This is a genomic window from Paenibacillus sp. sgz302191, assembly GCF_057749925.1.
The window spans coordinates 172,244-365,584 of the sequence record NZ_JBYLHY010000006.1; the positions used below are offsets into that span (position 1 = coordinate 172,244).

Annotated in this window: 160 protein-coding genes, 1 other RNA gene and 1 other annotated feature (1 of these 162 running past the window's edge); of the genes, 19 read left to right on the forward strand and 142 right to left on the reverse strand. The window is 54.5% G+C overall.

Going from position 1 to position 193,341, the window contains the following annotated elements:
* The 4 genes from AC3G2T_RS11055 to AC3G2T_RS11070 form a co-directional block, all read right to left on the reverse strand.
* Positions 1-251 carry the 5' portion of a late competence development ComFB family protein gene (locus AC3G2T_RS11055; RefSeq protein WP_488435470.1) on the reverse strand. It extends 16 nt beyond the left edge of the window, so 251 of the gene's 267 nt are visible here — the first part of the coding sequence; the start codon lies at positions 249-251; its stop codon lies beyond the left edge, outside the window.
* Positions 252-281: 30 nt separating this feature from the next.
* Positions 282-680, reverse strand: coding sequence for a DUF3397 domain-containing protein (locus AC3G2T_RS11060; protein ID WP_474684452.1), 399 nt, complete (start codon positions 678-680; stop codon positions 282-284).
* Positions 681-695: 15 nt separating this feature from the next.
* On the reverse strand, positions 696-1,640 hold the full coding sequence (locus tag AC3G2T_RS11065) for a ketopantoate reductase family protein (RefSeq protein WP_474684453.1): 945 nt from the start codon (positions 1,638-1,640) through the stop codon (positions 696-698).
* Positions 1,641-1,762: 122 nt separating this feature from the next.
* Positions 1,763-2,413, reverse strand: a complete 651-nt coding sequence (locus tag AC3G2T_RS11070) for an RsfA family transcriptional regulator (RefSeq protein ID WP_474684454.1) — start codon at positions 2,411-2,413, stop codon at positions 1,763-1,765.
* A gap of 320 nt (positions 2,414-2,733) precedes the next feature.
* Between AC3G2T_RS11070 and AC3G2T_RS11075 the strand changes: the two genes are divergently transcribed.
* The gene (locus tag AC3G2T_RS11075) at positions 2,734-2,964 is read left to right on the forward strand and encodes a DUF2626 domain-containing protein (RefSeq protein ID WP_474684455.1); all 231 of its coding nucleotides are present in this window, start codon (positions 2,734-2,736) and stop codon (positions 2,962-2,964) included.
* 35 nt (positions 2,965-2,999) lie between these two features.
* Here AC3G2T_RS11075 and AC3G2T_RS11080 read toward each other — a convergent pair whose 3' ends face one another.
* Positions 3,000-4,124: a class I SAM-dependent methyltransferase gene (locus AC3G2T_RS11080; RefSeq protein WP_488435471.1), complete on the reverse strand. Its 1,125-nt coding sequence runs from the start codon at positions 4,122-4,124 to the stop codon at positions 3,000-3,002.
* A 122-nt stretch (positions 4,125-4,246) separates the two neighbouring features.
* Here AC3G2T_RS11080 and AC3G2T_RS11085 point away from each other — a divergent pair, with 122 nt between their 5' ends.
* Together AC3G2T_RS11085 and AC3G2T_RS11090 are read left to right on the forward strand one after the other, a co-directional pair.
* The gene (locus AC3G2T_RS11085; RefSeq protein WP_488435472.1) at positions 4,247-5,212 is read left to right on the forward strand and encodes a hypothetical protein; all 966 of its coding nucleotides are present in this window, start codon (positions 4,247-4,249) and stop codon (positions 5,210-5,212) included.
* 101 nt (positions 5,213-5,313) lie between these two features.
* A complete protein-coding gene (locus tag AC3G2T_RS11090; protein ID WP_488435473.1) occupies positions 5,314-6,429 on the forward strand; it encodes a coiled-coil domain-containing protein in 1,116 nt (371 codons plus the stop codon).
* A gap of 665 nt (positions 6,430-7,094) precedes the next feature.
* Here AC3G2T_RS11090 and AC3G2T_RS11095 read toward each other — a convergent pair.
* Positions 7,095-8,426 carry a PhoH family protein gene (locus tag AC3G2T_RS11095; RefSeq protein ID WP_488435474.1) on the reverse strand — a complete coding sequence of 444 codons (1,332 nt, stop codon included), beginning with the start codon at positions 8,424-8,426 and terminating at the stop codon, positions 7,095-7,097.
* Between the two features lie 172 nt (positions 8,427-8,598).
* On the opposite strand from AC3G2T_RS11095, the gene AC3G2T_RS11100 reads away from it, so the two are divergent.
* Positions 8,599-9,153, forward strand: coding sequence for a YhcN/YlaJ family sporulation lipoprotein (locus tag AC3G2T_RS11100; protein WP_488435475.1), 555 nt, complete (start codon positions 8,599-8,601; stop codon positions 9,151-9,153).
* A gap of 57 nt (positions 9,154-9,210) precedes the next feature.
* Here AC3G2T_RS11100 and AC3G2T_RS11105 read toward each other — a convergent pair whose 3' ends face one another.
* From AC3G2T_RS11105 to AC3G2T_RS11140, 8 genes are all read right to left on the reverse strand, one after another.
* Positions 9,211-9,387: a hypothetical protein gene (locus tag AC3G2T_RS11105; RefSeq protein WP_488435476.1), complete on the reverse strand. Its 177-nt coding sequence runs from the start codon at positions 9,385-9,387 to the stop codon at positions 9,211-9,213.
* A 182-nt stretch (positions 9,388-9,569) separates the two neighbouring features.
* The gene (locus AC3G2T_RS11110) at positions 9,570-9,845 is read right to left on the reverse strand and encodes a hypothetical protein (protein WP_488435477.1); all 276 of its coding nucleotides are present in this window, start codon (positions 9,843-9,845) and stop codon (positions 9,570-9,572) included.
* A complete protein-coding gene (locus tag AC3G2T_RS11115; protein WP_474684463.1) occupies positions 9,846-10,283 on the reverse strand; it encodes a hypothetical protein in 438 nt (145 codons plus the stop codon).
* A gap of 17 nt (positions 10,284-10,300) precedes the next feature.
* Positions 10,301-10,579 carry a YlaH-like family protein gene (locus AC3G2T_RS11120; RefSeq protein WP_474684516.1) on the reverse strand — a complete coding sequence of 93 codons (279 nt, stop codon included), beginning with the start codon at positions 10,577-10,579 and terminating at the stop codon, positions 10,301-10,303.
* 117 nt (positions 10,580-10,696) lie between these two features.
* Entirely contained in the window at positions 10,697-12,538 is a 1,842-nt protein-coding gene (gene typA, locus AC3G2T_RS11125; RefSeq protein WP_474684464.1) for a translational GTPase TypA, read from the reverse strand.
* Positions 12,539-12,718: 180 nt separating this feature from the next.
* Positions 12,719-13,201: a hypothetical protein gene (locus tag AC3G2T_RS11130; protein WP_488435478.1), complete on the reverse strand. Its 483-nt coding sequence runs from the start codon at positions 13,199-13,201 to the stop codon at positions 12,719-12,721.
* Positions 13,202-13,301: 100 nt separating this feature from the next.
* The gene (locus AC3G2T_RS11135; protein ID WP_488435479.1) at positions 13,302-16,145 is read right to left on the reverse strand and encodes a VWA domain-containing protein; all 2,844 of its coding nucleotides are present in this window, start codon (positions 16,143-16,145) and stop codon (positions 13,302-13,304) included.
* Positions 16,129-18,063 carry a vWA domain-containing protein gene (locus tag AC3G2T_RS11140; protein WP_488435480.1) on the reverse strand — a complete coding sequence of 645 codons (1,935 nt, stop codon included), beginning with the start codon at positions 18,061-18,063 and terminating at the stop codon, positions 16,129-16,131. Before AC3G2T_RS11140 ends, AC3G2T_RS11135 begins: the two co-directional genes overlap by 17 nt.
* Before the next feature lie 241 nt (positions 18,064-18,304).
* Between AC3G2T_RS11140 and AC3G2T_RS11145 the strand changes: the two genes are divergently transcribed.
* Positions 18,305-19,510, forward strand: a complete 1,206-nt coding sequence (locus tag AC3G2T_RS11145) for an MFS transporter (RefSeq protein ID WP_474684468.1) — start codon at positions 18,305-18,307, stop codon at positions 19,508-19,510.
* A 14-nt stretch (positions 19,511-19,524) separates the two neighbouring features.
* Here the strand turns inward: AC3G2T_RS11145 and AC3G2T_RS11150 are convergent, their stop codons facing one another.
* The 15 genes from AC3G2T_RS11150 to AC3G2T_RS11220 all read right to left on the reverse strand — a co-directional run bounded on the left by AC3G2T_RS11150 (position 19,525) and on the right by AC3G2T_RS11220 (position 37,712).
* Positions 19,525-20,553, reverse strand: a complete 1,029-nt coding sequence (locus AC3G2T_RS11150; protein WP_474684469.1) for a DUF58 domain-containing protein — start codon at positions 20,551-20,553, stop codon at positions 19,525-19,527.
* A complete protein-coding gene (locus AC3G2T_RS11155) occupies positions 20,550-21,539 on the reverse strand; it encodes an AAA family ATPase (protein WP_488435481.1) in 990 nt (329 codons plus the stop codon). The genes AC3G2T_RS11150 and AC3G2T_RS11155 overlap by 4 nt, the downstream gene beginning before the upstream one ends.
* A gap of 1,348 nt (positions 21,540-22,887) precedes the next feature.
* A complete protein-coding gene (locus tag AC3G2T_RS11160) occupies positions 22,888-24,510 on the reverse strand; it encodes a hypothetical protein (RefSeq protein WP_488435482.1) in 1,623 nt (540 codons plus the stop codon).
* A gap of 36 nt (positions 24,511-24,546) precedes the next feature.
* Positions 24,547-25,377, reverse strand: coding sequence for an ABC transporter permease (locus AC3G2T_RS11165; protein ID WP_488435483.1), 831 nt, complete (start codon positions 25,375-25,377; stop codon positions 24,547-24,549).
* On the reverse strand, positions 25,370-26,305 hold the full coding sequence (locus tag AC3G2T_RS11170) for an ABC transporter ATP-binding protein (protein ID WP_488435484.1): 936 nt from the start codon (positions 26,303-26,305) through the stop codon (positions 25,370-25,372). The genes AC3G2T_RS11165 and AC3G2T_RS11170 overlap by 8 nt, the downstream gene beginning before the upstream one ends.
* Positions 26,302-28,725 carry a DUF7408 domain-containing protein gene (locus AC3G2T_RS11175; RefSeq protein ID WP_488435485.1) on the reverse strand — a complete coding sequence of 808 codons (2,424 nt, stop codon included), beginning with the start codon at positions 28,723-28,725 and terminating at the stop codon, positions 26,302-26,304. The genes AC3G2T_RS11170 and AC3G2T_RS11175 overlap by 4 nt, the downstream gene beginning before the upstream one ends.
* Positions 28,726-28,894: 169 nt before the next feature.
* Positions 28,895-29,569 carry a TerC family protein gene (locus AC3G2T_RS11180; protein WP_474684475.1) on the reverse strand — a complete coding sequence of 225 codons (675 nt, stop codon included), beginning with the start codon at positions 29,567-29,569 and terminating at the stop codon, positions 28,895-28,897.
* Between the two features lie 61 nt (positions 29,570-29,630).
* Entirely contained in the window at positions 29,631-30,836 is a 1,206-nt protein-coding gene (gene thiI / locus AC3G2T_RS11185; RefSeq protein WP_488435486.1) for a tRNA uracil 4-sulfurtransferase ThiI, read from the reverse strand.
* Positions 30,836-32,011, reverse strand: coding sequence for a cysteine desulfurase family protein (locus AC3G2T_RS11190; RefSeq protein WP_488435487.1), 1,176 nt, complete (start codon positions 32,009-32,011; stop codon positions 30,836-30,838). The genes thiI and AC3G2T_RS11190 overlap by 1 nt, the downstream gene beginning before the upstream one ends.
* Before the next feature lie 168 nt (positions 32,012-32,179).
* Positions 32,180-32,902 (reverse strand): lytic transglycosylase domain-containing protein, encoded by a 723-nt coding sequence (locus AC3G2T_RS11195; protein WP_488435488.1) that lies wholly within the window; start codon positions 32,900-32,902, stop codon positions 32,180-32,182.
* 106 nt (positions 32,903-33,008) lie between these two features.
* Positions 33,009-34,301 carry a hemolysin family protein gene (locus AC3G2T_RS11200; RefSeq protein WP_488435558.1) on the reverse strand — a complete coding sequence of 431 codons (1,293 nt, stop codon included), beginning with the start codon at positions 34,299-34,301 and terminating at the stop codon, positions 33,009-33,011.
* Positions 34,302-35,296: 995 nt separating this feature from the next.
* Entirely contained in the window at positions 35,297-35,746 is a 450-nt protein-coding gene (locus AC3G2T_RS11205; RefSeq protein ID WP_474684479.1) for a hypothetical protein, read from the reverse strand.
* Positions 35,747-35,771: 25 nt separating this feature from the next.
* Entirely contained in the window at positions 35,772-35,987 is a 216-nt protein-coding gene (locus AC3G2T_RS11210) for a DUF1540 domain-containing protein (protein ID WP_488435489.1), read from the reverse strand.
* A gap of 48 nt (positions 35,988-36,035) precedes the next feature.
* Positions 36,036-37,130: a glycoside hydrolase family 15 protein gene (locus AC3G2T_RS11215; RefSeq protein WP_488435490.1), complete on the reverse strand. Its 1,095-nt coding sequence runs from the start codon at positions 37,128-37,130 to the stop codon at positions 36,036-36,038.
* Between the two features lie 81 nt (positions 37,131-37,211).
* A complete protein-coding gene (locus AC3G2T_RS11220) occupies positions 37,212-37,712 on the reverse strand; it encodes a YpuI family protein (RefSeq protein ID WP_474684482.1) in 501 nt (166 codons plus the stop codon).
* A 165-nt stretch (positions 37,713-37,877) separates the two neighbouring features.
* On the opposite strand from AC3G2T_RS11220, the gene AC3G2T_RS11225 reads away from it, so the two are divergent.
* Entirely contained in the window at positions 37,878-39,773 is a 1,896-nt protein-coding gene (locus tag AC3G2T_RS11225) for a S8 family peptidase (RefSeq protein WP_474684483.1), read from the forward strand.
* Positions 39,774-39,853: 80 nt separating this feature from the next.
* Here AC3G2T_RS11225 and AC3G2T_RS11230 read toward each other — a convergent pair whose 3' ends face one another.
* The 29 genes from AC3G2T_RS11230 to AC3G2T_RS11370 all read right to left on the reverse strand — a co-directional run bounded on the left by AC3G2T_RS11230 (position 39,854) and on the right by AC3G2T_RS11370 (position 70,066).
* The gene (locus AC3G2T_RS11230) at positions 39,854-41,605 is read right to left on the reverse strand and encodes a hypothetical protein (RefSeq protein ID WP_488435491.1); all 1,752 of its coding nucleotides are present in this window, start codon (positions 41,603-41,605) and stop codon (positions 39,854-39,856) included.
* Between the two features lie 16 nt (positions 41,606-41,621).
* Positions 41,622-44,735, reverse strand: a complete 3,114-nt coding sequence (locus AC3G2T_RS11235) for an efflux RND transporter permease subunit (protein ID WP_488435492.1) — start codon at positions 44,733-44,735, stop codon at positions 41,622-41,624.
* A 33-nt stretch (positions 44,736-44,768) separates the two neighbouring features.
* Positions 44,769-45,365, reverse strand: coding sequence for a TetR/AcrR family transcriptional regulator (locus AC3G2T_RS11240; protein WP_474684486.1), 597 nt, complete (start codon positions 45,363-45,365; stop codon positions 44,769-44,771).
* Between the two features lie 52 nt (positions 45,366-45,417).
* Entirely contained in the window at positions 45,418-46,761 is a 1,344-nt protein-coding gene (locus AC3G2T_RS11245; protein WP_488435493.1) for an efflux RND transporter periplasmic adaptor subunit, read from the reverse strand.
* Between the two features lie 1,023 nt (positions 46,762-47,784).
* Positions 47,785-48,213: RNase P RNA component class A (gene rnpB, locus AC3G2T_RS11250), an RNA gene on the reverse strand.
* A 103-nt stretch (positions 48,214-48,316) separates the two neighbouring features.
* On the reverse strand, positions 48,317-49,426 hold the full coding sequence (locus tag AC3G2T_RS11255) for a Nif3-like dinuclear metal center hexameric protein (protein WP_488435494.1): 1,110 nt from the start codon (positions 49,424-49,426) through the stop codon (positions 48,317-48,319).
* A complete protein-coding gene (locus AC3G2T_RS11260; RefSeq protein ID WP_488435495.1) occupies positions 49,402-50,163 on the reverse strand; it encodes a tRNA (adenine(22)-N(1))-methyltransferase in 762 nt (253 codons plus the stop codon). Before AC3G2T_RS11260 ends, AC3G2T_RS11255 begins: the two co-directional genes overlap by 25 nt.
* A gap of 3 nt (positions 50,164-50,166) precedes the next feature.
* Positions 50,167-50,997, reverse strand: coding sequence for a hypothetical protein (locus AC3G2T_RS11265; protein ID WP_488435496.1), 831 nt, complete (start codon positions 50,995-50,997; stop codon positions 50,167-50,169).
* Positions 50,998-51,135: 138 nt separating this feature from the next.
* Entirely contained in the window at positions 51,136-52,254 is a 1,119-nt protein-coding gene (gene rpoD, locus AC3G2T_RS11270) for an RNA polymerase sigma factor RpoD (protein WP_474684490.1), read from the reverse strand.
* Between the two features lie 34 nt (positions 52,255-52,288).
* Positions 52,289-54,133, reverse strand: coding sequence for a DNA primase (gene dnaG / locus AC3G2T_RS11275; protein WP_488435559.1), 1,845 nt, complete (start codon positions 54,131-54,133; stop codon positions 52,289-52,291).
* A gap of 59 nt (positions 54,134-54,192) precedes the next feature.
* Positions 54,193-54,666, reverse strand: coding sequence for a YaiI/YqxD family protein (locus tag AC3G2T_RS11280; RefSeq protein ID WP_488435497.1), 474 nt, complete (start codon positions 54,664-54,666; stop codon positions 54,193-54,195).
* A 74-nt stretch (positions 54,667-54,740) separates the two neighbouring features.
* Positions 54,741-55,556 carry a pyruvate, water dikinase regulatory protein gene (locus AC3G2T_RS11285; protein WP_488435498.1) on the reverse strand — a complete coding sequence of 272 codons (816 nt, stop codon included), beginning with the start codon at positions 55,554-55,556 and terminating at the stop codon, positions 54,741-54,743.
* A gap of 181 nt (positions 55,557-55,737) precedes the next feature.
* On the reverse strand, positions 55,738-56,487 hold the full coding sequence (gene recO / locus AC3G2T_RS11290) for a DNA repair protein RecO (protein ID WP_488435499.1): 750 nt from the start codon (positions 56,485-56,487) through the stop codon (positions 55,738-55,740).
* A gap of 29 nt (positions 56,488-56,516) precedes the next feature.
* The gene (locus tag AC3G2T_RS11295; protein WP_488435500.1) at positions 56,517-56,675 is read right to left on the reverse strand and encodes a YqzL family protein; all 159 of its coding nucleotides are present in this window, start codon (positions 56,673-56,675) and stop codon (positions 56,517-56,519) included.
* A gap of 82 nt (positions 56,676-56,757) precedes the next feature.
* Positions 56,758-57,657 carry a GTPase Era gene (era, locus tag AC3G2T_RS11300; protein WP_488435501.1) on the reverse strand — a complete coding sequence of 300 codons (900 nt, stop codon included), beginning with the start codon at positions 57,655-57,657 and terminating at the stop codon, positions 56,758-56,760.
* Positions 57,654-58,073, reverse strand: a complete 420-nt coding sequence (gene cdd, locus AC3G2T_RS11305) for a cytidine deaminase (RefSeq protein WP_474684496.1) — start codon at positions 58,071-58,073, stop codon at positions 57,654-57,656. The genes era and cdd overlap by 4 nt, the downstream gene beginning before the upstream one ends.
* Before the next feature lie 40 nt (positions 58,074-58,113).
* A complete protein-coding gene (locus AC3G2T_RS11310) occupies positions 58,114-58,818 on the reverse strand; it encodes a diacylglycerol kinase (RefSeq protein ID WP_474684497.1) in 705 nt (234 codons plus the stop codon).
* Positions 58,818-59,342 (reverse strand): rRNA maturation RNase YbeY, encoded by a 525-nt coding sequence (gene ybeY, locus AC3G2T_RS11315; RefSeq protein WP_488435560.1) that lies wholly within the window; start codon positions 59,340-59,342, stop codon positions 58,818-58,820. The genes AC3G2T_RS11310 and ybeY overlap by 1 nt, the downstream gene beginning before the upstream one ends.
* A 47-nt stretch (positions 59,343-59,389) precedes the next feature.
* Positions 59,390-61,618, reverse strand: a complete 2,229-nt coding sequence (locus AC3G2T_RS11320; RefSeq protein ID WP_488435561.1) for an HD family phosphohydrolase — start codon at positions 61,616-61,618, stop codon at positions 59,390-59,392.
* Between the two features lie 41 nt (positions 61,619-61,659).
* Entirely contained in the window at positions 61,660-62,622 is a 963-nt protein-coding gene (locus tag AC3G2T_RS11325; protein ID WP_474684498.1) for a PhoH family protein, read from the reverse strand.
* Positions 62,623-62,628: 6 nt separating this feature from the next.
* Positions 62,629-63,822, reverse strand: coding sequence for a sporulation protein YqfD (gene yqfD / locus AC3G2T_RS11330; RefSeq protein ID WP_474684499.1), 1,194 nt, complete (start codon positions 63,820-63,822; stop codon positions 62,629-62,631).
* A gap of 36 nt (positions 63,823-63,858) precedes the next feature.
* Positions 63,859-64,137: a sporulation protein YqfC gene (gene yqfC / locus AC3G2T_RS11335; protein WP_474684500.1), complete on the reverse strand. Its 279-nt coding sequence runs from the start codon at positions 64,135-64,137 to the stop codon at positions 63,859-63,861.
* 1,025 nt (positions 64,138-65,162) lie between these two features.
* On the reverse strand, positions 65,163-65,594 hold the full coding sequence (locus AC3G2T_RS11340) for a hypothetical protein (protein WP_488435502.1): 432 nt from the start codon (positions 65,592-65,594) through the stop codon (positions 65,163-65,165).
* A 14-nt stretch (positions 65,595-65,608) separates the two neighbouring features.
* Complete coding sequence (gene floA, locus AC3G2T_RS11345; RefSeq protein ID WP_488435503.1) at positions 65,609-66,601, reverse strand: flotillin-like protein FloA; 993 nt, start codon at positions 66,599-66,601, stop codon at positions 65,609-65,611.
* Positions 66,602-66,620: 19 nt separating this feature from the next.
* Positions 66,621-67,274: an NfeD family protein gene (locus AC3G2T_RS11350; RefSeq protein WP_488435504.1), complete on the reverse strand. Its 654-nt coding sequence runs from the start codon at positions 67,272-67,274 to the stop codon at positions 66,621-66,623.
* Between the two features lie 135 nt (positions 67,275-67,409).
* A complete protein-coding gene (locus tag AC3G2T_RS11355) occupies positions 67,410-67,853 on the reverse strand; it encodes a GatB/YqeY domain-containing protein (protein ID WP_474684505.1) in 444 nt (147 codons plus the stop codon).
* Between the two features lie 15 nt (positions 67,854-67,868).
* Complete coding sequence (gene rpsU, locus AC3G2T_RS11360) at positions 67,869-68,042, reverse strand: 30S ribosomal protein S21 (RefSeq protein ID WP_010491812.1); 174 nt, start codon at positions 68,040-68,042, stop codon at positions 67,869-67,871.
* A gap of 112 nt (positions 68,043-68,154) precedes the next feature.
* A complete protein-coding gene (locus tag AC3G2T_RS11365; protein ID WP_474684506.1) occupies positions 68,155-68,505 on the reverse strand; it encodes a histidine triad nucleotide-binding protein in 351 nt (116 codons plus the stop codon).
* 97 nt (positions 68,506-68,602) lie between these two features.
* On the reverse strand, positions 68,603-70,066 hold the full coding sequence (locus AC3G2T_RS11370) for a methyl-accepting chemotaxis protein (RefSeq protein WP_488435505.1): 1,464 nt from the start codon (positions 70,064-70,066) through the stop codon (positions 68,603-68,605).
* A 289-nt stretch (positions 70,067-70,355) separates the two neighbouring features.
* On the opposite strand from AC3G2T_RS11370, the gene AC3G2T_RS11375 reads away from it, so the two are divergent.
* The gene (locus AC3G2T_RS11375; protein ID WP_474684508.1) at positions 70,356-72,266 is read left to right on the forward strand and encodes an FAD-dependent oxidoreductase; all 1,911 of its coding nucleotides are present in this window, start codon (positions 70,356-70,358) and stop codon (positions 72,264-72,266) included.
* Positions 72,267-72,836: 570 nt separating this feature from the next.
* On the opposite strand, the gene AC3G2T_RS11380 is transcribed toward AC3G2T_RS11375, so the two are convergent.
* The 7 genes from AC3G2T_RS11380 to addB all read right to left on the reverse strand — a co-directional run bounded on the left by AC3G2T_RS11380 (position 72,837) and on the right by addB (position 88,017).
* Positions 72,837-73,361 (reverse strand): stalk domain-containing protein, encoded by a 525-nt coding sequence (locus AC3G2T_RS11380; RefSeq protein ID WP_488435506.1) that lies wholly within the window; start codon positions 73,359-73,361, stop codon positions 72,837-72,839.
* 98 nt (positions 73,362-73,459) lie between these two features.
* Complete coding sequence (locus AC3G2T_RS11385) at positions 73,460-73,636, reverse strand: aspartyl-phosphate phosphatase Spo0E family protein (RefSeq protein ID WP_474684510.1); 177 nt, start codon at positions 73,634-73,636, stop codon at positions 73,460-73,462.
* A gap of 41 nt (positions 73,637-73,677) precedes the next feature.
* Positions 73,678-75,633, reverse strand: coding sequence for a stalk domain-containing protein (locus AC3G2T_RS11390; RefSeq protein ID WP_488435507.1), 1,956 nt, complete (start codon positions 75,631-75,633; stop codon positions 73,678-73,680).
* A gap of 223 nt (positions 75,634-75,856) precedes the next feature.
* A complete protein-coding gene (locus AC3G2T_RS11395; RefSeq protein ID WP_488435508.1) occupies positions 75,857-79,285 on the reverse strand; it encodes an AAA family ATPase in 3,429 nt (1,142 codons plus the stop codon).
* A 23-nt stretch (positions 79,286-79,308) separates the two neighbouring features.
* Positions 79,309-80,484 (reverse strand): exonuclease SbcCD subunit D, encoded by a 1,176-nt coding sequence (locus AC3G2T_RS11400; RefSeq protein ID WP_488435562.1) that lies wholly within the window; start codon positions 80,482-80,484, stop codon positions 79,309-79,311.
* Between the two features lie 16 nt (positions 80,485-80,500).
* On the reverse strand, positions 80,501-84,457 hold the full coding sequence (addA, locus tag AC3G2T_RS11405) for a helicase-exonuclease AddAB subunit AddA (RefSeq protein ID WP_488435509.1): 3,957 nt from the start codon (positions 84,455-84,457) through the stop codon (positions 80,501-80,503).
* Positions 84,454-88,017 carry a helicase-exonuclease AddAB subunit AddB gene (gene addB, locus AC3G2T_RS11410; protein ID WP_488435510.1) on the reverse strand — a complete coding sequence of 1,188 codons (3,564 nt, stop codon included), beginning with the start codon at positions 88,015-88,017 and terminating at the stop codon, positions 84,454-84,456. The genes addA and addB overlap by 4 nt, the downstream gene beginning before the upstream one ends.
* Before the next feature lie 375 nt (positions 88,018-88,392).
* Between addB and helD the strand changes: the two genes are divergently transcribed.
* A complete protein-coding gene (gene helD / locus AC3G2T_RS11415) occupies positions 88,393-90,810 on the forward strand; it encodes an RNA polymerase recycling motor HelD (protein WP_488435511.1) in 2,418 nt (805 codons plus the stop codon).
* 190 nt (positions 90,811-91,000) lie between these two features.
* Here helD and AC3G2T_RS11420 read toward each other — a convergent pair whose 3' ends face one another.
* Positions 91,001-91,294 (reverse strand): hypothetical protein, encoded by a 294-nt coding sequence (locus tag AC3G2T_RS11420; protein ID WP_474683451.1) that lies wholly within the window; start codon positions 91,292-91,294, stop codon positions 91,001-91,003.
* A 27-nt stretch (positions 91,295-91,321) separates the two neighbouring features.
* On the reverse strand, positions 91,322-92,347 hold the full coding sequence (locus AC3G2T_RS11425; protein WP_488435512.1) for an ABC transporter substrate-binding protein: 1,026 nt from the start codon (positions 92,345-92,347) through the stop codon (positions 91,322-91,324).
* Between the two features lie 218 nt (positions 92,348-92,565).
* On the opposite strand from AC3G2T_RS11425, the gene AC3G2T_RS11430 reads away from it, so the two are divergent.
* Complete coding sequence (locus AC3G2T_RS11430) at positions 92,566-94,134, forward strand: helix-turn-helix domain-containing protein (protein WP_488435513.1); 1,569 nt, start codon at positions 92,566-92,568, stop codon at positions 94,132-94,134.
* Between the two features lie 48 nt (positions 94,135-94,182).
* On the opposite strand, the gene AC3G2T_RS11435 is transcribed toward AC3G2T_RS11430, so the two are convergent.
* Complete coding sequence (locus AC3G2T_RS11435) at positions 94,183-95,550, reverse strand: class I SAM-dependent rRNA methyltransferase (protein WP_488435514.1); 1,368 nt, start codon at positions 95,548-95,550, stop codon at positions 94,183-94,185.
* 101 nt (positions 95,551-95,651) lie between these two features.
* Between AC3G2T_RS11435 and AC3G2T_RS11440 the strand changes: the two genes are divergently transcribed.
* On the forward strand, positions 95,652-96,677 hold the full coding sequence (locus AC3G2T_RS11440) for a Na/Pi cotransporter family protein (RefSeq protein ID WP_488435515.1): 1,026 nt from the start codon (positions 95,652-95,654) through the stop codon (positions 96,675-96,677).
* A 43-nt stretch (positions 96,678-96,720) separates the two neighbouring features.
* Here the strand turns inward: AC3G2T_RS11440 and AC3G2T_RS11445 are convergent, their stop codons facing one another.
* The 12 genes from AC3G2T_RS11445 to AC3G2T_RS11500 all read right to left on the reverse strand — a co-directional run bounded on the left by AC3G2T_RS11445 (position 96,721) and on the right by AC3G2T_RS11500 (position 108,072).
* Positions 96,721-97,149, reverse strand: coding sequence for an NUDIX hydrolase (locus AC3G2T_RS11445; RefSeq protein ID WP_488435563.1), 429 nt, complete (start codon positions 97,147-97,149; stop codon positions 96,721-96,723).
* 732 nt (positions 97,150-97,881) lie between these two features.
* Positions 97,882-98,460: a hypothetical protein gene (locus tag AC3G2T_RS11450; protein WP_488435516.1), complete on the reverse strand. Its 579-nt coding sequence runs from the start codon at positions 98,458-98,460 to the stop codon at positions 97,882-97,884.
* A 426-nt stretch (positions 98,461-98,886) separates the two neighbouring features.
* Entirely contained in the window at positions 98,887-100,227 is a 1,341-nt protein-coding gene (gene mtaB / locus AC3G2T_RS11455) for a tRNA (N(6)-L-threonylcarbamoyladenosine(37)-C(2))-methylthiotransferase MtaB (protein ID WP_488435517.1), read from the reverse strand.
* Between the two features lie 5 nt (positions 100,228-100,232).
* Positions 100,233-101,000, reverse strand: a complete 768-nt coding sequence (locus AC3G2T_RS11460) for a 16S rRNA (uracil(1498)-N(3))-methyltransferase (RefSeq protein WP_488435518.1) — start codon at positions 100,998-101,000, stop codon at positions 100,233-100,235.
* Positions 101,001-101,103: 103 nt separating this feature from the next.
* Entirely contained in the window at positions 101,104-101,775 is a 672-nt protein-coding gene (locus AC3G2T_RS11465; protein WP_474683444.1) for a site-2 protease family protein, read from the reverse strand.
* A gap of 11 nt (positions 101,776-101,786) precedes the next feature.
* Complete coding sequence (prmA, locus tag AC3G2T_RS11470) at positions 101,787-102,761, reverse strand: 50S ribosomal protein L11 methyltransferase (RefSeq protein ID WP_474683443.1); 975 nt, start codon at positions 102,759-102,761, stop codon at positions 101,787-101,789.
* A gap of 145 nt (positions 102,762-102,906) precedes the next feature.
* Positions 102,907-103,278 carry a hypothetical protein gene (locus AC3G2T_RS11475; protein WP_474683442.1) on the reverse strand — a complete coding sequence of 124 codons (372 nt, stop codon included), beginning with the start codon at positions 103,276-103,278 and terminating at the stop codon, positions 102,907-102,909.
* Positions 103,278-103,427: a YfhD family protein gene (locus AC3G2T_RS11480; RefSeq protein ID WP_488435519.1), complete on the reverse strand. Its 150-nt coding sequence runs from the start codon at positions 103,425-103,427 to the stop codon at positions 103,278-103,280. The genes AC3G2T_RS11475 and AC3G2T_RS11480 overlap by 1 nt, the downstream gene beginning before the upstream one ends.
* A 102-nt stretch (positions 103,428-103,529) precedes the next feature.
* Positions 103,530-104,336 carry a hypothetical protein gene (locus tag AC3G2T_RS11485; protein ID WP_488435520.1) on the reverse strand — a complete coding sequence of 269 codons (807 nt, stop codon included), beginning with the start codon at positions 104,334-104,336 and terminating at the stop codon, positions 103,530-103,532.
* 10 nt (positions 104,337-104,346) lie between these two features.
* Positions 104,347-105,552 (reverse strand): ABC transporter permease, encoded by a 1,206-nt coding sequence (locus AC3G2T_RS11490; protein ID WP_474683439.1) that lies wholly within the window; start codon positions 105,550-105,552, stop codon positions 104,347-104,349.
* Entirely contained in the window at positions 105,549-106,226 is a 678-nt protein-coding gene (locus AC3G2T_RS11495) for an ABC transporter ATP-binding protein (RefSeq protein ID WP_488435521.1), read from the reverse strand. Before AC3G2T_RS11495 ends, AC3G2T_RS11490 begins: the two co-directional genes overlap by 4 nt.
* Positions 106,227-106,326: 100 nt before the next feature.
* Positions 106,327-108,072, reverse strand: coding sequence for an alkaline phosphatase (locus AC3G2T_RS11500; RefSeq protein ID WP_488435522.1), 1,746 nt, complete (start codon positions 108,070-108,072; stop codon positions 106,327-106,329).
* Positions 108,073-108,459: 387 nt separating this feature from the next.
* Between AC3G2T_RS11500 and AC3G2T_RS11505 the strand changes: the two genes are divergently transcribed.
* A complete protein-coding gene (locus tag AC3G2T_RS11505; RefSeq protein WP_488435523.1) occupies positions 108,460-109,365 on the forward strand; it encodes a cation diffusion facilitator family transporter in 906 nt (301 codons plus the stop codon).
* A gap of 1,148 nt (positions 109,366-110,513) precedes the next feature.
* Here the strand turns inward: AC3G2T_RS11505 and dnaJ are convergent.
* From dnaJ to gpr, 11 genes are all read right to left on the reverse strand, one after another.
* Positions 110,514-111,632 carry a molecular chaperone DnaJ gene (gene dnaJ, locus AC3G2T_RS11510; protein WP_474683435.1) on the reverse strand — a complete coding sequence of 373 codons (1,119 nt, stop codon included), beginning with the start codon at positions 111,630-111,632 and terminating at the stop codon, positions 110,514-110,516.
* Positions 111,633-111,716: 84 nt separating this feature from the next.
* Complete coding sequence (dnaK, locus tag AC3G2T_RS11515; RefSeq protein ID WP_474683434.1) at positions 111,717-113,561, reverse strand: molecular chaperone DnaK; 1,845 nt, start codon at positions 113,559-113,561, stop codon at positions 111,717-111,719.
* Between the two features lie 72 nt (positions 113,562-113,633).
* Entirely contained in the window at positions 113,634-114,206 is a 573-nt protein-coding gene (grpE, locus tag AC3G2T_RS11520; RefSeq protein ID WP_474683433.1) for a nucleotide exchange factor GrpE, read from the reverse strand.
* Between the two features lie 50 nt (positions 114,207-114,256).
* Positions 114,257-115,798: a TCP-1/cpn60 chaperonin family protein gene (locus AC3G2T_RS11525; RefSeq protein WP_488435524.1), complete on the reverse strand. Its 1,542-nt coding sequence runs from the start codon at positions 115,796-115,798 to the stop codon at positions 114,257-114,259.
* Between the two features lie 33 nt (positions 115,799-115,831).
* Entirely contained in the window at positions 115,832-116,860 is a 1,029-nt protein-coding gene (gene hrcA, locus AC3G2T_RS11530; RefSeq protein WP_474683431.1) for a heat-inducible transcriptional repressor HrcA, read from the reverse strand.
* Positions 116,861-116,965: 105 nt separating this feature from the next.
* Positions 116,966-117,433: an N-acetyltransferase gene (locus AC3G2T_RS11535; protein ID WP_474683430.1), complete on the reverse strand. Its 468-nt coding sequence runs from the start codon at positions 117,431-117,433 to the stop codon at positions 116,966-116,968.
* Between the two features lie 358 nt (positions 117,434-117,791).
* The gene (gene hemW, locus AC3G2T_RS11540) at positions 117,792-118,952 is read right to left on the reverse strand and encodes a radical SAM family heme chaperone HemW (RefSeq protein ID WP_488435525.1); all 1,161 of its coding nucleotides are present in this window, start codon (positions 118,950-118,952) and stop codon (positions 117,792-117,794) included.
* A 73-nt stretch (positions 118,953-119,025) separates the two neighbouring features.
* Entirely contained in the window at positions 119,026-120,840 is a 1,815-nt protein-coding gene (lepA, locus tag AC3G2T_RS11545; protein WP_488435526.1) for a translation elongation factor 4, read from the reverse strand.
* Positions 120,841-122,077: 1,237 nt separating this feature from the next.
* Positions 122,078-122,497: a DUF3679 domain-containing protein gene (locus AC3G2T_RS11550; RefSeq protein WP_488435527.1), complete on the reverse strand. Its 420-nt coding sequence runs from the start codon at positions 122,495-122,497 to the stop codon at positions 122,078-122,080.
* Between the two features lie 33 nt (positions 122,498-122,530).
* On the reverse strand, positions 122,531-123,751 hold the full coding sequence (gene spoIIP / locus AC3G2T_RS11555; protein WP_474683464.1) for a stage II sporulation protein P: 1,221 nt from the start codon (positions 123,749-123,751) through the stop codon (positions 122,531-122,533).
* Between the two features lie 140 nt (positions 123,752-123,891).
* Positions 123,892-124,890 (reverse strand): GPR endopeptidase, encoded by a 999-nt coding sequence (gpr, locus tag AC3G2T_RS11560; protein ID WP_474683426.1) that lies wholly within the window; start codon positions 124,888-124,890, stop codon positions 123,892-123,894.
* A gap of 197 nt (positions 124,891-125,087) precedes the next feature.
* On the opposite strand from gpr, the gene rpsT reads away from it, so the two are divergent.
* Positions 125,088-125,360, forward strand: coding sequence for a 30S ribosomal protein S20 (rpsT, locus tag AC3G2T_RS11565; RefSeq protein WP_474683425.1), 273 nt, complete (start codon positions 125,088-125,090; stop codon positions 125,358-125,360).
* 66 nt (positions 125,361-125,426) lie between these two features.
* Here rpsT and holA read toward each other — a convergent pair whose 3' ends face one another.
* From holA to AC3G2T_RS11580, 3 genes are all read right to left on the reverse strand, one after another.
* Positions 125,427-126,446 (reverse strand): DNA polymerase III subunit delta, encoded by a 1,020-nt coding sequence (gene holA / locus AC3G2T_RS11570; protein WP_488435528.1) that lies wholly within the window; start codon positions 126,444-126,446, stop codon positions 125,427-125,429.
* Positions 126,447-126,709: 263 nt separating this feature from the next.
* The gene (locus tag AC3G2T_RS11575; RefSeq protein WP_488435529.1) at positions 126,710-127,957 is read right to left on the reverse strand and encodes a zf-HC2 domain-containing protein; all 1,248 of its coding nucleotides are present in this window, start codon (positions 127,955-127,957) and stop codon (positions 126,710-126,712) included.
* Positions 127,954-128,502 carry an RNA polymerase sigma factor gene (locus AC3G2T_RS11580; protein ID WP_474683422.1) on the reverse strand — a complete coding sequence of 183 codons (549 nt, stop codon included), beginning with the start codon at positions 128,500-128,502 and terminating at the stop codon, positions 127,954-127,956. Before AC3G2T_RS11580 ends, AC3G2T_RS11575 begins: the two co-directional genes overlap by 4 nt.
* 393 nt (positions 128,503-128,895) lie before the next feature.
* On the opposite strand from AC3G2T_RS11580, the gene AC3G2T_RS11585 reads away from it, so the two are divergent.
* The 3 genes from AC3G2T_RS11585 to AC3G2T_RS11595 are packed head-to-tail and all read left to right on the forward strand — an operon-like array spanning position 128,896 to position 132,642.
* The gene (locus AC3G2T_RS11585; protein WP_488435530.1) at positions 128,896-130,428 is read left to right on the forward strand and encodes a spore germination protein; all 1,533 of its coding nucleotides are present in this window, start codon (positions 128,896-128,898) and stop codon (positions 130,426-130,428) included.
* Positions 130,425-131,528, forward strand: a complete 1,104-nt coding sequence (locus tag AC3G2T_RS11590) for a GerAB/ArcD/ProY family transporter (protein WP_474683420.1) — start codon at positions 130,425-130,427, stop codon at positions 131,526-131,528. Before AC3G2T_RS11585 ends, AC3G2T_RS11590 begins: the two co-directional genes overlap by 4 nt.
* A complete protein-coding gene (locus AC3G2T_RS11595) occupies positions 131,521-132,642 on the forward strand; it encodes a Ger(x)C family spore germination protein (RefSeq protein WP_474683419.1) in 1,122 nt (373 codons plus the stop codon). Before AC3G2T_RS11590 ends, AC3G2T_RS11595 begins: the two co-directional genes overlap by 8 nt.
* Before the next feature lie 2 nt (positions 132,643-132,644).
* Here the strand turns inward: AC3G2T_RS11595 and AC3G2T_RS11600 are convergent, their stop codons facing one another.
* The 11 genes from AC3G2T_RS11600 to AC3G2T_RS11650 form a co-directional block, all read right to left on the reverse strand.
* On the reverse strand, positions 132,645-133,247 hold the full coding sequence (locus AC3G2T_RS11600; protein ID WP_488435531.1) for a response regulator transcription factor: 603 nt from the start codon (positions 133,245-133,247) through the stop codon (positions 132,645-132,647).
* Positions 133,248-133,267: 20 nt separating this feature from the next.
* Entirely contained in the window at positions 133,268-134,389 is a 1,122-nt protein-coding gene (locus AC3G2T_RS11605; RefSeq protein WP_488435532.1) for a sensor histidine kinase, read from the reverse strand.
* Between the two features lie 2 nt (positions 134,390-134,391).
* Positions 134,392-135,135: an ABC transporter permease gene (locus AC3G2T_RS11610; RefSeq protein WP_474683416.1), complete on the reverse strand. Its 744-nt coding sequence runs from the start codon at positions 135,133-135,135 to the stop codon at positions 134,392-134,394.
* A gap of 37 nt (positions 135,136-135,172) precedes the next feature.
* Positions 135,173-136,057: an ABC transporter ATP-binding protein gene (locus tag AC3G2T_RS11615; protein ID WP_488435533.1), complete on the reverse strand. Its 885-nt coding sequence runs from the start codon at positions 136,055-136,057 to the stop codon at positions 135,173-135,175.
* 190 nt (positions 136,058-136,247) lie between these two features.
* A complete protein-coding gene (locus AC3G2T_RS11620) occupies positions 136,248-137,021 on the reverse strand; it encodes a LamB/YcsF family protein (protein ID WP_488435534.1) in 774 nt (257 codons plus the stop codon).
* Positions 137,022-137,028: 7 nt separating this feature from the next.
* Complete coding sequence (locus tag AC3G2T_RS11625; protein ID WP_488435535.1) at positions 137,029-138,039, reverse strand: 5-oxoprolinase subunit C family protein; 1,011 nt, start codon at positions 138,037-138,039, stop codon at positions 137,029-137,031.
* Positions 138,036-138,803 carry a 5-oxoprolinase subunit PxpB gene (gene pxpB, locus AC3G2T_RS11630; protein WP_474683412.1) on the reverse strand — a complete coding sequence of 256 codons (768 nt, stop codon included), beginning with the start codon at positions 138,801-138,803 and terminating at the stop codon, positions 138,036-138,038. Before pxpB ends, AC3G2T_RS11625 begins: the two co-directional genes overlap by 4 nt.
* A 115-nt stretch (positions 138,804-138,918) precedes the next feature.
* Positions 138,919-141,474: a ComEC/Rec2 family competence protein gene (locus AC3G2T_RS11635; RefSeq protein WP_474683411.1), complete on the reverse strand. Its 2,556-nt coding sequence runs from the start codon at positions 141,472-141,474 to the stop codon at positions 138,919-138,921.
* Positions 141,475-142,483: 1,009 nt separating this feature from the next.
* The gene (locus AC3G2T_RS11640) at positions 142,484-142,996 is read right to left on the reverse strand and encodes a deoxycytidylate deaminase (RefSeq protein ID WP_488435536.1); all 513 of its coding nucleotides are present in this window, start codon (positions 142,994-142,996) and stop codon (positions 142,484-142,486) included.
* 21 nt (positions 142,997-143,017) lie between these two features.
* Positions 143,018-144,310 (reverse strand): homocysteine synthase, encoded by a 1,293-nt coding sequence (locus AC3G2T_RS11645; protein WP_488435537.1) that lies wholly within the window; start codon positions 144,308-144,310, stop codon positions 143,018-143,020.
* 69 nt (positions 144,311-144,379) lie between these two features.
* The gene (locus tag AC3G2T_RS11650; RefSeq protein ID WP_474683408.1) at positions 144,380-144,907 is read right to left on the reverse strand and encodes a ComEA family DNA-binding protein; all 528 of its coding nucleotides are present in this window, start codon (positions 144,905-144,907) and stop codon (positions 144,380-144,382) included.
* 155 nt (positions 144,908-145,062) lie between these two features.
* Here AC3G2T_RS11650 and comER point away from each other — a divergent pair, with 155 nt between their 5' ends.
* Complete coding sequence (gene comER, locus AC3G2T_RS11655; protein WP_488435538.1) at positions 145,063-145,893, forward strand: late competence protein ComER; 831 nt, start codon at positions 145,063-145,065, stop codon at positions 145,891-145,893.
* Between the two features lie 40 nt (positions 145,894-145,933).
* Here comER and leuS read toward each other — a convergent pair whose 3' ends face one another.
* From leuS to AC3G2T_RS11740, 17 genes are all read right to left on the reverse strand, one after another.
* Entirely contained in the window at positions 145,934-148,393 is a 2,460-nt protein-coding gene (gene leuS, locus AC3G2T_RS11660; RefSeq protein WP_488435539.1) for a leucine--tRNA ligase, read from the reverse strand.
* A gap of 99 nt (positions 148,394-148,492) precedes the next feature.
* Positions 148,493-148,745: a binding site (T-box leader), on the reverse strand.
* A 97-nt stretch (positions 148,746-148,842) separates the two neighbouring features.
* Positions 148,843-149,604, reverse strand: coding sequence for a class I SAM-dependent DNA methyltransferase (locus AC3G2T_RS11665; protein WP_488435540.1), 762 nt, complete (start codon positions 149,602-149,604; stop codon positions 148,843-148,845).
* A 7-nt stretch (positions 149,605-149,611) separates the two neighbouring features.
* Positions 149,612-150,499 (reverse strand): CvfB family protein, encoded by an 888-nt coding sequence (locus tag AC3G2T_RS11670; protein ID WP_488435541.1) that lies wholly within the window; start codon positions 150,497-150,499, stop codon positions 149,612-149,614.
* Complete coding sequence (gene rsfS / locus AC3G2T_RS11675; RefSeq protein WP_474683403.1) at positions 150,496-150,843, reverse strand: ribosome silencing factor; 348 nt, start codon at positions 150,841-150,843, stop codon at positions 150,496-150,498. Before rsfS ends, AC3G2T_RS11670 begins: the two co-directional genes overlap by 4 nt.
* Positions 150,844-150,855: 12 nt before the next feature.
* On the reverse strand, positions 150,856-151,434 hold the full coding sequence (gene yqeK, locus AC3G2T_RS11680; RefSeq protein ID WP_488435542.1) for a bis(5'-nucleosyl)-tetraphosphatase (symmetrical) YqeK: 579 nt from the start codon (positions 151,432-151,434) through the stop codon (positions 150,856-150,858).
* Positions 151,418-152,011: a nicotinate-nucleotide adenylyltransferase gene (locus tag AC3G2T_RS11685; RefSeq protein ID WP_474683401.1), complete on the reverse strand. Its 594-nt coding sequence runs from the start codon at positions 152,009-152,011 to the stop codon at positions 151,418-151,420. The genes yqeK and AC3G2T_RS11685 overlap by 17 nt, the downstream gene beginning before the upstream one ends.
* Before the next feature lie 12 nt (positions 152,012-152,023).
* The gene (yhbY, locus tag AC3G2T_RS11690; RefSeq protein WP_474683400.1) at positions 152,024-152,317 is read right to left on the reverse strand and encodes a ribosome assembly RNA-binding protein YhbY; all 294 of its coding nucleotides are present in this window, start codon (positions 152,315-152,317) and stop codon (positions 152,024-152,026) included.
* A 13-nt stretch (positions 152,318-152,330) separates the two neighbouring features.
* The gene (locus AC3G2T_RS11695) at positions 152,331-153,197 is read right to left on the reverse strand and encodes a shikimate dehydrogenase (RefSeq protein ID WP_474683463.1); all 867 of its coding nucleotides are present in this window, start codon (positions 153,195-153,197) and stop codon (positions 152,331-152,333) included.
* A gap of 24 nt (positions 153,198-153,221) precedes the next feature.
* Entirely contained in the window at positions 153,222-154,337 is a 1,116-nt protein-coding gene (gene yqeH / locus AC3G2T_RS11700) for a ribosome biogenesis GTPase YqeH (protein WP_488435543.1), read from the reverse strand.
* A gap of 9 nt (positions 154,338-154,346) precedes the next feature.
* The gene (locus tag AC3G2T_RS11705) at positions 154,347-154,847 is read right to left on the reverse strand and encodes a YqeG family HAD IIIA-type phosphatase (RefSeq protein WP_474683398.1); all 501 of its coding nucleotides are present in this window, start codon (positions 154,845-154,847) and stop codon (positions 154,347-154,349) included.
* A gap of 151 nt (positions 154,848-154,998) precedes the next feature.
* Complete coding sequence (locus AC3G2T_RS11710; protein WP_488435544.1) at positions 154,999-157,230, reverse strand: DUF4129 domain-containing transglutaminase family protein; 2,232 nt, start codon at positions 157,228-157,230, stop codon at positions 154,999-155,001.
* Positions 157,223-158,506 (reverse strand): DUF58 domain-containing protein, encoded by a 1,284-nt coding sequence (locus AC3G2T_RS11715; RefSeq protein WP_488435545.1) that lies wholly within the window; start codon positions 158,504-158,506, stop codon positions 157,223-157,225. The genes AC3G2T_RS11710 and AC3G2T_RS11715 overlap by 8 nt, the downstream gene beginning before the upstream one ends.
* Positions 158,507-158,511: 5 nt before the next feature.
* Complete coding sequence (locus tag AC3G2T_RS11720; protein WP_474683395.1) at positions 158,512-159,471, reverse strand: AAA family ATPase; 960 nt, start codon at positions 159,469-159,471, stop codon at positions 158,512-158,514.
* A 1,066-nt stretch (positions 159,472-160,537) separates the two neighbouring features.
* Complete coding sequence (spoVAE, locus tag AC3G2T_RS11725) at positions 160,538-160,888, reverse strand: stage V sporulation protein AE (protein ID WP_488435546.1); 351 nt, start codon at positions 160,886-160,888, stop codon at positions 160,538-160,540.
* Positions 160,889-160,890: 2 nt separating this feature from the next.
* Positions 160,891-161,904 (reverse strand): stage V sporulation protein AD, encoded by a 1,014-nt coding sequence (gene spoVAD, locus AC3G2T_RS11730; RefSeq protein WP_488435547.1) that lies wholly within the window; start codon positions 161,902-161,904, stop codon positions 160,891-160,893.
* Positions 161,905-161,907: 3 nt separating this feature from the next.
* Positions 161,908-162,378 carry a stage V sporulation protein AC gene (gene spoVAC, locus AC3G2T_RS11735; protein ID WP_474683392.1) on the reverse strand — a complete coding sequence of 157 codons (471 nt, stop codon included), beginning with the start codon at positions 162,376-162,378 and terminating at the stop codon, positions 161,908-161,910.
* 27 nt (positions 162,379-162,405) lie between these two features.
* Complete coding sequence (locus tag AC3G2T_RS11740) at positions 162,406-163,308, reverse strand: DUF421 domain-containing protein (RefSeq protein WP_474683391.1); 903 nt, start codon at positions 163,306-163,308, stop codon at positions 162,406-162,408.
* A 104-nt stretch (positions 163,309-163,412) separates the two neighbouring features.
* On the opposite strand from AC3G2T_RS11740, the gene AC3G2T_RS11745 reads away from it, so the two are divergent.
* Positions 163,413-163,619 carry a DUF1657 domain-containing protein gene (locus AC3G2T_RS11745; RefSeq protein ID WP_474683390.1) on the forward strand — a complete coding sequence of 69 codons (207 nt, stop codon included), beginning with the start codon at positions 163,413-163,415 and terminating at the stop codon, positions 163,617-163,619.
* 318 nt (positions 163,620-163,937) lie between these two features.
* Here AC3G2T_RS11745 and AC3G2T_RS11750 read toward each other — a convergent pair whose 3' ends face one another.
* Entirely contained in the window at positions 163,938-164,375 is a 438-nt protein-coding gene (locus AC3G2T_RS11750; RefSeq protein WP_488435548.1) for a MarR family winged helix-turn-helix transcriptional regulator, read from the reverse strand.
* A gap of 159 nt (positions 164,376-164,534) precedes the next feature.
* Between AC3G2T_RS11750 and AC3G2T_RS11755 the strand changes: the two genes are divergently transcribed.
* Both AC3G2T_RS11755 and AC3G2T_RS11760 read left to right on the forward strand, forming a co-directional pair.
* Positions 164,535-165,098, forward strand: coding sequence for a nitroreductase family protein (locus AC3G2T_RS11755; protein ID WP_488435549.1), 564 nt, complete (start codon positions 164,535-164,537; stop codon positions 165,096-165,098).
* A gap of 778 nt (positions 165,099-165,876) precedes the next feature.
* On the forward strand, positions 165,877-166,668 hold the full coding sequence (locus AC3G2T_RS11760; protein ID WP_488435550.1) for an alpha/beta hydrolase family protein: 792 nt from the start codon (positions 165,877-165,879) through the stop codon (positions 166,666-166,668).
* 101 nt (positions 166,669-166,769) lie between these two features.
* Here AC3G2T_RS11760 and AC3G2T_RS11765 read toward each other — a convergent pair whose 3' ends face one another.
* The 19 genes from AC3G2T_RS11765 to AC3G2T_RS11855 all read right to left on the reverse strand — a co-directional run bounded on the left by AC3G2T_RS11765 (position 166,770) and on the right by AC3G2T_RS11855 (position 193,219).
* The gene (locus AC3G2T_RS11765; RefSeq protein WP_488435551.1) at positions 166,770-167,876 is read right to left on the reverse strand and encodes a rhamnogalacturonan acetylesterase; all 1,107 of its coding nucleotides are present in this window, start codon (positions 167,874-167,876) and stop codon (positions 166,770-166,772) included.
* A gap of 8 nt (positions 167,877-167,884) precedes the next feature.
* Entirely contained in the window at positions 167,885-168,910 is a 1,026-nt protein-coding gene (locus AC3G2T_RS11770) for a glycoside hydrolase family 88/105 protein (protein ID WP_488435552.1), read from the reverse strand.
* A 27-nt stretch (positions 168,911-168,937) separates the two neighbouring features.
* Positions 168,938-169,783, reverse strand: a complete 846-nt coding sequence (locus AC3G2T_RS11775; RefSeq protein WP_474683383.1) for a carbohydrate ABC transporter permease — start codon at positions 169,781-169,783, stop codon at positions 168,938-168,940.
* Positions 169,784-169,795: 12 nt separating this feature from the next.
* On the reverse strand, positions 169,796-170,689 hold the full coding sequence (locus tag AC3G2T_RS11780; RefSeq protein ID WP_474683382.1) for a carbohydrate ABC transporter permease: 894 nt from the start codon (positions 170,687-170,689) through the stop codon (positions 169,796-169,798).
* Between the two features lie 91 nt (positions 170,690-170,780).
* The gene (locus tag AC3G2T_RS11785; protein WP_488435553.1) at positions 170,781-172,118 is read right to left on the reverse strand and encodes an ABC transporter substrate-binding protein; all 1,338 of its coding nucleotides are present in this window, start codon (positions 172,116-172,118) and stop codon (positions 170,781-170,783) included.
* A gap of 116 nt (positions 172,119-172,234) precedes the next feature.
* Positions 172,235-173,782 (reverse strand): response regulator, encoded by a 1,548-nt coding sequence (locus tag AC3G2T_RS11790; RefSeq protein WP_474683380.1) that lies wholly within the window; start codon positions 173,780-173,782, stop codon positions 172,235-172,237.
* A 6-nt stretch (positions 173,783-173,788) separates the two neighbouring features.
* Entirely contained in the window at positions 173,789-175,552 is a 1,764-nt protein-coding gene (locus AC3G2T_RS11795; RefSeq protein WP_474683379.1) for a cache domain-containing sensor histidine kinase, read from the reverse strand.
* A gap of 796 nt (positions 175,553-176,348) precedes the next feature.
* The gene (locus AC3G2T_RS11800) at positions 176,349-178,421 is read right to left on the reverse strand and encodes a beta-galactosidase (protein ID WP_488435554.1); all 2,073 of its coding nucleotides are present in this window, start codon (positions 178,419-178,421) and stop codon (positions 176,349-176,351) included.
* A gap of 569 nt (positions 178,422-178,990) precedes the next feature.
* Positions 178,991-180,037 carry a rhamnose ABC transporter substrate-binding protein gene (gene rhaS / locus AC3G2T_RS11805; protein ID WP_474683375.1) on the reverse strand — a complete coding sequence of 349 codons (1,047 nt, stop codon included), beginning with the start codon at positions 180,035-180,037 and terminating at the stop codon, positions 178,991-178,993.
* 180 nt (positions 180,038-180,217) lie between these two features.
* Positions 180,218-181,213, reverse strand: coding sequence for an ABC transporter permease (locus AC3G2T_RS11810; RefSeq protein ID WP_474683374.1), 996 nt, complete (start codon positions 181,211-181,213; stop codon positions 180,218-180,220).
* A 1-nt stretch (position 181,214) separates the two neighbouring features.
* Positions 181,215-182,252 (reverse strand): ABC transporter permease, encoded by a 1,038-nt coding sequence (locus tag AC3G2T_RS11815; RefSeq protein WP_474683373.1) that lies wholly within the window; start codon positions 182,250-182,252, stop codon positions 181,215-181,217.
* A gap of 21 nt (positions 182,253-182,273) precedes the next feature.
* The gene (locus tag AC3G2T_RS11820) at positions 182,274-183,800 is read right to left on the reverse strand and encodes a sugar ABC transporter ATP-binding protein (protein ID WP_474683372.1); all 1,527 of its coding nucleotides are present in this window, start codon (positions 183,798-183,800) and stop codon (positions 182,274-182,276) included.
* A 1,083-nt stretch (positions 183,801-184,883) separates the two neighbouring features.
* Entirely contained in the window at positions 184,884-186,371 is a 1,488-nt protein-coding gene (locus AC3G2T_RS11825; RefSeq protein WP_474683371.1) for a sugar ABC transporter ATP-binding protein, read from the reverse strand.
* Positions 186,372-186,414: 43 nt separating this feature from the next.
* Positions 186,415-187,191: a DeoR/GlpR family DNA-binding transcription regulator gene (locus tag AC3G2T_RS11830; protein ID WP_474683370.1), complete on the reverse strand. Its 777-nt coding sequence runs from the start codon at positions 187,189-187,191 to the stop codon at positions 186,415-186,417.
* Positions 187,192-187,637: 446 nt separating this feature from the next.
* Positions 187,638-187,958 (reverse strand): cupin domain-containing protein, encoded by a 321-nt coding sequence (locus AC3G2T_RS11835; protein ID WP_474683369.1) that lies wholly within the window; start codon positions 187,956-187,958, stop codon positions 187,638-187,640.
* Between the two features lie 995 nt (positions 187,959-188,953).
* A complete protein-coding gene (gene melA, locus AC3G2T_RS11840; RefSeq protein WP_474683368.1) occupies positions 188,954-190,459 on the reverse strand; it encodes an alpha-glucosidase/alpha-galactosidase in 1,506 nt (501 codons plus the stop codon).
* A 108-nt stretch (positions 190,460-190,567) separates the two neighbouring features.
* On the reverse strand, positions 190,568-191,482 hold the full coding sequence (locus tag AC3G2T_RS11845; protein WP_474683367.1) for an AraC family transcriptional regulator: 915 nt from the start codon (positions 191,480-191,482) through the stop codon (positions 190,568-190,570).
* The gene (locus AC3G2T_RS11850; RefSeq protein WP_488435555.1) at positions 191,479-192,375 is read right to left on the reverse strand and encodes a sugar phosphate isomerase/epimerase family protein; all 897 of its coding nucleotides are present in this window, start codon (positions 192,373-192,375) and stop codon (positions 191,479-191,481) included. The genes AC3G2T_RS11845 and AC3G2T_RS11850 overlap by 4 nt, the downstream gene beginning before the upstream one ends.
* A 235-nt stretch (positions 192,376-192,610) precedes the next feature.
* Entirely contained in the window at positions 192,611-193,219 is a 609-nt protein-coding gene (locus AC3G2T_RS11855; RefSeq protein ID WP_488435564.1) for an aspartate aminotransferase family protein, read from the reverse strand.
* Positions 193,220-193,341 lie beyond the last annotated feature (122 nt).

Below are 193,341 nucleotides of genomic sequence, written 5' to 3' on the forward strand. Positions count from 1 at the left end.
CTGCTATCATTCATAACTTTGTCGATGGCGTAAGCGAGTTCCCGGTAAATTTCCGGCTCCAGCTGCCTTAATTGCGTTTTCACAAACATTTCTCCTTGCGAGGACGACACGTATTTCGGGGGAATGCGGTTCAGTGTGATCGCCATAATATCGGCCAACTTTTGCTCCTCGCAACCTCTTAACAGTTCCTGATGCTGCTGCAAATCCCTCAAGCATTGCAATACAAGTTCTTCCATCAAGTTACGTACCATGTCATCCATCTCCTCATTGATGTAATCGTATTATGTAGAGTATATATAGGTCTTTCCTATATTCAGAAGAAAAAGAACGATGTACAAGGCCGATAGTCCGAGAAAACCCATTCTCCAAACGATCCTGCCCACTTTCAAAAGTTCGGATTTCCCTTTCACCCGCGTCTGATAGCCGCCGATCGTGCCGAATGCAATCAGCAGAACGAGCAAAATCAGCCAGAAACCGAACGAAGTCTGGAACAGTTGGTTCCACATGACGGACACGGATCCGATCAGAAACAATGTCGTTATATCCATAGCCAGCCTTGTCGTCATCTTTTTGTCTTTCATAAAAAAATACACGGCAAACCAGACGGCGATAAACGTCACAAACGGGGCAATAGCGAGAATAGCGTATAATTTTGTCAGTACACCAGCAATAACATCCACGAACGGATCACCTTCTTATTCAAGGGCTTTTATGAAGCGATAAACGGTTTGGTGAGCGGCAAGTTCCATCTTTGCCTCCCGGGCCATGCCAAGCAAACTCCCATTCATGCTGTCGATTTCCGTCCGTCGGGCGTTCATAAGATCCTGAAGCATGGAGGAATGATTGTCCGCTGTCGCCTCGCATACTTGAAGCAGCGTCCCCCACAAATCTTCGGATACGGGTATGCCTTTGGCCGAAGCCAATCCGGCCGCTTCTTGATAAAGCTCGCGCATAAGCTGCCTCGTCCATTCCGATTCCAGCAATTCGCCGTTGCGCACGCGCAGTATCGCCGTAAGCGGATTAATGACACAATTAATAATCAGCTTGTTCCAAACCCGCGTATCCATGTCTTTCGACACCTGCGCGTCAAATCCTGCCTTTCTTAGCGTGTCGGCCAATAAAATTTGTCTAAATTTCTCAGGTCCTTTGTTTTCCTCGCTGCCTCCGGCATTTCCGATGTATGTAACCCCATGGCCGGTATGGTTGACTTTATGCAGGCCGTCCCTTTTGGCAGCTTCCGTCGTCACCGCAAGCAGCACGCGATCCGCGCCTAGCGCCTGCTCCAGCTTTTCCGCATGGCCGATCCCGTTTTGAAAACAAACGGCAACCGTATGCCGTGACATCTTCGCTGACATGTAAGAAAGCAAGCTTTCTTCAATGGCGGATTGCTTGACCATCAGAAAAATAAAATCGTACGGCGCATCCCCGCCCGTAGAAAGCCGATGTTCTTCAAAAGCTGCGAATCGGACCGCGGGCGAAAATGCCGCAGCGGGCCGGCCGTCGAGCACGATACCTTCCCGTTGCAGCGCCAGGGCTTGCGCCTCTGTCCTCGCCGTTACCGTCATGCTGTCGCAAACTTCCGCTAGCTTGGCCGCATACAAGAGCCCCAGCGAACCTGCCCCAATGATCATGATGTGCATGTAGCCCGCCCCCTCTTTACTTGGATACGCTCCCCATTATAGCACGAAAGCCCCGCAAGCGAGGCGTTGGCCTGCTCCGGAGCTTCTCGATTGACTATGCTTTTATAGGTACTGAGATCCTGTCAGTCTACTCTTTCCAAGTTGCCGTTGGCGTCCATCTTGAACCGCGGCTTTCCTTCTTCTTCCTCTTCCACGAGGAACGCCATTTTCCTTGCGCGGTCCATGATCTGGATCAGCGCCTTGTAATCGTCATTGACAACCCGGTAGTCGGTCTCCACTTCGTTGACCTGCTTGTTCAGCTTGTCGTTTTCCCGCCCCAGCCGGTCGAGTTCTTCCTCTTTGTCCTGCAACTCTTTCTCCAGGTTTTTAATATGCCTGTTCATATCCTGATAGGTGCTTCTCCATTGTCTGAGGAAGCGGATGACCGCATCGATCGATAGCGTTTCCTCGGAAATCGCCTCCGCTTTGCCTCCAGGCAGTTCCTGGGTGTCAAGCAGTGCCACGGATGAGCTTGAAATGCTGACTGCAGCATGTTTTTTCAGCTGTGTGCGTTTTTGCCGCTGGGCCTTCGCAATTTGAATGGCGGCCTCATATTTCTTTCTGACGAAACTGTTCCAACGAAAACCGCATGCAGCAGCCGTACGGCCGATCCGCTCCCCCACTTCTTCAAAAGCGGACAGCTGAGTGCTCCCTTCACGAATATGACGCAGCGTCACCTCCGCTAAAATTAAATCGTCTTCGTCGCTCCAAGCGTCTTGTCTAATTGCTGACATAAGGTCAATCCTCCTAACGTAATTGTGCAAATGCATCTAAATATAGAGAGAATCAATTCGCAAGAGAAGGTATAAATTGATTCGTGCCATTATTACTATTTCTATGCCCATAGTAGAGTTCATAGAATCTATTTGATACTAAATGGTATTGCCATTTTTTTTACGGCTCATACATCGGATTCGGACAAAAAGCCATACTAATGATACAAGGCGAAATGTTTTTAATTTCTTTACGCTTGGAGGTTTACACTCGTCTAAGCAAAAGGTATAATGTGATGTAGTAAAAGTGCATCGCGGCATGAGAGGGGGATAAAACGTAAATGGATCGCATGTTTCGGGTTTTAGGATTTTGGACGCTTGTCATCGCATTGATGAGTTTAGCGGGAGATATGATTCCGATGTCTCTGCTTTTCTTTTTCCAAACGGCCGTTTTCGTGATTCTGGGCTATATGCGCTTATCAGAACGCACCTACATACTGCTGTTTTGGGGATATATGATCATCTCCTTCAGCGGATTTACGTATTGGTCTTTCTTCAGAATGTCCGTGTAAAATTCAAAAAGGTGATCCGAATGACATCATTCGGATCACCTTTTTTTATGCGCTGTCATAACCTTGAACAGCTCGCTCATTTGATCGCTGAGCAGCAGCTGGCGGATGGCGCGATTCTTCCTTGCAACCTCGCTAAACGGATTCGGGTCGTGATGCTCCTGCAGCTTGTGCAAAATGCCCTGCTCCACAAGAAACTCCCGCTGCGTCCGCAGCGTACAGCCGGTAAACCCCGCTCGCGCCGCCGCATCCAGGCACAAGCTGAAATTGACATGAGCCGTCATGTCCTGCCGCCCCTGAAATTGAAACGGATCGTCCGCAGCCTGATGCTGCCGGTAGCACATCAACGTGCCGCGCTGCCGGTGCGCCCCGTAGATTTCCTCTTCCCGATCGCCATAATCGATGACGATGACGCCTCCGCTCCGAACGCGCTTCGCTACCGCGTGCAGCCAGTCCTCCGCGGCGAAATTCACTTCCCCGATCTGCCCGTCCAGCCATTGAACTTTTAGCCCGGTCATATAGTCTAATAATCGTTTGGATGCTGCAGGATGCCAGACTTCCCGGAAAGATCGATCCGGCTCGTCCCACGCCACGTACGCCTCCTCGTACCGCCCTTCCCGGTACCTTACCCGGTGAACCGGAAATGCGTCGAGCAGCTCATTGGCGAGCACAAAAATCCCGTCGCCCGGAGGAGCGGCAAGCCAGTCCGCATCCGCAACAAAACGGACGACAGCCTCGTGCGGCTTTAAGGTCTCAGCCTGCAACCGCCGATGATATCCGCTGGATTCGATCATCGTATAGCTGAGACGGGCGTACAAAGACGGTGCTGTCAGCCGCAGCTCATTTAAAAGATGAAGAGCAAGCCGGCCGCTGCCCCCTCCCCATTCTACGATGGAAACCGGCTCCGTTTCCCGCACGGTCTCGGCCGCCCGGCGAACGATGAACGCGGCCACCATCTCGCCCATTGCGGTGCCGATCGAAGAGCTGGTGTAGAAATCGCCGTCTTTCCCGATTTTGACAGTCTCGCTGCGGTAATATCCTCCGGGCTCGTGGTATAAACATATATCCATATAATCGCGAAACGGAATCGCCCGCTTCTCGTGCCGCCGGATAGCGGCTATCAGCGCTTGAACGACTTCCGGGTGACCAAGCTGCACATTCACAAAGATTGCCTCCTGATATTCGCTGCAAATTGCAAGCGTTTTTTGCAATTGTTTACATACAGACAAACCGGGTATAAACCATTATAATGAAGAAGGACTTATGGAAGGAGAGACTGGAATACATGTTTAAAAAATGGATGACGTTAACGGTGATCACCTCGGTCGGCCTCGTTTCGTTAACAGCTTGTACGGACAACACCAAGATCAAAGAAACAGTGGAAACATCGTTAACCAAGCAGCAGGAAATGAAATCGTATTCGTTTGACGGCAGCGCAGCTCTGCAAATCAGCGACGCGCTGATAAGCTCTCCGAATCCTCTTACGAACGGAATTCTCGGCGTATTCCGGGAAAGCACCATTGAGTGGAAAGGCGCCAGCAGCCTCGATCCGCTGCGGTTCGAGACCGATTTGAAAATTACCCCCAAAGGGACTACGTCTCCGATTGCAATACCTATTCTTATTAAAGATAACAAATTGTATTTCAATATACCAGCTATCAATAAAACGGCTGACGAATATTATGCCGTCGATTTGCAGCAGCTTAGCCAAAACAGCGCGGCACCGCTGAAGCTTGATAATTTGAAAAACACATCGCAATTGACCGCGGCGCTAAGCAGCATCATTTTCCAGGGCACCGATCCCAAATGGTATAAAGAGGCCAAAGAACCTGTCAAGCTGAAAGACGGTTCGAACGCCAAATCGATCAGCATCGACCTGACCGCGAAAAACGAAAAAGAATTGAACGCCATGCTGCAAGCCAAACTGCCGGATTTCGTCGGCACGCTGCAAAATAACGGCCTGCTCGCCGCAGACAAAGCGGAACAGCTCAAAAAGTCGCTGACCGGCGTCCAACTGAAAGCCCCTGGCACGCTGAGCGTCGCGATCGACGATCAAGGTTTCATCCGCGACCAGTCGATGGACATTATTTTCACGGTAACTGCGGCTGACGGCAAATCGTCGGAGAACAAATTGACGCTCCACCAAACCTATGACGGGATCAATCAAGCCCCTGCCTTCACCAAGCAAGTTCCAGCCCAGGTTAAAGACTTTAATGACGTCCTTAAGCTGATAGTCAAAACAAAAAAATAGCTTTCCTTACATGCTTGCTCCTTTCGCCGGGGGGCAAGTATTTTTTTGTGCTTCATTTAATAGAAATATGATAATCTGTACATAGGGGGAGAAACGTCTGAATGAAATACAGGAACCGAATCATGCTCGTCGTTTTATCGGCGATGCTCATCTGGAATACGGCCGCGCCCATCCGTTCGGTATTGGCTGAAGAGGCAGGCGCTGCACACGATAATACGAAAGAGCTGCTGCAAAAAGGGCTGACGATATACGAAATCGACCGGGAACTCGCCAGACTGAACGAGCAGGACGCCAAGCTCGCCGACCAAATCCGGCTTAACGAGCAGGATATCGTTCGGCAAAACGACAGCGTTCAAGAAACGAGAAAGCATGCCGGCAAAGTGCTCAGAGCCTATTACACCGGAGACCGCGATACGATTTGGACGCTTCTGTTCACCGTTACTTCGGTCAGCGATGCGATCCGAATGTTGGAATACATACAAATGATACTTGTGAACGACCACAAAGCGTTGGCCAGCTTTACCGAATCGTTCGCCAAGCTCAAGCAGTTGCGGGTGGATCTTGATACGTCCCGCAGCGATTTGCAGAAAACGAAAGACAATTGGCTGCAGCAGCGGCAGCGGCTCGTCACGCTCCAGGAAGAACTGGACAAACAGCTTGCAGTGACGGCCCAGGCGGCGGTCGTTCAGCAGCAGATCAAGTCGTTGAACGATCAATGGAAAGAAGAAGGCCTGCCTGTGTTCCGCGAATACTTGAAGCAGCTGTCCGCCGCTTTCCTTGAATTTCCCCAGTTTATTACGCAAAGCGGCGCCGACAATAAATATTTGGATTTGTCTTCCTTCAGCAACCCACTGATCACGATCAGCGACCGCGATTTCAACGACTATTTGCACCGGACTAACGAGCAGTTGAAAAATCTCGACTTCACCTTTCAGAACGACGGCATTGTCGCCTCGGGGAAAAAAGACGATCTCGCCTTCAAGCTGCAAGGCAAATTCGCCTTAATTGAAGGAACGGACATGAACGAAGTCCGGTTCCTGATCGACCGTATCGAATTCAACGGCTTCGAGCTGCCGGATACGACGATCGCGGACATGATGAAAGAATTCAAGCTAGGCTTCATCCCGAAAAAGATGGTCAGCTACCTCGATGTCGTGAGCGTAGAAACAAAAGACGGGAAGGCTGTCGTCAAACTCAAGCTATCCTTTACAAAGTGAACGGATGGGGCTGCGTCGAAAACCTGCAACAATCAGATTAGATTGATAACAAAGTGACGGGATAGAGGAACCTGAGGGGGTACAGCCGTTCTTCCTCAATCCACTCCTCTCTTGAGCAAGTTACAGCACTGAAGTGGGAGGACACAAGCCGGCTGGACAGGGAGAAAACCTGCGAAAGTGCAGGTTTTTTCTGCGAAATTAGTTTGTTTTGGCGAAAAACCTGCAAAAGTACAGGAATTTTCGCTGAAAGTGAATCGGAGTCCATGTATTCGATGAAAAGCCTGCACAATTGCAGGAATTCTTCGTGGCCAGTGGTTAAGGACACAAATTCATGTATTTTTGCAGGTTTTTTCGTGCAGCCAGGCAGATTGTGGCTATCGCCTATGACGCGGCAGTTTTTTGGGCAGCCTGACTTTTGAGGTTTTTCGTGCAGCTTGGCAGATTGTGCGATCGGCCCTGGCGTGTGGGTTTATGGGCAGCCCCATGCCCATGTGTTCATCGTTCGTTATTTTCAGGTTAGTACGGCATTCCAGCCGCTGCGCAGGCTCAAGCCCGCTCTAAGCGGGGAATATCTATGCAATCGCGGGCTTTCCACGCAACGAACCGATGCCACGCAAACAAGCCCTTATCCGCAGATACGGATAAGGGCTTGTTTGCGTTTCTCGTTATAGCAGGTCCGCCGCCAGTTGGGCCAAGTGCGAACGTTCACCTCGTTCCAGCGTGATGTGGCCGCTGATCCCCTCTTGCTTAAATCGCTCGACCACATAAGTGAGGCCGTTGCTGGATGCGTCCAAATAAGGATGGTCGATTTGCTCGGGGTCGCCCAGCAGCACGATTTTGCTGTTCTCGCCGACACGCGAGACGATCGTCTTCACTTCATGCTTCGATAAGTTCTGAGCTTCGTCGATGATAATGAATTGTCCCGGGATGGAGCGCCCGCGGATGTACGTCAAGGCCTCCACCTGTATGCTGCCCAGCCCTGCCAATATTTTATCGATATCGCCCGTTTTTTTCGTATCGAACAAAAACTCCAGATTATCATAGATCGGCTGCATCCAGGGGCGCAGCTTCTCGTCTTTTTCACCGGGCAAATATCCGATATCTTTGCCCATCGGAACGACGGGGCGGGCGATCAGCAGCTTTTTGTACTTGCGCTCGTCTTCGATTTTCATAAGCCCCGCGGCAAGCGTCAGCAGCGTTTTGCCAGTGCCCGCTTTGCCGGTCAAGGTCACCAGCGGGATCTCGTCGTTTAAAAGCAATTCCAGCGCCATGCGCTGCTGGGCGTTGCGCGCCGCGATTCCCCATACGGGCTCGTTGCTCATATAAAGCGGCTCCAGCTTTTTGCCTTCGGCATTGACTTTTAACAAAGCGGATTTCGACGTTCCCAGTTCATCCCTTAAAATAACAAATTCATGAGAATGCAGCGAATACCCGAGATTCAGCGAATGGAGGTTCAAAAAGCGGTACGTATAAAATTCGTCTATGATCGACGGATGCACATGCAGCGTCACATATCCCGTATACATATCAGTCTGGGAGACAATGCGGTCGGTCAAATAATCTTGAGCCGTCAGCCCGAGAACGTCCGCTTTAATTCGCACCAGAGTATCTTTGCTGACAATCACGACAGGCTTCGGATCGTCGTTCTCCTGCTCTTCCAGATGATAGTTGAGCGCAACCGCGAGAATCCGGTTATCGTTGGTGAGCTCGGCGAACGTTTCCTGAAGCTTGGCAAAGCTGCGGTGATTCAGCTCCACCTTGATGCTGCCGCCGCTTTCCAGCGTGACTCCATCGGATAATGTACCTTTGACGCGCAGACCGTCAAGCAGACGGGATACATGTCTGGCATTTCGCCCAATCTCATCGGCGTTCCGTTTCTTCGAATCGATCTCTTCCAACACCACGGCGGGTATGACTACTTCATTATCGTCGAAAGCAAATAAAGAATTAGGGTCCTGAAGCAGTACATTGGTATCCAACACGTAAATTTTTTTCATATGTGTGTCCCCTCCCGGATTTGGCGTTAGATCTTTTGCTGTAGGAATGCAATTTTTGATTCGCTGGAATCAAATTCATTCCTTGTGCCAGATGCCATGCTATCTGATGCATACATACAAAATAGCTGTGCAGGACAAACTAAACGCAAGATTCAAGGAAAAGAAAGGATCGATGCTGGTGAAACGAATTTGTCTGATAGTGCCGCTGCTTTTCCTTGCTGCCGGCTGCAGCCAAGCGCCGAAAAGTGGTGCTGCCCCCTCTCCAAATGCAAATCAGGATCAAATTAAAGTGCAACAAATCGCTCCGCAAAAACTGGAAATTAAAAATCCGCAGCAAGTCGCAGAGCGTTTGGAGAACCTGGCGGTAAGCGTTCCGCAAGTGGAAAGTGCCCATTGTGTTGTATTCGGCAACACGGCTGTCGTAGGAATCAATGTAAAAAAAGATATGGACAGATCCAAAGTCGGAACCGTGAAGTATTCCGTCGCAGAAGCGCTGCGCAAAGACCCGTACGGCGTCAATGCCATCGTTACCGCAGATATGGACCTCGATCAGCGCTTGCGCAACATTCGCGATAATATTAGGGCTGGAAGGCCTGTCACAGGCTTTGCCGAGCAGATGGCCGATATCGTCGGCCGGATTATGCCGCAGATCCCCCGCGATCTTAGAGATGTCCCAAGCAACCCCGTACCGAACGATGCGAATCAGGTAGGAAGACCTAACCTGTAGCCCGATAACTGGATAAACTTGGAAAAGACGAGAAAAAGCCTGACAGCGTAAGCATGTCTAGGCTTTTTTTATCGCATGAAAAACTTGTCCGTCCAGCTCAATCGCTGCACGTCGGTTGAATGCACAGAACACGGCGGTCCGAGCCGACTTGATGCCTGTCTCGGCACAAGCCGGATTGTCGCTTGGCAAGGCTGAAAACAATTGCTCCGGTAAAGTTGTAATTGGTTCGGCCATGATGTTTGCGCCTCCTACAAGGTAGTAGCATACTAGCCTTACAATTTCAGTATATCACAAGCAAGAGCACGTGTTCCACTTTTATGTATCCATTTTTCAATCCATGCGAACACTCCTTCGGCCTGCGGCAGGATATACCCTATTGTATCGTCCGGAAGGCAAAGTTATGTCGGTGTCGCAAGTTATTGATTATATTTAGGATTTGAGTTGATGTCTTCCAGCAGCTTTTCCGCCGCCTCCCGGTCGAAGGATACACTCCTGCTTACTCCTTCCTGCTCATAAGCGATGATGACCTTGATGGCGTCTTCACCTTCGATCTGCATCCCTGTTACCGCGTGATCCTCCCGCAATAGAACGGCGAAGAAATCGAGCGTTTCCGCCGCCGCCCGATCTTCCGTCCGCGCTTCCGCGACAATATGCATCTGCAGCCAATTAAACAGCGCATCCTGAAGTTTCACTCATCTACCATCCTCTCTCAGCAAAATGACCTCATACCCGTTCTCCAGCCATTCCAGCCATTGGCGCTTCCACAGCAGCTGCCGGTCGGAAAGTCCGCCTGCGCCGCCCTTCAGTTCCCTTACCAACTCTCTCGATGCCTCGGGAGCAAGCAGACGATCCAAAAAAGCTTCCGCGCAATGGGATATATGCAAGGGATTGCCGTCGAACGCCAGCACGCCAGGAGCGGCCAGATCCGCCTCGACAAGCTCGGAGCCGCACAGCTCTTCGTCATCGCTCAGCAGCAGACTGGCTTTGAACATCGGCAAAAGCCGCGGATGGAGCGCATGCGCCTCCTCCCGCAAAGCGTCAACCTCGCCCGGCGGTTCGCAGCACAGACGATCAGCCCCGAAAGTTACAGGTTCCCTGCAAATAATAGGAGTTAACCAATAGCGGATCATCAACCAATCCCCCTCCCTTATTGGGAAGACCTTTTACCGGTTCTTTTTTCAACAAAATAGCGCACCCGGACCAGGAACATGAGAAATACGGCCACAGCCAGACTGGGCACGATCGGCAATCCCGCGACCTGGAAAAAGAGCAGCATGATCGAGCCGATCGCAATCAGCACGTAGATGATGAGCGTCTTCAAAACCGGCAGCTTGCGCGCGCGGAACACTTTATTATACACATACGACATAAACACGAAAATCAACAAATATGTAATCAGGATATGATCGCCAAACCACCCAGTCAACACAAGTCTCACCTCCATGAAAGCGAATTCTCACAAGCATACGAAAAATATAGGGAAAGGGAAATGACAGCTCAAGAAAGTAACTCTGCTGCATTTCCCTTTTTTGCCTTTTATTTATTATACGCCTGCTTCGGACATTTTGCGGTGTTTTTCAGCGCGTTCGCGCTCGCTTTTATTCAAAATCTTTTTGCGCAGACGAACGGATTTCGGCGTAATTTCGCAGTACTCGTCATCGTTCAAGTACTCCAGCGCCTGCTCCAGGGAATAGATGCGGGGAGTTTTCATTTTCACCGTTTCTTCCTTGTTCGCCGAACGGATGTTGTTGACCGCTTTTTCCTTGCAAATGTTGACGATGATGTCGTTGTCGCGAGTATGCTCGCCTACGATCATGCCCTCGTACACTTCCGTCTGCGGGTGAACGAACAGCACGCCGCGGTCTTCGACGGAAAGAATGCCGTACAGCGTGGACACTCCCGTTTCGCTGGATACGAGCACGCCTTCGTGACGGCCGCCGACGCCTGCGCCCAGGTAAGGACCGTAGCTGTCAAACGCGTGGTTCATAATTCCGTAGCCGCGTGTCAGCGTCAGGAAGTACGTTCTGTATCCGATCAAGCCCCGCGCAGGAATCAGGAACTCCAGGCGCACGTTGCCGTTGCCGTTGTTGATCATATTGACCATTTCCGCTTTGCGGGTTCCGAGGCTTTCCATAACCGCGCCCATGCTGTCCTCGGGAACGTCAATGATCAAGCGCTCGATCGGCTCCATTTTTTGCCCGTCGATTTCGCGGATGATGACTTCCGGCTTGGACACCTGCATCTCGAAACCTTCGCGGCGCATATTCTCGATCAGGATGCCGAGGTGAAGCTCGCCGCGCCCGGAGACGATGAAAGCATCAGGGCTGTCCGTGTCCTCCACGCGCAAGCTGACGTCGGTTTCCAGCTCTTTGTACAGACGCTCGCGCAGCTTGCGGGACGTTACCCATTTGCCTTCGCGGCCGGCAAACGGGCTGTTGTTCACGAGGAACGTCATCTGCAGCGTCGGCTCGTCGATTTTCAGCACCGGCAGTGCTTCCGGATTCGTCGGATCGGCAACCGTTTCGCCGATGTTGATTTCTTTAATCCCGGCAATCGCGATGATATCGCCTGCGCCGGCTTCTTCGATTTCAATCCGTTTCAAGCCGGAGAAACCGAACAATTTCTCGATTCTCGCCTGTTTTGTAGCGCCTTCGCGGGTAATAACCGCAACCGGTTGCCCTTGGCGGATTTTGCCGCGGTTCACCCGGCCGACCCCGATGCGTCCCAAATACTCGTTGTAATCCATCAGCGTAACGAGGAACTGCAGCGGTTGATCCACGTCTTCCGTAGGCGCAGGAATATGCTGAACGACCGTTTCATAGATCGCTTCCATGTTCGCATCCTGCTTATCCGGGTCAAGGCTGGATGTGCCTTGAAGCGCGGAGGCGTACACGACATGGAAATCCAACTGCTCATCCGTCGCTCCCAGCTCAATGAACAAATCGAGCACTTCGTCGACAACTTCCGCCGGACGCGCATTCGGTCGGTCGATTTTGTTGACGACGACGACCGGCGACAGGTTTTGCTCCAGCGCTTTGCGCAGTACGAACTTCGTTTGCGGCATCGTGCCTTCGAAAGCGTCGACTACGAGCAGAACGCCGTCGACCATTTTCATAATCCGTTCAACCTCGCCGCCGAAGTCGGCGTGTCCCGGGGTGTCCACGATATTAATCAAATAGTCTTTATAATTAATCGCCGTATTTTTGGCCAAAATCGTAATGCCGCGCTCTCTCTCCAAATCGTTGGAGTCCATGGCTCTTTCCTGAACGGCCTCGTTATCGCGGAACGTTCCAGACTGCTGCAGCAGCTTGTCGACGAGCGTAGTTTTGCCGTGGTCAACGTGCGCGATAATCGCGATATTGCGAATCTTGTCTCTAGCGTGCATGAATTATTCAAACCCTCTCTACCCTATGATTTTCGTCTCTGATCATAAAAGAAGCGTCGGACGAAAGCGCCGACGCTTGACATTTAACATTATTATATGCAAAAAAGCGACATTATGCAAGGATTTTGCACTTTATTTTATTGTAAACGGACATTTCCCCGCTTTGCAGGCCCATCCCCGCTACCATATTCTCGGCTTGCGCATCATGATCAGCACACCGCCTACGATGAGCAGCAGGGCAACGACGTAGATGCCGAGCTTGAACAATAAAGCAAGGACGAAGAAAACGGCGGATGCGACGCCCAAAATCAGCGCGGCGGTCATGACCCCGCGGTCGCGGCCCCGGTCAAACAAATGCAGCTCGTACAGACCGACGGCCACTCCGAAAATAAAGCCGGGCCACAAGTAGCTCATCGAGCCCCATCCAAAAATGTTGCAGTAAAAAAACATGAGCGAATACGTCGTCAATATGCCGCCCGGCAGCAGAACCCCGGCCGGAAGCATGCGGTTAAAATACAAAGCGTGAAACAACAGCCCCGGAATAAGTAGCACCAGCGGCCATAAATAAGCAAAGACAAAGTGAAAGACCCCTAATTTCCCAAGCAGCAAAACGATCGCAACCCCGATCAGCAGCACACCGATGGAGTAGCTGTTTCTAGCCATAAGGCTTCCCTCCCCAATTCGCCGAAAGTGAGCGCCCGTTCGACACTCATCTGCAAATAGTGTATCTCACTTGCGGAAAAAACGCCAGAAGGCGCGGCGTTTACTTGCGGTTGCGCCGTTTCGCTTCCAGCAAACGGCTCATCGCATCCGGCGGCGGCGGGGCCTCGGACGCCGCCGGGGGCGCTGGCGGAGCGGCGGCCGCGGGCCGTTCCGCTTCGGCGGCGGCGGGCCGCGCAGCCGCCGCCGGGGGCCGCTGCAGCTTGCGCTCCGCAAGCTGCCGGCGTTCGCGGAGACGCGCAAGCGGCGTCTCCGCAGGCTGCGGCGGGCCGGCTTCGCGGCGGGCCCGCCCGAATCGCGCAGCCGGCCGGGCCCACAGGGCGGACGGCAGGCTGACGCGGCGCGCTGCGATATCAAGCAGCAGCAGCGCGAGCGCGGCCATCAGCAGGTACGCGCTGATGGGGACCGCCCGCTTCTGCGCGGCGGAAGCGAAGGCGAAGGCGTCCTCCGGGTGTTCGAGCGAGAGCACCCGGCCGCCGGTCAAGGCGGCAAGCTGCTTCAGCTTGTCCGGGCCCTTGCCTTCCGTGATCCGGTATTCCGGCGAATACGGGATCACGAACCCCGACGTCGCGCTGCCGATCACGCGCTTCTCTGCGCCTTCCCCGCCCTCCGGCGCCAGAAGTTCCGTCTTCACCAAATATACGCCGGACTTATCCACAGGCACTTGCGCTGAATATTCTCCCGGCGCCGTAGCCGTGAAGGCGACATCCTTCGTGCCGAGGGAGTCGTCCGTTATAACCGCTCGAAGCTCGCCCTGCAAACCGGCGCTCCCGCTGCCGTTCCCGATCCGCGCTTCCAGGGTCATTTCGCTGCCTGACAAATGTCCGGTCAGCTCCATCGGCGAAGCTTCAAACTGCGGGAACGTCCATTTGATCATACCCGTCAGCGCCTTCGGAAAACCCGGCCACTTGACCCAGTCCGCCGACCACGCTCCGGTAACGTCGCTCGTCCATGCAACCGACCGGCCGGACCCGTACTGCCACCTTGCCAAAACCGGGTCGGGCTCCTGGCTCGCCAAAATCACGTCCGCCGTTTCCTTCGGCGTCGTCGCGATATACCCGTTCAGGGCCGGCACCCCTTGCCCGAACAAGCCCATCCAGTCGGCTCCCCCCGTATAGGCGGGAACGAACGGCTGATTCACGATATACGTGCGGGAAATCAAAACCGCCTCGCGGCTGAAAATCGCCGGAATCGTCGTTTGATCGACAGCGGCATAGTACCTGCCCTTGGCGAGATCGGCAAGCTGCTTCAGCAGCGCCTGATCCGCATCGGTGCCAATCGCCACTGTGGACATCGTTATATTGTCCTTTTGCATGTTTTGCGTCAGGGCCTGATAGCTTTGATCCGTCGCGGACTGCCCGTCCGTCAGCAAAATGATATGTTTCCGCTGCGCGTCCACCTTCGACAGCTTCCGGTAAGCTTCTTCCACCGCCGAATAAATTTCGGTGCCGCCGTCGGCGGGAATCGAATTGATTTTGCGGATGACGTCCGGCTTGTCGGTCAGCTTCTGCGGCTCTACGTACCAGAGCGAAGACGAATCGAATCCGAGGACGCCGAGGGTGTCCTTCTCCCTTAACAAATCCGTCGTCCGGGAGGCCGCCTCCTGGGCCAGCTTCATTTTGTCCCCGGCCATACTGCCGGATTTGTCGATCACGAGCACGATGCCGAGCGACGGAATTTCCCGCTTGCCGCGCAAATCCATGTAGACGGGAAGCGCGCGTTCGATCGGCGTTTTGAAATATCCGCCCAAACCGTAGCTGTCCTGCCCGCCGAGCATGACCAGACCGACGCCGTAATCGCGTACGGCCTGCTCGATCATCTCCATCTTGACCTGCGGAATGCGGGTTGCGGGGACGTCATTCAAAACGATGCTTTCATAGCCGGCATACGAAACAAAATTGTTCGACAGCAGCTCCGGCGTTATCGTATCGAAAGGAATCAACGCGGACCTAAGCGCCGCCTCCACATTTTGCGAAGCTCCTTCCTTGCCCTCGACGATGAGCACTTTCGGCGGCCCCTGCACTTTGCTGAACGCATAATGCGTGTTGTTCGCCGACTGCTCGTCCCCGTCCATATAGATCTCGGCCCTGTACCGGTGAATGCCCGGCTCCTTCGCCAGCGATTTGACGACAAAGCGGTTTTCGCCCTTTTCGAGCGTTACCTGCCCGGCCGTTATTTCCCGGTCGTCTTCATAAACCCGCAGCTGTGCGGGACCGGCCGCAGTCGCCCTTACCTGCACCTCGACCGAATAAGCTTCCCCTTGGTACAGCTTGTCGGGAACCCGCACTTCTTCGACGGCGGCATCTTTTTTCTCTTTGACAGGCATGGGCACGACGTCGACGGCAATTCCGCGATCGCGGAGCAGTGCGCCTTGCCGCAGCATATCGCCGACGTTTTCCTCGCCGTCGGATAGCAGCACAATATGCTTTCCCTTGCCGTCTCCCAGGGAGCCGGAAGCAAGCTGCAGCCCGGCGGACAAGTTCGTAAACTGCGCATTCGTCCGCGAAGTGAACTGGAAGCCGACAAGAGGCTTGGTGTCCACAGACGTTTCCAGATAAGCGTCCAGCCCGATGGAAACAACCCCGGCTTCGTCCTGCTCCGACCGCTCTTTGGCGGCGGCGCGAATCCACTGGGCTTCCCGGCTGTCCGCCTTTACGCTGTCGGAACGGTCCACGGCAAAGACGACGGTTTTATTGTTTTTCCATGTGAACAGCTGCGTCCCGGCAAGCGAAAGCACGAGAAGCAGAAGGACAAGCGTACGGACGGCAACCGCAAATTTTTTGCGCGTGCCGTTCAGCCTTGGAACGTGGAGCCACATGAGGCGGATATAAAAAACGAGGGGCACGATCAGCAGCAGAGCCCACACGCGGTCAAACTGAATGCCCACTTCTATACACCTCCCATTCCAGCAGCAGCAGGATCAACAGCATAGCAACGATCCAGGGCACTAAAGAAACCGCGAACGGTTCTTTGTCCGGCGAAACGGCGGCGCGGGATGCATCCGTATTGCCCGAGTCCGTCCGTTCGCCAGGGGTGGCCCCGGGCAGTAAATCCGCTTTCCCGTTGATATTCGATTCCCGTGAATCGATCGCCGATTCCAGCAGTCGCGACTGGACAACATTGCCTTGGGCATCGTACTCCACAAAACGGTACAGCCCTGGCACCGCAGGGATCGTCTGCAAAGCTGCTACTGCTCCTCCAATTTGTTCAGCCGCCTGTTCGGCACCCTGACCTGACTCGGGCTTCCAAACGGCCTTGGCCGTCTCCGGATGAATCGCCAGCTCCCTTCTGTCGCCTGCTACGAATCGTCCCAGACTCGCGCCGTCCTGCCGTGTCAGCCAATTGGCCGCGTTTTGCACCAGAATCGGAAATTCAGCCCGCAGCGCCAAATCGGATTGCTGCAAGGAAAAAACGAACACGAGGCGCGGAACGCCGCTTTCCGTGCCCGCCAGCAGCAGCGGCAGCCTGCCCGCTTCCACGATCGGCTTGGCCCCTTTTTGACCGGCGCCGGCAGCCTCGTCCGCTTGAGCGACGTTCACGTCCTGCAGCCGGATGAAGCGGGTGACCGGATGATCGGCAATCGTATAAGGAGGCGAAACCTGGCGGCTTGCCGAAGGTGACGGGGCGGCCGGAGGAAATGTCCAGAGCGGCGTCGATTTCAGGAGCCGCTGCCAGGGCTCTCCCGGCAGCTCCGCCCCCGATACGCCGTCGAGGATGACGAGATCGGGGCTCGTCCCGGTTGGCAGCGGATACGTCCCGTCGGCGCTTTTTTGTATTTTCAGCACATCGATTTTCGCCAAAGCGAGCGCTTTTTCCAAAAACAAGCTGCCGCTGCCGACATAGGCGGCTCTCTTGCGCCCGCCTCCTTCGGAAAACGCGTAGGCCGTGTTATCTTCCGCAAGCGCGTCTTGAACGTCGAGGGCCAGCTTGTAAACGGCTGCGCTTTCCAGATTTTCGAAATAAACGGTCTGCTGTTCGTCAGGTTGTAAAGTCAAGCGCTCGATTGTTACTGCCTTGGCATCAGCATAAAGCGCAGCCTCGAATGATGCTGGCTCGGCGCCCCAGTTTTTGACGACAGCTACGGCTTGATACCCGGAACCGCTGCCTCCCTGTTTCACGCCGAACTGCGCAATACTTACGTTTTCGTGTGTCCCGGCAAGCTCCGTACGCTCGACGGCAACAGGTACGACGAAAGAGATTCCTGATCCGTTTTCCGTCCATTGGCCGTCGGTGTAAATGCGCACCTGTGCTTCGGGGTCATCCCGAGTGAGCGCAGCAGCAAGCGACAGCGAAGCCTGATAGGCGGTTTTTCCATAAAAAGGCGTGACCTTCCGAATTGCGGACTCCAGGGCGGGAATGCCCGCTTGCCGCTGCATCACCACTTCCGGCTGATCTCTCATGACAAGCAGCGTATATTCGCTGTTTGGCGCATGCTCGCGGGCGAATTCCAGCAATTGCCGCTCCGCTTGCTGCAGCCTCGTCACGCCCCCTGCGGAAGCCTGCATGCTGGCGGAAGCGTCCAGCACGAAGACGACTCGCGCCGTCCCGCCGCCGCCCGTTCCGGGGACGAACGGCTTCATGAGCGCAAGCACGCACAGCGCGGCCGCCAGCAGCTGCAGCCAGAGCAAAAGCTGGCGGCGGAGACGCTGCCACGGCCGATTCGCTTCCTGCTCGCGCAGAATTCGCTGCCAAAGCAAATGGCTGGATACTTCGGTATCCACATAGCGCCGCTTTAGAAGATACAGGATGACGATAAAAGGCAGCGACAGCGAAAACCAGAGACCGCTTAAGGACGCGAACTGCATGAAAGGCTCACCTCTTTCTTTCTGAATATTTCGGGCATACTATTTCGGAACCGGCGGCAGCTATGCTGCAACCGCGTTTTTTTACCACATAAGAATGTTTAAGTTCTTTACAGCGCTAAAGCGCGTAGAACAGCATTCTTATTGGCGAATAAACCTACCTCTGAACGCGGTCGCTCATCTTCGAAAAGACCTCGATAGAGGTTTATCTCACAAAATGCACTTTTCCTGTACAGGAGGACTTATGGAACGATCGCAACCGGCTCACGCCCAAAAACCGCTTTGGACAAAAGCTTTCTTGCTTACTTCGCTTTCGAATCTGCTGCTTTTTTTCAGCTTTCAAATGCTGATTCCGACCATTCCGGTCCACATCCTGGATATTGGAGGAAACAATGTGCAGGTCGGGCTTGTGATGGGGCTGTTCACGATTTCATCGCTGATTACGCGGCCTTTTGCCGGCAAGGCGCTGGACACGCTGGGCAGAAAACACGTGCTGCTGGTCGGATTAACGATCTGCATTCTGACCATTGCCGGGTATTCCTACATGGCCGCTGTCGCGCTCATTCTCGCCGCCCGCTTCGTGCACGGCATCGGCTGGGGCATTTCCACCACTTCCCTCGGCACTGTCATCGCCGATATTATTCCGGCGGAAAGACGCGGGGAGGGAATGGGCTACTACGGGTTATCGAATACGTTTGCCCTGGCCTCGGCTCCGATGACCGGATTATGGGTTCTGCACGCTTACGGCTTCCATCGTGTACTTCAACTATCCACTGTACTTGCGGTGATGTCGCTGCTCAGCTCGCTTTTTATCGCCTACCCGAAGCCCAGGCCGTTCGAAAAACCGGCTCAGCCGCCGAAGCTCATCGACCGGCTCATGGAGCGAAGCGCTGCGCTGCCGTCCGTTTTGCTGTTTTGCACAGCGGTTTGCTACGGAGGCATCGTCACGTTCATTACTTTATTCGGCCGCGAAGCCGGGATTTCGAATGTCGGATGGTTTTTTCTTTGCAACGCTTCCATGGTGTTGATCGTCAGACCTATAACCGGTCTGCTGTTCGACCGGAAAGGCCACGAATGGGTGCTGCTCCCCGGAGCTTTGTTCACGATATGCGGGCTGCTGCTGCTTTCGTTTGCGCACTCCGAGGGCTCCCTGGCGGCCGCCGCATTGTGCTACGGCATCGGCTTCGGCTCCATCCAGCCGGCACTGCAGGCGTGGACGATCAGCCGTGCGGCTTCGGCCCGCCGCGGTGCGGCGAGCGGCACTTTTTTCTCCGCCAACGATCTCGGCATCGGAGTCGGCGCGATGGCGCTCGGAGCGTTGGCTAACGCGCTTGGCAGCTACGCCTGGATGTACCGGTTTTCCATCGTGCTGATGGTCGCCTTCCTGCTTATTTACGGCTGGTCCCTATGGCACGCCAGACGCGGCGTTCGCATCGTCCAGCGGGCATAAGCTTGCTTGCTCTTTCACCGGACGAGTCCGCTGCGGCGCAGCTCGCCAAGCAAAAAATCGCCCGGAGGCACATCGGTAGCCGCCAGCAAATACGTAATCCCGCGTTCAAAGCAGAAAGATCTGAGTGACTGCGTGTACGCTTCTACCGCTTTCCGGTAAGACTGCAGCACTTTGCCGGTGACGGCTACCTCTTTGGCCGCGCCCGATTCGCTGTCGATCAACCTTAGCTCGCCGCTGAGACCGGGGTTCAGCTCCTCTGGCGACAGCACTTGCACGACGACCACTTCCTGCTTCGCGGCAAGCAAATATTGAAGCGCCTCCAGAACGCCGTTTTCATACAAAAAATCGGAAAACAGCCAGGTCATGCCCGCCTGCCGCGGAAGCACCGCCGGATTGCAAAACACGGCCCCGGCATCGCCCGCTCCCTGCGCCTCGCAGCCCGCCAAAAACTCAAAAAGCCTTGCCGCGCTGCCTTTGCCGCGAAGGTGCTTCAACTGCCCTGTCACCCGATCCGTAAAAGCCGCGGCGCTGACGCGGTCATACCGGTTCAGCGAAACGTACCCGATCGCCGCGGCGAGCGTTCTTGCGTACTCCCATTTGGTAAGCGGCGAAGCTCCGGAGCCTTTCCCAACTCGCGCCTCTCCCGGCCCGCTTTGCGGCGCTGCTCGGCGGGTGGTCAGACCCCAGGAGGACGAGGCGGCGGAACCGGCGGAGGGGCGTCCCGGTGGGCCTGCCGCGAAACCTGTTCGTCCGAAATCCATCGATTTCGAAGCATCCAGCCAAAGGTGAATGTGGAGCTCCTGCTCGTCCATAAACAGCTTTATAAAAGGCTTGCCCGTGCGCCCGTACGCGTTCCAATCGAGCTGGCGCGTATCGTCTCCGGGGCTGTACAGCCTGTAATCGGCGAAATCAAGGGAAGAGCCGTAGTTTTTCGAGCGGCGCTTCCCCTGCATCGTTCCGCTGATCCTGCTTTTGGCAGCGACGCTCATTTGATCCAGACGCCGCATGAGGCTTGCATCCAGCAGTTGCAAACCGCCTCTCATCGCCCGTTCTCCAGCTTAAGGATGACATCCCGAATGACGGAATCGGGCGAAACACCCAGCGCTTGTCCTTCAAAATTTAAAAACAGCCGGTGGCGCAGTGCCGGAATCGCAGCCGTGGCAATATCCTGTTTGGAAACGTGAAAACGCCCTGCCAAAAATGCCCTGACTTTGGATACGGCGATGATCGCCTGCACGCCCCTGGGGCCCGAGCCGAACCGGACGTATTTCCTGACAGCCTCGGGTGCGTCCGCCTCTTCCGGGTGCGTATTCATCAACAGCTGAACCGCATAGTCCAGCACTTCTTCCGCAACCAATATTTGTTTGAGCCCTTGCTGAATTTCCCGCAGCAGATCGCCGTCGGCGACCTTTTCGGCTTTCTCCTCGCTAGCTGAGGTCGTCCGCAGAACGATTTGCTTCAGCTCTTCTTTCGTCGGATACGTCACGTGAATTTTCAACAAAAAGCGGTCCAGCTGAGCTTCCGGCAGCGGATAAGTGCCTTCCTGCTCAAGCGGATTTTGGGTCGCCAGCACAAAAAAAGGCGAAGGAAGCGGATACGTTTCGGAGCCGACCGTAACCGTCTTTTCCTGCATCGCTTCGAGCAGAGCGCTTTGCGTTTTGGGCGTCGCCCTGTTGATCTCGTCGGCAAGCACGAAATGGCCGAACAACGGCCCCCGCTGGAACCGGTACGACGTTTCTCCCTGTGTGCCGAACTGGATCACATTCGTGCCCGTAATGTCGGCAGGCATTAAATCCGGCGTGAACTGAATGCGCGAGAAGCTCAAATCGACCGTATCGGCGATCGTCTTGACGAGCATCGTTTTGCCGAGCCCCGGAATGCCTTCCAGCAAAGCGTGCCCGCCTGCAAGCATGCACCACAACAGCTGCTCGACCACCTCCTGCTGTCCGACGATGACCCGCCCGATCTGTTCTTTTATGCGGCCGACCGCCGCACTCCATGCTTCAAGCTGCGCTTTGGATTCCACCATCGCTTTCCCTCTCCCGTCTGTGTTATCCACAGCAATATATGTTGCATAAAAATCAAAAGGAGCAACTCCTTCACAGTGTGTCTTTCTCGGGGCGCGTTGCGGCGCTGTGCGGCAGGCGGCCAAGCCCCACGTTCCGCACGCACGCTGGCCGAGCGGCCGTCCGCCAGATTCCGGGCCTTTCTCCGATATCGGGCCATTCTCCGAACGTTTGGCTGACAAGCGATTGCGGTCGACCGACCGCAGTCATGCAGCGCAACACCGCGTTAGGGCAACCGGACAATCATCCTTGTCACCCGATCAGATGATTCAAGTTCGATACAAGCTAAGATGCGCAGGCCATCATTCTGATCGGCGAATCAACCTGCCTCCGAACGAAATCGCCACTTTCGAAAAACCTCGGAAGGGTTTATCTCACAAGCTAGCTGCGCGAAGATAACGTGCCCAGAAACCCGCAAGCCGGAGCCGATCGCACAGCCTTACTGGGAGCCACGGATAAAAACCTGTAAAAGTACATCTATCCGACTCGTCGATACGCTGATAATGAAGCATAACTGCAATTGTGTAGGCTGTTAAGAAACCACCTATTTTTCTCGATGATCATAAAAACACCAAAAGTATGGCCTAAATGCCCCTCGCAGATCGGTTTAAATCAATTTTTCCACTTTGAGATGAGACGCCTCCACTAAAAATGGATCTGAGGGGAATCAGTTGGACTTTTGCAACAACCTGAAAACTGCAGCTTTTGCTCGATGGATGCGCTGGCCATGAAAAATTCCTGCATTTGTGTAGGTTTTTCGCCGAGTACATTGGGATCAGGTTCGATTTCGCGGTAAATTCCTGCAATTGTTCGACACATTTGTAGGCTTCTGAGAAACCCACACACCAGAGTCAGTCGCATCATTTTCCGGTTGCACGAAGAAAACCTGCAAAAGTGCAGTTTTTGCTCGATGGATACGCCGGCCACAAAAAATTCCTGCAAATGTGCAGGCTTTTTGTCGCTAACATGGGCTCAGGTTCATTTTTAAGGAAAATTCCTGCACAATCGCAGGCTTTTGGCCAAAATGAACCATTTTTGCGAAAAAAACCTGCACTTTCGCAGGTTTTTCCCAGACCCGGCCCGGCCTGTCAAGCCGCCTCATCCCCTCCCTGCTGTCCGGCCAACGTTGCGGCGCCGTACGGCAGGGAGTAGACCAAACGTCGTCTGCACGTTATGCAGCCCTTTCGGGCAAGCCTGACCGTGTGCTGGATCTGATGGTCTCGCTTCCCAACTCGGTCATGAACGGCTGCGCCAGCCTATGAAGCTTCACACGGCTGCGGCAAAACCGTGCATTAGGGATTCCCATTAAAATCAACGCTGCGGTTGAATGTCCAAAAAGTAGTCGCGCACCAGGTTTTGCATATTTTGCGGCAGCTCCGAGCGGTTCAGCGATTGCGCCGCTTCCGCCGCGTAATCGGCGTATACGTCCTCGTACGGGCGCGATGCCCCGTCCAGGCCCGGCGCGGCACCGCCTTGGCTCACTTCGCCGCCGCGGCCGCTTACGGGCCCGCCGTCGGCGTACGTGCCGCCGGTGCCCGAGCGCTCGCGCGGCGTTGCGACGAGCCCGCGCGAGCCCGCGCCGACGCCGCCTTGCGAGCCGCCGGCTCCGCCGCTGCCCGCCGCTCCGGCGGATGCGCCGCCACCGGGCGCGGTGCCTGCACCGGCGCTGCCCGGGGCCGCACCGCCTGCCGCGGCCGGCGGCGAGCCGGCGCCCGCTGTGGCGGTGCCGCTCGCGGCAAGCCGCTCCGCGAGGCCGCCGGGGGCCCACGCCTGGCCGGGCTGCGCGCCTGCGGCGGCAAGCTCGCGGGCCTGCGGCAGCGCCCCGGCGGCGAGCCGGGCGCCGGCCTCGGCGGCCAGCGCTTGCTGCTGCGCGAGCGCTTCCTGCGCGGCGGCCGCGTCAGCGAGCCCCGCTCCGAGCTCGGCGAGCGCGGCCTCGGCCCCGCCGCCGCTGCGCAGCGCGGAGGCGGCCTGCCTGAGCTGCTCGCGAAGCTGCTGCTCCGCCGCCCCGGGCGGCGCCGATTGGGCGAGCCGCTCCAGCTCTGCGGCGAGCTGCTCCTTCTGCTGCGGCGTCATCGCCGCCACCTGCTCGCCGAGCTTGCCGGCCGCTTCCTTGACGCCTGCGGCAGCGCCCTTTTGCAGCTCCTCGCCCAGCTTGTGAAGCGCCTCCGTGCGCTGCAGCGACTCGGCCAACTGCTCGGTCTGCTGCCGCTGCTTTTCCAATTGCGCCAGCCCCGACTCGATTTGTTTCATCGCCTGCTCCATCGCTTGCAGAGCTTCCGGGGGAACTTGCTTTTGACCCAGCTTGTTCTCCAAATCTTTCAACGCTTCGAGCATGTCCTTGGCAGCCGGAAGCCGGGACGGTTTTGCTTCCCATTGTTTGACCAGTTCCTGCACGTTTTGCTTTTGTTCGTCGAGCCAAGCCTGCTGCTTCTGTCTGTCCCTGAGAACGTCGTCTGCACCGTTAGGAACGGCGAACAGCACGGCTAACGCAAGAGCACATGCGGATGTGGCGGCCGCTAATTTGCGGTCCACGCGAAGGCGTACGGTTTTATCCAGCTCATCCCGCACAAAAATGCCGCCCCGTTCGATCGCATCCTCGCGCTGCAGCACAGCGAATACCGTCGTCTGGCCGCTGTACCTGAGCGTTGTCGACATCCGGTCCTCCATGCCGTTGCGATCCATCCAGCGGGCGGCCGAATCGTCATCCGGACGGCGGACGTACAGCAGAGCGGCGCCGACGGCAAGCGCTGCCGCGAGCGCCAGCGGCACGCCCCAGCGATACCCGGGGATGGGGAAGAAACGCGCGATCATCATCCACGCCACGGCTGCGGCCAGTCCCGCAAGCAAGCTAAGCATCAGGCAGCGGAGCCCCTGCGCTTTCCACAAGCGCTGCCGCACAGGCCGGAGCACCTCCTGCAAGGTCGAATCTTTCACAACTGCGCCTCCTTCCCGCTCATAAAGTTTGCCGATTTATTTTTTCGTCTTCATGATCGGTCGTAAATAACGGATGCTGAGCCAGAGCGCAAGCACGGAAATGCATGTGTAAACGGCGACGAAAATATGCCACATTTGCAGCCAGGTATGACCGCCGAACACCGACTTCGCGACATCAGGAATCATCAGGCTGAGCAGCACCGGCATCGGATTCAAGCTTAAAAAGTAGCCCAGCACCTCCTCGTTCATCCCCCGCCCGGACAGCTGCCCGAAAAAGATGCCGGCAAGCGCGGTAAAGCCGAAAATAAACAGCACAAAGCCGTACGCAGCAATGACTGCGATGACCGTCTTCTTGAACATGGTGGAGAAAAACACGCCTACCGCGCCTAGAGCGATCATCACGAACACATAAAAGACGAACACCCAAAGCAGCTGCCAGGGCGAAACGCCCCCGTATAAAAACACGATGCTGTACAGCGGCATCGAAGCCAGCACAGTCAACAGCATAAAGCTGATCGAAGAAAACAGCTTGCTCAAAATGATCGTCGCCGAGCTCTGCTGCGTCGTAAGCAGCATGTTCAGCGTCTGCTTCTCCCTCTCGCCGCTTATGATTCCGGCAGTCAAACCGGGTGTCATAAAGGATATCAGCACCAACTGCGCGCCGCTCAGAAAATAAAACAGCTCACTGCTTTTCGACGTGCTGAGCACCCCATCCGACATGCCGACCGTGTTAATATAAGCGAAACCCAACGCGAGCGCGCCGATAGCCAGCAAATAAATAAAAATGGAGAGCGGAGAGCGGAATGTGCGCATACGCAGCCGAAATTCTTTTTCCATGACCGGATTGATCCAGTTGATCCTACTCATCGTGAGCTCCGCCTCCTTTCGTAATTTCAAGGAACACGTCTTCCAGATTCGTCATCGCTTCGCTGAAAGACAGCACCTGGTATCCCTGCCCCACCAATTGAACGAGCATTTCCGCCTGATCGGCGTCCGTGCCGCCAAAATGAACGTGAATTCCTTTTTCATCGCTGAAAACCATCGTAACATGCGGCTGCCGCTCCAAAAAAACCGCCGCCTCTTCGGCCCTGTTCAGCACGCGCACGTGAAGGACGCGATTGGCCTTCATCCGGTTTTGAATGTCCGCGACTTTTCCTTTGGCGATCAGCTTGCCGTATTCGATTACGCCGATTTCATCGACCATCTCGGCCAGCTCGGGCAAAATATGCGAGGAGATAATGATCGTTTTGCCCATAACCTTCAGCTCTTTCAAAATTTCCCGCATTTCGATGCGCGCTCGCGGATCGAGGCCGGAAGCGGGCTCGTCGAGAATGAGCACTTCCGGCTGGTGCACGAGACATCTCGCCAAACAAAGCCGCTGCTTCATGCCGCGGGATAAGGAATCGACGTAAAAGTCGGCCTTATCCGTTAAATTGACGAGATCCAGCAGCTGCGGAATAAGCTTCAAGCGCTCGGCTCTGGGAATTCCGTAGCTGGCGCCGTAAAAATCCAAATATTCGGTAGTCTTGAAGTTATCGTACACGCCGAAAAAATCCGGCATATAGCCGATCAGCTTGCGCACTTCTTTCGGCCTTTCCGTTACATCGAAGCCGCCTACTTTGGCAGTGCCGGAAGTCGGACTGAGCAAGGTAGCCAAAATCGACATCGTCGTCGATTTGCCCGCTCCGTTCGGCCCGACGAAACCGAATACCGTCCCTTTGCCGATCTCCATCGAGAGCGATTCCAATGCGGTAAAGCTGCCGTATTTTTTCGTCAAATTCGTAATCTCGATCATGGTTTCACCTTCCCTTCAAGCGATATGGAGGGAATGCGGAACGTTGTATGATTTTGCGTTGAGGTAGCTTTCATGCGGATCGATTTCCCTTCCAAAATATATGGCGCAAGCTTCTCCGCATCCCAATTCAAGGACTTCTGCGCATCGAGAGTTTCCCACTTTTGAGATGCTGCATTCCACAACTCCAGGGTTGCCCCGCTGTTCGGTTCGAGCTGCATGCTCATGAGCGTGTAAGAGGCCCTCTCGATTTGCGGCAGCTTGTAGTCCAATGTAAAGTCTCCGGTGCCCAGTTGGATATAAGGACCGCTTTGGAAATTGAAAAGGCCCGTTTGCATATTGTTGTCGATGATATCCGGCACTAACGCCGTGCCCGGGATCACGATTTGCCCTTCCGGCGTCACGAAGCTCATCTTGATATGTTGGACAATCAGCGACAGCTGTTCGGACGGCAAGCTTTTTCCGCCTCCCAAAGCGATCGGCTGCTGTTCCGTTACCCATCCGGCAATCATCGGCTCAAAGCCGCCGGATACGTTTTGCCGGTTATGCAAATAGCCGTTCAGCAGCGAGCGCTGCCGGAAGCCGGTATCCGCTCCCCCCGCCGCCGGGGACGTAAAAATCACGTTTGCAACGTCCGGCCCGAACGAAATTCCGGTACCGCCGGCCGTATCGAAGCTTGCCGTGGCGCCGGCTTTCAACTCGCCGATTTTTACCACAGATTGGTTCATCAATAAGACCACGTCCGTCAGGTCCTTTTTAGTGTGATTCGTGATTTTGCCTTTAGCCGAACCCGCCGACAGGTCGGTAAATGAATATTCGAACTTGCCGGCCGCAAGAGGCGCTTCGTCGTAGACTTTCATTTTGCTTACCGATGAGTAAGGAATGTCCTGTATCCTGACGCGGGCGGCATCATTGTCCTGACGAATGGTCAGCTCGCTCCTGCCGGTTATTTGCTGGCTGCTGTTGAAATTGTCCTGCATAATAGGTGCAACTTGCGCGCCTCCCGGGAATTGCATGTCCAGACTGCCGCCTTTCGGCAAAAAGACCGAGACGTTCGATGCCTTGATGCCCGATCCGTTCCCGTCAAGCTCCACGATATTTAAAGCTTGCGCCAGCATGCTGCCGCGGTTCGCCGCCCCGAACTGGAAAATGCCTATGCTCGTCACGATCGCAAGGGCAGGGATCGCGACCCAGGCCCATTCCCGCCGGTCCACCCGTCGCAAGAGCCAATAAAGCAGCGGTCCGACGACAACCGCATACAACAGAAGCGTCCATGTCAATGCCGTCAATTTCGGCGGCTTCAGGGCCGGAAAATATTCCAACGCCCGGTTCAGATCCCAATAAGGATCAGGTCCGTACCGGTTTTGATTCGTTCTGTATTTGTTCATTTCATCGAACGGCTCTTTCAGTAAAATTCTCCACAAGCCGGGATTCCCGTTCCACGAAGCAAGCGGGTTCAGAGACAAGTCGTATGCTGCGTACACGATTTTGCCGCTGCCCAACGCCTTGCTTGCATACACCGGCACGTCTCCTTCGGCGGCGATCGTTTCCGCGCCCTGAACAAGCTGGGCCTTGGATAGGGTAAAAGGCTGCGGCAGCGCGAGCTCTTTCTCCGCCAGCTTGGCCAACTGCGGGAGTTCCTGAACGCTCGCCGTTCCCTGATAAGCCACAGGAGCGGCATCGGCAAACGGAGCGGCCGTTTTGGGATAGCCTGCGCCGCCGGCCAGAATGAGCCTGCCCCCGCGCTGCACCCATGTCTTGATCGCCTGAATTTGCTCTGCGGATAACGTATCGGAAGCAAAATCGTTCAAGACGAGTACTTCGATTCCGTCCAATCCGAGCGCTGAAGCAGGAATATCCGCCTCTTTCAGATGCAGTACGTTGACTTTGTTGCCGGATTGGCTCAAAACGGCCAGGAAGTTCATCGTATCCGCATCCCGGGCTAGCACCCCTACTTGAACCGTGTCCGCCGGAATGCTGAACGTCTCCAGGTAAGCTGTTCCTTCCAACGAAACCGCTTTGCCTTTTTGGATCGAATCGCGGTAAAACGCAACGGTATTGTTGCCTTTTGCATATTCACCGCCAGGCAGCAGCAGTGTAACTGTCTTTGTGCTTCCTTTCGGAAGCTCTACATGGCTGACAAAAGTGTTGTCCTTGCCTTCGCCCGGATTGACGACCTGCACGGCAAGATCGCCGGATACGTCCGCCCCCGGATTATGCAGCGTAAATTTGACCGGCGTCCACTTCCTCAGCTTCACATTGGAAGCCCCGAAGCCGGGTTCCGCCTGAATCCCGATTCGGGCTTCCTCCGCTCCGGCCGCACCGGCAAACCCTGGCAGCGTTTGCCCGAGCAAGCCCAGCAAGACGAACCACGCCGTACACATTTTTAGAAAAAACGATAATTTCCCGATCCTTGATTTCACCCTGTGAACTCCCTTCTTTTGCACGCATATACCATTAGAGACGAGATCATTACCAAAAAGTTTCAAAAAGGCCAGGGAAAATGTAATATTTATGTGACAGACTTGGCTATGAAGGTTAAAAAGAACCGCCCTGCTTCCCTAGAATGGGTCAGCCGGGCGGTTGAGATTGTTATTTGCTTGCCGTTTGCAGCGAACGGGTCCATTTGACGACGAGCCCCGCCCCAATGACGACGATCGTGGTGGCGATCGGAATCACGGTGTGCAAGTATTCATAGTGATACAGCACCAGATCGATCATTTTGGGGTCCTTGACGAACATTTCCCCGGCTGTATAACCGAGAACCCCCGCCCCGATATAAACGAGAATCGGGTATTTGTGCAGCAAATTCATAACCAGGCTGCTCCCCCAAATGATGATCGGAATGCTCAGTCCGATGCCGAGTATAATGACGGTCATATTGCCTTGTCCCTTGGCGGCAATCGCCAGCACATTGTCAAGGCTCATGACAAAATCGGCGACGATGATCGTCCAGACCGCTTTGCCGAGTGTGGAAGCTTCCTTGATATTGGCGTGGCTGTCATCGTCCGTGAGCAGTTTGATGGCGATCCACAGCAGCAAAATCGAACCGCCCGCTTGAATGTACGGGATGTTCAAAACGCTGACGGCAATCAGCGTCAGGATCAGCCGCAGCCCGATCGCGCCGAACGCTCCCCACCAGATCGCCTGCTTGCGCTGCCTGAGCGGAAGATTTTTGCTCGCTAACGCGATGACGACTGCATTGTCCCCGCTCAACACGATATTGATGAGCATAATTTGCAAAAACAACCAAAGCTGATCCCACACGATTCATTACCTCCGCCCCTTATCTTTTGGCAAGCCCCCGGCTGGCAGCGATCCGTTCGGGCTAGAACAAATGGTGCCCGGAACCGGTTTTTCGATCGTGAACGATGTTGACCGTTTCCGTTTCCCGAACAGCTTGTTCGATCAATGCCGGCAAAAATTCCATGGCGCCCTCGATCTTTTCCACGATCCGAACGTTCGGATTCGTGCTCGGCGAAGGCGGCAAAAACAAACTGCAACAATCTTCGTATGGCAGTATCGAGATGGGAAACGTGCCGATCGCTTCGGCGATTCGGATAATTTCCTTCTTGTCCATCATCATGACAGGCTGCAAAATCGGCAGCGTTACTACGCGCCCGATGGCATTCAGGCTCGGCAGCGTCTGGCTGGCGACCTGGCCAAGGCTCTCGCCCGTCACCAGCGCGGCGATTCCTTCCCTTTCCGCAATTTGCTCGGCAATCCGGTACATCGCGCGGCGGATCAAGGTGACCAGCAAATTGTCGCGGTATGCGCCGTGAATGGAGGTTTGAACTTCGGTGAACGGCACGAGATGAAGCTTGATGGAATTTGTGTAGCCGGACAACTGCCGCGCAAGCTCAATAACTTTCTCTTTGGCCCGTTCGCTTGTGTACGGATAGCTGTGAAAATGGATCGCTTCGATGTCCAGTCCTTTGCGCATCGCTAGCCAGCCTGCTACGGGGCTGTCGATGCCGCCGGACAGAAGAAGCAGTGCCCTGCCGCTCGTGCCTAACGGAAATCCGCCGGCGCCTTCCGTAACTTCTGCATACAGCAGCGCCTGTTCCTCGCGCAGCTCGATCCGCAGCTCCGTTTCCGGATGATGCACGTCGACTTTTAACCCGGGACAAGCTTGAAGCACATAGCCGCCTACCAAATAGTTCATCCGCTGCGAATCGTAAGGGAACGCTTTGTTCACTCTGCGCACGCTGACTTTAAAAGTAGCCGGCTGCATGGGCAGCGCCTTCATCATTTTCAGCGCCAGCTCCTGAATCGCCTCCAGCTCCAGCGGAGCGTGATAAGCCGGACTGAACGAGGCTAGTCCGAAAACACGTTGAAGCCGGACGGCCGCCTCTTGATAGGATGCTTCTCCTAGCTCCACATATACGCGCCCATACTCGGGAATATACCTCAAATTGGAAAAATCGGCCAAAACTTTGCGTATTTGCTGTAAAACACTTTTTTCGAATTTTTTACGGTTGCGTCCTTTGAGCGTAAGTTCTCCGAGCCGTAAAATCATGCAATCCGGTTTCACTATCGTCTCCCCCTTCCGGAAACCCGCCGCTTGATCGTCGGCGTCAACTGCTTGACGACAGCCTGCAGCTCGGCAATAAAGCGGTCGGCCTCAGCTGCCGTCAATTCCGCGCCGTAGCTAATTCTGAGCCCGCTGAGCGCCTTCTCTCTGCCGCAGCCGGTCGCCAGCATCACCTGGCTCGGTTCCTCCTGCCCTGAAGCGCACGCCGATTTCGTCGATATGTAAATGCGCCTTTGTTCCAAAGCATGCACCACGACCTCCGCTTTCATGCCTGGAAAAGCAAAATGAACGATGTGCGGAGCCATCGCTTCGGGATCGGCGGAGCCGCTGAGCGTAAGCTCGGGAATCGCTGCAATTGCGCCGGCGATGCGGCTTCTCAGCTCATAGCAATGCGCTGTTTTTTGCTCCAGGCGTTCCATCGATAGCCTGAGCGCTTTCGCCATGCCGACGATCAGCGGAACGTTCTCGGTGCCGGAGCGGAAGCCGCGCTCCTGGCCTCCGCCGGCAAGCAAGGGCTGCAGTTTCAGCCCTTCCCTGCAGTAAAGAAAGCCCGCGCCTTTGGGGCCTCTGAATTTGTGCGCGGATGCGCTGCAAAGGTCCACGCCCAGTTCGCGCGGCTTGAACGGGAGCTTGGCGATGCCCTGCACGGCATCGACATGGAATACGATTTTCGGGAAGCCGGCAAGGTATTTCCCGATTTCCGCAATAGGCTGAATCGTGCCGATTTCGTTATTCACATGCATGACGCTGACCAAAATCGTCTCGTCGCACACGGCTTCCCGCAGCGCCTCCAGACTGACCGTGCCTGCGGCGTCGACAGGCAAATAGGTGACGCGGAAGCCGCTTTCCTCCAGTTGGCGAAATGTTTCCCTGACCGACGGATGCTCGATTTGCGTCGTAATGAGATGGTTTCCCCGCTGCCGATACTGGTAGGCGGTCCCTTTTATAGCCAGATTATTGCTTTCCGTACCGCACGATGTGCAAATGATTTCACCGGGTGAAACGCCGATCGCGGCGGCGATGACTTCTTTCGACTCTTGCAAAAGTTTGTCCGCCTGAAAGCCGAGCCCGTGGATCGACGAAGGATTCCCGTAGTACCGGCTCATCACTTCGGTTACGGCGGCGATGACTTCTTCATATGGCGGCGTTGTGGCCGCATAATCGAGATAAAGCATAGATGATAATTCCCTTTCCTGCTGAGCATTGACATTCCTTTATCATTAAAGCTTAAATCGCTTTATAACTCAAGTGCGCTTCGCGTTCAGCCGTCTCCTCAAACGGAAACGGCAAAAAGGCCGACCCCCGCGCCAGAAGCGGGCATCGGCCTTTTCGACCATATGTATTTACTGCGAATAGCTTTTCTTGTAACCGAGCACTTTACCCACGTAAGCCTGCGTTTCCATAGGCAGCAAATGCAGCTTGTCCGCCAGATCCAGATCCGAACGGATCCCGACCCGGTCTACCCGGCCAGGCCCGGCATTGTAGGCGGCCAAAGCAACGCCTTCGTTGCCTTTGTATTTGTTCAACAAATCGCGCAGGAAACGGGTGCCTGCATCGACGTTTTGCCTTGGATCGAATGCATTCGTCACACCGTACTCGCTTCCGGTTCCGTCCATCAGCTGCATCAGTCCCTTAGCCCCTGCCGAAGATACGGCCCGGTGGTTGAAGGCGGATTCCTGCTGGATAACGCCTTTTACAAGCGCCGGATCTACGCCGTAGCGACTGCTTGCTTCCTGAATGAGCTCGTCGAACTGGGATTGGGATACATGCCCGGATTCCGATATGCGCGGTGGATAATACGATTTCGCCAAAGCGCTTAACGAAGCGGGGACACCGTTCATCGCCCCTGCCTGATTGCCTGCCCATGCCGATAACGGCTGCATGGCTTGCGCGCCCGGGGCTTGTCCTATAATCGTTTCCAGCAATGCGCCAAAATCGGAGGAATCGTCGGCGGCGGATGTACTGGAATCGCCTGAAATCAGCGCCATTTTGTTCAGCATTTGCAGCTGAAGCAGTTCCTTCATTACTCTGGGATCAATGCTGTTCATCATAACCCTCATTTCCATACATTGCTATTCCCATTGTACACGTTTTGTGCCCTAACGACTATCCTTTTTTTCGGATGCAAAAAAAAGAACAGCCCGTGGGCTATTCCTTATTTCCTTATTTCTATCATGAAATGTTTTGCTGCAGCAGTTCATCCTGCATCGTTATTTTTCGCACCATCACTCTGGAAATACGCAAATGATCGATTTCCTCGACAATGAAAAGCAACTCGTCGTTGTAAACAACCTGCTGATTTTTGCTCGGCGGAATTTCGATCTGCGAATAAATCCAGCCGCCGATCGTATCGTAGTCGTCGGATTCGATTTCAACGCCGAAATAGTCGTTCACTTCATCAATCAGCAAAAGCCCGTCGATGGAGAACGTCTGCTCATCCTTGACTTCGATCGACGCGCGTTCCTCATCGAACTCGTCTTGGATTTCGCCGACGATTTCCTCCATAATATCCTCAAGCGTCACAAGCCCGGATGTACCGCCGTATTCGTCGATCAGCAGCGCCATTTGACTTTTCCGCTTTTGCATCATTTTAAGCAGATCGCTGATTTGGATGGAATCCGGCACGGTTGTGATCGGACGAATAATTTTTTTAATTCCTTTCAAATTCGCGTCAGGCTTCAGCAAATCCTTGATGTGCACGAAGCCGATAATGTTGTCTTTATCGGGATCGCATACCGGATAACGGGTCCGCATCTCTTTGATGGCTACCGCCAAATTTTCCGAAAATGACAAGCCTGCGTACAAGCACTCCATTTCCGTTCGCGGAATCATAATTTCTTTGGCCGTAGTTTCAGCGAATTCAAATATATTGTCAACAAGCGTAAGCTCTGTATTATCGATGAGTCCGTTTTTGTGGCTCTCTTTCATCAATACGCGGATTTCTTCCTCAGTGTGCGCCGATTCGTGTTCGGTCGTCGGTTCAATGCCGGCGCGGCGCAGCATCCAGTTGGAAATTCCGTTCAGCATCCAAATGAAAGGATACATCAATTTGTAAAACACGATCATCGGCCCGGAGGCCAGCAAAGTCACGTCTTCCGCTTTCCGGATGGCATACGTTTTCGGGAATTGCTCGCCAAGCGTAATATGCAACGTAGTCATGAGCGAGAAAGCTATGACAAATGTAATCGTGTGGAAAACCGAATCCGGCAAATTAAGCGGGCTCAGCAGCGGCTCCAATATTTTGGCAAATGTCGGTTCACCGACATAACCGAGTCCGAGCGAAGTCAATGTAATTCCGAGCTGACAAGCCGACAAGTACGCGTCAAGATTATTAATAATTCCTCTGGCAAATTTGGCATTCCGGTTCCCGTCTTCAGCGAGCGATTCGATCCGGCTGCCCCTTACTTTAACCATTGCAAACTCCGCCGCTACAAAAAAACCATTCAATAAAACCAAAAAAATCATTAATGCAAAACTAAGTAACGTTGCCGGTAAAGGATCTTCCAATACCTTACCTATCTCCTCTTGATGCAGTCGAGAAGAATAGGTGCACCTCCCTTTTGAAGTCAATTTGAAATATTACTTTTCATTATATAATAATACTCTAATCAATCAAAGGTTCGTTTATGACTCCTGATGCCAAAAAGTACGAGCATTCGGGAGCATACCTATTAATTTGATCGTCAGGAAGTAGCTGATCCCCCGATAAACGTTTTTTCAGTCGGAAATACACGTTTTTTTCGAAAAAAAATAAACAACAAGCCGAATTCGGCTTGTCATCATCGAAAACCTGCGCTCGCGGCAGGGCTTAAGCGAATCGTTGGCAGCATGCAAAAAATTCATGTGGTTGACCAACCGCCATCATGCAGCGCAACATCGCGCGCTGGGAACTGGGTACGGTGCGAAAAAGAGTAAAATGGGCCCGAGCTCGTGCAGCAGCTTTTTCCTCGTTGATGCGTTTGCAACGAATCATTCCTGCAAATATCACGCTGCCCGGAAACCCACATGCCAGGGCAGGTTGCACAATCTACCTGGTTGCGTGAAGAAAACCTGCAAAAATACAGTTTTTTGCATGGCTAATACGCTGAAAACGAATATTCCTGCAATTGTGCAGGCTTTTCGCTGCGAACATAGGCTCAGATTCATTTTCACGGAAAATTCCTGCATAATCGCAGGCTTTTCCCTCAAATGAACCATTTCCTCAAAAAAACCTGCACTTTCGCAGGCTTTCTCCCTGCCAAGCTGCCTTTCGGGCCCCCACATCAGCACTGCAACATGTTGGTCGACCGACCGCCGTCAATGCAGCGCAACACCGCGCGCGCCAGGAGCTGCGCGCGGTGGCGTGCAAGAGGCACGGGTTGAGGGAGAACGGCTGCGATAGTCTTTCACTTGCGCTACGAAAACCTAATCGCCCACAAACGCGACAGAGTGCCGAGAACATCTCGGCACTCTGTCGCGTTTTACGAATAAAAAGGAACCAGCAAAAAATAGGCGGCAATAGCAACCAATCCTAAAACAATCGACCAAGTACCGAGCGCTTTCGTGCCGCGGAAAAAGGCGAAAACACCCAAAGCGGCTCCGACAAAGCCGAGCACGACAGGCCATAGAAATAAGGAAACGATGGAAATCAAAAGTGCGGTATAGCCTAGAGCCTTGCTGCGGGTAACCGCTTCGACCATTTCTTGGACTTCCTCATCTTCTCCGGCCTCGGATTGAACGGGCTGCTGCACCTGATCCTCCGGCTTGCCGGAAGGACCGGCATACGGAATGCTTCTCGCCTGCGGATGCGGTGCGATCTCAGCGGCGTATTCCTCATTGCCGCTGTCCAGTCCGCCCTCCATTCTCAGCTGTTCCTGCTGAAAGCGCGCCTTGGCTGCCGGATCCGGATAACGGTTATCTTCAGTTGTCATGTCAGCCTCCGCTTATTTTAGAGCATCAACGGCTTTTCTTCGCTGTAAACGTATGGCAGCATGTGTTGGCCACATTCGCCGCAGTGTCCTTGTGGCCTTGGCCAAAGGCATCCCCGGCAAACTCGGCGTTGTAATCAGCCTTCGCATGCTGATCCACATCAATCATAATCGTGTTAGCATTGCAGTTGTTTCCTTGCGCCCAATATTCGCAATTGGCAACTGAACATTTTACATCCGGCATTATGATCACCCCCAGTAACAATTTGCCCGCTGCAAGGGGGATCTATGCTTACGGGAGCTTGTCAGATAGCACCAGAAACATCGCGTGCGACCACAGCAGCGGCAGAGCCGGCTCTCCCCATTTTTGGAGCCATTCCTCATACTTGTCCGGGCTGCGCAGCGCATCCGGCACCTGTTCGGGAAGCCTGCCGAGCGCATCCGCCTTCGCTGCGATCCAGTCCAGGCAGCGCTGCGCCTCGTCCCGGTCGCCAAGCTCGGCTTTAACCAAACCGTACCAAGCCGTCAGCAAAATCCATTCCCCACCCCCATAGTACGTATCCGCCTCATACCGCTGGATGCCTCCGTGCTTGAGCTGGCGCTCAATCGTCTGAACGGTGTTAGCCATGCGGGGATCGTCCGGGGCGAAGACGCCGAAAGGCACAGCCAGCCACAGAAGACTGGCATCGACCTCCGGCTGAACGGGCTGCCAAACTTCGTCTATGCATTGAATAGATTTAACAAATCGGCCGTCCATAACCGCATGCTCAACCAGAAATTGGCGGATGAACGCCGCTTTCTCGATCAGCGCAGGTCTGTCCTCGAGCTCCCCTAAAGCCCGCAGTCCGCCATAGACGCAAGCCAGCGTCGACGGATGCACGTAATCCGGGAACTCCTCCCAGCAATCGAAGTTGGGATAATGCCAAAACGTCATTAAGTAATCGACGGTAATTTCTATGCTCGCCCGAAGCTCCTCAAGCAATCGGCGGTTTCCGCTTATACGTACATGTTCCGCAAGCCCCCAAAGCCAGGTGCCGTAGCCGTCCAGTTGAAAATGTCCCCACTCCGAATCGTCGTCTCTGCCGTCCAAATGATACCGGGTGCCCAAAAACTCGCTGCGGTCGATCCAATTTTTTTGCTCGTGCTTGCGAATCAATTGATCCACTTTGTCCCGTTTATCCTTCAGAACGGCGTGCACCCACCTGTAGAACTGCTCCGCGCTTTCGCTCTCGCCCCTGAGATCCATCGAATAGGCGATAAAAGAACCGTCCCGGAGCCAACTGTACGCATAATGCGAAAAAAGCGGCGATGCCGCGTAGCCTCCGCGGGGATGCTGATTCAGCTTGATGACCGTGATGCTGGACTGGATAAGTTGCTCGCGATTCATAGGCATACGCTCCCTCTTTTAAACGAAAAAAGATGCGCACGAAAGTCGCATCTCCGGTTAGTATTTTCCAACTGCAAACGATTATACTTTTTCGCCTTGCATGCGGCGCTGGGTGATGTAGTCCGTTTCATAATAGGACAAATCTTCCCGAAGCTCCTCGAACACCTTGGACAGCTCGATCGTCAGATCGCGCACTTCGCGGGCAGGCTTTTTGCGGAAACGAATTGCATCCTGGCCCGTATAAGCGTAACGGCCATCTTCGGAATAGCACTCGTTTTTGGGATAGAAAAATGTATTTACGCATGTATGATACACTTCGTAGAGTACTTTCTCCGAAAAATCAACATTGAATGTCGGACGGCGCAAGCATACGCCCAGCTTTTCGTAAGCGACTTCGCAAAATACAAGCAGGTGGCGGGTGTCCTGCAAATAACCGCGGTAAAATTCATCCATGGCCGGATCGTTTTCCACATTTAGCTGCTGAAGGGAGTGATTATTCAGGAACAGTTCCATTTTGGCAGTCGCTTCTTTTAATTTCGTACGGGTTGAATCGCAAACATTTTTTACATTAAAAACAGCCATTACGTGTTTGACCTCCTCTAATTGCATTACTCCTATCCTACCATAAACTTGCACGAAAAGGTATATGTAAAAACCTCGATGGGACAGGGATGCATAAAACATTCCTCTCAGCACAACCCTATCCTAAGAAGCGGACTCAAACGATTATTAAGGAGGAAAGCCTTCATGTGGCGTTATGTATGCGCGTTTCTTGTTGTGCTGGGGGTAGGCATTTTCATACTCGCGGACAGGCCGAACAAGGGCACCAAGCCGGGGCCGGAGGTAAACAGCGTCAAATATGAAACGAACAGCAAGCAAACGCTTTTGGCGCAGGACGTCAAGCTGACCGATGATTTGTGCCGAAGCCAGTGCTCGCTTGATTACGACCGGATGGCGCAGCAAATTGAAAGCGGCCAGCCTGCGGAACAAGTGTTCCGGCAAATGAAAATGGACCATGAAAAAATGGACGTGCTGTATTGGTCAAGGAAAAACGAGCCGCTGGAGCGCGGCGTTAAGATCGGCGATCTTCAAGCGGATTACCGGGATCAGGCCGGAGCCTATTTGAAAGCGGCCAAAGCTGCTGCCGACGCAGGCAATCGATACCAATCGCCGCAGTTCGGCCAAGGCCATCAGTCGTTTTTTGTACTGGGCGTTCCAGCCAAGAGCGGCACCGGTTCGGTCGTCGGCGTCATTCACCAGGACATCCTCCATCAAGTCGCCGACCATCAGCGGAAAAATTTGCGTCTGGTGCCGTATCCCGCGGAAAACCGGTGGAAAGTCGAATCTGTCGATACGGACACGCTGCGTGACAAAGTCGTCAATCATCCGGAAGACAACCAGGGCACGAGCCATTACCATCAAAATGAGGTCGTCGTCCGTTTTAAAAAAGAACCGACAGATGCTCAGATTGCTCAAATCAAAGCGGAAATCGGAACCGATAGCGTGCGAAAAGTCGGCTATACGTACATTTTTAACGCCGGCGGCATGGAAGCGAAGCAGTTGATGGGTTATTTTCAAAAGTGGGATGTCGCTTATGCTGAGCCGCATTTTTTATATTTAACCAATGAACTATACGGCCCGTTCCAAAATCCGGAGCAAACGAGCGCGAACAAACCGGCGGCGATCAAAGCCGATTTTGTGCCTAACGACGATTTGTACAGGGAATATCAATGGAATCTGCCGTCCGTTGAAACCGTGCAGGGCTGGCAGCTCAGCCGCGGCGCCAAAGATATCGTTGTCGCTGTCGTGGACACGGGCGTCGATTTGAAGCATCCCGATCTCAAGGGCCGGCTGCTGCCGGGCTATAACGTCATCAGCGGCAGCGATTCGCCGCAGGACGATGTCGGCCACGGCACCCATGTGGCGGGCGTCATCTCCGCTTTGGTCAACAACAATATGGGCGTAGCAGGAATGACCTGGTACAACAACGTAATGCCGGTAAAAGTATTGGATCAGTCAGGAGCCGGCAGCACCTACTCCGTCGCGCAGGGCATTATTTGGGCGGCCGATCACGGCGCGAAAGTAATGAATTTGAGCCTGGGCAACTACGCGGATTCGCAATTTCTGCACGATGCGATCAAGTACGCGTTCGATAAAGATGTCGTTATGATCGCCGCGAGCGGCAACGACAATACTGAAAAGCCCGGGTATCCAGCCGCTTATCAGGAAGTATTCGCCGTAGCCGCGACCGATTCGAAAAACAGAAAAGCGCCTTTCTCCAACTACGGCGATTATATCGATGTCGCGGCGCCCGGCGTCAACATCGCCAGCACGTACCCGGGCAATCAGTATGCCGCCTTGTCCGGAACGTCGATGGCCAGCCCCCACGTCACAGCATTGGCGGCGCTGATCCGGTCGGCCAATCCGGCACTGAAAAATACGGAAGTGTACGATTTGATGAGAAAAACGGCCCGCGACCTCGGTACTCCGGGCAGGGATAAATATTTCGGCTTCGGGCTGATCGACGTCGTTCGAGCGGTAAAAGCCGCCACCGCCCAAACGACCAAAACCGCCCAAAGTGACTGGCCGCATAACAACTTTTGGCGGGCAATGGAATCGATCCGCCAAAAATACGTGAAATGAATAATCAAAACGCCATGTTCGCGGGGTGCCTTTTCGCAATCCCCGGAAGATGGCGTTTTGCCTATACCGGCGCCCTGCCGTTATTTCAATTCGACAATGAACCTTTTGGCTTCTCCGGTAGGAGTTTCAATAGCTTCATATATGCGGATAGTCAATTTATTTTCGACCTGATCCGTCGTCAAATCGTTGAAAGAGAGCCTTTGCAGCCCTGACACCAGCCGTTCTTTGCCGGTAAGGGCAAAATACTTTTGCCCCAATGTTCTGCCCAGCGCATCGACAAGCTCCACCTTCATTTTGGAAAAGCTGTTGTCCACTATAACCTGCTCATCCAGCTTTACGTCCAAATCCAGATCAAGCTTGTAGCTGTAAGCTATGGATTGCGTTGGGGTCGGCGATAAAGTCGGAATGAGCGACCAAGTGTTCACTTTGACCGAATACGGATAAAAAGACATTTGGCTGCGGTCTTCCCCGTCGGACGCCTGCACATGAAGCGCTGCGATTGCGGTTTTGTACGGAGCGGCCGATTTGTCGTCAAGCAGCTTTAACGTGAACGCTTCGCTCTTCTCCGTTGTCGGCATGACAAACGCATAGCTGAACACGGTCGCGGTTCCCGGCGGCAATTGCTTCATATCCGAATTTTGCCTCACACCCGAATACTGTTTGTTCGCCTTCGTCTCAAGCTCGGTCTGGAAAGCCGGTATGGGCAGCGGACGATCTCCCCGGTTGAACAATTTGAATTTGATCATGGCCGTCTTATACGGATCGCCCGTGTTCTCGCTTATGTGAAAATCCACTGCCGTTACGTCCAAATTGGGCTGTATATACTCGTTCCAGCTGTCAAACACGATCGGCGTATTCAGCTTATATGCTGCGGTCTGCGCCGGTGCTGCGCTTGCCTTGCCATCCCCCAGCGCAATATTCAGTTTGCCGATGGAAAAAGGAACGGCGGCGGACTGCCCCTGCGGCCCCGTCCGGTTGAACTGCTCCACGGCAAGCACATTGATGCTGCTGAGGGTAGTGTCCATGCTCATATCCGTAGGGATGGCGTAGTAGATAAACCGTTTTTTCTTCGGTCCGACGGTCAGAACGGCTTCGTCCACTCTTTTGCCCGGATAAACTTGCTGCGCATTTCTACCGTCCAGCTCGAAGGAAGGTATCGTTTCTGTTCGATCCGAAGGATTATCGACCAACAGCTTGATGACATTCTCCGTCCCTTGTTCGGTATAGCTCCGCGTATAGTTTACAGGTGTATACAGCAGGGGGGAATCCAGTGTCGGTATCCGAAAAGCTTCGCCCCACTTCTTGATCGCGGAAGGGTCTTTGATCTCCGCCAGACGCCCGTTCCAGCTGACCGAAGCGATCGGGGCCGCAGCCAGCACCGTCTCTTTTTTCGGGTATACTTCACGGTCTACGTCAACGATCAGCAGCCGATCCGGCTGAATCTCCGTTTTGCGGTCGATCGTTTTCATATATGTGAGCTCTTCCTTCGATTGCGGCTGTACGGCACCGGCGTTCGTGCTGCTCGGAGCAAGCGTGTATTCCGTGCCTTCGGTCGCCAGTATGCGAAGCTCGTGATCGGGAATACGGACAATCTCGCCGCTGTCATTGATGATGCGGATGACGGCGCCCAATTGAACGCCTCCCGTGATTTTTTCGTTCAATACTCCCTTGATTTCCACCCGCAGAACATCGGTCAGCGAGTAGGATACAGCCGTCTCCTCGGCAGCAGGCCGCCCTTCCTCAGCTTTGGCGGGTAAGCCTGCCGTTCCAAGCAGAGCCAGCGAAACGGACAGCGCCAGTACGGCGGTTATTTTTTTAACATGCTTCATCATGGCTGGAACGCCCTCCCTACATTTGAATGGTATGGCTTTTATCTGACAGGTTGGCGCTGCGGGCAGTCCGGTTTTTCCTTTTGTCTCTCCACTGGGCCAGCTTCAAATACATCGTCGGAACGATAATCAGTGTAAGCAGCGTGGAAAAGATGAGTCCCGAGATGATCGCCACGGCCATAGGCCGCCATAAGCTGCCGCCCATGATCGCCATCGGCAGCAAACCGCCGATAGCGGTAGCGGACGTAAGCAGAATGGGCCGCAGTCTCGCCCGGCCGGACTCCGCGATCGCATCGTACAGCTCCACGCCTTCGTGCCGCGCATGCTCAATGAATTCGATAAGCACGATTCCGTTGCGGACAACGATGCCCGCCAAGCTGACGAATCCCATGAGTGCCATAAATCCGATCGGCGCGCCGGTCACGAACAAGCCGATCAATGCGCCGCCCATGGCCAAATAGACGGTTGACAGGATCAAAACCGGAATGGATAAAGAATAGAACTGCATGGCAATGATAATGTAAATTAGCAGCAGAACGACAATCGACAGCTTGCCGATGGAAATGAACGCATCGTTGCGCTCCTCGTTTTCGCCGCCGTACTCGATCGTATAATTACTCGGCATTTGAAGCTGGTTGATTTTCCCCTGCAGATCGGTAAGGATTTCGGCCGGCAAACGCCCTTCCGTATAGGATCTCACCGTAATCGTTCTTACCATGTTGTGATGTTGAATCGAAGAAATCATATGATCAGGCTCGAAGCCGACAAATGTTTTGATCGGGTAAAGCTGCCCCGTTTGCGACGGTATCATCAGCGCCTCAACCTGTTTCAAGCTGCTTGCCTGATCGGAACCGCTGTATAACGTAACGTCGATTTGTTCATTGTCCACCTGCAGCTTCGTCGTCTCAATGCCTTCGGACGCCAGACGCGAGGTAGCCGTCAAATCTTTCTCGGTTACGCCGTAGAACAGCGCCTTATCCTTATCAAGCTGCAAATCGATCGTATTCGTATCGGCGCCGACATCATCGGAAACGTTCGTCGTACCCGGTATTCCCTTCAGAATAGTCTGAATATCTTTGGAGAGAGAAGAAAGCTGAGCCAAATCCGGGCCGCTGATGCGCAGCGCGATCGGCGCACCCACAGGTGGGCCTTGCTCCAGCTCCCTCGGCAAAATCTCGATGTCCGGGTACAACTGCTTGAGCTGTTGACGCCATTTCGTAACGAGCTCGCTCGTATGTACACGTTTTTCGTCAATTTTGATGAACAATTGGCCGGTTCTCGTGCCTGTGGAGACGGTTTCCGAGTAATAGAACTTGGGCGAGGTCCGTCCGGCATAAGCGGACACGAGGCTGACGCCGTCCTGCTGCTGAACCCAGTCGGACAAATTTTTCATCATGTCGGCGGTCTGCTCATAAGTGCTGCTCACCGGCATCTTGACATCGAGCAAAAACTCTTCCCGCTCCGCACTCGGAAAATACTGAACGCCGAGCAGCGGCAGCAGGCCGTAGCTTGCCGTGCCGATGACAAGCGCTACAGACGCTGTCAGCACCGGCTTTTTCAGCAGGCGGCGAATTTGCTTTTCATACAATTCGCTTAAGCGCTGCAAAGTGCCGCCCAAGAGTCCCGGATGCTTGGCCGCAGTGGCTGCGCCTTTTGTACGAAGGCGCCGCAGCCCGATCCATTTGCGAAAAATCGGAATGATCGTCAGCGACATCGCCATGGAAGCGGCCAATGTCAAGCTGATGACGACCGGGATCGGACGAATGAAATCCCCGATGTTGCCTTTCAGGAAAAACAGCGGGAAGAACGCGGCCGCCGTCGCGAGCGTAGCCGTAAGAATCGAGATTGCTACGTCCTTGCTGCCTTCCAGCGCCGCTGTGTGCGGCGAATCGCCGAGCATCTGCCTGCGCTCGATATTATCGTTGACAACAATCGCGTCGTCGACGAGAATGCCCAGCACGATGACAAGCGATACGACCGTAATTTGATTCAAGTCGATCGACGTCATGCCCAGCGGAATAAAGCCGATCGCGATGGAAATCGGTATGGCCAGCGCAACGAGTAGAGCCGTGCCTACGGTTAACCCGAGCGAGCACACCAGGAGAACGGCCGCCATCCCGATCAGCAGCTCTTTCTTCAAATCGGCAAACAGCTTCGTAACGCTCGCCTTCTGCGTAAACATCGACTCCATCTTCACCTGCGAAGGCAGTGCGGGCTGCAGGTCGGACAGCTTGGCGTCAATGCGGTCCTGCAGAGTCGGAATATCGATTCCCTTCTCGGCATAAATCACGATATCGGCCGCAGGCTTACCGTTATGGAACACTTGCTCCTCCACTTTTTTCGTTCCCATCTTGACCTCGGCTACATCCTTGATTCGAACGGAGTTTCCTTGGTCGGCCGAACGGTATACGATCGTATTCCCGATATCGCTTGCCGAAGCCGACTCCCCGGTCAACTGAAGATAGACGCGGCGGTCATCCTGATTGACGTTGCCGATCGGCGTCCGGTCATGGGCATTTTGCAAAGCTTGCATGACAAGCGCCCAAGGAAGCTGAAAGCCTTCAAGCTTTTTGCTGTCAAGAATGACTTTCACTTCTTTGTCGGGAATTCCGACGATCTCAACGTCGCTGACCCCCTGCACGGTGCGCAGCTGATCCTTCCAGTTTTTCGTAATGGAACGAAGTGATTCGAGTTCCTCCGGCCGCTCCACGACCAGATGAACGATCTGGGCGGCTGTTTTAGCCAAATCGTCATCGATCTCGGGCTGGTGCGCCTCGGCAGGCAGCTTGCTTTGCGCGGACTGCACCTTTTGCCTTAACGTATCCCAGGCTTGCTTGTTGTTCACACCCGGCTTCAATTCCACGGTAATCAGCGACACATTGGGCGCCGAAGTGGAATTCAGCTTCAGAATGTTTTCCATTTCTTTTATTTTTTCTTCAAGCGGCTTTGTGACAAGCTGCTCCACTTTTTCCGGCGACGCACCCGGATAAATCGTTTGGACCGTCGCTATCGAAACGGTAATTTCGGGATTCTCTCTCTGGTTTAAAGTGGAAAAACTAACAACCCCCACAAAAATAAGCATAATAAAAAACAGCATCGTAATTTTTTGATATTGCAGCAGCTTGGTAATCAAAGACTCACCCTCTTCTCCGGTTGCTCCCGCATGTTAGCATTCATACATTTTCATACTGATATCGGCAAGAACACCGGCCAGCTTGGAGACGGACTCGATCCCGCTATTCCGTATATTGAACCAGGTATAAGCCAACTCCATCGACATCCCGATGCTGGCATAAGCCATCATTTCTTCTATTTCCGGGTCGCTATTTTCGGATCCGGGAGAAAAATCCATGACGATGATTTTCGCCAGACTCGCCTTGAATCCCAAAATAATTTCTTTCAATTCGGGAAAATTCATGCCTTCGTGACATCCGATCCCGAGGATCAGCTTGTTCTCGAAATAAATCATCAGAAGATCGTAAAAAAGCTGATAAAAAAGCTGATGAACTTCTTCGGCTGTATACTCCTTATCGATTTGCGTGCTTTGGAATTGAACGAGGACGTCCTCCAACTGCTTCGTATACGTTTTGACGAGCATGATGAAAAGCTCCTCTTTCGTTTTGAAGTACAAATAAAAAGTGCCTTGTGCCACGCCGGCTTCTTTCACGATATCGGAAACTTTCGTATTGCTGTACCCGAGCTTCAAAAAAATGTTAATCGCCGCTTGCACGATTTTTTGCCTGGTCTGTTCGTTTTCCTTCATATAGATCTGTTCCTCCTCGCGTAAAATACGATGCCGCACCCGATATCAGCCATTATTCTGTCGCTTTTACCTGCTCCTTATCCTGCACCTGATGCTGGCCGGTTACGATCACCTGCTCGCCGGCATTGAGCCCGGAAACAATCTCCTGGTCGGAATCCTTGACTCTGCCGAGTCTTACTTTGTGTTTTTCCGCTTGTCCTGTGGCGGCAACGACAAATACGTACGCTTCCCCATCCTGCTGCAAAACGCTTGACGCCGGGATTGTAACGCTCTCTTGCTGGGCGCCATCCTCGACGATCAGCTGCACGCGCATGCCGGGCTTTAATAATCCGTCCTGGTTGGCAACCTCCACTTCCAGGGTGTAGGTCTTGGTCTGGCTGTTAGCGGTGCTGGCCAGATAGCTGACTTTTCCTTGCAGTTTGTTCGAAGGCGCGTCAGGTATGTATAGAGTCAGCTCCTGCTTGCCGCGGACATATTGCAAATTGGCCTCTGTCAGCTCCGCACGCACCTTGACCGGTTTCTGCTGCTGAATGACGCCGACTTTTTGCCCCCGCGGCAAGGTCATCCCTTCCTCTATCGGCATTTCGGTAAGCAGACCGCTCGCCGGAGCTTTCACGTCAAAATAAGATAAATTCCGCTCGACATCCTCCATATCCACCTCATTGGCCTGAAGCTGGAATTGGATCGTCGCCAGAGAATCACTGGATTCCAGCGTATCAAGCTTGCGCTGCAAAACTTCAAGATCCCGCTGCAGCTTGTTGACCTGGGTTTCGATTTGCTCCTTATCTTTTTTGGTCGCCTGACCGGTGTCATAGTTGTTGCGGATCGTGTTGTAATCCTTTTCCAAGTTGTTCAAGGCGTCCTTGGTGGAAGCAATATTGTTCGTCAGCTCGAATTTGCTGTCTTCCACATCTTTTTTCGCTTTGGAAAGCTGGCTTTCCAGACTGTTTTTACTGTAGACAAGCTTTTGCTTTTGCCTCAAAACGTCTTTCTTGTCCAGCTCCAGGATGACATCGTCTTTATTCACCCATTCGCCGCGCTTCTTCAGCACCTGCATAACGTCCCCGTCGACTTTCAAGACGACGTCCAACTGCAAGGACGGGATCACGTCGGCGACTTGCTCGACATGATTGGCCCATGGCTGCTTCGCCGCCTTCATCGTTTTGACCGTCTTTACGAGCTGCTCGGCAGCCTGCGCCGCGGCAGGTGCAGACGGGGCGGAACCGCTTGAACAAGCGGAAAGCGCCAAAGCCGCCGCCACAAGCATGGCCGGCAATTTTATCGCTCCGCCTTTTCCGCGAAGATGCTGGAGAACCCCTTTTTTTGTGTAAGGCATATGTCCGTCACACTCCGTTTCTTTGATGACTTTGAAGTCACTGACTGTCATGTCAGTCATAATGACTTCCTAATAGTACCATACAGGTTCAAAAAATAACACCCCCTGCACGTATAAATTTTTTATTAAGCCCTAGGAGTCTGTCCGATGAACCACGTAGAAGGTATATACATGCAAAATGACAGCAATTATGCAGCGTAAGCGGCAATATATGCAGTCATGATTCACCCGGTATGCACAAAAGTAACTCGTCGGACAGACTCCCAGGGTTCAACCAATTGGTGATATCGGCGAAATGAGAAATCACCCCGTGGGTGATAAACAACATCCACCGGAAAATGATTAATCAAAATGACAGTAATTATGCAGCGTAAACGGTAAAATATATGCAGTCATGATTCACCCAATATGCACAAAAGTAACTCCGTCGGACAGACTCCCAGGGTTCAACCAATTGGTGATCGGCGAAACGAAATAACCTCTATTGAGGCGGAAAAAGCCTGCAAAGTCAGGCTGTTGAACCCCCCTGCGTCAGAGGCGATAGCTCACAATTTGCCTGGCTGCACGAAGAAAACCTGCACATTCCAGGCTGTTGAAAACCCCTAGGAGGTAACCATAATCTGCCGGCCTGAACGAAGAAAACCTGCAAAAATACATGAATTTACGTCCTTAATCACTGGCCGCGAACAATTCCTGCAATTGTGCAGGTTTTTCACCAAACACATAGACCCATGCTCACTTTCAGCGAAAATTCCTGCACTTTTGCAGGTTTTTGGGCAAAATGAGCTAATTTCAGAAGAAAAACCTGCACTTTCGCAGGTTTTCTCTCTAGCAAGCTGATTTCTGCCCAGTGCCTACACCGGGAGTGGCGCGCCTAGAGCGGCTATCCCCCAAGTTAGTCACACTCGTTCCCCTAGCCCTCACAGATGTCGCGACTTGCTCGGGCAGCCTGCACATTCGCAGGTTTTCTCCCTGCCAAGTTGCTCCTGCCCAATTAAGCAGAAGTTTTACGACCTACGCAGGGAGAGGCACGCATATAGTAAAAACCCACAAGGCGCAAAGCCTTGCGGGTAACCGACAGTATTGGAAAGTTTGCCGTAAGCCGGGTTCTGTACTTCCGGTGGTCGTAACGGGCGTCTGTTCCCCTGCCACCATTGAAGCGACAATCATCTATCTAGGCCGCACATTGCTGCGCGGCTCAAGCGACCAACCCGGACGCGCCTCGGGCTAAGGCTGCCGCTGCAAGAGCGGCCTGCGTCCCTCTAGGTCTTGCTCCAAGTGGGGTTTACCAGGATCTATGTCACCATAGATCCTCGTGGTCTCTTACACCACGGTTCCACCCTTGCCTGTGCCGTTGCCGTCATAGGACGGCGAGGCCATCGGCGGTCCGTTTCTGTGGCACTATCCTTCAACTCGCGTTGACTGGACGTTATCCAGCACCCTGCCCTGTGGAGCCCGGACTTTCCTCTCGCGGCGGGTCGCCCCGCCGCCAGCGATTGTCTGTCAAACTTTCCGGTGCATTTGCTAGTATACAAGGAATGCTTCCGAAATACAACCTTAATCTCAATTCCAAAATAGGCAGCGGCCGGATATCAACATCCTCCGCCGCATAGGCCTATACGAATTGGAACGGCTCGGTGTTCACTTCGGACGGCAGCACCTGCGTGTCCGTCTTCTCCAGCTGCGCGGCGAGGTAGTCGGCGACGCCGCGCTTCATGATCTTCTCGACGTTGTGTCCGACGTCGATCATCGCCAGCCCCGCCGCGAGCGCATCGTGCGCGGTGTGGTAGTCTACGTCGCCGGTGATAAGCACGTCGGCGCCGGCAAAGATGGCGTGCCGCATGTAGCGCGAACCGGAGCCTCCCAGCACGGCCACCTTGCGGATCGGCCGGGCCAAATCGCCGACGACGCGCACCGCGGGCACGTCGAACGCCTGCTTCGCGAGCGCGGCCAGCTCGCGGAGCGTCATAGCCGCGGGCAGCTTGCCTGCGCGGCCGAGGCCGAACACTCTACCCTTGAGGTCCATCGGGTAGAGATCATAGGCCACCTCCTCGTAGGGGTGGGCCTTCAGCATCGCCTGAACCGCTTTGCGCTGCACGCTAGCGGTTACGATCGTTTCCACGCGTACTTCCTGTACGCGTTCCAGCTTGCCCGCTTCCCCGATGAACGGGTGCGTTCCTTCCTGCGGCAGGAACGTTCCCGTCCCGGGGATGTTGAAGCTGCAGTGACTGTACTGCCCGATTCCCCCCGCACCCGCGGCGAAAAGGGCATCCAGCACCTGCCCGTGGTGCGACTCGGGGACGAAGACGACGAGCTTATGCAGCTTTTCCGTATGAACGTCCTCCAGATGCGTCAGATCGCTTAATCCGAGCGCAGCCGCCATCATGTCGTTGACGCCGCCATCGGCGACATCCAGGTTCGTATGTGCGATATAGACCGCGATATTGTGCTTGATCAGCTTTTCATACAGCCGACCTGCCGGCGTATCTGTCTGAATATGCGCCAGCGGGCGAAAAATAATCGCATGGTGCGCGATGATCAGATCCACCCCGAGCCGGATCGCTTCGTCCACGACTTCGTCCGTAACGTCCAATGCGACAAGCACCTTGCGAATGTCCTTTTGCAGGGTGCCGAGCTGAAGCCCGATCTTGTCGTCGGGCATTGCATAATGTTTGGGAGCAAGCTGCTCAAAAAGCTGAATTACGGTTTGACCTTTTGCAAACAAGCGAGCACCTCCTTGATTTCCGCTATTTCCTGTCCGATCGCTTCCGCTTTTTCTATCGAAGCGTCCGCGGTTGACCGGGCAAGCTGCCCTTGAATCATCGCCAGTTTCGCGAGCTCGCTTTCCCATTTGCGAAACCATACGCCGGCCGCTTCTTCAAGCAGCATCGGCCCCATCTGCAGCAGACGTTCTTTGCGAATCGTCAGCGTTCCCTGCAGCGTCCGTTCCTTGTACAGCGCTTCGCCGTCCTGTGCGCGGCCATTCAGCGGCTCGGCCGTCAAAATCTCATAAATTTTCCCGTCTTCTTCAAGAATAGCTTCCGCTACAAGCAGCCAGCCGTTGCCGTCCAGCCAGCGCCTTACTTGATCTTCGCCTACATTCGGCTGCAGGATAAGCTTGCCGGCGCCTGCGAGCTTCGCTTTGCCCGCTTCCAGAATAGATGCGATCAAGCTTCCGCCCATACCCGCTATCGTGATGACATCCACTTCTCCAGGCTCTATTACGGCGAGCCCGTCGCCCGACCGCACACTGATGGTGCCGGTCAGCCCGCTTTCTTTCACCTGCCGGGCCGCCGCTTCATAAGGGCCGGGATTCACTTCGCCGGCGACGGCAAAAGAAACAACCCCGTTCTGCGCCAAATACGTCGGAAGCAGCGCATGATCGGAGCCGATGTCCGCAAGCCGGGAGCCTTGGGGCACCCGGTCTGCAATCATTTGAAGCCTTTTCGATAACTTAACCATTGTTTACATTACCCACTCTACCCATTTTTTGCGGAGCCAAAATAACACCATTCCCGCCGAAACCAGCTTGCCTGTGAACGATAATTGAACGACCCGCGAGCTGATGTCCGTATCGGTGAGAAAAGTAAACGCCTCGGGCGCAAACCAGACCATCGTTCCTACAAGCATCATCACTCCTGCGGATTGTTTATTCGTATGATGCGCCAGCCATGCGATCCATATAAGTAATATACTAACCGGAATCCAGCTAATTTCAAGCGCAAGCCATCCGGGATTGTCCAGTTTTCTGAGCAAAAACCATCCGTACACGCCGATCAGCCCTATCCAGCCGCAAAACTGGAAAATGCCCATCCGTCCGGCCAATCCGCAGATCAACCAAACGATGCTGCAAAAAGCAACATAACCGACAAATGCATAAGGCGATTCCACACTGTACAAATGCAGCAAATAAACGCCGAGAAGCAAAAGCATCACCGAAGCGACGCCGCACAGCAAATAACTTACGGCAGGTGCTTTGGCAAGCTGACGAAATGCAAAGATGTAACAAATTGCGACAAAAACAGTGGAAATTCCAATTTGCATTGGCATTCCAAAAGAGTTAAAATTAAGAGCAGATAAGGCAATTGCCGCAATGACCGCAAAAACGAACAACCAGATTTTCCAATTACTGTTTACCACGGAAGAAGCAGATACCCCCATCAGCGATTTCGGTTTCGAAGCTCCTTCTTCCAAATATAAATTCAGTAAAAAATCGCAATAATGCTCGGGAAGCAGCTTACTTCTCCGCCAATGCTCGATTTCTTTCACGATCAGTTTTCTTTTTTCGGCATCCATGTATTCGTTCCACCTTCCCTAGCTTCTTTATCGGCAAAACAAGCGGAACGCATTAGAGCATGTTTTCCCAAACTGTTCATCAGTCCGGCAACGAAAAAACCCCGCCGCTTTCGTGGCAGGGCCTTCATACAGCGAATTTTATTCCAGGAAATCTTTCAACCGTTTGCTTCGGCTAGGATGTCTCAGCTTGCGCAGCGCTTTGGCTTCGATTTGACGAATCCGTTCGCGAGTGACTCCAAATACTTTGCCTACTTCCTCCAAGGTCCGCGTACGTCCGTCGTCCAATCCGAAACGAAGCCTCAACACGTTCTCTTCTCTTTCTGTCAGCGTATCGAGCACATCTTCGAGCTGTTCCTTAAGAAGTTCGTAGGCCGCAGCATCGGCAGGAGCCAGCGCTTCCTGATCCTCGATAAAATCACCCAGATGCGAGTCGTCTTCTTCGCCGATCGGCGTTTCCAACGAAACGGGCTCTTGTGCGATTTTCATAATTTCCCGTACTTTATCCGTACTGAGGTCCATCTCTTTGGCGATTTCTTCAGGGGTCGGTTCGCGCCCTAATTCCTGCAGCAGCTGACGGGAAACGCGTATCAGCTTGTTGATGGTCTCAACCATATGTACAGGAATCCGAATCGTTCTTGCCTGGTCGGCAATAGCGCGGGTAATGGCTTGACGAATCCACCAGGTTGCATAGGTACTGAACTTGTAGCCTTTGGTATGATCGAATTTTTCTACAGCCTTGATGAGCCCCATGTTGCCTTCCTGAATGAGATCGAGGAACAGCATGCCTCTGCCTACATAACGTTTTGCGATGCTGACTACGAGCCTGAGGTTCGCTTCCGCCAAACGTCTTTTCGCCTCTTCGTCGCCGTTCTCGATCCGTTTGGCCAGATCCACTTCATCTTCCGCGGAAAGAAGCGGTACACGGCCGATTTCCTTCAAATACATCCGAACAGGATCGTTAATTTTAATACCCGGCGGGAGCGCCAAATCATCGTCAAAATTAAACTCGTCATGTTCCTGGTCGTCCGGATTCATTGACATCTCATCGTCGGACTCGTTGCCCACATCGATGCCCAGCTCCGAAAGCTGTTCAAAAAATTCATCGATTTGCTCGGGGTCCTGATCGAAAGGAGCGAGCTTTTCCATAATATCCTTGTAAGTCAATGAAGAGCGTTTTTTCCCTTGCTCGATAAGCTGATCCTTCACCTGGTCCAAGGTCAGTTCTGTCTCTAATTCGGTACGTTGATCATTCGCCATAGTACGGACTCCCTCCTCCCTAGTTTTAAGTGTCTCATGTTGACTTCAAGCGCTGTTCTAGGGCAATAATCTCAATAGCAATTTGTGCGGCTTTAAGGTGTTCTCCCGCGCGTACGGCAAGGAGACTTTCCTCTTTCTTGCGTTCAACTTCCTCTTGCATCGGAACTTTGCGGATTTGGCGAATATAGTCGTCAATCACTTGTTCATTCATTCCGTGACCCGCTCCCATCATGATGATGGAGCTGGCTAAGCTCTCCAGCTGTTCATCCTGCAGCATGGCAATGTATCGGCTTGCATCGGGCTCAGCGTTCTGAGCGTAGTAAGCATATAAATAAGCAGCTAATACTGCATGAGCTTCCACATTGAATTGATCGCCTAATTGCGATTCCACATGCGCGCACACTTCCCGGTCATGCATCATGACCGCAAGCAGCAAGCGTTCGGCATTGTGATAAGCAGGCAAAAGCGCCGGCGTTTGTCGTGTTCGTTCCGCTGTTCTTCCATTATTCATAACATTATTCCACAGAAATGGTTTATTATCCCCATCTGTTCTGTTTTTTTCCGACTGCAGCAAGATTTCGTGCAGATCCAGCTTCATGGAATCGTAAGAGAAATCGGGAAACTCGGAAGCCAGTTGTTTCAAATAATGGTCGCGTTCCACCTGGGATGGAAAATCGGCAATCATTTTAACTGCGGTTTGCACATAACGAACTCGGTCACCGTCCTCGTGCAGCCTGAAATTTTTACGAATGTATAAAAGCTTGTATTTCATCGACGGTACGGCAGGTTCGATAATCTCCCGCACAAATCGGTCAAAACCGTAAGTGCTGACATACTCGTCCGGGTCTTTGCCGTCAGGCAGCATCGCTACCGATACTCTGCATTTGGCTTCTTCCAGAATCGGTATGCTTTTGAATGCCGCGGACTGTCCTGCATTATCGCCGTCATAACATACGACGACTTTGTCCGCATTGCGGTTCAATACCGCCGCATGATCTTTCGTTAACGCTGTGCCCATCGTCGCGACGCCGTTATAAACGCCGGCCTCCCAAGCTTTGATCACATCGACGTATCCTTCGAAAAGCACGGCCTGCTGCAGCTTGCGCATATGGGGTCTTGCCTGATGCATGTTGTACATCGTTCGGCTCTTGTTGAACAGCATCGATTCCGGACTGTTCAAATATTTGGGCTGCACATCGCCCATCGCCCTGCCGCCGAAGGCAATTACTTTGCCGGTGGCGTCGCAAATCGGAAACATGACCCGATCGCGAAACTTATCCACGTAGCCGTCGCCTTCGTTTCTCGCTGAAATCAGCCCGCCTTTTTCCATCAGGGGCAATGAAAAGCCCCGTTTGTCCAGCTGCTGGACGAGCGTATCCCACATCGCCGGCGCGTAGCCGATTTGAAAAGTTTCGATCAGTTTGTCCGTGATGCCGCGTGAGGTGAGGTAACTTTTTGCGGCTTTGCCCTGATCAGTATTGATTAATATATAATGATACAACTTGGCAGCGAAATCGTAAGCTTTGAGCAATCCGGATTTCTCCAGCTGCTGCTCCGTCTGCTGCTCGGTCGCTTCCTCCCACGTAACAGGAATGTCCGCTTCTTCCGCCAGTTTGGTCACCGCTTCGGAAAAGCTTAGACCTTCGATCTCCATCAGAAAACGAATCATATTCCCGCCCGCCCCGCATCCGAAACAGCGGTAAATTTGCTTTTCCGGCGTTACGGTAAAGGATGGGCTTTTCTCCGAATGAAAAGGGCACAGCCCTTTCATGTAATGCCCCTGCTTGGTTAAATGCACATGTCTGCCAATGACATCCACGATGTCGTGGCGCTTGAGGACAGCCTCAATAACCTCGTCAGGTATGCGTCCGTTCCTCATCATCTTCCACCTACAATTCAGGTATCCGGTTCCGACTCATTACTATTCGCTACTAAAATTCAATTTCCTGCATCGGAAGACAAAACTTTTGTCAAACGCTGTAGAAATTGTCGTCGATCCGCATCGGTAAACGGTTTGGGGCCTTTGCCGTACTTGCCGCCTCTGCGCAATTTGGCCGATTCGTGACGGCGGTCCAGCAAAAAGTCGATTGTCCCATTCGTATATTCCTGCCCCCGGTTGCCCAGAGCGACCGCTCCTTTGGCCAGTCCAAGAGCAGCAAGTCCAAAATCCTGTGTGACCAGAATATCGCCTTCATGAATATGATTGGCAATATACAAATCGACGGATTGATCCGAACGGTCAACCTGTACGATTTTGGAATGTGCGCTTTCCTGCATCCGGTGTTCGTACGAAGCGACCAATAAGACCTGTACGCCAAATAGCTTGGCGGCCTGCTCGATTTCTGCTTTCACAGGGCACGCGTCGGCATCGACGATAATCGTCCTCGTTCGCAATTTCCTCAGCCTCCGCATCTTCGGCCGGATTCCTACCGTAATATTATATACGATGAACTTGTAAAAAATCCTGCTAGCTTTAGCATAAAACCTTATACGGTTCGCTCAATATAATCGAGTATCAGGCTGGCCGTTTCCTCAACGGCGCGGTTTGAAACGTCGAATACGACGCAGCCGATTTTGCTCATAATTTTGTCTGCAAACTCCAGTTCCAATTTAATACGTTCCACATTCGCATAGGTTGCATTTTCCGCCAACCCCAATGTTCGGAGCCGTTCCTGCCTAATAATGTTCAGTTTGTCCGGATCGATGCGAAGTCCGATCACTTTATGTTTGGGTACCGAGTACAGCGGCTCGGGCGGCTGCATTTCCGGCACAAGCGGAACGTTCGCGACTTTGAATTTTTTGTGGGCCAAATACATGGACAGCGGAGTCTTGGACGTGCGCGAGACGCCGAGCAGCACGATGTCGGCTTTGCGAATCCCGCTAAAGTCGCGGCCGTCGTCATATTTGACTGCAAATTCGACAGCTTCGACTTTTTTGAAATAGTCCTCGTCCAGCGGATGAATCATTCCGGGCTGCCTGCGCGGCTCCTGCCTCAATACTTGACCGAGCGACGACATAATAGGGCCCAGCAGATCGATATACGTGATGCCGTGCGCTATAGCTTTGCTGATCAGGTCATCCCGCAGTTCGGGAATGACGAGGGTAAATACGACGATGCCGCCGTGCGTTTTCACCGTGTTCAGAACTTTGTCGATGCCCTCGCAATCTTGGATAAAAGGGGCGCGGATAATTTCCACCTGTGCCGGGTAAAACTGCATGGCCGCTGCGCGCACGACGGACTCCCCCGTCTCACCGACAGAATCCGAGACGACATATACGCGGGTTGGCGCTTGATCATCCATGTATCTGTTACTCCTTTCAGCGGGGATACCCCTTCATTAGTCATTAGTATGTATGTCCGGCAAGAACAGAACGAAAGCACAAAAAAACTCACCGATATGCATGGCGGCACATCGGCGAGACCTTTTTTCAAAACATCATAACAGAGCAAAAGGCGTATGTCAAACATGTGACATTCATATTTCATATTTCATATTTCTCCATCTGCTCGATAAAGCCTCTCGATTTCCACTTGACGCCGATATGGGTGTCCATGTAAGCGCGCATGCACTGCTTGAGCTGCGTTTTGGTTTCCTCTTTGACCTGAACGGCTCCGAGCCTGCGCATGTCCATGCGCGGAAAAAGTTTCAGCAGCTTCAGCGCGCCTTCCCCGATCGCAATTGCGGTCGTATCTTTGAAGCGGCAGCGGGAACACAGGCATCCGCCAAGCATCGGGCTGAAAGCGTACAACTCAGTCTCCGCGCCGCACGAGACGCAGCAATTCGTGACGGGCAGGTAACCGGCCAGCTCGAACATTTTCATTTCATATAGATGAACGACGATCTGCATATCTTTGTCGGCCTCAATGGCGGCAAGCCCCGCTTTCAACTGCTCGAACAAAAAAGCGCTGCCCTCTTCGTCGCCCATCATGCGATCGGTCATCTCCGCCAAATAAGCGGCATAGGCCGATTTGTGCAAATCCTCGCGCAGCGCATGATGCGCCTCGATAATTTCTCCGTTGCTCAGCGAGCCCATCTGACTGCCGGCTTTAAAAAACACAAAATCGCCGTACGTGAACAGCTGCGTGACGGCGGCGTGTCTGCTCTTGACTTTTTTCGCTCCCCTGGCCATCAGGCTTACTTTGCCCAATTCGGGAGTAAACAGGCTGATGATCTTATCTCCCTCTCCGTAGTCGGTGCTACGAAGCACGATACCCTGTAAACTGCGCAGCAATTGACTTCCCCCATACAAACCGCAAGGACTCAGTCGATCAGTTCGGACCAGTCGGACGGTTCTTCGTTACTTGGCTCTTCCTCCTGCAATCCCCAGTCCGCTCCCGGATCTCCGGCAGCCTTTCGATACAGCAGGTAAGCATCCACATCACCGGTCATTGAAAAATACTTCCACGAAAAATCTTTCATGTACAGCATCCTCCCCATCGAACGTGATGTTCTTAGGATGGTACGTAAAAGGGTTCTCTATTCGAAACAATAACTGGTACGATTATTCGTTGCGGAATCCGAGATCGCGGAGTACCCGCTCCTGGTTGCGCCAATCTTTTTTCACCTTGACCCAAAGCTCCAAAAACGTTTTCGAACCGAGCAGCGCCTCGATATCTTGTCTGGCCTGCTTGCCGATTTCCTTCAGAAGGCTTCCCTGCTTGCCGATGATAATGCCCTTCTGCGAATCCCTTTCGACGAAAATGACGGCGGAAATCCGCACGAGCCCGTTCTCTTCCACGCGCATATCCTCAATCTGAACGGCGATCGAATGAGGCACCTCTTCGCGGGTCAGATGCAATATTTTTTCGCGCACCAGCTCGGCGCAGACGAATTGCTCCGGATGATCGGTAATTTGATCGGCCGGATAATATTGCGGGCCTTCAGGCAAATACCGGACGATCTGCTCCAGCAGCGTCGTCACATTGTTGCCCTGAAGCGCGGAAATCGGCACAATTTCGGCGAAATTGTAAAGGTCCTTGTAGCTGACAATAATCGGCAGCAGCTCGTCCGGGTGCACTTTGTCGATTTTGTTCAGGACGAGAATGACGGGCGTTTCCACGTTTTTCAGCTGCTCGATAATGTAGCGGTCCCCGCCTCCGATCCCTTCGGCGACGTCTACCAGAAAGAGTACCGCATCAACCTCGCCAAGCGTGCCGTGAGCAACCTTGCTCATATAATCGCCAAGCTTGGATGTCGGTTTATGGATGCCGGGCGTATCCAGGAAAACGATTTGCCCCGAATCGGACGTGTAGACGCCGTGAATTTTGTTCCGTGTCGTTTGCGGTTTGTCCGACATGATGGCGATTTTTTGGCCGATGATATGGTTCATGAGCGTCGATTTGCCTACGTTCGGACGGCCGATAATCGCTACGAAGCCTGATTTGAATTCCTTTTTGCTCACTCTTGTTCCTCCATTGATTGCAAATCTTTCGTTGTAAAAGCTCCCGGGAGCAGTTCGGCTACGGTCGTTTTGACGAGCGCGCCTTTCAAATTGCCCATGTAAACCGGCATATCGGGACGGCACAGCTCAGCCAGCACTTGCCGGCACACTCCGCAAGGGGTAATCGGGCCTTCCGTATCGCCGATGACGGCGATAGCCTGGAACGACCCCGGGCTGTGCCCGTCGGCTATCGCCCGGAACAGAGCCGTGCGCTCCGCGCAGTTTGTCGGCCCGTAAGCGGCGTTCTCGACGTTGCAGCCTTTGTGCACGTGTCCGTCTGCGTCCAGCAGAGCGGCTCCGACCAGAAAGTGCGAATATGGCGCATAAGCCCGTTCTCTCGCTTCAGCGGCGAGTTGGAGCAATACTTTAGGTTCCATATCGGATCATCCTTTCACGAAAAAGAGGTCATCGTTAACCTTACAGTAAATTGAAACAGACAAAGGCGAGAATCGTAACGGCCGTACCGATGACCGCTCCGAGAAACAGCGCCGGAAAAGGCCTCGTTGTTTTATCGTACAAAATGATGAAAACTAGGGCCGACAACATATACGCCAGCAGCGCAGCCACCGTCGCTTCGACGAAAACGGCGATCACCGTAGATACGGCGAACGCGATTGCCGTCAGCAAGCTGGGCCTGACAAGCTTTCCTTTGTCGGAAAACCGGGTCTCGACGACGATGACCGTCAAAATAACGAGCGCGATCAGCACCCATACGGGGCCGGCCGATATAGGCATATGCTGCAGCTTCGACTGTCTGAACAGCCGGTCGAGGGGCTCGTAGAATACGATCATGCCCACGACGACGGCAAAGCCTGCCGACACCAGGACGGACGCCGCGGCTACGTCCTTGGCGATCTTCGCCAGCGGATGGCGGTCCGGCATCGCCAGATCGACCGCTTTTTCCACCGCGGTATTGATAAGCTCGGTGACAATCATCAAGGTGACGGCCAGCAAAATAAACAGGATGTCCGTCTTTGGAAGCCGGCAGAACAAAGCGGCCAGCAAAACAAGAAAAGCAACGCAGAAATGGAATTTCATGTTGCGCTGCGAATCCAGGGCGTATTTGATTCCTTCGTAAGCGTACCGGAAGCTCCTGCGCCATTTGCGGAAGCCTTCGCCCATCAGCGGGTCAGACCTGCCTTTTGCAAAATGTCCTCCTGCCTGGCAAACATCGCTTTTTCTTCTTCTTCGCTTTGATGGTCGTAGCCGATCAGGTGAAGAAATCCGTGCACGAACAAAAAGCCGAGCTCCCGTTCTACGGAGTGCCCGTATTCTTCAGCCTGTTCGATCGCCCTCGGAACGGAAATAATAATATCGCCGAGCGGCTCGATGAAAGCTTCCGAAACGGCGCCTTCGTCTTCCCCCGCCTCCTCAGGCTCGCCGCCGTCCTCGTAATTGATTTCGATTTCGTCCTCGCCGAATTCGCTCATCGCAAAGGACAGGACGTCGGTCGGCTTATCGATGCCGCGATACTGCTTGTTCAGCTCATGAATCGCTTCATCGTCGACAAAAGTCAGCGCCACCTCGCCTGCGGCGATCCCTTCCTGCTCGCCTGCAAGCTGCAGCAGTTCCTCCAGCTTGGCGATAAATTCAGGCGATATTTCCTTGAATTCCTGTTCGCTGCTCCATTCCAGCGTTAGGTCCATACTTGCCATTTGCAGCAGCCTCCCTTAGATCTATGTATCGCCGGCCCTTATTGGGCCGGTTTCTTCTGTGCCAATTCGCTCGGATATTCGATTCTCGAATGAAAGATGCCGAGCAGCGTTTCATTCAGCGTCTTCGCCACCGTATCCAGCTCTTTGATCGTAATGTCGCATTCGTTGAACTGCCCGTCATCGAGCCGGGATTTAATAATTTTGCGCACGAGGGAATCGATCTGTTCCAGCGTCGGATTCCTCAGCGAGCGGACGGCCGCTTCCACGCTGTCGGCAATGCCGACGATAGCCGCTTCCTTGGACTGCGCTTTCGGGCCGGGATAGCGGAAATCTTCCTCGCGGTATTCCTTGTCACTGCCCTCTTCCTCCGCCAGCTTTACCGCTTTATGGAAAAAGTAATGCAGCAGCGTCGTGCCGTGATGCTGCTCGGCGATATCGCGGAGCGGCTTCGGAATTTTGTAATCTTTGAGCATTTCGACGCCGTCGCGCGGATGCGCGATAATGATCGATTTGCTCAAATTCGGATCGATCCGGTCATGCGGATTCTCGATATTCGTCTGGTTCTCGATAAAATAACTCGGGCGCTTCGTCTTGCCGATGTCGTGATAATAAGAGCCGACCCGGCACAGCAGGCCGTCCGCGCCGATCGATTCGGCGGCCGCTTCGGACAAGTTGCCCACCATGACGCTGTGGTGATACGTTCCCGGCGTCTCCGTAAGCAGCTTGCGAAGCAGCGGATGATTCGGATTCGACAGCTCCACCAGCTTGAGCGGCGACAAAATGCCGAAGGCGGCCTCAAAGAAAGGCAGCAGCCCGATAACGAAGACAGCCGTCAGCAAGCCGCCGGCAGCCGCAAAAGAAAGCGAGAACAAAGCTTCCTTGCGCGAAAGCTGGTCTTCCATCAGCAGCATGGCCGTAATGGTCAGCATCGAGAAGAACGAGACCATAAGGCCCGCTTTCAAAATCGTCGCGCGCTGGCTGGCCCGCTGGATCGTAAATACGGCCGCGAAGCATATCACCAGGCTGACAAGTCCGTAGCGGAAATCGAAAAGCTGCAGGTGCTCGATATTGAAAATGATGCTGGCCATGATCGAGAACAGAACGGAGGAAATAAAGGCGATCTGGGCGTCCAGCAAAATCGCGATCAGCACGCTGCCGAGCGCCATCGGCGCCAAATACCCAATTTGCGGGTATTCAAGATTTTGCGCCAGCGAAATGATTTTCATGCCGATCGTATTGATCGTGAAAATCATCAGCAGCATGACAAGCTGGGAATTGTTGTAATGAATCGGCAAAGCGCTTTGCTTGACGAACATATACATGACGAATGAAAGCAATAAGGACAACACGCCGAGGCCCAACTGCGGAAGATGGTTCGCTTTGTCCTTCAGCAGTTCCAGCTTGTCCAGCTTCGCGTAAATTTCCGGTGTAATGACGTCGCCGACATGGACGAGAACGTCGTTCTTGTTGATGAAAACCGGCTTGACGCTTTCTCTGGCCTGCGCCCTGGCGTCGTCCGTCCCTTTTTGATCGAAAAACTTATTCGGCGTAATGACGGCCCTGGCGATTTCCGTAACCATTTCTCTGGACGTATTCTTCGTCAGAGTGGATGTGTTGACCTGCTCCGCCACCTTCGCGCGCACCGTCTGGGCATCCATGATTTGATCGTTCATCAGTTTGAACACGATGTCCTTCGCGACGGGAAGCATCGCCGTCAAATCTTCTTTCGTTAACCGGGGAAGCTTGAAGTAAGCTTCTTCCGGAAACTGATATTGCTGCTCGGTAAGATCCTTCTGCATCTGCTCAAGCAAAGTTTCGTTGTACTGGCCGCTTACCCGCAGCGCCTTGATCGACTGGTTCTCCAGGTCGCCGATCATGCCGGGAATGAGTCTGCGATAAATGCTGACTTTGTCGTCGAATTTGACTTCCTCGTCGCCGTTGATCTGGAGCAGCTTGTCAAATATCGCATCGATCAGCGCATCATTCTTGAGACTTACAATGCGGTATACCGGCTGCACCCGCTTGGCCGCGTCTTCCTTGGCCTGCTCGGTAGCCACGGCGTCCTCAATTTGCCGCGGGGCATAGATCGTTTTCTCGCTGACCGCGCCGAGCTGTATATCGTACACTTGCGGAACAAGCTTTGAATAAAGAGAAATATAAAAGATCAGCGCGAGCAGGAGAAACAACAGAACGCGTACCCAATTGCTGTACTTCCATCCGATCAGCCGGTAATGAAATTTGCCCTTGATATGCACTTCATTCTTCATCACGGAGGTCATTCCTCTCTACATTACAACCGTTCTGGTGCTTAGTCTTTAACCTCGTTATAGGCAACAATAATTTTTTGCACGAGAGAATGGCGGACAACATCTTGTTCATCAAAATGAATAAAGCCGATTTCTTCGATACCGTGCAAAATGCGCTCCGCCTCGACCAGACCCGACGATTTGCCGCGCGGCAGGTCAATCTGCGTCACGTCGCCGGTTATGACCATCTTCGAGCCGAAACCGAGACGCGTGAGAAACATTTTCATTTGCTCCGGAGTCGTATTTTGCGCTTCGTCGAGGATGATGAACGAATCGTCCAGCGTACGGCCGCGCATATAAGCCAGAGGGGCGATTTCAATCAAGCCCCGCTCCAACGACTTGGCAACCTGTTCGGCGCCCAAAACGTCGTTAAGAGCATCATACAATGGGCGCAAATAAGGGTCAACTTTTTCCTGAAGGTCGCCGGGAAGAAATCCCAGACTTTCACCGGCTTCGACGGCGGGACGGGTCAGCACGATGCGTTTGACCTGCCCTTCCTTCAGCGCGCTAACGGCCAGGACGACAGCCAAATACGTTTTGCCCGTGCCCGCCGGTCCGATTCCGAATACGATGTCTTTCTTTTTAATCGTCGAGACATACTGCCGTTGTCCGATCGTTTTGACCCGAATCGGTTTGCCGCGGTGCGTCGTCGTAATTTCTCTTTTGAACAGATCGAGCAGTTGATCCGCTTTCAATTGCTTCGCGAGTTCCACCGCATACAGCACATCGCGTTCCGTCAAAACGTAGTTGTTGCGGATAAGCTCGATCAAAACCTCAAAAAGCTGCTGAAGCGAGTTCACTTCGGCAGCAGCCCCTTGAATCGTTATTTCCGCTTCGCGCGTATAAATTTGCGCTTCGATTTCCCTTTCGATCAGATGCAGGAACTTGTCCTGGGGTCCGAATAAAGCTAATCCTTCAGCAGGATTTTTCAAAGATACTTTCACCGTTTGCGCGTTTTCTACCAACAGGCCTCATTCTCCTTGTGTGACAATTGGACTCTCTTCGGTTATGTTTTCTTCTACTTCAAAATGCACTTCCATATAAACTTTACCACTCTCTGTTTTCTCATGCAAAATTTTTTCGCCCGCAATGCGCGAATCGCTGCCGGCTGAGGCCAGCAGCTTGGCTCTCGCCTGCTCCAAACCGCTCTTTTTGGCGTCCGCCGCTTCAATCGGCTCCTGCACGTTCTGCACTTCCATCACCTTCTCGCGAAGCCAGCCGACGGGCAGCGTGTACTTGCCAAGCTGGATCGACTTGCGTTCCGGTATCGTTTCAAAGCTGCCGTACGGCGGCTTTCCGTAGCCCGTAAGCTGCAGCGCCCTCGTGCCGAAAACGAGATAACGGCGGACGACCGACTCGCCCGTGTACGCTTTATAGCTTTTCGTCAAAGGAGCTTCGATTTGCGAAGTGTACCACACGAGCCCCTTGACTTTGCCGCTTGCGACAACAACTTTGCTGTTCGTATCGTCGCCGATGATGCCGGAAATAAGCACGTCCCCTTTGCGCACGTACGTATTCGGCTTCACCATCGGCCGGCCTTTTTCCGTATAAATTTCGGTAATCAGAGCGCTCTTGGACGCTACCAGATGGCGCGGATTCATAAGCGGCCCCTTATCCGGGACCGTCGCTTCAACGACTTTGATCACAACGTGAATACCGCGGATTTCGACACCGACCCAGGCGGCTTTCGGCAGCATTCCCTGAATTTCGCGGGCCAGTTCTTCCGACTCCTTCAATCTGAACTTCCATTGGAATTGGTAAATGCCTTGTTTGGAAGCCGCTTGCAAAATATCCGCCTTGGGAATGCGCTCGTTGCCCTCCACGCTCACCTGCCAGACGAGAGAGGTCAGCGCGTACAAACCGATGAAAAAGCCGATCATGCCGCCGATAAACAGCTTCCGCGCCCCCAGTTTGTCCATAAAAAAAGGAAGCCCAAATCTTTGCAGCACATGAACCCGGCAGCCTGTCTGCTTTAAAAGCGGCCGCAAGCCGAAAAAATCTTTGATCGTGATGCACATCTCCAGCTTGTCCCCGCTTGCGGGCTTAATATCCCATATGGAGAACCCTTTCTCCATCATGGGATTGATCAGCTTTTCACAATCCTTGCCTCGCAGCTCTATGCGGACATAACCCCGGACCCGGGCAATGAACATCGATTGCTTCATAACGAACAGCCCCCCATTTAATCGCCTGCAACACAACTAAGGAATATATTTCACATCGTCGATGAGACCTTCGATAAACATCTCTTCGGATAAAATCGCGCGGATGACAAGCTGCTTGCCGTATACTTCAAGCTTTCCTTTGGTAAGCTCCAGTTTCAATATTTCGCTGGAAAAATGAAGCACGCCCCGGTGATTCTCCACATAAAGCTGTACGTTGCCGATCATCGTGATGCGAGGCAAATCCTGTACCACGTCCTGGGGAAGATCGAGGATTTTGGCCGTTAACTGGTTCCATTTGTGAGTCAAGCGACGCATAGCTTGGCAGTACCCCCTCTGTACGGATGATGATGACGGGTCAGGAGCGTGTAAACTTCTACCAAAGTATGCGGAATGCATCCGTTTTATGAGAAAAACCGTACGCGAAGCCGGAAGAAGGACATCCCGCCTCGAAAATGTTGGCGTGTTCGGTACAGGCCGCTAGGCGCTCCAAGGCGCGGGCGGGGGTGGCGACGACGCAGTCGCAAGGCGCATGGGCGCGGGCGGGGGTGGCGACAGCGCAGACGCAAGGCACAAGGGCGCGGGCGATGAGGCGACGGCGCAGTCGCAAGGCGCAAGGACGAGGACGATGGAGGCGACGGCGCAGTCGCAAGGCGCAAGAGCGCGGGCGGGAGAGGGCGGGCGGAGGCATGCAGCACAACAATTGTAAAGTATGGCTGCCCAGTAACTCCCACGTCAGCGCTGGTCACACAATTTGCCTGATTGAGCAAAAAAACCTGCGAAAGTACAGTTTTTTGCTCGTCAGTACGTTGACAACGAAAAATTCCTGCAATTGTGCAGGCTTTTCGCTGCGAACATGGGTTCAGGTTCACTTTCGCGGAAAATTCCTGCACTTTCGCAGGTTTTTCGCCAAAATGAACCTTTTTCCCGAAAAAAACCTGCACTTTTGCAGGCTTTCTCCCAGCCAAGCCGACGTGTGCCTCCACTTCAACACCACAACTCGTATAGGAAAGGTGCGGCCCACTCCAACATCGAAACTCATGCAGGAAAGGTGTAGATTGGGGAAATAACGGCTGCCGCCCCTTCGACCTCTAACCCGCTACTTTATCAACACCCTGACTTGTGCAGGTTTCCTCACGCTAACAGGAATGCGTCCCTCCAATGTACGTTTTTCTCATCAGTCTGAAGTGTGAAGCAATTTTCGGCCACACACCGGGCTTAGAATCGTTTGAGTCGGGAACAATCGCAGGCTTTTCCTTCAAACCGGCCGCTTGCACATGGCAAAGCGGCACAGAAAAACCGCCCTTCCCCTGGATTGGGGGAAGGGCGGTCGCACAAAGCCGTTATCTGCGATACGGCTTTTTGGCTCTGGGTGGGCCGAGTATTTCGGCCCACACCACGCCTTGGAGCAGCTGCTGCCGGCTCGGCTGCTCCGTGAGGAGGCCGGCAGGCTCTGCCGCTGCCGGCTCCTGTACAGCCTCTGAGCCGCCCTCAGAGGCACCGAAGGGAGATGCCTTCCCGCGCTCAGCGGAAGGCACGGAGGAGGCAGCGGCGGCCCTGGCGGAGCCGCTGTCCGTGCGCCGTCCTTCTTCGGTTGGCGCCGAAGAAGGGCGCGCGGCGGCGGGAGGCTGCGCGCCGCCGAACGAGGGCATCCTCGGCGTGCGGTCGCTTCCTTTCGCGGCCTGCCGCTGTTTTTTGCCAAGCTGATACAGCACGGTCAGCGCAATGACGATCAAGTACCAGTTTTGAATCAGGAACGTAATCAACTTCTGCATGGGAAAGGTTCCTCCTATTCCCTCTCGTTTTTGCCGCCGTCGCTCAGTTTGCCGAGCGAGGAGCGCATCTGCGTGTCAGCATCGATGTTCTTCAAATTCATGTAGTCCATGACGCCCAATTGACCGCTGCGCAGCGCTTCGGCCATGGCAAGCGGCACCTGGGACTCCGATTCGACAACTTTCGCGCGCATCTCGATCACCCGCGCTTTCATCTCCTGCTCTGCGGCAACAGCCATAGCGCGCCGCTCTTCCGCTTTCGCCTGGGCGATACGCTTGTCGGCCTCCGCTTGCTCCGTTTGCAGATGCGCGCCGATATTTTTGCCCACATCCACGTCCGCGATGTCGATCGAAAGAATTTCGAACGCCGTTCCGGCATCAAGCCCTTTTCCCAGCACGGTCCGGGAAATCATGTCGGGGTTTTCCAAAACGTCCTTATGGGAATCGCTGCTGCCTACAGTCGTAACGATCCCTTCGCCGACACGCGCAATAATCGTTTCTTCGCCCGCGCCCCCGACCAGCCGGTCGATATTCGCGCGAACCGTTACGCGTGCGATAACTTTCACTTCGATCCCGTTTTTGGCGACGGCCGAAACGGTAGGCGTTTCAATAACGCGCGGGTTAACGCTCATTTGCACGGCCATCAAAACGTCGCGCCCGGCAAGATCGATCGCCGCCGCGCGTTCGAATTCCAGATGAATATTGGCGCGGTGCGCGGCAATGAGCGCATTGACGACGCGGTCGACGTTGCCCCCGGCCAAAAAGTGGCTTTCCAACTGATTGATGCTCAAATTCATCCCGGCTTTAGTCGCCTTGATCATCGGATTTACGATCCGGCTCGGAATGACGCGCCGCAAGCGCATCGCTATCAACGTGATGATGCTGATTCTGACGCCCGAGGCCAGCGCGGATATCCACAGCATCACCGGCACAACGCTCAGTAGTACGGACAGCGCAATAATGATAATGGCTGCCACCAGCAGCAAATACAAACCCGGTTCCAAAGTCATGAAGTACCTCCCTCAAAAGTTAAGTGGATTGTTCCTTTACTACAACGCGCGTTCCTTCGACCTGAATGACGACAATCTGCTTTCCGCTTTGAATAAAGCTGCCGCCGGTCACAACATCGATCCGTTCGCCCCCGATCAGCGCGGTCCCTGCGGGCCTAAGAGGCGTTATCGCTTCGCCGACTGCGCCCAATAGATGCGCCTTGTCGGGACTTGCGGAAAAGCCTTTGTCAGCGGTCAACTGCTCCCGCAAAATAAAACGGTTCCATACGCCGCGGTGCTTAAAATATTTGACGGCAAAAGCGATCACGGCGATAGATAGCAAAAATGCGATGCCGAGCGTCAGCGCGGCTTCCTTGGGATCCGATGAAGCCATCATGACCCCGCCGAACAAACATATCGCGCCCAGCACGCCGAGTATTCCAAAACTGGGGACTACCAACTCAAGGATGAGCAGTAAAATCCCGATCCCAAAGACGGCCAAATCGCCGAAGCCCGCAACCCCCGCCAAATAATAACCGAGGAAATACAAGCCGAACCCGGCCGCGCCGGCGGCAGCCAACAGCCCGCTGCTGAAAAAAAGCAACTCAAGCGCAATACCTACTATTCCGACCAGCAGCAGCACGGTAGCCGTAACCGGATGGGTCAGAAAGGCAGACAAATGGTCCGCAAGCATCGTCAATCACCCCCTTTCCTGAAAGCTATCTGCATGGCACCATTCATATGTACGTTTGAACGCACAAACTGTTTCACACAAAAATGAAAAGACCGGAAAGATTTACCTCTTTCCGGTCTTGTTGTTCATCTTTAATTACACTAATAACTGTTGGACCAGCTGATTGATAAGTTTACCGTCAGCGCGTCCTTTTACCTGCGGCATCAATGCCCCCATTACTTTGCCCATATCCGCTTTGGAAGAAGCACCAACTTGTTGGATGGTCTGCTGTACAATGGCTTTTACTTCTTCCTCGGTAAGCTGTTGCGGCATGTACTCGGTAAGGATGGCCAGTTCTGCTTGCAGGCTTTCGGCCAGATCGTCTCTGCCCGCTTTTTCAAATTCTTGGAGGGAATCCCTGCGCTGCTTGATCTCACGAGCTAGAACGTCAAGCACTTCATTATCATCTAAGGTTCTCTTCAAGTCTATCTCGGAATTCTTGATAGTAGAACGAACCATACGGATTACGGAGAGTTTGAACTTGTCCTGACTCTTCATCGCTGACTTCATATCTTCGTTCAATCGTTCGCTTAAGCTCATTGACTGAATTGCCTCCTAGAACTTTCTCTTACGAGCAGCCTCTGACTTCTTCTTGCGCTTGACGCTAGGCTTTTCATAATGTTTGCGTTTTTTAACCTCTGCTAGAACGCCATCTTTAGCGATGGAACGCTTAAAGCGACGAAGTGCAGCATCTATAGTTTCGTTCTTGCGAACTCGAGTTTCTGACACCAGTTTTCCCTCCCTCCGAACAGACCGTCCAAGATAAAGCGGTTCATCAAACTACATTATATGTTATCGGGAATTAGGTGTCAATCGGAATCCTTCCATTGGTATCAAGACCTTAATTCGCCACGCCCAGCGGAGCCAATTTCGCCCCTGCAAGAAGATGATAATGAAGATGGAACACGACTTGTCCCGCATTAGGCCCGCAATTGTTCACGAGGCGATAGCCGGATTCGGCGACGCCAAGCTGCTTGGCGATGTGCTGGGCCGCCTTGTGAACGAGCCCGATCACTTCCCAATCCTCCTCGCCCGCATCGTTCAGCGAAGCAAAATGCTTTTTCGGGATGATCAGCACATGGACCGGAGCCGCAGGCTGAATGTCATGAAACGCGACGACCCGGTCGTCTTCGTAAACTTTTTTGGAAGGTATGGAGCCTTCGACAATTTTACAAAAAATACAATCGCTCATTCTTCGGCTTCTCCTCTGCTTTCAATTGAATAACGGTTACTCTAATCTTAACGAAAAAAAACAAAAAAATCCAATTCCCGGAGACGATTCGGCGAATTTACCGGTCGATCCAAGCCTGGGCAAGGTCGACGGCTGTTTTAAACCTGGCTCTGCCGTGGTTGATCAGGCCCTGCCGCGCTTTCTCATATTCCCCTTCGAGCATCCAGGCGGCGTTTTGTTCCTTGATTTGGTGAAAAGCGTCCCAGGCCTCCTCCAACTGCCGGAGCATATCCCGTTCGCCCGGTTCGCCTGCCAGACCGGCCAGCTGCGCCCAGCAAGCGCGAAGCTCCGCTTCCAACACCTGCTTTTCATCGTGCCATTCCCGGATCCGCTCCCGGTCCTGCGATTCAATCATGGAAACCATGATCGCCCGGATGCCGACCGCTTTGTCCATCCACGCATCGATAGAACGACTCAAAGGCATCTCCAAGTCCGAGTGAGGAAGCTTGAATTGCGACACGGCCGAGCGGAGCGACAAGCTGCTGCGCCTCACCGTGCGGAGATTTTCGTTCATCGCCGCGATGCTGCGCTGTTGAACTTCGGCGGAAGCCATCACCTCCTCGCTGCCCGCCGCAACTTGCTCGAACATCGCGGACGTGCGATGAACCGCGTCGGAAATCGCAATCGTGCTGCTCGTCGCGGTCAGCAGCGAGCTGTCGACGGATCGAATGCCGCCGCACAGACCGTCCAAAAACGTCAGCACGCTGCCGTACCTTTGCAGCCCGCTTTCCATCACGGCAGCGCCGGAATCGGCCGTATCCGCCATCCCGCTCACGGATGAAGCCAATGCCTGCGCGGAGGCGGATACGGTTTGTATATGCTCCCCGATGTGGGCCGTTGCCTGCTTCGATTGAACCGCCAGCCTGGATATCTCCTGTGCGACGACCGCGAACCCCCGCCCATTCTCGCCCGCCCGGGCCGCTTCGATGTTCGCGTTAAGCGCCAGAAGCTGGGTTTGACCCGAGATGTCCTCGACCATCTTCGTTATTTCGGCAATTTGGGCCAGGGCCGCGCTCAACCGGTCCATTTCCCGGTGAAGCTGCTTGCTGTCCGCCGTCATGCGCCTCATTTGATCCGCCGCCGCGGCAATTTCGCTTTTTCCAAGCACAAGCTCTTGGGCAATTTGCGCCGAAGACGAGACCACTTCGTTATTTTCGCTGCGAATCCGCTCCAGCATGGACTGGACATCCGTCATTCGGGCCGCCGCGTCCTGGATATGCTCCGACGAATCCTGGATGCCCATCGTAATTTCGCGAATCGTATGCGTCACGCCGTCTACCTGGCCGGCAATGGAATCGGAGGCAACGCGGATCTCTTCCACTTGCCCGTGAAGCTGCAGCGAAGATCTGTCGACAATGCGGATAAGCGATTTCAAGCCTTGGGCCGTTTGCTGCACCATATCGGTAAAAACCGTCTTCCGCGGAGCAGGCTCGGTATGCAAAATCGTTAAATCACCGGCGGCCAAACGGCCCAACAGATCTTTCGTTTGCTGCTTCGAGGAATGAAAAGAAAGAATTTTCATAAGAACCCGCCCCTTTTTATGTTAGATTTATGTTCATTATAAACAAAAAGCTCGAAATATGTAATATTATATGACATATTTGACATGGAAATTTGAGATAGAGTCCTGTTTTGGGGAGGGTTTCCGTTGAATCTAACATGTATGTAACGTTAGAAATGAAAGTATGCTCGGACATCACATTTATGCAGGCGGGAACCCATTTTTTTATCCGTAGTAGACTAACAGTCTAATTAAGCATATAATACTGCATATAGGTCATTGAAACGGAAGTGATCAGTTGAGTCAGTTCATGAGAGCCACGACTCGCAAAAAACGGGATACGATGATGGAAGTCGCCTTGTCCATGTTTATGGAAAAAGGCTATGAACACGTGTCGGTCGACGATATTATCGAAGCAACCGGCACCTCCAAAGGTACTTTTTACCATTACTTCAAAAGCAAGGACGCCATTATTTCCGCGATTTACAACAAGCAGACCGAACTGATCCGGGAATGGGTCAAACAGCCGCCGTCCAAAGTGCAATCGCTTGAAGGACATATCAACCGGCTATTTTTAGACTTGGCGTCCAATATTAACCACAGTCCCAGGCTAATCCGCAGCTTGCAAGCTTTATCGCTGCAAAACGAGGCAATGAAGACGGAAGAGCAGCAATACTTGCGCATACTATCCGAAAGCTTGCAGCATTGGCTGCCCGAAACGCGAAAAGCGGAATTGCTCATTTGCGCTTTTACGGGAACGATGCTGAACTGGTGCAGTCAAGATGACGCGGACCTTTTATCCATGATGAAAAACAACCTGGCCCTGCTGTGGGCGGGCCTTCGTACTGAAGCGCCTTTTGCCCCGCTGCGGTTGGAACCAGTCTCTAAGGAGGATACGAAAATGAAAGTAGCCATCATCGGCGGAGGCTTGGCGGGTTTGACCGCGGCCGCTTATTTGTCCGAAAACCCGCATATCGAAGGAGTCCTGTTTGAGCGCAGTCCGCAGCTCGGAGGCCGGGCGTTTACTTATGAAAAAGCAGGGTTCACCCTGAACTACGGCGCACATGCCATCTACGGCATCGACCGTCACAAGCTGACCGTTATGGAAAGAGAGTTGGGACTTTCCTTCAGCTCCAAGCAGGTTGACAAGCGCAAAGTCGTCTACGCCAAGCATGACCGGCTGACCCCCGCTCCGCTGGATTTTGTGAACATTCTCAAAACCGACCTGCTCAGCACGATGCAAAAAGTGAGCTTCGTCGGCGAGATCGCGGCGATCATCGCCAACATCCACAACCTGAAAAACTACGAGACATTAGGCGATTATTTGGCCGAATCCAATGCCGACGAAGATGTGAAAGAGCTTTGGGAGCATCTCGTCTGCTCCAACTTTTTCATCGCCCCGGAAGATGCACGCAAAGTATCCGGCTCGGTGATCAGCGAGTATTATCACAATCTGTTTTTATCCAGCAAGCCTGTGAACTACGTGCTCGGAAGCTGGGCCGTCATCACCAATCAGCTTAAGCAAAAGCTGCAAAGCTCCGGCCGCTATGAAATCGCGATTCAGGAGGGCGTGGACAGCATCCGGTACGCCGACAAAAAGTTCGTGCTGCAGACGAAAAACCGCGAGCAAGCTTTCGACAAAGTGATTTTTGCCATGCCTGTCCAGCAAGTCGTCAAGCTGCTTAAAGGCACCGCCTGGGAACCGTTCCTCGCACCTTATGAAGCGAACACGGCAACGGAAGTTATGGTATACGATATCGGGCTTACCCACGTCGTCGCCAGACCGTTCAGCTACATCAGCGATATGGACAACAAGCTGTTCATCAGCGACGTTTCGGCTACGGACCACACCCTTGTTCCGGAAGGCGGCCAACTGCTGCAAGGCATCGCCTATCTGAGCGATCAATTCGATACCGAAGAAGAGCGCAAAGCGTATCTGGATCAAAAAACAAAACAGATGGAAGCCCTGTTCGACAAGCATTATCCCGGATGGCGCGATGCGACCGCGGTCAAGCGCGTTTCCAAAAAAGCGATGGTATCCAGCGTGAAGAACATCGCCTCGAACAGTCTTTTGCCGACACGCGTGGAAAATGTGCCGTTTTATTTTTGCGGAGACGGCTGCACGGGCAAAGGCGAGCTTGCCGAACGCGCTTTTTCCAGCGCACGCACCGTCTCTTTGTCCATTGTAGAAGAAGTGAACCAATCGCTTGTGAACGCATAAGGGCGGGCGCTTGTCAGCCCGCAAAACCGGCCGGCGGGTCACCTCCCGGTGGCCCTGCCTTTCCCAAAGCCTGCAATTGTGCAGGCTTTTTTGATGGAGGGCACAGGGCAGCTTGGGCAGGGAAAGCCTGCAAAAGTGCAGGCTTTTTCACGAAAGTAGCTCATTTTGGCGAAAAGCCTGCGATTGTGCAGGAATTTTCCGTGAAAATGAATCTTAGCCCCTGTTTGCGGCGAAAAGCCTGCACAATTGCAGGAATTTTTCGTCCCCAGCGTATCCGGCGAGCAAAAACTGTACTTTTGCAGGTTTTCTCCGTGCAGCTAAGTATGCAGCCAGATCCAAAACGGTAGATTAGCAGTAAGCCATACAAACTATCGAACGAACAACTACAATTTAAGACTTGACACTGCACTAGTGCAGAGCAATGCTTTATCGAGGAGTATGCCGTCCGTTTGATGCGAGGACATCAACCTACTGTCTCATGTCCGGCTTTTTCCGGCATATTTTCGCAGACAAACAAGAAGAAAACCGTCTCTTAAGCAGATCCATCTGCTTCCGGGACGGTTTTTGCTTTTATTCGGATGTATCGATCTGGAACTTCACGATCGAGTATCCCAACAGCGTATCCAGCGAGGTTAAAGTGACTGTTTTGACTTCACGCGGCGCGAGGTTCTCCGCTTTTCCCCGGGCGACTCCGACCCGCTTTCCGTTGGCGTCGAAGAAAGATGCGGTAAACTCGGCTTTTTTCACCTGCACCGCTCGGTCGTTCCGCAGCTCCGCATGGACTTCCCATTCGTCGGCTGACTTTTTTACGCTCACTTCGTAGAAGCTTAGCTGGTCGGCCGCGTACTCGCCGTCGTTAACCGCGCTGAGAGACTTGTCGGAAACGTAAATAGAACGCGTTTTATCGTCCCATGTTACGTCCTTGCCCAGCAGTTCGGCGACAGCGCGCAGGGGAAGATAGCTCGATCCGTCAACAATTTGGAGGTCCGCATTTGCCAGCTTACCGTTCACATAAAGCTTGATATCGGTTGCGGCATATACGCCGGCCGAAAAAGCGAGAAGCAAAACCGACGACAGCAATAGCACTTTTTTCATATCTCACAGCATCCCTTCGGCATATAGAATCGTTCTGCTTATGTTTTCTACACGCCAAAAGGAAAAACCTTCCATCCACTCTGAAAATCGAATACCCGCTACTTCGAGATCCCCGATTGCATATAGTAATACTGCATGATAGCCAAATCAAGTTTGACGCTCAATTGATACACTTCAGAGTCTAAAAAACCGCTGCCCGCAGCAGCAGCATGAAGCCGACTTCGCAAATCTTCGATTATTTGTTCCAAAACAATCAGGTTTGGCGCCGTATTCATGTCTTAGCCCTCCTTAGATGTTTTCTTTACAAGCGCTTTTTTCAAGGAGTTGCTGCTATCGTCACCGTTCTTCGGATACCGTCCCAAGTAACTTGTCCACCAAAAACTTCTCCGACAAATCTCACCGGCGCCAGAGTATAGCCATTCACCAACCGGGCCGGTTCATCGAGCTCATAGGCTTGTCCGCCCACAAACGCCGTCTTTTGGCCCAAAGTGAGCCGCAAGTCCATATTCCCTTTGCGCGCCTTCACCGTGCGTGCGGAGGCGTCATAATCGACAACCGCCCCCATCGCTTCAAAAACCGCCCGCAGCGGAGCCATGGTCGAACCGTTCAAAATGACAGGAGGCTGCTCAAACCGCTGTTCCCGGCCGTCTATGTCCACCGAAACCCGCGAGGACAAAGCGAAGGACCGATCTGCAGCCAAATTTCCTCCCCGATCGTACACCCTCAGTTCCAAAACGGACCCCTCCGGCACTTCCCCTGCTTTCAGTTCAAGCTCGAAAGGCAGGCCGGTTTGCACCGCAACGGTTTTGCCGTTTAATACGTATTCGACTTTGCCGATGCAGACCGCGGGTATTTTAATAAAAGGAACGATTCTCGTTTGCTTGGCAAAAGCGGTACGTTCGGAGCCGGCTTGCCGGTAACCCGCGCCGTCAGCCGGTTTCGCGCCAACCTCTACTTTCGACAAAAGATAAGGATTTTCGATCAGCTTGCTGTAATAACTCCGAATGTCCGCCGAATCGCTTAGGAGATAATCGTTGGCGGCATTTTTCATTTGCTGGTCGACATTAAAATAAGTGATCGCTTTGAGCCTTGGATATTTGTACGGCATAATCTCGTAAAGCCGCTGCAAATTCAGCTTCGCCCACTCGGTGAAATCTTCCTGCGCCGAATGCGAGTAATGCGGGACGCCCGTCTCGCTCAGCATAAGCGGCTTGCGTGCCGAGTAGGTATCGTACAAACGCGTCAACCGCTCCACATGGCTGGTTGCCGTCATCGGCGGCAGCGCCGGGTTCCCGTTTTCATAAGGCTCGATGTATAGACTGACGCCCACCCAATCGACGTAATCGTCGCCCGGATAATAAGAATCGATATCGTTCGCAGGGACGTCTCCGGGGCTCCAGACCATCGCAACATTCGGCGCCTCCTCGGCAAAGACATCGTGCAGCATGCGGAATTTCTCGATATACAGCACGGGATCGCCGTGCCACTTCACCCATGCGCCGTTCATTTCGCCGGCAAAACGCAAAAAAATCGGTATGCCCGCCGACTTCGCCGCCCTGGCCCACTGCCGCAAATATTCCCCATCTGCAACCGGGTCCAGACCGTCGTCCGGTTCCCAGGCGATTTGCAAAGCTGCTCCGGCTTCTTTGGCCCTTCGGGCGTACATTCCGGGGAAGCTTTGCCCCCAATGGGCATAGGCAAGAAAAATAGCATGCTTCCTGCCGTACACGTCCTCCGCCTTCGCAAAATAATTCCCGACCTCCGGATCCTGTTCCGAATACAGGCCGATGTAAGCGCCGTATGCAGGCTCGAATTTGGCGAGCTTTCCGCTGAGGGGAGCTGCAGCTTGCTGCTGCGCCTGCGGATCGTTGTCCTTCATGTAAAGCTCCACGGTCGTTCGCAGCTGTTCGGCCCTCTGGAGCTTCACCGCACCCCAGTCCTTGCCGGCTTTGACCCAATAATCGTTTTCCAATTCGTAGTAATAAATCGCCTGCTCGTAATCTCCGGCCGCATCGTAATAAGCGTCCAGCTTGCCGCAAAAAAGAGCGGCATTTTCCCACTCGCCTCTGCCCGCGTAGTGATCGGCCAAAAACTTCCAATGCGGAACCACATCGGCTTTATTTCCTTGCGAGGCAAGAGCTTCCGCCATTTGCCAATGGTCCCAGACGATATCGGCATGCGCCCGTTGGGGAGCTTCGACAGCGCCGAAGAGGAGCAGCGCGCAGATAAAGGCATTCAACCGCAAATGCTTTCGTCGTTTTCGAATTCGCATCGTCGATGTCCGCCCTTCCCTTCCATAGAATGGAAGATTTCCATGTCGCTATTATATACCAAAATGAATGTTTGCGCCGATACAATTTGTATTCCACCTAAGCCAATCAGACTGCGAGGCAACAAAAAGCAGCCGGGGCGCACTGCGCTGTCCGGCTGCCGGATATAGACCCTCACAGATGGAGAGGGCTTCGATTCACTTCAAAACCTGGGAACATCTAAGCCTAGAGTTCCTCCATTACGACGCGGCTGCCGCGTCCGGACGGCTCGGCCGGATGAACGATCAGCTTCCGCGGCAGCCGGGCTCTCAGTTCCGGCACATGGCTGATGACCCCGACGGACAGGCTGTCCATATGCAGCTTCTCGAGCGCTCCGATCACCATGTCGAGCAGCTCCTGGTCGAGCGTTCCGAAACCCTCGTCGAGGAAGAAAAATTCCAGCGGGTATTCCCCCTTGAGCTGGATTTGCGCCGACAGCGCGAGCGCCAGCGCCAGCGAAGTCAAAAACGTTTCTCCGCCGGACAAAGTGCTGACCGGCCGCTTGACGCCGCCGTTGGCGTCGTCGCGGATGACGAAGCCGCCCCCGGAGTCGACCTCGATCGCATAGCGCCTGCGGGTCAACTGCCCCAGCCGCTCCGAAGCCGCGCGGCTGACCTGCATCAGCTGCTCTTCGGCCAAATACTCGACGAAGGCGTTCGCCTTCAGCACGGCTTGCAGCTTGCCAAGCCGCTCCAGCAGCGCGGCCAGCTCCACGCGGCGCGCTTCGAGCTCGCGCCACCGCGCATGCCGCGCGGCGAGCTCCTCGGCGCCCTGCGCCGCCTTGGCGAGCGCCGTCAGCGCAGCCTCGACCCCGGCTTTCGCGGCGCTCAGCTCCGCCTGCGCCTGCTCCCACTCGGCCGCGCTCAGCCCGCGGCCCTGCAGCTTCGCTGCCAGCTGCGCCAGCGCTACGCGCAGCGCCTGCTCGCGCTCGCGGTGCGCGGCGGCGAGCGCAGCCCATTCGCGGCGCTGCTCAGGCGCGAGCGCCGCAACTGCGGCGGCTTCCCGCGAAGCGAAGCCGCTGTCCGCGAGCGCCGCGCCCAGCGCGCGCTCAGCCTGCGCCAGCTGCCGCGCCGCGGCCGCAGCGGCTTCGGCGGCGGCGCTGTGGCGCTGCGCCGCCTGCTGCTGCGCGGCGAGCGCGTCCGCGTGCGCGATCCTGGTCTGCTGCGCGCGCAGCCGCAACCGCTCCAGCGCGGCGCTCGCCTCCGCGATGAGCTGCGGCACGGCGCCGCCGGGCGCGCGCTGGGCGAGCTGCCGCTCCTTGTCGGCGGCGAGCTGCGCCAGCCCCTGCAGCCGCTCGCGCAGCTGCAGGGCGGTTTTGTCGAACTCCAGCGCGTCCTGCTGGAGTTCGTTCATGCGCGCGAGCAGCCCGTCGAGAAACGGGATGCTCTTCTCGATGCGGCCGCGCAGCTCGTCCGCGAGCCGTTCCTTCTCCAGCAGCTCCTCGAGCTGCCGGTCGACGTGCTCCCAGGCAAGCTCGGCGAAGCGCGATCGCCAAGCGTCTGCGTGCTGCTGCAGTATATGCACCGCCGCAGCCAGTTTGCTCTCAGCCTCGCTCAGTGCAGCCGAGGCCGCCTGCTGCTGCGCTTCCATCTGCGCCTGCTGCAGCTCCAACTGCTGCAGCTCTTTTTGCACATTTACCCAGCCGCGCTCCAGCCCTTCGATTTGCTGCTGAACAGACGCTTCCGAAGCGTGCAGCGCACTCCAAAGCCCATCGATAGCTTCCGGGCCCATCTGCGGCCGCTCGTCCGCCGCAGTCAGCGCGGGAGCGGCCTCCAGCCGCGCCGCTTCCCCGGAATCCGGCAGCACCCGCTCACTATATTCAAGCACTTGCGTATGTATTGCCGAAACCCGCTGCAGCCGCTGTCTGTTCGCGAACTGCATTTCCTTCGTCTGCTGCAGCATGTTCTGCAGCCTGTTGAATGCTTCCTCACCGCTTCCGGCATCATCCGCATGCGCAGCGTCCAGCGGCGCCGGATGATGCGTCGAGCCGCAGACGGGACACGCTTCTCCGTCCGCAAGCTGGCCGGCCAATTGGGCCGCCAACGCCTGACGCTCCCGGCGCAGCCATGCCAGCCTGCACCGCTCCGCTTCAGCGGACAGCAGAGGCGCGAGGCTGCTCAGCCGCTCCTCATCCTGCTGAACGCAGCTAATGGTTGCGGCTGCCGATTCCAACAAATCGAGCAGTCTATCCGCTGCCGTCCGGCGCTTCGCCGACAAATCCAGGCTGCTTTGCTCCAACGATTTCAAAGCAGCGGCTTTTAGCTCCCGCTCCTTCTCCTGCCCGAGCTTTTGCGCCTCCAGCATTTCGATCGATTTCTTTTCGTGGGCGGCGGTTTGCAGCTGCTGCCTGACCGATACGCTCGTCTCCGTGCGCTTCAGCTGCTCTTTGAGCTCCGCCTGTTTCTGGAGCGCCCGCTCTTTCGTTTCGGCATTTTTGTGCAGTTCCGTCTGAATGCCGCGGTACTGCTCCAAAGCCGCAGCCTCGCCTGCGGCCGCTTCCCGCTGCTGCGCCTGCAGCTGCTCAAGCTCCTGCTGCAAAACGAGCGCTTGCTGAAGCTGATCCAAACGCAGCAGCAAAGGACCTTCGCTTGCGGCAAGCTCCTGCTGCGCCTGTTCGAACGCCTCTTCGGCCAGCCGGAACGTCCCGTCCGCGGCTAATTGCGCGGATTGCGCCTGCTGAAGCTGAGCAGCCGTTGCTTGAACTTCCCCGGAAGCAGCGCCATGCTGCTCCAAAAAAGGGCGAACGCGTTCGGCCTGCTCAGCCTGCCGGAGCAGTGTCTCTTTTTCCGCTATGCGGGCCTCGTCCTGCTGCAGCCGGGCGGCTTCTTGCTCCAGCTTTTTTTGTTCCTCCTGCCACTGAAACAACTGCTTGCACTCTTCGTATATGGCTTCCTGCCGCTGCAAAAGCAATTTGCCCCGCTCGGCCTCCTGCTCCGCCTCCCGCAGCCGGGACTCGGCTTCCGCCAGCGCCTGCTCCGACGCCTCGCCAAGCCCCTGCTGCTCGGCCGCAAGCTGTTTGACCGAGACGTCCGTTTCCTTCAGTCTGGAACTCACTTTTCCGCTCAACTGATCGCCGTACTGCTCCAAATGAAACAGCCGCTGCAGCATCTGCCTGCGGTCCTTGCCCGTGAGCGTCAAAAACTCCGCGAACTTGCCCTGCGGGAGCACGACTGCTCTCGTGAAATCCTGCATCGACAGCCCCAAAATGGCCTGCACCCGCTGATTGACTTCACCGGCTTTATCCGCCAGAACGATCGTTTCATCGCCATTCATTTGCAGCAGCCGGCTGACCGTCCCGTTGATCGACAGCTCCGAGCCGCGCTTGAATTGCCGCTCCACTTTGTAGCGCTGCGTCCCCGCAGCGTTCGTCAGCTCAAACGTGAACGAGACGAAAAGCGTCTGCTCCGCATGATTCATGATCGCTTGCGTGCCTCCGCTCGCCCGTTCGACTTTTCCGTACAGCGACAGTGTAATCGCGTCGAGAATCGACGATTTGCCGCTGCCTGTCGGGCCGAATATGCCGAACACACCGGCGTCGCACAGCCGGCTGAAATCGATCGTTTGCAGCTCCCTGTAGCTTTGCAGCCCGGACATTTGCAATTGTATCGGTCGCATAAATCATTTCCTCCTATGCGCGCTTAAGCGGATTCTTCCGCCGAATCGGTTTCCTGCAGCAGCTCCAAAAACAGCCTGACCAGCTCAGGCTCCGGCTGCGCGCCGCCGGTTTGCCGGGCATAGAACCGGGCAAACTGTTCTTCCATCGAAAGGGCGTCCTGCGGAACAGACGCTCTGGCGGTTTCGATTTCCGGATAGATCGGGCGAATGTGGATGAAACCGTCGCACGCTTTGCGCAGCGACTGAATTTGCTCCATGGACATCGCTTCCGTCATCGTAATTTCCAGGTCGATCCAGGCCCCGGCATCCCGGCCTTCGTCCAACCACTCATACACCTGCCGGATGCCCTGCTTCGCTTTCCAGCCGACGAGCGGCCGCCCGGAGATCAAATAAATTTCCTGCGGCTCGGCCGCCTGTCCCGGAGCCAGGTCCAGCACAGTGACCGATTTGGCTTGACCCGCTTCCGAGAAGCTGTACGCCATCGGCGAGCCGCAGTAGCGGATCGGCGATGCGGCCTTCACATTTTGCGGGCGGTGAAGATGGCCTAACGCGACGTACTGCGCGCCCGCCGTCAATGCGGCCGTATCGACGGTATATGCGCCGCCGACCTGGATCGGACGCTCCGATTCCGTCTCCTGTCCGCCCAGCACGTACACGTGGCTCATGATCAAATTGACCGTATCCGGCGCAAACGACGCCGCTTGCCGGCGGATTAAAGCGCCGACCCGTTCCGAATATTTGCTGCGCAGCGCTTCCTCCTCCGCCTCAAACGATAGCATCTCTTTAAGCCTGGATTCGGAAGGGTAAGGGAGCATGACCAGCTTGGCCAGCTCGCCGGTGCGGGCAATGCCGACTGTTTGAATGTCCGGCACGGGCAGACCGACCAGCGTTATGGACTGCTTGGCCGCAAGCGGAGCGGAAGCCGCCAGACGGTCCGGGTGGTCGTGATTGCCGGCAATGACCGCCACATGCCGCGCTCCTCCGTCAGCAAGCCTGGCGATTCCTTCATAAAACAGCTGCTCCGCTGCGGCCGGCGGATTGACGGAATCGTATATATCGCCGGCCACCAGCACCAGATCGATCTGCTGATCGCGCACGATCCGCACCAGCTCGTCCATAAAAGCTTCCTGCTCCTCCATGCGGCTGCGGCCTTCCAGCGTCCTGCCGAAATGCCAATCTCCGGTATGCAAAATACGCATCATTCAGCTCCTTTCTTTACATGTCCAGCAGTAGCGAACCGTCAAAAAAATATAAATATTTGCCGGCCACCGGACGTTTCCAAATATGTTCAACTGCGCGGGTATACAGGCTGATCTGCGTCTCATAACGCGTGCGAAGCTCGTCCGGGGAGCTGCCTTTTACCGCATCCGTTTTGAAATCGACCAGTACCAACCCCTCTTCATCCTCGAACAAGCAGTCGATGACCCCTTGTATGAGCACAGTTTCCCCGGATGTGGAATGCTCCGTCTCTCCATAAACATCGCCTGCGGGCAGGCCGAAGCTGAACGGCACCTCGCGCAGGACATGCGCAGCCTTCACCATGCGGCGGCCGATATCGCTGTGGAAAAACTTCAAAATAACCGGAATATCCACAACACCGGTTTGCTGCACGGTCAGCGTTTGCTTGCGCAGCATCTCTTCAAGCGTCTGGCGAATGCTCGCCTCGGTCGGCATTTCGGCCAGCGAAATGTTTTGCATAACCGCATGCACAACAGTCCCTTTTTCCGCAGCGGTCAGCTTCTTCTCTTCCATAAAACGCGGTCTGCGCCAAATCGCAGCCTGCGGCTGCGCCGGAGCGGCCGGCAGCTCGCCTTCGCCTTCCAGGCGGCCCGTATCGGACAACCGCTTCATCTCGGATACCGTCGTCTTGGCGTAAAGCTTCGGCGCCTCCGCATGCGCGTATGACCATGAAAGCCTTGCCCCCAGCCAATCCGCCCATTTGCCGGAAGCGGGAACAGGTTCCATGCCGCGGACTTCTGCCCACCGCTCCGCATCCGGGAGCAGCGAGGCCTGTTCGTCCGTCAGGACGGCTTGCAGCGTTTCCGGCGTCAGGACGGTCACTTTCCACACGGACGGATCTTGCAGCAGCCGCACCTCCGGCGAGCTGTCGTCCACCCCGATCAACTCCCGCCACGGAGCCGCGTCCGGATGGCGCAGCACGGCTGGTCCGACCCAGTCGAGATAGCTTTTGGCTTTGGCTAATTCAAAATCGGGCAAATACCACTGCGTCCTGGACAAATGCCTCCCCCAGCTGCGCAGCTGTTTCTCCAGCGACTTCACCGTGCCGAGCAAATACAGCTTTTCTCTGGCCCGCGTAAGCGCTACGTACAGCACGCGCATTTCCTCAGCCAAAAGTTCCAGCTTCATGCGCCTTTTGATCGCCAGCTGCGGCAGCGTCGGATAGCTGACGCGAAGCGCCGTATCGACAAAGCGCGGCCCGAAGCCAAGCTCCTTGTGAAGCAGGAAGGCGTCGTTCAAATCGCGCTGGTTGAACATTTTGGCCATTCCAGCAACGAAAACGACCGGGAATTCCAGCCCTTTGCTTTTATGAATCGACATGATCCGGACGACGTCTTCCTGCTCGCCGAGCGCGCGCGCCGTGCCGAGATCGCCTCCACTGTCCTTCATCCGTTCGATGAACCGGAGGAAGCGGAACAACCCGCGCAGGGACGTACTTTCGTATTGCCTTGCCCGGTCGTACAGCGCGCGGAGGTTCGCCTGGCGCTGCAAGCCGCCGGGCAGGCCGCCCGCAAAATCGTAATATCCGGTCTGGCGGTAAATGTTCCAGATCAAGTCGGCGAGCGAGCCTTGGCGGGCATCGTTTCGCCACTGCTCAAGCCGCTCCGTAAACAGGTTCAGCCGGCCGAGCAGCTCCGCATCCGGCGGGCTCTGTTCCGGCGCATGTCCGCTTTCGCCAGCAAACTGGAGCAGCGCTTCATAAAACGGCAGCGATTTGTCCGTGATGCGGACCTGTGCCAGCTCGTCGGCGGTCAATTGCCCGACCGGAGAGCGCAGCACCGCCGCCAGCGGCACGTCCTGGTAAGGGTTGTCGATGATTTTCAGCAGTGAAATCATCACCTCGACCTCGGTAGCCGAAAAGTAGCCGGTGCTCAGCTCCGCATAAGCGGGAATGCCCTGCTGCTTGAGTTCGTCGATCAGAATCGGCGACCATTGCTGGGTCGCCCGCAGCAAAATGACGATATCCCTGTACGTCGCCGGACGTGTGCCGCCTGTGCGCTTGTCGAATACGCGAAACGGCTCGCTCTTCCCGCCGTCGCCCAGGATCTCGCGAATACGTGCGGCAATAGCCCGCGCTTCCAGCTGCGCCGTTTCCATCTCCTGCGCCTCCAGCACGGGATCGGCGAAAGCGGCGCTGCCATCGCCGCCGTTTTCCGGCTCCATGCCGTCCGCATCGTCCGACTCCCCGCTGTCATCGGCCTCGCCCGCAGCCCGGCTGTCCGAGGAGCGGTCGACGACCAGCAGCTCGACCGAGCAGTCCGAGGCCGGGGGCGGATAACCCGCGCCGTATACGAGCTCCGCTCTCGTGTCGTATTCGATCTCCCCGACTTTTTCGTTCATCACCTGCTTGAACAAAAAATTGACGGCGTCGACAACTTCCACCCGGCTGCGAAAATTGCGCGCCAGATCGATGCGTCCGCCTTCCGCCGTTCCTCCGGCCTGTTCCGCCTGCTCGCGCTTGGAGCGGTAAGCTTTGTATTTCTCAAGAAACAGCTCCGGCTCGGCCAATCGAAATTTATATATGCTTTGCTTCACATCGCCGACCATAAAGCGGTTTCCCGGCGCGGAGTTCGAGATCAGCGTCACGATCGCCTCCTGCACCCGGTTCGTATCCTGATACTCGTCGAGCAGCACCTCCGCAAATTGTTTGCGGTAGGCCAGCGCCGCTTCGGACGGAATCAGTTCGCCCGGCGGTGAGCCCGGCGCAATTAAAATTTGCAGGCAGTAATGCTCCAGGTCGGCAAAATCGATCAAGCCTTTTTCCGCTTTCGCCTGCCGGTAGCGCTGCCCAAAGTCCTGCACAAGATCGACCAGCGTATGCAGCACAGGGGCCAGCTCGGCGATTTCCTGCGCAAACTGTTCGGGCGTGCGGCCGAACAGCTCCTCTTTGATTTTGCCGATCTGCTCTTTGGCCCGGTTGCGAAGCTCTTTCACTTCTTCCTGCAGCTCTTTGTCGTAATCGTCCCCCTTGCACGCCTTCAGCTTCCCGAATTCAACCGTTTGGAAGCCCTGGTACAGAACGGACCACGGATAGGACGTCGTTTCCAGCAAATTGTGCACAAGCAGAAGGTCCTCCCGCAAATTGTCCAAATAAGGCGCCGGACCGCCGGGCAGCTCGGCCAGTTCCTGCGCCTGGCGCAGCAAATCCGCTGCGCCTTCCAGCTCCAGCGACAGGTCGCGGACCAAAGCCCGCTCCCAGACCGCCATATCCGCCGGCGCTAGGGCGGCCGCCGCCTCGCGCAGCGCCTCCATCCCGGGCGCTTCCGCATCCGCCGCCCCGCCGGCTGCGGAAGCAGGCGGCCCGAACATCGAGGCCGTCGCCCGCAGCCAGTATTCCGGCCACGGGTGGCTGCGCGACACGTCATACAGCTTCTGCACAAGCTGCATGATCGCGTCGTCGCTGCGCTCGCCGCTGAACGAATCGACCAGCCGCCAGAAGGCGCTGGCCTCTCCGCTCGCGGCGTAATACTGTTCCAGCATCTCGCCGAGCAGATCCTGTCTTAGCAATTCCGCTTCCGTCTCGTTGGCGATCCGAAACCCCGGGTCCAAACGAATCAGACTGAAGTAGCGCTGCACCACTTCCAGACAAAAAGAATGCAGCGTCGTAATGGACGCGCGCCCCATCAGGGCGAGCTGCTTGCGCAAATGCTGCGAGTTCGGCTGCTTCGTCAGCTCTTTCTCCAGCGCGTCGCGGATGCGGTGCTTCATTTCCGCTGCCGCCGCTTTGGTGAACGTCGCGACGAGCAGGCGGTCGACATCGATCGGCTCCCATTCGCTGGAGATCCGGCGAATGATCCGCTCGACGAGCACCGCCGTTTTGCCGGAGCCGGCCGCAGCAGCGACGAGCATATGCCGGCCGCCGAGCGTAATCGCATCCCATTGGTCGTCCGTCCAGGTGCTGCCCGCCGGCTTTGGTTGTTGGTGTCGGTTCAATTTGCTGCGCTCCTTTCCGCGGCCCCGGACGCGGCCGTACGGGCACCCTGCTCCAATTCGGACCAAAGCTGATCTTTTCCGCGCTGTCTCCATATTTGCATTTCATTGCCTTCAAACAGCGGGTCGAACTGGCAGACGGAACGGTACGAGCAATGCTGGCAAGCCGTTTTTTTGCCCAGCCGGTAAGGCGCGATATCGACATGCCCGTCGGTAATGCCGGTGCCGATTCGCTTCACCTGCTTGCGCACATAGCTGCGCAGCGTGTCCCACTGGGCATCCGTCGCTACCGAAGAGCTGGAATAGAAGGTGCCGTCCTTTTTGATCGCCACCGGAATGAGCTGGGAGTGGCCTGCCGCCTGGACGAGCTGATCGTCCATCAGACCCGCGACGGCGGCGTCGGCGGTGATCAGGCCTTTCATTTTAAACCGCTTGCGCAGCTCCTGTTCGACTTCGCTCGGTGCAAGCGCATTTTTTTGCTGCAGCATCGGGTTATGTACATGAAAGTACAGCACGCCCGCCGGCTTCGCCGGAATGCCCAGCCACTGCTCGGCGTGCGTCAGGATGACATCCAGATAGGTGAGCATTTGCAGAGAAAGACCGTAGTACACCTCGGAGAGCTGCAGCGAAGTCTGGCTTGATTTGTAGTCGATAACGCGCAGCAGCACGCCCTGTTCGCCGTCGGCTTTGTCGACGCGGTCGATGCGTCCGATAATTTCCATCGTGCAGCCGTTGTCGAGCTGAAAGGTCAGCGCCGGCAGCTCTTTGCCCGGTCCGAAGTCGATTTCCAGGCCGAGTGGCTGGAATTGACCGCGTTTGGCATGTTCGCCGAGCACGACCGCAGCCCGTCCGACCACCTGCTTCAGCTTACGCGCAATGTAGGCGTAACGGCTGGAGCTCAGCAGTATTTCCCCCTGTAGCCTCGGCGCCAGCTCGTCGACGACCTGCGCGGAGCGCTCCATGCATGCCTCCGCCGAAAGCTCGCCCCAGGACAATTGGTCCTGCTGAAGATTACGGACGAACTGATTCAGGGCAGCGTGGAACAATTGGCCGATGTCCGGTGCATCCAGCCTGTATACCCGCCTTTCCTGCAGCCGTAAGCCGTGAGACAAGAAATGGGAGAACGGGCACGCGACATACCGCTCCATCCGCGAGACGCTTGCGCGCAAATGTTGGCCGTACAGGCGCTGGCTCGTTCGCGCGCTTAAGTCCGCCTCTTTGTTCGTATATTGCAGCGCGCCGACGATCGCTTGCAGCTTCATCCGCCAGTCCGGCCGGTCGGCATACCAATTGTAAGTCTGCCACCAGAGATCGGCCATGCGGCCGCCGAGCATCCAATGCTTCATGCGGACGGCCAAATAGGAAATCGCCTGGCTTGGATGGGCGATGTAGGCAGCCTGCTCGCTTTCCGGCGCTTCCGCCGCCGGTTCGGCGAGCAGAAGCGGCTGCTCGGTCCCCGGGAACAGCTGGCGCAATTGCTTGATCAGCTCCGAGGGCAGCAGCGATTTCCCTTCCTCGTCGGCCAGCGGATAGCTGAGCCATAATCTTTTGCCGGGCACGGTCAGCGACGTGTAAATAATAAACTGCTCATCCAGCAGCTTGCGCCTGCTGCCGTCGGCCATCGGCAGGCCCGATTCCGTCAGCGCCTCGCGCTCCGCTTCGGTCAGCAGGCCTTTTTCGTCCATCTGCGCCGGAATGACGCCGTCGTTCACACCCAGTATGTAAGCGTAGCGGATGCCGCTTGAGCGCGTCCGGTCCATGCTGCCGACCAGCAGCTGATCCATGGACGGCGGCACGAGGCCGAGCTTCATGCTTTCCATCCCTGTCTCCAACAGCTCGGCAAAAAGCTCCGCGGACACCGCATCGTCCCCCATCGTCTCGACCAATTGGTCGAGCATGTCCATGACGCTGTTCCACATTTGTCCGTGCTCGCGCGCTTTTTCCGGCTTGCCCCCATGAAGGGAGGCCTCCCCCCATGCCTCGAGCTTTTGGGGCGCGTCGACGCTTTCCAGCAGCATATAGAGCGCCTCAACCTGCGCTTTGACCGTCTTCGCCTGATGCAAACGCTTGGCGAAAGCAAGCAGCGGCTTGACGACGATTTCCCTGGCCGCGTTCAACCGCTCCAACTCAACAGCGTCTGACTGAATCGCGTCTTCTGCCTGCTCCAAATTGGCGCGCAGCTTGAACGTCCACGGCTTGCCGTCCGTCCAGCGGTAGCCTTGAATGCCGAAGGCCAGCACGTAGTTTTCCAGCTTGTCCATGAGAGGACGGTCGGATGCAGCATCGGCGGGGAGCAGCAGATCCGTTTTGATCAGGCGGAAAACTGCGTCATAGTGCCAGTTATGCTGCACGACCTCCATAGCCGAGCGGATAAATTCCACTAGCGGGTGATGCAGCACGGCGCGCTTTTGGTCAAAAAAATGAGGGATTTCATAGTCGGACAGCACCGACTTGAGCAAATCCTGATACCCCTCCATGTTGCGCACCATAATGGCGATTTCACGCCAGCGCACCCCCTGCTCGCGCACGAGCCGCAGCATGTCGCGCACCGCCCCCTCCACCTCCGCCCGGCGGTGAACGGCTTCCTGCACGACGAGCTGATCGCTCAGCTTCTCGCCTCCGCTTGGCTTGTAACGCTGCGCCAGCCCGCCGATACGACCATCGAACATACGTTCCAGATGACTGAGCGCAGGACTATCCTTGAAGCGCGGCGAGCTGTCCGGCGATAGGCACAAAACTTCCGCAGGGCCAAGCCCCAGCTCCCAGATCATTTGCTGCAGGCGCACCATCGTTTTTGCCGTCGGATGAAACAGATCCAGCTCGTCAGGCCTGTCTTCCGCCGCCAGGGCGCGGTCGAGGCAGAGCGTGATCGTCACATCTTTGCAGCTTGCAAAAAGCCCGCCAAGCACGGCGAACTCCTGCGGCGTAAAACCGTGAAAGCCGTCGATCCAGATCGAGGCCGACCGCAAATAAGCGGAATTCGGAATTTGCTCCGCCAGCAGGGTCAAATAGTCTTCTCCGTCCAAATACTGCCGTGCCAGCGACGACTCGAACTCCCGGTACACCAGCCGGATATCGTGCAGCTTCTCGCGGAGAAGGCCGCTTGCTCCGATTCCAGCCATATGATTGCGCTCATGTTCGTCAAGCTGCCCCGCCGTCACGCAGTACCGTTTGAACTCCGTAAACAGTTGGTTGAGCCTGTCGACAAATCCCATCTGCCCGGCCGCATGGCCGAACAGGCGAAGCTGTTCCTTGCATGTATGTAAAATGCTCGTCAAAAGCAGTTTTTTGCCGGTATCGTCAATCGGCAGCCTTGCCGTGCCGCCTTCCTCCTGCATCACGCGCCAGGCCAGGCGGTGAAAGCTCAGCACCTGCGCGCGGATCATGCCGCCGATCTGCGGATCGGACACAAGCGCATGCTCCGCTTGAAAGGTCGCTTGCTCCGGGACGAGCAGAATCAGCGGCGGTCCCTCCGGTTCGGCCGCCAGATGCTGCTTCAGCTCGGCCAGACAGCGTTCGCTTTTGCCGCTCCCGGCCCGGCCTATCACGAATCTTATCGTCATGAAAGGTCTCCTTTTCTCCAGCCTATTTTTCTATTCTATCACACTTTGACCGAAATAGAGGCGTGGCAGATGATGGAGCGGGTGGACGTAAAAAAAGATGACCCTTGATGAATTCAAGGGTCATCTTCTGGCAGCTTAACTCCGCGGTGGTTTGTTAAAACTGTCCCGCAATCCGGGTCAGTGTTCAGCCCTGTCGGAGGGCGAAAAAATATATTGAACGCAAAATAACGCTATGATATAATCATTAGCGGTATTGACAAATTTAAATAATCAGTGTATCCAATTTTATTCCCAATTTAATTATACATCTGGAACTTTGATTTGTCAATGCTCTTTTTCATCCCCAAAAAAACGGAAAAAGGAGTGTGTTCGGATATGGAAGCGAAGGATTGGCAGCAGGAACAAGAGCGGCTGGAACGGGTCAGGAACAAGCTGCAGGCGAGAATCGCCGAACTGGAGCCGGAGGTTGCCGGACTGCGGAATCAGGCTGCGGACTTTCGCAAGCGGTTTTGGGAAGAAGTTACGATTAACACAAGCACATTCGAAGATTTCGAAGAGACCTTCTACACGATTAACCAGCAGTCCGCGTTATTGGCCGAACGGGAACGCGGCCACAAACTGTTGACACAGCAATGGAAAAGCATGAGCCGTCTGCTCCCTTCTCCTTATTTCGGACGCCTCGACTTTCAAGAGGATGGCCTGGGCCTCAGCGAGCAGATTTATATCGGCGTATCTTCCTTCGTCGACGAAGACGGGTTGAGCTTTCTGATCTATGACTGGCGAACGCCAATCGCGAGCATGTACTACGACTTCTCCCCCGGCCCGGCGTCTTATGTCACGCCGGCCGGACGAATCGAAGGAACGATGGAGCTCAAGCGGCAGTTTCAGATTCAAAACGGGCAAATCCGCAACATGTTTGACGCAAGCGAAACGATCGGAGACGAAATCCTGCAGCAAGTGCTCGGCAAAGGTGCGGACTCGCAAATGAAGAGTATCGTGGCAACTATCCAGAAGGAGCAAAACGCCATCATCCGCAATGACAAAAACCGGATGCTTATCGTACAGGGGGCTGCCGGCAGCGGTAAGACTTCCGCGGCATTGCAGCGGGTGGCGTACCTTCTGTACAAACACCGCCAGACGATCAAGGCCGATCAGATCGTTCTTTTCTCACCGAATCCGATGTTTGCCGGTTATATCTCCACTGTCCTTCCGGAACTCGGTGAAGAAAATATGCAGCAGACGACTTTTCAAGAATATCTCGATTATTGGTTGAGTTCCTCGTTACGGCCGGAGGATCCCTTTGATCAGATCGAATACGTATTGACCGCACAAGGAGCGCCGGGATACGAGGCCCGTCTTCAGGGGATCGAATATAAAGCTTCCGAAGCTTTCCTGCAAGCTCTGCAAAACTATGGAATGTGGCTGGGACGGGAAGGCATGCAATTCAACGCTATTCGGTTTCGGGACCGCGATTTGATTACGGCGGAGCGAATGAGAGCGAAATTTTACGGTTATGACCGTTCACTGCCGTTGTTCAATCGTATCGTTCTCTTGCAAGAATGGCTGCTGAATGAACTGGCCTCGCTGGAACGCATGGAACGGGACGCGCTTTGGGTAGAGGAAGAGTTGAATTATCTCGACACCGAGCAGTACACGGAAGTCTACGGAATGCTGCATAAAGAGAAGGAAGTATTCGACGTTGCGGAACATTACGCTGTAGTTCGCGAGAAAATGAACAACAAGCGCCGCGAAGATGAAGGCGACTTTGACTTCGCCCAAAAGGAGGAAGATCTGCTCCGCCGCAGGATCGTGAAAGAAAGTTTCAAACCGCTAAGGAAAATCGTGAAGAAACTCTCGTTTGTAGCTATCAAAGGCATATATGGCCAATTGTTTGAGGGCGATACCGCTTATCGGGAGAAAACGAATGGGGCCGTCATCCCCCCGCTGTGGCCTGAAATATGCAGGCAAACCAAGGAAGCGCTGCTCCGGAACGAGTTATTCTACGAGGATGCGACTCCCTATTTGTATGTAAAAGAACTGATCGAAGGCGTCCGGACGAACACGGAAATCCGGTATGTTTTCGTTGATGAGGGCCAGGATTACTCGATGTTTCAATATGAATATTTAAAAAAGCTGTTCCCCCGTGCCCGGATGACGGTGCTCGGCGATTTCGGGCAGGCAATCTTCATGCAGGCCACAAGTCTGGACGCAGCCGATTCGCCGCTTGTCCGCCTTTTTGGCGAAGCCGAAACATGCCTTGTCCGCTTGGTACGCAGTTATCGTTCAACCAGGGAGATCGTTGAATTTACGAAATCGATGCTTCCAGGCGGGGAAGAAATTGCACCGTTTGAAAGGCGCGGCCCAAAACCATTTCTCACGAGACTTGACAGCGGGGAGAAGCGTGATGCGCAAATTGTGGCAGACATTGCGGCGCTCAGAGCCGAGGGCTTCGATTCCATCGCCGTCATTACGAAGACCGCGGCCGAAAGCCGTGAGGCTTATGAATCGTTACGGATTCATGGAAGTGAAGCTCTGCAGCTCATTACGAAGGGGACGTCAGGCTTTGAAAAAGGAGTGATGGTCATTCCCGTGTATCTCGCCAAAGGTATCGAGTTCGATGCAGTCTTGGTCTATGATGCTTCGTCCGCAGCTTACGGCCGGAACAACGAGCGCAAGCTTCTTTATACGGCGTGTACGCGGGCCATGCACCGGCTTCATCTTTACACGACGGGCGATTGGTCGCCGTTCGTGCAGGCATTGCCTGCGTATTTGTACGAGAAAGTCTCCATATAAAGCTCGATGAGCGGAAAGCAGGAACCTATGTCAACTCCTACGCAAACAAAACCGATGGCAGCCGGCGGGGACAATCCGAACCCGGCGATGATCGGTCACTACTCGTGAATCGGCTCCGATTCGCTCATATGCAAATAGCCTTGGCTGTTAGTCGGCCAAGGCTATTTTTAGCATGTTGAGTCGATTTATATTATACTGCTTGTTTGGTCGGACGGATTAAGATTTCGTTTACCGCTACCGTGTCAGACGTGTTGATGGCGTAAGCCACGGCATCGGCAATATCGCTTGAACGCAACCCCATGCCTTCTGTACGCGCCGTATTCTTCAGCCATTCTTGGATCTGAGGATCCTTTGAAGTAGTTTCGGCATCCGGCAGGGATTGGGCCAAAGCTTTCAAACGGTCCTCACGGCGGGCAGCAATGACTAATTTCGCGCCTTCTTTCCAAATAGAAATAAGCCTGCCACCCAGATTTTCCAAATCCAAGAAGCAGGCTTTTCATTTATTTGCGGTTTATTTTTTCGCTACATATTTCGCCAAATCGTCCAGCACTAAATTCGCCGAAATAATGCCGCCTGATGAATTCCAAATTCCGTCGTACACTTTATGAACGTTATTGTTTTTCACGACATTCAAGTTTTTCCAAAGCGGATCGTTTTGCCATTCCTGCTCGCTTTTGGCCGCTTCGCCTTTTTCATTGTCGTAAGTGAAATAGAAGAGAACGTCGCCATCCATATCCGGAATGCGCTCTTTGCCTACATCGTCCGAAAACTTGTCTTTATTTTGAACCTCGGGGCGCTGCAATCCTACTTTTTTGAGCAAAGTGCCGGCAAATGTGTCATTATAATAAATGCGCACGACTCCGCCCGGATTAAAACGCACGAGTGAAACTTTCGTATTGATTTTGTCGCCCAACTTCTGTTTGAGGTCCTGTACGCGGGCATCGAACTCGGCGAACTTTTTCTCGCCTTCCGCTTTCTTGTTCAACGCTTCAGCATAAATCTTGTAATTGATCTGCCAATCGCCGTGAATGCGCTCGGAGAATACGGTCGGTGCGATAGCGCTGAGCTGCGGATATACTTTTTCTTGACGGAATTTATTGCCCAAAATCAAATCCGGCTTCAGAGCGGCTATTTGCTCCAAATTCGGCTGGTTTTCATCGCCGAGAATCGGGATGCCTTCAAACTCTTTCGTCAGATGCTGATAAACGGGGTCCATCCCCCACGCCTTCACTATTCCCACCGGCTTGATGCCGAGCGATACGACGGCTTCCATTCCTTCGTTGGTCAATACGACAACCCGTTTAGGCGTACCCTTGATCGTCGTTTCGCCCATGGCGTGCGTCACTTTGTACGGCGCATCCGCCGCCTTGTCCGCTGCTGCGGCCGTTCCTGCCGGCGTTGCGGCTGCCCCGGACGCCGGCTCTGACGTCGGCCCGGAAGTTGACTTGGCGCCGGATGCGCATCCGCTTATTACGATCATGAAACATAAAACGATGGACATGACGGTCCAGGATTGCTTGCTTGCATACCAATTCATTTCTTCTCTCTCTCCCTTGTGTTTGCTTAAAATGTCGAACAACTTGCTTGGATGTTGTGCCTTTCTGCAATGCCCGGGCACTCATTCCTCCTTTTCATTGTTAATGAGAATTGTTATCATTAAAAGGATATTATATGCCGGTCTGGCCGTCCATATCTCTCTGTACCCTTTTTCTTATCTGATTGTAGCTTTACAACTTATCGAAGGAGCATTCCAACATGACCACGACATTATCCCGGCAGCACACCGTTCACCTGCTCGCTTTCATTCGCAAACGGAGACAAAAGAAACAGTCGCTCCTGAATTTCGCCGGCTCCCGCGAGGCCGTTCTCATCTGGGTGATCAACGGCTCGGGCACCCTCACGATAGAAAAAGCTTCTTTTAAAGCCGAACCCGCGTCCTTGTACTTCATCCCGCCGGGAAGTAAGGTGCAGGCATCCGCCGGGCCCGCAGGCATTCGTTATTACGCGATAGGCTTTCGATCCGTTACCATGATGGAAGCAGACGGCCACTGGACCGGCGCCGACACGGAACTATATCCCGCTTCATTGGAAAAAGGCGCAATTCCCCTGCGCGGCACGGAGGCTGTGCAAGTAAAAATAGAAGGGCTCTACACGCTCGGAAATCGCTCCGTCGACGCAATCAAGGATCTGCGGCTGCAGGAACTGCTCGCTTTGATCGACGAAGACGCCCGGCAGCAGGCGGCGGCAGCAAGCGGAGACAACGGCCTGCAGCGGAGCATCGCGTTTATGCAGGAGCATTTTCAGCAAAAAATTACGCGCGACTCGCTGGCCGCCATTGCCAATCTAAGCCCAGGGGCTTACTGGCGAAGCTTTAAAAAAGCAACCGGAATGTCGCCCACGGACTTTTTAAATCAGATCCGGATCGAACACGCCAAAAGCCGGCTTCATGACGGGGCTTCCGTCAAAGAGGTAGCCGCGGCGCTGGGATATGCAAACGAATACTATTTCAGCCGCGTTTTCAAAAAAGCGTCGGGCCTTTCGCCTACGCTGTACATGAAGCGCGAATGCATGCGAATCGCCGTCGCATCAAGGTTCGATTATCATCACAGCCTCATATCGCTGGGGATTACGCCCGTGGCCATGGTCGATTGCTACAAGCATCCGGGCATCGATCCGGAAGATTATCAGCGCCGCTTGCAGTCCCAATTCGAGGAATTGCGGCTTGCCCGGCCCGATCTCATCCTGGGGGATTATTCGCACCGCGACTTTCACGAACGATTCAAACAAATTGCGCCAACGGTCATCGTCGATTTTTATTTGGAGTGGCAAAAGCCTTATTTGCAAATAGCCGAGGTCGTAGGAAGGGAAGCCGAAGCGCAGCACGTGTTGAAAAAGCTGGAGAATAAGGTGGAGGCGGCAAGCAAACATTTGTCGTTGTTAAAAAATAAGCAGCGAGTCACCGTCATGCAAATTATGCACGACCATGTCATGCTGCAGGGGACGGTCAACCATCCGTTAAACGAACTGCTTTACAGGGAGTTGAAATTGAAGCCCGGGGCCGAAGCGCCCACGAATAAAATGAGGCTGGAACTGTACCCGCAAGACGTCCCTCCGCTTGATACCGATCACCTATGGATCCGGCGGTTCAGCGATCATGCGGAGGTGGAGAACACTCTGGATAAAATGCGGCGCAGTCCGGCATGGCGCATGGATACCGCTGCCCATGAGAAAGTGAAGTTTATACCGAACTGGTTTATTATGAGCTGGACGCCTCAAGGGAGAACGAGCATTATGGATGAGGTGGTGGACATGTTATCGGTGTAAAAAAACGCGAAAGGTCCGAATTGGGCGGCGATAGGGATAGATAGCCCCCTATTTGCTGCGCACTTCGAAAATAGCGAATTTCAAATAATGACCCTCGTCTACGCCAAGAATGCGAGAGTGGTCCATGCCGGCTCCGCGAAACTCGACGAGCCGGAGAATTTTGCCCGCATCCGCAGCCGCCGCGTGAATCGTCTCCAGAAACAGCTCGGGACGCATATGATACGAGCAGCTCGCCGTGACCAGGTAGCCCCCTTCATTTACAAGTTTCATGCCGTGCAAATTAATATCCTTGTATCCGCGGCAGGCGCCTTCGACGGCGCTTTTCGTTTTGGCGAAGGCCGGCGGATCGAGAATGACGACATCCCACGTGCGTCCTCCGCTGACCGGCTTCGACGTGTCGATTTTGGACTGGGCCGTGTTCGCGGATGCCCGCGCTTTGCGTTCGTCCAAGCCTTTGACCTGCTGGCGCAAATAGTCAAACGCATCGGCGACGACAAATTCGACGCGCTCTTCGAACCCGTTCAACTGCACGTTCGTTCTGGCGCTTTCGATAGCATGCTCGGATATGTCAAGGCAGGTTACTTTTTTAGCGCCGTATTTGCAGGCGTTTAAAGTGAAGCTGCCCGTATGCGAGAAGCATTCGAGCACCGTCGCGCCGTCCCAGTAAGGGAAAGAGACGATTTTGCCGTTGGCGTTCACAGGCCGCTTGCGGCTGACGCCGTCTTCTTCCGCATCCTGCAAAACGATGCCGCTGCGGTAGCCCCAGCCTGTCATCAGCGGTGCGATGGACGCGCGATTTTCTCTTTGATCGAAAAAATAGCCCGTCTTTTGCCCTTCCTCAATGTCCACCCGGATGCGGAGTCCGTTTTCCAAAATATCCACATGCCTCGGACACTCGCCGTAAAGAACTCCTTTGGTTTGCTGCAAGCCCTCCAGTTCGCGAACCGCCACATCGCTGCGCTCGTAAATGCCCGCAGGGCTCATCACCCGAACAAGCGCCTCCACGATTTGCGCGCGGCAGCGGTCCATGCCCAAAGTCAACAATTGCACGACCAGCACGTCGGCAAATTTGTCGACAATGAGCCCCGGGAGAAAATCGGCCTCTCCATATACCAACCGGTACGATTCGGCCTCGCCCAAAAAGCGTTTGCGATGCTGCAGGCACCGCTCAATCCGCTCTGTAAACACCTCCGTGGTCAAAGCCTCCAGCGGCTGATAAGAGACGATCCGCACTGTGATTTGCGATGCTTCGTTGTAATAGCCCGTTCCCAAGTATTGGCCCAGGTGATTATGAACCGCCACAAGCGCACCCGGCTCGACTTCCCCGTCCACGCGCTCGATTTCGCTGCGGTACACCCAAGGGTGTCCCTGCTCCAAACGGAACTTGCGTTTCTTTTGTAAAATTACGGCTGTCATATGTTGATATGCCTTCCTTTGCGTGAAACCGCTCTCCAGCGCCCAGCTTGTCATGCTTGTCTGTACGGCCACATATATTGGTTGATAACGAATACAAGTTTGTGCGAAGGAGCTCTCCGCTTATGATGTCTTCGATTGTACTGCCTGTTCTTACGGGTTTGGCGATGTTTTTGTTCGGGATGAAGCTGATGGAAACCGCGCTTCACCACTGGGCCGGCGCCAGCCTCCAGCTGTGGCTGGAGCGGTTCACGCGGACGCCGCTGCACGGCCTCGCGGCCGGTACGGCGTTAACCGCGGCGCTTCAAAGCAGCACCGCGATTACCGTCATCTCCATCAGCCTGGTCAACGCCGGCGTGCTGTCCTTCTCGCGAACGCTCGGCATCATTCTCGGTACGAACATCGGCACGTGCCTGACGACCGAGCTGATCGGGCTCAGCATCGGCGGCCTCGGCCTGCCGATGCTGTATGCGAGCGCAGGCGTCTGGCTCGCGAGCTGGCTGGCCGGGCCGCTGCCCCCTGCGGCGCGCGGCCTTGACATGGCCCGCGGCGCGGCTCCGCCGGGCGCCCGCGGGCTGCTGCGCAGCGTGCGCTACGGCGCGCTGGCGGCGGCGGGCTTTGCTCTCGTGCTGCTCGGCATCGAGATCATGCAAACGATCGGGCCTGCGCTGCAGTCCCGAGGCCTGTTCGCTTGGTTCGTCGACCAAGCGAAGCAAAGCCTGCTCTGGGGCGTCCTCGCAGGCGCAGCAGTCACCGCGCTGGTCCACAGCAGCGCGGCGGTCATTGCGATGGCAATGGGGCTCGCCTCCATCCAGAGTATCCCCATCGAGCTCGGCGTAGCGATCACGATCGGGGCGAACGTCGGCACTTGCGTGACCGCGCTCATCGCCGGGATAAGCGGCTCCCGCGCCGGCAGATTCGTCGCCTGGTCGCATCTGATCCTTAACATCGGCGGCGCCGTGCTGTTTTATCCGTTTATTCACCAGCTCGTCAGCCTATCCGCCTGGCTGGCCGGCAGCGAATCCGTGCAAATCGCCCGCGCTCAGACGGTGTTCAACGTCGTAAGCTCGCTGATCGCGCTGCCGTTTTGCTATCTTAGTATTTGGCGGCGCCTCGAAGCCCGGCCGTAACCGCCGGGCCGCAGCTCGCGCCGGGTCCGGCTTCCGGCTGCTTTTACTTCACATCGAACCCCAATTTCCGCAAAGCTTCGCCCAGTACGCTATTGTTGTTCTCGTAGCCGGACTCAAGCTGCTGCCGCCAGGCTTCTTCAGGCTCCAGCCACTCGACGCCTCTGATTTCTTCGACTTGCGCCTGCAGCGCCCCGTCTATCGCTTCCACGAGATAATAGTGGACTTCCTTATCGACGGTTTCCGCTTTTGCATTCGTGTACTGATACGCGATCACTTCAACCGGTTCGACGATTCGCCCATGGATTCCAGTTTCCTCCAAAATCTCCCTCAGCGCCGTCTGCTCGACCGTTTCGCCCGGCTCCATTTTGCCTTTGGCCAAAGTAATTTTACCGTACCTGTCCTGAATCATTTGGACGTGCAGCTTGCCGTCCTGCCTGCGGTATACGACTCCGCCAGCCGATATTTCTTTCATCATTTAACCTCCAGTGCGAGCTTGAGAATTTTATACGTAAAAAGGGACCGCGCGCAAAAGCGTCAGCAAATGAGCCGGATCGGGCCCCAAAATGGATGAAAGACGCCTCCACAATCACTTTGCAAGCGGGGATGAGGCGTCTTTTCGCGGAAATTGCGTGTCGGTGAGCGGACCGCGCCTCTTAAACCGCATACAGTCCCGCCCCCGCACATCCCCGCTGTTATGGAACGAAAGCCAACGGCGTTGTAGTTCTTGCTGTAAGCCGCTGTGCGCTGCGCATGTCACCCGCCGCGGGCCGTCCCAAAACCGCGCGGCCCTTAGCGAACCAGCTTGCGCCAGCGAGTGCAACACCGCTTGCTTGGGAGCTGCGCGCGGTGTTGCGCCGCATGACAGCGGTCGGTTGAACACTGCGCGCGTGGCAAGCAATGTCTTAGCCGGCAAGTTTCTTCTTGCCAGCCGACAAAACCTGCAAAAGTGCAGGCTTTTTCGACGGAAACGGCTCGTTTCGCTGAAAAGCCTGCGATTGTGCAGGAATTTCCGGTCACGAGGAGCCAGAGCCTGCAAATCCGCAAAAAACCTGCATTTTTGCAGGAATATTCCGAAACCAGGGCATCCGACGGTAAAAAGATGCACTTTTGCAGGTTTTCTGTGCGCCGCGCACAGGTCCCAGCACACGGTGTTGCGCTGCATGACGACGGTCGGTCAACCACTCCGCGCGTGGCAAGCAATGTCTTAGCCGGCAAGTTTCTTCTTGCCGGCACTTAAAACTGCAAAAGTGCAGGCTTTTTCGACGGAAGCAGCTCGTTTCGCTGAAAAGCCTGCGATTGTGCAGGAATTTCCGGTCACGAGGAGCCAGAGCCTGCAAATCCGCAAAAAAGCCTGCAGATTTGCAGGAATAATCCGAAACCGGGGCATCCGACGGTAAAAAGATGCACTTTTGCAGGTTTTCTGTGCGCCGCGCACAGCTCCCAGCACACGGTGTTGCGCTGCATGACGACGGTTGGTCAACCACTCCGCGCGTGGCAAGCAATGTCTTAGCCGGCAAGTTTCTTCTTGCCAGCCGACAAAACCTGCAAAAGTGCAGGCTTTTTCGACGGAAGCAGCTCGTTTCGCTGAAAAGCCTGCGATTGTGCAGGAATTTCCGGTCACGAGGAGCCAGAGCCTGCAAATCCGCAAAAAAGCCTGCAGATTTGTAGGAATAATCCGAAACCAGGGCATCCGACGGTAAAAAGATGCACTTTTGCAGGTTTTCTGTGCGCCGCGCACAGCTCCCACCACACGGTGTTGCGCTGCATGACGACAGTCGGTCAACCACTACCCGCATGGCCAGCGGCATCTTAGCCGGCAATTTTTGCAGACGTTTCTTTGCAGCGTCAAGCGAAGGTCCGGCTCTGCGGTATGCTATGAAGCGCTGCACGGAAACGGGCTGTCCGTGCTCTTGCTGCAACGATGTTTTGCACCGCTACACATGGCCGCCCCTACTCGGTCCCCTGCTTTAACGATGTTTCATATCGTTATTGGGGAGGCGACGAGCCGACCCAGCCCCTGCTCCAACGATGTTTCACACCGCTGCACATGGCGCTCCGGCTCCGGCTCGGGCCCATGCCTGCCGTAACAATGCTGCGCATCTTTGCGCGCGTTCTGGCCCGGTGCGCCGGTTGGAACGATGCTTTTGGCATCGTTTTTTCGCGAGAAGGCTGACCCTCCGGCGGCTTTCGCCGCTGAAAGGTCAGCCCTTTACAAACTCACTGCCTGCGCATGCTCGGCCAGGCGAACGATCCGTCCTTTGCTTTCGTTGACTCCGGCTTCGGCAACTTGAACGCGGCACACTTCTCCGATCAGGCTGTCGGCCCCTTCAAAAACGAGGTTCAAATAGTTGTCGGAGTACCCCATCAGCAAGCCGCTGTCGGGAGCTCCTTTATAGGAACGCTCGGGAATGACTTCCAGCACTTGGCCGACGAATTTTTGCGCGTAGGCCAGCTGCATTTTCTCCGAAAGATCGATCAGCTCGTGCACGCGCGCATTTTTGATTTCTTCGTCGATCTGATCTTCCATCCGCGCGGCAGGCGTGCCTGTTCGCTTGGAATACGGAAATACGTGCATTTCCGAAAATTGCATCTGCTCCATGAACTTGTAACCGTTACGGAACATTTCTTCGGTTTCCCCCGGGAAGCCGACGATGACGTCCGTTGTGATGGCTACGTCCGGCATGATCGCATGGAGCCGCTCGATTTTGCCGGCGAATTCGGCCGTCGTATATTTTCTGCGCATCCGTGCGAGCACCTGATCGTCGCCGGCTTGCAGCGGAATGTGCAGATGGCGGCACATTTTGTCGGACGCCTGCAGCACCTCGATCACTTCGTCGGTGATTTGGCTGGCTTCGATGGAGCTGATGCGGATGCGTTTCAGACCGTCCACTTTGTCGAGATCCCACAGCAGCTTCGCGAGACTGTAATCCTCGATATCTTCGCCGTAGCCGCCGGTATGGATGCCGGTCAGTACGATTTCTTTGTAGCCCGCCTCGACCAGCGTTCTCGCCTGCTGGATTACGCTCTGCGGTTCACGGCTGCGCATCAGGCCGCGCGACCACGGGATAATGCAAAAGGTGCAGAAATTGTTGCAGCCTTCCTGGATTTTCAAAAAAGCCCGCGTGCGGTCTGCAAAATCCGGCACGTCCAGTTCCTCGAACTGGCGTGTTTTCATAATGTTGCGCACCGCGTTAATCGGCATGCGCTCCCCCTCAAACTGCTTAACCAGCGGGATAATTTTATCCCGGTCCTGGGTGCCGATGACCATGTCTACGCCCGGGATCGCCATAATTTCGGCGGGGGACGTCTGCGCGTAGCAGCCCGTTACCGCGACGATCGCTTCCGGGTTGCGGCGAATCGCCCTCCGGATCATCTGCCGGCTTTTTTTGTCGCCCGTATTGGTGACCGTACATGTATTGATGACGTAGACATCGGCCGTTTGTTCGAAATCGACCTGCTCATAGCCTTCGTTTTTGAACAGCTGCCATATGGCCTCCGTATCATAGAAATTTACTTTACATCCCAATGTATGAAACGCTACTGTTGCCATGATGCTTATCCTCCCATCTCTCCGGATTCATAGAAAAGACACGCAAGACCTACCATTGCCGCGGTCTCCGTCCGTAAAATGCGCGATCCGAGCGACACGGAACGGAATCCCGCCTCTTCGGCCTGTCGGATCTCCTGCTCCGTAAATCCGCCCTCGGGACCTACCGCAAGCAGCACCCGCTTGCCCGGGGCAAGCTTGCCGGACGAGGCGGCTTCCTGCAGCGCAGGCTTCAATTGCTGCCCGTCCTCTTTTTCGTAGCAGATCCAGGCGGCATCCGCTTCCCGGGCGCACTGCAGCAGCTGCTTCCAGCTCAGCACCGCCTCCACCTCCGGCACGCGGTTGCGGTGCGCCTGCTCGGCCGCTTCCTTGGCGATTTTTTGCCAGCGCTCGGTGCGCTTGGCTTCTTTTTTGGCGTCGTACTGGACAACCGTGCGCTCCGATAAAAAAGGAAGAAACCGGGCTGCCCCGATCTCGGTCCCTTTTTGAATAACCGTCTCCATCTTGTCGCCTTTCGGCAAGCTCTGCGCGACCCATACCTCAACGGCCGGCTCGGCGTCCATCGGCAGCTCCTCCACCACTTCCGCGGTCACCGCCGCCTTATCCAGCGCAGTGATGCGGACGATCGCCTCGCGGTCCTTGCCGTTGCTGCAAATGACCTTGTCCCCGATCTCGGCCCTCATAACACGCTGCAAATGGTGCGCATCGTCGCCCTCGATCGTCACCGTATCGGAGCCCGGCTGAAATTGACCGGGCGGAAGAAAATAACGCTGCATAAATTCGAAGCCTCTCTATCTGCATTAAATTCATTTTTCTAATGAAACGTCCACACACCATCATACCTGTTTTCGAGCGGAAAATCTACAGGCGGCTTTTTACTCAAATGCCTAGCATCCACGCGATTGGGTATTCGAACAGCCTAAGAATATGATCTCCCAAGCCGAGGTAAGGATCAAGCGTAACCTGCCTCAGCGGTCTGATAAATACGACCAAAAGGAAAATAATGTAAGCCCATTGTTCAAACTTTTGCAAGCCTTCGCTGTACCGCAAATTGACCAAATCCTGAATGATCCGGTAGCCGTCCAGCGGCGGAATCGGGATCAGGTTGAACAGGAACAGCGTTAAATTAATGTTGACCATCAGATTCAAAAAGATTACGATCGCTTTCTGGGTTCCCCCGGACAGACCGTCAAGCCAGTGATAATAGCCGACAAAGCTCAACAGCGCGTAAGCGATAAATACTAAAATCAAATTGCTGAGCGGCCCGGCGGCCGTCACGATAATGCCCATCAGACGGGGATTTTTGAAATTCCCGCGGTTGACCGGCACGGGCTTGGCCCAGCCGAACCCGGCGATCAGCAGCATGATCGTGCCGAACAAATCCAGATGCGCCATCGGATTCAGCGTAACTCTGCCGAATTGATAAGCCGTCGAATCCCCCAGTTTATAAGCGCTGTACGCATGCGCGAATTCATGAAGCGTAAAAGATAAAATCAATACTAAAATGACGAACGGCAGCACGTCCCAATTGTAAAACAATAATCCTCCCATGTATGACGCACCTACAGCTTTCTCGCCGTAATCACTACCCAATCGGAATCGTAGCTTTTATCTACGATCGCAAAGCCCGCAGCGACCAGCGCTTTCTCCACATCCGCTTCCTTGCTTGTAATGATGCCCGAAGCTACGTAATAGCCGCCAGGCTGAAGAACCTCGTATACATCGCCAACGAACAGCAAAATAATTTCCGCCAAAATGTTCGCGACCACAACTTGCACCGGAATCGCAACCCCCAGCTCGGAAGAAGCGCCGGTTTCGCTTGCTTTGAGCACGCCCAGCAAATCGCTCAGCTTGACGGTTATATCGTTCTCAAGCCTGTTCAGCTTCGCATTTTCGGTTGCGCTTGACACCGCAACGGGGTCCAGATCGACGGCGAGCACATGTCTCGCGCCCAATTTGGCGGCGGCAATGGATAAAATGCCCGAGCCGGTTCCTACGTCGATCACGTCGTCGCCGGGCTGCACGACTTTCTCCAGCGTTCTCAGGCAGAGCGCAGTCGTCGCATGCGTGCCGGTGCCGAACGCCATTCCGGGGTCAAGCTCCAGGATAAGCTCGTCCGGTCCGCCTGCATACTCTTCCCAGGTCGGCTTGATCGTCAAGCGGTCCGATACGCGAATCGGCTTGAAATACTGCTTCCAGGCGTTCGCCCAATCTTCGTCGTCGACTTCGCGCATTTCGTAAGACGGGTTTCCGGTATCGATGTCGTATTCGCGAAGCTGTTCGACCGAAGCCCGCAGCTGCTCCAGAATCGCATCCATCTCCGTCCCTTGAGCAAAATACCCTTTGATCACCGCTCTTCCTTCCGGAATGTCGTTCAGCGGCAGTTCGTACCACTGTCCGAGCGAAGTGTCCCTCTGTTTGTTCAACGTGCCGGATTCCTCAATAGATACGCCCCCGGCGCCGAGTTCGTGAATAAAGTTCGAAATCATTTCTATTGCTTCTTCCGTCGTATGTACGGTAATTTCGTGCCAACGCATGTGTACTGCTCCTCCTGTCAAGTTGCCTAAAATTCATAATGACTATTGTACTATACTTCGCCTTCCGGGTAAAATAACGCCTTTCAAAAAGCAAAAAACATCCGCCTGTGTGCGCCGCAGCGCCCGTCAAGCAGATGTTTTTGTTTTAAACCAGTCCTCCCGCGGATTCGATGACGCGCAGCGATTGCTCGTAAACGGCATCGTCGACTACGGCCGCCACGATAAAATTAAATCCCGTCACGCCGCCTCCGCCCCCGTCGCTCATTCCGCTCGCAGCCGGATCGGCGGCAATCAAAATCCCTTCATCCGGCGTAGAAATATCGGCGGCTTGTGTCAACCGTCCCAGGCTGCCGAAATCTCCCGCATACGGATTGTGCACGGAGAGCAGCCCGTAGCCCGGATAGCGGCCGAATTGATCGACCTGTACGTCGATGGCCCGCAGCGCTTTAAGCTTCGCCTGAACGGCGTTAGCCTGTTCCTCCGAGCGGAAATAAGCCAAAATGTTTTTCTCCGCCATTACGAATGTTCCTGTCTGTAATCCGCCGCTTCTGCCCGTTCCACAGCTTCTACGTCGTCTGCGTCGGCCCGCTCGGCCGAGAATTCAACGTCTTCATTTTTCGCAACGGGCAAGCTGCTTGTTTCCGATTGCCGTTTGTTGTCGCTCATCGCTTTAGCCTCCTGATCGCTCCAAGATTTTATCCCGTTTTATTGTTCGCAGGCAAAAACGTTATTATGCTCGGAACGATCCTTAGCCGCACGCAAACGCAGCTACTCCTTGATCTTTTCGAAAGAGGCATTGTACAAACGAAACATCGTTTTATAACCGGATTCGTCCAGCTTAACTCCTACGTCCAGCTTCCCTGTAATTAGCAGCGGTCCGGACGTATATCGCAGCTTCACATCGTCAGGCACGTAGACGATCATAATTTTATTCCAGTACGTTTCGTCGCCGTTGTCAAAAGGACACTCCGCCCCAGGCTTCGGAATGAGCAGAAACCAGTGCTTCTCAAAAGACAGCACTTCGCCCATAAACCCTTTGATTTGCACCGTTTTGCCGTTCATGTCCCAAAAATGCTCCGACGGCCGGTCCTGCTTGTCGTTGTCAAAAAACTGCGTCCAATTGATCTCGTTGGACGCTGTGCCCGCCTGCTTGGGAGCCTCGCCGGGAGCGGCTTCCTGCTTCGGCTCGGAGGCCGTGGGCGCGGGCGTCGGCGCCGGCGAGGTCGCGGGCGCTGCGCTTGGCGAAGCCGCCGGGGGAACGCTCGGCGAGGCCGCTGCTGCAGCCGCCGCGGGCGACGCGCTTGGCGAAGCCGCCGGGGAAGCCGACGGCGCTGCGGACGGCGCCGCGGTCGATGCGGCAGCCGCGGTTTCCGCCGGCGCCGCAGGGGCCGCCGCGGCCGCGGGCGTCGGCGTCGGCGAGGCAGCCGCCGGTGTGACGGCTGCGCTGTTCACGCCGGCGGCGGCCGCAGCGCCGCTGGCAAACGATTCGCCCGCAGGCTGCGCGTTTTTTTGTCCGCAGCCTGCCGCAACCATCGTGAGCAAGCTCAATGCGATAACTGAATGTTTCATTTTCATAGCGATCACCTCACGACCTGAAAAGCTGCAGGGGATCGACACGGTAAGCTTGCAGCGCCGGACCCGCGGAAGCCAAAACGCCGATCAGCAAAGCGCCGGCTGCAAGCAGCCATTCCCCTGGAAGCAGATTCCAGGATTGAATTTGCAGTCCTGTGAATTCAAATACGGCATCGCGGCTGATGTAACCGCCGACATGGCCGATCACGAGCCCGAGCACCAGGCCGATCGCCGTCAGCAGCAAGCCTTCGCCGATAAGCGAGCACCAAATAAACTGTCTGGACTTGCCGATCAGCCGGAGCAGACCGACGTCTTTTCTCCGCTCGTTGACCGCAGCAATCAGCGAAAGCAAAATCGAAACTGCGGCCAGCAGGACGCAGATCACGGTTACGACGCTAAGCGCCTGCGTCCCTTTGTCCACTACATTCACTACATCCGCGACCGCTTTGCTTGTATATACGGCCTGTATGTTGCTCATTTGCCCGTATTTGGTTTTGATATTTTGCGCGCCGAGCAGCGTTTTGGGCTTGACGAGTATTGCGGTGATTTCCTTATGCTCGGCGGACTCCGTGTGATGAACGGCCCAGGCGTAATCCAGCGTCGTGAAAACCGCCCGGTCGTCCGATGTCATTAAAGGCGGCAAAATGCCGACAACCGTGTAGGAAAAACTGTGATGATCGTGCTCTTCCCCGCCGTCCTCATCATGGTCCGCTTCCCCCTGGATCAAGCCATGCGCGCCTTGAAACTTATCGCCTACACGGAGATTCATCGCTTGCGCGGCATGCGATCCGATCACGGCTTCGCCCAGCTTGCCGTACAGTCTGCCGAAAGCCATTTGCTTGTCGCCGTATCGGGTCGTAAAATAACCCTGTTCCATCCCGACGATCGGGAAGCCGTTGTAGTTATCCCCGGTCGTCATGGCAAACGCGGTGTCCACTTGCCCGTCTTTACGAACGTCCTCCAGCAAAGAAAACGGGACATTTCCCGTCGGAGCGCCGATATGATAATACGTGTTCAAAGCCAGCTGGGACGCGCTGCCCTTCGCCCCGATCGTCACTTCGAAAGGACCGTATCCCTTCTCGGCTCCCTGTTCCACGCCGGCGCTGCATAGCAGCAGGAAAACGATCAGCGCTACGGTGATCGCCACGGACAATACCGTCAGAAGCGACAGCATTTTACGATGTATAATATTGCTCCAAAGCAATGAAAACAGGCTCATACCGCTTCTCCTCTATGAAGTTGATTCAACTCGTGAATGTGAACCCGCTTCGGAAACAGCTCCGCCAAATGCAGATCATGGGTCACGGTCAGCAAAGTCAGCTTCTCCGAGCCGCATATGTCAAGCAGCAGCGACATGATATCGCGCGCCGTCTCCCAATCCAGACTGCCGGTCGGCTCGTCGGCCAGCACGAGCGCCGGCTTGGCCGCCAAAGCTCTTACGATCGCAGCCCGCTGCTGCTGCCCGCGGGACAGCTGGGAAGGCAGATGGTGCCGGCGGTCTTGCAGCCCCACCCGTTCAAACCATGCGTCAAGCTGCTCGCGCCGCTGCTTGGCGCTCCACTCCTTCGGAACGATCAGCTCGACATTTTGCTTGATGGATAACGATGAGATCAGGTGAAAGTCCTGAAAAACGTAGCCGACCTTCCGGGCTCTGAACTGATCGCGCTTCGATTCGGAAAACGAATGAATCGGCTCGCCGTCTATCGTAATTTCGCCGTCATCCGGCGCCATAACGCCGCTGAGCAGATGGAGCAGCGTGCTCTTCCCGCTTCCGCTCGGACCGATCAATGCGATGCGCTCCCCCTGGGTTACCTGCCAATGCTTCACCTGCAAAACAGGATATCGGGTACCGCCTGCCGTAAAATGTTTGCTTACTTCCTTCATCTCGATCATTCGGTTCACCCCTTAAGCTTGATTTCGTTTGCGATACAAAAGAAAGAGGACAGAGGCCCTAACTTCCCCCTGTCCGCTCCTTTCCTGTCTTGCGGAAAACTTAGTTTTTCACGATGCGCTCGTTGAAAGCGTCCCACGTATAGCTTTTGCCTGTCAGCTTGTTGAATACGTCAAGCGGCAGGTACAGCTTGCCGTTGTCGACATTGCCCGAAAGGCCGATGCTTGTGCCGTTTTCCGAAATTTCGCCAGTCGCTGCGAGGACGGAATATTTTTTGCTGTCTTTTGTTAATGTTATTGTTTTGGTAGCTTCATCCCATGCGACAGTAATGCCCAGCTCTTCGGCAAGCGATTTTGCCACGAACAGCGTTTGGTTGTCGCGGGTAACTTTGAACAGCGGGTACATAAATTTGTCTTGCAGTTCTTTCGTTGCTGCAGTCAGATCCGCACCGATTACTTTCGCTCCGCTTTTCGCGATATCGGTATTGTCCACGTCGCCTTTGACGAGCGAAGCGATCGGACCGTAAGCCCATACGCCAACGTCTACGCCAGTATGTCCGTGACCTGTCCAACCTACAGCAAGACGTTTCGAAACGACTGCGTTGTAACCTCCGGCACGACCGTAAGAAGAACCGTCGCCTTTAAGGATCAGCGCTACTTCATCGTCCGACAGATCCGTGAAGCCTGTGTTGTCGGCAACGATTTTACGGATATCGTCGGCAGTTTCCGCTTTTTTGAGCAGGCCGTCCAAATACTCGTAGGAATGCTTCTCTTTATTGAACAAATCCACGTTCAACTCATACACGTTGTTGATCGCCAGCGACAATCCGCCGGTTTCATGGTCAGCCGTAACGACAACCGAAGTGTTGCCGTCTTTTTTCGCAAAGTCGACAAGCGCTTTGAAAGTTGCGTCCAGTTCAAGCATTTCCTGAATGTTGGCAGGAAGGTCGTTTGCATGTCCGGCATGGTCGATACGTCCCGCTTCTACCATGAGCACAAAGCCGTTTTTGTTTTGGGAAAGAATATCGATCGCTTTTTTAGCCATTTCCGGCAGGTCAGGCGTCGTCGCAGTGTCGCGGTCAAGCACGTAAGGGATTTCAACCGGAGCAAAAACGCCGAGCGCTTTGCCGGCCGTTGCCGGAATGGCGTCCAGACCTTTTTTGTCGAAAGCCGTCTTATAGCCTTTAGCTTCGAAATCAGGAATAATATTTTTGTCCGTCCGCTTGCCTTTTTCATCCTTCGTCACGAAGTTGACTTTGCCGCCGCCGAACAATACGTTCACGCCGCTGTTCAAATATTGGCTGGCAATCGCGTTTTGGTTGCTGCGCTGGCGCACATGGGAAGCCCAAACCGCCGGTGTAGCGCCTGTAATGCTATCTGTCGTAACAAGTCCGGTTGCTTTGCCTTGCTTCATAGCCGCTTCGATCACGGAAGCAAAAGGTTTCGCCACATCGCCGTTCGATACGCTGATCGCGTTGTTGTATGTTTTGTTGCCGGTGGAAAATGCAGTTCCTGCCGCAGCCGAGTCCGTTACCGCTCCGGATTCCGACGTGTAAGGGCCTGCAACCGAGTATGTAGTGGCTTTGCCGACATAGTAGCCGCCGTCAAGTTCCAAACGGTCTTTATTTAAGAACTTTTTGGAATAATACCGTGCGGCCGTAACCTCAGCCGGACCCATGCCATCGCCGATCAGCACGATCAAGTTTTTGGATGGCGATGCTGGAGCTGTCGCTTCCTGCGTTTTGGCCGGAGCAGCCGTATCAGCCGCAAATGCGGAACCGTAGACGCTGATGGAAACCAGGGAGAGCGTTAAGGTGGAACCGATGATTTGTTTCAAGCCCTTTTTCAAATGAATTCCCTCCAAAAATGTATTTCAACTTCTTCAGCATAATCCCCGTTGATTTTAGGAGGTTCAACTCTATGTTTTCACAGCATTAAAAGTTTTATCAAAGATTAAGAGAATGTAAAAACAAGCATGGGTACCGTCCGGTTCTCGCTGTGAGCGATCCGCTGACAAGCCGTTTACGATCCGCCAACAATGAGAAAAATCACCGTCCTGCCCGGTACAACCGCCGAACGTATGGCAAAGTTTGATCCGGCCAACTTTGTTTAGCTGTCCAAAAAGTATTTTACCATGTGAATGAATTTCGCAGCCGCCAAGACTGTTTCTCTAGACCCACACGATCGGCATCCTTTATGATGAGTGAGTCATTAAATTGTGGGGGAGATTGAAGTTATGGATATTTACAATAGTTTGCAAGAGGGGGAAAAAGGGGCATGGCTGAGCATTGGGGCCTATGTCTTTTTATCGGCTTGCAAGCTGGCTGTCGGCTATTATGCAAATTCCGAAGCGCTTCAAGCGGACGGATTGAACAATACGACGGACATCGTCGCATCGGTGGCCGTGCTGATCGGGCTGAAAATATCGCGAAAGCCCCCTGATCAAAACCATAAATACGGACATTTCCGCGCGGAAACGATCTCCACGCTGATCGCGTCTTTTATTATGGCCATCGTCGGCATCGAAGTGCTGGTCAGCGCCATCAAATCGTGCTTTGCGGACTCGCCCCCGGTTCCGGGCATGATATCCGCCTGGACGGCGCTCGCTTCCGGCATCTTCATGTTCGGCGTGTACGCGTACAACTTCAAGCTGGCCAAGCGGACGAACAGCAGCGCCGTTATGGCCGCCGCCCAGGATAACCGCTCCGACGCGTTCGTCAGCTTCGGCGCCTTCGTCGGCATCGTCGGTTCGCAGTTCGGGCTCGACTGGCTTGATCCTTTGACCGCGACGATCGTCGGCGTCATCATCATAAAGACGGCGGTCGATATTTTCCGCGAAGCGATCCACTCCTTATCCGACGGGTTCGATGAAAAGCAGCTGGCCGATTTCGCCAAAACGATTAAAAAAATTGCCGGCGTCCAGACCGTCAAAGACATAAGGGCAAGAGCGCACGGTGCATTCATTCTGCTGGACGTAACGATTCTGGTGGACGAAAAGCTGAGTGTCAAAGAAAGCCATACGATCACGGAAGTGATCGAACACCGGATGAAGGACAAACATCGGGTGGAACACGTTCACATTCATATCGAACCTATATCCGATCCGATAAAAATCGACCGCGCGGAAGAAGTCGTCCGCTAAACCAAGCGGGCGGGCGGCTCTAGAACGCCCGCTTGACTCGTCTCCGTCACTAGCGCGTGAAAAGCCTGCGAAACTCCCACGCCGCCGTGGATGGCACCGCACAGAATCGCACCGCGCGCAGCTCCCAACGCGCGGTGTTGCGCCGCATGACGGCGGTCGGTCGACCATAACACGTGGGTGCACCTGCGGCGAGATACTCCTGCAAATGTCAGGCTGTTGAAAAACTCGCGTGCCCGGAGATAAGCACATCTGCCTGGCAACGCGGAGAAAGCCTGCAAATGTGCAGGTTTTTGCACGTGAATACGCTCAGCAGCTGAAAATTCCTGCAAATGTGCAGGTTTTTTAGCTGCTGTTCGAGCTGTAGGCCCATTTTTGTCGGGAATTCCTGCACAATTGCAGGCTTTTCCTCAAAATGAGGCCCATACGTAGAAAAAGCCTGCACTTTAGCAGGCTTTTAAGTTTGACAAGCATTCCTGGCAAATGTGCAACAGTTGAAAAACTCGCACGCCGGGAAATAGAACATTTGCTTGGCAACGCGGAGAAAACCTGCAAAAGTGCAGGCTTTTGCACGTGAATACACTGACAGCGGAAAATTCCTGCAAATGTGCAGGCTTTTTAGCTGCTGGACGAGCCCAGGCTCATTTTTGTCGAGAATTCCTGCACAATTGCAGGCTTTTCCTCAAAATGAGGCCCATACATAGAAAAAGCCTGCACTTTCGCAGGCTTTTAGCTCACAGGCGCGCGAAGCCAGCAGCTATGGCTGTGGTCACGTCGCTCGCCCGAGCGAGAAGTTAACCAAGCCTCTTCACGTATGGCTGCACTCAAAATCAAGCCCCCCTCCGGCTGCCTGCCTTGGCAAAGTGCCGCGTCTTTCTCGTCCGACACTCTGATTTTCGCAGTTTTCGCGGGCTTGTGGGGCTGGCGGGACTGGTGGGACTGGTGGGACTGGCGGGACTGGCAGGGCTGGTGGGACTGGCGGGCTGACCAGGCCGACGGGCCTGACGGAGCTGACAGACCTGGCAGGCTGCTTCGGCAGCGCCGCCGGGGACGGCAGGCGGCCTTCGGCTGACTAAAAAAAGCACTCCGCTTAAGTGGCGCTTCGGCTGAACTTCCCGGCCGTCGCATCCGCTAGCGGAGTGCTTTTTTGTTTAATCGCCCAAAAAGGCTCTTTTCATGCGCTCGAAAATCGACTCGCTCTGCTCGTGCGTATGCTCGCCGCTCTGCTTGCCGAATTGGCGCAGCAGGTCCTTCTGCTCCTCGCTCAAGTTCGTCGGTGTGACGACGACGACTTTCACGTGCTGGTCGCCCTGGCCGTAGCCGCGCAAGCGCGGGACCCCTTTTCCTTTGAGGCGGAAATGGGTGTCGGTCTGCGTCCCGGCGGGAATTTTCAGCTTGACCTTCTCGGTCAAGGTCGGAATTTCGATCTCGTCGCCGAGCGCCGCCTGCATGAACGTGAGCGGTACCTCGCAGTAGATGTCGTCGCCTTCGCGCTCGAAAAATTCGTGGGATTTCACGCGGATCACCACGTAAAGATCGCCGGACGGACCACCGCGGGTGCCGGACTCCCCTTCGCCGGTAACGCGCAGCTGCGCGCCGTCGTCTACGCCCGCAGGAATTTTGATATGAATCGTGCGCTGCTTCTTCACTTTGCCCGAACCGTGGCACGTGCCGCACTTGTCCTTAATGATGCGGCCCTGCCCGTTACAAGCGGAGCACACCCGTCGGTTGACGATCCGGCCGAACGCCGTATTTTGCACAACCTCCTGCTGCCCGCTGCCGTGACATACGCCGCACGTTTCCGGCTTCGTGCCCGCCTTGGCGCCAGAGCCGTGGCAAGTGTCGCACGTTTCCGTACGCGGAATATGGATGTCCGTTTCTTTGCCGAACACCGCTTCCTTGAATTCGATCGTCATCGTATACTGCAGATCGTTGCCCCGCTGCGGTGCGTTCGGATTGCGTCTGCCTCCTCCGCCGCCGCCAAAAAACATATCGAAAATATCGCCGAAGCCGCCAAAGTCGGCGCCGCCCATACCGCCCATGCCCTGATTCGGATCAACGTGGCCGAAACGGTCGTACTGCGCTTTTTTCTGATCGTCGCTTAGAACATCGTAGGCTTCCTTGGCTTCTTTGAACTTTTCCTCGGCGTCCGGAGATTTATTGACGTCAGGGTGATATTGACGGGCCGCTTTACGGTAGGCCTTCTTGATGTCTTCTGTCGAAGCATCCTTCTCTACCCCAAGCACCTCATAATAATCGCGTTTGCTCATCGTTCCACTCCCATGTTCAAGACTACAAACGGAAAGTCAAAGCCGCTGGAGCTCCCCAGCCGGCTTTGACTTCACCCGTCCATCTTACTTCTTGTCGTCTACGACTTCATAGTCGGCATCAACCACATTATCGCGTGCTTTGGCATTCTCGCCTGCACCTGCCGCCGCGCCGCCTTCGGCCGCTCCCTGATTCGCTGCCGCTTGCTCATACAGCTTCACGGAAAGCTGTTGAATAATTTCCGTCAGCTCTTCGGTCGCCTTCTTGATCTCTTCCAGATCGTTGCCGGAGAGCGCCGCCGTTACTTTTTCTTTCGCAGCGTTCGCTTTGTCGATTTCGCCCTGGTCTACTTTGTCGCCGAGGTCTTTGATCGTTTTGTCCACGGAGTATACGAGTTGGTCCGCCTGGTTGCGGGCTTCGACAAGCTCTTTGCGCTTGCGGTCTTCTTCCGCGTGCGCTTCCGCGTCTTTCATCATTTTTTCCACTTCTTCATCGCTCAAGCCGCTGGAGGAAGTGATCGTAATTTTTTGGCTTTTTCCTGTTCCTTTATCGAGCGCCGATACGTTCACGATACCGTTGGCATCGATATCGAAGCTGACTTCGATTTGCGGGATGCCGCGCGGAGCCGGAGGAATATCGCCAAGCATAAAGCGGCCCAGCGTTTTGTTGTCCGCCGCCATCGAACGCTCGCCCTGAAGAACGTGAATTTCTACGCTCGTCTGGCTGTCCGCGTAAGTGGAGAACACCTGCGATTTTGTCGTCGGAATCGTCGTATTGCGGTCGATCATTTTCGTGAACACGCCACCTGCCGTCTCGATGCCGAGGGACAGCGGAGTAACGTCCAGAAGAACGACGTCTTTGACGTCACCGGTCAATACGCCGGCCTGAACGGCTGCGCCGAGAGCAACGACTTCATCCGGGTTAACGCCTTTATGAGGCTCTTTGCCAATCAGTTTTTTGATTGCTTCGACGACCGCCGGAATACGGGTGGAACCGCCGACGAGCACGACTTTATCGATGCCGCTTGAAGTCAAGCCCGCATCGCTAAGCGCCTGGCGAGTCGGTCCAAGCGTTCTTTCGACAAGCGGTGCAGAAAGTTCTTCGAATTTCGCGCGGGTCAAGTTCAGCTCCAAGTGCTGAGGCACGCCGTCGACTACCGTAATGAACGGAAGGGAGATCGTCGTGGTCAGAACGCCGGAAAGTTCTTTTTTCGCTTTCTCGGCCGCATCTTTCAAACGTTGAACCGCCGCTTTGTCTTTGCTCAGGTCGATGCCCTGCTCTTTTTTGAACTCGGCTACGAGGTAATCGATGATGACTTGGTCAAAATCGTCGCCGCCCAGACGGTTGTCCCCGCTGGTCGCTTTTACTTCGAAGAAGCCGTCGCCAAGCTCCAGGATCGATACGTCAAACGTACCGCCGCCAAGGTCGTATACGAGAATCGTTTGATCTTCCGTTTTTTCCAAACCGTAAGCAAGCGCCGCCGCCGTAGGTTCGTTGACGATCCGCAGAACTTCAAGACCTGCGATTTTACCGGCGTCTTTAGTCGCTTGGCGCTGGCTGTCGTTGAAATAAGCAGGCACCGTAATAACCGCTTGAGTTACAGTCGAGCCCAGATAGGCCTCCGCATCGGCTTTCAGCTTTTGCAAAATGATCGCGGAAATTTCCTGCGGCGTAAATTCTTTGCCGTCGATGATTTCCTTATGGTTGGTACCCATATGACGCTTGATGGAAATAACCGTTTTGTCCGGATTCGTGATCGCCTGGCGTTTCGCCGTTTCGCCCACTACCCGTTCCCCATCTTTTTTGAAGCCTACGACCGACGGGGTTGTACGGTTTCCTTCGGCGTTAGGGATGACGACAGCCTCTCCGCCTTCCATTACGGCTACGCAAGAGTTTGTCGTACCTAAGTCAATACCAATTACTTTACTCATGAGAGTTGCCTCCTTTGATTGTATTCATGCTTTGTCATACTGCCATCTATTCGAATCGAAGAATAAGATCGATTACACGCTAACTTTAACCATCGCCGGACGGATGACTTTTTCTTTCAGCATATAGCCTTTTTGCAGTTCCTCCACAACGATGCCTTCCTCGTGCTCATCGGATTCAACTTGCATAACCGCCTGATGGAATTCCGGGTTAAACGGTTGTCCGACCGATTCAATCGGCTGTAAGCCTTCTTGGGCAAGCACTTGGTCGATTTGACGGAAAGTCATTTCCAATCCTTTTACCAGCGAGTCAAAATCTTTCGTTTCCTTGCTTGAAGAAAGCGCGCGCTCGAAGTTATCAACTACCGGCAGCAGTTGTTCGATTAATTTAAGCGAAGCGTACTTCGCAAAATCTTCTTTCTCCGTTCTTGCACGGCGGCGGAAATTATCGAAGTCTGCTTGAACGCGCAAAAACCGCTGATAGTTTTCTTCGGCTTGCACACGCAGCTGTGCCAACTCATCAGGCTGTTCGGCAGCTTCTGCCGAAGCTCCCTGCTCTACCGCTTCTTCCTGTTGGCCGTTTTGCGCTTCTTCGGCTGCGTATGTAGCATTCACTTCCTGCTCTGCTTGCTTCTCTCCTGTACTCAATGTCCTTCACCTCCTTAAAAAACTGCTTCTTACCGTAAGTGTACCCATCTTCAAGCCTCTTCAAAAGGCTGTTTCATTTTGATTACGGTATGAATGCGCAGCACCGCCGCAGCTACTTCTCCGGCTGCTTGCAGCGCGTGGATCTTCACTTCCGCGGGGTCGACGACGCCCGCCTCGATGAAATCCGTCACCTGGCCGCTGTCGCAGTCGATGCCGAGGCTGTCGGAATCGCGCGCAATCTGCGCCGCCTTCAGCTCCTCGACCTTCTCCAGCGGGTTGTAGCCCGCGTTGACGACAATCTGCGACAGCGGCTTGCGCAGCGCTCCCGCTACCGCGTCAACGCCGAACGCCTCCATGCCGCGCATCGTTTCGCGGCGGCGCTCCAGATCGCGCGCGACCGCCAGCTCCGCGGCGCCGCCGCCGGGCAAGTACCCGCCGCGCACGGCGGCTTGGACGGCCGAGGCGGCGTCCTTCGCGATGCGCGCGCGCTCGCGGGCGGCTTCGCGCGTCGCCGCGCCGACGACGACCGTCACGCGCTGCTCGCCGCCGCCGCGGCCGACGCGCACGCGCGCAAGCCGCTCGTCGTACGCGGCGTAGCCTGCGCGGCCGAGCGCGGCCTCAAGCTCGCGCGCGCTCTTGCGCAGCGCCGTGCGCCTCACCGGCCGGGCGCCGGTGTGCTCGCTCAGCTGCTGCAGGTCCCTGCGGGACAGCCGCTGCAGCACGAGAATGCCGTGGTCGGAGCAAAACTGCTCCGCCTCCGGGTCCACCCCCTGGTCGGCCGCGATCAGGCCGACCCCGAGTTCCGGCAGCAGGTCCAGGCTGCTGCGAAACTGCTCTCTCAGCGACATGTACCGCTGATAGCCCGCTTCGGTCACCAGCGATTCCTCGCTGACCGCCTCCGGCTCCAAAGCGTCCTGGAGCACGAGAACGGATATATCTCTTAATTCTGTATCCATATGCACGTTCATCGGCTTTTGACTCAAGACGATGCCGGGCCACACTTCGCTCCCCGCATCTTCATGCGCCAGCACGCTATCGGCGAAACAGTAGCCTTCATCGCGCAGTTTCGCCTCGCCGACCGCCTCCGCGGCGTCCACGATCAGTCTGGCCAAATCGGCCTGTTCGCGGCCTGCCGTATAGGCGATCCGGACGAGCGCGTCGTCGCCCAGTCCGGATATTTCCCTGCGCCGCTCGCGAAAGCTGCGGACGGCCAGTTCGATGCCGTGCTGCATGCCGCTCACGACTTTGGCGACAGGCACGCCGCGCGTCACTTGCGCGACGCCTTCGCTGACCAGAGCGCCGGCGAGTACAGTCGCTGTCGTCGTCCCGTCGCCGATTTGCTTTTGCTGGCTCTGGGCAACCTGGATCATCAGCCTGGCCGCGGGATGCGTAACGTCCATTTTCTCCAGGATCGTCACGCCGTCATTCGTAATAATGACTTCCCCATGCGCCCCTACGAGCATCGTGTCCAGCCCCTTGGGGCCTAATGTGCCTTCGACAGCCGAACATATGGCCCGAACGGCCGACGCATTGTTCATGAGCGTGGAGTAGCGGTCTTCCCCATCGCTGTGGACCTGCTTGTTTCCACTCATCCCTGCAGGCACCTTCTTTCAAACGTTAGCATCTTATTTACCGTACCATCGGCCCAGTACAACTTCAAGGTGCCTGGATAAATGGTTGAGCAAATTAATGACCCTGCCGTACTCCATCCGGGTAGGCCCCAAAATGCCGATCGTCCCGATCGGCTTGTCGCCAATCGAGTAAGACGCGGTAATCAAGCTGCAATCGTTAATCGCTTCAAGGCTGTTCTCGGTGCCGATCTTGACTTCAATGCCCCCGCTCGACGGCGCAAACAACTTGATCAAGGTCGGCGCTTCTTCGAGCAGGTCGAGAATGCTCTTCACCTTATCGACGTCCTTGAACTCGGGCTGGATCAACATATTGGTCATGCCGCTAAGAAAAACGCGGTCCTTCTCATCGTTCTGAAGCACGCTCTCCACAACGGATAGCAGCTCCTCGTAGCCATTCACATATTTGCTCAGCTCTGTGGAAATTTCATTATATAGCTTGGACTTGAATTGCAGCAGCGGCACATCTTTCAGCCTGGCGTTCAAGAGGTTAACGACTTTCTCGATTTCCGACATCGGAACCCCGTCGGGAATCGTGACGGTCTTGTTCTCGACATGTCCCGTATTCGTGACGATAATAGCTACCGCCGTCGTATCGGTAAGCGGCACGATTTGAAGATGCTTGAGCGTCGTGCTGAACACCTCGGGTCCAAGAACGATGGATGTGTAATTGGTAAGGCTGGACAGCATGCCCGCAACGTGCTGGATGACATCCTCCATCTCCTGGATGCGTTGGGCGAATACCAGCTTCATCGCATCAAGCTCATGCGCGTTCAGCGTACCTTGCTGAAGCAGATGGTCGACATAGTAGCGATAGCCTTTGTGAGAGGGAATACGTCCTGCCGATGTATGAGGCTGCTCCAAAAAGCCCATTTCCTCCAGATCCGACATTTCATTGCGGATCGTAGCCGGACTGAATCCGACGTTCCCCCGCTTGGAAATGCTCCGCGATCCGATCGGCTCTGCCGAGCGAACATAATCATCAATGATCGTACTCAAAATCATTCGTTGACGCTCAGATAACATCCAAATCCCTCCCTGCTAATCGCACTCTCGATGTCGTTAGCACTCTTGCTGAGTGAGTGCTAAATCCTAATACAAAAATAACAGACCCTAAGGTCTGTTGTCAAGTCAATCCAATCGTTTCAGCACGGCGATTTCATCGCAGCAGTACTGCTTTTTGCAATGAATGCAATCCTTCCATACCTTCTCCGGAAAAATTTCCTTTGGCACGACGGTAAAGCCGTTTTTTTGAAAAAAAGCGACCTCGTAGGTCAAAGCCATCACTTTTACGATGTGCTGGTTCCGCGCCTCTTCTACGAGAAAATCGACCAATTTGCCGCCGATGCCTTGTCCCTTGTAACCTTGCGTAATGCCGAGCGAGCGAATCTCCACCAGATCGGGGCCTAGTCTGGTCAAGGAGCCGCAGCCGATCAGCTTGCCGTCAAATTCCGCCACGACGAACGTCTCGATCTGTTCTTCAAGCATCTGCCTCGTTCTTGGGAGCATGATTCCCTGCTTCGCATACCCTTGTATAATATCGTAAAGCTTTTCTATATCCTCTATAGAAGCTTTTCTCACCGTAACTGTCGTCGTCATCCTATATCCCACCATTCACACACGAAAAATACATAAAACCCACGCCGGCGCGAGGAAGCGGCTGCACCGCGGAGCGCCCGTGGATTTATGTATAAATATACAGTAATTCGTATATTTGCACAAGAGCTAATTTTCACCCTCTAAATCTCCCTGGAAGGGAGACCCCAGGGGTTCCGCCCCCTGGACGACGGCGGTTTGCAGGAAAATGGGAGTTTTGTGCATGAAAGTTTGGATAGCGGTTGGATCGCTTTCGTACCTTTCAGGTACACGCTTTCGGCTAGAGCGAGGGGGGGAAGCGGTCTTAGCGCCTGGCGACGTGACACGCTTCCCGTCTCAAAACTGCTACTACTACGTTACCTCACGACAAGAAAGAGCCAAAAACCTCATTGCCCAGCAGGATGCCTTCCTTTGACAGGCGGTATCCGTCTGCCGTTTGTTCCAGCAGTTTGCGCTTGAGCCATTTGTCCAGCGTCGGGCCGAACTCGGATTCGATCGTCACGCCGAACTGGCGTGTGAAATCGGCGTTTGTTACGCCCTCCATCATGCGGAGTCCGACCATCATGAAGTCTTCCATCGCTTCCTGCCGCGTCACCTCGAACTGTTCCATAATCGGCAGGCCCGTTCGGGTTGCGTCGATGTAAGGCTGGATGCCTTTCACATTGACGTGCCTTTGCCCGTTCATGTATCCGTGCGCGCCTGCACCGAGACCGTAATAGCTGCGGTTGCGCCAGTACATTGAATTGTGTCTGCTTTCGTAGCCCGGCTTGGCAAAATTGCTGATCTCGTACTGTCCGTAACCGGCCTCCGTCAATGTTTGCATGATCAGCAAGTACATGTCCACTTCTTCCTCTTCGCTCGGCAGCGGAAGCTGATTTTTGTGGTACAGCGTGTGGAACAATGTATTTTCCTCAACTTTGAGGCTGTAGATCGAATAGTGCTGCAAATTTAGCGCCAGCGCCTCTTTTAGCGTTGCCTGCATGATCTCCACCGTTTGCTTCGGCAAGCCGAACATCAGGTCGATGGACAAATTGCGGAAGCCCAGCTTTTTCGCGTTGTCCAGGCTGCGGTAGACGTCGTCTGTATTATGAATCCGCCCGATTGCCGCGAGCAGATCGTTGTTGAAGGACTGCACGCCAAAGCTGATGCGGTTGACGCCGCCTTCTTTCATGACAGCCAGCTTGTCTTCGTCCGTCGTGCCGGGGTTCGCTTCCATCGTGAACTCGACCTCGCCGCTGTCTGCGGGAAAATAAGTGCGCACCATGCGCAGAAAACGTTCCATCTGATCGGGCAGCAGGACGGTCGGAGTGCCCCCGCCGACGAAAATCGTCTCTACCCTGCCGATCGGCTGCCGCTCCACCGTCTGCTCCATCTCCCGCTCCAGGGCGTCGAGATACTCCATGACCGGCTGGCCTTTCAGCACATAAGAATTGAAGTCGCAATAATGGCATTTGTTCGTGCAAAAAGGGATATGAATATAAACGGCCGCCGGGGCCGCTTGGGCTTTTTGAATGACTTGCATCGCAACCGTTCCTTTCTTTTCTTTGCGAAAAAAGCCAAGGGACAGTTCGCAGCTGTCCCCGGCTTATCATCTTTTACTCGTCGATTTTCAATACGGCCATGAACGCTTCCTGCGGCACTTCGACGCTGCCGACCTGCTTCATGCGCTTTTTCCCTTCCTTCTGCTTCTCCAGCAGCTTTCTTTTCCGGGAAATGTCGCCGCCGTAACATTTGGCGAGAACGTTTTTGCGCATCGCCTTCACGGTTTCGCGGGCGACAATTTTTTGTCCGATCGCCGCTTGAATCGGCACCTCGAACATTTGTCGCGGGATCAGCTCCTTGAGCTTGTCGCAGATGATTTTGCCGCGGTTGTAGGCGCCGTCGCGATGCACGATAAAGGATAGCGCGTCAACCTGCTCGCCGTTCAGCAAAATGTCCATCTTCACAAGACTGGACTTTTTGTAGCCGGTGAGCTCGTAGTCGAACGACGCGTAGCCTTTCGTTCTGGATTTCAGCTGGTCGAAGAAATCGTAGACGATTTCCGACAGCGGGATGTCATAGGTCAGCGTGACGCGGTTGGCATCCAAATATTCCATGTTCAGGTATTCGCCGCGCTTGCCCTGGCAAAGCTCCATAATGGTTCCGACATAATCATTGGGAACGATGACGGAAGCTTTCACGTAAGGCTCCTCGACGAAGTCGATGCGCTGCTGATCCGGGTAGTTGGACGGGTTGTCGATGTCCATCACTTCGCCGTTGGTCAGCGTGATGCGGTAAATAACGCTCGGCGCGGTCGTAATGAGCGGAATGTTGAATTCCCGCTCGATCCGCTCCTGGATAATTTCCATGTGCAGCAGGCCCAGAAAGCCGCAGCGGAAGCCGAATCCGAGCGCCGAGGATGTTTCCGGCTCGAAGCGCAGCGAGGCGTCGTTCAGCTCCAGCTTTTGCAGCGCCTCGCGCAGATCGTTGTAATCCGACGTTTCGATCGGATACAATCCGCAAAAGACCATCGGGTTGATGCGGCGGTAACCCGGCAGAGGCTCAAGCGCAGGCCGCCCCGCTTCCGTCACGGTATCCCCGACGCGCGTGTCGCCTACGTTTTTGATGCCGGCTACGATAAAGCCTACGTCGCCCACGTCGAGCGAGTCGACGATGGACATGCGCGGCTTGAACGCGCCTACCTCGATGACCTCGAACGTTTTGTTCGTCGCCATCATCTTGATTTTGGAACCGGCCCTGATCGAGCCGTCCACAACCCTCACGTACACGATTACGCCTTTGTAGGCATCGTAATGCGAGTCGAAAATCAGCGCCTTCAGCGGATTGTCCGGGTCGCCCTGCGGAGCCGGAACTTTTTGGCACACCTGTTCGAGAATTTCCTTGATGCCGATACCGGCTTTCGCGGAGGCGAGCACCGCTTCGCTGGCGTCAAGTCCGATCACGTCCTCGATCTCCTGCTTCACTTTATCCGGATCGGCGCTTGGCAAATCGATTTTATTAATAACAGGCAAAATTTCGAGATTGTTGTCGAGCGCCAGGTACACATTGGCGAGCGTTTGCGCTTCGATGCCCTGCGCGGCGTCCACGACAAGCAGCGCTCCTTCGCAGGCCGCCAAACTGCGGGACACCTCATATGTAAAATCGACGTGTCCCGGCGTATCGATCAGGTTAAGGATATATTCCTCGCCGTCATCCGCGCGGTAGCTGAGCCGCACTGCCTGCAGCTTGATCGTAATGCCGCGTTCCCGCTCCAGATCCATCTGGTCGAGCACCTGCTCCTGCATTTCCCTCGAAGAGAGCGCGCCTGTATATTCCAATATCCGGTCGGCAAGCGTCGACTTTCCATGGTCGATATGTGCAATGATCGAAAAGTTGCGAATTTTCTTTTGTCTGGCCCGAATGTCCGTCATTCTTACGACTAACCCCCAACATGCAAATAATTTTCATTATAGCAGTTGTGGGAATGTACAGCAATGTGCTGCTAGAATACTGCGGAAAAACTCCGCGTTCCGGAGCCTGCCGCTCGCGTATCGCCTACATCGTGCGTGAGCATAAACAGTTGCTTGCGTACGTATTGTCGGGAACATGAGTGTGTTTCGTCGGCATGCGTGAACATCGATGGTAGCATGCGTGCACACCGCCGGTGTCATGCGTCAGTACCTCCGGCATCGTGAGTGTGTATCCCGGCGCCATGTAGAAAACCTGCGATTGTACAGACTTTTGCCCAGGAAATAGCCCGTTTTTGAGAAGAGCCTGCGATTGTGCGGGAACTATCCGTCAGTGGGAGTCGAGAGCAGCATGTTAACTGAAAAAACTGTAGATTTGCAGGAATTTTTCCTAACAAGCATTATCTGCTAGCCAAAACCTGCATTTCCCATATTTTTGAAATAATGCACATTAGAAAGAGCGCATCTGTATAAACACGTAGATTGTTGATAAAGTGGCGAGTTAACGCTCTTCCCCAACCCACGCCTCTCTTGCACGGGTTGCGGTGCTGAAATGGGGATACGGGTGGCTTGGCAGGGAGAAAACCTGCGAAAGTGCAGTTTTTTTCTGTAAAAGTAGTTCATTTTGGTGAAAAGCCTGCAATTGTGCAGGAATTTTCAACGAAAATGAATCTGAGCCCATGTTCTTGGCGAAAAGCCTGCACTTTCGCAGGAATTTTTCGTCTCCAGCGTATCAACCGAGCAAAAACTGTACTTTTGCAGGTTTTCTTCGCGCAACCAGGCAGATTGTACAACTGGACTCTGGCGTATGGAGTTCGGGAGCAGCCTGATTTTCACAGGTTTTGCACATACCACAGGTTCGGCACACATTGCAGGTTTTGCACATACCACAGGTTCCGCACACATCGCAGGTTTTGCACATACCACAGGTTCCGCACCACATCGCAGGTTTTGTACATACCACAGGTTCGGCACACATCACAGGTTTTACACACACCACAGGCTCTGCACATTACAGGTTTTGCACATGCCACAGGTTCGGCACGCATCACAGGTTTTGCACACACCACAGGTTCGGCACACATCGCAGGTTTTTGCGGACGGCCCGGCCGCTGTATGACGGCGGAGCGGTCGGCCTCCCCGCCGTCATGCAGCGTAACACCGCGCGCTGGGAGCTAGCTGCACGCGGTGCGAAGCCTCTTCAGCTTTGTTTCCCTTCCCCTTTGCCGAGCACGCCGTCGAATAGCGAAACGAACGCCTTGATCCCGTGGTGAGCGGTAATTTGCAGCAAGTCGCCGAGCTTGTTGCCGACGCGGTTCAGCGCGTTGTCGTGGTCGGCGACGGGATCGGCCTGCTCCTTGTCCTTCACCGGGCTTTCCTTGGCGTTGGCGGCGGACGCTTTCGCTTTCGCGCCGCTATCCGCCTTGGCCGGGGCTGGACTTGGCGAAGGAACGGCCGCCTTCTCCTTCGGCTTGGCCGCGGCCTCCTGCACGTTTGCCGTGGCGAGCGTCAGCGGCCCCTGGATCTGTTCGACGCCGCTGGTGGCCAGGCTAACCCCGAACAAGATGCAGAACAGCAGCAGCAGTCCCAGCATCGCCACTTTCAGGTAAAAATGTTTCATCCTCATCGTCCCCTTCCCTCCGGCCCAAGCGGCTCATAATGGTTTCGGCGCCGAGGCGTCCACTTTTTTCGCATTCAGAATGACTTCCGATATGGCGTCCGCCAGCCAGTCGGTTGTCCGGTAGCACTCTTCAAGCGTATTGTAAGGTCCGCCGACCTCGATCAGGATACTGCTCGGCGAGAAGTTCTGGTTGTACAGGCCGTTGCCTTCGTTGGCTTCCTTCGCATGGATGCCCTTCGATACTCCCGGATGCTTCGATTCCAGCGCCTGATGGATGGCGTTTGCGAACTCCTCGTTCTTTTTCCATTCCGGGTTTTTGCCGCCGATAATAAAGTAAACCTGAGCGTAGTCTTTCCCGTCGATCGTGACCGTCGTATTTTTGCGGACGGCCGAGTCGCGGTGAATGTCGAAAAAATATTGCAGGTCCGGATGCGCGGCCGCTGCTTCCTGCAGCGTTTTCAGCGAATATTTATAAGAGTACGGGTACTTGAAACCTTTCACCGTGTTCGGATAAACGGTATCCGAGTGGACCGCGCCGATGCCGTCTTTTTCCAGGTTTTGCGCCAGCCGACTGCCGACGTTAATGACGCCGATCTTGTCGCTGTAAGCTTCGTCAGGGTCTGTAATGCCTTTGAGCTCGGGCAGGAACGATTCGTTGCTGTGCGTTTGATAAACAAAAGCGACATTTTTGCCTGCCAATTTCGGCGGCGTGGCGCCGGAAACTGCAGTCGGCATAGGGCTTGGAGCCGTTGACGCATCAGGGGCGGCGGGAAGCGACGTCTGTTCTGCCTTTGCAAAAACATCTGCAGGCGGGTTCGCATGGAACGGCTCGCTGGGGTTGGCCGCGCTACCCGCGACCAGCACCGTCGTTCTGTCCGTATCCATGCCCGGCAGCTCGCGGGCCATCAAGCTTTTCGGATCATGCGGATTAATATCGGTCACGAGGCGAAAAGCGAAATTGAATACGTTATGTTGGGAAAACGTAAATTTTTTGTTGTTTTTGTTCAGATGCGGCACTTCCATGCCCAGCATGTCGATAAAAAACTGATTGGTGACCGATGCGGCAAGTCCTTTCATGGATGAGACGGGGGAGGCGGTCATCACCCGCGTTTGCAGGTAGCTTCCGAGCCCTATGAGAACGAAAATGGCTAGGGTGGCCAGGCCGAGCAGGAAAAAAGTCCTCCCCAGCGTGTTGGCGCTCTGGTACGTTTTGCGGATGCGGCTAAGATTGAGTGTGGCGGATGTCCATTTCATCACAGCGATTCCTCCTAATCTATCTTACTTTAATCTATGAAACAGGCCTGCCCGCGTAGAACCCGAGACGATAGAAAATTTTTGATAGACAAAATAGAAAGAACCCCTGTTCAGGAGCTCCCGTAAAAAAGCATATGCCTTTAATGCGTGTAAGCCGAGACGTTCTCGGCGCTGACAGCGTCGTGCAGCGCGGCGTTAAGGCCGCTGGCGATGATGTTGGCGATGTCCTCGATGAACTCGTCGATCTCCTTCGGCGTTACGAGCAGGTCGTGACCGACCGGATTGAGCACCTCTCTGACGAGCATCAGTCTCTCTTCCTCCTGCATCCCGTCGAGCAGCCCGAGAATTTGCCCGGTGTTGCTCGTCCGCTCGCCAAAGTGTTTGCGCATCATATCGAAGGTGTTGTTCACGATCGTCGAAGCGTAGACGACGGTCGGCACGCCGATCGCGATTACGGGAACGCCCAGCACCTCTTTCGTCAGCCCTTTGCGCTTATTCCCGATGCCCGATCCCGGATGTATGCCGGTGTCGGCGATCTGGATCGTCGTATTCACCCGCTCCAGCGACCGCGAAGCGAGCGCATCGATGGCGATAATGACGTCCGGACGGGATCTGTCGACAATTCCCTGTACGATATCGCCGCTTTCAATGCCCGTAGTGCCGAGTACGCCGGGGGCCACGGCGCTCACAGCCCGGTAGCCGGGCGTTACGTCGTTCGGGTAAAGCTCAAAATAATGGCGGGTCACCATCACATTCTCCACAACGAGCGGCCCCAGCGCATCGGGCGTAACATTCCAGTTGCCGAGACCGATGATCAGCGCTTTGGCGTCCGCAGCGATCCCGATATCTTTCAGGAAGCGCTCGAATTCCTGGGCGAACTTGGTCGCAACCCGGTCCTGAAGATCGCTGTCCTTTTGCCGCAGCGCAGGCACTTCGATCGTTATGTAATGACCGGGAAGTTTGCCGAGCGCTTGCGAGCCCTGCTCGTCCATGACGTGAATCTTCGTCACTCTGATTCCGTTCTCCCGTTCGGACTCCGTTTCAATGCCCGGAATATTTTGCCCCTGTCGCGCTGCTTGCGCCATGTCTCTGGCGTCCAGAGCCAGGTCGGTATGCGATGAGTAAATGTTTAAGTCCATAGTGAATGCTCTCCCTCTTCTCTGTCGGCAAGTAAAATTATTGTGCGACGAAGACGCGACCGTTATGCAAAAAAGAAAGCTCATTGAACAATACCAGCTATTGCATTTTCAGATTTAGCATGGTAGAATACTTAAAGTTGTCAGCAAACATGAAAATGTATCGTTGAACGTGTTTTGTGAAGTAGGAGGTGAATTTCATGCCAAACATTAAATCCGCTATCAAACGAGTAAAAGTTAGCGAAAAGCGCCGTCTTCGCAACGCTTCCCAAAGGTCCGCTCTGCGCACCGCTGTGAAAGCTTTCGAAACCACTGCTGCTAGCAATAATGTAGAAACTGCCAAAGAAGCGCTGATCAATGCTTCTAAGAAATTGGACAAAGCAGCTTCTAAAGGTTTAATCCATAAAAATGCCGCTAACCGCAAGAAGTCCCGTCTGGCTAAAAAGCTGAACGCTCTTTCGGCTCAAGCGTAATCCCAGCACATACAAGCAAAAGTCCAGTTTCCCTCGCGGGAACTGGACTTTTTTGTTGTCAGCCGCTCACGCCGCCAGGCGGAGCAAAAACATTTCCAAACCGAGCACCTTGTCGATGCGGCCGCTCTTCATTTGAAAATCGAGGTCGGCGAGCTGCGATAAAATGAGACAAAGCTTGTCCGTCTCGTATTTTCTCGCCTGGCCTTCCGCGATTTTTACCGCATACGGATGCAGGCCGACTTGGGAAGCCATCTGCTGCTGGGAATATCCCTGCTTGCCAAGCTCTTTTACCTGCAGCATAATCCGGAACTGCCTGGCAATAAGCGCGGCGATTTTGATCGGCTCTTCACGCTGCTTGAGCAGCTCTTCAAGAATGACAAAGGCGCGTTCCAGCCGGAGCTGCACGATATCTTCGATCAATATAAATACGTTCTGCTCGGTGCTGCGGGCGACGAGCTGATCGATCGTCTCCCCGGTCGCTGTGCCTCCGGAGCCGATGTATAAATATATTTTCTCGATTTCGGCAGATAGCGCCTGGAGATTACCGCCGGTATACAAAATCAGCTGGTCGGCTGTGCCGGACGCGAACGAAAAGCCCAACTTCTGGGCCTGCCTTACTACCCACTGCTGCAGCTCTTCCGCGGTCAGCGACAAGAAAGGGATCGCCGCATCGCGCTCCTTCAGCGATTTGACCACTTTTTTGCGCTCATCCAGCTTGTCCGCGTCTACGGTAAACACGATGACGGAATGGTCGACCGGCGACTTTAAATATTCGATCAAACGTTCCAGGTTGTGCTCCGCCTTGCTGTTGTCTCTTGCCCCGGTGAAAAATACCGCATTGGTTGCGATAATCAGCTTCTTGGGCACCATAAACGGCAGCGTCTCGGCATCTTCCAGCACGGAAGACAAACCGGTTTCCCCGAGGTCGAATTTGCTTACGGCAAATTCCCTGTGCTCGGGCTCAATCAGCGCGTCCGACAAATATTGAATAAACTCGCGCATTCTATATTTCTCAGGTCCGTAGCATAAATAAACCGGCGCGGTGCGGCCTGCTTGAATTTCTTTCAACGCCTTTTTCGCATCCATGTGCATCCACCTCTTGACTATCTTACCAACAACAAAGGGATTGCGTCAAAATCCGAAGATGTTGACGCAATCCCTTTGCCGAGCAACAGGAAGAATTTGTACCGGAAGCAGTCTCCTTCTCCCGGAAACAGCATCTATTTAAACACCGGCGCAAAGGCTCTAGAAACCTTTGGCCGAGTGACCGAACCCGAGGTTCGCTCTCTTAAACTCTCTTTACGATAAAATACGCTGAACGTTAACGTTTGGTGCATCGTGTTAAAAAATTATTTGGATTTCTCCGATTTGGCCGAAACGTCGATGACGAACGTCTGCGTCTTCCCGTCGCCCGTGGACACCTGATACGTAAGCTTGTTGTCTTTGGACCATTCAACGAAAACAATTTCATCCGACGACGGCCATTTTTGTTTGGACGTAAAGACGGTTTCCTTGGACGCAGCGTCCCGAACGACAACCTGCTGATCTTTCACGACAGCCTCATACGTTCCCGTGACAGATTTGAAAGCTTGCGGTTCGGCCATCAGAAATCCGCGCATTCCGGCCTGATTGCTTACATTCGGATCTGCCGGCGGCTCTGAAGACGTAGGAGCAGGCGAAGATGAAGGACCCTCCGTTTTCAGCTTGTTTGCGGCCTGGGGCGTCTCCGTCGGCACCGGCGCCTGGTCAGCAGCGGCGGACTCCTGCGAAGCAGCCGGCGTCTGATTTGCGGCAGGCGGCTGCTTACTGCTTGGCGAAGAAGCGGGCGCAGCCTGATGGCCCAAAGGCTCGGGATCGGTCGCTATCGGTCCCATTTTGGAAGATGCAGCCGAAGCTTTATCGTCTTTGGAATCCGAACGCTGATCGAGCATAGCCGGCGGCTCCAGCTTGGCGGCACTGCCCGCACTCACCGCACCCGGGGTACTTGTCGGCCCGAAAGCTTTAGACTCCTGCTGTGCCGGAAATATGGAAGCGGTCGGCTCTGGAACGGACAACACGTTCCGCTTTGCTTCACCGCCGGCGCCGGCGCTGTTATCCGCCGATGCGGCTGTTTGCGCTGCTGTGGATTTCGACTCCTTCTTGGCCTGCGGCTGAAGAAGCGCGTCCGCCTGGTCATATGAAGGCTTGCCTGTCTGGAAAACAAAAAATCCGATAATTAAACCGGCAGCGACGATACCGCCAGCCAACTTCCATGAAATTTGCGATCCGAACGCGCGTCTCCGAGGTTGTCGTTGAGGGTGCCCGGAAACGGATGAATGGCTTGCCGGCTGAACGGCAACCATTGTTGTATCGGCAATGGGAGCTTCTGCCTGCAACCGTATTTCGTTCAACTGCGGCAGTATGGCATCAACCAGGCTGTAGGGCGGAAGCACCTTGGGCAGCTGGGTCAGCTCATCGGACAAACTTCGCAGCCGTTCGAACATTTCCGCGCATTCCAAACAATGCATCAGGTGGACATGCAGCTCCTCTTCCTCCTGAGCATTCAAATCTCCATCCAGATGTCTTTGCATAAGCTCCATCACCTCTTGACAATTCATCCCCGAACACCTCCTTTCTGATAATCTTGGAGTAAAGTTTGCAGTTGCTGCCTGGCTCGAAACAAATAAGACTTCACCGTATTCAGCGGCAAGTTCAACGATTCTGCAATCTCATGATACGAAAAGTCTTGCAAATAGCGAAGCACAACTACAGATCGATGGTGCTCGGGAAGCTTGTCAATCGCTTCTCGAATATCTTTTGCCAAATAACCGGTTAAAATTTCCTGTTCTACATTGTGCTCTGCTGTAAAAATCATCTCATGCTCATCAATGGATACCGTAGGCTTCGCTTTGCGGAATTTATCTATGCAGATGTTGGTCACAATCCGCTGTACCCACGTCTTGAATAACGCTTTTTCCTCGTATGAATGAATTTTGGTATAAATTCGGATCAACGCCTCCTGCGAAGCGTCGAGCGCATCCTGTTCATTGCCAAGAATATAGTAAGCGGTTCGATAGACGTGAGATTCAATTTCTCGCAATAGGGTTATGAGAGCATCACGGTCACCGGCTTGAGCGTTTCTTACCAGTTCGGGTGCTACCACTGGGATCCCTCCCTCTTGCAACCTTACAGACGTATGCTTAGCTCAGAAGGTTGCAATCTATAGAATAAAAAACATTTTACCAAAAGTCACTATCGAAATAACAAAAATAGCGCAATAAACAAAAAAATATCCTTGATCCGTATATTAGACGAGGCAAAGCGGAATTAGGTTAAAGAGAATTCATGGAAACACGCAGCTCCTCCCGATTATTATAGACTAGAATTACTTCCATTGTAAGGAATTCCTGCAGAAGGCATAGTACTATGTTTATGTAGTACCGAGAAAACGCGGTTAGAATTTTCTATAAACGGTAAAAATACGATCAACTGCCTGTGCGGCTGTTGCTGCGTATGGCAGAGATTCCAGCATGATGCTTTGGCGAGGTGACGATCGATGCAATTTACCAGTTGGTTCGGAAGCACAAAGTACCGCTCGGCCAAAAAGCAGTGCAGTCCGCTCTTGAACGAACACTTGACCGCGTCATTGTCGCAGCATATTGCGGACATACAAACCTTGTTCACGAAGACGCCGGACCTGAATATCCGCCGGCTTACGATCAGACAGACCGGTGAGGCGGCAGCGCTCGTTTATCTGAATGGGCTCGTGGACAAAAGCTCGATCAATAACAATGTGCTTCAGCCGCTTCAACATGAAACGGGCGTCGCAAACAGCGATTTTACGACCTTGGTCGGACAAGTCCAGTCCCTCTCCGTATGGTCGCATGTGCAGGCGGCCATTTTTCACGGCAAAAGCGTGCTTTTTGTCGACGGGCGGACCGAAGCCTATGCCTTGGATACGCAGGGATGGCCGCAGCGCGCGATTGTCGATCCGCAGCTTGAGGCTTCCCTGTCCGGAGCCCACCAAGGTTTTGTGGAGACAGGCATGCAAAACATCGCATTAATCCGCCGCTACATTCCGGACCGGGAATTGAAAATAAAGGAACTGACGGTAGGACAACGAGGGCAAACTTCCGCATCGATTTTATATTTGGCCGATGTCGCAAATCCGGAAGTTTTGCAAGTGCTGGAGAGCCGTATACAAAATCTGGATGTAGACACTGTGATCACCACCGGCGAGCTGGCCGAGATGATCGAAGACAATCCCCGTTCTCTGTTCCCGCAATTTATTACAACGGAAAGGCCGGATTCCGCCGCTTCGCAAATTTTGCAGGGCAGATTCGCCGTTGTGCTGGACCGTTCTCCAAGCGTGCTCATTGCGCCCGTCGTTTTTATGTCGTTCTTTCAGACCGTTGACGACTACAGCACGCGCTGGTCGATCGCCACTTTTATTCGGCTGCTGCGGATGTTCGCTTTTTTCGTTGCGATTCTTTTGCCGGCCTTTTATATTTCCGTTATTTCCTATAATTTTGAGATCATTCCAGTTAAACTGCTGCTGTCGATCGGCGAATACAGGGGCCGGGTTCCCTTTCCGCCGTTCTTTGAAGCCGTTCTGATGGAGCTCACCCTCGAAATGATCCGCGAGGCGGGAGTCCGCCTCCCTGCGCCGGTCGGGCAAACGGTCGGCATCGTCGGCGGCATCGTCATCGGGCAGGCCATCGTACAGGCAGGGCTAATCAGCAGTGTCATGGTGATTGTCGTCGCTTTCACGGCTATTGCATCGTTCATTTTGCCCAACTACGATATGGTCGCCGCCATCCGGCTTACCCGCTTCGGGATGATGATCGCCGCCTCCATGTTCGGCCTCGTCGGCATCTTGATCGGAATGCTGACAATGATCAGCCATCTGATTTCGCTGGAGTCGCTCGGCACTCCTTACACCAATCCGTTCGCGCCGGCACGTCCCGCCGATTGGAAAGATACGGCTGTCCGGCTGCCCCTTTGGCTAATGAGAAGACGCCCTTCCGGAACGAAGGCGATACAATCGCGGAGAAAAAAGCCGAGTCGTTCGGACGGTGATCCGGGATGAACAAATGCGTCCGCAACGAGATTACGCTCGTGCAATTTATTTGCATCCAAGCGAGCATGGTGATCAGCGTCGGCTTCATATCCATACCGCGGGTGTTGGCCGAGAAGGCGAGCACAGACGGCTGGATGACGCTCTTTGCCTGTTGGGTCATTACCACGGTTTCCAGCCTGGTTGTCGTCCAGGTGATGAAAAAATATCCCGACGGGACTTTGCTTGACCTGCTGACGCATTACTTTGGCAAATGGGCTGGCAGAACGGGGGCAGTTCTGCTTGCGCTTTACTTCTTCTATTTCAGCTATACATGTATTGTGTATGCGGTTTTGATTACGAAAGAGTGGCTTTTGCCGCAAACTCCCGAGTATTTGATTATGATTTTGCTGCTCATTCCCACGTATAATGTCGTGCGCGGCGGTCTTCGCATAACAGGCAGATTCGCCGAAACCGTGCTGCTTCTCACCTTATGGATACCGCTCGTTTACCTGCTTCCGCTGAAAAACGCCCATTGGCTCCATTTGTTTCCCTTGTTCAAGAAAGGATGGCAGCCCGTTATTGCTGCGGTACCGGATACGATATATTATTTCTTGGGTTTTGCGGCTACCTTTATTTTCTATCCGTATTTGCAAAACAAAAGGAGGGCTGCACTCGGCTTGACGATCGCCAATTCGTTAGCTACGCTCGCCTACCTGCTGGTCACGATCGTCTGCTTCGTCTATTTCAGCCCGAATGACATAGCAAAATACAGCGAACCTGGGATCTTCGCCCTGAAGACTATAGAATTCAAGTTTGTTGAACGAATCGAAATGATCTTTATCGTCTTCTATTTGATCATTTTTACGATGGCATGGATACCTCCGATGTTCATTATCGTCTACTGCACAAGCTGGCTGCTCGGAAAATCGGATCACACCAACCACCTGCGGGCGCTGTGGCTGCTGCTTGCCGTGGGCACGTATTTCTTCATGCCGACCTTTCCGCAGAGCACGAAGTTGAATGCCCTGCTTGGCCAGCTCGGCTTGGGCGTAGAATATGTGTTTCCCGTGTGCATGCTTCTTTACTTGTGGCTGTATGATCGCTTTCGCCGGAGGAGGAACAATGATTAGACATCTTCTGCGTGCCGGGCTTATCGCCGCACTCCTTGCCGCCACCGGTTGCAGCGATCGCGTGGATTTGGAAAATGTTACGAATAACTTCTCGCTTGGCATCGATCTGACTCCGGATAAACATGTGATTTTCTATATGAGTTCGCCCGTATACAGTAAAAGCGCAAAAAAGAAAACGCAGGAGAGAAGCGTCGAAGTGGATACGATTCGCGAGGCGAGAAGCAAAATGGAGGAGAAATCGGCGGGATCTATCGTCGGCAAAAAGGTGTTGACGATACTGATCGGCAAGCGCATCCTCGAGCGTGAAGACTGGTTCCCGCTCCTTGATGTGTTTTTCCGCGATACGAAAAATCAGCTGACACCTAGAATGATCGCTGTGGACGGGCCGGTCTCCAAAATTATTTATTTGAATCCGAAAGACCAGCCGTACACGCCAATGCTGCTTCGCGGAATGGTCGATACCAAGAGCGCCAGATCGGAGACCGTATCCACGACTCTTATGGAGCTGCGCCGGCAAATAAGCGATACCGGGCTTACCCCCAGCATGTCCGAAGTTGCACTGGACAAAAGAAAAGAAATCCGGTTAAAAGGCACGGCACTGCTGGACAACAAAGGAAAATATGTACTCACGTTGAATGCCGTGGAAACGAAATTGTTGCGAATACTGCAAAAAGAAGCGAAAGCCCCGGTCAACATGACGGTGACCATTCCCGGCGCTCCCCTGCAGGACCCGTTTTCTACGAATAAATTAGGTTTCGAGGCCAGCCGGATCAAAACGAGCATTCGAACATCGTACAGCGGGAACAAGTTTCACTACGATATTAAAGTTCGTATGTTCATTGGTATCAGGGAACGAATGTTCCCTTTTGATGTGCAAAAAAATGAAAAAAAACTGGAGGCACTCATTACAAAGCAGTTGGAAAAGCGGTTTGAACGGTTGATTAAAAAAATTCAAGCCCACAAGATCGATCCGATCGGTCTAGGGCTGTATGCACGGGCGAATTCATTTGCCGAATTTGAGAAGGTGGCGCAAAACTGGGGCGCAGAGCTGGCCAAGGCTGACATTCGCGTAGCTGTTAAGGCAACGATCAAAGATACCGGACCTATGAAATGATTTTAGTCCAGCCAGCCGTTTTTTTCGGCGATGCTGATCGCATCGATGCGGTTTTTGGCATCCAGCTTTTGCATAATTTCCGAAACGTAATTGCGGATCGTGCCCCCTGACAAAAACAGCCGCTTTGCCATTTCGCCCGCCGACAAGCCCTGCGCAATCAGCTTTAATATTTCCCGTTCCCTTTCGGACAGCGGATTGGCGGCTTCCCAAACCGACAACGCCAGCTCGGGACTGACGGCGCGCCCGCCCGCATGCACCTTGCGCAGCGCCTCGCCCAGTTCGCCGATAGGGGCGTCTTTGAGCAAAAAGCCGTGTACGCCGGCCCTCATCGCCCGCCTGAAATATCCGGAGCGGGAAAACGTCGTCAAGATGACGACGCGGCAAGGATGCCGAAGTTCCTTTAATTTTTCCGCAACATCCAACCCGGTCATCTTTGGCATCTCGATATCCATAATGCAAATATCCGGTTCGACCGTTTGAATCAGCTGCAGCGCCTGCTCCCCGTTTTCCGCCTGCCCGACCACTTCGATGTCGGCTTCCAGATCGAGCAGTGCGCTCAGCGCACCGCGAAGCATGCCCTGGTCTTCGGCAACGATAACTCTCATCTGTTTCTGCTCCCTTCGGATCATTGATGCTTAATAATGCGCGGAACTTTGGCGGTCAATTGCGTCCCTTTGTCCGCATCCATTTGGAACGACATCGTCCCTTCGATTAATTCCAGCCGCTCCTTAATCCCCAGCAGTCCCCGGCCGGAAGAAGGAGGCCGATCTCCGTGACGGCTCTCGCTGCAGCCGTCATCGGCGACGGTCATTTCCCAATATCCGGGGGCGGCCTGAAAAGCGATGCGGCACCGCCGCGCGCCGCTGTGCTTGACTACGTTAGTGATCGCTTCTTTCAAACACATCGCCAATATGTTTTGAACCAGAGGAGGAGCGTCCCATTGCTTCACGTCTCCGATAATGTCGAGCTGCACGGATGCGGCGGATAACATTTGTCTTGCCTGCCGAAGCTCTTCGTCGATCGACAAGGCGTTCATTCCCGATACAAGCTCACGGACCTGCTTGAGCGCCGCGCGCGAAGTCAATTGTATGTCCCTGACCTCTTGAACGGCACGTTCAGGCTGGGTCGGAATTAATTTCTCCGCCAGCTCGCTTTTTAATGTAATGAGCGAAAGCGTATGCCCCAGCGTATCGTGAAGATCGCGGGATATGCGCTGCCTTTCCTCGACCATCGCCAGGCGCGTGATTTCCTCATGGGCCAGATTCAGCTTTGCCTTGAGCTCATTCGACTTCATTCTGGAGCGGATGCCGAACGGAAGCACAAGCAGCACAAGCAGCGAAGGAAGCAAATACATAAGTTCGTCTTCGTGCTGCTTGCCGAAAGCCAGCAGGCAAGTCACTCCGATTGCCGCTATCATCAACGCGAACATGGTCATAAATTGCTTCCGCGTAGGCAGCATGCCGATCAACGGCGCGGTATAAAAAAACATATAGACGAGATAAGGACTGTAGTTTAATGAAAATATAACGAGGATCGTAAAAACCGGCGGCAAATAAAAGATTCTGTGCGCGGCGTTTCTCACGGACATGATCAGCAGACCGACAAAACAGGCCAGCAAAGCGAAGCCGATCCACATTTGCGGAACCGGCTTGTTCAGTAAAGTCATAGTCGGAAAGATCAAATACAAAGACCATAACAGCCAAAAGCTTTCAAACGTTTTTTTGCGGGAAAAACCGGTAGAATTCATGCTCAGACCGCTTTCTGCTTTTTGATTATATATGAAGATAATATCACAAACAGGATCAGGTACGCCGCAAGAATGAGCATGCCGTTCAGACTGGGAGCGATTCCCGCAATAATGTTCCACGCCCCTTGGCCGAACCGGTAAGTCGGCGAAGCGAGAGCAATATTTTGCAGTATCGCAGGCATGCTTTGCGTCGGCATCCATAAGCCGCCCAGCAGCGAAGTGCCCATAAAGACGATTTGCGCGACTACTTGGGTAACCTCTACGCTTTTCAGCGTGCCGATCAGCGTTCCCAGAGCCATGAAAGGCAGCGCGCCAAGCCAGATCCAGAGCCCGCAGCCGATCCACTGCGCCAGCGTCAGATCGACCCCTTTCAACGCGGCGCCCAAAATAAACATGAAAACGATCGTGGACAGATTAATGATCGATTGGGACACAATTTTGGATAGCACGTAAGCGCTCGACGGCAGCGGCGTAATCTCGATCATTTTGACCCAACCCTGCGTTCTTTCCTGGGCGAATTTAATGCTCAGCGTGTTGACGCACGCCCCGACAACGCCGAACACGGTCATCGACATCAAATAGTAAGCTTTCCACGCGACTCCGCCTACATTAACATTGTCCCCTATCGTTGAAGAGAAAATGAAATAAAACACGGCCGGCATAATCATCGAAAATACGAAAAACCGCTTGTTGCGAACCGTCCTTAACAGTTCGGCCTTGCATTGGGCAATCATCGCTCTCATCATTATGTTTTGCATCTCCTTTTGTATACTCGTTTTCCGCTTAGGCTTGAACCAAAAACTGGAAGGCATCTTCCAAGCCGCCCGTATGAATTTCGATATCTTTGATGTCCAACTGACGCTGAATGAGCGCAATAATGACCTGATCCGTGTCAGGGCTCGTAATTTTCACCTTTCGTCCGCTCCACGTCACCTTCGAAATCATCGGAATGGATTGCAGCGACTCCGGATCGAGCTTTGGACCGGCGGTAAAAAAGATCGTCTTTTGATTCGTCGAAGCCTTGATTTCAGCCGGAGTTCCGTCGGCAACCAGCTTGCCGCCATTGATGACGACGATCCGGTCGGCGATGCTGTCGGCTTCTTCCAGGTAATGGGTCGTCAATATGATCGTCTTTCCTCTGGCTGCCATCTCGCGGACGGTTTCCCAAAATTGCTGCCGCGAAGTAATGTCCATCCCGACGGTCGGCTCATCCAAAAAGAGCACGGCCGGATCGCCGGCCAGCGCCAGCGCAAAGCCGAGCCGCCGCTTTTGCCCGCCGGACAACGACGAGGCCCGCTTGTTCCGCTCGGATTCCAGACCCGAGACGCTCAGCAGCTTTTCCAGCGACAGCGGCCTGGAATAATAATGCCGGAACAGCTCGATCGTCTCGGCGACGGTCAGCCCTTCGATGACATTCACTTCCTGCAGCATCGCACCCATCCGATCCCGAACCGCCCGGTCCCGCGGATTTCCGTTCAGCAGGCGAATCGTGCCCTGCGTCGGCTGCAAAAGCCCGAGAATCATCGAAACCGTCGTCGTCTTGCCAGCGCCGTTCGGTCCGAGCAGCGCCACTACGCTGCCTTCCTCGACAGTAAGGGACAAGTTGTCGACAGCCCGCTTTCCTTTGAACTCTTTACAGACATGTTCCAATTCAATGATCGATTTCATTATGTTCACCTCGTAATTGTTGTTGTCATGTATGTATCATACCGCGCATGACTCCGATGCGTAATTCACGAATATCATCAATCTGATATGACAAATGTCATTTTCGTAACCACAACGATGTCCAAAGCAAAAAGCCACTTCGGCAAGTGGCTGAATGTGCAATCTTTTATTTGCCCCTCGAATCCCGGGGTCAGTGTCGGCTGCCGCCGACTGCGCTCAGGGCAATGCCTTCCGCCGCCAACAGCTCGCGGATTTGTCGGACGAACAGCAAAGCCTGTTCGCCGTCCCCATGAACGCACACCGTCTCGGCAGCAATGGGCACGCCGGCGCCTTCCCTGGAAGTCACTTTCCCTGCTTTGACCATTTGCAGCAATTGCTTCATGGCCTGAGCAGGGTCTTCAATGACGGCTTCCGGCTCATTGCGCGGTGTAAGCGATCCATCCTGCCGGTAAGTCCTGTCGGCAAAAACCTCGCTGGCGGTACGCAAGCCGATTTTGTTCCCCGCCTCGATAAGCCGGCTGCCCGAGAGACCGAACAAAATCAGCTCGGGATTGACCCGATAGACGGCTTCGGCAATAGCCTCGGCCAGCTTCATGTCGCGCGCGGCCATATTGTACAAGGCCCCATGCGGCTTTACATGCTGCATGGTACCGCCTTCCGCTCTCACAAAAGCGTCCAGGGCGCCGATCTGATAAACCGTCATATCGCAAGCTTCCCGCGTAGATATGTTCATTTCCCGGCGGCCGAAACCGACCAGATCCGGCAAGCCCGGATGAGCCCCTATCGCTACGCCCCGTTCAAGAGCAAGTTTCACTGTAGTTCTCATCGTGCCGGGATCGCCTGCATGAAACCCGCACGCAATATTGGCCGAAGTAACAAGCGACAGCAGCTCTCCATCCCGGCCCAGCGTATAAGCTCCGAAGCTTTCTCCTAGGTCGCAGTTCAAATCGACCGCAGTCCTCATCTTTTTATCACATCTCCCTCAGCCTGATTTCAATAGCTCTGGACAATTTCCGGATTTGCAGCTCCTGCCCGATATAAAGCTCCTCGGACTCCTGCCGGGATATTTCGCAAAATCGAATGGCCGAGCCAGGCTGCACTTGCGCAAGAAGCGGCAGATCGACCTCGGCAATTTGCGCTATTTTCGGATAACCGCCGATCGTTTGACGGTCGGCCATAAGAATAATCGGATTTCCGCCGGGCGGCACCTGAATCGTCCCCGCCGTGACGGCTTCGGAAATCGGCTCCAAAGCTTCCTGCAAGCCCAACTTTATTCCCTCCAGCCGATAACCCATCCGATCCGATTGCGGGGACACTTGAAACTGGCCCGAGACCAGAAGGTGCCGGCTTTCCTCGGTGAAATGCCCGTAATCGCTCCCCCGGACGAAACGAACAACCGGGTTTTTCGCGTAAGCGGGCCGCACGTCATGGCCTATGCACCAATCCGCCGCCCGGTAAGGCTGCGAAGAACCTTCTTTTGATAATCGCTTTATCAAAAGAAGAGACGAATCGGTTGGCCGATCCGGATGCAGCACATCGCCGTCTTTTAACGCCCGGCCCTCGCAGCCCCCAAGTCCGGCCCGAAGATACGTGCTGCGGCTGCGCATCACCAAAGGCACGTCGAATCCGCCCGCTGCGGCTATGTACGCGCGGACGCCCGACTTGCAGGCCCCGAATTCAAGTATGCCGCCGGCTTGTATAAAAACGGGGCGCCACTGGGGGACAGGCACCCCGTTCATTGCGGGAGACAAATCTGCGCCGCATATAGCGATGACCGATTCCCGGTCAAACCTGAGCTTCGGCCCCAGCAAAGTAACTTCCAATGCCGCGGCCCCTTCCTCGTTGCCCACCGCCAGATTCGCAGCCCGCAGTGCAAAGCCGTCCATCGCCCCGCCGACAATAACGCCCTGCTGTTGAAAACCGAATCTCCCTTTATCCTGAATCGTAGTAAGCAGACCCGGGAGCAGAATATGGATACTCATCGCAATCCCTCCTTCCACTCGACAAAATCCGCGTAGCTGATCGGCTGAAAGCGAACCCGGTCTCCCGCTCGCAGCAGGCTGGGATTCTCGTCGTTCGGGCGAAACAGCGCTACCGGCGTCCGGCCGATTAATTGCCAGCCCCCCGGAGTCGGTACGGGATAAATGCCCGTCTGCTTTCCCCCGATACCGACCGTTCCCGCTTCAATCATGAATCTCGGCGTGCTTCGCCTCGGCGCAGCAATGCGTTCGGACATGCCTCCCAAATAAGGGAATCCAGGAGCAAACCCGATCATGTGCACCAAATATTCCTGTGCGGAATGAATCTCTATCACTTCCTCCACGGCGAGTCCGTTATGCCCGGCGACATCCGCCAGATCGGGACCCAGCTCCCCTCCGTAGCATACGGGGATATGAATCACTCTTGGCGATTCCGCAGCTTGTCCGTCCAGATTCGCAGCCATCCGCCTCAACACGCCGCACACCAATTCATACGGCGAACGTGCGCCGCCGCGCCCGGGCCGCGAGCTCTCTCCCGTATGCGGATCGCACACCTTCATAGGTTCATAGAATACGGCTACCGTCGCAAAAGCAGGCACGATCTCGACCAAGCCTGGAAATGGCTGCCGATTCAGGAGCAAGCTCAAGGCTTGAACTTTATCGTGCGTTTGCCGGTCAATGCTGTCGCCCAACCGGACAAGAACCGCCTTATCTCCGAGCGGCGACAACTCCACATCCGCCCCGTCATTCAATCGCATTTCGGACATGCTGATCACCTCTTATGACGTTTGTCCCATCCGCACTAAAATTTACCCTTTCATTATATGAATTGGGCCAAAAAGATACAAGTTGTACCCTCCCTTTGCCCTGTTGAAGCGCCGTTTACTGCTGAAATCTCGTTCTGGCGAATATTGCCCCATCTCTCACTTCCAGTTGAACCTCCCCCATCGTGTCTGTTCGCAGCACCCTGGCCCCGTGCTGCAGCAGCCGCTCCGTAACGGCGGGCGACGGGTGGCCGTAGCTGTTTTGCGCGCCGACGGAAATGACCGCTGTGCCCGGCCGCCAATAAGCTAGCCACTCTTCCATAGTCGAGGTTTTGCTGCCGTGATGCGCCACTTTCAGCACATCGACAGGCTGTTCTTTCGCCGCCGATGCCCCCGCCGCCGCAGCTCCGCCCGCCACACGTGCGAGAATGGCGCGCTCCGTCTCTTTTTCCATATCGCCTGTGAACAGCCAGCGGGTACCCTGCATGTCCAGCAAAAAAACAATAGAATGGCCGTTCTGCTCCGCTGCCGTCTGCACCTCTTGCCCGGTTCCCGAAAAAGGATGCAAAATGTGCAGGCTCGTATCCGGATCAATCTGCATCCAGGAACTCTGCTCTGCCGTCAGCAGCGGAATGCGGCGATCCATAGCCGTTGCAAAAAGCTTTGTTATCCCGGCATTAGGCTTCACCGTACCGTTAAACAAAAAATTGCGCACCGGAACCTGCTCGATGACCGCCTGCAAACCTCCGCTATGATCCGCGTCCTCATGTGTCAGAACAAGCAGGTCAAGCTTGTGTACGCCGCGTTTTTTGAGCAGCGGAACGAGCAGCTTTTTGCCGACCTCATACGGATCTTTCCGCTCCTTCCACTCCTCCCCGGGTTTGCGGAAACTCAACGTGCCGCCTCCGTCAATCAGCAGATGACGGCCGTAAGGAGTGCGGATCAAAATGCTATCCCCCTGCCCCACATCGATAAATTGCACAAGTCCTGACCGGTTGAACCGCTCGGGCGTATAGCCCATATAGAGCAGCAACACAAGGCCGGCTGTACTTAGAGCAAGACACAGAGTTAACCGGATCTTCTTTCCGTCTGAGGCGGCCGCCGGGTTCAATGAGAAGCCGGGATCTTCGCCGCTCAGCTTTCTTCGTTCGTGAAGAAGCAAATACGTCACGATAAGCAACCCGTAAAATGCCGCAATCCAAGCCATGCTCGGAGTCGGCCAAATCATTTTGAACTGGCGAAACTGCTGCAGCTCATCCGTAATCCAAAACACGCCTTTATTCAGCCACGAAAGCAGCCAACCGATTCCTTGGCCTGCCGGCAAGTATACGAGCCCGGACGCAAGGGCCACGATTCCTGCCGGAAAAACCACCATGCTGATGACGGGAACAAGGAAAGCATTTGCGACCCAGGACAGCAGCGAGAACTGGTTGAAATAATAAATCGAGATCGGAAAAGAAATAAGCTGCGACACGATCGTAATAGACATCGTATTTCTGAGAGCGCCGGATGTAATGAACTTTTCCAGCAAAAGGTTGACTCTTTGAACGCCGACAATAAGTCCGATCGTCACCAGAAAGGAGAGCTGAAAGCTGACATCAAGCAAATAGTAAGGATTGACAAGCAGCATGAACCAGGCAACGATCGCCGTAATATGCAGCGCATCCTTTACGATTCCGCGCCTGACCGCATACAAAGCGACAATCGCCATCAGGCCTGCCCGTACAATCGAAGGCGAAGCACCCGTAACTAGAATATAGAAAGGCATGAGCAGCATTGCGATCAGCAAATACGTTTCTTTTGTCAAACGCATTTTTTTCATGATCCAGATGCAGACGCCGAGAAAAATAGCGACATTTAGCCCCGAAATCGCCAAAATATGCGTCAGACCGAGCTCCGAAAACTGCTGGAAGCGGTCAGGATCAAGATCGTCCAGCATGCCGATCAGCATGCTTTTCATAAACCCTGCCTCAGCCGCAGGGAAAATAAGATCCATACGCCTGCCCAGGGCGTCGCGCAAATCGTCGTTGAGGCGCAGCAGCTGGACGACGCTAAAGCGCAGCTTGGCAGGCTCGACCTGCGCCTGATCCGCTCCTTTGGCTGTAAGCAGCCAATGGATGCGGTGAAGGCGCAAATACCGGCGGTAGTCGAAGCCGCCGAAGTTGCGTTCCACGGACGGGCTGCGCAGCGTCCCGTGCAGCGCCAAGGCGTCGCCGCGCCGCCAGCTCGCCGCCTGTGCCTGCTGCTCCTGCCGGAGCAGGCGCAGCGAAACCTGCACGCTTTCCCCGCCCAGCGGGAAAGCGTCCGTGCCCTGGAAGCGGATATCCTCCGCTTCCACGGTAAAGCTGGCCCTGTCGCCGTCGACGGAGACAGGGCTGGCGATGCGGCCGCGCAGCGTGACCTCGCTGCCGTCGATTTGCTCCTGCTTCAGCCCTTGCTGAAGCAGGGCGGACACATTGCGCTGGTCGGTCCAATGGAAGTAGCCCATGGCTGCTCCGACCAGCAAAAACGCACACACCGGCAGCCGTCCAGGCAGCCGGAGCGCAAACACCCCTGCTGCCGCACACAACAGCAGCAGGCAGGCGGTCAAGGATAACCACGGCAGCTTCGCGTACATCGCGAGCACATAGCCGGTTATCCACAGACAGCATCCTAGAACAACCGGGCGATTCATGCGGACATCACTCCTATTTTTCAAATGATTTATGGCCGCTATCCCTGCGGCTCAGGGGGTACATGACGCTTCATCGACAAATGTACGCAGCTTCAGCCGCCTAATCGATCGCTTCGTAAATCCGTTGTGCTCATATTCCGTAGAACAGGACTTTCCGCCAATGAAACGTCCAGTTAGCTTGATCTGCCGCGTAACGCGACCCGATCGCGGCCTGGTCGTGGCCGCCTGGCGCAATCGTGACGGCGGCCGACTACAAAGTATCAATGCGCTTCGTCTTATGATCGCTATCCCCTTCGCTCATAGTTGTGATCCGGGCAGCTATCGGCATTTCCTAACCCGCCCCTCCCCGCCATGAGTACCGCAATGCCCCACGCTGGGTGCTGCACAGCGGGTTGTCGAAACCATGGTACTCCGCTTTTGTCTCATTCCAGCAGAATAGCACTCTTGCAGTACCTCAATGCCCCACGCTAGGCGTGCACGACAGGTGGTCGAATCCACGGGTATCAGCTTTTACCTCGTTTCAGCGGAACAGCACTTTGCTGCCCGCACGCGAGCTCCCAACGCAACATAGCCGTCGCACTTAATCATATCTACCGAGCCTCGAGCCTCTTCTGAGTAAAAGGGATATAAGAAGTGCTGGGCAAGTATGGCTCGGTTGATTCGCCTTTACCCCACTCCAATGGACATCATCACGTCTGACTGGGAAAGCAGACGGTTCCGTATTGCCGCCTACATTGGGAAGTAAAGACAGGCGGTTCAGACCGTAATGCTGCACTCATTCCTTTAGCACCTTCAATCGCCTGAGCGAAGTTCTCCCAAGCGCGGTATAGCATTGCATAACGGGGGCCATACGCAATCGGCAGCTCCCTGGGCTCCTTCCTGAGCCAAAGGGAGAGTGCGCATAGGAGGCGCAGGCCGGAACGGTTCCAACAAAAAAAGCACCTCCTTCCGCGCGACGTAACGTCGGCTGCGAAAAGAGATGCTTTCTCTTTTTTGCCATTTCAAATCTTTAATTCACAACTTCGGACAGCGTGCCCTGCGGAGGCTCGTAGCTCTCCATTCTCCGAAAAGCGATGCCTCTGGCCTGCATCAGGCCGCTTACTTTCTCGCTGTCTTTCGGGTAACCGCGATGAAACACGATTTCCGTCACTCCGCTGTTGGCGAGCATGTTCGCGCAAGTCCAGCACGGCTGATCGGTTACGTATACGGTCGAGCCCTCACGGTCTTCCCTGTCGGTAAAGAGGAGCAAGTTCTGCTCGGCATGAATCGTGCGAATGCAGCGCTGCTTGCGGACCATTTCCTCCTTCTCGCCGACCACTTTCAGTTCGATTTCCTCAACGAGCATGCAGCCGGCTTCGCTGCAATCGGGTACCCCCATCGGAGCCCCGTTATAGGCTGTTCCGAGCAGCTTTTTGCCCTGAACCAGCACAGCGCCTACATGCCTGCGGCTGCATTGGGAACGGGTCGATGCCATATACGCGATATCCATAAAATAAGTGTCCCAATCCTTGCGGGTGCTCATTGGCCTTGTCTCGTCTCCTTTTTACGCTTGGCTCGCTTTGATCGCTTGATCCAAATCGTAGAGTATATCGTCGATGGCTTCCGTACCGATGGAAAGCCGGATCATGCCCGGCGAGACGCCGGCCGAAATTTGCTCTTCCTCACCGAGCTGCTGATGCGTCGTGCTGGCCGGATGAATGATCAGCGACTTGGAATCGCCGACATTCGCCAAATGCGAAAACAGCTTCACGGCATTAATGACCTTCCGCCCGGCTTCCAGGCCGCCCTTAATGCCGAACGTGAGAATCGCTCCCTGGCCTTTAGGCAAATATTTTTGCGCCAGTTCGTAAGATGGATGGCTCTTGAGGCCGGCATAGCTAACCCACTCGACAGCATCGTTATTCTCCAAAAACTCCGCGACCTTCAAAGCATTGGAGCTGTGGCGCTCCATGCGCAGATGCAGCGTTTCAAGACCTTGCAGCAGCATGAAAGAGTTAAACGGCGAAATCGCGGCTCCCATATCCCGCAGCAATTGCACGCGCGCCTTGATAATATAAGCGATAGGGCCGACTGCCGCCGTATAGACGACACCATGATAACTTGGGTCGGGTTCCGTCAATCCCGGGAATTTGCCGCTTGACTGCCAGTCGAATTTGCCTCCGTCCACGATAACGCCGCCGATCGATGTGCCGTGGCCGCCGATGAACTTCGTAGCCGAGTGAACGACGATGTCTGCACCGTGCTCGATCGGGCGAAGCAAATAAGGGCTTGGGAACGTATTGTCCACAATCAGAGGAATTCCGTGCTCATGCGCGATTGCGGCTACCGCTTCGATATCCAGTACGTCGCCTTTCGGATTACCGATCGTTTCCGCGTAAAGAGCCTTTGTCCGGTCTGTAATCGCCGCCCGGAAATTTTCGGGATTGCCGGGATCTACAAAATTGACCTTGATGCCCAGTTTCGACAATGTCGTGGAAAATAAATTATAAGTGCCTCCGTACAAGCTCGATGCGGAAACGATTTCATCTCCGGCACCGGCAATATTCAGGATGGAGTATGTAATAGCTGCCTGACCCGAGGCAGTCGCAAGCGCCGCAGGCGCGCCTTCCAGCGCAGCGACCCGCTTTTCGAATACATCGGTGGTCGGATTCATCAAACGCGTATAAATGTTGCCAAATTCTTTAAGCGCAAACAAATTCGCGGCATGCTCCGTATCGCGGAAACCATAGGATGTAGTTTGGTACAGCGGGACTGCGCGCGACATCGTTGTCGGGTCCAGTTCTTGTCCTGCATGCACGGCAAGCGTTTCGATACTTAATTTGCGTTCGTTAGACATTGAGTCATCCCCTTTTAGGTAATCTTTCCCTTATTATTTTCGCACACTATTCGACAAATGAAAAGATTGCTATAGTTTTCCCGCATAGACGTAGGGTTTCAATTTTTCAAGCATCTTTTTGCCGATGCCTTTAACTTCAGCCAGTTCCTCGACTTTTTGAAACCGCCCCTTTTTCTCCCTGTATTCCAGAATCGCTTTCGCTTTGCTGGCTCCGATGCCCGGCAGTTCGTCCAATTGCTCCAGCGTAGCCGAATTCAGGTCTAACAAGCCGTTTTTTGCAGCAGCGGGAGCCGCGGAAGGCGAAGGATATGCAGCATCGGGCTTCGGCTCCAAGGTCGGGCCGGCAGCCGGGGAAGATAAGGCAGGTGACGATGGAACAGGCGTTGGCGCAGGTGAAGATGGCGGCGTGCTGCTGCGCGGTGCGGGGCTTGGCGCCGTTTGGGCAAGCAGTTCCTTCATTTGATCGTTGACAGGAACAAAATTCGTTTGAATCGCGGAACGGCCCCCAATCGCAAACTGCCATATCGTATATGCCAGTAAAACTATAGAAATGGAAGATAGAGTGATTATAACGCCCTTTTTGCCAAATAAACCCACGAATTCTCCCCTTTCCGGTATCATTGGTTGTTTGCAAGCATATACATGAAAAAACATCATAACGCCTTAATTGGCATGTGCCCAGCTCTATCCAACTTTGTGACAAGCAACATGGATACCAGGGTGACTGAACTTTTTCCGGGAGGGATTTCTAGATGAAGGCAGGATTCATCGGTACTGGGAGTATGGGAAGCATATTGATAGAAGCATTTATTCATTCCGGCGCATTTAATCCGGAACAAATCATTGCGGCGAACCGCACGGCAAGCAAAGCGGATCGGCTGGCGGAGACGTATCCGGGGCTTCAGATCGCCCGTTCTAATAAAGAAGTCGTACAGCAAAGCGAAGTCATTTTTTTGTGCATTAAGCCTGGAGAGTACAAAAAGGTTATCGATGAAATCAAAGAGGACGTGCTTCCGTCCCATTTTGTCGTTTCTATTACGAGCCCGGTTCTCTTGCGGCATCTGGAAAGCAATCTGCCGGCAAAAATCAGCAAAATTATCCCAAGCATTACGAATTACGTGCTCAGCGGGGTGACCTTGTGCATTCACGGCAACCGGATGCAGCCCGAGGATAAGGAATGGCTTGAAAATGTGCTGGCGCACATCAGTTCCCCTATACGGGTGTCTGAAGACTATACGCGGATCTCTTCGGATATATCCAGCTGCGGTCCCGCATTTCTATCGTATTTCATCCAAGCTTTCATTGATGCCGCCGTAGAGGAAACCGGAATTTCCAAAGAAGAAGCAACGCTCCTTGCCAGCGAAATGGCGCTGGGCACCGGAAAGCTGCTGACGACGGGAGGTTTTGACCCTGCAGGCTTGCAAAAACGCGTATCCGTACCTGGGGGCATCACCGAGGAAGGTTTGCGTATTATGGACGCCACGGATTTGTCCGGCATGTTCACTCAGATGATTCGCGCGACCCACGCCAAATATAAAGAAGACCTCGAGAAGGCCGAGCTGCTGTTTGCAATTGAGCCGTAACCTTCCCGAGGGCCGCTTCTAATGAGGAATCATTCCTCCGTTAACCTGCAACGATATTGACGAGTTTTCCTTTAACGACGATGACTTTGCGAACGGTTTTGCCGGCGGTCGTTTCTTTGACTTTGTCAAGATCCATCGCCAATTGCTGCATAGCCGCTTCTTCCGTATCCTTGGATATCAGCACGCGGTCGACAATTTTGCCGTTGACCTGAACAACGATTTCAACTTCGTTGTCAACTGTCCAAGCTTCGTCGTAGGAAGGCCATGGCACATAGGTGATGGACTCGCTGCCGCCAAGCTTCTCCCAAAGCTCTTCCGCCAAGTGCGGCGCGATCGGGGACAGCATTTGAACAAAGTTTTGCATCGCTTCGAGCGGCAGACGCTCGGTCTTATAAGCCTCGTTGACGAAAATCATCAACTGGCTGATCGCCGTATTGAACCGCAGGGCTTCGTAGTCCTCAGTTATTTTTTTGATCGTGCGGTGCCATGTGCGCTTGAACGTATCGCTGCCAAGCGCTTCCCCGGCGCTGATTTTCGGATGAACGCTGCCGTTCTCGTCCACGAACAATCTCCAAACGCGGTTCAGGAAGCGGTAAATTCCTTCGACGCCCGTCGTGTTCCACGGCTTCGTCGCTTCGAGCGGCCCCATGAACATTTCGTACATGCGCAGCGTATCCGCGCCGAATTCGCCGACGATATCGTCCGGATTGACGACATTGCCGCGGGATTTACTCATTTTCTCCATATTTTCGCCGAGAATCATGCCTTGGTTGACGAGCTTGTGGAACGGCTCCTTCGTATGGACAACCCCGAGGTCGCACAGCACTTTATGCCAGAAACGGGCATACAGAAGGTGAAGAACCGCGTGCTCGGCGCCGCCGATGTACAAGTCGACCGGCAGCCATTGCTGCTGCTTGTCGTGGGAGCACAGCTCCTTGTCATTGCGCGGATCGATGAAGCGCAGGTAGTACCAGCAGCTGCCGGCCCACTGCGGCATCGTATTCGTCTCGCGGCGGGCTTTCATGCCTGTCTCGGGATCGATCGTGTTGACCCACTCCGCGACGTTCGCCAGCGGCGATTCGCCCGTTCCGGACGGTTTGATTTCGTCCACTTCCGGAAGCAGCAGCGGAAGCTGATCCTCCGGCACCGGCTTCATCGTGCCGTCTTCAAGATGGAGAATCGGGATCGGCTCTCCCCAATATCTTTGACGGCTGAACAGCCAGTCTCTCAGCCTGTAAGTAACTTTGCCGCGGCCTTTGCCGTTTTGCTCCAGCCATTCGATCATCCGGCCGATCGCCTGCTCGTTGTTCAAGCCGTTCAGCAGCTCGGAATTGACGTGCGCGCCGTCACCGGCATACGCTTCCTTCTGCACATCGCCGCCCTGCACGACTTCAATGATCGGCAGTTCGAATTGCTTCGCGAATTCCCAGTCGCGCTGGTCATGGCCCGGAACGGCCATAATCGCGCCTGTGCCGTAGCCGCCGAGCACGTAGTCGGCAATCCAGATCGGCACCTTCGCGCCGTTAACCGGATTGATCGCATAAGCGCCCGTGAATACGCCGGTTTTGTCCTTGGCCAAGTCCGTGCGCTCCAGATCGCTTTTGCGCGCCGCCTTGTCCTGATATTCTTTGATTGCGGCTTCTTGCTCCGCAGTCGTAATCGCCGCCACAAGCTCATGCTCAGGCGCAAGTACGCAGTAAGTGGCGCCGAACAGCGTATCGGGACGCGTCGTAAAAACGGTCAGGCTGCGGTTGTCATGCCCATCGATCGCGAACTGCACTTCGGCGCCCTTGGATTTGCCGATCCAGTTGCGCTGCATGTCCTTGATGCTTTCCGACCAGTCAAGCTCCTCCAGGTCTTCGAGCAGGCGCTCCGCATACTCGGTAATTTTCAAAATCCACTGGCGCATCGGCTTGCGGATAACCGGATGGCTGCCGCGTTCGCTGAGCCCGTCGATCACTTCTTCGTTCGCCAGCACCGTACCGAGCGCCGGACACCAGTTGACCGGAACTTCGTCGACGTAGGCGAGCCCTTTTTTGTACAGCTGGATAAAAATCCACTGTGTCCATTTGTAATACTCCGGATCGGTCGTGCTGATCTCGCGGTCCCAATCGTAAGAAAAGCCGAGCGACTTGATTTGACGGCGGAACGTGTCGATGTTCTTGTTCGTGAACTCGCGCGGGTCGTTCCCCGTGTCCAAAGCGTACTGCTCGGCCGGCAGGCCGAACGCGTCCCAGCCCATCGGATGCAGGACGTTGTAGCCTCTCATCCGCTTGAAGCGGGAGACGATATCCGTCGCCGTATAGCCTTCCGGATGCCCGACGTGCAGCCCCGCTCCCGACGGATACGGGAACATGTCAAGGGCGTAAAATTTCGGTCGGTCCGAATTTTCAAGCACTTTGAACGTCTTCTTCTCATCCCAGTACTGCTGCCATTTGGGCTCGATAGCGAGCGGGTTGTAGCCTTGCTGTTCTCTAGTTTCTCTGATCTCCTGCGACATGTCCAAATCCTCCCAGCCTGCATGCTTTGCAGGCATGATTAAAGTGCGCGTCGGGGACTTCCCGCAAGCGCCAAAAAACCTCCCGTCGCTAGCGCAATCGCTAGGGACGGGAGGTTTGATTCCCGTGGTACCACCCTAGTTAACATCAGGCGTGCTTCGCCCATGTTCACTCTGCCCCTTAACGCGGGTGAGACGATCCGGCTAGCACCGCCGGTCTCCTAAAGACCTCATGCGATGGTTCACCTTCCAGCTCGGAGGCGAGTTCGCTTGGCTAGCATCTGCCGGCTTTCACCTGATACCGGCTCTCTGGTAGATGCTGCGGGAAGCTACTATTCCTCGTCAAAGCTTTTAACCAATCCAATTAGCTATGATTATATGCAAAAAAATGCAGCTCTGTCAAGTAGGCCGGCCGATATTAGGCCGATGCCCCGGCGATGTCCGCCTGCCGCCTATTTGCGCGCCGCGAAAAAAGCCCGCTCCGTTCCGCGCCACGGCGGCTCCCACGCAAAATCGGCTGCTTCCTGAACGTCGCTGAATCCTGCCGCCAGCAGCTGCTCCTTGATCCAGGACAACGGATAGGCACGCTGAGCATGCACTTCATCGATGCGGCGGAAGACGCCGGGGACTTGTCCGTCCCGAACAAAAATGGTCAGGTCATGCTCGATTTGCATCCGGCTTTCGTCCAGCTCGCTCGTCCAGATGTAGGAAACATCGTCCTCGTTCAGAAAAAAAGGCTGCGTATCGGCATAAGCGATCAGCTGCTCGGGGGTGTGTACATCAAACAGGAACAGCCCGCCCGGCTTCAACCCTTGGTACGTTTGCCGGAAAGCTTGAATGATATCCTCTTCCTCCAGCAAATAGTTCAAGCAGTCGCAGAACGAAATGGCGGCATCCGCCTGCTCGGCCAGCTCCCATTCGCGCAGGTCCTGCTGCACCCAGGTCAGCGCGCCGTTTCTCGCCAGCGCTCCGTGCCGCTCAGCCTTCTGCTGAGCAACGGCAAGCATGTCGTCCGACAGATCGACGCCCGTCACCCGGTATCCTTCCAATGCGAGCGGAATCGCCAGGTTGCCCGTGCCGCAGCCCAGGTCAACGACCGTGACCGGATGCAGACCGTACCGCTTCCAACCCTCTCTCGCAAAACGAAGCCAATCCCCGTACGGCATGTCCTCCATCAAACGATCGTACGTATAAGCAAACCCTTCGTAACTCATCCTGCTCTTACGTCTCCTCTTGTTTCAGATGGGTCCAGTTTTCCTGCTGATAGATGAGCCCTTCCTTCATCAGCTTGCCAAGCGCCCGTTTGAAAGCCGATTTGCTCATGCCGAAGCGGGCGGCTATCGTATCCGCCGCCGTCTGGTCGGAATACGGCATCGCGCCGCCCGGCCGTTCGCGTAAAAAGGCGAGGATGCGCTCCGCGTCTTCGTCGCGCCCTTTTTCCTTCGGCAGACGCATCGACAAATTGACGCGGCCGTCCTCCTCGCGGACGAATACGACCCGCACATTGACCTGCTCGCCTACGCGCAGCAAATGCGTCCGCTCCGGCGCGGCGATCATGCCGATGATGCCGAAGCCCAGCACTCCCGCATCGCAGATGACGAACGTCCCCATCTGCAGCGGCTTATACACTCTGGCGTCGACATAGCGGTTCTTCCAGGCGGAAGGAGCGCGCACGCACAGTGGCGCCAAGTCTTCCTCGGCGGCGAGCTTGGCGATCAGACGCCCCTGACGGTCGTGGGCTAAAGTGGCGTACACCTTGTCCCCGACCAAAGGGCGGAGCGTCTCCAGCTCAGGCACATGTTTGTAGGGCAGAAGCAAGTTCCGCCCAAGCCCCATTTCGAGAAAATAGCCGAAACGGGGATGGATATCGACGACTTCCAGCAGAGCGACCTCGCCCAGCAGCAGAAGCGGGCGTTTCATCGTCGCCATCAGGCGGTCCTGCGTATCGTGGAACAAAAACACTTCTACGCGTTCCCCGGGCTTCACCGGGCCTGCCGTCTCTCCGTAAGGGAGCAGCACATCCTGATTGCCGTCGGTCAAAAAATATCCGTTGGGCGGAATTTCTCTCGCAACCTCAAGGCTGACTAGCGTTCCCGCATTCATGCTCATACGCGTTCCACAACCTTGGCGTCGGACCATAATCTCTCGATGTTGTAATATTCGCGGTCATCGCGGTGGAATACGTGAAGAACAACATCACCCAGATCCAGCAGCACCCATCTTGCGGTATCGACTCCTTCATAGCCTCTGATCCGCACGCCGTGCTCCTGCGCTTTTTTTCTGGCTTCGGTGGCAATCGCCTGCACTTGGGTCTCCGAATTGCCGTGGCAAATGACGAAGTAATCGGCGACGAGCGAAATGCCCTGCAAATTCAGCGCCACTACGTTCATCGCCTTTTTATCCTCCGCAGCTTCCACCACTAAAGCCATAATTGCTTCTGGGGTCATGCTCATTCCATCATCCTCCTATAATTGATTGTTTGCTTGCGTCAGCAAATCGTTGCGGGTTAATATCGTTAACGGATAAATCCGTTTGCCTTTTGTCAAAAGAAAACCGATCGTCGAATCGAAGCCGGCGACCAGCGCCTTTTCAAGACTATGTTCAGCGATTTCGCGAATATTATGCACGCCTGGAAAATCGCGCCCCGGCTCGATATAGTCGGCCAGGCAAACCACTTTGTCCAGCAGCGTCATCCGCTCCCGGCCGGACGTATGATAACGGATCGCGTCCAGCACTTCCTCATCGTCCACGCCGAACTCCGTTTGCGCGATAAAAGCGCCTGCGTGAGAATGCCAAAGTTCCTTGTCATAATCGAGCAGGTCTTGTGGAAGCCCGTTTTCCCGGATAATGTTCGCCTGCTCCTGAATCGGCCAATATTTGCAATAATCGTGCAAAATCGCCGCCAAATCCGCTTTCACCGGATCGGCGCCGAACCGCTCGGCCAATCGAACCGCGGTTTCCATGACGCCCAGCGTATGCAGCCAGCGCTTCTCGGGCATCTGTTCTTTGACCGCCTCGATAAGCTGCTCACGACTCCGATTCATATAAACCGTTCACCTCCATGTAAGCATGCACGGCATCCGGAACGAGGTAGCGCACGGAGCCTCCCGCCCGTATTTCTTCCCGGATGGCCGACGATGAAATTTCCACCAGCGGCATCGGCGCGATCGTAACCCTCTCCCGGATGTGCGGCGGAAGAACTTCCATATCCAGCTCGTAGCCCGGTCTTGCCAGACCAATGAAGCGGATGCGGCTTACGATATCGTCAATGCGGTGCCACCTCGGCAAATATTCGACCATATCCGCTCCGACAATGTAGGCGAACTCCGCTTCGGGATGCCGCTCGCACAGCAGTTCGATCGTATCGATACTATAGGATACGCCGCCTTTCGTAATTTCAACATCAATCGCACGAAAAAAAGGATTGCCCTCCGCCGCCAGGCATACCATGCTCCAGCGCTGCTCCGCCGTCGCCGCCGGCGCATTCGGCTTATGCGGCGGCACGTTCGCCGGCATCAGCCACACTTCGTCCAGTCCTGCTCCAACCCTCGCCCGCTCCGCCGCGATCAAATGACCCGTATGAATCGGATCGAAGGTGCCTCCCATGATTCCGACCAGCATGCTCCCACCTCTTTAAACGGGCAGCTCGATCTTTTTGTGATCCCGCGATTCCTTGTACAGCACGATAATTTTTCCGATAACCTGCACGAGCTCGGCGCCTGATTTCTCCGACAGTTCGGTGCCTACCTCGCCCCGGTCCTCCCCGCTGTTGTTGAGCACGGTCACTTTGATCAGCTCCCTGACTTCAAGCGCTTCCTGAATATGGCGGATCAAATGATCGTTAACCCCGCCTTTGCCGACTTGAAAAATCGGGTCCAGGTGGTGCGCCAAAGACCGCAAATAACGTTTTTGTTTACCAGTTAACATGCTAAAAGCCCCTCTATTCTTTTTCGGCTAACGATTGCTCGACGACCTGCCTCATCGCTGCGACGGGAGCAGGCGTGCCGGTCCAGTATTCAAATGCGTAAGCCCCTTGATATATAAACATGCCGAGCCCGCCGTGAATGCGGGCTCCTCGCGCTTCCGCTTCGCGAAGGAAGCGGGTAATGCGCGGATTGTAGATCAGGTCGCTGGCCAGATGCCGCTCCGCAATGAGCTCCGCGGGCATCGGCAGCTCCTCGACGTTCGGATGCATCCCCGCCGAGGTCGTATTGACGATCAGATCCGCTTCGCCGGCGATCCCAGCGAGCTCGTCAAGCCCTAGCCCGACGGCATGCGTGAACGCGCCGAGCGTCGCCGCCAGGCTAACCGCCCGCTCTTTGGTCCGGTTCGCGATTAAAATACGGGCCGCGCCTTCCTTGGCGAGCGCGTATCCGACGCCTCTGGCCGCTCCGCCCGCGCCGAGCAAAATAACGGTCTTGCCCCGAAGATCGACGCCCGTCTCCTCTTTCAAGGAACGGACGTAGCCGATGCCGTCGGTATTGTAGCCGACCAGCCGGCCTCCGTCGTTAACAATCGTATTGACAGCGCCGATCACCCTAGCGCCTTCATCGATCTCGTCCAAGTACTGCATCACTTCGACCTTGTGCGGTATCGTTACGTTCACGCCGCGAAAGCCGAGCGCCCGGATGCCGTACACGGCCTCTTTCAGTTCCTCCGGACGAACGTGAAAAGCAGCGTAAGCCGCGTTGAGCCCAGCCTCACGAAAAGCTCTGTTCAGCATAATCGGCGAACGCGAATGCCGAATCGGATCCCCAAAAACGCCATACAGCACGGTATGGCTGTCCAATGTCCGGTTATTCTCCATCATATCCCCCTCATCAAGCATAAGCTATATCAGCGACTCGCGCGCAATAACTTTCGTCCCCTTGGGCGCATGAACCGCCAATTCCGCTCCGGCGTCGCTGTTCACTTTGATCCAGCCGAGCCCGGAAATGAGCACATCCATGCGCGTGCCCCGCGGTATGCGGATCGGATGCTTGACCAGCTTCGGAAGTTCGTCCAAATCCTCCTTGACCGGCGGAACCAGCATTTCTCCCCTATGGTTCGCATACAGCTCGTCGGCGCGCTCCAGCTTCGTCCGGTGAATCTGGATCGCATTGGACATATAGCAGGTAAACGATTGGTGATCTCCGCGAATAAAATCAAACCGGGCCAGAGCGCCGAAAAACAGCGTCTGTCCGTCGTTCAGCTGAAACACCGTCGGCTTCACCGGCTTGCCCGGCATCACTTTGGACAAGTCCCGTTTTGTAATAACCTCGGTCAGCCTGTGCGTGTATACGATTCCCGGCGTATCTATGATGGATTTGCCGTCGTCCAGCGGAATTTTGACCAAATCCAGCGTCGTCCCCGGATATTGCGAAGTCGTAAGCTCCGCTTCCAAATCGCTGTAATCGGCGATCAGGCGGTTAATCAACGTCGATTTCCCGACATTCGTCGCGCCGACGACATAGATGTTCCGGTTGCCGCGATGCTGCTGGACCGCTGCGATCACCCTGTCAAAGCCCATATTTTTTTTAGCGCTGCAGAGCACGATTTCCACAACTTTCAGACTGTGCTCCTTGGCCCGCCGCTGCACCCAGTTAATAATTTTGTTCGGGTTCGTCACTTTGGGCAAAAGGTCTATTTTATTCACGACCAGCACGATCGGATTATTGCCGACAAAACGCGACAAGCCGCTGATCATGCTGCCTTCAAAATCGAATATATCGACGATATTGACGACCAGCGCGTTCTTTTGCCCGATCGAGCCAAGCAGCTTCAAAAAATCGTCCTGCTGCAAAGTCATGCTCGACGCTTCATTATAATGCTTGATCCGGTAACAGCGCTGGCAAATAATCGGCTCTTTCTGAAAAGCCTCCACCGGCACGTATCCGAGCTTCGCCGGCTCTTCGATCTGCAGCTCGACGCCGCAGCCTGCGCAATGTATAATTTCTTCCTGACTCATGAATCCTCCCTAAGACTGTTTGTTCATTAGCGATAACGCCAACTTCTCGATGCGGCGGTTAATTTTCGTGAAAAAGCCTTCATCCCCGATTGAAATCGGCTTTACGAGAATCGTATAGAGCCCCATCCGGTTGCCGCCGAGCACGTCGGTCAGCATTTGATCGCCGATCACGGCGGTTTGCCTGACGTTCGTTCCGAGCAGCTTCATCGCTTTGAGAAACGAGACGTTCGTCGGTTTTTTGGCCTGGTAAATAAAAGGAATTCCGATAGGGTCGGCAAAAGCCGAAACGCGGCTGCGGCGATTGTTCGAGACAATGACCACTTTAAAACCGAGCTGCTGCACCCGCTTCAGCCATTCAATCAGCTCCGGAGTTGCGTGCGGATCCCGCGCCCCTACGAGCGTATTATCAAGATCCGTAATAATTCCGCGGACTCCGAACCCCCAAAGATGCTCGAAATCTATATCGTAAATCGAATTCACGGACTGTCTGGGCACGAGCTTTTTCAGCAAACGATTTCCCTCCAAATAGTTCCTCTACATATACGTGAAACTATACCATAGTGCCCGATTTGTTGCAAAAAAATAGTAGAGCGTTTCCCCGCTCACGGCACATGAAGGCCACCCGCCAGGTTGGCGAGTGGCCCGCTAGGAGTCTCCCAGATTATTTCATCTGTTCTTTGATTCTGGCGATCGTTTGAGCGGCAGTCAAATAATCGCTCTCCGTGGAAGCGGCCTGGCTGTATTTCGCCTGCTCGAACAAATGCAGCAGCGCGTCCAGATCCGCCTTCAGCCATGTGCTTTGCGCCGTCCAGCGGAGAATCGCCTCGCGGATCGTCTCATGCTCCTGGCGCCGGTAGCCTTTGCGCCTGCTGAAACGCTGCAGCTTTTCGAAGTCCGCAACAATTTTTTCATTGAAATTGACGGCCTGCTGCTTCCTTTCGTCGGATGTCCCTATTTTCAAGACGCCCTTTTTCACAAGCAAATACACAGCCGCTGCGAGCACAACCAGCAGAATGGCTCCCGCTACGGCCAGTTTCACCCATGGAAAGCTTGCTTTGCTTTCGGCTACGGGCGTTTCGCTGATAGTGGTATCGATGGCCGGAGTAGCCGTCGGCACAGGCTGCGCCTCGGGATACACGTTTGGAAGCCTGAACCCGGACGTCGGCTCGAACGAAATCCAGCCGTAGCCCTCGAAATAAATTTCGACCCAGGAATGGGCGTCGGAATTTCTCACCGTGTATGTGCCTGCGCCGTCCACATCGACGTTTTGCATATACTGGCTGATCGCTCCGAAGTCGCGCAGCTCGTCAGGCATTTGAGCCGTGCCGGAGGTGTACCCTTTTACCCAGCGCGTAGGCAGGCCGATCGAACGGGCGAGCACGGCCATCGCGGTCGAGTAGTAATCGCAGTATCCCTGCTTAATTTCGAACAAGAAGCGGTCTGTGAAATCTTTGCTTTTGCCTTTGCTTTCGTCCGGCGTATTCGTATACGGATACGTTTCGTTCAAATATTTTTCAAGCAGCCGGGCTTTGTCGTAGGCATTGTTTCCCGTTTTCGTTATATCGGCGGCCAACTGCTTGACGCGGGCGGGAAGGTCGGCGGGAAGCTGCAAATATTCGCTCCAGTCCGCCCTCTGCAAATAGTCGACATTCACCTTGCGCAGGCCTTCCTCGTCGAGGATCGCTTGCTGGCTGACGATTGTATACTCCTTCGGATAAGCGCCCTCGCCGTTAAAGCGCAGCTCGGACTGCCTGGGCGACCAGAGAAGAAGGTGAAACGGATTTTCGCCTTTGTTGATTTCCGCGACTTTTTGAATCGGAAAGCCGCCGAACAGCACCGGGTACGCTTCCTCTTTTTCCATGACGATGTCCTGCGTCACTTCCTTGGTCTGCAGCAGCGACGTATTGAACCGCGGATCCTGCCGCAAATTGCCGGCATTGACGTAGCTGACCGGGAGCTTTTTCTCCGCATCGCTCATTTCCCAGCCCGATCCGTTGTACAACGCTCTGGTTTCCCCGCGGAAATAGGTCCGTTTGGAAGCGACGACGGTCATGACCGGCGAATAATCGTACCGGAAGCCGCCGCCCAATTTCGAATCGTCCCGGCTGTAGCCGGATGAGGCGTCCGCCGTCGACGCCGTTACGCTAACCCCTTTGCCGAGCAGCGGAACAGCCTCGCCGCGGCTTTTTTTCCAGGCCGTATACGGATCCGTCAGCAGCGGATCGATGGAAGGCGCAAGCGCTCCGACGAACACCGTTACGGCAACGATCAGCACGATGGGCAGGCCGATGGAGGAAGGATACTCGCTGATCGCTTCCCAAATGACCGGTGCGCGGTGCTTTAATCCGTTGAAATGCTGAATGACCAGCAAGGACAGCCCGCAGAACAGCACCATCGCGACTTGCGGCCACAAATAAAACACGCTGAAAGAATCCCGCACGGCGAAAAACAGCACGCTGACTACGATTAGCACAAAGATGCGGAACCTGGACTGGAAGAAATGCATCGCCGCCAAATAAGCCAGCCATGCCGCCAAACCGAACCAGATAAAGGGCTCGATCTGGCTTGTATTTTGAGCCGCAAATTGCCATAACGTTTCCAAAGACTTGATTTTTACAGGGACAAAGTGATAATTCAGGTACAAGCCATGCCAAACGATAATAAGCAGCAATTGGATGACGCCGCGCCAAACTTTGTGCAAGCCGGGAACAAAGTACGCCAGCCCGGTCACAGCCAAAGTTCCGCTGACGAGCGCGACTGTTTCTTTCAGCCAGATGACCTGCTCCAGTTGAATCCACAATACGTATTGATACAAGAAAAGCCCGGTCAAAAGCGCCGTCATCCGCTGCGGCCAATCGGTCAGCAATATTCGTCTCCAACGGGAATTACGCATACCGCTTCGCTCCCCCCAGCAGGTTAGGCAGATCGGCCAGTTGGCCGATCTCGTAACCCGTATATCCTTGGGACCGGACCTGTTTGAGCCAATCGGCCGCCTCTCCTTCGCCCGGCGCCTGCTTGGCGGGCGCGGCCGGAGGAGCCGTATGAATCCACATATGGCAAGGGTTCATTTGCAAATGATGGACTTGATGCAGCAGCTGTATCATCGGCGCGTCGTGCTGCGGCGAAACGATGACAAAAAAGCAGCCTGGCGGAAGCTGGCGCGAACGGTCTTTCACGATGTTCCCAAGCGAATAAAAGCCGTCTGGTTCGATGCCGACAAGATGATTCATAATTTGCTTGTGATGATTCTGGCTTTGTCTCGGTTCGAAGTAAGCGGCTTCCTTCCCTGTCGACAGCAAGCCCAGCGCCAGATCGCGGCTGGAAGCGTAGCGGAACAGAGAAGCGGTCACCGATACCGCCAGCTCGAATTCGGCGGCATTCCGGTACGCACGGCTGGAACGGTCGAGCAGAACGATCGTCTTCGGCAGCGATTCCCGTTCGAACTCTTTGGATTTCCACGTTCCGGTCTTCGCCGTCGCTCCCCAATGAATCCGCGACAGGCGGTCCCCGTAAATGTACTCGCGCACGCCGTTGATCTGCGTCGTTTCGCGGTGAGCGCGGGTAGTCGTGGAATGGTGCTGCAGCCCTTTGAGCATTTGATGAAACTGCACCCATTCACGGATCGGCACGGTTTGCGGATAAACGATAACCTGCTGCTGAAGTTCCAGACGTCCTTTATGCTCGAAAAAGCCGAAAATATCTTCCGTAAGGCACTCCGTAAGCCCGAAGCGGTACAGCCCGCGCCGCAAAGGAGGCGTGCTGTACACAAGCTCCCCTCTGCGTCTCCAGTCCGGAACGAGCGTTCCCTCGAAAACCGTTTCTTCCCCGTTCTGCCGGATGAGTTGATCGCGGATCATCACATAAGGAATCGGCCAAAAGCCGGGAATTTGCACATGAATGCCAACCTGCAGCGTTTGTCCGGCATCGAGCTCGGCGAGCTGCTCGGAGCCCGCCAGCTTGCGGGACCCCTGCGTTCTTTTCACGCCGCTCCAATTGCCCATCAGCAAATATACGGATAAAATCAAGACGGTTAAAAAAAGCATGGCGGCCAGCTTGCCGCCTTGAAAAAGCAAAAAAAGCAAACTGCCGGCCAAGCAAAAAGTCACGATCCACAAGCCTGTCGGAAAACGGGGCCGTTCCCCCGTCCGCCCTATGAACAGTCGGTTCATGCGGCTCACTTCTCCAATCGTACCGGCACGCGAACCTGCTCGAAAATCGATTGCAGAACAGAGGTGACGGTCGCTCCGTCCATGCGGGCTTCGGATTGAAGTATCATTCTGTGCCCGAGAACGTAAGGAGCCAAATATTTAATATCGTCAGGGATTACATATTCTCTTCCGTTCATGAACGCATAAGCTTTGCAGGCGAGCAAAAGCGATAAAGTGGCGCGCGGACTCGCTCCCAAAAATACGGATTTATGCTCCCTCGTTTTCCTCGCGATCGCAACGAGATAGTCGGCTACCGCTTCATCCATGTGCACGTTCCGCACTTTGTCCTGCATATCGAGCACCTGCGCGGTATCCGCGACGGGTTCCAGCGATTCCATCGGATTCGCCTTGCTCTGCGTGGCGATCATCCGCTTCTCCGCAGCTTCATTCGGATAGCCGAGGCTGAGCTTAATCATGAAACGGTCGAGCTGCGCTTCCGGCAGCATGTAGGTGCCTTCAAAATCGATCGGATTTTGCGTAGCCAGCAGCAGGAATGGCGACGGAAGCTCATGCAGGTCCCCGTCCACCGTAATGTGCCGTTCTTCCATAGCTTCCAGCAGCGCCGATTGCGTCTTGGTCGTCGCCCGGTTGATTTCATCGACCAGCAAAATATGGGTCATAACCGGGCCCGGCCGGAACAAAAACTTCTCCTCTTTGGGATGATATATGGAAACGCCTGTAATATCGGATGGCAATAAATCCGGATTGCATTGAATTCGGCGGAACTGGCCTTCGATCGAGCGGGCCAAAGCTTTGATGAGCACGGTTTTGCCGGTGCCCGGAACATCCTCGAGAAGCACATGCCCGCCGGCCAGCAGGGCAGTCAGCAGCAGGTCGATCTCTTCCGTTTTCCCCAGAATGCAGGCTTCCAAATTCGCTTTCAAGCGGGCTAATATTTCTGCGTGTCGTGGCGTGACAGTTTCCATGTGTGATCCTCCCTAGAGTTTTACGTCAGTAAAGCTAGCTTCGTAAGCATAGCTGAATTCTGCGGTAGAAAAACTAAATTTGTAAGCATTACTGAGTCCTGCGTCAGTAAAACTAACATCGTAAGCATGCTTCTGTAAAATAGAACGAACAAGTTTTATGAAAAGCTTATTTTTCAGACTGCTGTAAGACTCACACGCCAGGAGATGGTCCGGCCCAGTTGCTTGGCAGCACGCGTGAAGAAAACCTGCAAAAATGCAGTTTTTTGCTCGTTGATACGCTAACCAACAAATATTCCTGCAAATGTGCAGTTTTTTCGCGAGCACTTGAGCTTCAGGCCCATTTTGACCGGGAATTCCTGCACAATTGCAGGCTTTTCCTCAAAAATGGACCACATGCGTAGAAAAGCCTGTACTTTTGCAGGTTTTCGGTTTGCGAGGCCGCTTTACGGGTGGGTGGTTTGCGCCAACGATTAGATCTATGCTTGGGCTGCGCCAACAATCAGGGATTCGCCTGGGCTGTGCCATCGATTAGGGCTTCCCTTCGGACGCGCAACGGTCAAGGCTTTGCCTGCGTTGCGCCAACGACCAGGCTTTGCCTCGGCTGCGCCATCGATCAAGGATTCCCTTCGGTTGCGCCAACGACCGGGGATTCGCCCGGGTTGTGCCATCATTCAAGGATTCCATTCAGCTGCCCCAATCAGAGCGTCGTGGTTTTCCCTGGCAGTCTGATTTTTGCTGCTTGTTCCAGCGGAATTAGTCGTAATTACTTGAAAATCTAGGTAAAAGGGCTTAATTCCAGTTTACAAGATTCTTTTTCTTGCGTATACTTGTAAATTCTCTAAATTTGTTTGTAAACAATAACCATTTTGCACCGGCGGCCGGAGCAGTTATGCGTTTCTCGGGCGGAGCAGTTATGCGTTTGGCGGGGGAGCAGTTATTCGTCCGGTGGGTGGAGTTACTTTTGTGCATATCCCCCGCTAAGCTCCCCTGCCAGACTCCTATTGTAATTAGACGCCAAACAAGCCTCAACGGTTTCATCCGTGAGGCTTTTCTCGGTCAAAACTTTTTATCCTTTGGGCTTGACCAGCACCGCGGCCAAAAATGAAAAAATAATCGCCGCCGAAATGCCGGCGCTCGTCACTTCAAAAATGCCGGTGATGATGCCGATGGCTCCGTCTTTCTGCATCTCCTCCAGTGCTCCGTGCACAAGCGCATTGCCGAAGCTCGTAATCGGCACCGTGGCGCCGGCGCCGGCGAATTTGATCAAAGGCTCATAAATCCCGCAGCCGTCCGCGATAGCGCCCAGAACGACAAGTATGCTCATCGTATGAGCGGGACTCAGCTTGCCGACATCGATCAGCAGCTGTCCGATTACGCAGATGGCGCCGCCTACAATAAAGGCCCATACAAAGGTCATCTCTATCTCCCTCCTGACTCGATAGAAACCGCATGCGCGATACAGGGGATGCTCTCTCCCTGCTGAAAAGACAGCGGCGACAACAGCGCGCCCGTCGCCACGACAAGCACCCGCTTCAGCTCGCCTTTCATGATGCGCTTGAGCAAATGTCCGTACGTGACGGTCGCCGAGCAGCCGCAGCCGCTCCCGCCGGCTTGCACCGACTGCTTTTCCCGATCGTAAATGATGAGCCCGCAATCGTCGAACTGGGTCTGCTCGATCGGAAATTGGTGCTTTTCAAACAGCTCCCTGGCGATGTTCAGTCCGACCGATGCCAGATCGCCGGTAACGATCAGGTCGTAGTACCCGGGCTCCCGGCCCAAATCGCGGCAGTGAGCCTGGATCGTATCCACCGCGGCGGGGGCCATGGCCGCTCCCATATTGAACGGATCTTTGATCCCCATATCGACGATCCGGCCGATTGTAGCCGAGGTGACGACGGGACCGTCGCCTCTGGGAGCGAGAACGGCGACCCCCGCGCCGGTCACCGTGTACTGCGCCGTCGGCGGCTTCTGTGAGCCGTACTCCGTCGGATAGCGGAACTGCTTCTCCGCCGTGCAGTTATGGCTGCAGGTGCCCGCCATGACACGGTTCGCGGCGCCGGAGTCGATCAGTTGGGCGGCCAGCGCCAGCCCCTCCATCGAAGTCGAGCACGCACCGAAAATGCCCAGATACGGGATAGCGAGTGTGCGCGCGGCAAACGTGTTGGAGATGATCTGATTCATCAGATCGCCTCCGACATAGAACTGCACCTGGCCGCCGGTAATTCCGGCATAGTCGAGAGCCCGCTGCGCGGCTTCTTCCAGCAAAGCCCGCTCCGCCTTTTCCCACGTTTTTTGCCCGAGGGTCAAATCGCCGTGAACGATGTCGAAATCTTCGCTGATCGGGCCTTGCCCCTCTTCAGGTCCGACAACGGTCGCCGTCGCGATGATAACGGGCCGTTTTTCAAAAATCCAGCTCTGATGTCCTTTCAGCATACGTCATCCCCCTATGCCCAAAATCAGATGCACGAGACCGACGAAAAAAGCGGCGACCGTTCCGAACACGATCACCGAGCCCGCCAGCTTGAACATGCTGCTGCCTACGCCGAGCACCAGTCCTTCGGACTTATGCTCAATCGCCGCGGAGCACATCGAGTTGGCAAACCCTGTTACAGGCACGGCCGTACCCGCTCCCGCCCATTGCGCCATTTTGTCGTAAACGCCAAAACTGGTCAAGATAACGGAGATAATGATAAGGACAGCCGATGTCGGGTTGCCCGCCGTTTTCTCCGTAAAGCCGCAGCGGATAAATATTTGCATCAGGCATTCACCGATAAGACAGATCGCGCCGCCTACCAGGAAAGCGCGGATGCAGTTTTGCAGCACCGGTCTGGGGGGCTCCTTTTCCTTGGCCAGCCTTTGGTATTCCTGCTGCGTCATGGTCATATTTTTTTTCTTGTTGTCTGCCATGCGTTTCCTCCTTCTGCAGGTCAGCGATTAGTTTTTTAGCAGCGGTCCCAGTTCCTTCAATACACGGTTAAGCTCCTCCGAGCAATGTCCATACATCTCTTTTGCCGCCTGTTGGTTCGTGGTCAAAGAAAAGAGCTCCAAATCGGCTTCGCACTTTTTCAGCGTGGCAAGCAGCATCGGCTTTTGGCTCGGCGAAGGCACCTTTAGCTTGTCATCGTAAAGATCGACCGTCAAAATGCCGTCCGTATCCACCTGGGCGATAAATACGTTTTCTTTCGTTACCCCCAATTTATCCAGCTCTTCATGGAGCCATCCTCTGCTTTTACCTGCTATCGCCAGAGGCTCGTCCATGATGACGCCGTCCGAAATCACATCCTGCGAGGGCTTGGTGACCGGCAGCTTCATGCCGAGATGCGCAGGCGTTAGCGGCTGATTTTCGCTTTTCAGCAGTACACTCAAATCTCCGCTCGCTTCCAGCATCGCAAATTCGACGTCCGCTACCCGGAACACGCTTTTCGTGCGAAGCTGCTCCAGAAGCTCATCGGAGGTGTACCGTTCCTTTTTCAAATTGTCCTCCAAAATTTTGCCGTCTTTCACGAGCACCGTCCCCTTTCCCTCGAACCATGTCCGCAATATTTTGCTTTTCAATGTGAGGAGTTCGAGCCCCAGCGGGACAATGGACCATACCGCCATGGCGATAATGCCGTGCGAGAAGTGAGCTTCAATATCCGTGGAAGTGACCCCGGCCAAATCGCCGATCGCAATTCCCGTCACATATTCGAAAAATGTAAGCTGGGATATTTGTTTTTTGCCGAGAATCCTCGTGAAAATGAACAGCGTGAACAAAGACGTTAACGATCTGACAACGATATGTAACCAGTCAGGCACATGTCGTACCTCCCTTTTGCGATTGTTACGATCAAAAGTCATTATATGCGATTTTGAAAAGTTCTATTAGAATTCAAAAATGGATTTTATTTCCATGTTAATCCCGGCGGTTTTGGGTATCTTATCGTCTTAGGGAGGTGATCAATTTGACAGTAGCAGCTCAAGTTAAAACTTGCCTGGCTTCGTTAAAAAGCGCGCAGGCAAGCCTGGAAACATTTGCACTCAGCACGCAAAACCAAGAGGCTAAGCAGCTTTTTCAAACTGCCGCACAATCGACCCAGCAGATCGTCGACCAAGTTTCGTCGCGCGTTCAACAGCTGGAGAATGAAGAGCCTCAGTACAAAGGCTTTTAGCATATAGTGCCGCGACAAATAAGAAACAGCCGACTGCGCATTTGCGTCCGCAGCCGGCTGTTTCTGCGTTTATATCCATAACAGCACAATCAAGCTCAGCAGCACAAACAAAACCAGGACCATCAGCACAATCGCCGTTTTTGACATCAAACCCGCCTCACATTCCGATAAAATGGCACGTTTTCAATCGCTGTAGTCCATTGTATGCGTGATCGAAGGAGGACGTGCAAGCGCCTATCCGCGGTAGCGCAAAAAACCGTCCCCCTCTCTGTTCCGAGAGTGCGGACGGCTGTATGTTAAGCTTACTGCGCTTATAGCTTATAGATGAGACTTCATTTTCAAAATCAACTCGGACAAAGCCGCTTGCTCCTCGACGGTCAGCGCTTGCGTGATGCGCTGCACGAAGCAATTGCAATGCTGCGGAAAATTGTCCAGCAGTTGTTGCGCCTTCTCCGTCGGAGAAATGATAAAGCTCCTGCGGTCGCAATGAGCGAGCTTGCGCTCGATATAGCCTTTTTGCTCCAGACTGTCCAGCAGACGGGTCAACGTGCTCAGGCTGACGGCAGGTATTTGCTGGGCGATTTCCTTCACGACGATCGGACCTTTCATGCCTAGGACGTACAGTACGTTGAATTCATGGCGGGAAAGATCGGCGCTGCAGGCGAAGCTGTATTGGTATTGTTGAAGGGATTGCCCCATGCTGATCAGAAAATCGCTGATGATTTCGTTGTGCTGTCGTTCCGTTCTCAGCGTCATAAGGACGTACCTGCCTTTCCCACAGGATGCATTCAACTTACAAAAAGTTATCGCGAAAGTCAATACGGCAATGAAGGCGATATATGGTAGAATACTAGAATAACATGAAACGCCGATATTGAAAAATGTTGAGCTCATAGAGGGAGAGATTGGATCGCAATGACCGCACAAATCATCCATGCTTTAAAACAGCGCCGCGCTGTCCGCAACTACGAAGCCCGCGAGGTGGAAGACTCCAAAATCGAAACGCTGCTCGAAGCCGCCGTTCTGGCGCCTAACGACCGCTTGCGGGAGCCGTGGCATTTTTATGTCATTCGCGGGGAAGCGAAGTCCCGGTACGAGACGATAGCCAAACAGTTTCTCGAGGAGCGGTTCCCGACCAAACCTCATTTGGTCAAAGAATCGCTGCTCGTTCTCGAAAACACGCCGCTCGTCATCGTCGTAACGGCCGACTTGATCCCCGGAGACGAAGCGTCCTCCGAAGATAATGAATATGCGGCGGCATGCGCCATTCATTCCATGTGGCTGACGGCTCAGGAACTCGGGCTCGGACTCGTCTGGCGGACGCGGGGCATCGGGCTCGTGCGGGACGAGCGCATGCATCAACTTATCGGCTCGCCCGACAACAAAAAAATCGTCGGCACTTTGTTCATCGGCTATCCGGCCGCAGAGACGCCGCCGACAGCGCGCACTTCGTTCCGCGACAAGACAACGTACTTGTGAAACAAAGTAACGGGCGATAAAAACCGTTGAAGCGCCGTTAGCTGCTCGCTAATCGCGGGAATCGGCGTTGCACGTCTCCCCCTCCCATACACAAACATGAAAAATCAGCTCAACCGGTTCGGACAAGCTTAAAGTAGAGTATGCGGAGCCCGTTTGGCAAAGTGCCGGGCAGCGCCGTAAAACAACGGCTTGCCAGCCGAAAAAGCCTGCGAAAGTGCAGGTTTTTCCCAAGATAGCGGCTCGTTTGGCGGAAAAACCTGCAATTGTGCAGGAATTCCCGCTCCCGACGGGCCAAAACTTGAATTTGAGCGAAAAAGCCTGCACATTTGCAGGAATAATACAAATCCGGAGCAGTAAGGAGCAAAAAGATGTACTTTTGCAGGCATTCTGCGGCGGGGGTTCGTCCTCAGACGCCCGGGCCGTGCCTGGAGCTTGATGCACATCGGCTCAGGCGGACCTGGGTGCGGATTCTCTGCTCGAACGATGTTTTGCATCGTTGCGAGGTGCTCGGTCGAACGGGTAGCACCTGAAGCTCGATGCATCCGATGGTTTACGGCGGGCTCGCACATATACAGCCTGGTGACGGTTTCGCTTGACAGCGCCTGACTGCGGTGATACCATCTTTTATATCCAAGTTTTACAATTGGAATTCGCATCTATACCCCATCGATGGCCTGCCACCGGTTCACCGGAGACACAATGATCGCCCGCCTTGTCCGAGCGATCGTGTGTCTTTTCTTTTTTCATCATTTGACCAATGAAGGGGGCTTACAGGACGATGGTTGAAACATTGCTTATTTCCGAGGCGTTTGAGATTGAGCTTGGTGACGGCCTGCGTATACAGGGGAATGTACAGCTGCTGGACGACGGATTGGCCAAACCGGTTCTTATCGCTAGCCACGGATTTCAAGGATTCAAAGAGTGGGGCTTTTGGCCCCGTGTCACTTCAGAAATTTCGCTGCGCGGCTACTACACGGTAAGCTTTGATTTCTCCCGCGTGTATGCCGGGAAATCCGGCGCCGATGAAAAGCTTTTGGCGGCCGTATCCACGATATCCGCGGAACTTGCCGACCTCGGCATCGTTTTGGCCGAGCTTGTATCCGGCAGGCTGCCTCATGCCAGGCAGGCGGATCTGAACCGAATCGCGCTGTGGGGACACAGCCGCGCCGGCATCAGCAATCTCGCACTTGCCTCCGAGCATCCGGAAATCCGCGCCGTGGCCGTGTGGAACGGCGGAGCGAGCCCCCAGCTTCCCGAGGGAGAGACGACTGGTTGGAGCGCCCGGCAGCTCGCCGTTTTTGACGACCTGGCGAACAACGAAGACCGGTTTGATATTCGCAGCGTGCTGGCCGAACTGGCTATCCCCGTTTTATTCGTACAAGGCGGTGACGATTCGGACCGGCTGCTGAGCGCTTTCCGGACGAATCGCACCATAGCTCCGCACCAATCTTTCGTGCAAATTCAGGGAGCGGATCATACCTTCGGCGTGACGCACCCGTTAAACGGGACTACGCCTTATTTGGAGGAAGCGTTTGAAGCTACTGCAGCGTTTTTGTCCAATTCATATTGACATATACGCACTTGCTTCCCTTTTTTATTATGGAACAAAAAAAAGACCTCCGCCTGTTCTCTCGAACAAAAGTGGAGATCTCCGGATTCGCACGCGGATGATTACCGCAAAAACAGAACGAGCGGCTGGATGTTTTGCTCTCTGATGCATTCGACTACGAGCTTGGCGATTTCGATCGCGCCGAGTTCCTGGAAATGCGTATTGTCTTCCGCGCCGCGCCGGAAATTCGGGAATTCGCCGGGAAACGCCCACAGGAACAGCGATTTCGATGGCTCGGGGCCAAGCTTTTCATATAAAGCTTTTGTTTTGGCCCCAAGATCGATGAGCAGGACGTTCTCTTCTTCGGCGAGCTGCTTCATGGCCGTAATGTAATCGCCGTGCGTATCGATCAAGGTGTCGTCGGCGGCAAAAAAGCGCCGGTGTACCGGAGTGACCAGAACCGGGATCGCCCCCCGCTGCCGCGCACCGTCGATGTACGCCTGCAAATGCTGCTTATACGTCGTAAACGGGGACGTATACCGCTCTTCGTCCTGCTTTTGATCGTTGTGGCCGAATTGAATGAACAAGTAGTCGCCCTGTGCGATACGCCGCCAAATCGCATCGAGGCGCCCTTCGTCGATAAAGCTTTTCGAGCTTCGGCCGGAGTACGCGTAGTTCGCAACGGCGGCGTCCGCTTTAAAGAAAAGCGGCAGCATCTGCCCCCAGCCCGCGTAAGGATAGCCTTCAGGCGGCTGATCCGTGACGGTGGAATCCCCCGCCAGGAACAGCGTTGCCGCCTGCTTCGCGGGCGCAATCTCCATGGCGTTGACCCGCGGGGCCGCGCCGGAAAAAGCCAGCTTCAGGCAGCCGTCCTGAACATGCACAGTAAAAGAAACGACGGCAAACTCGCCCGCCGCCGTCTCCAGATTCGCCAGCATCAGCCGGCCCATGCCCGCTTTAATTCCCGTGCAGGTGGGCGTGATCAAGTCGCCCATCGTTACGGTGACCCGGTAGTTGCCGTCGGGAACATCGACTGCAAACACGGCGCCGACAGGAATGCAAAAGTCGCCGCGCAGCGCATCCGGCTTCCCTCTGTCGCGCGAGTATACGCGGGTCGCATCCAGAAAGCCGTAGCCCCGTTCCTGCTTATAAAGCGTGCTGTCCAGAACTTGGGTATACCCTTCTTCGACGGTTCCCGGCCCGAAATCAAATTTATATAGAGCGGTCATGGTTCACACTACCAATCTTTGTGGTTGATTAAAGACGAGAGGAACACAAGTCCGAGCCCTTGGCCCCAGCCCTGAATCCGCTTGTACGGAACCCCTCTGTAGCCGTCGATATCGCGCATAACGGCCGTTCCCGCAGAAACGCCGGTCACCGTGCCGTCCTCCGAAATTTTCGACAGTATTCCGCGAATCGACTTGTTGATGTATTTGTTGTACAGCCCTCCGCTTCCGAGCAATGCCGCTGCGATGCCCGCCGAGCCGGACGTTTCCAGGTAGGAGGTCGGGTCTGTCAGCACGGTGTGCCACAAGCCGCTTTCATCCTGCAATCGGACGAGAGCGCTTAATTGGTCGCGCAGCGAGCCTTCGATAATCATGAATGACGGATGCGTCACGTGGACGATACCGAGCGCTCGGGCCATCGTAATCGCCGCCCAGGAATTGCCACGGGCCCAAAAAATGCCCGACATATGATTTTGCGCGATGTGGTCCCAGCCGTGGTAGTACAAGTTCGTCGACATATCCTGCAAGTAATTTTCGTGGCCGTGATACTGCTTGAGACCGTCTTCCAAATAATCTTCCCGGTTCAGCAGCGCGCCGATCCGCAGCAAAAAGTAACCGGCCATAAACATCGTATCCACCCATGCCTGCTGCGGGAAGTTATACGACTCCGAGTTAACGGTATGCTGGAACACGCCTTCCGCGAACCGCTCCGCGTCATGCTTCAAAAACTCCGCCATCTGCGTGGCGATCTCGATGTAGCGGTCCTCGCCGGTCGCCTTGTACAGCGTCAGCAGCGAGTGGCCGATGGAAATGCCGTTGACCGACAGCTTCGGCAGCCCATCCTCCAATTTTTCGTCGACCCATTCCTTGAGCATGTGCAAATACTCTTCATTTCCCGTCGCTTCATAAGCTTCGGTAACTCCGTAAAAGGCCACGCCACCCGGCCAATCCCAATTGAAGTCCATGCGGAACGTGCGCCGGACGACGCGGTCAATCACTTCCCGAATTTGTTGCGGATCAAAATCTAGTGCTGGCATCTCTGTCATTTCTCCTCTCATTTTCGGTTATCCTTTGAGCCCGCTTGTGCTGATGCCTTCGACGATATATTTTTGGAACACGACAAACACGATGAAAATCGGCACAAGCGACAGCGTCGACATCGCGAACATACCGCCCCAGTTGTTCAATGCATCATTGTCCAAAAATAATTTAAGCGCAAGCGAAACCGGATACAGTTTGGGGTCATTCAAATAGAGCAGCGGCGTATAGAAATCATCCCATCTCCAGTAGAACGAAAAGATGGCGCATGTCACTAAAGCCGGAACGATCAATGGAACGATAATTTTGTAAAAGATCGCATATTTGCTGCAGCCGTCCATTTTAGCGGCCTCGTCGAGCTCCGGCGGTATCGTGCGGATAAACTGGATGATCAGGAAAATAAAAAACGGAATTCCGAAAAACTGCGGAACGATCAACGGTTTAAACGTGGACAGCCAGCCGATTTTGGCGAACAGCACGTATTGCGAAATGATCGTGACGTCCTGCGGCAAAAGCAGCGTCAGCATGACCGCGCCGAACCACAGCTTGCTGCCGAAAAAGCGGATGCGGGCAAAGCCGTAGCCGACCAATGCCGAGGAAATGACGGCGCCGACGGTCGAAATGATGACGATAATAAACGAGTTTTTCATAAACGTGGTGAAGGTCGTGCCCGCAAAGCCTTGCCAGCCCTTAGCATAGTTGCTCCATTCAAGGCGGCTCGGAATCAGGCTTCCCGCTGTCGTATAAATTTCATCGTTAGGCTTGAGCGAGCTGGCAACGAGCCAAAGTATCGGATACAAGGCAACCAGGGCGATTGCGCACACGAAAACGTGATACAAGACCGATCTCAAGCTTTGGGATTGAATCCGCATGTCAAACGCCTCCTAGTTTTCATAATGAACCCAATACTTGGATGTTTTGAAAATAACGAGTGTAATGATTCCGATAATGAGCAGCATGACCCACGCCATCGCGGACGCATAGCCCATCTCGAAAAAGACGAACGCGCGGTGGAATAAGTAAAGCGAATACAGCAGCGTATGCCCGAGCGGGCCGCCCTCGCCGTTGGAAATGATGTAGGCGGGCGTAAAGGTCAGGAAGCCGGAAATCGTCTGCAAAATCAGGTTGAACAAAATAATCGGACTCAGCAGCGGGAGCGTAACGTTGAAAAACTTGCGGAACGGCCCTGCGCCGTCCACACTCGCCGCCTCGTAGTACGTTGCCGGAATGTTTTTCAGGCCGGCCAGGAAGATCAGCATGGACGAACCGAACTGCCAGACGGAGAGCAAAATCAGTGTGCCGAGCGCCGTGGCCGGGTACCCGATCCAAGCAATGTTCGTTTCGATCCCGACCATGCCGAGCAGTGCGTTCACAAGACCTTTGTCCCCGAAAATTTGCCGCCACATGATCGAAACGGCCACGCTGCCGCCGATCAGGGAAGGCAGATAGTACGTCGCCCGGTAAATGGCGATGCCCCGCGCCGCCACATTCAGCAGCATCGCTACGAGCAGCGCGATAATCAAGCGGGCCGGGACCGAAGTCAGCACGTAGGTCAGCGTAACTTCGAGCGATTGGATAATTTTGTCGTCTTCGGTAAACATCTTCTGGTAATTCGCGAAGCCGACCCATCTGGGCGTTGAAAGCAGGTCATACTCCGTAAATGAGAAATAAAGAGACGAGAGTATGGGATACACCGTAAAAATCAGGAAGCCCAGTATGAACGGTAAAATAAATACGTATCCGACCACATGATCGTTTTCTTTCAGCAGCGATTTCATCGAACCACTCCTCTCCTCCGCTATGTTTATGCCGGAAGGGCGGCCCATCGGCCGCCCCCCCGTTCACGTCTACCGATCCATGAATGTCAGCTTATTTCTTGTTTTTGGCGAGAATGGCGTTCGCTTCTTTTTGGAACTTGGCGGCGCCTTCTTCGACCGTAATTTTTTTGAACAGCATTTGATCCTGAACGTCTTTGAGCAGTTTGCTTACTTCGGCCGCGCCCGCAGGGTCCGGCGGATCCATCGGGCTGCTGTTTTTCTCGGCCCAGGCTACATAGTCGTAAACCTGCACTTCTTCAGGCTTCAAAGTAGGCTTCATCGCCTCTTTCACCTTGCTGGAGAGCGGAATGCCGCGGTCGCCTTTAATGATTTTGTTCGCTTCCGGATCGTTCAGGAACCAGTTGATGAATTTCGCCGCCTCTTCTTTTTGCTTGGAGCTTTTGGCGACGGACAGCAGCATGCTCGGCTTCATGTACAGCCCTTCCTTGCTGTTCGGCCCCGGCAATCCGCCGATCATCAAAGGCCGTTTCGCCGCTCCCTGCAAAGGAATGAACTGATTCGACCAAGCCATCGTCATAAAGCCTGTGCCGAGCGCAACCGGATTTTCCTCAGGCGTTCCTTTGGAAAGCGCTATTTTGTCCAGCGTATCCATGTAGCCTGCGTCATACCATTTTTTGTACTGCGTCCAATAATCGATGAAATATTTGTTATCCGTATACCCGAGTCCGGTACCGTCGTTGTTAAAGTAGTGCTGGCCTTGCGTACGCAAATAATAAGGGAAAAATACGTCGTACCGCATATGGTCGAGCAGCTTGCCCTGTTCCTTCATTTTCTTGGCGAGCTGATCCAGATCGGACCAGGACCAGTTGTTCGGATCGAAGGTCACGCCCGCTTTTTTGATCATATCGGCGTCGTAGATCGCGCCCATCGCATTAACGCCGGTCGGGATGCCGTACAACTTGTCTTTCACTTTCCCCGTACCGACGGCCGACTCCGACATCGCGCTGGTGTCGATCACTCCGCTTTTGGTCAAAGCGGTCAAATCTTCCAGCTGGTCTTTTCCGCCGTATTGGCTCAAGTAGGAAATGTCCATCTGGATAATATCGGGAAGCTGGTTAGCCGCCGCTTGCGGAGCGAGCTTTTTCCAATAATCGTCAAACCCGGAGTACTCGGCGTCGATTTTTACATTCGGATTTTTTTGCTGGTACATTTCGATCAGCTTCAGCGTATAATCGTGCCGCGCCTGACCTCCCCACCAGGCAAATCTCAGCTTGACATCCCCTTTGGCGGCTGTCGTCGCTGCGGGAGCCTGCGTTGCTGCAGCACCGGGACTTCCGCCCGCATTGCCTGCATTGCCGCCATTGCTGCAGCCGATTGCCGAGATCAGCATAGCCGCGGATACGATGGTTGTAAACGCTTTACGTTTCATCTTGATTCATCCCCCTCAAACTTAAGTACCTGTTCTGCATCTTTATTATCAACAAAATAAGACACAAGATGAATGCAATAATCCGCCATGTTTGTTTAAAAAACAGTGATCATTCGTTAATACCCTCTTTTATACTCGGTAGGCGCGCAGCCGGCTATTTTTTTGAAAACCTGGCTGAAATACTGGGGATTGTCTCCGAATCCAAGCTGCTCGGCAAGCTCAAAAATTTTTACGTCGTCCTGATTTTTAATCATATCCATCGCCTTGGCGACGCGCAATTTAACGACATAATTCGAGAATTTTTCCCCTGTTTCTTTTTTGAACAATTTGCCGAGGTAGTCCGGGTTCATGTACAGCATCTGGTGCGCCACCCAATTCAAAGACAATTCCGGGTTGCCGAGCCGCTCGTTCAAGATCGCGATCACTTTTTGAATAATGACCGAATATTTCGTCCGGTTGCGCTCGTAATTGAGCTGCGTAATTTCTTTGGCGATCGATTTGAGAAAAGCGATGCTCTGCTGAAGCGTTTCCATTTGCGCGAACCGGACCGTATGGTTCATGTACTCGACCATTTGTTCCTCCGAGCACAAGCGCGCCATCGAAATATACAGCTGCAGGACGTACGATTTCGTCGTTTGGATATCCATGCGGGAGCTCAGCAAATTGTCGAAAAAACGGTCGATTTCCGCGCCCGCCTCCTCCCAGTTCCCCGTACGGACCGGAAACAAAATGCGGTCCTCGTCATGGACGAAACCGCCGCCCCGCAGCATCGCGGAATCCGGGATATCCCGCATCGTAATGAGCCCGCCTTCGCCCAAATAAAACCGGTGCCCCAAACATTCCAGCGCCTGCAGATACAACCGTCTCGCATCTGCCATATCGCCGGCCTCGCTCAAAGCCACCGTCGTTTCCAGCTTGTAGTACATCTTGAAAATACGGCTGACTTCGCCGATTTGCTTGTGCAAAAGCCCGATATCCTCCCGGTCTTTGACGACGATCAGCACCTGTTCTCCGACCGTCGAGCTGAGCAGCGAATCTTCCAGCAAATCTTCGGCGATATTTTTCACCGCAAACAGATGCTCGTACTCGAATTTGCCCTCCAGCCGAAAAACGATGAATCGCACCTTGCCGCCGATCTGCAGCCCGAAGAGCTCGCTGTAATATTCCCATTCGCGGCTGCCATACGATTTGTTCATGACAAACTCCTTCAAAAACTGCTCTTTCACGTGCGGCAGCACTTTGCGCATATTGTCCTTCATCGAGCGGATAAAATCTTCCTTGCTCTCCTCCTGCCTGAACTCGCCGGCGATTTCTTTTAGCGAAGCAATGATCGCGTTCTCGTTGCAGGGCTTGAGCAAATAATGCTTGACCCCATACTGCATCGCAGCCTGGGCGTATTCAAACTCGTCAAAGCCGGACAGCATAATAAAGCGGATGCGCGGATGCGTTTCTTTCACCTTCGCGACCAGTTCCAGCCCGTCCATGCCCGGCATGCGGATGTCGCTGATAATGATGTCGGGCGCATGCTCGCTTACGAACGAATACGCCTCAATCCCGTTGCGCGCCGTTCCCGCCAATTGCGTCTCCGCAGATCTCCAATCGACAATCGAAGAAATTCCTTCCAAAATCATGCGTTCATCGTCAACAAGCAAAACTTTATACATAAACGGCTACCCCCTCTTCATACATGGTATTCGAACAGTGACACAAGCTCCGCCTTCTTCTCTGTTGCCGATCCGGATCCCGTATTGCTCCCCGAAAGCGATTTTGATCCGCTCGTCGATGTTTTTCAGGCCGACTCCGGTTCCTTTCGACTTCTTTTCACCGTTCATAATTTGTTGCAAATAATGCTCATCGATCCCCGGCCCGTTGTCCTCGACCGTTATTTCCAGCGCTTCGCCGACTTCTTTGGCAGCAATTCGGATCACGCACGGCTCCAGCTTCACTTCGAGCGCATACTTTACCGCGTTCTCCATCAGCGGCTGCAGCGTCAGCTTCGGTATGCCGCAGCTTTTCAGCTCATCCGGAACCGACATGCCGAAGTCGAGCCGTTCCTCGAATCTGACTTTCTGAATCGTCACATAGTGCTGGACAAGCTCCAGCTCGGCTCCGACCGTAATCATGTCCTGCTTCATGTTGATCGAAGAACGCAGCAAAAAGCCCAGCGCTTCCACCATTTGCGACACCTGCGTCTGCCCGTTCATCTTGGATATCCAGTTGATCGACTCCAGCGTATTGTACAAAAAATGCGGATTGATTTGCGCCTGCAAAGAGCGAAACTCCGTCTCTCGGATCATGAGCTGCTTCGTGTAGTTTTCTTTAATCAGCTCCTGAATGCGCAAAATCATCATCCGGTACGTGCGATACAGCAGCCCGACCTCGTCCATCTGCATATCCGGAGGCGCTTTCAGCGGAAAGTCCGAATTTTCCAGGTCGCCGATTTGCAGGCCGCGCATGCTCGCAATGAGACTTTCGATCGGCCGCGTAATGCTTCTCGCCATGGCGATTCCGAAGCCGGCCACGAGCAGGAAGCTGACGATGAACGCGGCGATCATCACATTTTTCATCATAATGATGCGGTGGAAAATTTTTTGAAAAGGAATCGTATTGTAATACGTCCAGCCCATATAATCCGAGTGAATATGCGAGACAAAATATTTCTCTCCCCCGTCGTCGATAATCCGGAAGCCTTTTAAAGCAGCGGGGCTCGAATCGCCGATCAGGGAGCTCATGCCGGACGTGCGCGGATAAACTAATTTATTGCCCGAGACGATCAGCATCTCGCCTTCTCTCGTCACCGCCTCGCCGGCATGCCTGTCGACGATTTTTTCCAGGTTCACTCTGACGACGAGCACCCCCAGCTTTTTCATCTCCAGGTTATTAAACGAGCGGATCTGCCTCGAAGCGATCAGGCTGTAATCCTCATCATCGGGAAAAACCCACCCCAGGCTGCCGACATGAAGGTTCGCCGCATCCAGCACCTGTTTCTGCCGCTCGCTTGAAAACGTTATCAAATTCCCGCTGGAAAAGCTGCCGCTGCCCGTATCCAAAATATCGGCCGACACGATATACGTCTCCGTATTGATATACTGCACGAGCCGGTCGACAAGCCTTGTGCGCGCCTGAATCCGGTCGTACTCGGAAGGGTTGCCGTTCATAACCGCCAAATCCTGCTGGATCTGCACGTCCGACATGACGTTAAAAGTAAGCCGCTCGATTTTGCTCAGCTCATTCTCAATGAGCGTGGAAGAAAGATTGAGCACCTGCGAGGACTTCTGGTAAATTTGCTCGTCGTAAGTCGAATAGGCAACCTGCAGACCTGCAAAGGAAATGCCCGAACTGAGCAGCATGCTGACCGTGATCAAAAGAAACAGCTTTGTCGTAATGCGCCAAGCCCGAATTTCCAGCAGCCGGTTCTGAATCCAGAATTTCATCCCTAACCACCACGTTTCTGTCGTAAGTGTGTCGAATCATAGAAGATTGGTTCGCGATGCATGGAGATTTCTCCTTTAAAACGAAAAAAAATGCCGCCCCTTCGTCATTATAATGACTTAAGGGACAGCTTCTCGATACGCTAACAGCGAATATTTCTGCGATTGTGCGGACTGTTGAAAAACCCCCGCGTCAGCAGCGATACCCACAATCTGCCTGGCTTCACGGAGAATTCCTGCAAAAATACATGAATTTGCGTCCTTGAAAGCTATCTACGAAGAATTCCTGCAAAAGTGCAGGCTTTTCAGCGGGGACATGGGCTCGTGCTCACTTTCAGCGAAAATTCCTGCATTTTTGCAGGATTTTCGCCAAAATGAGCCAATTTCAGAGAAAAAACCTGCACTTTCGCAGGCTTTCTCTCTAACAAGCTGCTTTCTGCCCAGTTGCGTAGTTCCATGACCTGCACCAGGAGAAGCGCACACCCACACTCGTTCCCCTAGCCCTCACAGAGTGCCGCGACTTGCTCGGGCAGCGCGAATTGTGCAGGCTTTCACCGCGAACTTGGCCTTAGGCTCATTTTAGCCAAAAATTCCCTGCACAATCTGCACAATCTGCACAATCACAGGCTTTTCGCCAAAGCAAGCCACTTTCAGAGAAAAAACCTGCACTTTTGCAGGCTTTCTCTGCACCGCCGGGCGATAGCAGTTCTAGCGGGCGTGTTCTCCTAGCCGGGCCGAGCCGAACAGACCGGGCCAAGCGGAAACGCAGCGTCGCAGCGCGTGTAACCAGCCGCCCTCCTTATGGGCGGGCTCTTTTTAAAACACGGACGCCGTACGGTGGCAGCGTCAAGCTGTTTTGAACTTCTCCGGCTGACAGCAGGTCGGTGTATACCGCCGTCGCCGCATCCAGTTCGACTGCCTGCTCGGTTTTGCCGAAGTTCATGACGAAGACGTACTCATGCTCCCCGTCGGTGCGAACCTGCGCGGTTACTTGTTCCGGCAAATCCGTCTCCAACGCGCGTTTCACCCCGGTTTCGTGGAATACGTGCCCGTAAAAAGCGCGGTTGAACGACGCTTCCGCGCGGGCAGCGATATAGTACGCCCTGCCGCTGTCAAGCCGGTTGACGGTTACAGCCGGACGCCCCGCATAAAAGTCGTCTCCGTACACCGCCAGCGCTTCCGCACCTTCCGTATGAATGAGCTCGCACAATTCACGCACTTCAAATGTGCCTGTCAGCCGCAGCGGATTGCCTTCCTGAAACACGATGCTGTTCGTATCATGATCGTGCAGACCGTCCATTTCCTCCGCCCAAATGCCCAAAGTTTGGCGAAGCGGGCCCGGAAATCCGCCAAGGAAGCACAAATCGTTCTCATCCACGACGCCCGACCAGTAAGTGGCGACGAACGTTCCGCCGTTCCGAACGAACTGCTCGATCCGTTCTCCCACGCCCGGGCGCACCAGATAAAGCATCGGCGCAACAACCAGCTTGTATTTTGCCAGATCACAGTCCATATCGATGATGTCTACAGGAACGCCCTGATCCCAGAACGCCCGGTAATGGCTGAGAACCGTTTCCTCGTACTTCACTCCCTTGTTGCGCGGACCTTGCGAGTCTTTGACCGCCCAGCGGTTCTCCCAGTCGAAAATAATCGCCGCTTCCGCAGGGACGGCGGTTCCGATAACTTCCGCCAGCTTCTCAAGCGCACCGCCGACTTCCGCCACGTCCCGGAACACGCGCGTATGCTCGTGACCGGCATGATCGATTACGGCGCCGTGCAGCTTTTCGCTCGCTCCGCGGCTTTTGCGCCATTGAAAATACTGGACCGAGTCCGAGCCGTGGGCTACCGCCTGCAGCGAAGCGAGCAAATGCATGCCCGGACGCTTCAGCTTGCTGACCGGCTGCCAGTTCGTCAAGCTAGGCGTGCTTTCCATCAGCAGGAAGGGCCGGCCGCCTTTGATCGAACGGAACATGTCGTGATTGAGCGCGAACCAGGCCGCCAGATCGCTTTGATCCGCAGCGTCGTGCCAGGTCGGATAAGCGTCCCAGGAAATAACATCGAGCACATCTTTGAATTTCCAGTAATTAAGGCCTTCGTAAGCGTCCATAAGGTTGGTCGTGACGGGCAGATCGGCATTTTTCGCCTTGAGCGGCGCAATCTCCCGGCGGCAAAAGTCGACCGTCTGATCGGTGACGAACCGCTTCCAGTCCAGATTCATCGCATGGACCAGATTTTCCCCATGCGGAGCCGGCGATTCGATCTGCGACCAGCTCGTATAGGTGTGGCTCCAAAAAGCCGTCCACCAAGCCGCATTCAAAGCTTCCAGCGTGCCGTATTTGCGCTGCAGCCACTGGCGGAACGCGTCCTGGCAGTAATTGCAGTGACAGTCTCCGCCGTACTCATTGGATATATGCCAGCCGACAACCGCCGGATGAAACGCATACCGATCGGCCAGCTTGGTGTTCATCAAGTCGACCTTTTCCCGGTAAACCGGTGAAGTGTAGCAATGATTGTGGCGGGCGCCGAACAAATTTCGCACCCGGTTGCTGCCGACGCGCAGCACCTCCGGGTATTTTTCCGCCATCCAGGCCGGTCTGGCCCCGCTCGGCGTTGCCAGCCAGGCATAAATACCGTTCGCGGCAAACGTATTCAGAACGCGGTCAAGCCACTCGAAGGTGAACACGCCTTCTTCCGGCTCAAGGGCCGACCAGGCGAATATGCCGATCGCCATAACGTTGCATTTGGCTAATTTCATCATGCGGATATCTTCTTCCAAAACTTTCGGATCGTGCTGCCATTGATCGGGATTATAGTCCGCTCCATGCATAAAAACAGGCAGTTTGGAGCTGACGGGCGGGAATTTTTGCGGCATGCTATCACCTCTATTAGGGAATAAATGGCTTAGAAAGACAAACTATCTCCATAATAAACGTAATTCCCGCCTGAGCCTACCCGATAAAGCTATGATAATCAGTAAAATTCTACGCTAAAAGAATCTTTTGGGGCGCGTCCGATATGCTTGATGTTTTTTTTCATGCGGATGGAGTTTTCGCAGCGCCGGCACTAAGGGCTAAAATCATCGGCATGCGCAAAAAACCTGCAAAAGTACATCTTTTTGCTCCTTGATACGCTAGTTTCGGAACATTCCTGCAAATGTGCAGTTTTTTTCGCCAAAATGTAAGGCTCAGGCCTTCATGGCGGGAAATTCCTGCACAATCGCAGGCTTTTTCCAAAAACGGGCCGCTTCCGGCACAAAAGCCTGCACTTTCGCAGGCTTTTGCTGGCGGCGGATGGTTGGCAGGCCGATTACGCGGGCTTTGCAGGACGCCTGTGGCTGGCAAGGCGCTTTCGCCAGCCCTGCAGGCCTCGGATGCCGGTGCAACCGGACGTATTCTTCCTTGACCGTCCACGTCTAGGCGATTTTGCCGCTGCCGCTTACGGTCAATACACCTTTTTCCACTCGGCGATATTTTTCGCGTCGAATTTGAACGGATCGCCCAACATGATTTGCGTGCCTTCACCGTCTTTGATCACTTGTTTGTCTCCGAGTCTGCCGGCCACAAACTTCTCACCGACTTTGCCCGTAAGCGTTCCCTTCACAAGCCCGTCAGCCGCATATCCGGCCAAATAGCCGACGTCGACCGGATTCCACAAATACATCCACGGACAGACGCCGCTATCGATGTATTCGGCCATTTCACTGGGCAGTCCGAGCCCGGTCAGGAACACTTTACCTTTCAGCCCTTTGTCGGTTAACACCTTGCCCGCGGCTGCGATACCTACGGTCGTAGGAGCGATAATGCCTTTTAAATTCGGAAAAGATTTGAGCAGCGCCTCGGTTTCCGAAACGCTTTTATCCCGCAAGTCGTCGCCATAGGCTACTTTCACCAGCTTGATATCTTTGTATTTCGGATCTTCCAGCTCTTTTTTCATCCACTCGATCCAGGCATTCTGATTCGTCGCTTGCGAGGTAGCGCTCAGCACGGCGATTTCGCCTTTGCCGCCGATCATTTCGGAAATCGCCTGCACCTGCACGCGGCCGATCCGCTCGGGGTCCGCCTGGTTGACGTGCACGAGCCGGCTTTGCGCATTGACCGCGGAATCGAGGGAAAGCACTTTGATGCCCGCGTTCATCGCTTTTTTCAAAGCGGGCTGGAGCGCATCCGGATCGTTCGCCGCTATGGCGATAGAATCGACTTTTTGCGAAATGAGCTCCTCGATCATTTTGATCTGGGCTTCGGCGGTCGGCTGATCCGGCGCTTTCAGAATCGGTTCCCCACCAAGCTCCGTTATCGCGTTTTTGAAGCCCTCCATCTGCTTCTCTCCGAAAGGGTTCCCCGTATTTTTGAAAACGATGGCGAATTTCTTTTTACCGCCGCTTGCGCCTGCTCCTTTACTTCCGTCGGCAGGCTGTGCCGCACCCCCGCATCCTGCAATAAGCGATAAAGCCAAAACCGAGGTCAAACAGGTGAAAACCAGCTTTTTCATTTTTTGTCCTCCCTTTAATTGGATATATGCAAATCGGTTCAGGCCGCCGAAGTCACCGCAAGCTTAATATACTATACCTATGTACTGTATATTTGCATCGTCGGCAATGAAGCCCGCCGCTTAACCGGCAGGCCGCAATAGCCTTCCGCTCCGCCTGAACCGTTTGATATCGGCAGTACGTTACGCCGCTTTTCGCAGCCGGCCTTTTGCCGGTTTAAGCTTGGGGACCATCACGGCAACAATCAGCAGCAGACCGATAATGATGAGCAGCGCCTGGGCGGGCACGTTCACCAAACCGAGGCCGTAGCTGAGCATGCCAATCAAAAATACGGCGAGAATCGCGCCGATCATCCTCCCTTTGCCGCCTGCCGTGCTGATGCCTCCGAGCACAACCATGGCGATAACGTCCAGCTCGTAGCCGTTTGCGACGTTGGGCCGCGTGCTGCCCATTCTCGATGTGAGGAAAATAGCGGTAATCGCAGCCATCAGGCCGGCGAGCGCAAACACAATGATTTTGATTTTATCGACCTGAACGCCGGAAAAACGGCTTGCGGTCATATTGTTGCCCATCGCGTAAATTCTGCGGCCGAACGTCGTTTTATGCAGCAGCAGACCGTACAGCACGGCAAAGAAGGCGAAGGCGATCAAAATAAACGGAATGCCGGCGATATATTCCCAGCCGAAAAAGCTGAACCAGTCGGGGAACTGCCCCTTCGCCTGATCTTCCAAAATAATGTAAGCGATACCGCGATAAATAATCATCGTCGACAGCGTCACGATCACGGACGAAAGCTCCTTGAATTTGACGATCAGCAGGCCGTTGACCAAACCGCAGAGCGTCCCGACCAGCAGGCAAATGACGATGGCCAGTTCCATCGGAACTCCCCGGTGGTACAAGTCCGCCATAACGACGGATGACAGCGCAACCGTCGAAGCGACGGAAATGTCGATATCGCCGAGAATCATAATCAGCACCATCGGCAGCACGATAAAAGCTTTGTCAAGAAAGCTCATCGTCGCATCGCGCAAATTTTCGATATTCATATAATACGGGGACAAATAAGCGTTCATCACGTTGACCAGAATAAAAATGAGGACGAGCAGCCATTCCCATTGAAAAAAGAAGCTTTTGATTTGCAGCGGTTTGCGGCCGCCCAGCAAGCGGGTTTGTGCCATGTTAAATTTTCCTCCTCATGAGATGGTTGCGGTCCACGCCTCTTTTTACGACTGCGTTAATGAGCACGGCGATGAGAATGATCGTCCCCTGAATCGCCATCTGCCAAAAAGGAGAAACGTTGATCAATGGCAGCGCGTTATTGAGAATGCCCAGGAGAATCGCGCCCAGCAAAAGTCCGCCGATTTTGCCCGAGCCCCCGGCAATGCTGACGCCCCCGAGCACGCAAGCGGCGATGACGCTTAATTCGTATCCCATCGCGGTATCGCCCTGGGCCGATGCGAACTTGGCGACCCACAGGACGCCCGCAAGCCCGGACAAAGCGCCCATAACGGTATAGACCAGCCACAAAATTTTCGTATTGTTGATGCCGCTGATTTTGGCCGATTCCGGGTTGCTCCCCACAGCGTAAATTTGCCGTCCGGTTCTCGTGTGGTTAATGAAATAATAGAACACGATGTAGATCAAAACGGCGATCACGATGAGCGTATTCACGCCCAAAACCGAAGTCGTGGCGATCGCTTTAAAGCTTTCCGGCATCTGGTGGGCGCTGACCCATTTGCCTCCGCTGACCGTATACGTCAATCCTCGGAACACGTTCATCATGCCTAGCGTCGCGATAATCGGCAGCACACCCACTTTGGCTACGAGAAAACCTAACATGAAACCGCATACAACTCCGATGGACGTACCGAGCAAAATCGCGAATACCGGATGAAGCCCGGGATAAAACGTTACCGTCAGCGCAGCAACCATCCCCGAGAGGGCGAGCGTTGCGCCGATGGAAAGATCGATTCCTCTCGTCACGATCACGAGCATCATGCCGACGGCGAGGATGCTTAAAATCGCGGTATTTTTGACCAGATCATTGACGTTCTCCAACGTTAAAAAGCTCGGATTGCGCAGTTGGACGGCAATGGACAGCAAAATAATAAAACCAAGCAGCCCAAGCTCTCTGAATTTAGCTATGCCGGCGCTTATCGACGCTTTTTTTCCCGGACTCGCGTTTAGCGTTGTTTTAGCTGTCGTACTTTCAGCCATAATGCCCCCACCTCTTGTTCGTTATCCGACTGTCGCGCGCATCGATGCATTTGCAGGATTGCCGGTCATCGCTGCTTCAAGAATCGCTTCCTGCGTCGCATCCTTGCGGTCCATCGTGGCCGTCACCCGGCCTTCCCGCATCACGACGATGCGGTCGCACATGCCGAGCACTTCCGGCATTTCCGAAGACACGAGCAGCACCCCGTAGCCTTGCGCCGCCAGCTCGCCGATGATTTCGTATATCGCCGATTTGGCTCCCACATCGACGCCCTTGGTCGGCTCGTCGAGAATGATGACGTCCAGATCCGCCGTCAGCAGCTTGGCGAAGACGACCTTTTGCTGGTTGCCGCCGGACAGGGAGCTGACCAGATCGAAGATGCTGCCCGCTTTGACGCTTACTTTTTCCGCCAGCGCCTTCGCGGTTTCCGCTTCCTTGTTCACATTCAGCCAACCCTGCTTCGAAAATTTGCCGATAAACGGAAGCGTGATGTTTTTCCCGATTTCCCATTCCAGCACAAGCCCCTGCTGCTGCCGGTCCTCCGGCAAATAGCCGATTCCCGATTTCATCGCTTCCAATGGACTTTTGATCCGCATTTCTTTTCCCTTTAGATATATACGGCCGCTGTCCAAAGCATGAATGCCGAATATCGCCTGGCACACCTCGCTTCGCCCCGATCCGACCAGCCCGGTCAACCCGACAATCTCGCCCCTCCGAACCGCAAAAGAGATATCGGCGAAAAATCCGGTCCGACCCGCGCCCTCGACGCGCAGTACTTCGTCGCCGGGCCTCGTTTCCTTTTTCGGAAACAGCTGCGTAATTTCCCGGCCTACCATAGCTACGATCAGCTCTTCGTTCGTAATATCGTGAATGCCCCAGCAGCCGATATACTGCGCGTCCCGAAACACGGTCACCCTGCTCGCCAGCCGGTACATGTCTTCAAACCTGTGGGAGATAAAAATAATCGCCGTCCCCCGGTCCCGCAGCCTTTCGGCAATTTTGTACAGCTCCTCGCTCTCCCGTTTGGTCAACGCCGCCGTCGGTTCGTCCATAATGATAATCTTCGCATTCGTAGAAAGCGCTTTCGCAATTTCGACAATTTGCTGCTGCGCAATGCTGAGCGCCCCCATCTGCGTTTTCGGGTCGAAGCTTGCGCCCAGCTCTTTGAGCAGCCTGCCCGCTTCCTCGTGCATCTCGCTCCACAGGATGCGTTTGGTGCTTTTTTGAATTTTTTCGTGTCCCATAAAAATATTTTCCGTGACGCTCAAATCCGGATAACAGGTAACGTGCTGATAAATCGCGGCAATTCCCAGCTTGCGTGCATCGTTCGGATTGTTAAAATGCACCTTCTCGCCGTTCACGTACATCTCGCCCGCATCCGGGGCATGCACCCCTGTGATGATTTTGATAAACGTCGACTTGCCGGCGCCGTTCTCCCCCATCAAAGCGTGGATCTCGCCCGGCCTCAGCTGGAACTGCACCTGATCGAGCGCTGTAACCCCCGGAAACGTCTTTGTAATCGCTCTCAATTCCAAAATAAACTCAGACATAAGCGGCCTGCTCCTATCCTTCTTATTCAGCGCATCATCTGTATTCGCAAACACAGTATAACACGATAAAATTGAAATGAATAGAACTTTTTTGAATTTTTGATTTCATTTTTGATCATTTATGTTCGTTTCAACCCTAAAAGAACATTGTCCACCCCGCTCGCCGGAACCGGCGAATCACCGGTCATGCGCAGAAAACCTGCAAAACTCTCATAACGTCTGCCGTAGACGATACCCTCAGAATGAAAAGAATCAGGTCTACTGCGTGCAGGCTGTTAACACCCCCACACTAGGAGACAACACATCTGCTTGGCAATGCGGAGAGTGCCTGCAAAAGCGCAAGTTTTTGCTCGTTGATACGCCTAAAGTGAAAAATCCCTGCAGATGTCAGATAGTTGATAAGGGGCATAGCCGTTCTTCCCCAACCCACGCTACTCCTACATAATTGTGGCGCTGAAGTGGGGCACAAAACGGCTTGTCAGGAAGAAAGCCTGCAAAAGTGCAGGCTTTTTCCTTATAAATGGTCCATTTTGGCGAAAAGCCTGCGATTGTGCAGGAATATCCCGTGAAAATGAACCTGAGCCCATGTTCGCGGCGAAAAGCCTGCACAATTGCAGGAATTTTTCGCAGCGGACGTATCCATCGAGCAAAAACTGTACTTTTGCAGGTTTTCTTCGTGCAACCAGGCAGATTGTGCGACCAACTCTGGCGTGTGGGCTTCCGGGCAGCCTGTAAAACTGAGGCTTTTCCGCTCATCCTAGGCATTCAGCCCCTCACGACTGAAAGTCCAATGGATTTCCCCTCAGATTAAATTTTATGTGGGGGACGATTTAAAACAATCTGAGAAGGGCATTTAGGTCATACTTTTGGTGGATTCTCAACAGCCTGACTTGCGCAAATTTTCTGATCGCGGCAGTAAGCACCCCGTCAACGGACGGTGCTGCGCTGCATGCCGGTGGGCGGTGAATCGTTCGACCGCCTGCGGTCGCGCGAACGCAGAGCTTGCGGGCTGGCAAGCCGCGCCCGAAACAACAAAAAACACGCCGCAGCCCGCCCGCTCCGCCGTGTTTCCCGCTCATCGCTTTATTTGCCGCCCGAGGCATAGTACAAAATATGCTCCTGCGTCGCTTCGTTGCGGTTAAAGATTTTGCGGATTTGCCCGTTGTACATGACCATAATCCGGTCGGACATCCCCATAATTTCCGGCAGGTCCGACGAAATCATAATGATCGACGCCCCCGCAAGCACAAGCTCGTTCATGATGTTGTAAATGTCCATCTTCGAGCCGATATCGATGCCGGCCGTCGGCTCTTCGATGATCAGCACTTTCGCGTTGGCGAACAGCCACTTGGCCAAAATGACCTTTTTTTGCTTGCCGCCGCTTAAATTATCGACGTTTTCCAGCTCGCTGACCGATATTTCCAGCCGTTCCACCAAATCTTTGGCAGCTTCGGCTTCCTTCTCGCGATTCAAAAACCCGGCTTGGGACACCCGCTTCAAGTTCGTCAGCGTGATGTTCTCGGATATCGGCGAATTGGAGATAAGCCCTTCCTCCGAATTCAGCCCGGTCACGTAACAAAGACCGTGCTTTTTGGCCAGGTGGGGAGTCATGGAAGTGAACGTTTTGCCGTTCAGCACGATCGCGCCCTCGAAAGGCCCGTATATGCCGAACAGCACTTTCGCCAGCGTTCTGCGACCCGAGCCGCTCAGTCCGGTCAGCCCGATAATTTCGCCTCGCCGCACGGCAAAATGAATATGCTCGATCCGCCCGTTGTAACCGACGTTCTCTACGCGCAATATTTCATCCCCGTGCTTCACCTTCAGCTTCGGATAGCGGTCCGCCACGTCCTTGCCGGCCATCACTTTGACGATTCCGTTCAGATCGACTTCGCCGATGCCGTACGTCTGGACGACTTCACCGTCCCGGATTACCGTAACCCGGTCGGCGATCCGCTGCAGCTCCTCGATCCGGTGCGAAATATATATGATCGTAATGCCGTGCTTTTTCATCTCGCGAATAATGTTGAACAGCAGTTCGATTTCCTGCTCCGTCAGCGCTGCGGTCGGCTCGTCCATAATCATAATTTTGGCGTGCTGCGAGTAGGCCTTGATGATTTCGACGAGCTTTTGCTGCCCGATGCTGAGCGTGCTGACAAGCGTTCGCGCATGGAAATTCAGCTCGAACTTTTTGAGATATTCACCGGTTTCTTTGTAAGCGCTGTCCCAATCGATCAGCCGGGTCCATTTTTTCACCGGTTCCCTGCGTATGAAAACGTTCTCAGCAATGTTCAAATCTTGGAACAGCCGGATTTCCTGGTGGATCATGGCGATTCCGAGCTCTTGCGCCTGTTTGGGGCTTTGGATCGACACCTGCCGGCCATTGATATAAATGTCGCCGGAATCCGGCTGGAACAGCCCGGCCAATATTTTCATCAAAGTCGATTTGCCTGCCCCGTTTTCGCCGATCAGCGCATGCACTTGGCCTTCACCCGCGCTCAACGCGACATTGTTCAAAACGACGTTGTCGTGGAAGCGTTTCGTAATGCCCTTCATTTCCAAAAAATTGTTCACCCTGCGTGCCTCATTTCTTCAAAAGGTTCAAGTGCAGTACGGTTTATTCCAGCTCAAAGGTTGTATACAAAGCGACGGCGTGCTCGAAAAAAAACGTTTTGAACTCGGACGGCACCTGCTTGTTCGTAATGACCTTTTTGGCCATCGTCAAGTCGCCGAGCTTGGCAAACCCGGTCCGGTTGAATTTCGTGTAATCGGCTGCGACGATAATTTCGCTGGAAATTTTTTTCACTTCCTGTAAAATCATCGCTTCCTCGTAGCTGCCAACCGTATACCCGGCATCTCGATGCACACCCTTGACACCGACAAACGCCTTGTTGATGTAAATGCCGCTGAGCGCCTGCAGCGTAAAACCCCCGACCAGCGTCGAACCGGCCTGCACGAGATCCCCGCCGGTGACGATCACTTTGACGCCTGCGGCGTCTTTCAAGGCGAGGCCGATCACCATGTCGTTCGTGACGACGGTCACCTTCTTATCGTTCAGGCTGCGGGCGATTTCCAGACAAGTCGTGCCTGGACTGAGATAGATCGCGTCGCCGTTCTCGATCATTTGTGCGGCAATTTTGCCGATCATCCGCTTTTCTTCAATCGTTTTATCATCCGCCTCGAGAACAGCCGCCTCCCGGGCTGCGCCGAGCTTGTCGTTGATCACCGCTCCGCCGTATGTTTTCACCAAAAAACCGCTCTGCTCCAGCTTGTCCAAATCTCTGCGGATCGTCACTTCCGTCACGGAAAAAAGCTCGCTAAGCTCGACCACATCGACCCGTTTGTGCTGGTAAAGCAGTTCTTTGATTTTATTTAACCGTTCGATAGCAAACATGGTGCAGCTCCTTGTACGTTTCGTTCATGTTATGTTCTATTATATCACATTTCGGATCGATTGCGTTCGTTCAATAAAAGCGGTCGTTCACACTGCAGGTTCGCCGCGATGAGATAAACCTCTATCGAGGTCTTTCGAAGATGAGCGACCGCGTTTAGAGGTAGGTTTATTCGCCAATAAGAATGCTGTTCTTCACGCTTTAGCGCTGGAAAGAACTTTAAACATTCTTATGTGGTAAAAAAGCGCCACTCCAACTCACACAATGTTGTTCGCCCAAAAAAGCGAATGCGGCAACCGGCGGTTAAACCGGTTTTTTCATTGTATGATTTGCGGGTGGCGCAAAAATTCGGATCAACTCTCCGGGCGTGCCCTCTCACGGCGTACGTTGCAGTACTGCACGGCGGTGGTCAAGTCCCATACTTAAACGGTTCGGTTCGATCCGGCATTTAACCGCGTTTTACAAGATCTTCGCGGACAGGGGTGAACACATCCAGCAGCGCGGACGATTCCAGTGCCGTCACTCCATGCTTGGCCCCGCTTGGTATGTAAATGGACTGCCCCTGCCCGATCACCGTCGCCGTGCCGTCGATTCTGAACTCGATCCGACCTTTCAGGCAGTAGGACATTTGCTCGTGCACATGGCTGTGCTCGTACCCTTCCGCCCCCGGCTCAAAATGCACTTCCATCATCATGAGGCCGCCTTCGGCCTTCAAAATACAGCGCTTCACTCCCGGCTCGGCCGGTTCCCATACTCCGATGTTCGACATTTCCGTCGCTCCTCTCATGTGCAGAAAACGATACTTTCCTTTGTACCCGACATACGAAAAAACTGCCGAAAAACCCGCTCACTGGCGGCGCGTGCAGAAAACCCGCAGAAAACCTGTAAAATCTCCCATGACGCCGTGGACGTCAGCCTACTGATAAGCTCTCGCGCGCAGAGTCCGCTTAGTTCCACCACACGTACCTCCCGGCGCACGGTGTTTCGCTGCACGACAGCGGCCGGCCGACCACGCTATTGGCATTGAGCAAAAAGCCTATAAAAACCAGACTATTGAAAAAACTGATGCACCAGAAGATAGCACGCCCACCCGCCACAGCGCGTGCAAAAATTGCTGCAAAAATGCAGTTTTGGGCTCGTTGATGCTCACGCAGCAAAATATTCCTGCAAACGTACAGGTTTTTGCTCATCAACGCGTTGGCAACGAAATATTCCTGCAAATGTGCAGGTTTTTTTGCGAATACTTGAGCTCAGGCCCATTTTCGGCGGAAATTCCTGCACAATCGCAGGCTTTTCCTCAAAATGCCCCCTAATCGCTGAAAAAGCCTGCACTTTTGCAGGTTTTCGGGCTGGCTAGCCTAGCCTAGCCAGTCCTGGCCTGGAAGCTGCGCTCCCAACCAGGACTACCCTCCGGCTGCCCTAATAGAAAGTCGCGGCTTTCTCAGGCAGCCTGAAAACTGCACGTTTCCGCGCCCAAACACCGGGCCCGGCCTTCGCACCGCACGCAGCTCCCAGCGCGCAGTGTTTCGCAGCCTGACAGCTTTCGGTCGACTTTCGGCAGCGTAAAAAAAGGACCGCAAGGTCCTTTTTCAGTTTCATCCATTATAACCGATGCCCGCTTTAAAATACAGACTCCGGGCAGCAGCGCTCCGGCGGCAGCGCAGCGCGGCTCAGCTTACCGCAACGCGCTGCAGCACAGCGCAGCTCAACGCCGCGCTAGCCGCTCAAATCGGCCGCAGGCGAGTGCGCCCCGAGCCGAACGGATCAGTGCGCCGCCGCTGCGCGGTCCTTGCCTTTGTCCGATTCGCCGGCGTTTTTGTTGGCGGCTTCGCGGTCCTGCTTCATCTCCTCGACGGATTTCACCTTCAGGCGCGCCGCGCCCTCGTAGTCTCTCGTCGGGATCAGATCGCCCGAAGCGAGGCGCCGCTTCGCTTCGGCAATCGCGCTGCCGTACTGCGGCAGCCACTGCTCCTGCGCGACGAGCATTTCGTCGACAAGCTGCCAAATCTCCTTCGGATTGCACACTGCGCCGACGAGCGGGTCCATCATGAACGCCTGGCGCAGCAGTTTGTCGTCGCCGTGCACGGCGGCTTCTACGGCAAGCCGCTGTACGGAGATGCTCGCATTGCATACGGCCGCAGGCCCCAGCGGCAGATCACCGATGCGCGGCATCGAAATTCCGTTGCGGTCCGCGTAGCCCGGAGCTTCGATCACCGCATCGGCCGGCAGGTTGGCGATAACGCCGTCGTTCACCACGTTGAAATGCCCGCGGTACACACGGCCGGTCTCCAGGCCTTCAATGATGTACGAGCCGTGCTCGTGGCTGCGCTTTTCCGGCTTGTACTCCAGGGCCGGATCTTTCATCCAGTTCGGGAAATCGGTCTCGAACCAGTTGCGGCCTTCCGTGCATACGCGCAAATAGCCGCCGGTTTCCCCGTTGATCCAGCTGCCGAGATCGATCCATTCGGCGATTTCCTGCGGCCGCTTGCGGTACCAGGGCACGTATTCGCTCAGGTGCCCGTTGGACTCCGTGCTGTAGTAGCCGAAACGGCGCAGCATATCGATGCGCACTTTTTCGGTGCGGCTGAAATCCGGATGCTTCTCGAAAGCTTCGAGCAGCCTTCCGGTCAAATCTTCGCCGTTATGGCGGATTTGGATGTACCACGTCTGATGGTTAATGCCGGCGCAGATGATATCGACTTCCTCCTGCTTCAGGCCGAACGCCTCGGCAATCTGCCAGTGCCCGCCCTGCACGCCGTGACACAAGCCGATCGTGCGCACGCCGCCGTATTTGTTGCACGCCCAAGTCAGCATCGCCATCGGGTTCGCATAGTTGAGCAGCAGCACGTCCGGCGCAGCCGTCTCGCGAATATCTTTGCAAATGTTCAGCATCTCGGCGATGCCGCGCTGTCCGTACATAATGCCGCCCGCGCACAGCGTATCGCCGACGCATTGGTCGATGCCGTATTTCAGCGGAATGTCCACGTCCGTAGCAAAAGCTTCAAGCCCGCCTACACGAATCGTACATAATACATATTTCGCATCTTTCAAAGCTTCCCTGCGGTCCGTCGTCGCCTGGATTTGAATCGCCAAACCGTTCTCGCGAATATCCCGCTGGCAGAGCTCCGTCACCATCTCCAGGTTGTGCGCATTGATGTCCGTAAAAGCGACTTCCATATTGTGAAATTCAGGCACCGCGAGCAAATCCCGCAGCAAACCACGGGTAAATCCGATACTTCCCGCCCCGATAAAAGCAACTTTAAACGACATCAGACTTCATCCTCTCTTTGTCACATTCGGTTTCTTACACAAAACCAATTGTAGCAAAGCGTCCGCCGGAAGCGTTATCAAATTCCTCACTTTTTACCCCTGCGTCTGTCAAAAATCCTCACTTTGTTCCGGATAATTCATGATGTGCGTATCCATCGACTGCCTGAACTCCAAAGGCGTCCGATTCGTGTACGCTTTGAACAGCATATGAAAATATTGCCGGCTGCCGACCCCGACATAATCGCAAATCTCCGCAATCTGCACGTCGGTTTCGAGCAGCAGCATCTTTGCTTTTTCCATGCGGATCGAGGTCAAATATTCCATCAGCGTCACGCCGGTATTGGTTTTGAAAATGCGCTGCAAATAGCCGGGATGCAGGCTGACGGCCGCAGCGATATCTTTGACCTGAATGTCCCGGTCGTAGTTTTGATGAAGATACTCCATGCTCTGCTTCACATAGACGTCGCTTTGCTGCTGGCCGCTGCGGTACGTTTCCCGCCACAGTCTGGCGATCCGGATCAATAGCTGCGACATAAGCAGGTGCACCATCGTTTCGCTTTTGGCCCCGGGCCTGTCAAGCTCCAGTACGAGGCTTTTGAGCACGTGGTACACGTCGTCGGGATCGCGGAGCACCAGATAAGGCGACTGTACGGTCAAAAATGAAGCCAATACGCCGTCTTCAAGCGCCATTTGCCGAACCGACGGGAATGCGCCCTTACGGTCGGCGAAGCGGAATTCGGCGTTCAGCATCCGGCAGGGCGCGCCTTCGCCCACCAGCAGCCTGTGCGGCACATTGGCATCCAAAATGATGAACTCGCCCTTTTTCAGCCTGACGCTATCGTGCGCCTCCCGTTTCGTTTGAATTTCCACATCGCAGGCGCCGTGGATCGCATACATGATTTCAATCGCATCGTGCCGGTGAAACTGCATATGGAATCCGTTCCATTGTTTAAAATAGTAAGCCATAACCTGCGGATGGCAATCCCGCTCCAGCATCGTGCTCTGAAAAAGGCCGCCGCTCATGGCCGGCTCCGCGCCTGCCGCCACTGCTCCTCGGCGATCCGCTTCAGGAGCAGCGCTTGCTGCCAGCGGTCGGAGATTTCCACTTCCCGTCCCTCAGCGTCGATCCGGGTTATCGCATAATTGCGCGGAGGTCCGAGCTCCGTGACAAAAGGGAGCACATCGCCGGGCATCGCCCGCTTCAGCCACTGCTCCATGCCCTTCCTCCACCAGCGAGCAAAATGGCCGGCCATAGGATGATCGCCATCCGGGCCGATATCGATCTGCACCTGCTCGCCGTTCGACACGCGTGCATGAATGGCCGCCGTTCGCGCCAGCAGCCGGTCAAAAAGCCGCTCCGCCCGCTCGCTGCCGCCGCCGGTCATTTCCCCGGCCACGACGTAATGCGACAGGTCGATCGTCAGCTGCAGCTGCGGAAGTTGTTCCACATACTGAGCCGTGCGGATCAAATCCTGCGTAACCGTGCCGCGGTGCGTCTCGATAAAACCCGGGATGCCGGCGCGCTCGCAGGCTTCCAGCACGCCTTCCAGCAAGCGCTGCGCCTCTTCGCCGACAACGAACGCATCCATCAGCTGGATGTTCATGTACCGCACCCGGCCAAACGCTTTGGCGGCCTGAAGCGGCCCCTCCATATCTTGCGCCTTGAGCGGATAAGCCAGGCCGCTGAAGCTCAGCTTGTACCGGTCGAGGAGCCGGTGCCACTTCTCCGCCTCGGCCTGCGCCGGCACAAAACCGGAAATGCCCGTGAAGCCCGCTTCAGCGATCCGCTCCACCTTTTCTTCCGCCGACCACTCCTTGCCGTCTTGACCCAAACCGGACATCGCCCACCAAGATTGCTCGATGGCCAGCTTCGGCGGTTCATTCGTTCCGTCATTGACCCGATTCCAACCCGTCATGCGCCGCTCCTTTCCATGTTGAAGCCATTTTTTACAACATAAGAATGTTTAAGTTCTTTACAGCGCTAAAGCGCGCAGAACACATTCTTATTGGCGAATAAACCTACCTCTAAACGCGGTCGCTCATCTTCGAAAGACCTCGATAGAGGTTTATCTCATTCATGCTTCTTCATGAATAGCATACTACGCAGCGGGGCTGCGGACAACGCGAGGATAATCGCGCGTTGCGGAGCTGTCACTCCCGTAAACGATCCAATTCGCGGTCCAAAACAGCCAGCATCTCGTCAATGTCCTCCCGGCTCACGATTAACGGCGGCATAAGACGAATCGTCGCAGGCTGCGGCGAATTGACGAGCAGGCCGGCCTGCAAGCAATTTGCGACCAGCTCGGCGCCTTTTGGCTCGGGCAGGTCAAAAGCCGCCAGCAGCCCTTTGCCGCGAATGTTGCGCAGGCCGTGCTTCGCTGCGATTTCGTGCAGCCGCTGTTGCAAATAGCCCCCTTGCTCCTTCGCTTTTCGCGGCAAATTCAGGCGGATCACCTCGCTGAAGACGGCGAGGCCCGCAGCCATCGCCAGCGGCTGTCCGGTGTAAGTGCCGCCCTGATCGCCGGGCTCGAACAAGTTGTAAGCCTCCTTCGTCAGCATCGCCGAAAGCGGGAAGCCGCCCCCGATCCCTTTGCCGAGCGTCATGATGTCGGCTTCGATCCCGTAATGTTCGTACGCGAACATGGTGCCGGTTCGGCCGACTCCCGTTTGAACTTCGTCGAAAATGAGCAAAATCGAGCGTTCGTCGCAAATTTGGCGCAGCTGCCGCACATAGTCGGGATGGGCGGCGTGAACGCCAATGTTGTCAGGTTAAGCGGTTATAGCCCCCGCCGCTTGGTCTTCGTGAATTTGTTAGCTTTTGTCTGTTTGTTCCGTTTGAAAGAGCGATCCTTCACTATGGGGACGATGTTGCGCTGAAGCTC

Excerpts from the sequence above, each read along its gene's own strand:
- AC3G2T_RS11095 (WP_488435474.1), bottom strand. The coding sequence starts at position 8,426 with ATGAAAAAAATTTACGTGTTGGATACCAATGTACTGCTTCAGGACCCT.
- AC3G2T_RS11615 (WP_488435533.1), bottom strand. The coding sequence starts at position 136,057 with ATGAAATCGATCATTGAATTGGAACATGTCTGTAAAGAGTTCAAAGGA.
- AC3G2T_RS11130 (WP_488435478.1), bottom strand. The coding sequence starts at position 13,201 with ATGGCTAGAAACAGCTACTCCATCGGTGTGCTGCTGATCGGGGTTGCG.
- AC3G2T_RS11375 (WP_474684508.1), top strand. The coding sequence starts at position 70,356 with ATGAGAGCCACGACTCGCAAAAAACGGGATACGATGATGGAAGTCGCC.
- rpoD (WP_474684490.1), bottom strand. The coding sequence starts at position 52,254 with ATGGCGAATGATCAACGTACCGAATTAGAGACAGAACTGACCTTGGAC.
- AC3G2T_RS11105 (WP_488435476.1), bottom strand. The coding sequence starts at position 9,387 with ATGGCCGAACCAATTACAACTTTACCGGAGCAATTGTTTTCAGCCTTG.
- AC3G2T_RS11780 (WP_474683382.1), bottom strand. The coding sequence starts at position 170,689 with ATGAAATCGCTGCTGAAAGAAAACGATCATGTGGTCGGATACGTATTT.
- AC3G2T_RS11740 (WP_474683391.1), bottom strand. The coding sequence starts at position 163,308 with ATGACTTTTGATCGTAACAATCGCAAAAGGGAGGTACGACATGTGCCT.
- AC3G2T_RS11085 (WP_488435472.1), top strand. The coding sequence starts at position 4,247 with ATGTTTAAAAAATGGATGACGTTAACGGTGATCACCTCGGTCGGCCTC.
- AC3G2T_RS11685 (WP_474683401.1), bottom strand. The coding sequence starts at position 152,011 with ATGCTGGTCGGAATCATGGGAGGCACCTTCGATCCGATTCATACGGGT.
- AC3G2T_RS11550 (WP_488435527.1), bottom strand. The coding sequence starts at position 122,497 with ATGAAACATTTTTACCTGAAAGTGGCGATGCTGGGACTGCTGCTGCTG.
- AC3G2T_RS11535 (WP_474683430.1), bottom strand. The coding sequence starts at position 117,433 with ATGACGACGACAGTTACGGTGAGAAAAGCTTCTATAGAGGATATAGAA.
- AC3G2T_RS11765 (WP_488435551.1), bottom strand. The coding sequence starts at position 167,876 with ATGACCGCTCTATATAAATTTGATTTCGGGCCGGGAACCGTCGAAGAA.
- AC3G2T_RS11595 (WP_474683419.1), top strand. The coding sequence starts at position 131,521 with ATGATTAGACATCTTCTGCGTGCCGGGCTTATCGCCGCACTCCTTGCC.
- AC3G2T_RS11295 (WP_488435500.1), bottom strand. The coding sequence starts at position 56,675 with ATGAAAGATTTTTCGTGGAAGTATTTTTCAATGACCGGTGATGTGGAT.
- AC3G2T_RS11605 (WP_488435532.1), bottom strand. The coding sequence starts at position 134,389 with ATGAATTCTACCGGTTTTTCCCGCAAAAAAACGTTTGAAAGCTTTTGG.
- AC3G2T_RS11710 (WP_488435544.1), bottom strand. The coding sequence starts at position 157,230 with ATGCGTAATTCCCGTTGGAGACGAATATTGCTGACCGATTGGCCGCAG.
- AC3G2T_RS11635 (WP_474683411.1), bottom strand. The coding sequence starts at position 141,474 with ATGAATCGCCCGGTTGTTCTAGGATGCTGTCTGTGGATAACCGGCTAT.
- holA (WP_488435528.1), bottom strand. The coding sequence starts at position 126,446 with ATGGATGCGAAAAAGGCGTTGAAAGAAATTCAAGCAGGCCGCACCGCG.
- helD (WP_488435511.1), top strand. The coding sequence starts at position 88,393 with ATGGAAGCGAAGGATTGGCAGCAGGAACAAGAGCGGCTGGAACGGGTC.
- cdd (WP_474684496.1), bottom strand. The coding sequence starts at position 58,073 with ATGGAACCTAAAGTATTGCTCCAACTCGCCGCTGAAGCGAGAGAACGG.
- AC3G2T_RS11310 (WP_474684497.1), bottom strand. The coding sequence starts at position 58,818 with ATGGGCGAAGGCTTCCGCAAATGGCGCAGGAGCTTCCGGTACGCTTAC.
- AC3G2T_RS11670 (WP_488435541.1), bottom strand. The coding sequence starts at position 150,499 with ATGAGCATGAATGCGGGAACGCTAGTCAGCCTTGAGGTTGCGAGAGAA.
- AC3G2T_RS11815 (WP_474683373.1), bottom strand. The coding sequence starts at position 182,252 with ATGGCTGAAAGTACGACAGCTAAAACAACGCTAAACGCGAGTCCGGGA.
- AC3G2T_RS11610 (WP_474683416.1), bottom strand. The coding sequence starts at position 135,135 with ATGATGAGAGCGATGATTGCCCAATGCAAGGCCGAACTGTTAAGGACG.
- melA (WP_474683368.1), bottom strand. The coding sequence starts at position 190,459 with ATGTCGTTTAAAGTTGCTTTTATCGGGGCGGGAAGTATCGGATTTACC.
- AC3G2T_RS11280 (WP_488435497.1), bottom strand. The coding sequence starts at position 54,666 with ATGCGGAGGCTGAGGAAATTGCGAACGAGGACGATTATCGTCGATGCC.
- AC3G2T_RS11065 (WP_474684453.1), bottom strand. The coding sequence starts at position 1,640 with ATGCACATCATGATCATTGGGGCAGGTTCGCTGGGGCTCTTGTATGCG.
- AC3G2T_RS11750 (WP_488435548.1), bottom strand. The coding sequence starts at position 164,375 with ATGACGCTGAGAACGGAACGACAGCACAACGAAATCATCAGCGATTTT.
- AC3G2T_RS11435 (WP_488435514.1), bottom strand. The coding sequence starts at position 95,550 with ATGACAGCCGTAATTTTACAAAAGAAACGCAAGTTCCGTTTGGAGCAG.
- AC3G2T_RS11380 (WP_488435506.1), bottom strand. The coding sequence starts at position 73,361 with ATGAAAAAAGTGCTATTGCTGTCGTCGGTTTTGCTTCTCGCTTTTTCG.
- AC3G2T_RS11625 (WP_488435535.1), bottom strand. The coding sequence starts at position 138,039 with ATGAGTATCCATATTCTGCTCCCGGGTCTGCTTACTACGATTCAGGAT.
- AC3G2T_RS11830 (WP_474683370.1), bottom strand. The coding sequence starts at position 187,191 with ATGTTTGCTATCGAACGGTTAAATAAAATCAAAGAACTGCTTTACCAG.
- AC3G2T_RS11785 (WP_488435553.1), bottom strand. The coding sequence starts at position 172,118 with ATGAAACGTAAAGCGTTTACAACCATCGTATCCGCGGCTATGCTGATC.
- addB (WP_488435510.1), bottom strand. The coding sequence starts at position 88,017 with ATGACGATAAGATTCGTGATAGGCCGGGCCGGGAGCGGCAAAAGCGAA.
- rhaS (WP_474683375.1), bottom strand. The coding sequence starts at position 180,037 with ATGAAAAAGCTGGTTTTCACCTGTTTGACCTCGGTTTTGGCTTTATCG.
- AC3G2T_RS11140 (WP_488435480.1), bottom strand. The coding sequence starts at position 18,063 with ATGCAGTTCGCGTCCTTAAGCGGTCTCTGGTTTTCGCTGTCGCTGCCT.
- AC3G2T_RS11320 (WP_488435561.1), bottom strand. The coding sequence starts at position 61,618 with ATGAAGAATGAAGTGCATATCAAGGGCAAATTTCATTACCGGCTGATC.
- AC3G2T_RS11505 (WP_488435523.1), top strand. The coding sequence starts at position 108,460 with ATGGATATTTACAATAGTTTGCAAGAGGGGGAAAAAGGGGCATGGCTG.
- AC3G2T_RS11775 (WP_474683383.1), bottom strand. The coding sequence starts at position 169,783 with ATGCGGATTCAATCCCAAAGCTTGAGATCGGTCTTGTATCACGTTTTC.
- AC3G2T_RS11620 (WP_488435534.1), bottom strand. The coding sequence starts at position 137,021 with ATGAGGACTGCGGTCGATTTGAACTGCGACCTAGGAGAAAGCTTCGGA.
- gpr (WP_474683426.1), bottom strand. The coding sequence starts at position 124,890 with ATGGACTTAAACATTTACTCATCGCATACCGACCTGGCTCTGGACGCC.
- AC3G2T_RS11645 (WP_488435537.1), bottom strand. The coding sequence starts at position 144,310 with ATGTCTAACGAACGCAAATTAAGTATCGAAACGCTTGCCGTGCATGCA.
- AC3G2T_RS11845 (WP_474683367.1), bottom strand. The coding sequence starts at position 191,482 with ATGAGCGGCGGCCTTTTTCAGAGCACGATGCTGGAGCGGGATTGCCAT.
- AC3G2T_RS11760 (WP_488435550.1), top strand. The coding sequence starts at position 165,877 with ATGGTTGAAACATTGCTTATTTCCGAGGCGTTTGAGATTGAGCTTGGT.
- AC3G2T_RS11075 (WP_474684455.1), top strand. The coding sequence starts at position 2,734 with ATGGATCGCATGTTTCGGGTTTTAGGATTTTGGACGCTTGTCATCGCA.
- AC3G2T_RS11090 (WP_488435473.1), top strand. The coding sequence starts at position 5,314 with ATGAAATACAGGAACCGAATCATGCTCGTCGTTTTATCGGCGATGCTC.
- yqeH (WP_488435543.1), bottom strand. The coding sequence starts at position 154,337 with ATGAGTCAGGAAGAAATTATACATTGCGCAGGCTGCGGCGTCGAGCTG.
- AC3G2T_RS11720 (WP_474683395.1), bottom strand. The coding sequence starts at position 159,471 with ATGGAAACTGTCACGCCACGACACGCAGAAATATTAGCCCGCTTGAAA.
- AC3G2T_RS11190 (WP_488435487.1), bottom strand. The coding sequence starts at position 32,011 with ATGCTTTATCTCGATTATGCGGCCACAACGCCGCCATATGAAGAAGTC.
- AC3G2T_RS11640 (WP_488435536.1), bottom strand. The coding sequence starts at position 142,996 with ATGAGCACCCGCAAGGATTGGGACACTTATTTTATGGATATCGCGTAT.
- AC3G2T_RS11715 (WP_488435545.1), bottom strand. The coding sequence starts at position 158,506 with ATGAACCGACTGTTCATAGGGCGGACGGGGGAACGGCCCCGTTTTCCG.
- AC3G2T_RS11590 (WP_474683420.1), top strand. The coding sequence starts at position 130,425 with ATGAACAAATGCGTCCGCAACGAGATTACGCTCGTGCAATTTATTTGC.
- spoVAD (WP_488435547.1), bottom strand. The coding sequence starts at position 161,904 with ATGCTGAAAGGACATCAGAGCTGGATTTTTGAAAAACGGCCCGTTATC.
- yqeK (WP_488435542.1), bottom strand. The coding sequence starts at position 151,434 with ATGAATCGGAGTCGTGAGCAGCTTATCGAGGCGGTCAAAGAACAGATG.
- AC3G2T_RS11770 (WP_488435552.1), bottom strand. The coding sequence starts at position 168,910 with ATGCCAGCACTAGATTTTGATCCGCAACAAATTCGGGAAGTGATTGAC.
- typA (WP_474684464.1), bottom strand. The coding sequence starts at position 12,538 with ATGCACGCTAGAGACAAGATTCGCAATATCGCGATTATCGCGCACGTT.
- AC3G2T_RS11230 (WP_488435491.1), bottom strand. The coding sequence starts at position 41,605 with ATGATGAAGCATGTTAAAAAAATAACCGCCGTACTGGCGCTGTCCGTT.
- leuS (WP_488435539.1), bottom strand. The coding sequence starts at position 148,393 with ATGTCGCAGGAGATCAGAGAAACTAGAGAACAGCAAGGCTACAACCCG.
- AC3G2T_RS11370 (WP_488435505.1), bottom strand. The coding sequence starts at position 70,066 with ATGAAAATTCTTTCTTTTCATTCCTCGAAGCAGCAAACGAAAGATCTG.
- lepA (WP_488435526.1), bottom strand. The coding sequence starts at position 120,840 with ATGACGGACATTCGGGCCAGACAAAAGAAAATTCGCAACTTTTCGATC.
- AC3G2T_RS11400 (WP_488435562.1), bottom strand. The coding sequence starts at position 80,484 with ATGCGTATTTTGCATACCGGAGATTGGCATTTCGGCAGGACGCTGGAA.
- AC3G2T_RS11465 (WP_474683444.1), bottom strand. The coding sequence starts at position 101,775 with ATGGGAGGATTATTGTTTTACAATTGGGACGTGCTGCCGTTCGTCATT.
- spoVAE (WP_488435546.1), bottom strand. The coding sequence starts at position 160,888 with ATGACCTTTGTATGGGCCTTTATTGTAGGCGGCGCCATCTGCGTAATC.
- AC3G2T_RS11795 (WP_474683379.1), bottom strand. The coding sequence starts at position 175,552 with ATGAAATTCTGGATTCAGAACCGGCTGCTGGAAATTCGGGCTTGGCGC.
- AC3G2T_RS11430 (WP_488435513.1), top strand. The coding sequence starts at position 92,566 with ATGACCACGACATTATCCCGGCAGCACACCGTTCACCTGCTCGCTTTC.
- AC3G2T_RS11790 (WP_474683380.1), bottom strand. The coding sequence starts at position 173,782 with ATGTATAAAGTTTTGCTTGTTGACGATGAACGCATGATTTTGGAAGGA.
- AC3G2T_RS11600 (WP_488435531.1), bottom strand. The coding sequence starts at position 133,247 with ATGAGAGTTATCGTTGCCGAAGACCAGGGCATGCTTCGCGGTGCGCTG.
- AC3G2T_RS11800 (WP_488435554.1), bottom strand. The coding sequence starts at position 178,421 with ATGCCGCAAAAATTCCCGCCCGTCAGCTCCAAACTGCCTGTTTTTATG.
- AC3G2T_RS11220 (WP_474684482.1), bottom strand. The coding sequence starts at position 37,712 with ATGGCTGTTTTTAATGTAAAAAATGTTTGCGATTCAACCCGTACGAAA.
- AC3G2T_RS11100 (WP_488435475.1), top strand. The coding sequence starts at position 8,599 with ATGCTGGTGAAACGAATTTGTCTGATAGTGCCGCTGCTTTTCCTTGCT.
- AC3G2T_RS11115 (WP_474684463.1), bottom strand. The coding sequence starts at position 10,283 with ATGATCCGCTATTGGTTAACTCCTATTATTTGCAGGGAACCTGTAACT.
- AC3G2T_RS11445 (WP_488435563.1), bottom strand. The coding sequence starts at position 97,149 with ATGAAAGAAATATCGGCTGGCGGAGTCGTATACCGCAGGCAGGACGGC.
- AC3G2T_RS11150 (WP_474684469.1), bottom strand. The coding sequence starts at position 20,553 with ATGAGAGGCGGTTTGCAACTGCTGGATGCAAGCCTCATGCGGCGTCTG.
- AC3G2T_RS11755 (WP_488435549.1), top strand. The coding sequence starts at position 164,535 with ATGACCGCACAAATCATCCATGCTTTAAAACAGCGCCGCGCTGTCCGC.
- AC3G2T_RS11475 (WP_474683442.1), bottom strand. The coding sequence starts at position 103,278 with ATGGCGGAGAAAAACATTTTGGCTTATTTCCGCTCGGAGGAACAGGCT.
- AC3G2T_RS11480 (WP_488435519.1), bottom strand. The coding sequence starts at position 103,427 with ATGAGCGACAACAAACGGCAATCGGAAACAAGCAGCTTGCCCGTTGCG.
- AC3G2T_RS11195 (WP_488435488.1), bottom strand. The coding sequence starts at position 32,902 with ATGGAAATGAGGGTTATGATGAACAGCATTGATCCCAGAGTAATGAAG.
- AC3G2T_RS11390 (WP_488435507.1), bottom strand. The coding sequence starts at position 75,633 with ATGCGAATTCGAAAACGACGAAAGCATTTGCGGTTGAATGCCTTTATC.
- comER (WP_488435538.1), top strand. The coding sequence starts at position 145,063 with ATGAAGGCAGGATTCATCGGTACTGGGAGTATGGGAAGCATATTGATA.
- yqfC (WP_474684500.1), bottom strand. The coding sequence starts at position 64,137 with ATGCGTCGCTTGACTCACAAATGGAACCAGTTAACGGCCAAAATCCTC.
- AC3G2T_RS11365 (WP_474684506.1), bottom strand. The coding sequence starts at position 68,505 with ATGAGCGATTGTATTTTTTGTAAAATTGTCGAAGGCTCCATACCTTCC.
- AC3G2T_RS11850 (WP_488435555.1), bottom strand. The coding sequence starts at position 192,375 with ATGACGGGTTGGAATCGGGTCAATGACGGAACGAATGAACCGCCGAAG.
- AC3G2T_RS11395 (WP_488435508.1), bottom strand. The coding sequence starts at position 79,285 with ATGCGACCGATACAATTGCAAATGTCCGGGCTGCAAAGCTACAGGGAG.
- AC3G2T_RS11070 (WP_474684454.1), bottom strand. The coding sequence starts at position 2,413 with ATGTCAGCAATTAGACAAGACGCTTGGAGCGACGAAGACGATTTAATT.
- AC3G2T_RS11485 (WP_488435520.1), bottom strand. The coding sequence starts at position 104,336 with ATGAAAATGAAACATTCAGTTATCGCATTGAGCTTGCTCACGATGGTT.
- dnaG (WP_488435559.1), bottom strand. The coding sequence starts at position 54,133 with ATGAGGAACGGACGCATACCTGACGAGGTTATTGAGGCTGTCCTCAAG.
- rpsT (WP_474683425.1), top strand. The coding sequence starts at position 125,088 with ATGCCAAACATTAAATCCGCTATCAAACGAGTAAAAGTTAGCGAAAAG.
- spoVAC (WP_474683392.1), bottom strand. The coding sequence starts at position 162,378 with ATGGCAGACAACAAGAAAAAAAATATGACCATGACGCAGCAGGAATAC.
- AC3G2T_RS11225 (WP_474684483.1), top strand. The coding sequence starts at position 37,878 with ATGTGGCGTTATGTATGCGCGTTTCTTGTTGTGCTGGGGGTAGGCATT.
- AC3G2T_RS11200 (WP_488435558.1), bottom strand. The coding sequence starts at position 34,301 with ATGATTTTTTTGGTTTTATTGAATGGTTTTTTTGTAGCGGCGGAGTTT.
- AC3G2T_RS11170 (WP_488435484.1), bottom strand. The coding sequence starts at position 26,305 with ATGATCGAGATTACGAATTTGACGAAAAAATACGGCAGCTTTACCGCA.
- dnaK (WP_474683434.1), bottom strand. The coding sequence starts at position 113,561 with ATGAGTAAAGTAATTGGTATTGACTTAGGTACGACAAACTCTTGCGTA.
- AC3G2T_RS11205 (WP_474684479.1), bottom strand. The coding sequence starts at position 35,746 with ATGACAACTGAAGATAACCGTTATCCGGATCCGGCAGCCAAGGCGCGC.
- AC3G2T_RS11215 (WP_488435490.1), bottom strand. The coding sequence starts at position 37,130 with ATGAATCGCGAGCAACTTATCCAGTCCAGCATCACGGTCATCAAGCTG.
- AC3G2T_RS11820 (WP_474683372.1), bottom strand. The coding sequence starts at position 183,800 with ATGTCTGAGTTTATTTTGGAATTGAGAGCGATTACAAAGACGTTTCCG.
- AC3G2T_RS11355 (WP_474684505.1), bottom strand. The coding sequence starts at position 67,853 with ATGAGCTTAAGCGAACGATTGAACGAAGATATGAAGTCAGCGATGAAG.
- ybeY (WP_488435560.1), bottom strand. The coding sequence starts at position 59,342 with ATGGACCTAACGCTGGAATGGAGCAGCGAACAGGAATTCAAGGAAATA.
- floA (WP_488435503.1), bottom strand. The coding sequence starts at position 66,601 with ATGACTTTGGAACCGGGTTTGTATTTGCTGCTGGTGGCAGCCATTATC.
- pxpB (WP_474683412.1), bottom strand. The coding sequence starts at position 138,803 with ATGTCCGAAATGCGATTGAATGACGGGGCGGATGTGGAGTTGTCGCCG.
- AC3G2T_RS11695 (WP_474683463.1), bottom strand. The coding sequence starts at position 153,197 with ATGGAGAATAACCGGACATTGGACAGCCATACCGTGCTGTATGGCGTT.
- AC3G2T_RS11165 (WP_488435483.1), bottom strand. The coding sequence starts at position 25,377 with ATGAGTAGGATCAACTGGATCAATCCGGTCATGGAAAAAGAATTTCGG.
- dnaJ (WP_474683435.1), bottom strand. The coding sequence starts at position 111,632 with ATGAGCAAACGCGATTATTATGAGGTGCTTGGGGTAGAGAAGGATGCT.
- rsfS (WP_474683403.1), bottom strand. The coding sequence starts at position 150,843 with ATGAGCATGACCCCAGAAGCAATTATGGCTTTAGTGGTGGAAGCTGCG.
- mtaB (WP_488435517.1), bottom strand. The coding sequence starts at position 100,227 with ATGGCAACAGTAGCGTTTCATACATTGGGATGTAAAGTAAATTTCTAT.
- AC3G2T_RS11665 (WP_488435540.1), bottom strand. The coding sequence starts at position 149,604 with ATGAGTTACGAAGGGTTTGCTTATACGTACGATCGTTTGATGGAGGAC.
- AC3G2T_RS11260 (WP_488435495.1), bottom strand. The coding sequence starts at position 50,163 with ATGGTTAAGTTATCGAAAAGGCTTCAAATGATTGCAGACCGGGTGCCC.
- prmA (WP_474683443.1), bottom strand. The coding sequence starts at position 102,761 with ATGCGTTGGCACGAAATTACCGTACATACGACGGAAGAAGCAATAGAA.
- AC3G2T_RS11240 (WP_474684486.1), bottom strand. The coding sequence starts at position 45,365 with ATGAAGGAAAACGAACAGACCAGGCAAAAAATCGTGCAAGCGGCGATT.
- AC3G2T_RS11495 (WP_488435521.1), bottom strand. The coding sequence starts at position 106,226 with ATGATCGAGATGAAGGAAGTAAGCAAACATTTTACGGCAGGCGGTACC.
- AC3G2T_RS11810 (WP_474683374.1), bottom strand. The coding sequence starts at position 181,213 with ATGGCACAAACCCGCTTGCTGGGCGGCCGCAAACCGCTGCAAATCAAA.
- AC3G2T_RS11525 (WP_488435524.1), bottom strand. The coding sequence starts at position 115,798 with ATGAGTGGAAACAAGCAGGTCCACAGCGATGGGGAAGACCGCTACTCC.
- AC3G2T_RS11385 (WP_474684510.1), bottom strand. The coding sequence starts at position 73,636 with ATGAATACGGCGCCAAACCTGATTGTTTTGGAACAAATAATCGAAGAT.
- AC3G2T_RS11340 (WP_488435502.1), bottom strand. The coding sequence starts at position 65,594 with ATGCAGAAGTTGATTACGTTCCTGATTCAAAACTGGTACTTGATCGTC.
- AC3G2T_RS11835 (WP_474683369.1), bottom strand. The coding sequence starts at position 187,958 with ATGTCGAACATCGGAGTATGGGAACCGGCCGAGCCGGGAGTGAAGCGC.
- yhbY (WP_474683400.1), bottom strand. The coding sequence starts at position 152,317 with ATGTTAACTGGTAAACAAAAACGTTATTTGCGGTCTTTGGCGCACCAC.
- AC3G2T_RS11490 (WP_474683439.1), bottom strand. The coding sequence starts at position 105,552 with ATGAGCCTGTTTTCATTGCTTTGGAGCAATATTATACATCGTAAAATG.
- AC3G2T_RS11425 (WP_488435512.1), bottom strand. The coding sequence starts at position 92,347 with ATGAATTGGTATGCAAGCAAGCAATCCTGGACCGTCATGTCCATCGTT.
- AC3G2T_RS11285 (WP_488435498.1), bottom strand. The coding sequence starts at position 55,556 with ATGGATGATCAAGCGCCAACCCGCGTATATGTCGTCTCGGATTCTGTC.
- AC3G2T_RS11350 (WP_488435504.1), bottom strand. The coding sequence starts at position 67,274 with ATGCTTGCGGACCATTTGTCTGCCTTTCTGACCCATCCGGTTACGGCT.
- AC3G2T_RS11575 (WP_488435529.1), bottom strand. The coding sequence starts at position 127,957 with ATGAATTGTCAAGAGGTGATGGAGCTTATGCAAAGACATCTGGATGGA.
- yqfD (WP_474684499.1), bottom strand. The coding sequence starts at position 63,822 with ATGAAGCAATCGATGTTCATTGCCCGGGTCCGGGGTTATGTCCGCATA.
- AC3G2T_RS11210 (WP_488435489.1), bottom strand. The coding sequence starts at position 35,987 with ATGCCGGATGTAAAATGTTCAGTTGCCAATTGCGAATATTGGGCGCAA.
- hrcA (WP_474683431.1), bottom strand. The coding sequence starts at position 116,860 with ATGTTATCTGAGCGTCAACGAATGATTTTGAGTACGATCATTGATGAT.
- AC3G2T_RS11585 (WP_488435530.1), top strand. The coding sequence starts at position 128,896 with ATGCAATTTACCAGTTGGTTCGGAAGCACAAAGTACCGCTCGGCCAAA.
- hemW (WP_488435525.1), bottom strand. The coding sequence starts at position 118,952 with ATGCAAGTCATTCAAAAAGCCCAAGCGGCCCCGGCGGCCGTTTATATT.
- AC3G2T_RS11460 (WP_488435518.1), bottom strand. The coding sequence starts at position 101,000 with ATGCAGCGTTATTTTCTTCCGCCCGGTCAATTTCAGCCGGGCTCCGAT.
- spoIIP (WP_474683464.1), bottom strand. The coding sequence starts at position 123,751 with ATGAAATGGACATCCGCCACACTCAATCTTAGCCGCATCCGCAAAACG.
- AC3G2T_RS11265 (WP_488435496.1), bottom strand. The coding sequence starts at position 50,997 with ATGGATGCCGAAAAAAGAAAACTGATCGTGAAAGAAATCGAGCATTGG.
- AC3G2T_RS11145 (WP_474684468.1), top strand. The coding sequence starts at position 18,305 with ATGGAACGATCGCAACCGGCTCACGCCCAAAAACCGCTTTGGACAAAA.
- AC3G2T_RS11245 (WP_488435493.1), bottom strand. The coding sequence starts at position 46,761 with ATGACTGACATGACAGTCAGTGACTTCAAAGTCATCAAAGAAACGGAG.
- AC3G2T_RS11155 (WP_488435481.1), bottom strand. The coding sequence starts at position 21,539 with ATGGTGGAATCCAAAGCGCAGCTTGAAGCATGGAGTGCGGCGGTCGGC.